Source organism: Streptomyces sp. NPDC001410 (assembly GCF_042895235.1).
Lineage (GTDB): Bacteria > Actinomycetota > Actinomycetes > Streptomycetales > Streptomycetaceae > Streptomyces.
On the sequence record NZ_JBIAWE010000005.1, the window covers coordinates 172,093 to 357,398 of the forward strand.

At 71.2% G+C, this 185,306-nt stretch carries 166 protein-coding genes, 2 tRNA genes, 3 pseudogenes and 1 riboswitch (1 of these 172 running past the window's edge); of the genes and pseudogenes, 74 read left to right on the forward strand and 97 right to left on the reverse strand.

The features are described from left to right. Together ACFY3C_RS12390 and ACFY3C_RS12395 are read right to left on the reverse strand one after the other, a co-directional pair. Positions 1 to 208: the beginning of a GNAT family N-acetyltransferase gene (locus ACFY3C_RS12390; protein ID WP_390770698.1), read on the reverse strand. It extends 584 nt beyond the left edge of the window; the window shows 208 of its 792 coding nt (coding positions 1-208); it begins with the start codon at positions 206 to 208; its stop codon lies beyond the left edge, outside the window. 205 nt (positions 209 to 413) lie between these two features. After that, on the reverse strand, positions 414 to 686 hold the full coding sequence (locus ACFY3C_RS12395) for a hypothetical protein (RefSeq protein WP_390770699.1): 273 nt from the start codon (positions 684 to 686) through the stop codon (positions 414 to 416). A 233-nt stretch (positions 687 to 919) separates the two neighbouring features. Here ACFY3C_RS12395 and ACFY3C_RS12400 point away from each other — a divergent pair, with 233 nt between their 5' ends. Further along, positions 920 to 1,198: a hypothetical protein gene (locus ACFY3C_RS12400; protein WP_390770700.1), complete on the forward strand. Its 279-nt coding sequence runs from the start codon at positions 920 to 922 to the stop codon at positions 1,196 to 1,198. 83 nt (positions 1,199 to 1,281) lie between these two features. On the opposite strand, the gene ACFY3C_RS12405 is transcribed toward ACFY3C_RS12400, so the two are convergent. The 3 genes from ACFY3C_RS12405 to ACFY3C_RS12415 form a co-directional block, all read right to left on the reverse strand. Then, positions 1,282 to 1,881, reverse strand: a complete 600-nt coding sequence (locus ACFY3C_RS12405; protein ID WP_390770701.1) for a hypothetical protein — start codon at positions 1,879 to 1,881, stop codon at positions 1,282 to 1,284. 488 nt (positions 1,882 to 2,369) lie between these two features. Beyond that, the gene (locus tag ACFY3C_RS12410; RefSeq protein WP_390770702.1) at positions 2,370 to 3,128 is read right to left on the reverse strand and encodes a DUF6928 family protein; all 759 of its coding nucleotides are present in this window, start codon (positions 3,126 to 3,128) and stop codon (positions 2,370 to 2,372) included. Between the two features lie 238 nt (positions 3,129 to 3,366). Further along, positions 3,367 to 4,407, reverse strand: coding sequence for a hypothetical protein (locus tag ACFY3C_RS12415; RefSeq protein ID WP_390770703.1), 1,041 nt, complete (start codon positions 4,405 to 4,407; stop codon positions 3,367 to 3,369). Positions 4,408 to 4,704: 297 nt separating this feature from the next. On the opposite strand from ACFY3C_RS12415, the gene ACFY3C_RS12420 reads away from it, so the two are divergent. Continuing rightward, positions 4,705 to 5,466, forward strand: a complete 762-nt coding sequence (locus tag ACFY3C_RS12420) for a DUF3592 domain-containing protein (RefSeq protein WP_390770704.1) — start codon at positions 4,705 to 4,707, stop codon at positions 5,464 to 5,466. A 162-nt stretch (positions 5,467 to 5,628) separates the two neighbouring features. On the opposite strand, the gene ACFY3C_RS12425 is transcribed toward ACFY3C_RS12420, so the two are convergent. The 3 genes from ACFY3C_RS12425 to ACFY3C_RS12435 form a co-directional block, all read right to left on the reverse strand. Then, the gene (locus tag ACFY3C_RS12425; protein WP_390770705.1) at positions 5,629 to 5,952 is read right to left on the reverse strand and encodes a hypothetical protein; all 324 of its coding nucleotides are present in this window, start codon (positions 5,950 to 5,952) and stop codon (positions 5,629 to 5,631) included. Between the two features lie 179 nt (positions 5,953 to 6,131). Then, positions 6,132 to 6,473 (reverse strand): hypothetical protein, encoded by a 342-nt coding sequence (locus tag ACFY3C_RS12430; RefSeq protein WP_390770706.1) that lies wholly within the window; start codon positions 6,471 to 6,473, stop codon positions 6,132 to 6,134. A gap of 366 nt (positions 6,474 to 6,839) precedes the next feature. Further along, entirely contained in the window at positions 6,840 to 7,379 is a 540-nt protein-coding gene (locus ACFY3C_RS12435; RefSeq protein WP_390770707.1) for a hypothetical protein, read from the reverse strand. Positions 7,380 to 7,855: 476 nt separating this feature from the next. Here ACFY3C_RS12435 and ACFY3C_RS12440 point away from each other — a divergent pair, with 476 nt between their 5' ends. Both ACFY3C_RS12440 and ACFY3C_RS12445 read left to right on the forward strand, forming a co-directional pair. Further along, entirely contained in the window at positions 7,856 to 8,416 is a 561-nt protein-coding gene (locus tag ACFY3C_RS12440; RefSeq protein WP_390770708.1) for a hypothetical protein, read from the forward strand. A 147-nt stretch (positions 8,417 to 8,563) separates the two neighbouring features. Beyond that, a complete protein-coding gene (locus tag ACFY3C_RS12445; RefSeq protein ID WP_390770709.1) occupies positions 8,564 to 10,567 on the forward strand; it encodes a serine/threonine-protein kinase in 2,004 nt (667 codons plus the stop codon). Between the two features lie 34 nt (positions 10,568 to 10,601). On the opposite strand, the gene ACFY3C_RS12450 is transcribed toward ACFY3C_RS12445, so the two are convergent. The 3 genes from ACFY3C_RS12450 to ACFY3C_RS12460 form a co-directional block, all read right to left on the reverse strand. Then, entirely contained in the window at positions 10,602 to 11,669 is a 1,068-nt protein-coding gene (locus tag ACFY3C_RS12450; RefSeq protein WP_390770882.1) for a hypothetical protein, read from the reverse strand. Between the two features lie 63 nt (positions 11,670 to 11,732). Then, a complete protein-coding gene (locus tag ACFY3C_RS12455; protein ID WP_390770710.1) occupies positions 11,733 to 12,983 on the reverse strand; it encodes a nitrate/nitrite transporter in 1,251 nt (416 codons plus the stop codon). Positions 12,984 to 13,076: 93 nt separating this feature from the next. Next, complete coding sequence (locus tag ACFY3C_RS12460; RefSeq protein WP_390770711.1) at positions 13,077 to 14,153, reverse strand: Ku protein; 1,077 nt, start codon at positions 14,151 to 14,153, stop codon at positions 13,077 to 13,079. A 62-nt stretch (positions 14,154 to 14,215) separates the two neighbouring features. Between ACFY3C_RS12460 and ligD the strand changes: the two genes are divergently transcribed. After that, entirely contained in the window at positions 14,216 to 15,097 is an 882-nt protein-coding gene (gene ligD / locus ACFY3C_RS12465; RefSeq protein WP_390770712.1) for a non-homologous end-joining DNA ligase, read from the forward strand. 233 nt (positions 15,098 to 15,330) lie between these two features. On the opposite strand, the gene ACFY3C_RS12470 is transcribed toward ligD, so the two are convergent. Next, the gene (locus ACFY3C_RS12470) at positions 15,331 to 16,134 is read right to left on the reverse strand and encodes a nuclease-related domain-containing protein (protein WP_390770713.1); all 804 of its coding nucleotides are present in this window, start codon (positions 16,132 to 16,134) and stop codon (positions 15,331 to 15,333) included. A 101-nt stretch (positions 16,135 to 16,235) separates the two neighbouring features. Here ACFY3C_RS12470 and ACFY3C_RS12475 point away from each other — a divergent pair, with 101 nt between their 5' ends. The 6 genes from ACFY3C_RS12475 to ACFY3C_RS12500 all read left to right on the forward strand — a co-directional run bounded on the left by ACFY3C_RS12475 (position 16,236) and on the right by ACFY3C_RS12500 (position 22,376). Further along, complete coding sequence (locus ACFY3C_RS12475; protein WP_390770714.1) at positions 16,236 to 16,742, forward strand: dual specificity protein phosphatase family protein; 507 nt, start codon at positions 16,236 to 16,238, stop codon at positions 16,740 to 16,742. A gap of 99 nt (positions 16,743 to 16,841) precedes the next feature. Beyond that, positions 16,842 to 17,576 (forward strand): hypothetical protein, encoded by a 735-nt coding sequence (locus ACFY3C_RS12480; RefSeq protein WP_389181602.1) that lies wholly within the window; start codon positions 16,842 to 16,844, stop codon positions 17,574 to 17,576. Continuing rightward, positions 17,573 to 18,808, forward strand: a complete 1,236-nt coding sequence (locus ACFY3C_RS12485) for an ATP-binding protein (RefSeq protein WP_390770715.1) — start codon at positions 17,573 to 17,575, stop codon at positions 18,806 to 18,808. Before ACFY3C_RS12480 ends, ACFY3C_RS12485 begins: the two co-directional genes overlap by 4 nt. A gap of 194 nt (positions 18,809 to 19,002) precedes the next feature. Next, positions 19,003 to 20,364, forward strand: coding sequence for an FtsW/RodA/SpoVE family cell cycle protein (locus ACFY3C_RS12490; RefSeq protein WP_386581235.1), 1,362 nt, complete (start codon positions 19,003 to 19,005; stop codon positions 20,362 to 20,364). 23 nt (positions 20,365 to 20,387) lie between these two features. Beyond that, the gene (locus ACFY3C_RS12495; RefSeq protein WP_390770883.1) at positions 20,388 to 21,845 is read left to right on the forward strand and encodes a penicillin-binding transpeptidase domain-containing protein; all 1,458 of its coding nucleotides are present in this window, start codon (positions 20,388 to 20,390) and stop codon (positions 21,843 to 21,845) included. 45 nt (positions 21,846 to 21,890) lie between these two features. Next, a complete protein-coding gene (locus ACFY3C_RS12500) occupies positions 21,891 to 22,376 on the forward strand; it encodes a DUF3291 domain-containing protein (RefSeq protein WP_390770716.1) in 486 nt (161 codons plus the stop codon). Here the strand turns inward: ACFY3C_RS12500 and ACFY3C_RS12505 are convergent. Next, positions 22,360 to 23,190: a hypothetical protein gene (locus tag ACFY3C_RS12505; protein ID WP_390770884.1), complete on the reverse strand. Its 831-nt coding sequence runs from the start codon at positions 23,188 to 23,190 to the stop codon at positions 22,360 to 22,362. The genes ACFY3C_RS12500 and ACFY3C_RS12505 overlap by 17 nt on opposite strands. Before the next feature lie 36 nt (positions 23,191 to 23,226). Beyond that, the gene (locus tag ACFY3C_RS12510; RefSeq protein ID WP_390770717.1) at positions 23,227 to 24,336 is read right to left on the reverse strand and encodes a ferritin-like domain-containing protein; all 1,110 of its coding nucleotides are present in this window, start codon (positions 24,334 to 24,336) and stop codon (positions 23,227 to 23,229) included. Between the two features lie 122 nt (positions 24,337 to 24,458). Here ACFY3C_RS12510 and ACFY3C_RS12515 point away from each other — a divergent pair, with 122 nt between their 5' ends. From ACFY3C_RS12515 to ACFY3C_RS12530, 4 genes are all read left to right on the forward strand, one after another. Next, on the forward strand, positions 24,459 to 25,397 hold the full coding sequence (locus tag ACFY3C_RS12515; protein ID WP_386581231.1) for a diiron oxygenase: 939 nt from the start codon (positions 24,459 to 24,461) through the stop codon (positions 25,395 to 25,397). 217 nt (positions 25,398 to 25,614) lie between these two features. After that, on the forward strand, positions 25,615 to 26,265 hold the full coding sequence (locus ACFY3C_RS12520) for a TetR/AcrR family transcriptional regulator (RefSeq protein WP_386581230.1): 651 nt from the start codon (positions 25,615 to 25,617) through the stop codon (positions 26,263 to 26,265). 10 nt (positions 26,266 to 26,275) lie between these two features. After that, positions 26,276 to 26,578 (forward strand): hypothetical protein, encoded by a 303-nt coding sequence (locus ACFY3C_RS12525; RefSeq protein ID WP_390770718.1) that lies wholly within the window; start codon positions 26,276 to 26,278, stop codon positions 26,576 to 26,578. 111 nt (positions 26,579 to 26,689) lie between these two features. Beyond that, positions 26,690 to 27,754 (forward strand): NlpC/P60 family protein, encoded by a 1,065-nt coding sequence (locus ACFY3C_RS12530; RefSeq protein WP_390770719.1) that lies wholly within the window; start codon positions 26,690 to 26,692, stop codon positions 27,752 to 27,754. Here ACFY3C_RS12530 and ACFY3C_RS12535 read toward each other — a convergent pair. From ACFY3C_RS12535 to ACFY3C_RS12555, 5 genes are read right to left on the reverse strand one after another with little or no spacing between them, the layout of a single operon-like run. Next, complete coding sequence (locus ACFY3C_RS12535; RefSeq protein WP_386581225.1) at positions 27,727 to 28,980, reverse strand: styrene monooxygenase/indole monooxygenase family protein; 1,254 nt, start codon at positions 28,978 to 28,980, stop codon at positions 27,727 to 27,729. The genes ACFY3C_RS12530 and ACFY3C_RS12535 overlap by 28 nt on opposite strands. Before the next feature lie 29 nt (positions 28,981 to 29,009). After that, entirely contained in the window at positions 29,010 to 29,657 is a 648-nt protein-coding gene (locus tag ACFY3C_RS12540) for an ATP/GTP-binding protein (RefSeq protein WP_386581223.1), read from the reverse strand. After that, entirely contained in the window at positions 29,638 to 30,054 is a 417-nt protein-coding gene (locus ACFY3C_RS12545) for a DUF742 domain-containing protein (protein ID WP_390770720.1), read from the reverse strand. The genes ACFY3C_RS12540 and ACFY3C_RS12545 overlap by 20 nt, the downstream gene beginning before the upstream one ends. Further along, positions 30,051 to 30,554, reverse strand: coding sequence for a roadblock/LC7 domain-containing protein (locus ACFY3C_RS12550; RefSeq protein ID WP_386581220.1), 504 nt, complete (start codon positions 30,552 to 30,554; stop codon positions 30,051 to 30,053). Before ACFY3C_RS12550 ends, ACFY3C_RS12545 begins: the two co-directional genes overlap by 4 nt. After that, positions 30,551 to 33,889: a nitrate- and nitrite sensing domain-containing protein gene (locus tag ACFY3C_RS12555; protein ID WP_390770885.1), complete on the reverse strand. Its 3,339-nt coding sequence runs from the start codon at positions 33,887 to 33,889 to the stop codon at positions 30,551 to 30,553. Before ACFY3C_RS12555 ends, ACFY3C_RS12550 begins: the two co-directional genes overlap by 4 nt. Before the next feature lie 386 nt (positions 33,890 to 34,275). On the opposite strand from ACFY3C_RS12555, the gene ACFY3C_RS12560 reads away from it, so the two are divergent. Further along, complete coding sequence (locus ACFY3C_RS12560) at positions 34,276 to 35,064, forward strand: protein phosphatase 2C domain-containing protein (protein WP_390770721.1); 789 nt, start codon at positions 34,276 to 34,278, stop codon at positions 35,062 to 35,064. Positions 35,065 to 35,134: 70 nt separating this feature from the next. On the opposite strand, the gene ACFY3C_RS12565 is transcribed toward ACFY3C_RS12560, so the two are convergent. Next, positions 35,135 to 35,626, reverse strand: coding sequence for a MarR family winged helix-turn-helix transcriptional regulator (locus ACFY3C_RS12565; protein ID WP_386581215.1), 492 nt, complete (start codon positions 35,624 to 35,626; stop codon positions 35,135 to 35,137). 229 nt (positions 35,627 to 35,855) lie between these two features. Between ACFY3C_RS12565 and ACFY3C_RS12570 the strand changes: the two genes are divergently transcribed. Continuing rightward, positions 35,856 to 36,680, forward strand: a complete 825-nt coding sequence (locus ACFY3C_RS12570) for a lysozyme (RefSeq protein WP_390770722.1) — start codon at positions 35,856 to 35,858, stop codon at positions 36,678 to 36,680. A gap of 120 nt (positions 36,681 to 36,800) precedes the next feature. After that, entirely contained in the window at positions 36,801 to 39,152 is a 2,352-nt protein-coding gene (locus ACFY3C_RS12575; RefSeq protein WP_390770723.1) for a SpoIIE family protein phosphatase, read from the forward strand. Positions 39,153 to 39,240: 88 nt separating this feature from the next. Here the strand turns inward: ACFY3C_RS12575 and ACFY3C_RS12580 are convergent, their stop codons facing one another. The 4 genes from ACFY3C_RS12580 to lon form a co-directional block, all read right to left on the reverse strand. Beyond that, positions 39,241 to 39,804: a hypothetical protein gene (locus tag ACFY3C_RS12580; RefSeq protein ID WP_390770724.1), complete on the reverse strand. Its 564-nt coding sequence runs from the start codon at positions 39,802 to 39,804 to the stop codon at positions 39,241 to 39,243. Positions 39,805 to 39,956: 152 nt separating this feature from the next. Continuing rightward, the gene (locus ACFY3C_RS12585) at positions 39,957 to 40,559 is read right to left on the reverse strand and encodes a hypothetical protein (RefSeq protein WP_390770725.1); all 603 of its coding nucleotides are present in this window, start codon (positions 40,557 to 40,559) and stop codon (positions 39,957 to 39,959) included. A gap of 154 nt (positions 40,560 to 40,713) precedes the next feature. Then, entirely contained in the window at positions 40,714 to 41,730 is a 1,017-nt protein-coding gene (locus ACFY3C_RS12590; RefSeq protein ID WP_390770726.1) for a serine/threonine-protein kinase, read from the reverse strand. A gap of 143 nt (positions 41,731 to 41,873) precedes the next feature. Next, positions 41,874 to 44,303 (reverse strand): endopeptidase La, encoded by a 2,430-nt coding sequence (gene lon, locus ACFY3C_RS12595; RefSeq protein WP_390770727.1) that lies wholly within the window; start codon positions 44,301 to 44,303, stop codon positions 41,874 to 41,876. 182 nt (positions 44,304 to 44,485) lie between these two features. On the opposite strand from lon, the gene ACFY3C_RS12600 reads away from it, so the two are divergent. Then, positions 44,486 to 44,911, forward strand: a complete 426-nt coding sequence (locus ACFY3C_RS12600; RefSeq protein WP_390770728.1) for a DUF4259 domain-containing protein — start codon at positions 44,486 to 44,488, stop codon at positions 44,909 to 44,911. A gap of 94 nt (positions 44,912 to 45,005) precedes the next feature. On the opposite strand, the gene ACFY3C_RS12605 is transcribed toward ACFY3C_RS12600, so the two are convergent. Next, positions 45,006 to 45,803, reverse strand: a complete 798-nt coding sequence (locus ACFY3C_RS12605; RefSeq protein ID WP_390770729.1) for a rhomboid-like protein — start codon at positions 45,801 to 45,803, stop codon at positions 45,006 to 45,008. Positions 45,804 to 46,065: 262 nt separating this feature from the next. Between ACFY3C_RS12605 and ACFY3C_RS12610 the strand changes: the two genes are divergently transcribed. The 4 genes from ACFY3C_RS12610 to ACFY3C_RS12625 all read left to right on the forward strand — a co-directional run bounded on the left by ACFY3C_RS12610 (position 46,066) and on the right by ACFY3C_RS12625 (position 52,817). Continuing rightward, the gene (locus ACFY3C_RS12610) at positions 46,066 to 46,749 is read left to right on the forward strand and encodes a spermidine synthase (RefSeq protein ID WP_390770730.1); all 684 of its coding nucleotides are present in this window, start codon (positions 46,066 to 46,068) and stop codon (positions 46,747 to 46,749) included. A 109-nt stretch (positions 46,750 to 46,858) separates the two neighbouring features. After that, positions 46,859 to 47,599: a response regulator transcription factor gene (locus tag ACFY3C_RS12615; RefSeq protein ID WP_386578297.1), complete on the forward strand. Its 741-nt coding sequence runs from the start codon at positions 46,859 to 46,861 to the stop codon at positions 47,597 to 47,599. Further along, the gene (locus ACFY3C_RS12620) at positions 47,596 to 48,708 is read left to right on the forward strand and encodes an ATP-binding protein (RefSeq protein WP_386578296.1); all 1,113 of its coding nucleotides are present in this window, start codon (positions 47,596 to 47,598) and stop codon (positions 48,706 to 48,708) included. Before ACFY3C_RS12615 ends, ACFY3C_RS12620 begins: the two co-directional genes overlap by 4 nt. Before the next feature lie 302 nt (positions 48,709 to 49,010). Further along, positions 49,011 to 52,817: a multifunctional oxoglutarate decarboxylase/oxoglutarate dehydrogenase thiamine pyrophosphate-binding subunit/dihydrolipoyllysine-residue succinyltransferase subunit gene (locus tag ACFY3C_RS12625; RefSeq protein WP_390770731.1), complete on the forward strand. Its 3,807-nt coding sequence runs from the start codon at positions 49,011 to 49,013 to the stop codon at positions 52,815 to 52,817. A 269-nt stretch (positions 52,818 to 53,086) separates the two neighbouring features. On the opposite strand, the gene fxsT is transcribed toward ACFY3C_RS12625, so the two are convergent. The 8 genes from fxsT to ACFY3C_RS12665 form a co-directional block, all read right to left on the reverse strand. After that, complete coding sequence (fxsT, locus tag ACFY3C_RS12630) at positions 53,087 to 56,089, reverse strand: FxSxx-COOH system tetratricopeptide repeat protein (RefSeq protein WP_386578294.1); 3,003 nt, start codon at positions 56,087 to 56,089, stop codon at positions 53,087 to 53,089. An 80-nt stretch (positions 56,090 to 56,169) separates the two neighbouring features. Next, the gene (locus ACFY3C_RS12635; protein WP_390770732.1) at positions 56,170 to 57,456 is read right to left on the reverse strand and encodes an aKG-HExxH-type peptide beta-hydroxylase; all 1,287 of its coding nucleotides are present in this window, start codon (positions 57,454 to 57,456) and stop codon (positions 56,170 to 56,172) included. Further along, the gene (locus tag ACFY3C_RS12640; protein WP_386578292.1) at positions 57,453 to 57,731 is read right to left on the reverse strand and encodes a hypothetical protein; all 279 of its coding nucleotides are present in this window, start codon (positions 57,729 to 57,731) and stop codon (positions 57,453 to 57,455) included. Before ACFY3C_RS12640 ends, ACFY3C_RS12635 begins: the two co-directional genes overlap by 4 nt. A gap of 91 nt (positions 57,732 to 57,822) precedes the next feature. After that, the gene (locus ACFY3C_RS12645) at positions 57,823 to 61,332 is read right to left on the reverse strand and encodes an SAV_2336 N-terminal domain-related protein (protein WP_390770733.1); all 3,510 of its coding nucleotides are present in this window, start codon (positions 61,330 to 61,332) and stop codon (positions 57,823 to 57,825) included. A 7-nt stretch (positions 61,333 to 61,339) separates the two neighbouring features. Then, entirely contained in the window at positions 61,340 to 62,353 is a 1,014-nt protein-coding gene (locus ACFY3C_RS12650; protein WP_386578290.1) for an AAA family ATPase, read from the reverse strand. Between the two features lie 178 nt (positions 62,354 to 62,531). Next, positions 62,532 to 64,697 carry a trypsin-like peptidase domain-containing protein gene (locus ACFY3C_RS12655; protein WP_390770734.1) on the reverse strand — a complete coding sequence of 722 codons (2,166 nt, stop codon included), beginning with the start codon at positions 64,695 to 64,697 and terminating at the stop codon, positions 62,532 to 62,534. Continuing rightward, complete coding sequence (locus tag ACFY3C_RS12660) at positions 64,694 to 65,104, reverse strand: CU044_2847 family protein (RefSeq protein ID WP_386578289.1); 411 nt, start codon at positions 65,102 to 65,104, stop codon at positions 64,694 to 64,696. The genes ACFY3C_RS12655 and ACFY3C_RS12660 overlap by 4 nt, the downstream gene beginning before the upstream one ends. A 118-nt stretch (positions 65,105 to 65,222) precedes the next feature. Further along, positions 65,223 to 65,402, reverse strand: coding sequence for a DUF6104 family protein (locus ACFY3C_RS12665; RefSeq protein ID WP_003992906.1), 180 nt, complete (start codon positions 65,400 to 65,402; stop codon positions 65,223 to 65,225). Positions 65,403 to 65,556: 154 nt separating this feature from the next. On the opposite strand from ACFY3C_RS12665, the gene ACFY3C_RS12670 reads away from it, so the two are divergent. Together ACFY3C_RS12670 and ACFY3C_RS12675 are read left to right on the forward strand one after the other, a co-directional pair. Next, positions 65,557 to 66,540: a DUF4097 domain-containing protein gene (locus ACFY3C_RS12670; RefSeq protein WP_390770735.1), complete on the forward strand. Its 984-nt coding sequence runs from the start codon at positions 65,557 to 65,559 to the stop codon at positions 66,538 to 66,540. 1 nt (position 66,541) lies between these two features. Continuing rightward, complete coding sequence (locus tag ACFY3C_RS12675; protein ID WP_390770736.1) at positions 66,542 to 67,618, forward strand: helix-turn-helix transcriptional regulator; 1,077 nt, start codon at positions 66,542 to 66,544, stop codon at positions 67,616 to 67,618. 119 nt (positions 67,619 to 67,737) lie between these two features. Here the strand turns inward: ACFY3C_RS12675 and ACFY3C_RS12680 are convergent, their stop codons facing one another. After that, a complete protein-coding gene (locus tag ACFY3C_RS12680) occupies positions 67,738 to 68,703 on the reverse strand; it encodes a zinc-binding dehydrogenase (protein ID WP_390770737.1) in 966 nt (321 codons plus the stop codon). A 194-nt stretch (positions 68,704 to 68,897) separates the two neighbouring features. Continuing rightward, a complete protein-coding gene (locus ACFY3C_RS12685; RefSeq protein WP_386578285.1) occupies positions 68,898 to 70,118 on the reverse strand; it encodes an NADP-dependent malic enzyme in 1,221 nt (406 codons plus the stop codon). A 573-nt stretch (positions 70,119 to 70,691) separates the two neighbouring features. Between ACFY3C_RS12685 and ACFY3C_RS12690 the strand changes: the two genes are divergently transcribed. Genes ACFY3C_RS12690 through ACFY3C_RS12700 form a run of 3 tightly spaced genes read left to right on the forward strand, consistent with a single transcriptional unit; the run spans position 70,692 to position 73,424 of the window. Next, entirely contained in the window at positions 70,692 to 71,651 is a 960-nt protein-coding gene (locus ACFY3C_RS12690) for an ABC transporter substrate-binding protein (protein WP_390770738.1), read from the forward strand. A gap of 37 nt (positions 71,652 to 71,688) precedes the next feature. Further along, complete coding sequence (locus ACFY3C_RS12695; RefSeq protein WP_390770739.1) at positions 71,689 to 72,621, forward strand: amino acid ABC transporter permease; 933 nt, start codon at positions 71,689 to 71,691, stop codon at positions 72,619 to 72,621. Between the two features lie 50 nt (positions 72,622 to 72,671). Beyond that, complete coding sequence (locus ACFY3C_RS12700) at positions 72,672 to 73,424, forward strand: amino acid ABC transporter ATP-binding protein (RefSeq protein WP_390770886.1); 753 nt, start codon at positions 72,672 to 72,674, stop codon at positions 73,422 to 73,424. Between the two features lie 73 nt (positions 73,425 to 73,497). On the opposite strand, the gene ACFY3C_RS12705 is transcribed toward ACFY3C_RS12700, so the two are convergent. Further along, positions 73,498 to 74,256 (reverse strand): class I SAM-dependent methyltransferase, encoded by a 759-nt coding sequence (locus ACFY3C_RS12705; RefSeq protein ID WP_390770740.1) that lies wholly within the window; start codon positions 74,254 to 74,256, stop codon positions 73,498 to 73,500. A 100-nt stretch (positions 74,257 to 74,356) separates the two neighbouring features. Between ACFY3C_RS12705 and ACFY3C_RS12710 the strand changes: the two genes are divergently transcribed. Beyond that, positions 74,357 to 74,986: a CGNR zinc finger domain-containing protein gene (locus ACFY3C_RS12710; protein ID WP_389181493.1), complete on the forward strand. Its 630-nt coding sequence runs from the start codon at positions 74,357 to 74,359 to the stop codon at positions 74,984 to 74,986. On the opposite strand, the gene sodX is transcribed toward ACFY3C_RS12710, so the two are convergent. Next, a complete protein-coding gene (gene sodX / locus ACFY3C_RS12715; RefSeq protein ID WP_386578312.1) occupies positions 74,890 to 75,324 on the reverse strand; it encodes a nickel-type superoxide dismutase maturation protease in 435 nt (144 codons plus the stop codon). The two genes, ACFY3C_RS12710 and sodX, sit on opposite strands and share 97 nt — an antisense overlap. Before the next feature lie 145 nt (positions 75,325 to 75,469). On the opposite strand from sodX, the gene sodN reads away from it, so the two are divergent. Beyond that, the gene (sodN, locus tag ACFY3C_RS12720) at positions 75,470 to 75,865 is read left to right on the forward strand and encodes a superoxide dismutase, Ni (RefSeq protein WP_158924645.1); all 396 of its coding nucleotides are present in this window, start codon (positions 75,470 to 75,472) and stop codon (positions 75,863 to 75,865) included. 7 nt (positions 75,866 to 75,872) lie between these two features. Here sodN and ACFY3C_RS12725 read toward each other — a convergent pair. Next, positions 75,873 to 76,464, reverse strand: a pseudogene (locus tag ACFY3C_RS12725) (tyrosine-type recombinase/integrase); the annotation flags it as partial. 185 nt (positions 76,465 to 76,649) lie between these two features. On the opposite strand from ACFY3C_RS12725, the gene ACFY3C_RS12730 reads away from it, so the two are divergent. After that, positions 76,650 to 77,150: a hypothetical protein gene (locus ACFY3C_RS12730; RefSeq protein WP_390770741.1), complete on the forward strand. Its 501-nt coding sequence runs from the start codon at positions 76,650 to 76,652 to the stop codon at positions 77,148 to 77,150. 447 nt (positions 77,151 to 77,597) lie between these two features. Continuing rightward, positions 77,598 to 78,839, forward strand: a complete 1,242-nt coding sequence (locus ACFY3C_RS12735) for a PP2C family protein-serine/threonine phosphatase (RefSeq protein WP_390770742.1) — start codon at positions 77,598 to 77,600, stop codon at positions 78,837 to 78,839. Between the two features lie 115 nt (positions 78,840 to 78,954). Here the strand turns inward: ACFY3C_RS12735 and ACFY3C_RS12740 are convergent, their stop codons facing one another. Continuing rightward, positions 78,955 to 79,116 (reverse strand): hypothetical protein, encoded by a 162-nt coding sequence (locus ACFY3C_RS12740; protein ID WP_390770743.1) that lies wholly within the window; start codon positions 79,114 to 79,116, stop codon positions 78,955 to 78,957. A gap of 5 nt (positions 79,117 to 79,121) precedes the next feature. Next, positions 79,122 to 79,727: a DUF5994 family protein gene (locus ACFY3C_RS12745; protein ID WP_390770744.1), complete on the reverse strand. Its 606-nt coding sequence runs from the start codon at positions 79,725 to 79,727 to the stop codon at positions 79,122 to 79,124. A gap of 353 nt (positions 79,728 to 80,080) precedes the next feature. Here ACFY3C_RS12745 and ACFY3C_RS12750 point away from each other — a divergent pair, with 353 nt between their 5' ends. The 3 genes from ACFY3C_RS12750 to ACFY3C_RS12760 all read left to right on the forward strand — a co-directional run bounded on the left by ACFY3C_RS12750 (position 80,081) and on the right by ACFY3C_RS12760 (position 83,330). Continuing rightward, complete coding sequence (locus tag ACFY3C_RS12750; RefSeq protein WP_390770745.1) at positions 80,081 to 80,770, forward strand: DUF5994 family protein; 690 nt, start codon at positions 80,081 to 80,083, stop codon at positions 80,768 to 80,770. A 274-nt stretch (positions 80,771 to 81,044) separates the two neighbouring features. Beyond that, positions 81,045 to 81,908 (forward strand): slipin family protein, encoded by an 864-nt coding sequence (locus tag ACFY3C_RS12755; protein WP_390770746.1) that lies wholly within the window; start codon positions 81,045 to 81,047, stop codon positions 81,906 to 81,908. Positions 81,909 to 82,061: 153 nt separating this feature from the next. Then, the gene (locus ACFY3C_RS12760; protein WP_390770747.1) at positions 82,062 to 83,330 is read left to right on the forward strand and encodes an ATP-binding protein; all 1,269 of its coding nucleotides are present in this window, start codon (positions 82,062 to 82,064) and stop codon (positions 83,328 to 83,330) included. 38 nt (positions 83,331 to 83,368) lie between these two features. Here ACFY3C_RS12760 and ACFY3C_RS12765 read toward each other — a convergent pair whose 3' ends face one another. From ACFY3C_RS12765 to ACFY3C_RS12775, 3 genes are all read right to left on the reverse strand, one after another. Then, the gene (locus tag ACFY3C_RS12765; protein ID WP_390770748.1) at positions 83,369 to 83,854 is read right to left on the reverse strand and encodes a DUF5994 family protein; all 486 of its coding nucleotides are present in this window, start codon (positions 83,852 to 83,854) and stop codon (positions 83,369 to 83,371) included. A 62-nt stretch (positions 83,855 to 83,916) separates the two neighbouring features. Continuing rightward, entirely contained in the window at positions 83,917 to 84,624 is a 708-nt protein-coding gene (locus ACFY3C_RS12770) for a DUF5994 family protein (protein ID WP_390770749.1), read from the reverse strand. 193 nt (positions 84,625 to 84,817) lie between these two features. Continuing rightward, positions 84,818 to 85,795, reverse strand: a complete 978-nt coding sequence (locus ACFY3C_RS12775; RefSeq protein WP_390770750.1) for a magnesium transporter CorA family protein — start codon at positions 85,793 to 85,795, stop codon at positions 84,818 to 84,820. A 417-nt stretch (positions 85,796 to 86,212) separates the two neighbouring features. Between ACFY3C_RS12775 and ACFY3C_RS12780 the strand changes: the two genes are divergently transcribed. The 3 genes from ACFY3C_RS12780 to ACFY3C_RS12790 are packed head-to-tail and all read left to right on the forward strand — an operon-like array spanning position 86,213 to position 87,855. Continuing rightward, positions 86,213 to 86,611 (forward strand): helix-turn-helix transcriptional regulator, encoded by a 399-nt coding sequence (locus ACFY3C_RS12780; RefSeq protein ID WP_386578279.1) that lies wholly within the window; start codon positions 86,213 to 86,215, stop codon positions 86,609 to 86,611. Between the two features lie 34 nt (positions 86,612 to 86,645). Continuing rightward, positions 86,646 to 87,062 carry a VOC family protein gene (locus ACFY3C_RS12785; RefSeq protein WP_389181477.1) on the forward strand — a complete coding sequence of 139 codons (417 nt, stop codon included), beginning with the start codon at positions 86,646 to 86,648 and terminating at the stop codon, positions 87,060 to 87,062. Positions 87,063 to 87,105: 43 nt separating this feature from the next. Next, on the forward strand, positions 87,106 to 87,855 hold the full coding sequence (locus ACFY3C_RS12790; protein WP_390770751.1) for a VOC family protein: 750 nt from the start codon (positions 87,106 to 87,108) through the stop codon (positions 87,853 to 87,855). Here ACFY3C_RS12790 and ACFY3C_RS12795 read toward each other — a convergent pair. The 6 genes and pseudogenes from ACFY3C_RS12795 to ACFY3C_RS12820 all read right to left on the reverse strand — a co-directional run bounded on the left by ACFY3C_RS12795 (position 87,842) and on the right by ACFY3C_RS12820 (position 91,045). After that, positions 87,842 to 88,147 carry a hypothetical protein gene (locus ACFY3C_RS12795; protein WP_390770752.1) on the reverse strand — a complete coding sequence of 102 codons (306 nt, stop codon included), beginning with the start codon at positions 88,145 to 88,147 and terminating at the stop codon, positions 87,842 to 87,844. The two genes, ACFY3C_RS12790 and ACFY3C_RS12795, sit on opposite strands and share 14 nt — an antisense overlap. Then, positions 88,144 to 88,476 (reverse strand): DUF952 domain-containing protein, encoded by a 333-nt coding sequence (locus tag ACFY3C_RS12800; RefSeq protein ID WP_386578274.1) that lies wholly within the window; start codon positions 88,474 to 88,476, stop codon positions 88,144 to 88,146. Before ACFY3C_RS12800 ends, ACFY3C_RS12795 begins: the two co-directional genes overlap by 4 nt. 9 nt (positions 88,477 to 88,485) lie before the next feature. Further along, positions 88,486 to 89,732 (reverse strand): annotated as a pseudogene (locus ACFY3C_RS12805) (RNA polymerase sigma factor). Beyond that, positions 89,729 to 90,151 carry a YciI family protein gene (locus ACFY3C_RS12810; RefSeq protein ID WP_390770753.1) on the reverse strand — a complete coding sequence of 141 codons (423 nt, stop codon included), beginning with the start codon at positions 90,149 to 90,151 and terminating at the stop codon, positions 89,729 to 89,731. Before ACFY3C_RS12810 ends, ACFY3C_RS12805 begins: the two are co-directional and overlap by 4 nt. 85 nt (positions 90,152 to 90,236) lie before the next feature. Continuing rightward, entirely contained in the window at positions 90,237 to 90,434 is a 198-nt protein-coding gene (locus tag ACFY3C_RS12815; RefSeq protein WP_386578271.1) for a hypothetical protein, read from the reverse strand. Between the two features lie 26 nt (positions 90,435 to 90,460). Then, positions 90,461 to 91,045, reverse strand: coding sequence for a dihydrofolate reductase family protein (locus ACFY3C_RS12820; RefSeq protein WP_390770754.1), 585 nt, complete (start codon positions 91,043 to 91,045; stop codon positions 90,461 to 90,463). A gap of 143 nt (positions 91,046 to 91,188) precedes the next feature. Between ACFY3C_RS12820 and ACFY3C_RS12825 the strand changes: the two genes are divergently transcribed. After that, positions 91,189 to 91,779 (forward strand): TetR/AcrR family transcriptional regulator, encoded by a 591-nt coding sequence (locus ACFY3C_RS12825; protein ID WP_390770755.1) that lies wholly within the window; start codon positions 91,189 to 91,191, stop codon positions 91,777 to 91,779. 375 nt (positions 91,780 to 92,154) lie between these two features. Here the strand turns inward: ACFY3C_RS12825 and ACFY3C_RS12830 are convergent, their stop codons facing one another. Both ACFY3C_RS12830 and ACFY3C_RS12835 read right to left on the reverse strand, forming a co-directional pair. Beyond that, positions 92,155 to 93,285 (reverse strand): family 2 encapsulin nanocompartment cargo protein polyprenyl transferase, encoded by a 1,131-nt coding sequence (locus ACFY3C_RS12830; RefSeq protein WP_390770756.1) that lies wholly within the window; start codon positions 93,283 to 93,285, stop codon positions 92,155 to 92,157. 112 nt (positions 93,286 to 93,397) lie between these two features. Then, on the reverse strand, positions 93,398 to 94,804 hold the full coding sequence (locus ACFY3C_RS12835; protein WP_390770757.1) for a family 2B encapsulin nanocompartment shell protein: 1,407 nt from the start codon (positions 94,802 to 94,804) through the stop codon (positions 93,398 to 93,400). 290 nt (positions 94,805 to 95,094) lie between these two features. Here ACFY3C_RS12835 and ACFY3C_RS12840 point away from each other — a divergent pair, with 290 nt between their 5' ends. Together ACFY3C_RS12840 and ACFY3C_RS12845 are read left to right on the forward strand one after the other, a co-directional pair. Beyond that, entirely contained in the window at positions 95,095 to 95,688 is a 594-nt protein-coding gene (locus ACFY3C_RS12840) for an N-acetylmuramoyl-L-alanine amidase (protein ID WP_386578266.1), read from the forward strand. Positions 95,689 to 95,731: 43 nt separating this feature from the next. Continuing rightward, positions 95,732 to 96,625, forward strand: coding sequence for a 1-aminocyclopropane-1-carboxylate deaminase/D-cysteine desulfhydrase (locus ACFY3C_RS12845; protein WP_390770758.1), 894 nt, complete (start codon positions 95,732 to 95,734; stop codon positions 96,623 to 96,625). Positions 96,626 to 96,679: 54 nt separating this feature from the next. On the opposite strand, the gene ACFY3C_RS12850 is transcribed toward ACFY3C_RS12845, so the two are convergent. Then, positions 96,680 to 98,272 carry a Na+/H+ antiporter gene (locus ACFY3C_RS12850; protein ID WP_386578264.1) on the reverse strand — a complete coding sequence of 531 codons (1,593 nt, stop codon included), beginning with the start codon at positions 98,270 to 98,272 and terminating at the stop codon, positions 96,680 to 96,682. A 62-nt stretch (positions 98,273 to 98,334) separates the two neighbouring features. Between ACFY3C_RS12850 and ACFY3C_RS12855 the strand changes: the two genes are divergently transcribed. The 3 genes from ACFY3C_RS12855 (at position 98,335) to ACFY3C_RS12865 (ending at position 100,372) form a co-directional block, all read left to right on the forward strand. After that, a complete protein-coding gene (locus ACFY3C_RS12855) occupies positions 98,335 to 98,595 on the forward strand; it encodes a UBP-type zinc finger domain-containing protein (RefSeq protein ID WP_386578263.1) in 261 nt (86 codons plus the stop codon). A 272-nt stretch (positions 98,596 to 98,867) separates the two neighbouring features. After that, positions 98,868 to 99,281, forward strand: coding sequence for an anti-sigma regulatory factor (locus ACFY3C_RS12860; protein WP_004925829.1), 414 nt, complete (start codon positions 98,868 to 98,870; stop codon positions 99,279 to 99,281). Beyond that, positions 99,278 to 100,372, forward strand: coding sequence for an RNA polymerase sigma factor SigF (locus ACFY3C_RS12865; protein WP_386578262.1), 1,095 nt, complete (start codon positions 99,278 to 99,280; stop codon positions 100,370 to 100,372). Before ACFY3C_RS12860 ends, ACFY3C_RS12865 begins: the two co-directional genes overlap by 4 nt. Positions 100,373 to 100,375: 3 nt before the next feature. Here the strand turns inward: ACFY3C_RS12865 and ACFY3C_RS12870 are convergent, their stop codons facing one another. Then, positions 100,376 to 100,819: a hypothetical protein gene (locus tag ACFY3C_RS12870; RefSeq protein WP_390770759.1), complete on the reverse strand. Its 444-nt coding sequence runs from the start codon at positions 100,817 to 100,819 to the stop codon at positions 100,376 to 100,378. Between the two features lie 146 nt (positions 100,820 to 100,965). Between ACFY3C_RS12870 and ACFY3C_RS12875 the strand changes: the two genes are divergently transcribed. Then, positions 100,966 to 101,934 (forward strand): diacylglycerol/lipid kinase family protein, encoded by a 969-nt coding sequence (locus tag ACFY3C_RS12875; protein ID WP_386578260.1) that lies wholly within the window; start codon positions 100,966 to 100,968, stop codon positions 101,932 to 101,934. A 320-nt stretch (positions 101,935 to 102,254) separates the two neighbouring features. Continuing rightward, on the forward strand, positions 102,255 to 102,512 hold the full coding sequence (locus tag ACFY3C_RS12880; RefSeq protein ID WP_003992873.1) for a WhiB family transcriptional regulator: 258 nt from the start codon (positions 102,255 to 102,257) through the stop codon (positions 102,510 to 102,512). Positions 102,513 to 102,712: 200 nt separating this feature from the next. Here the strand turns inward: ACFY3C_RS12880 and ACFY3C_RS12885 are convergent, their stop codons facing one another. Both ACFY3C_RS12885 and ACFY3C_RS12890 read right to left on the reverse strand, forming a co-directional pair. Continuing rightward, a complete protein-coding gene (locus ACFY3C_RS12885; RefSeq protein WP_386578311.1) occupies positions 102,713 to 104,179 on the reverse strand; it encodes a sensor histidine kinase in 1,467 nt (488 codons plus the stop codon). Positions 104,180 to 104,527: 348 nt separating this feature from the next. Then, entirely contained in the window at positions 104,528 to 105,157 is a 630-nt protein-coding gene (locus ACFY3C_RS12890) for a TetR/AcrR family transcriptional regulator (RefSeq protein ID WP_390770760.1), read from the reverse strand. A gap of 167 nt (positions 105,158 to 105,324) precedes the next feature. On the opposite strand from ACFY3C_RS12890, the gene nagB reads away from it, so the two are divergent. From nagB to ACFY3C_RS12920, 6 genes are all read left to right on the forward strand, one after another. Continuing rightward, positions 105,325 to 106,110, forward strand: coding sequence for a glucosamine-6-phosphate deaminase (gene nagB / locus ACFY3C_RS12895; RefSeq protein ID WP_390770761.1), 786 nt, complete (start codon positions 105,325 to 105,327; stop codon positions 106,108 to 106,110). 171 nt (positions 106,111 to 106,281) lie between these two features. Then, entirely contained in the window at positions 106,282 to 107,046 is a 765-nt protein-coding gene (locus tag ACFY3C_RS12900; RefSeq protein WP_386578257.1) for a GntR family transcriptional regulator, read from the forward strand. Between the two features lie 136 nt (positions 107,047 to 107,182). Beyond that, a complete protein-coding gene (locus tag ACFY3C_RS12905) occupies positions 107,183 to 107,449 on the forward strand; it encodes a DUF3311 domain-containing protein (protein ID WP_390770762.1) in 267 nt (88 codons plus the stop codon). After that, positions 107,446 to 109,056 (forward strand): monocarboxylate uptake permease MctP, encoded by a 1,611-nt coding sequence (gene mctP / locus ACFY3C_RS12910; RefSeq protein WP_390770763.1) that lies wholly within the window; start codon positions 107,446 to 107,448, stop codon positions 109,054 to 109,056. Before ACFY3C_RS12905 ends, mctP begins: the two co-directional genes overlap by 4 nt. A 136-nt stretch (positions 109,057 to 109,192) precedes the next feature. Further along, a riboswitch (cobalamin riboswitch) is annotated at positions 109,193 to 109,347 on the forward strand. Positions 109,348 to 109,470: 123 nt separating this feature from the next. After that, the gene (locus tag ACFY3C_RS12915; protein ID WP_390770764.1) at positions 109,471 to 111,852 is read left to right on the forward strand and encodes a ribonucleoside-diphosphate reductase subunit alpha; all 2,382 of its coding nucleotides are present in this window, start codon (positions 109,471 to 109,473) and stop codon (positions 111,850 to 111,852) included. Positions 111,853 to 111,908: 56 nt separating this feature from the next. Then, positions 111,909 to 112,916 carry a ribonucleotide-diphosphate reductase subunit beta gene (locus ACFY3C_RS12920; protein ID WP_386578253.1) on the forward strand — a complete coding sequence of 336 codons (1,008 nt, stop codon included), beginning with the start codon at positions 111,909 to 111,911 and terminating at the stop codon, positions 112,914 to 112,916. 90 nt (positions 112,917 to 113,006) lie between these two features. Here ACFY3C_RS12920 and ACFY3C_RS12925 read toward each other — a convergent pair whose 3' ends face one another. From ACFY3C_RS12925 to ACFY3C_RS12970, 10 genes are all read right to left on the reverse strand, one after another. Continuing rightward, the gene (locus ACFY3C_RS12925; protein ID WP_390770765.1) at positions 113,007 to 114,377 is read right to left on the reverse strand and encodes a cytochrome P450; all 1,371 of its coding nucleotides are present in this window, start codon (positions 114,375 to 114,377) and stop codon (positions 113,007 to 113,009) included. Next, positions 114,374 to 115,456 carry an epi-isozizaene synthase gene (cyc1, locus tag ACFY3C_RS12930; protein ID WP_390770766.1) on the reverse strand — a complete coding sequence of 361 codons (1,083 nt, stop codon included), beginning with the start codon at positions 115,454 to 115,456 and terminating at the stop codon, positions 114,374 to 114,376. The genes ACFY3C_RS12925 and cyc1 overlap by 4 nt, the downstream gene beginning before the upstream one ends. Positions 115,457 to 115,715: 259 nt before the next feature. After that, positions 115,716 to 116,366 (reverse strand): peptide deformylase, encoded by a 651-nt coding sequence (gene def, locus ACFY3C_RS12935; RefSeq protein WP_390770767.1) that lies wholly within the window; start codon positions 116,364 to 116,366, stop codon positions 115,716 to 115,718. Positions 116,367 to 116,492: 126 nt separating this feature from the next. Further along, complete coding sequence (locus tag ACFY3C_RS12940) at positions 116,493 to 117,473, reverse strand: hypothetical protein (protein ID WP_145883208.1); 981 nt, start codon at positions 117,471 to 117,473, stop codon at positions 116,493 to 116,495. Positions 117,474 to 117,581: 108 nt separating this feature from the next. Continuing rightward, complete coding sequence (locus tag ACFY3C_RS12945) at positions 117,582 to 118,811, reverse strand: HD-GYP domain-containing protein (protein ID WP_386578248.1); 1,230 nt, start codon at positions 118,809 to 118,811, stop codon at positions 117,582 to 117,584. Further along, positions 118,808 to 120,160: an HD-GYP domain-containing protein gene (locus tag ACFY3C_RS12950; RefSeq protein ID WP_390770768.1), complete on the reverse strand. Its 1,353-nt coding sequence runs from the start codon at positions 120,158 to 120,160 to the stop codon at positions 118,808 to 118,810. Before ACFY3C_RS12950 ends, ACFY3C_RS12945 begins: the two co-directional genes overlap by 4 nt. 122 nt (positions 120,161 to 120,282) lie before the next feature. Then, positions 120,283 to 120,585 carry a mycothiol system anti-sigma-R factor gene (rsrA, locus tag ACFY3C_RS12955; RefSeq protein WP_336113539.1) on the reverse strand — a complete coding sequence of 101 codons (303 nt, stop codon included), beginning with the start codon at positions 120,583 to 120,585 and terminating at the stop codon, positions 120,283 to 120,285. Beyond that, positions 120,582 to 121,265, reverse strand: coding sequence for an RNA polymerase sigma factor SigR (sigR, locus tag ACFY3C_RS12960; RefSeq protein WP_386578246.1), 684 nt, complete (start codon positions 121,263 to 121,265; stop codon positions 120,582 to 120,584). The genes rsrA and sigR overlap by 4 nt, the downstream gene beginning before the upstream one ends. A 255-nt stretch (positions 121,266 to 121,520) precedes the next feature. Beyond that, positions 121,521 to 122,147, reverse strand: coding sequence for an alpha/beta family hydrolase (locus tag ACFY3C_RS12965; RefSeq protein WP_390770769.1), 627 nt, complete (start codon positions 122,145 to 122,147; stop codon positions 121,521 to 121,523). Between the two features lie 23 nt (positions 122,148 to 122,170). Beyond that, complete coding sequence (locus ACFY3C_RS12970; protein WP_390770770.1) at positions 122,171 to 122,986, reverse strand: SOS response-associated peptidase; 816 nt, start codon at positions 122,984 to 122,986, stop codon at positions 122,171 to 122,173. A 50-nt stretch (positions 122,987 to 123,036) separates the two neighbouring features. On the opposite strand from ACFY3C_RS12970, the gene ACFY3C_RS12975 reads away from it, so the two are divergent. The 4 genes from ACFY3C_RS12975 to ACFY3C_RS12990 all read left to right on the forward strand — a co-directional run bounded on the left by ACFY3C_RS12975 (position 123,037) and on the right by ACFY3C_RS12990 (position 126,589). Next, positions 123,037 to 123,759 carry a M50 family metallopeptidase gene (locus ACFY3C_RS12975; protein ID WP_390770771.1) on the forward strand — a complete coding sequence of 241 codons (723 nt, stop codon included), beginning with the start codon at positions 123,037 to 123,039 and terminating at the stop codon, positions 123,757 to 123,759. 28 nt (positions 123,760 to 123,787) lie between these two features. Further along, positions 123,788 to 125,128, forward strand: coding sequence for a 3-phosphoshikimate 1-carboxyvinyltransferase (aroA, locus tag ACFY3C_RS12980; RefSeq protein ID WP_390770772.1), 1,341 nt, complete (start codon positions 123,788 to 123,790; stop codon positions 125,126 to 125,128). Between the two features lie 16 nt (positions 125,129 to 125,144). Further along, entirely contained in the window at positions 125,145 to 126,155 is a 1,011-nt protein-coding gene (gene rsgA / locus ACFY3C_RS12985; RefSeq protein ID WP_386578241.1) for a ribosome small subunit-dependent GTPase A, read from the forward strand. A 110-nt stretch (positions 126,156 to 126,265) separates the two neighbouring features. After that, positions 126,266 to 126,589: a multidrug efflux SMR transporter gene (locus tag ACFY3C_RS12990; protein WP_100828151.1), complete on the forward strand. Its 324-nt coding sequence runs from the start codon at positions 126,266 to 126,268 to the stop codon at positions 126,587 to 126,589. 99 nt (positions 126,590 to 126,688) lie between these two features. Here ACFY3C_RS12990 and ACFY3C_RS12995 read toward each other — a convergent pair whose 3' ends face one another. Next, positions 126,689 to 127,300, reverse strand: coding sequence for a TetR/AcrR family transcriptional regulator (locus tag ACFY3C_RS12995; RefSeq protein ID WP_386578240.1), 612 nt, complete (start codon positions 127,298 to 127,300; stop codon positions 126,689 to 126,691). A 178-nt stretch (positions 127,301 to 127,478) separates the two neighbouring features. Between ACFY3C_RS12995 and hisN the strand changes: the two genes are divergently transcribed. The 3 genes from hisN to ACFY3C_RS13010 all read left to right on the forward strand — a co-directional run bounded on the left by hisN (position 127,479) and on the right by ACFY3C_RS13010 (position 129,345). Then, positions 127,479 to 128,279, forward strand: a complete 801-nt coding sequence (hisN, locus tag ACFY3C_RS13000; protein WP_386578239.1) for a histidinol-phosphatase — start codon at positions 127,479 to 127,481, stop codon at positions 128,277 to 128,279. Positions 128,280 to 128,445: 166 nt separating this feature from the next. Further along, positions 128,446 to 128,838, forward strand: coding sequence for a cyclic nucleotide-binding/CBS domain-containing protein (locus ACFY3C_RS13005; RefSeq protein WP_390770773.1), 393 nt, complete (start codon positions 128,446 to 128,448; stop codon positions 128,836 to 128,838). 90 nt (positions 128,839 to 128,928) lie between these two features. Beyond that, a complete protein-coding gene (locus ACFY3C_RS13010) occupies positions 128,929 to 129,345 on the forward strand; it encodes a Fur family transcriptional regulator (protein WP_390770774.1) in 417 nt (138 codons plus the stop codon). A 110-nt stretch (positions 129,346 to 129,455) separates the two neighbouring features. Here ACFY3C_RS13010 and ACFY3C_RS13015 read toward each other — a convergent pair. The 4 genes from ACFY3C_RS13015 to ACFY3C_RS13030 all read right to left on the reverse strand — a co-directional run bounded on the left by ACFY3C_RS13015 (position 129,456) and on the right by ACFY3C_RS13030 (position 134,596). Beyond that, positions 129,456 to 129,529: transfer RNA gene (locus tag ACFY3C_RS13015), tRNA-Met, on the reverse strand. Between the two features lie 67 nt (positions 129,530 to 129,596). After that, on the reverse strand, positions 129,597 to 131,408 hold the full coding sequence (locus ACFY3C_RS13020) for a tetratricopeptide repeat protein (RefSeq protein WP_390770775.1): 1,812 nt from the start codon (positions 131,406 to 131,408) through the stop codon (positions 129,597 to 129,599). Positions 131,409 to 131,613: 205 nt separating this feature from the next. Then, positions 131,614 to 131,687 (reverse strand) — tRNA-Met (locus ACFY3C_RS13025). Between the two features lie 41 nt (positions 131,688 to 131,728). After that, the gene (locus ACFY3C_RS13030; RefSeq protein ID WP_390770887.1) at positions 131,729 to 134,596 is read right to left on the reverse strand and encodes a UPF0182 family protein; all 2,868 of its coding nucleotides are present in this window, start codon (positions 134,594 to 134,596) and stop codon (positions 131,729 to 131,731) included. A gap of 164 nt (positions 134,597 to 134,760) precedes the next feature. On the opposite strand from ACFY3C_RS13030, the gene ACFY3C_RS13035 reads away from it, so the two are divergent. Next, positions 134,761 to 135,303, forward strand: a complete 543-nt coding sequence (locus ACFY3C_RS13035) for a PPA1309 family protein (protein WP_390770776.1) — start codon at positions 134,761 to 134,763, stop codon at positions 135,301 to 135,303. Between the two features lie 103 nt (positions 135,304 to 135,406). On the opposite strand, the gene ACFY3C_RS13040 is transcribed toward ACFY3C_RS13035, so the two are convergent. The 4 genes from ACFY3C_RS13040 to ACFY3C_RS13055 all read right to left on the reverse strand — a co-directional run bounded on the left by ACFY3C_RS13040 (position 135,407) and on the right by ACFY3C_RS13055 (position 138,677). Further along, entirely contained in the window at positions 135,407 to 136,504 is a 1,098-nt protein-coding gene (locus tag ACFY3C_RS13040) for a PDZ domain-containing protein (protein ID WP_386578234.1), read from the reverse strand. Positions 136,505 to 136,554: 50 nt separating this feature from the next. After that, positions 136,555 to 136,728, reverse strand: coding sequence for a hypothetical protein (locus ACFY3C_RS13045; RefSeq protein ID WP_386578233.1), 174 nt, complete (start codon positions 136,726 to 136,728; stop codon positions 136,555 to 136,557). 196 nt (positions 136,729 to 136,924) lie between these two features. Then, positions 136,925 to 137,383 carry a molybdenum cofactor biosynthesis protein MoaE gene (locus ACFY3C_RS13050; RefSeq protein WP_386578232.1) on the reverse strand — a complete coding sequence of 153 codons (459 nt, stop codon included), beginning with the start codon at positions 137,381 to 137,383 and terminating at the stop codon, positions 136,925 to 136,927. 184 nt (positions 137,384 to 137,567) lie between these two features. Next, positions 137,568 to 138,677 (reverse strand): SDR family oxidoreductase, encoded by a 1,110-nt coding sequence (locus ACFY3C_RS13055; protein WP_386578231.1) that lies wholly within the window; start codon positions 138,675 to 138,677, stop codon positions 137,568 to 137,570. A gap of 192 nt (positions 138,678 to 138,869) precedes the next feature. Between ACFY3C_RS13055 and ACFY3C_RS13060 the strand changes: the two genes are divergently transcribed. Beyond that, the gene (locus tag ACFY3C_RS13060; protein WP_386578230.1) at positions 138,870 to 140,309 is read left to right on the forward strand and encodes a zinc-dependent metalloprotease; all 1,440 of its coding nucleotides are present in this window, start codon (positions 138,870 to 138,872) and stop codon (positions 140,307 to 140,309) included. Continuing rightward, on the forward strand, positions 140,306 to 140,827 hold the full coding sequence (locus ACFY3C_RS13065; protein WP_390770777.1) for an NUDIX hydrolase: 522 nt from the start codon (positions 140,306 to 140,308) through the stop codon (positions 140,825 to 140,827). Before ACFY3C_RS13060 ends, ACFY3C_RS13065 begins: the two co-directional genes overlap by 4 nt. 55 nt (positions 140,828 to 140,882) lie before the next feature. Here the strand turns inward: ACFY3C_RS13065 and ACFY3C_RS13070 are convergent, their stop codons facing one another. The 4 genes from ACFY3C_RS13070 to ACFY3C_RS13085 all read right to left on the reverse strand — a co-directional run bounded on the left by ACFY3C_RS13070 (position 140,883) and on the right by ACFY3C_RS13085 (position 144,726). Continuing rightward, complete coding sequence (locus ACFY3C_RS13070) at positions 140,883 to 141,638, reverse strand: AIM24 family protein (RefSeq protein ID WP_145883148.1); 756 nt, start codon at positions 141,636 to 141,638, stop codon at positions 140,883 to 140,885. Positions 141,639 to 141,656: 18 nt separating this feature from the next. Continuing rightward, entirely contained in the window at positions 141,657 to 142,337 is a 681-nt protein-coding gene (locus ACFY3C_RS13075) for an AIM24 family protein (protein ID WP_386578228.1), read from the reverse strand. Between the two features lie 11 nt (positions 142,338 to 142,348). Next, on the reverse strand, positions 142,349 to 144,001 hold the full coding sequence (locus ACFY3C_RS13080; protein ID WP_390770778.1) for a TerD family protein: 1,653 nt from the start codon (positions 143,999 to 144,001) through the stop codon (positions 142,349 to 142,351). Between the two features lie 128 nt (positions 144,002 to 144,129). Then, complete coding sequence (locus ACFY3C_RS13085; protein WP_386578226.1) at positions 144,130 to 144,726, reverse strand: M48 family metallopeptidase; 597 nt, start codon at positions 144,724 to 144,726, stop codon at positions 144,130 to 144,132. Positions 144,727 to 145,025: 299 nt separating this feature from the next. Here ACFY3C_RS13085 and ACFY3C_RS13090 point away from each other — a divergent pair, with 299 nt between their 5' ends. After that, complete coding sequence (locus tag ACFY3C_RS13090; RefSeq protein ID WP_390770779.1) at positions 145,026 to 146,249, forward strand: TOMM precursor leader peptide-binding protein; 1,224 nt, start codon at positions 145,026 to 145,028, stop codon at positions 146,247 to 146,249. Next, positions 146,242 to 147,612, forward strand: coding sequence for an ABC1 kinase family protein (locus ACFY3C_RS13095; RefSeq protein ID WP_386578224.1), 1,371 nt, complete (start codon positions 146,242 to 146,244; stop codon positions 147,610 to 147,612). Before ACFY3C_RS13090 ends, ACFY3C_RS13095 begins: the two co-directional genes overlap by 8 nt. Positions 147,613 to 147,710: 98 nt before the next feature. On the opposite strand, the gene ACFY3C_RS13100 is transcribed toward ACFY3C_RS13095, so the two are convergent. The 5 genes from ACFY3C_RS13100 to ACFY3C_RS13120 form a co-directional block, all read right to left on the reverse strand. Then, entirely contained in the window at positions 147,711 to 147,923 is a 213-nt protein-coding gene (locus ACFY3C_RS13100) for a hypothetical protein (RefSeq protein WP_386578223.1), read from the reverse strand. A 139-nt stretch (positions 147,924 to 148,062) separates the two neighbouring features. Further along, complete coding sequence (locus tag ACFY3C_RS13105; RefSeq protein ID WP_390770780.1) at positions 148,063 to 148,386, reverse strand: hypothetical protein; 324 nt, start codon at positions 148,384 to 148,386, stop codon at positions 148,063 to 148,065. After that, positions 148,383 to 148,751 carry a WhiB family transcriptional regulator gene (locus ACFY3C_RS13110; RefSeq protein WP_023546912.1) on the reverse strand — a complete coding sequence of 123 codons (369 nt, stop codon included), beginning with the start codon at positions 148,749 to 148,751 and terminating at the stop codon, positions 148,383 to 148,385. The genes ACFY3C_RS13105 and ACFY3C_RS13110 overlap by 4 nt, the downstream gene beginning before the upstream one ends. A gap of 174 nt (positions 148,752 to 148,925) precedes the next feature. Continuing rightward, complete coding sequence (locus tag ACFY3C_RS13115; RefSeq protein WP_386578220.1) at positions 148,926 to 149,246, reverse strand: hypothetical protein; 321 nt, start codon at positions 149,244 to 149,246, stop codon at positions 148,926 to 148,928. Positions 149,247 to 149,410: 164 nt separating this feature from the next. Next, positions 149,411 to 151,693: an ATP-dependent DNA helicase UvrD2 gene (locus tag ACFY3C_RS13120; RefSeq protein ID WP_386578219.1), complete on the reverse strand. Its 2,283-nt coding sequence runs from the start codon at positions 151,691 to 151,693 to the stop codon at positions 149,411 to 149,413. Positions 151,694 to 151,790: 97 nt separating this feature from the next. Here ACFY3C_RS13120 and ACFY3C_RS13125 point away from each other — a divergent pair, with 97 nt between their 5' ends. After that, complete coding sequence (locus ACFY3C_RS13125; protein ID WP_386578218.1) at positions 151,791 to 152,033, forward strand: mycoredoxin; 243 nt, start codon at positions 151,791 to 151,793, stop codon at positions 152,031 to 152,033. Between the two features lie 97 nt (positions 152,034 to 152,130). Here the strand turns inward: ACFY3C_RS13125 and nudC are convergent, their stop codons facing one another. The 5 genes from nudC to ACFY3C_RS13150 all read right to left on the reverse strand — a co-directional run bounded on the left by nudC (position 152,131) and on the right by ACFY3C_RS13150 (position 162,598). Further along, positions 152,131 to 153,075, reverse strand: coding sequence for an NAD(+) diphosphatase (nudC, locus tag ACFY3C_RS13130; RefSeq protein ID WP_386578217.1), 945 nt, complete (start codon positions 153,073 to 153,075; stop codon positions 152,131 to 152,133). 154 nt (positions 153,076 to 153,229) lie between these two features. After that, positions 153,230 to 154,633, reverse strand: a complete 1,404-nt coding sequence (locus tag ACFY3C_RS13135; protein ID WP_390770781.1) for a dipeptidase — start codon at positions 154,631 to 154,633, stop codon at positions 153,230 to 153,232. An 81-nt stretch (positions 154,634 to 154,714) separates the two neighbouring features. Beyond that, positions 154,715 to 158,254, reverse strand: a complete 3,540-nt coding sequence (locus ACFY3C_RS13140) for a UvrD-helicase domain-containing protein (protein ID WP_390770782.1) — start codon at positions 158,252 to 158,254, stop codon at positions 154,715 to 154,717. Between the two features lie 115 nt (positions 158,255 to 158,369). Beyond that, positions 158,370 to 161,855 carry an ATP-dependent helicase gene (locus ACFY3C_RS13145; RefSeq protein ID WP_390770888.1) on the reverse strand — a complete coding sequence of 1,162 codons (3,486 nt, stop codon included), beginning with the start codon at positions 161,853 to 161,855 and terminating at the stop codon, positions 158,370 to 158,372. A gap of 308 nt (positions 161,856 to 162,163) precedes the next feature. Beyond that, positions 162,164 to 162,598, reverse strand: a complete 435-nt coding sequence (locus ACFY3C_RS13150) for an MGMT family protein (RefSeq protein WP_390770783.1) — start codon at positions 162,596 to 162,598, stop codon at positions 162,164 to 162,166. A 186-nt stretch (positions 162,599 to 162,784) separates the two neighbouring features. Here ACFY3C_RS13150 and ACFY3C_RS13155 point away from each other — a divergent pair, with 186 nt between their 5' ends. The 4 genes from ACFY3C_RS13155 (at position 162,785) to ACFY3C_RS13170 (ending at position 169,824) form a co-directional block, all read left to right on the forward strand. Continuing rightward, positions 162,785 to 165,667 (forward strand): lysylphosphatidylglycerol synthase domain-containing protein, encoded by a 2,883-nt coding sequence (locus ACFY3C_RS13155; RefSeq protein WP_390770784.1) that lies wholly within the window; start codon positions 162,785 to 162,787, stop codon positions 165,665 to 165,667. 99 nt (positions 165,668 to 165,766) lie between these two features. Then, positions 165,767 to 167,311: an alpha/beta hydrolase gene (locus ACFY3C_RS13160; protein WP_390770785.1), complete on the forward strand. Its 1,545-nt coding sequence runs from the start codon at positions 165,767 to 165,769 to the stop codon at positions 167,309 to 167,311. Positions 167,312 to 167,463: 152 nt separating this feature from the next. Then, complete coding sequence (locus tag ACFY3C_RS13165) at positions 167,464 to 169,023, forward strand: alpha/beta hydrolase (RefSeq protein WP_390770786.1); 1,560 nt, start codon at positions 167,464 to 167,466, stop codon at positions 169,021 to 169,023. Positions 169,024 to 169,419: 396 nt separating this feature from the next. Beyond that, positions 169,420 to 169,824 carry a hypothetical protein gene (locus ACFY3C_RS13170; protein WP_386578209.1) on the forward strand — a complete coding sequence of 135 codons (405 nt, stop codon included), beginning with the start codon at positions 169,420 to 169,422 and terminating at the stop codon, positions 169,822 to 169,824. 77 nt (positions 169,825 to 169,901) lie between these two features. Here the strand turns inward: ACFY3C_RS13170 and moeZ are convergent, their stop codons facing one another. From moeZ to ACFY3C_RS13210, 8 genes and pseudogenes are all read right to left on the reverse strand, one after another. Continuing rightward, positions 169,902 to 171,080, reverse strand: coding sequence for an adenylyltransferase/sulfurtransferase MoeZ (gene moeZ / locus ACFY3C_RS13175; protein ID WP_386578208.1), 1,179 nt, complete (start codon positions 171,078 to 171,080; stop codon positions 169,902 to 169,904). A 63-nt stretch (positions 171,081 to 171,143) separates the two neighbouring features. Further along, the gene (locus ACFY3C_RS13180) at positions 171,144 to 171,893 is read right to left on the reverse strand and encodes a spherulation-specific family 4 protein (RefSeq protein ID WP_390770787.1); all 750 of its coding nucleotides are present in this window, start codon (positions 171,891 to 171,893) and stop codon (positions 171,144 to 171,146) included. After that, a complete protein-coding gene (locus tag ACFY3C_RS13185) occupies positions 171,881 to 172,840 on the reverse strand; it encodes an NAD-dependent epimerase/dehydratase family protein (RefSeq protein WP_386578207.1) in 960 nt (319 codons plus the stop codon). The genes ACFY3C_RS13180 and ACFY3C_RS13185 overlap by 13 nt, the downstream gene beginning before the upstream one ends. Before the next feature lie 223 nt (positions 172,841 to 173,063). Beyond that, on the reverse strand, positions 173,064 to 174,434 hold the full coding sequence (locus ACFY3C_RS13190; RefSeq protein WP_390770889.1) for a hypothetical protein: 1,371 nt from the start codon (positions 174,432 to 174,434) through the stop codon (positions 173,064 to 173,066). A 71-nt stretch (positions 174,435 to 174,505) separates the two neighbouring features. Continuing rightward, a complete protein-coding gene (locus ACFY3C_RS13195; RefSeq protein WP_390770890.1) occupies positions 174,506 to 176,170 on the reverse strand; it encodes a glycosyltransferase in 1,665 nt (554 codons plus the stop codon). 241 nt (positions 176,171 to 176,411) lie between these two features. Then, positions 176,412 to 176,912 (reverse strand): annotated as a pseudogene (locus ACFY3C_RS13200) (ATP-binding cassette domain-containing protein); the annotation flags it as partial. 99 nt (positions 176,913 to 177,011) lie between these two features. Beyond that, positions 177,012 to 178,703: a DUF3152 domain-containing protein gene (locus ACFY3C_RS13205; protein WP_390770788.1), complete on the reverse strand. Its 1,692-nt coding sequence runs from the start codon at positions 178,701 to 178,703 to the stop codon at positions 177,012 to 177,014. Between the two features lie 8 nt (positions 178,704 to 178,711). Continuing rightward, on the reverse strand, positions 178,712 to 179,842 hold the full coding sequence (locus ACFY3C_RS13210; protein WP_390770789.1) for an alpha/beta fold hydrolase: 1,131 nt from the start codon (positions 179,840 to 179,842) through the stop codon (positions 178,712 to 178,714). Positions 179,843 to 180,053: 211 nt separating this feature from the next. On the opposite strand from ACFY3C_RS13210, the gene ACFY3C_RS13215 reads away from it, so the two are divergent. From ACFY3C_RS13215 to ACFY3C_RS13230, 4 genes are all read left to right on the forward strand, one after another. After that, a complete protein-coding gene (locus ACFY3C_RS13215; protein ID WP_386578204.1) occupies positions 180,054 to 180,278 on the forward strand; it encodes a hypothetical protein in 225 nt (74 codons plus the stop codon). Positions 180,279 to 180,444: 166 nt separating this feature from the next. Then, entirely contained in the window at positions 180,445 to 181,086 is a 642-nt protein-coding gene (locus tag ACFY3C_RS13220) for a TetR/AcrR family transcriptional regulator (RefSeq protein WP_362118461.1), read from the forward strand. 134 nt (positions 181,087 to 181,220) lie between these two features. Further along, positions 181,221 to 181,448: a DUF3107 domain-containing protein gene (locus tag ACFY3C_RS13225; protein WP_386578203.1), complete on the forward strand. Its 228-nt coding sequence runs from the start codon at positions 181,221 to 181,223 to the stop codon at positions 181,446 to 181,448. 171 nt (positions 181,449 to 181,619) lie between these two features. Further along, complete coding sequence (locus ACFY3C_RS13230; protein ID WP_386578202.1) at positions 181,620 to 181,889, forward strand: hypothetical protein; 270 nt, start codon at positions 181,620 to 181,622, stop codon at positions 181,887 to 181,889. A 107-nt stretch (positions 181,890 to 181,996) separates the two neighbouring features. On the opposite strand, the gene ACFY3C_RS13235 is transcribed toward ACFY3C_RS13230, so the two are convergent. Then, the gene (locus ACFY3C_RS13235; protein ID WP_386578201.1) at positions 181,997 to 182,743 is read right to left on the reverse strand and encodes a ferritin-like fold-containing protein; all 747 of its coding nucleotides are present in this window, start codon (positions 182,741 to 182,743) and stop codon (positions 181,997 to 181,999) included. A 506-nt stretch (positions 182,744 to 183,249) separates the two neighbouring features. On the opposite strand from ACFY3C_RS13235, the gene ACFY3C_RS13240 reads away from it, so the two are divergent. Then, positions 183,250 to 185,306: DEAD/DEAH box helicase (locus tag ACFY3C_RS13240; RefSeq protein WP_390770891.1), on the forward strand; the 2,057-nt coding region annotated here is incomplete at its 3' end.

Sequence of the window (185,306 nt, forward strand, 5' to 3'; positions counted from 1 at the left end):
GTTCCGCCAGCATCGCCTCGGCGAGCCGGTCGAAGGTGGCGTCGTGCCAGGCGTCGATGCTGACGAACAAGCGTCCGTCGGGCCGGTGCTCCGCATGCCCGCGGCCGACCACCAGGTCGTCATCCAGAGCATGCCATTGCCCGTCCGCGACGCGCGTGATCATCACCGCGTTCTCGCTCAGGCCAGATGTGAAAGGCTTCGTGTTCATCGGAGTCTCCCTCCAGGAGTGCCTCGATCTCAGGCGCTCCTGGCGACACCGAACGTCAGCCGCCGGACCGTGACGGGTTGAGGGAGCACCCATGGGTAACTGTGTTCACGGGGCTCACCTCCATACGACGACTTCACGGTCCACCGCGAACGTAGCAGCGGAGCGCTGCCTCGCTCAAAGCCTTTTCCGCGAGCTCGTCACGCGATCATGGTCCGGCCTTCTTGAGGCGTCTACAGCAGCTGAGGCTGCAAGCCAACGAGAGGCAGGAGACGTGGAGTTCGATACGTCGTTCCCAGCGGACCGCGAGGCGTTTGAACTGGTGGAGCAGCGCGAAGGTCTGCTCGACGACGAATGGGGTCTCCCCTGCTCGAGCGAAGCCGAGAGCTTGGGGATGGAGCTTGCCCAGGCCCTCGATGTTCGGGGAGCCCTTGCGGGAGATCACCGGCTGGATGCGGCCGCGTCGCAGCTCACCGCGCACAGTCTTCGAGTCGTACGCCTTGTCGGCCCAGGCTGCACTCCGGCCGCCGTCGGAGCTGGCCGGGTCGTCCGGCGACGGGCGGGATGCCGTCGACGTGTCGATGTTCTATGGGCCCTCCTGCGCGACGGCAGACTCTTCATCCTCCATCCACCCGTCGCCCAAGCCACTTAACAGGCCAGCGCACCCCGCCTAGTTGGCGATAGCCTGCGGACCAAACCAGAAGGGCGGGTCCAGTGGGTTTCGACGCAGAACGATCAGCGCGTATCGCAGCCAAGCAGGAATCCGCCCAGCCCGTCTGGGAGGCAACCCGCGACACAGACGCACTCCAGCAGTTCCTCAAGGACAACGGGTGTCACGGAGTGGAAGCCGTGTTCGTGACCATGAACCTGCTGAACTGCGATCTTGCCGAAGCTCAACGAGCCTTCTTCAACGCCCCATGCCGCGACGCCGAACGCCGCTTCCACAACCACGCCATGGATCTGCTCGAAGAGGCCGCCGACACCGACGCCTGACAGCACCAGCGGCCCAGCAGAGGCCCCTGACTCGGCCATTAAGACTCCACCGACCGTTCTCTTCAGTTTCCGGTTGGCGGGCTTTATCCACAAGCGTCGAGATCTTTCCAGCCTTCTTCCAGCCCCCATTGGAAAATAACATCTCGCGAGGATTCCGGAGCGAAGTAAACCTTTCTGGATGTCTCGACCGGGATTCCGAGATACCCTACCCTCCATTCGCGCCCAACAGGATCTCGGTAGAACATCTCTATCTTCTGATCGATGCGCACGTCTTTTCCGTGCTTACCCAGTTCAAAAGTGACCCTACTGCAAGGAGTCAGCGTTCCGATCTGGAAATTCTGCAAGTTCTTTTCATTGCTATCTTCGATGTTGACGACAGCCGCGTAGGCCGGCTGGAACGATCGATTCTCCACGACCAGTTGGCTTGGCGTTTGACTATTCGTATAGAGGAAGTACCAGTTCACATGCGCTGCGTCCTTGAGGGTGCTTTCTTGCTCACCAGACCGCTGATCGTAGTAAGTAATGAGCGAGAGGGCGAGCGCAGCCAAAGCCATCAATGTAGCGCCAGCAGTGGAGATGGTATTTACCAGCGAATAACTACGCTCGGGCTTCGATGAAGAGCCGACCGGAGGATCTGGCTCCTTATTCCGCCTGGCATTGGATCTAGGACGGGGAATCTGCATCCTAATCTCTCGGCGCAGCGGCGCATTCCGGTTAGGCATGTGAGATATGTACCGAGAAACAGGCTCCGCCACCCGACTGTTCGCTTCAGGCTTAAGGATTCCGTGGGCGATGAACTAGTATCGAATGAACGTCCGGTGACACCGCGCCCCTCGGTGCCGGGATGCTACCTGAACCACTGCCCGGTCTCGGCACTGTTTCACCGACATCCAACGCCGACATCAACGACCACGGACGGCGGTGACAATCGGCAGCCACGTGCGGAACCGGCGCGCGAGGTAGGCCGCGACCACGCCGAGACGAGATCGAACTCCTAATGCGGTGCTCACGCATGAGTGCCCTCCCGGGCCGTCCTCGGGCCGTGGAAGGGCGCTCAATGGTGACCGGCGTCGACAGGTGCCGACAGCTCAGCACCAGTTCAGGACGTTGATCGGTTAGGCGGCCACAGGTCTCGGCCGCCTGTGGTCAGTTGTGGCTGAGCTGAGGTGAGCTACAGGCCGTCGCGCTCGATCAGCGAGCCATCGGGCCCCAGCGTATAAACGCGCGGCGGCTGCATCGCTTCAACCGCCCTCCGTAGCGCCGCTTCCTGCTCGGCACGATCAGGCCCGTGGGGGTCTCGCACGTGGAATCCGTACAACTCGATGGCCTCCGCGTCGACATCGTCGGGCTGCGGACGGCCTTCCTGGATGAAGCCGCAGAGCGCACGCAACGCGTCTTCACCCAGGTCCAAGGGGTGAAAGGGCAGGGCGTAGGGCTCTTCCTCCTCGCCGGGCCACGGGACGATGTCGGCCGGGCGGTCTCCGGCCCAGTAGGGCAGTTCGAAGGGGAGCGGTTCGCCGATGTTCTCGATGATGCCGCTGTCCGGGGACAGGCTCAGGGAGCGGACGAGGCGCCCGTCCTCCCAGACCGCGAACGCCAGCCAGTCGACGACGCTGTGCATCGCGTGCAGGACGAGTCGTCGGCCGGCACTTGCCGCCACGAGGTGTTCCGGGAGCTGGGAGGGGGCGTCGATCATCACCCTCTGGTCGCCGATGACATCCACGCCCGGCCAGCTGGCCGCGTACGCCGTTCCCTTCGAGGGGTAGACGCCGTCCCAGAGATTCGAGCCTCCGCACTCCTCGATCTCCCAGCCCGGGTAGAGCCGCCGCATCATGGCGGTCGTCCGGTCAAGGTCCGCCGCGTCCACCTGTCGCAGCAACTCCGGCACGTCGCCGTCGGCGTACACCAGCAGTCCCGTCTTGGCTCCCAAAGCCCCTCCCCAGAGCGTTGCCCTCGATGGCGAACGCACCATAGCCGCACGCACTGACAACGGAGGCGGCACAGCGCGGCCGCCAGGCTGGGCCGTCCCTGGGCTCCCCGGGCCGTGCGAGGTCAGCCGACGCCGACCGGCAGCCCTGGAAGGCGGCGCGTCCTACGACGGAGTTGCCGCCTTCGTCGTGTCATCCATGAGTGAGCACACAGGTGCCGGTCAGCAGCACGTGTGAGGGTCAAAGACACTCGTTGGGGTCCTCGGGCGGCACGGCCTCCTCGAACCACTTGCTGAACGGGGCGGCGCCGTGCGGGGCACCGTCCTCATGGCCGACGAACTCCCACCCGGGCGCGAACCGTTCGCCCTTGGCGGGGCAGGGTTGGTCCACGAGGATCAGCCGTACGGATCGCACGGTCACGTGGCGGGTCTTCCACCCGGGCATTTCCGAGGGGACTCCGGGGCCGGCGATCTGCGCCCCGTCCCGTGTCAGCGCCGTAAAGGCACTCGTCATCGGCAGCTCGCCGATGCGGCGGGGCAGCCCCACGTGGCCGGAGCCGGTCACCCTGCCGTCGCCATCGACGGAGAGCGTGGTGGTCCAGCCGGAGGTGGGCAGCCCGTCGATCACCGGGTTGGCGGTGACCACCCTCTGTCGCTTATCCGGTGTCGGGGCTGTGGTCAGGGTGGCGTCGGTCTGCCCCAGCGCCTGCAGGACGGGGAGTGCAGCGGCTTTCGCGCGGCTCTCGTCAATCAGCCGCGTGCTCTTGCTGGGGCCGATACCGCCACCCCAGGCGCCCCACTGGCCCTTCTGTACGATGAGCTGATCCCGCGGGGGGTTGGACCAGAAGTCCCCCTGATCCCGCATCCCCGTCACGCCGAGCGCGCGGGCGAGGCGGGCCATCTGCGCCTCGGTGACCTTGCGGTCGGCGCGGTACACCGGGGCGGTTCGCGGGCCTTGCGGCAACGGCTTCTTCACGTGGTAGACGACCTGGACGGGGGGCGGTGTGCGCGGCGAGGGCGTACCCGGACCCGGCTCCCCGGCGCCCGCCCTGCGCGTGTCCCGCGTGGCGGACGCGCTGCCTCCGGATCCACCGGCCGTGCTCGTGCCACCGCCGTCGGACGTCCTGACCAGCCCGTAGGCCGCGCCGGTCAGGAGCAGCAGTCCCGCCACGGCGGCGGAGACGGCCACCCGCGGGGAGCGCCGCCCGACTCGCTTGTCCAGCCCGCCGGTTCCCGCTCCTGGAGCCTCGCCTACCGGAACCGCCTCGTCGTCCGCGCCCATCGCGTCGCTCCCCCGCCCCTGAGATGCGGCCCCTTGAGTGCGACATCCCACAGACCCCGTGGAGCGGGCGTCAAGTCAACGGACAAAGCACCCCGTTGGGTGCGACCGACCGACCGGGCCGTGCCGCTCCTGCCGCTACGGCTACGGCTACGGCTACGGCTACGGCTACGGCTACTTCACCTCGGCGCAGGTGGAGCCCGGAAACGGGCGAGGCCTCTGACATGGGACAGCCAGGTACTACTACAACCAGCGCGGCAGCCGGTGAGTCTCATCTCGTGACGAGGTGTGGAGGCGCAGATGGATGAGCGCAAATCCGTGCTGGGCGGCGGCCGGGACGAGTACGGCTCTCCCGTCGGGTGGAGGGCACTCGCGGTCGCCGTGGCCATCGTGGTGTGGATGGCGTTCGGGCCGCTGGGGCCCTTGTGGCTCTACGCTCTCGGCTGGGCGGTGGCACTGGCTGCAACGGACGGTATCTCCAGGCTGGTCCGCCACCAGGGCTGGGCCGTTCCTTCGCCGGGCCACCTCGTGGCTGGGCTGCTGCGGCTCGGACCGGAATCGTGGCTGGTGGCGCCCCGCTGGGCCAAAGTCCGATTGGCCGCCACGGGTTTCCTGATGTTCGCCACCATGGCCGGAATCATGGGGTGGGAAGCCGGCCAGGAGTACCAGGTGCTGGCGAGCCTCCGGGACCAGGGCCACAGGACCGACGCGACCGTCGTCGAGATCACCAGCCGGTCGGAGGAAGGCTGGGCGACCTCCGTGACCGTCCGCTTCAACACACCGTCCGGTCCCGTGCGCGCGGATGTCGATGTCACGCCCAGCTCGGCAAACAATGCGAAGCCGGGAGAGCACATACCCGTCGCATACAACCCGGTGCGCCCCACCGAGGTCCGCCACGTTGCGTACCTCGACGGACGCGACGCCGACGGAATTCTGCAAGGGTCGATCGTGATCGGGTTGCTCGCGGCGGGTTTTCTGGTGGGGACTACCAGGGAGGTGCTCCGTGCCAAGCGGCAAACGGAGTCGGACAAGACGCCGGGCGCCCACCACCCCAGGGCCTGAACGGCCCGGCGCAACTTGTGATCACGCCTCAATGATTCAGCTCGGTCCTGCCGGCCCGACAGACCACCACGCAGTGATGAGACCCAGGAACGACGAGACCCCTGGACAGGACCATCTTGGCCAGCACGGTGCGCTCGCGGATCTCGTCGGGTGACCCGTCAGTCAGCGGTCGTAGCAGGTGTACGAGCCGTCCTGCCCCCGCGCTGTGGCACTGGAACCCCAGCACTTCAGCATCGGCGCGAGCGTGTACGCCCGGTAGGCAGCCGCGACGAGCAGCAGGCCGCACACCAGGCCCGCGGTGACCTGCAGAACCTCGGATCCCCGGGCAGCCACCGCCAGTGCACAGAGGGTTGCCCCGATACCGAGGACAAGGGCGAACAGCGCAAGCCCACTGAGGTTGTCCCGCAGCCCCGGGGTCGACTCTTGCTCCATCGTGGAGATGAAGCTGAACAGGAGCAGCAGCGCGACAAGCGGCGCACACCCCAAGACCAGACACCCCTTCACGAGCCCCCACCCCTTCAGCTGACGAAAAGCCGGTCCGAGTCGCCGCGCAGCCTACGGCCCCTTGAAGGGGGCCGGAGACCGGCAAGAGTGGGCGAGGCAACTTCGTGTGTGATCGTTGAGGCGGCCGCAGGTCACGGCCAGCGGGGATCAGTTGTGGCTGATCAGACAGGGATCCAGTCAGGCCACTGTGGCGGGACATTACTCACGGGGCAGAGGCCGGAGTCGCCGGGATAGCCGTCCAGCGTCCCTCGGGTCGCGAAGAACCACCATGCCAGGCACACCGTCGCAACAACCACCAGCAGCGTCGGCAGTGAGACGCGGACCGCCGTCGGCGCGCGAAGCACCAGGCGTCGGCCGATGGCCAACGCCACGAGCCCGACGAGTGCCTCGGCTCCCACGACCACGGGGAGCAAGAAGTTGAGTTCGAAGCGTCCGCCGGCGTCGTAACCCGCGTCGCAGTACGCCCGCGCCCAGACGGTCAGCGACCAGGCGACGCCGCCCATGGCAGCTCCGAACAATGCGGAGCCCGCCCAGGGAAGACAGGAGTTGGATCTCGGCTTGGCTGTGTCCACGACACAGCACGACATCAAACACGGCATGCACGGTTCCGCAGTGGGCGGGTGAGTGTCCAACTGCGGGACAACGCCGACAGTCTCACTGGGTCCCGCTCTTTGTCGTTGGTACGCAGTGATCGCGAGCTATCGCAAACGCCGTGGCATCAGCGGCTGACACCAACAGCGGCGGACAGGGCCGGACGGGAGCGGTCTTCGGCGGTCACGACACCGGCGCCGGACTGGCTTTCCTCCTGGCCTGGCTTGCCCCGGTCATTGGAACTCCGCCGTCCGGAGGGTGCGTAGATCAGCTCCTGACTACGCGGGAGGGGCGTAAGGGTTCCCGTCGGACGCCAGCGGGCCACCCCACCGCGCCCCCGGCGGCGGGACAGGAGCCCAGTCCGGGCCCCGGTGATCCAGCCACCACCTACCGATGGTGTGGAACTTCTCCTCGAAGCTGCGATCCCAGCTGAGGAACCCGGTGATCGGCGCCCGCAGGCGGGTACGACGGCCGCCCGCCTCGTAGATCATGACGGTCCGGCTTCCGAAGAGAGACTCGATCTGGATGGCTTGGACGTTCGACCACGGGATGGTCCTGCGGCGGAGGTTGTGCACGATGGCCGCCGACGGCGTGAGAGTGACCCCGAAGAGCCGCGAGGTGATCAGCGCCGCGGGCAACAGGACACCCCACATGAGCAGTGCGGCAAATACCGGACCAACCGGTCCGCCGTCCAGCCAGAACAAGACCTGGAACGCCATGACGACGATGGCGGGCAGCACGGGTAGCAGGCGTTGGAGGCGCGTCAACCGGTAACGGATGCGCTCCGGCGGCACAGCCTCGACCTGCGATTGCCCCATCAATCCCCGCCCCTCACACAACGCAGCCAGCGCCGGCCCATCACCGCCAGGGCAGCATGGCGGACCAGGGGCGCGCTGTCCATCTACCTGCTCTTGGAAGCCGAGCAAGCACTCTGGAGAACTCGTCTGGCCACTTGCCGTGGCCGTGGATCTTGAGACTGACATGGGGCGGAATCAGGGGAATTCAGTAGTGCCAGGGGGTGGGGATGTCCGGCAGGACCATCTCTGTGATCGTTGCGAGCGTTGGCGTATTCGGCACGCTGGCCTCAGCAGTGATTACACAGGCGCCTGATGGAGGCAGCGGGCGACTCGGTAGAAGTTCAGCCGCGCGGCATTCCGGAGCGAACCCGTTTCCGAAGCTCGAAGATGCGGCTCGTGCGTATGACAACGGACATTGCCTTGGCGTACAACAGGCTGGCGTCACCTGCTGTCGCCGGATCAGCGGCGCAGCACACCCTCAACTCCTGGGAGAACGTGTGCTCCTGAGCGATGCGGATGGCCTCTTCGCCGCCTTAGCCGCCCTGAAAATGCCGCGCGGCGAGTACGTCGTGTGCGGGTCTGCCGCGCTCTACGTCCGCGGTCTACGTGCTCGTATGGGAGACCTGGACGTTCTCGCCCGAGGTGCGGCTTGGGAGCGGGCCCTCGCGCTGGGCGCTCCGGAGTCGACGGTCTCGGGATACGGCCTGAGGGTTGTCCATCCGACGGCTTCCATCGAAATCATGGACCGCTGGACCCCAGGCTGGTCGACCGACCGGCTGATCGACGACGCCGATGTCATCGACGGCGTTCCCTTCATGCGGCTCGGAGACATTCTGCGGTGGAAGATCGCGGCTGCCAGACCGAAGGACCACGCCGATATCGCAGCGATCCGTCATCTCCACCGCATCTGGACGGGCGAGGCAGCGCCGCTCTCGCCTCCTTTCTCGGCTGCGCAGGGGCTTGAGCAGCCCGCCGCCGAGGAGGAGAAGAAGGAGAAGGAGACGTCGGCGGGAGGAAGGGACCTTCGCAGTCTCCCAGGTGTCCGGCTGTCCGATTAAAGCCGCCGTGAGGCGTGAGGCGTGAGGCCTATTGGAGGCCACGGGAGTGGCCGACGCCGCCGGAACGTCACCACGGTGCCGGGACAAGCCGCGTGGGGCCCGTGATGCAATGGGTCCGACGGAGCAGATCTCGGTGTGGGGTGGGGCGTGTTGAGTAACAGTGGGCCCGATGCGGGGAGTTTCGAGCCGTTGGAGGACGGCGACCCGCGGTCCGTGGGCGGCTACCGGCTGGTGGCCCGGCTCGGGGCCGGCGGCATGGGGCGGGTCTATCTCTCGCACACCCCGGGCGGACGGGCCGTCGCGGTCAAGGTGATCCGGCCCGAACTGGCCGAGAACACCGAGTTCCGCAAGCGGTTCCAGGCCGAGGTGGCCGCGGCGAGCCGGGTCCACGGGATCTACACCGCTCCCGTCGTGGACAGCGACACCGAGGGGGCCGTGCCGTGGTGCGCGACCGCCTACGTGCCAGGGCCCTCCCTCTCCGAGGCGGTACGCGATCACGGGCCGCTGCCCGTCGACACCGTGCTGCGGCTGATCGCCGGTGTCGCGGAGGCGCTCCAGGCCGTGCACCGCGAAGGCATCGTGCACCGGGACCTCAAGCCGTCGAACGTGCTGCTCGCCTCCGACGGCCCGCGCGTGATCGACTTCGGTGTGGCGCGCGCGGCTGACGCCACCTCACTGACCCAGAGCGGTACGGCCCTGGGCACGGTCGCCTACATGGCGCCGGAGCAGGTGCTCGGTGCGGAGGCCGCCCCCGCGGCCGACGTGTTCGCGCTCGGGCAGACCGCCGTGTTCGCGGCGACGGGCGGCGCCGCGTTCGGTGACGGGGATCCGCACGCGGTGCTGTACCGGGTGGTGCACGCGGAGCCCGATCTCAGCCGTGTGCCGGCCGAGATCCAGGATCTGGTGGCCAGGTGTCTGCGCAAGCCCGCCGCCGAGCGGCCCACCGTCGAAGAGGTCATCCGCTCCGTCCAGGAGATCCAGGCGTACCGCGGTGACGAGGCGCGGTTCGCGTCCGGGGCGTGGCTGCCGGGCGAGTTGGCCGCGGGAATCGAGGCTCGGGCCGCGGACGCCGATCAGGCCCGGGGGCGGGGGCAGGGGCGGGTCGTGGATACGGGTAGTACGACGGCTCAGGCCACTCCCCCCGCGGGCGCTTTCGGGGCATTCGGGGAAGCCAGCGGTCCTGGTACTCCCCAGGCTCCCGGCGCTCCCCAGGCTCCCGGCGCTCCCCATGCTCCCGGCGCTCCTGGCGCTTTTCCCTCCGCCGGTCCCGGTGCGTTCGGGCCGCCGGCCGCCTACGCCCCTACCCCGCCGTCCCACGCCGCGCTGCCCGGGCCCTTCGTCATGGCGCCGGGGGCCGCGCCGGGTGCGTACGCTCCGGTCGGCGGGCCGCAGGCGCAGGTCCCGGCCGACGCACAGACGGCGCCGTTGGCCGCAGGTGGCAAGGGGCGCAAGGGACGGATGTGGCTGTTGTCCGCGGCCGCCGTCGTACTTGTGGCCTGTGGGGCGGCCGTCACCTGGCTGTTCGTTCCGGGGGGCGGTGACAAGGGCGGGGCGCAGGCTCGGGAAGTGGCCGCGTCGCACTCGGCCGCGACCGCCGAGCCGTCGCCGTCGTCGTCGTCCGGCTCGCCGTCCGCCAAGGCTTCGAAGAAGGCGAAGGCCACCAAGTCCGCTGTGCCGCCCAGCCCTTCGGGGCCCCCGACGCCCACGCGGACCGTGTCCTCGGCGCCGCCGAGCACGGCGGCGAGCAAGCCCGCGGCTCCGAAGGCGCCCGTCCCGGTGATGTACGCCGGGATCCGGATGACCAAGAGCCACGACCTGTACCTGGCGGACAGCCCGGTGCGGGCCAAGGCGGACACCGGTACCTCCGACGAGGATCTGACCTACGCCGTCTACTCCTCGGGCGCGGTCCTCGCCCCCGGCACCACCTCCGGCAGCTCGCTCGCCCTGCTGCCCGTGGGGCGGCAGGGGAGCCTGGACGCGTGCAAGGCGGCGACCGGTTACAAGAGCTACGTCTGGGTCAAGGACCTGGCCGTGGGCCAGCAGATGTGTGTCATCAGCGGGACGGGGCACGTGGGGCTGGTGACGTACCGGGGCTCGTCCGGGACGACGTACGCCACTTTGGACGTGAAGGTGTGGCGTAACGCGGCGTAGGGCGTGCCGTCGGCCGCATGCGTCCCGCCAACGGCTATCGCGCGCTGGGGCCCTGCATCGACTCCTCGTCGTCGTTCGCGGCGTACGGGTGGACGAAGTCCTCGTCGTCGTAGGGGGTGAACCAGTCGCCCGCACCGGTGGGGCCGATGTCCAGGTCGTCCTCGGTGAGGTCCCCTTCGATGCTGTCGGCGAAGGCCTCCAGGGCCGCGCCGACGTCCTCGGTCAGGAGGTCGTAGAGGTCGGCCGTCACCTCGGCCTGGGTGAGGAGGAATCTCAGCAGGAGTTCTTCCGCGATGCAGGTCGGACGGGTGGGATGCGGCTGGGTGAGGCGGGCGGTCAGGGTCACCGCCGTGACGGTGAGGCGGCGGGCGAACAGGACGGTGTACTCGTCGGCGAACTGCGGGGGCAGGTCGTCCAGGAGCATGAAGGTGGCGTCGCTCTCGGCCACGGTCGGACCGTCGTCCTCCAGGCTCGCGAGGTCGGTGAAGAGTTCGTCCACCAGGAGGTCGATGGCGAGCACGAGGGCGCCGGCCGCGACCTCCGCCGCCTCCCGGCCGACGGTCCGCTGCTCGGGATCGTCAAAGTAGCCGAAGCAGTCGAGGGGGAAGGCCGCCAGCAGGGGTGCCAGGGCGCGGAGTCTGGAGCGCATGGCCTCGACCTCGGCCGGGTCGAGACGGCCCGGAGCCGGGGCGGGCTCGGCGACCCGGTGGCGTCGGGCGCGTTCCGCAGGGTCGGACGGCGGGGCGTCGGGGCCGTCGGCCGCGTCGAGGCTCTCCTGGAGGAGTTCGGAGTTCAGCTCCACCGCGCACCGGGTGATCTGCCAGTCGGCGAGCGGTTCGGTGCGTTCCAGGAGTTCTGCCACGACCTCACGGGCGGCGTCCTCCGCGAACTCCAGCGCCGGTGCGTCGACGAAGAGCTTCAGCAGGACGCCTCCGGGATGGGCGGCGATGACGTCGTCCATCAGCTCGATCTCCATGCCGTCGGGCCCCTCGATCGCCTCGAGCGAGTCGAACCCCTTCCGCAGCAGGAAGACGACGCCCTCGCGCTGGAGCGCGTCGAGTTCCGGAGCGCCCTTGGGAGGGGCCATGGCCACGGTCACCATGTATGTCACCCCCTCATCGTGCCTGAGTCGTCCCACCTCGGGGGAGGGAATCAGGGGTCATCTTCAGCCGTCGGCCGTGCCTCTCTCTCGGCTGGTGATCCTCGTGGCGGCCGGGCGCCCCGGTTCCGCGGGGGTGGTACCCGCCGTGCGCATACGGCCGTACGCGTACACGCAGCCCGCCAGGGCCAGGTCGGACAGCAGCATGAAGCCGATGGAGTAGGAGTTCTTGGCGCTGTAGACCGCGCCCATCACGAGGGGCGGGACGAAGCCGCCGAGGCCGCCCATCGCGCCGACGATGCCGGTCACGCTGCCGACCTGGGGCTGCGGGGTGACCCGGGAGACCAGGGCGAAGACCGAGCCGCTGGTCGTGCCGAGGCCCGCGGCCGTGAGGAGGAGACAGATCGTGGCGGTGGGCACGAGGGCGGGGTCGAAGGCCTGGACGATCGCCAGCACCGCGACCGTGCCGAGGGCGCAGGCCGTGACCACCGCGGGGTGGACGCGGTCCGCGAGCCAGCCGCCGATGGGGCGGAAGACCACCGTGACCAGGGCGAAGCCGGCGGCCCGGGTGCCCGCGTCGGTGGGGCTGAGGGCGTACCAGGTCTTCAGGTAGGTCGGGAGGTAGACGCCGAAGGCGACGATGCCGCCGAAGCCGATCGCGTAGAGCGCGGACAGTTCCCAGGTGACGCGGAGCCGGCCGGCCTGGGCCAGGCGGGTGGTGAGGGGGCTGGCGGGGATCGTGCGGCCGGGGCGGTCGTTGACGAGGAAGGCCGCCAGGACGGCGTACACGGCGAGCGCGATCGCCATCACCAGGAAGGGGAGGTGGTCGCCGCGGTGGTACAGGCGCGGGGTGAAGAAGCCGGACAGGGCCACGCCGCCCATGCCCATGCCGAAGATGCCCAGCGCCGCGCCGCGGTGGGCGGGCGGGAACCAGGAGTTGACCAGCGGGATCCCGATCGCGAACGTCGTACCGCCGAGGCCGAGGAAGAAGCCCACCACGATCAGCGCCGGGTACGACGTGCTCGCCGGGATCAGCAGCAGTACCGGGATGATCGTCAGGGCGCTGATCAGCGGGAACATCAGACGGGCGCCGTATCGGTCGGTGAGCGCGCCGACCGGGACCCGGCCGAGGGAGCCGACCAGGACCGGGACCGCGACCAGCAGGGACTGGGCGGAGGCGGTCATGTGCAGGTGGTCGTCGAAGTCGGCCGCGAGGGGAGCGATCAGGTTCCAGGCCCAGAAGGTGAGGGTGAAGCCGAGGGTGGCCATCGCCAGGTTGCGCCAGGCGGCGGCGGACGGTCGGTCACCGGTCGTCATCGTCACGCTCCCAGCGGGTCGGTCCACCCCCCTGAGCAGCAGCGTCTCTCATGGTCGGTGATCGGTCCGCGGGCCGCATCCGGACGGCGGACGTCAGGCCGAGCGCTTGCGGGACGCCGTCTTCCTGGCCGGGGTCTTCTTCGCGGTCGTCTTGGCCGTGGACGCCGTCTTCGCGGTCTTCGCCGTGGACTTGGACGTCGTCTTCGACGCGGTCGTCTTCGCGGCGGTCGTCTTCGCCGTCGACTTCCTGGCCGGCGTCGTCTTCTTCGCGGCCGTCTTCTTCGCCGCCGTGGCCGTCGACTTCTTGCCGCCCGTCTCCTTCGGGGTGGCCCGGCCGCGCGCGAGGGGTCTGACCTCGGCCTCCTCGGCCTCCTCGGCCGGGGCCGGTTCCTCGCCCCGGGACTCCCGGGCCGCGCGCACGCTCTTCTCCAGGGCCGCCATCAGGTCGAGCACCTTGCCGCCGGCGGCGGGCTCGGGGGCCTCGGGCGGGGTCTCGCCGGCCGCCTTCGCCGCGATGACCTCCTCCAGCGCCTCGCGGTACTCGTCGTGCAGGTCCTCCAGCTCGACCTCACCGAGGGTGTCCATAAGGGCGTCCGCGAGGTCCAGTTCCTTGTCGCGGACGGTGACGTCCACGTCCGGCGCGACGCCTTCGGGGGCGCGTACCTCGTCCGGCCAGAGCAGGCCGTGCATGGCGATGGCGTCGCCGACCACGCGCAGCATGCCCAGGCGTTCGCGGCCGCGCAGCGCGTACTTGGCGATGGCGACCTTGTTGTTGCGTTTGAGGGCCTCGCGCAGGAGGGTGTACGGCTTGGCGGCGGGGGCTCCGCCGGCGGCGAGGTAGTAGGCCGCGTCCATCTGGAGCGGGTCGATCCGGTCGGCCGGCACGAAGGCGACGATCTCGATCGTGCGGGCGGTCGGGATCGGGAGGTGGGAGAGGTCCTCGTCGCTGATCGGGATGATCGTGCCGTCCGCGTCCTCGTACCCCTTGCCGATCTCGGCCTGGCTGACCTCGCGGTCCTCCAGTTCGCACACCTTGCGGTAGCGGATGCGGCCGTTGTCCTCGGTGTGGATCTGGCGGAAGGAGATCGAGTGGCTCTCGGTGGCGTTCACCAGCTTGATCGGGATGCTGACGAGACCGAAGGAGATGGCGCCGTTCCATATGGATCGCACGTGCAGCACCCTTCCTTTCGGTTTCTGGTGTTACGTGGCTGTATGTCTGGAATGGTCATCCTATGACGCCTATCACCGACGTGGAGGGGCGGCGGGTCGCGCTCAGCAACCTGGAGAAGGTGCTGTATCCGGAGACCGGCTTCACCAAGGGGGAGCTGGTGCACTACTACGCGACCAGCGCCGAGGTGCTGCTGCCGCATCTGCGTGACCGCGCGGTGTCCTTCCTGCGCTATCCGGACGGGCCGGACGGGCAGGTGTTCTTCACCAAGAACGTGCCGCCGGGTACGCCCGAGTGGGTCACGACCGCCGAGGTCCCGCGGTCGGAGGGGCCGGCCCGGATGGTGGTCGTACAGGACCTGGCGAGTCTGGTGTGGGCGGCGAACCTGGTGACCGAGTTCCACACGCATCAGTGGCTGGTCCAGTCGCCGGAGGAGGCCGACCGACTGGTGTTCGACCTGGATCCCGGGGCGCCCGCGACGATCGTGCACTGCTGCGAGGTCGCACTGTGGCTGCGGGAGCGGCTGGCTGCGGACGGGATCGAGGCGTACGCCAAGACGGCGGGGTCGAAGGGGCTGCATGTGCTGGCGGGTGTGCGCGGGGGCTCGTCCGAGCGGGCCAGTGAGTATGCGAAGGCGCTGGCAGTGGAGGCGGAGCGGGCCATGCCGCGGCTGGTGGTGCACCGGATGACGCGGAGTCTGCGGCCGGGGAAGGTGTTCGTGGACTGGAGTCAGAACGCGGGGCGCAAGACCACGGCGGCGCCGTACACGCTGCGGGCGCGGCGGGTTCCGTTGGTGTCTGCGCCGGTGACGTGGGGGGAGGTCTCGGAGTGTCGAGCTGCGGGGCAGATGGAGTTTGTGGCCGGGGACATGGGGCCGCGTCTGCAGGACCATGGGGATCTGCTGGCGCCGCTGCTGGATTCCGGGCGGTCGGTGGTGCTGCCCTGAGGAGGGTTGTTCTCGCCCCCGCCGCCCCTACCCGTCCCATCGAGGGGACTCCGTCCCCTGTGACCCCTGCTGGGGGCTGCCGCCCCCAGACCCCCGCACCGGCCCTGAACGGGCCTTGTCCTCAAACGCCGGACGGGCTGGATTTCACGGGCCCTCGTCCACTCGCCCTCAAGGGTCGGACCAGCTGGATTCCCCGCCCCACAGACCAAACCGACCAGCCTCCGCCACCCCCCTCACAACTTCCCCCACACCCCCCGATCCCGCGCCATCGCATGCAGTGCCTCCACGTCCGCCGGCTTCAGTACTCCGCCCGGGCGGGCCAGGGTCGGCAGGTCGGTGTGGTGGAGGATGCGGACGCCTCGGGGTGGGGTCGTGATGCGTACGTCGGTGGGGTCGACGAGGGCCAGGACGGGGTGGACCTCGGCGGTGAGGGCGTAGGAGGCGCGGTCGGTGGTGGCGCGGAGGCGGCGGAGCAGGGGCTCGGGGTCGTGGCGGCCCAGGGTGACCATCGGGTCGGCCACCTGGACCCGCTGTTTGCGGGCGTAGAGGGCGTGGACGACGTAGAGGCCGCCGGGGCCTATGAGGAGGTGGTGGATGCGGTCGCCGCCCGGGAGGGGGATGGAGTGCAGGGTGTGCCAGCCCGCGCCTCCCAGCTGGTCCAGGGCGTCGCCGACGGCCTGCTCCGCGGTCAGGGCGCGGCGGCGCGGGTCCGGGCGGAGGCGGTGGGCGGGGCCGGGGTCCCGGTCGAGGGCGACGAGCAGGGCCTCGCCGGGGCGGTTGGGCGCGAGGTCGTCGTCCGGGTGCAGGGTCAGCCGGGCCAGTTCCGCGGGTGTGGGCACCGGGGGTGGGCCCACGGTCACCGGGCCGGTCAGGAACGGCTTCAGGGCCTGAAGGACATCCGCCTCGCGGTCCTCGGCGATCAGGCTCACCCGGCCGGTCTCACGGTCGTACCAGGCGATGTTCCCTCCGTCCGGGCCGCAGACGTACAGCCGTTCGTGGCCGTGCCGCCAGGTCGGCACCACGCGCAGTCCGCTCATGCGCCATCACCCCTCGACCATGGGAACAGGCGGGGTGCTCCCACGCAAGAACCCGGTTACCTTGGAGATCGGCCCTGTGAGGGGGAGTTGGGGAGGCGCCGTTGCGGACCCGCGGAGAGCAGCCCGACGTACCGGCTCCGGAGAGTCCCTGGAACGAGATAGAGCCCGGCCTGTGGATGGGCGGGCACGAGTTCCGGGGCCGTTCCGGTCGGCTGGAGTCCGCCGTCGTGCGAGATCAGTTCGACGTGGTGCAGTCGCTCCTGAGGCTGCCGGGGTACGGCCCCGGCCCCAGGACCGAGCATCATGTGTGGCCGATACCGGACGGACCGCTGGACGGCACGCAGCTCGCCGGAGTGATACGGCTGGCGCGAGCGGCGCACGAGGCACTGGACGCCGGCCGCTCGGTGCTGGTCCGCTGCTACCACGGCTACAACCGCTCGGGCCTGGTCGTCGCGCACACCCTGGTCCGGCGGGGTCGCAGCGCCGAGGAGGCGATCGAGCTGATCCGCGCCCGGCGCTCCCCCTGGGCGCTGCACAACGACCTGTTCGTGGAGTACCTGCGCGCGGGACTGGCCACCGCCCGGCTGCTGGAGGAACTGGCCGAGTAGCCTCTCCCCCAGCACCGCCCCGAGTACACAAAAAGGACTTCCCTACGAATAAGGCGTAGGGGGCGGGGCCACTCTCGTCCCCTACACCTCAGGAGCCCCGTGTCAGCCCGTCGCATCGCGCGCACCGCCCTCACCGCGGCCGTCGTCGCCCTGCTGTCGGCGACGGCGGCGGCCTGTGGCGACCGGGGTGACCTGGAGGGCGCCGGGGTGACCCCGACCGCGATGAGCCCGGCGAAGCTCTGGCCGGACCTGCGGCCGGCGTCCAGCCCGGCCTACCCCTACGACGAGGGGAGCACCGAGACCGTCAAGGGCGTCGAGGTGCCGGGCGACGACATCCGCAAGGTCGATCCGGTGGACGTCGTACGGGCCGAGATGGCCGCGCATCCGGACGACTACGGGTCGAAGGGGGCGTACCACGCGACCGTCGAGCGGATGAAGGAGTGCGACGCGGGCGGGGACCGGGCGCGGTGCCCGCTGCTCAAGGCGTACTACCGGGATCTCACCGGGGACGGCGGGGCCGACCTGACGCTCGGCTTCCGGCTGTATCCGACCAACCAGACCGCGGTGCGGGTCTACACGGTGGAGAAGCACAAGCTGGTGCAGGTGCTGGCCGACAACGACGCGATCATCGGCGTCGAGCTGGCCGGCCGGGCGGTGATCGTCCGCTCCCCGGCCGGGATCTCCGGGTACGAGTACCGCACCACCTGGGCCTGGGACCCGGACCAGCGGGCCATGGTGTTCTCCCGGGACGAGTTCCTGCGCACCGGCAAGGGCCGGCACAGCCATGCGCCCTCCCCGTCCGCCAGCACCGCGCCGCCGGTGAGCGCGGGATGAGGCCCACGCTGCCCCGGTGGGCCGGGACGCTCGCGGTGAAGTCGGCCGCGTTCATCGCGGTGATGTGCTGCGCGCTGGCCGCGCTGCTCGGCGTCCTGGTGCATGTGTCGGTGACCAACCAGACCGTCGGCCAGGCCCGCGACCTCGCGCTGTCCCGGCTGCAGGACGCCACCGAGGCGTACGAGGCCGGGGACACGCTGCTGCCGGGTGCCGGGGTGGACCCCAAGGGGCTGCCCGCACGGCTGCGGACGCTCGCGGTGGCCGGGGAGCGGGGCACGATGGTCTCCTCGCACCAGGGACGGCCGACCATGTGGGCGGCGGGGCCGGCGAACGGCCACCGGGCGCTCGCGGTGGAGGTCGACTACTCGCAGCAGGCCCGTACGATCGCCGGGCTCGACCGGTCCATCCTGTGGTCGTCGGGGCTGGCGATCGGGGCGACGCTGCTGGTCGGCGCGTTCGCGGTGACCCGGGTGACGCGGCGGCTGCACGGCACCGCGCAGGTGGCCCGGCGGATCAGCGCGGGCGATCTGGACGCCCGCGTGAACGACCCCCGGACGAAGGACCCGACGCGACCCCAGGACGAGGTGGCCGCGGTCGCGGCCGCACTGGACTCCATGGCGTCGAGCCTGCAGAGCAAGCTGCTGAGCGAGCAGCGGTTCACCGCGGACGTGGCCCATGAGCTGCGCACCCCGCTGACCGGGCTGCACGCGGCGGCCGAGCTGCTGCCGCCGGGCCGGCCGACCGAGCTGGTCCGGGACCGGGTGGCGGCGCTGCGCACGCTCACCGAGGACCTGCTGGAGATCTCCCGGCTGGACACCGGTCGGGAGAAGCTGGAGGTGGACACCGAGGAGCTGGGCGCGCTGGCCGGGCGGGTGGTGCGCGCCTCGGGGACGGACACCGAGGTGCGGATCGTGCGGGACGCCCGGGTGGAGACCGACCGGCGGCGCCTGGAGCGGGTACTGGGGAATCTGGTGGCCAACGCGCACAAGCACGGGGCGTCTCCGGTGGTGCTGACCGTGGACGGGCCCGTGGTGACCGTGCGGGATCACGGGGGCGGGTATCCGGAGTACCTGGTGGCTCATGGGCCGCAGCGGTTCCGTACGGAGGGCGGGGCCAAGGGGCACGGTCTCGGGCTGACCATCGCGGTGGGGCAGGCGGAGGTTCTGGGGGCCCGGTTGTTCTTCGGCAACGCGGTGGGCGGCGGCGCCGTGGCCACGCTTCACCTCCGGTAGGCGGGCGGGTGAGAGCTCGGGGGTACGGGTAATCCGCCGACTGCGGGTCCCCTGCGGCTGGTCGCGCCCGCGCGGCGGAGCCGCACATCGATACAGCCCCGCGCCCCTTTGGGGCACGTCCCTTCCGCGCCACGCTGATACCGGCAACCCGGGCAAACCGCACACAACACGCCCTGTTTGGGTAGGTTCCGGACATGACCAAGGCCGGAACAGCCGTGGCGGCGCCGAAGGCACCCGCCCCCGCCGTACGCCTTCCCCGCCGCCGTGGCATCGAACTGGCCCTGATCGTGCTGGCCGTCCTGCTGTCCGTGTACGGCTACTGTGCCGTGGGCCTGGCGAGGACCGGTACCGTCCCGCCGGGTGCCGCCGGTTACGGCGCCGGACTCGGTGTGCTCGCCCTGTTCGCGCATCTCGCGGTGCGGATCCGGGCACCGTACGCCGACCCGCTCCTGCTGCCCATCGGGGTGCTGCTCAACGGCCTCGGCCTGGTGCTGATCTACCGGCTTGACCTGGAGACGCCGGGCGACCGGGGCGCCCCCGCCCAACTGGTGTGGTCCACGCTCGGGGTGGGCCTGTTCATCGTCGTCGTGCTGGTGCTGCGCGACCACCGGGTGCTCCAGCGCTACGCGTACGTCTGCGTGGTCGCGGCCCTGGCGCTCCTCCTGCTGCCGATCCTCTTCCCGGCGGTCAACGGCGCCCGCATCTGGATCCGGATCGCCGGATTCTCCATCCAGCCGGGCGAGTTCGCGAAGGTGCTGCTGGCGGTGTTCTACGCCGCCTACCTGGCCGCCAACCGCAACGCGCTCGCCTACACCGGCCGCCGGCTGTGGCGGCTGCAGTTCCCGACCGGGCGGGTGCTCGGGCCGATCGTGACGATCTGGCTGCTGAGCGTCGGGGTGCTGGTGCTGGAGCGCGACCTCGGGACCTCGCTTTTGTTCTTCGGGCTGTTCGTGGTCCTGCTGTACATCGCCACCGGCCGCACCGGCTGGATCGCGGTCGGTCTGGTGCTCGCCGTGCTCGGCTCCTTCGCCGTCGGCCACTTCGAGCCGCACGTGAACGGCCGGATCGAGGACTGGCTGCACCCCTTCGCCACCATCGAGGCCGGGCAGGGCCCCAACCAGCTGGCGCAGTCCCTGTTCGCCTTCGCGGCGGGCGGCATCCTCGGCACCGGGCTCGGGTTCGGCCACTCCATCCTCATCGGCTTCGCCACCAAGTCGGACTTCATCCTGGCGACGGCGGGCGAGGAGCTGGGCCTCGCGGGCCTCGCGGCGATCTTCCTGCTCTACGGCTTGCTCGTGGAGCGCGGCTACCGGGCGGGCCTCGCCCTGCGTGAGCCGTTCGGCCGACTCCTCGCGGTGGGCCTCGCCTCGATCCTCGCGCTCCAGGTGTTCGTGATCGCGGGCGGGGTCACCGGTCTGATCCCGCTGACCGGCATGGCGATGCCGTTCCTCGCCCAGGGCGGTTCCTCGGTCGTCACCAACTGGGCGATCGTGGCCCTGCTGATCCGGGTGAGCGACTCGGCCCGCAGCCAGTACGACGGCCAGGAGGCCCCGTGACCGAGTACGGTGGCGGCCGGCCGATGGCCCGCTACATCCGGCACGCCTGGGCGTTCTGCGCCCTGCTGCTGGCGGCCCTGCTCGTCAACGCCGCCCGGGTGCAGGTGGTCCAGGCGGGCTCCTACGACGCCAACCCGGCCAACCGCCGCCCCACGATCGCCCGTTACCAGCAGCCGCGCGGCGACATCCTGGTCGGCGGTGAGCCGGTCACCGGCTCCAACGACACCGGCGAGCAGCTGCGCTACGAACGCTCCTACCGCGACGGCCCGTTGTACGCGCCGGTCACCGGCTTCGCCTCGCAGATGTACGGCAGCACGTTCCTGGAGGACACGGAGGACGGGGTGCTCTCCGGCACCGACCCGATGCTGTCGCCGTTCCCGCTGTGGAACGACGTGACGCGGAAGCCGAGTCCGGGCGGGGACGTCGTCACGACCATCGACCGGGACGCGCAGCAGGCGGCGTACCAGGGGCTGCACGGGCGGCGGGGCGCGGTGGCCGCGATCGAGCCGACCACGGGCCGCATCCTGGCGCTGGTGTCGACCCCGTCGTACGACCCCGCGGAGCTGTCCGGCAACAGCGAGGCGACGGCCTCGGCGTGGGCGCGGCTCAACCACGACCCGGAGAAGCCGATGCTCAACCGGGCGGTGCGGCAGACCTATCCGCCGGGGTCGACGTTCAAGGTGGTCACCGCGGCGGCGGCGCTGGACGCGGGTGTGGTCACGGACCTGGACGCGTCCACCGACTCCCCCGACCCCTACCGGCTGCCCGGGACCAGGACCCGGCTGACCAACGAGGGCGACGGCTGCGCGGACGCCTCGCTGCGGGAGGCCTTCAAGTGGTCCTGCAACACGGTGTTCGCCAAGCTGGCCGTGGACGTCGGGGCGGCGGACATGTCGGCCACGGCCCAGGCGTTCGGCTTCAACGACACCCGGCTGAGCGTCCCCTTCGAGGCCGCCCCCAGCACCTTCGACACCCATGTGGACAAGGCGCAGCTCGCGCTGTCCTCGATCGGGCAGTACAACACCCGGGCGACCCCGCTGCAGATGGCGATGGTCGCGGCGGCCGTCGCCAACGGTGGCCGGCTGCGGACGCCGTACCTGGTGGAGCGGACCACCCGCCATGGCGGCGAGACGCTCACCGGCGGCGGGATGCGGCCCGACCGGCAGGTGATGCGCCCGGACACGGCCGTGCGGCTGCGGGAGCTGATGACCGACGTGGTCACGGACGGCACCGGCACCAACGCGGCCATTCCCCGGGCCGTGGTCGGCGGCAAGACCGGCACCGCCCAGCACGGCGTCGGCAACTCCGGTGTGCCGTACGCCTGGTTCGTCTCCTGGGCGCAGGCCGACGACGACCTGGAACCGAGGGTCGCGGTCGCGGTGGTGGTCGAGGACGCCTCGGCGGACCGGGGCGAGATCAGCGGCGGCGGGGACGCGGCACCGATCGCCCGGGAGGTGATGCGGGCGGTTCTCGGCCTGTGAGACGGGGGGTACCGCGACCCGGCACAGCCGACCTACCGTTCGGTCATGACGCATGCGCCGGCCGCCCACGAACTCGCCCAGGTCAACATCGCCCGCCTCAAGTTCCCGTTGGACTCCCCCGAGTTGAAGGACTTCGTCGACGCGCTCGACCCGGTGAACGCCGTGGCGGACGCCGCGGACGGGTTCGTCTGGCGGCTGGAGAGCGACTCCGGCAACGCGACCGACATCCCCGTCCTCGGCGACGAGTGGCTGATCATCAACATGTCGGTGTGGCGGGACAGCAACGCGCTGACCGCGTTCATGTACCAGGGGCAGCACCGGGAGTTGCTGGCCCGGCGCCGAGAATGGTTCGAGCGGGTCTCCGAGGCGATGGCCACGCTGTGGTGGGTTCCCGCCGGCCACCGCCCGACCGTCGCCGAGGCGGAGGAACGACTGCTGCACCTGAGGGAGCACGGCCCGACGCCGTACGCCTTCACGCTGCGCACGTCGTTCCCCGCGCAGGAGGCGACGGCGGTCAGCCGATCGGCTTGATCATCTCGTCGCGGACCTTGAGGGTGTTCCGGGCGGCGGCGTCGAGGTCCACGTCGGCGGAGTCCTTGCGCTGCAGGTCGACCTCGCCGATCACGGCCGCCGTGTTGCCGTCCGCCCAGGCGCAGACCGGGTAGGTGATCGTCACCAGTGACTGCTTCTGGGTGAGCACCTCACAGCTGATGGTGACGTCGGAGCCGGACGGGGTGACGTCCTTCTCGGGTTCGACCACCGTCACGCCGTTGGCCTCGGTGGCCCCCTTGAGCATGTTGCTGCGGACGTCGTCCTCGTTCTTGAACCGGCCGTACATGCTCGACACCAGCAGCATGCCCTTGGAGTCGTCGCCGCCCGGGCTGTAGCGGCCGACCAGGGCGTGGACGTCCTTGGCGTCCCAGGCGCCGTCGGCCTCGTCCTCGACCTTCTGCCCCTGGCTGTCGGAGAGGTCGTCGGCGAGGACGTACTTCCCGTCCACCAGCTCGTGGGGCAGGGTGAGCTTGTTCTCGGCCGCGGGGAAGTCGGTGCCGAGCACCGCCCCGACTCCTCCGAGGCTGCCGAGCACGGCCAGACCGATGACCCCGCCGATGATCCCCAGCGCCAGACCGGGCCCGCGCTTCTTCGGAGGCGGACCCATCGGCGGCGCGCCCCAGCCGGGGTACGGCTGCTGCGGGTAGGGCTGCGGAGGGTACGGCTGCTGCTGGGGGTACGGGGAGCCGTACGGCCCCGGAGGCGGCGGGGCCTGTGGCGGCTGCTGCCCGTACGGGTACTGCGGCTGCTGGGGCTGGTACGGGTACTGGGGCTGCTGCGGCGGTGGAGGCATGGACACGCCAGAACGCTACTGCACCGGGCGGGCGGGTCAGACCTCGCCCGCCCCCGACTCGATCGCGTCCCGCACCTCGGCGACCCGCTCCCGCTCCTCCGCGGCGAACCGCTCCGCGTCCAACTGCTCGGCGATCTCCTCGTCCTGGGCCATCAGCAGGTCCAGGTTGGAGTCGCCCATCTCGAAGACCCCCATGTCGACATAGGCCTGCTGGAGCCGCTTGCCCCACAGGCCGATGTCCTTGACGCAGGGCACGATGCGGCTGAACAGGAGGCGGCGGAAGAGCTGCAGGAACTCGGAGTCCGCGCTGATCCGCTCGGCCTCGGCCCTGGCGATGCCGAAGTTCTCCAGCACTTCGATGCCACGCAGCCGGTCGCGCATCAGATAGCAGCCCTCGATGACGAACTCCTCGCGCTCGCGCAGCTCGGCGTCCGTGAGCTGCTTGTAGTAGTCGCGCAGGGCCATGCGCCCGAAGGCCACGTGCCGGGCCTCGTCCTGCATGATGTAGGCCAGGATCTGCTTGGGCAGGGGCTTGTTGGTCGTGTCCCGGATCATGCCGAAGGCGGCGAGGGCGAGCCCCTCGATGAGGACCTGCATCCCGAGGTAGGGCATGTCCCAGCGGCTGTCGCGGAGGGTGTCCCCGAGCAGCGACTGGAGGTTGTCGTTGATCGGGTAGACCATCCCGATCTTCTCGTGCAGGAAACGGGCGTAGATCTCGGCGTGCCGGGCCTCGTCCATCGTCTGGGTCGCCGAGTAGAACTTGGCGTCCATGTCCGGCACCGACTCCACGATCCGCGCCGCGCAGATCATCGCGCCCTGCTCGCCGTGCAGGAACTGGCTGAACTGCCAGGACGCGTAGTGCTGCCGCAGCTCACCCTTGTCCCGGTCGGAGAGCTTGGCCCAGTACGGGGTGCCATACAGGGACATCGACTCCTCGGGGGTGCCGAGCGGGTCGTACGGGTCGACCTCCAGGTCCCAGTCGATCCGCGTCTGCCCGTCCCACTGCTTGTCCTTGCCCTTCTGGTACAGGGCGAGCAGGCGGTCCCGGCCCTCGTCGTACTCCCAGCTGAACCGGGCCGCGCCACTGGCGGGTACCTGCCAGAGGGGGTCTCCGGGGTTGTCCGTGTACAGGTCATGCGTCGGCATACCTCGCAGGTTCACACGTAGACACCGAGTCAACAAGTCATGCGCAGGGGATTGACGGTCTTGCTGACAGGCAGTCTCATAAGAGGCGGACGACGTACCCCGGGTAACGAGGTGAAAGAGCCATGACGACCCTGACGGAAGCGGACGCGCTCGACGGGCTGCGCGACGCGCTCGGCCTGCTGAAGGACCGCGAACAGGTGGCCGAACGGCTGCTCGTCTCTTCCGCCAAGCACTCCTTCGACCCGGACAAGGAGCTGGACTGGGAGGCGCCCTTCGAGGAGGGCAAGTGGTTCTGGCCGCCGGAGCTGGTCTCGCTGTACGGCACGCCGATGTGGCAACGGATGAGCGAGGAGCAGCGGATCCTGCTCTCCCAGCACGAGGCCGCGGCGCTGGCCTCGCTCGGCATCTGGTTCGAGCTGATCCTGATGCAGCTGCTGGTCCGGCACATCTACGACAAGGCGGCGACGAGCGCACACGTCCGGTACGCCCTCACCGAGATCGAGGACGAGTGCCGGCACTCGAAGATGTTCGCGCGGCTGATCGCGCGGGGCGACGCCCCCTGGTACCCGGTGAGCCGGGCGCACCAGAACCTCGGCCGCGTGTTCAAGACCATCTCCACGACCCCCGGTTCCTTCACGGCCACGCTGCTCGGCGAGGAGGTGCTGGACTGGATGCAGCGGCTGACGTTCCCGGACGAGCGGGTGCAGCCGCTGATCCGGGGGGTCACGCGGATCCACGTGGTCGAGGAGGCCCGGCACGTCCGCTACGCCCGCGAGGAACTGCGCCGCCAGATGCTGACCGCTCCGCGGTGGTCGCAGGAGTTCACCCGGGTCACGTCCGGTGAGTTCGCCCGGGTCTTCTCGATCGCCTTCATCAATCCCGAGGTCTACACGAACGTGGGTCTGGACAAGCGGGAAGCGATGGCCCAGGTGAAGGCGAGCGGGCATCGACGGGAGGTCATGCAGACGGGCGCGAAGCGGTTGACGGACTTCCTGGACGACATCGGGGTACTGCGGGGGGTGGGGCGGCGTCTGTGGAGGTCGTCCGGGCTGCTGGCTTAGGCGGGGGCTGGGCGGGGGTGGGGCCGCTCACCGGCACTGGCAGGATGCCGCTGCGCCCACCCTCCCCCAAGCGGCACGACTGCCCGCAGCTATGCACGGAGCCATGGCAGCGGGCGGTGCGGCGAGTACCTAAGGGGCGCGGGGAACTGCGCGACAAGCCCCCGCGGACCCGCAGCCGCCCACGCCCCGAACCCTCACGGCGATTAGGCTGCTGGCCATGACCCCGGCCGCCTCCCCCGCCTACCGTCGACTCAGTGTCGAGGAGCGGCGCAGCCAGCTCCTCGCCGCCGCCCTCACACTCTTCGCGCACCGCGCCCCCGAGGACGTCTCGCTCGATGACGTGGCGGAGGCGGCCGGGGTCTCCCGTCCGCTCGTGTACCGGTACTTCCCCGGAGGGAAGCAGCAGCTGTACGAGGCCGCGCTCAGATCGGCGGCCGAGGAGCTGCAGCTGTGCTTCGACGAGCCGCTGCACGGCCCTCTGCTGCCCCGTCTGTCCCGGGCTCTCGACCGCTATCTGACCTTCGTGGACGAGCACGACACCGGCTTCAGCGCGCTGCTCCAGGGCGGCAGCGTGGTGGAGACGTCGCGGACGACCGCCATAGTGGACGGGGTGCGCCGGGCCGCCGCCCAGCACATCTTCAGCCACCTCGGCGTCTCCTCCCCGGGCCCGCGGCTGCGCATGACCGTCCGGATGTGGATCACGGCGGTGGAGGCGGCCTCCCTGATCTGGCTGGACGAGGGCAAGCAGCCCCCGGTCGAGGAGCTGCGCGACTGGCTGGTCGAGCAGTTCGTGGCCGTCCTCACGGTGACCGCGGGCCGCGACCCGCAGACGGCGGACCTCGTCGGCGCGCTCGCCGAGGATGGCTGAGACTGAGACCGTGAAGAGTCAGGACACCCCCTTCGAGGGCGGCCCCATGGACGGGCGCGTGCTGCCCGTACTGCTGGGCATGACCGGCCACCCGCCGAAGACGTACCGCATCCCCGTCCCGGACGCGGCCGGCGGCCCGCCCACCGTGCTCGTGTACCGCCGCGTGCCGAGGGAGCACAGCAAGAAGCTCGGTCTGACGCAGGGGTGGAAGTACCGGTACGACCCCGAGGGGAGGCCGGCGAGCAAGGTCAGGTGGCCCTGGTCCAAGCCGGACGAGAGCCCGTCCGGCAAGCCGGATGACGCCTCCGGGTGACAGGGTTACGCCGAACCGCGTAGGCAGCGCACACACATCTCCGTACATGTCTGATTATCGCCGTGCGGCGACAGGCGGAGGGTCCGCCCGTTCCGCAGCGGAGGTGATGACATGTCAGGAGTGCTTCTGCGCCTGGCCTGTACGGCCGCGGTGGCGGCCCAGGCCGTCCTCGCGCCCGCGCCGGCGGTGGCCGCGCCCGAGCCGCAGCGGCCCGTCTCCGAGCTGCTGACGGATCTTCAGCAGCTTTACCGGCAGACCGAACAGGCCACCGAGACCTACAACGCCACGGCGGAGCAGCTGGGGAAGCAGCAGGCCGAGGTGGACCGGCTCGACGGCGAACTGGCCCGGGCCCGGCTCGCCCTGCAGGGCAGCAGGTCCGACGCCGGACGCCTGGCCCGGCAGCAGTACCAGAACCGCAGCGACCTCTCCCCCTACGTACGTCTGCTGCTCGCCCCGGACCCCCAGCACGCCCTCGACGAGGGCCATGTCATCGGACAGCTGGCCCGCGAGCGCGCCGAGACGGTGGACCGGCTGGCCGGCACCGAGAAGAAGAAGGACGCGCTGGCCAGGGCGGCCCGCAAGGCGCTGGACACCCAACAGACCCTCGCCGCACGACAGAAGAAGCAGCGCGACGACGTGACGACCAGGCTCGCCGACGTCGAACGGCTCCTCGCCTCCCTGACCCCGGAACAGCTGAGCGCGATCGCCCGGCTGGAACAGCAGGGGGTCACCCAAGCCCAGGACAAGCTCGTGACCTCGGGCGCCCTCGGCAGGGCCGCGGTCCCTTCCTCGGCCGAGGGCGAGCGGGCGGTCCGCTACGCGATGGACCAGATCGGCAAGCCGTACCAGTGGGGAGCGGCGGGCCCGAAGTCGTACGACTGCTCGGGCCTCACCTCCCAGGCCTGGGACCACGCGGGCACGCCCATCCCCCGTACCAGCCAGGAACAGTGGGACCGCCTGAAGCGAATCCCGCTGACCGACCTGCGCCCGGGCGACCTGGTGATCTACTTCCCGGAGGCGACGCACGTGGCGATGTACGTGGGGGACGGAAAGGTCGTACAGGCACCGAGACCGGGCGAGAAGATCAGGATCTCCCCGCTGGCGTCCAATCCCGTACTCGGTGCCGTACGCCCTGACGGCTCCCGCGCTCAGGCTCCGGCGACCGAGGCCAGGTAGGCCTGCGTCTTCTCCGGCTCGTAGAAGAAGTTCTCGAAGTCGGCCGGATCGTTGAAGGCGTTGGCGAATCGATCCGCCACCGGCTGCAGCTGCCCCGCCGCACCGATGAGGTTCAGGATGTGCTCCGGCGGCGGCGCCAGCATGGCGTTGGTCCACTTGGTGACGTGCTGTGCCGTGGTCCAGTACCGGTCGAACGTGGCGCGCATCCACTCCTCGTCGAACGGCTTGTCCTCCCGCTCCAGGATCGAGGCGAGGTACGCGGCCGCGCACTTGGAGGCGGAGTTGGAACCCTGGCCCGTGATCGGGTCGTTGGCGACGACCACGTCGGCCACGCCGAGGACCAGACCGCCGGAGGGCAGCCGGCCGATGGGGTTGCGCACGGTCGGGGCGTACCGGCCGGCCAACGTGCCGCCGGCGTCGGTCAGTTCGACCTTCGTGGCGCGCGCATGCTCCCACGGAGTGAACTTCTCCATGAGTTCCAGGGTCAGGGAGAGGTGCTTCGCCGGGTCCTTGACGCCGTTGAAGACGTCGAGCGGGCCGCCGGGTATGCCCTCCCAGAACAGGATGTCGGCACGGCCCGAGGTGGTGAGCGTCGGCATGATGAACAGCTCGCCGACCCCGGGGACCAGGTTGCAGCGGACCGCGTCGAACTCCGGGTGCTCCGGGCGCGGACCGAGGCCGTGGACGTACGAGACGGCCAGCGCGCGCTGCGGCTCGCTGTACGGGGAGCGCTCCGGGTCGCGGGTGAACATCGAGACCAGCTCGCCCTTGCCCGCCGCGACCAGGACGAGGTCGTAGGTGCGGGAGAAGTAGTCGAGGTCGCCGACGGCCGCGCCGTGGATGACCAGCTGGCCGCCGCGCTGGGCGAAGGTCTCCATCCAGCCGGCCATCTTCACCCGCTGGTCGACCGACTGCGCGTACCCGTCGAGCTTGCCCACCCAGTCGATCGCCCGCTGGGTCGGACCGGGGTCGTGCGAGCCGGGGGCCGCGACCGAGACGCCGAGTCCTTCGATCTTCGGGGCCTGGGACTCCCAGAAGTTCAGCTGGAGATCGCGCTCGTGCTGCAGTGCCGTGTCGAACATGCACTGCGTCGACATGACCCGGCCGGAGCGGATCTCGTCCGCGGTCCGGTTCGACATCAGGGTGACCTCGTAGCCGTGCGACTGCAGACCGAGGGCGAGCTGGAGTCCGGACTGGCCGGCTCCGACGACGAGTATCTTCCGCATGCGGGTGTGTCTCCTACGGGGGCTGGGGACTACTCGGGGGTTTCGTCCAGCGCGTGGCCCACCAGGGCCAGGAGGGTCTCGATCACCGAGATCCGGCGCCGCGCGTCCATGATCATGACAGGGATGTGCGCGGGGACGGTCAGCGCCTCGCGTACGTCCTCCGGCTCGAACAGCTCGCTGTCGTCGAAGTGGTTGACCGCGACGACGTACGGCAGTCCGCAGCTCTCGAAGTAGTCCAGTGCGGGGAAACAGTCCTTCAGGCGGCGGGTGTCGGCCAGGACGACGGCGCCGATCGCGCCGCGCACCAGGTCGTCCCACATGAACCAGAACCGCTGCTGGCCCGGCGTGCCGAACAGGTAGAGCACCAGGTCGTCGTCAAGGGTGATGCGGCCGTAGTCCATGGCCACCGTGGTGGTCAGCTTGCCGGGCGTGGCGGAGAGGTCGTCGGTGCCCTCGCTCGCCTCGGTCATCAGCGCCTCGGTCTGCAGCGGTTTGATCTCCGAGACGGTCGTGACCAGCGTGGTCTTGCCGACGCCGAAGCCGCCCGCGACCACGATCTTCGTCGCGACGGGGGCCCGGTCCCGGTCCTTCTGCCAGGCCTTCAGATCCTCGTCGGGCTCGGCGAAACCGGCGACGAGGGGGGTGACGCCGGTGGCGTCAGAGACGGCGGAGTCCACTCAGCACCCTTTCCAGCAGAACGCGGTCCGGGCGGCCGGTGCCGTGACCCGTTCCGGTGCCGTACACACGGATCTTTCCCTGGTCCGCGAGATCGCTCAGCAGGACGCGGACCACGCCGAGCGGCATCCTCAGCAGCGCGGCGATCTCGGCCACCGTGCGCATGCGGCGGCACAGTTCGACGATGGCCCGCATCTCGGGCATGACCCGGGTGGCGAGGGAACCGTTCGTCAGTTCCTTGCGCTCCTCGGGGGCCTCCAGGGCCGCCACGAAGGTCTCCACGAGGAGGACGTGGCCGAAGCGGGTACGGCCGCCGGTGAGCGAGTAGGGGCGGACGCGGGCTGGTTTGCGGTCGCCGCCGCGGACCGGGAGCTGCTGCTTCCCTGCCGGGCCGGTCATCGGGTGCTCCCCGTCGTCGTCGGCTCGGCCTCCAGGGATTTCCTCAGCTCGCTGCGGAGTTCGGGGGTCAGGACGTGGCCGGCACGGCCGACGAAGAGCGCCATGTGGTACGCCACCACGCTCATGTCGCACTCCGCGGAGCCGTGCACGCCGAGCAGCGAGCCGTCGCTGATCGACATCACGAAGAGGCTGCCCTCGTCCATCGCGATCATCGTGTGCCTGACGCCGCCGAACTCCAGGAGACCGGCGGCGCCGATGGTGAGGCTGCCGATGCCGGAGACGATGGTCGCCAGGTCGGCGGAGGAGCCCCGGGGGCCCTTCGCCGCCTTCCTCCGGCGGGACTCGGCCGTGCGGGCGGGGTCGGAGGAGAGCAGGAGCAGGCCGTCCGAGGAGACGACTGCGACGGACTGGATGCCGGGTACTTCCTCGACCAGGTTGGTCAGCAGCCAGTGCAGGTTGCGGGCTTCACTGCTCAGGCCGTAGGTACTGGGCGCGGTCAACTGCTTGCCTCCTCGGCTGTGCCCCCCGTGGCGTGTTCGGTGTGTGTGGCGATCTCTGCCTCTACGTCCCTGTAGCCGGCCTGTGCTCCTTGGCGGAAGCCTCCGAGTCTGCGGCGGAGGGCTTCGGCGTCCACGGATGCGCTGCGCTGGCGGGGCGGGGCTGTGGGCGCGGTGATCCTGGGTGTGCGCTTGGGCAGGCCCTTGCTGGTGAGCGCCTCGGCTTCGCCTTCGGCGTCCTCGCTCCCACCCGCACCACCCGTGCGGCTTTCGTCGTCGAGTGCGGGTGGCCCCAGCGGGGCCCGCTCGCCGTCGGCGGTTGCGGGTGCGTGGGAGGCCGTGGGCGCGCCGTGGGCCTCGGGCGCGCCGTAGGACTCGGACGCGTCGTGGGCCTCCCGTGCGTGGGAAGCGGCGCGGGCGCCACGGGACTCGGGTGCCTCATGAGTCGTGTGCGCATCGTGGGTCTCGGGCACGCCGTAGGACTCGGACGCGCCGTGGGCCTCGGACGCGCCGTGGGCCTCGCGTGCGTGGGAAGCGGCGCGGGCGCCACGGGACTCGGGTGCCTCGTGAGCCGCGGGCGCATCGTGGGACTCAGGTATGCCCTGGGCTTCGGGTGCGTGGGAAGCCGTGCGGGCCACGCGGGGCTCAGGTACTTCGTGAGCCTCGGGCGCATCGTGGGACTCGGGCGCGCCGTGGAACTCAGGTGCGCCGTGGGCCTCGGGCACGTGGGAAGCCTCGCGGGCGCCACGAGCCTCAGGTGCCTCGTGCGCCGGGGGCGCATCGTGGGACTCAGGTGCGCCCTGGGCCTCGCGTACATGGGAAGCCGCGCGGGCCTCGCGGGACTCCGGTGCCTCGTGGGCCGTGGGTGCGTCGTGGGACTCGGGCGCGCGGGCGGACTCGGGGGCGTCGTGGGACTCGGCGGCCTCGGAGTCTGTCGGGGTGTCCGGGAGCAGTAGCTCCATCGTTGTTTCGGCGAAGGTTTCTGCCGGTTCCTTCGGGCGGGTTGCCGATTCCTCGGTGGTCGGCTCGTCGGGCTCCGGCCTGGTGTGGGCCTCCAGGGCCTCCGCTTCGCGGGCGAGCTTCTCCGCCAGCGCCACCAGCGGGTCCGTGTCCTTGTCCGGGTCCTTCGTGCGGGCGTGCAGGACGTTGGAGTTGGCCTCGGCGTCGGCGCCGGGGAAGGAGATGGCCTGGGTGGCGTCCGAGAGTCCGGCCGAGGGCGGGACCGCCGCCGCGGGGGCCTCGGCGAGGAGGGACTTGGGCAGGACGACGACCGCCGCCACCCCGCCCTGCTTCTGCTCGCGCAGCTGGACGCGGACGCCGTGCCGGTGGGCGAGGCGGGCCACGACGTACAGGCCGAGACCGAGGCCGGCCTCGCCCTCCTGGTCGTACGGCGAGGCGGGGTCGAAGTCGGTGAGGCGGGCGTTGAGGCGGTCGAGCCGGTCGCCCGCCAGGCCGATGCCCTCGTCCTGGACGGAGAGCATGACCTCGCCGGATTCGAGGAGCCAGCCGGAGACCTCGACGGGCAGGTCCGGCGGGGAGAACGAGGTGGCGTTCTCCATGAGTTCGGCGAGCAGGTGGGAGAGGTCGTCGGCCGCGAAGCCCGCGACATGGGCGTGCGGGGGCAGGGCGGCGATGCGGACCCGCTCGTAGCGTTCGATCTCGCTGACCGCCGCCCGTACGACGTCCACCAGCGGGACCGGTCCGTGGTGCTGCTGGACGTGTTCGGTGCCGGCGAGGACCAGGAGGTTCTCGCTGTGGCGGCGCATGACCGTGGCGAAGTGGTCGAGCTTGAAGAGGGTGGCGAGCCGCTCGGGGTCCTGTTCGCGCTCCTCCAGGCCCTCGATGACCGCCAGCTGGCGCTCGACCAGTCCCAGGGTGCGCAGGGCGAGGTTGACGAACGTACCGCCGATGCTGCCGCGCAGCCGCTCCAGCTGGGCGGCCGACTCGTCGAGTTCGGCGCGCAGCTCCTCGCGGGCATCGGCCATCTTCTGCCGCTGGCCCACCAGGTGCTTGCGGTCGGTCTCCAGGGTGGTGACCCGCTCGTGCGCGGCGGCGGTCTGCTCGTGCAGGGATACCGCGTGCGCGTGCAGGGCGTTGACCGAGCGGACGACCTGGGCGAACTCGTCGTTGCGGCCGGTGAAGGCGATCGGTTCCTGGGTGACCGGGTCCTCGGCCTCACCCAGGCGGGCCGAGCCGCGGCGCAGGACCGACAGCGGGCGGGTGAGGGTGCGGGCCATGGCGGTGGCGATGCCCACGGTGACCAGCATCAGGACACCGAGGACGGCGACGCGGATCTCCAGGGCGGTGACGTCGTCGTCCCGGAGCGCCGCGAGGTCCTTGGTGCGGTGGTCGTAGAGGGCCGACTCGGCGCCCCGCATCAGGTCGACACGGGCGGACAGGGCCGCGTCCAGCTTCTTGACGCCGGTGGTCGACTCGCTGCCGCTGAACGTCGGCTGGTCGGTGAGGGCGGCCAGATACTTCTCCGCCGAGTTGACCTCGGGGCCGGTGACCGTGGAGTCGTACGAGGCCACCGCCGCCTTGGGGGCCGTCTCGCGGAAGTCGGCAAGGGCCGCGTCGGCGCGCAGGCGGGCCTGCTGGGCGGCGGCGGTGAGCGCGTCGCGCTGCCTCCGGTCCGCCTCGTTCGTGGTGGTGGTCGTGGTGGGCAGACCGGTGGTGGGGTTGATCACCGTCTGGGTGCTGGACGGGATGTTCAGCGCGGCCAGCAGCAGGCCGCGGGCGGCCGCGGACTGCTGGACGGCGGAGTCCAGTTCGGCGAGGGAGTAGGCGCCGGAGCCGGCCCGCGGGGGCAGCTGGTCGGCCAGGTCGTCGGCGAGCCGGTGCAGCTCGCTGATGGTGGCCGAGTACGCCTGGTGGGTCTGCAGCGCGTTCGTCTTGCCGGTGAGGGCGGCGCGCCGGACGGCCGCGATGGCGTCGAGGTCGGTGCGCAGCGCGGCCGGGGTGTCGGTGTCGGCGCGCAGGTCGTCGACCTGGCGGTCGACGCGGGCGCTGCGCTGCTCGGAGGGTGCCTTGGCCTTGGGGCGGCCGGCGGCGATGTAGGCCGTGACCTCGTCGCGTTCGTCGGCGAGCGAGTGGGCGAGTGCGAGCGCGTCCTGCGTGCGGGCCGCCAGCGTCACCAGGTCCTGCGAGTCGCTGAGGTCCTGGGAGGCGGTGAGCAGCGCGGGCGCTCCCGCTCCTGCGATGGCCGCGGCCACCACGGCCACGGCGACGATCAGCCGGGTGCGCACATGAGTGGGGCGGCCGGTGCCCACGGGGGTCTGCTCGGCGACCCCCTCGGGGGCCGTCTGCTTGTTTGTGCGCCGAGGCCGCTTCATCTGCACCGGTGCTCGCATTCCTGAACTCGTCTACCCAAGGGCCCGGGTGGCGCCCCGTGATCTCGGTACCAAGTGGTGCGTACACCCCCGGTTCGTACGGTTCCCGACCCTTCCAGCGCCGGTGAGCAGTGGTCGCGCATCACCTGACCCGCCACCCGAAGGAGTGAACATCGGAGGGGAGTTGGCGGGCAAGTTCCTGTGGCGTGTGCAGGGCCCTTGTGCGGTGGGCCGGTTGGACGTGCGCGTCAGGCTTTGGCAGTATTCGCCACCACGTCTTCCCGGAGTGCGTCATTTACCCCCAAACCAGGCGCCTGACCTGCGGGGCCGTGCCAATTCGAGGGTGCTTGCCAGTCTTTGGCGAAGCCTGTGAAGGGGTCGTGCAGACTGGCTGAATGCGCACTGATCTCGTTTCGGAAGCCGGCGCCCCGACCCGACCCAACGAGGACTTCGCCGGAGTCGGACTACCCGCGTCCGGTCAGGGGGGTTGCGTGATCTTGCTGGACGGAGTGACGCCGCCACGGGACGGGACGGGGTGTCTGCATTCGGTCCCGTGGTTCACGGCGCGGCTCGGCGGCGCGCTGACCGAACTGACCGTTTCCGGGCGAGATCTGACGCTCCCGGAGATTCTCTCGCGGGCGATCGCCCGGACCGCCCAGACCCATGCGCAAACCTGTGAGCTTTCTCACCCGCGAACCCCCCAGGCGACGGTGGTCCTGACCCGCTGGTCCGACGAGACCGTGGAGTACCTGGTCCTGTCCGACTCCGTGCTGCTCCTGCAGTCCCCCGAAGGCGCGGTCACCCCGGTCCTGGACGACCGGCTCGACCGGCTGCCCCGCTCCGCGCTGGCCACCGACGCCCTGATCGACGCGCATCTGCGCAACAAGGAGGGCGGCTTCTTCACGGCCGCCGCCGACCCCTCGGTCGCCTCCCGCGCGGTCATCGGCACCCTCCCCCGCCACGAGGTACGGGCCCTGGCCGCCCTGACGGACGGCGTGACGCGCTGGACGGAGAAGTTCCACGAGGGTGACTGGACGGCCCTGTTCGACCTCGTCGCCAAGGAGGGCACCCGTTCCCTGGTCGAGCGGGTACGGGAGCTGGAGTCGGCGGACCGGGAGGAGCGGGCGTTCCTCGGCCGCAGCAAGACGCACGACGACGCGACGGCGGTGTACGTCGAGCTTTAGGGCCTGTCGTAGGCCACCTGCCGCAGGGCCTGTCGTGGGGCCTCTCGTAGGGCCCGCCCCGGAGTGCCGGCTACTTCTCCATGACGGTGTTCAACTGGTGCAGCAGGCGGGCCAGTTCGGCCACCTCCAGGCGGTCCCAGTGGGCCAGCTGGCTGACGTAGCGGGCGCGGCGGGCCTCGCGGACCTTGCCGACGCGGCCGCGGCCCTCGTCGGTCAGGGTCACCAGCCAGGCGCGGCCGTCGGCGGGGTCGGGCTCGCGGGCGATCAGGCCCAGCTCCTCCAGGGCGCGCAGCTGGCGGGACATGGTGGCCTTGCCGACGCCGATGTAGGCGGCGAGTTCGGTGGCGCGCTGGCCGCCGAGTTCGTCGAGGCGGATGAGCAGGCCGTACGCGGAGGACTCCAGGTCGGGGTGGACCTCGCGGGCCATCTCGCCCTGGTTGGCCCGGGCACGCCTGAGCAGCACGGTCAACTCGCGCTCCAGCGCCAGGAATTCCTGGTCTGCACCACTCGGCGTCACCTGGTCGGTGACCCGATGTCCGTCGCCGTTTCCGTCCTCGTGCACGTCAGCACCCCTGATCGGTTTCGCTGTCCTGAAAGTTTCTGTCAAACGCCGTCATTGCCGCAGCTCCGTAAGTATTTCGCAGGCGTAGACCAACGGCAGCCTCCGGACCCCCTTCCCACTCCGTCATCTACGTGCGTAGCTTCTTTAGCAGGCAATCAATGGCATGCCCACGCCAGTGGATCAGCGGTCACTCCACGGTCCCCCCCACCTCACTCCTCGGAGGCACGTCATGCCCGTGCACAGACCCGGTTCCCCCCACCCGCGCCCGCTCGCCGTCCTGGTCACCGCCCTGCTCGCGGCGCTCTCCCTGGCCCTCCCCCTCACCGCCGCCCAGGCCGCGAGCACACCCGGCCGCGGTTCGGCGTACATGGGCATGGGAGTCCTCGCCCACGACGGACAGAACGGCACCCCCTCCACCGGTGACGTCACCCAGACCGAGGGTGTCGACGTCTCCGGCCACCAGGGCAACGTCGCCTGGAGCACTCTGTGGAACAGCGGCGTCCGCTGGGCCTACACGAAGGCCACGGAGGGCACGTACTACACGAACCCCTACTTCGCGCAGCAGTACAACGGCTCGTACAACGTCGGCATGATCCGCGGCGCGTACCACTTCGCGACCCCGGACACCACGAGCGGCGCCACCCAGGCGAACTACTTCGTCGACCACGGCGGCGGCTGGTCCCGCGACGGCAAGACCCTGCCCGGCGCGCTCGACATCGAGTGGAACCCGTACGGCGCCGCCTGCTACGGCAAGTCCGCCAGCGGGATGGTCAGCTGGATCGCCGACTTCCTGAACACCTACAGGGCGCGTACGGGCCGGTACCCCGTGATCTACACGGCCACCAGCTGGTGGACCCAGTGCACCGGCAACTACGGCGGCTTCGCCGTGAACAACCCGCTGTGGATCGCCCGCTACGCCTCGGACCCGGGGACGCTGCCCGCGGGCTGGTCGTACTACACGATGTGGCAGTACACCTCCTCCGGCCCGACAGTCGGCGACCACGACAAGTTCAATGGAGCACTCGACCGCGTGGTGGCGCTGGCCAACGGCTAGCCGCCGTGCGGGTGCGGCGGTCGTCCCCCGCGGGCGGCCGCCGTGCGCTGCGTTGGTGCTCCGCGCCGGCCGGGATCATGCTGGAGAGGAGCCTGCCGAGCAAGGGCGAGATGAGCGGCGATGGAGCGACAGTCGACGTACACGGCCACGGCCACCATCGATGAGCAGGGCATCCTGACCGGCTGGAGCGAAGGCGCCCGGCGGCTGCTCGGCCACGAGGCCTCGGAGGTCGTCGGACGGCCCGCGTCCGCACTGCTCGCCGCGGAGGCCGGCTCGGCCCGCCGGACCCTGGCCGGGCGCGACCGGTGGAACGGGACCGTGCCCCTGCGGCACCGGGACGGCCGGCGCGTCGAGCAGGGGCTCCTCGCCCACCGCCGGACGTCGGACACCGGGGCCGTCGACTGGCTCGTGGTGACCGCCGTGGCGGACCGGCCCCAGCCGCCCCGGGGCGAACCGCTGGAGGAGTGGACGTTCATCCAGTCCCCCTTCCCGCTGGCGATCTTCGACACCGAGCAGCGCCTGATGCGCGCCAACCGCCGCCTGGAACGCGCCCTGTCCCTGCCCGAGGCGGCGATGCGCGGGCTTCGCCTGACCCACATCTCACCCGGTCACGCGAGCGAGGAGGCCGACCGGACGATGCGCCAGGTGCTGGAGACCGGCGAGCCCCAGGAGGTGCGGACCGGCCTCGTCCCGGATCTGGGCCTGTCCACCGTCCTGACCCCGCTCAAGGACGGCACCGGCAGGGTGCGCGCCGTCTGCCTCGCGGCGCACCGGCGCGCCCCGGAGTCCGCCCGCCGGGGCGCCGAGGGCGAGACCGGCACGCACCCGGGTACGGCTCCCGACCTCGGGCGGGCCGCGCAGGAGCTGGCCGAGGCCACGGTCCCCCGGCTCGCGGACTTCATGGCCGTGGACCTGCTCGACGCCCCACGGACCCCGGGCGGCCCCGCCGACACGAGCCCGGTGGTCCTGCGCCGCGCCGCGCTACGGGCCGTCCCGGACGACGCCGGACCCGCGTCCGGGGCCCGGACCGGCGAGGCGATCGCCTACGAACCGGGTTCACCCCTGGCGGAGTGCCTGGTCTCCGGCGATTCCGTCCTGTACGACACCTCGGACCCGGTGGTCACGGGGTGGGCGGCCGTGGACCCGGCGGCCGCGTGGCTGCACGCGTACGGCACGCACTCGCTGATGCTGGTGCCGGTGCTCGCCGAGGGCAGCACGCTCGGGGTGGCCCTCTTCGGCCGCCACCGGCGCCCCGAGCCGTTCGGCCCGGAGGATCTGCGGCTCGCCGAGGAACTCACGGCCCAGGCGGCCACCGGCCTGCACAGCGCCCGCCGGCACTCCCGCGCGCGCACCACCACCATGGCCCTGCAGCGCAGCCTGCTCCCGCACACGCTGCCCGACCAGGCGGCCCTGGACATCGCCACCCGGTATCTGCCCGCGGCCACCAAGGCCGGTGTGGGCGGCGACTGGTTCGACGTGATCCCGCTGTCCGGGGCGCGGGTCGCCCTGGTCGTCGGCGATGTCGTCGGCCACGGCATGCGCGCCTCCGCCACCATGGGCCGGCTGCGGACCGCGGTGCGCACCCTGGCCGATGTCGACCTGCCCGCCGACGAGCTGCTCACCCACCTCGACGACCTCGTCCTGCGGCTGGCCGCCGACGAGGGCAGCGCCGACCCGGCGGCCGAGACCGCCGGGGGCATCGGCACCACCTGTCTGTACGCGGTCTACGACCCGGTCTCACGCCGTTGCACGCTCGCCCGGGCCGGCCATCCGCCGCCCGCCGTGGTCACCCCGGACGGCACCGTCCGCTTCATCGACGTGCCCCCCGGTCCGCCGCTGGGGCTCGGCGGGCTGCCCTTCGAGGCGTTCGAGACCGAACTGCCCGAGGGCAGCCTGCTCGCCCTCTACACCGACGGGCTGCTCGAAGCCCGCGACCACGACATCGACGAGGCGCTGGACAAACTGTTCGGCGCGCTCGTCCGCCCCGCGCCGACGCTGGACGCGGTGTGCGACCGGGTGCTGACCGAGCTGCTGAGCCACCGCCCCGACGACGACATCGCCCTGCTCGTCGCCCGCACCCGGGCGCTGCACGCCGACCGGGTCGCCGCCTGGGAGCTGGACAGCGATCCCTCCGTGGTGGCCCGGGCCCGTAAGCACACTAGCGATCAGTTGAGCGCCTGGGGCCTTGACGAGGCCTCCTTCACCACCGAGCTGATGGTCAGCGAACTGGTCACCAACGCCATCCGCTACGGCCGCCCGCCCATCCAGCTCCGGCTCATCCACCAGAACTCCACCCTGATCTGCGAGGTCTACGACTCCAGCGGCACCACCCCGCACATGCGGCGCGCCCGGATCTTCGACGAAGGCGGCCGGGGCCTGCTGCTGGTCGCGCAGCTCGCCAAGCGCTGGGGCACCCGCCACGACCGGGTCGGCAAGACCGTGTGGGCGGAGCAGACGCTGACCCCGAGCTGACATGGGAATGCCCCGCCGGGGAGGGCGGGGCAGTGAGCGGTCGGCTTTCTGTGTGTGCGGTCTTCTCTGTGTTCGGCCTTCTCCCTGTTCAGTTGATGACCACGTCCGGCGGGGCGGGCGATTCCGGGGCAGCAGGCCCGGGGTCGGCCGGGGCGGGCGTCTCCGGTGTGGAGGTGCTGCCGGTGTCCCCGCCGGACGGCTCCGGCTTGTGGTCGTCGGGGCACGGCGGGCCGTCGTTGCCGTTGGTGCCGGTGCCGTTGCCGCCGTTCGTGCCCTTGCCGCCGCATGAGCCCCTGCCCCGGCCGCCGGTGCCGCCGGTGCCGGTACCGCCCGGAGCCGTGCAGACCGTGGCGTCGCCGCCGGTGCCGTTGCCGCCGTTGCCCCCTGTGGCGTTGCCGGCCTCGCAGGTGTCGTGGTCGCCGTGCTTCCCGTCCCCGTGATCGCCGTGCTTCTTGCCGTGATCGTCCTTGTGGTGATCGTCGCTCTTCTTTTGGTCCTTGCTGCCGTGGTCGTCGCCCTTCGCCGAGGCGGTCACGCTGTACGGCGCGGGGGCGGCGAAGGCGGCGCCTGCGGGGATCAGGACTGCGCCGAGGGGAAACAGGAGGGCGGCGGCGGCCACGGCCAGGCTGCTCTTGCGGACGTTGCGGGTCATGAGGGGTGCCGTTTCTTGAGGGGGGCGGTCGGGATTGCGGGGGGAGAGACTGGGAGGACTGGGGGCTCGTGGCCGGTGATCGGGTGGCGCGGCCGCTGACCGCGCCACCCGGATCCGCCGTCGCTCACTCGCTGCTGTCAGCGACGTGGGCTTCAGTTGGAAGTGGCGTTACCTCCGTTGCCGCCGGTCGCGTTGCCGGCGCCGTTGCTCGTGGCGTTACCACCATTACCGCCGGTCGCATTCCCGCCACCGTTACTCGTGGCATTGCCGCCATTACCGCCAGTCGCGTTGCCGGCGCCGTTACTCGTGGCGTTACCGCCGCCACCACCGGTCGCATTCCCGCCACCGTTACTCGTGGCGTTACCACCATTACCGCCAGTCGCATTCCCGGCGCCGTTACTCGTGGCGTTACCGCCGCCACCACCGGTCGCATTCCCGCCACCATTGCTCGTGGCGTTACCACCATTACCGCCAGTCGCGTTGCCGGCGCCGTTGCTCGTGGCATTACCGCCGTTGCCGCCGGTCGCATTGCCCTTCTTGGCCTTCTTCAGCTTCTTGTGCTGGTCACCGTCGTGCTTGTCGTGGTGCTTGGCCACCAGCGTGACGGTCGACGAGTCAGGCATCGGGGCGGCCGAGGCGGCGGCGGCCGGGAGGATGATTCCGCCGGCGACGACCACGGCCGAGGCGACGATCGTCGAGAGGCGGAAACCTCGCTTGGTACGGACGGCCTCGCGGTTCTCGTTGATGCGCTTCATGACTTTCTCCTACTTGATTCGGGGCCCTTTTTCGGTTTCCGGTTTCTCCGGTGGGGCCGTGCTTCAAGTAGGCCGGAATGCCAGAACGCGGTCACGTTCCGAGGACTCGGGACTTGACGAGGAGGAAAGCGTCCGGTATTTCAGCGCGGCGCGCCTAGGACGCCGGTCCCCCGAGGACCGGGCCGGCCCAGTCGGGCGGAGCGGGCGGGGCCGGCAAGGCGGGCGAGGCGGGCACCGGGTCGGCGGCAGGGAGAGCCTCGGCCGCACGGGCGTCCACCAGCGTGGGCGTACGGCGCCGCGGGCCACAGTCGGCCAGGGCGGCGCGCAGGGCTGCGACGAACTCCAGGCAGGTGCCGTAGCGGTCGTCCGGGGCCTTGGCCAGTGCCCTGCGCAGGACGTCGTCGGCGGCCGCCGGGATCCCGGCCCGCGCCTCGCTCAGCAGGGGCGGCGGGTCGTACTGGTGCGCCCACAGCAGCTCAAGGTCGTCGTCCCGGCGGAAGGGCGGTGCGCCCGCGAGGGTCTCGTAGACGACACAGGCCAGGCTGTAGAGATCGGACCTGCCGTCCACGGGGCGGCCCGCGACCCGCTCCGGCGCCACGTAGTCGAGGGTGCCGACGAACTCGCCCGCGGTGGTGAACCCGGTCAGCGACAGGGACTTCTTCGCCAGCCCGAAGTCGGTGAGGTAGACGTGCTCGGGGTGGTCGCTGTCGACGCCCTTGGTGACCAGGACGTTGCCGGGCTTGACGTCGCGGTGCACCAGGTCGTGCTCGTGGGCCGCGTCGAGCGCGGAGGCCAGCTGGGCGGCGATGCGCAGCGCGGCCGGCACGGGGAGCGGACCGTCCCGGTCGAGCACGGCGCGCAGGTCCATGCCGTGCACGAAGCACATCGCGATGTACAGGATCCCGTCGGTCTCGCCGGCCTCGAAGACGGGGACGATGTGGGGATGGTCGATGGCGGCGGCGATCCGCGACTCCTGGTGGAAGCGGCGGCGGAAGGAGTCGTTGCGGGTGTACTCGGGGGCGAGGAGTTTGAGGGCGACGGTACGGCCGAGGCGCAGGTCCCGGGCGCAGTAGACGACGGCCATGCCGCCGCGGCCCAGCTCGCGCTCCACGCGGTAGCCGGCGATCTCCGTCCCGATCGGGCCGGAAGGTTGCACCACCTGCCCACTCACGCCTGAATTCTACCCAGTTGATCCATATGCACGCTCGTCCGCGGCCGCGCTCGCCCACGGCACGGCGAAGGCCCGGGCCTCACGGAACCCGGGCCTTCCCTCATCCGGTCACCGCGGGCGCAACCCGCTGATGGACCACGTCGTCACGCCGCGACCGGAACCTCCGGCTCCGCGCCGTTCGTGGCGGGTGCGAGCGCCAGTTCCAGGACCTGGCGGACGTCGGTCACGGCGTGGACGTCGAGCTTGTCCAGCACCTCGGCCGGGACGTCGTCCAGGTCGGGTTCGTTGCGCTTGGGGATGATCACGGTGGTCACCCCGGCGCGGTGGGCGGCGAGCAGCTTCTGCTTCACACCGCCGATGGGCAGCACCCGGCCGGTCAGCGAGACCTCGCCGGTCATCGCCACGTCGGTGCGGACCAGCCGGCCGGAGAGCAGGGAGGCGAGGGCCGTGGTCATCGTGATGCCCGCGCTCGGTCCGTCCTTAGGGACCGCGCCCGCCGGGAAGTGGATGTGCACGCCCCGGTCCTTCAGGTCGGCCACCGGCAGCTCCAGTTCGGCGCCGTGGCTGCGCAGGAAGCTCAGCGCGATCTGCGCCGACTCCTTCATCACGTCGCCCAGCTGGCCGGTCAGGGTCAGCCCCGCCGCGCCCGTCTCCGGGTCGGCGAGGGACGCCTCGACGAAGAGGACGTCGCCACCGGCTCCGGTGACCGCGAGACCGGTCGCCACGCCCGGCACGGACGTACGGCGCTCGGCCGGGTCCTGGGCGGACTCGGGCACGTGGTGCGGACGCCCGATCAGCGCGCGGAGATCCTCGTCCCGGACGGTGAACGGCAGCTTCCGCTCGCCGAGTTCGTGCTGGGCCGCGATCTTGCGCAGCAGCCGCGCGATGGACCGCTCCAGGGTGCGCACGCCCGCCTCGCGGGTGTACTCGCCGGCGAGCTTGCGCAGCGCGCCCTCGTCGATCGTGACCTCGTCCTTGGCCAGGCCGGTCCGCTCCAGCTGGCGCGGGAGCAGGTGGTCACGGGCGATGACGACCTTCTCGTCCTCGGTGTAGCCGTCCAGGCGGACGATCTCCATACGGTCGGCGAGCGCCTCCGGGATGGCCTCCAGGACGTTGGCGGTGGCGAGGAAGACCACGTCGGACAGGTCCAGTTCGACCTCCAGGTAGTGGTCCCGGAAGGTGTGGTTCTGCGCCGGGTCCAGCACCTCCAGCAGGGCCGCGGCCGGGTCGCCCCGGTAGTCCGACCCCACCTTGTCGATCTCGTCCAGCAGGACCACGGGGTTCATCGACCCCGCCTCCTTGATGGCACGCACGACACGGCCGGGCAGCGCGCCGACGTACGTGCGCCGGTGGCCGCGGATCTCCGCCTCGTCCCGGACACCACCGAGGGCGACGCGGACGAACTTGCGGCCCATGGCGTGCGCGACGGACTCGCCGAGGCTGGTCTTGCCGACGCCGGGAGGGCCGACAAGCGCGAGCACGGCCCCGCCGCGCCGCCCGCCGATCACACCGAGGCCGCGCTCACTGCGCCGCTTGCGGACGGCCAGGTACTCGGTGATGCGCTCCTTCACGTCCTCCAGACCCGCGTGCTCGGCGTCCAGGATCGCCCTGGCGCCCTGGATGTCGTACGCGGAAGCACTGTCATCGGTCCGCTCGTTCCACGGCATCTCCAGGACCGTGTCCAGCCAGGTGCGGATCCACGAGCCCTCGGGCGACTGGTCGGAGGACCGCTCCAGCTTGTCGACCTCCTTGAGGGCGGCCTCGCGGACCTTCTCCGGCAGGTCGGCGGCCTCCACGCGGGCGCGGTAGTCGTCGGACTCCTCACCGTCCTGATCGCCGTTCAGCTCGCGCAGCTCCTTGCGGACGGCCTCGAGCTGACGCCTCAGCAGGAACTCGCGCTGCTGCTTGTCGACGCCCTCCTGGACGTCCTTGGCGATGGTCTCGGCCACGTCCTGCTCGGCGAGGTGGTCGCGCAACTGCTGCGCGGCGAGCCGGAGGCGGGCCACCGGGTCGGCGGTCTCCAGCAGCTCGACCTTCTGCTCGGTGGTGAGGAAGGGCGAGTACCCGGAGTTGTCGGCGAGCGCGGAGACGTCGTCGATGGCCTGGACGCGGTCCACGACCTGCCAGGCGCCGCGCTTCTTCAGCCAGCTGGTGGCGAGGGCCTTGTATTCCTTGACGAGTTCGGCGGCATGCCCGGGCAGCGGGTCGGGGACGGTCTCGTCGACCCCCGCGCCCTCGACCCACAGCGCCGCGCCCGGACCCGTCGTACCGGCGCCGATCCGCACCCGGCCGCGGCCGCGGATCAGGGCCCCCGGGTCGCCGTCGGCCAGCCGGCCGACCTGCTCGACCGTGCCCAGCACACCGGTCTTGGCGTACGTGCCGTCGATGCGCGGAACCAGCAGAACCTTGGGCTTCCCGGGCTCCGACCGGGCGGCGGCCTGCGCGGCCTCCACCGCGGCCCGCACCTCGGCGTCGCTCAGGTCCAGCGGAACCACCATCCCGGGCAGCACGACCTCGTCGTCGAGCGGCAGCACGGGCAACACGAGCGTGAACGCCGTGGACTCAGCAGCCATGATCTCCCCTTAGGCAGTCAACTTGAGCTATGCCGACTCAATGCACGGGGCTCCGCCAATGTTCCCGGGTCCTTGTTCGCTGTGAGCGATCGGCCGGTGACCGGGATGTTGTTGCAGACCAGAGGTGATGTCAGTGGGGCCTGCCAGGATGCCCGGACGTCAGCACGAACGGGGAGGAGCCCATGGGCACCTGGGACACGGGACCCTTTGACAACGACACCGCCGCGGACTGGTGCAACGGTCTCGACGACGCGGCCTTGAACGAGCGCGCGGGAATGGTTCGCGACGCGCTGGTGCGAGCCGTCGACACCGACGACTACCTCGAAGCACCCGAGGCGGAGGAGGCCGTCGCGGCGGCCGCGCTGGTCGCCGCCCAGTGTCCGGGCGGCGACATCCCCTCGCCGCACTACGGACCCGAGGAACCCCTCCCCGATCTCACGGCCCTGCGGTCACTCGCGCTACAAGCCCTCGACCGGGTCGTGACCGAGCCGTCCGAACTGCTGGGCCTGTGGGAGGAATCCGAGGGCTACCCGTGGCGGTCCGGTGTCGAGCGGATACGGCACATACTCCTGCCGCCCTCGGAGGGGGAACAGCTCAGCCTGTGCTGACCGTACGGCCCAATCAGTCATGAAGAGCTCCCCCGTGCCCTGACCACGGCTCCCTGCCACGGCCAGCAGCATCGCTACACCATCGAGCAGGCGTTCACACGGACCCCGGGGAAGTCGCGGGGAAGCGCCAGCGCCGTACCAGCGGCCAGCCGGCGATGCCGATGCTCAGGGCGATCAGGTGGCCCCAGTTGGTCATCGGGTCCTGGAAGGCGGTCAGGTCGTCGAGGAGCATGCTCGCGACCAGGGTGAGAAGGGGCCAGCGGACCCAGGGGGTGAGCAGGCCGGACAGGGCACCGATGCTGCCGGCGACACCGAAGCTGATGCCGTAGTCGAGGCGGTGCAGGGAGGTGTCCGGAAGGTGGCCGAACAGGACCGCGAGGCCCACCGGGACCTCGGTCGCGAGGGTCGCCAGGACGTGGCCCGCCAGGAACACGCAGGCCGCCCGGGCGCCGCCTATCCGCCGCTCCAGCGCGGTGAGCACCAGCACGAACGCGCCCGCGTACGGCGACACGATGCCGCCCGCGATCCACAGCGCGCTCGCCAGCAGCACCAGCACCGGCGTGCGCACCAGGTGGGCGACGTCGGTGCTGGAGCCCTGGTACAGCGTGTGCATCAGGGCGGGGTCGGCCCAGTCCGCCACGAGCGAGGTGAGGGCGAGGAGGGACGCGTAGGCGAAGGTGAACGGGGTGCCGGTGGGGGTCGGCAGGAGGTACCAGGGCCGGAAGGAGGGGCGGGTCGCGGCCGGGGCCGGCGTCGCGGCCGGGGCGGGCAGCTCTCGTTGGCGTGGGACTCCGTCGAGCAGGCCGGCGACATCCGGCAGGGAGTCGGCGGGAAGGGGCGTGCCCAGGGGCGGGGACGCGGCCGTCGCAGGCCCGGTCACGATCCGTTCCACGGTGAGGCACTCCTTCCGTCGCGCCCCACCCTTCGTGTTCCCGCGGCCGCTGTCTATGACCGACGCCACGCGAGAGCGGATTCACAGCAACCTCAGAAGCTTCAAACGCGTCCGCCCCTTGCCGGCGGCGCGCACGAGGCGCGCGGTGGCGGCGTGCGGCGGCAGTCGCGCCGCGCTGCCCCGCACCGCCCCGCAACCTGTTACCCGTGGGTTCGTGGTCAATTCCCGTGAACGCAACGCCTCGTTCGAGGAGGATGGGCGTATGACTGCCGTCTACGACACTCCTGAGGTCCTGGACCGACGCGAAGGCCCGTACGGGGAGGTGGTGCTGCGCAGGCACGGCGAGTTGCTGCAGATCATCGCCAACGGGTGCTTCCTCATGGACACCTCCGACGGCCGCTCGGAGCGGCTGCTGGTCGACGCCGCGTACGACGCCCTGGACGGGCGCCCGGCACCGGACGTGCTGATCGGCGGACTGGGGGTGGGATTCTCGCTCGCACACGCCGCGGCGGATCCCGACAGATGGGGCCGGATCACGGTCGTGGAGCGGGAGCCGGCCGTCATCGACTGGCACCGGGGCGACGGACCGCTGTCGGTTGTCTCCGCGCACGCGCTCGCCGATCCCCGCGCCGAGATCGTCCAGGCCGACCTTGTCACTTACGTCAATGAGACATCGGACACTTTCGACGCCCTGTGTCTCGACATCGACAACGGCCCGGGCTGGACCGTCACCGAGGACAACGACGGCCTCTACTCGCCGTCCGGACTCGCTGCGTGTGCAAGGGTGTTGAGGCCGGGAGGGGTGTTGGCGGTATGGTCTGCCGAGCCCTCTCCGGAATTTGAAGGAACCATGTGGAATGCCGGGTTCCATCAGGTGCGTACCGAAGAGGTCCCCGTTGCCCGGGGCGTTCCGGACGCCGTACACCTCGCCGTCCGACCTGGATAGCGACGGCGCGGTGAGTCCCCGTAATGTGCTGCCCTGACGCCGATCATTCAAGCGTCAATCGCAGTCATGGGATCACCCCACGGATTCCGGAAAGCAACAGGGGCGGGCGATGGAGCAGACACACACCTCCCAGACCAGCGCGGCCACGACGACCCAGGGCGCGCAGCGCCGCGTGCTGGTCGTCGAGGACGATCCGACGATCGTCGACGCCATCGCGGCCCGGCTCCGCGCCGAGGGATTCCTCGTGCAGACCGCGTCCGATGGCCCCGCGGCGGTCGACACGGCCGAGGCCTGGCAGCCCGACCTGCTGATCCTCGACATCATGCTGCCCGGCTTCGACGGCCTGGAGGTCTGCCGGCGCGTGCAGGCCCAGCGCCCGGTGCCGGTGCTGATGCTCACCGCGCGGGACGACGAGACGGACATGCTGGTCGGGCTCGGCGTCGGCGCCGACGACTACATGACCAAGCCGTTCTCCATGCGGGAGCTGGCCGCGCGGGTGCACGTCCTGCTGCGGCGCGTGGAGCGGGCGGTCGTCGCCGCGTCCACGCCCCGCTCGGGCATCCTGCGCCTCGGCGAGCTGGAGATCGACCACGCGCAGCGCCGCGTGCGGGTGAAGTCCGAGGACGTCCACCTCACGCCCACCGAGTTCGACCTGCTGGTGTGCCTGGCGAACACCCCGCGCGCGGTGCTCTCCCGGGAGCAGCTGCTGGCCGAGGTGTGGGACTGGGCGGACGCGTCGGGCACGCGGACGGTGGACAGCCACATCAAGGCGCTGCGCCGGAAGATCGGCGCCGAGCGGATCCGTACCGTGCACGGCGTGGGCTACGCGCTGGAGACACCGACGCCATGAGCGAACGGCGGGAGGCCGCACGGAGGAGCCCCGGGGAGGATCCCTGGGGGGGCGTACGCCCGTTCTCGATCAAGACCAAGCTGGGCGCACTCGTCGTCATCTCGGTGCTGATCACCACCGGTCTCTCGATCGTCGCGGTGCACACCAAGACGGAGCTTCGCTTCATCACGGTCTTCTCGATGATCGCCACACTGCTGATAACGCAGTTCGTGGCCCATTCACTCACCGCGCCGCTGGACGAGATGAACCTGGTGGCCCGCTCGATCTCGCAGGGCGACTACACCCGCCGAGTCCGCGAGAACCGCCGTGACGAGCTGGGCGACCTGGCCCAGACGATCAACGTCATGGCCGACGAGCTGGAGGCGCAGGACCGCCAGCGCAAGGAGCTGGTGGCGAACGTCTCGCACGAGCTGCGCACCCCGATCGCGGGCCTGCGCGCGGTGCTGGAGAACATCGTCGACGGGGTCACCGAGGCCGACCCGGAGACCATGCGGACGGCCCTGAAACAGACCGAGCGGCTCGGCCGGCTCGTCGAGACCCTGCTGGACCTCTCCCGGCTCGACAACGGCGTCGTACCGCTGAAGCTGCGCCGCTTCGAGGTGTGGCCGTACCTGTCGGGCGTGCTGAAGGAGGCCAACATGGTCGCCTCCGCGCGCGCGGGCATGGCCTCCGGCTCCGGCAGCCACACGCGTACCGACGTACATCTGCACCTGGACGTCTCCCCGCCGGAGCTGACCGCGCACGCGGACCCCGAGCGCATCCACCAGGTCGTCGCCAACCTGATCGACAACGCGGTCAAGCACAGCCCGCCGTACGGGCGCGTCACCGTGAAGGCGCGGCGCGGGCCGCAGCCGGAGTCGCTGGAGCTGGAGGTGCTGGACGAGGGGCCCGGAATCCCCAGGTCCGAGTGGCACCGCGTGTTCGAGCGGTTCAACCGCGGCTCGGTGACCCGGCCGCACGGTCCGGGCAGCGACGGCGGCACCGGGCTCGGCCTCGCGATCGCCCGGTGGGCGGTGGATCTGCACAGCGGCCGAATCGGTGTGGCCGAATCCGAGCGGGGCTGCAGGATCATCGTCACTCTTCCGGGAGAGACTTCCGTCCCAGGTTGACGTAAAGTCCGAACCGGAGCCACAAGATCCACGAGCGTCCCCGCAGTCGGACACGTGTGATCAGGGACAGCCCCGCGACGCACGCCCGAGCGAGTCGCGCCGGGCCCCGCTCGGCGATCCCGCACACCTCAGCTCACATGCGGAACCACGCTTGTTTCCCGCCATATCAAGCCCTGAAACAAGATTTCTGATGTGACTTACGCGACGATGAACCTGCCCGACCTGACCTTCCCGGTCTCGGAGGCGTAGCCTTTATTCCCGCTGTCCATAACCTTGTGAAGCGGAAGAGGGCGGTTGCCGCCGTGTCGCCACAGTCCCCCAGTAACTCGAGCATCTCGACCGACGACCCAGCCGGGAAGAACCCCGCTGCTGCGTTCGGTCCCAACGAGTGGCTCGTCGACGAGATCTATCAGCAGTACCTCCAGGACCCGAACTCGGTAGACCGTGCCTGGTGGGACTTCTTCGCCGACTACAAGCCGGGCGCGCCTGCCGCCGCGGCTCCGGCGGGTACTGCGGCCGCGGGGGTCGCAGGAACCACCACCACGGCTTCCCCGGCCCCGAGCGCGCCCGCGGCCCCCGCCGCCCCCGCGCCCGCCCCTGCGGCCCCGAAGCCCGCCGCCGCGGCTGCGGCCCCCGCTCCCGCGGCACCGGCCGCGGCCCCCGCCCCGGCCAAGCCGGCGACGCCCGCACAGGCGCCCGCTCAGCCGACGGCCAAGGCCGCGCCCGCCACGGCGGCCCCGGAGGGCCCCGAGCTGATCACGCTGCGCGGCCCGGCCGCCGCGGTCGCGAAGAACATGAACGCCTCGCTGGAGCTGCCGACGGCCACCTCGGTCCGCGCGGTCCCGGTGAAGCTGCTGTTCGACAACCGGATCGTCATCAACAACCACCTGAAGCGCGCCCGGGGCGGGAAGATCTCCTTCACGCACCTGATCGGCTTCGCGATGGTCCAGGCCATCAAGGCCATGCCGTCGATGAACTGGCACTTCGCGGAGAAGGACGGGAAGCCCACCCTCGTCAAGCCGCCGCACGTCAACTTCGGCCTGGCCATCGACCTGGTGAAGCCCAACGGCGACCGCCAGCTCGTCGTCGCCGGCATCAAGAAGGCCGAGACGCTGAACTTCTTCGAGTTCTGGCAGGCCTACGAGGACATCGTCCGCCGCGCCCGTGACGGCAAGCTGACGATGGACGACTTCACCGGTGTCACGGTCTCCCTGACCAACCCCGGCGGCCTCGGCACCGTCCACTCCGTGCCGCGTCTGATGCCCGGCCAGTCGGTGATCATGGGCGTCGGCTCCATGGACTACCCGGCGGAGTTCCAGGGCACCTCCCAGGACACCCTGAACAAGCTCGGCATCTCGAAGGTCATGACGCTCACGTCGACCTACGACCACCGGGTCATCCAGGGCGCCGCCTCCGGCGAGTTCCTGCGTATCGTCGCGAACTTCCTCCTCGGCGAGCAGGGCTTCTACGACGACGTCTTCGAGTCGCTGCGCATCCCCTACGAGCCGGTCCGCTGGCTCAAGGACATCGACGCCTCGCACGACGACGACGTCACCAAGGCCGCCCGCGTCTTCGAGCTGATCCACTCCTACCGGGTCCGCGGCCACGTCATGGCCGACACCGACCCGCTGGAGTACCGCCAGCGCAAGCACCCCGACCTGGACATCGTCGAGCACGGCCTCACCCTGTGGGACCTGGAGCGCGAGTTCGCGGTCGGCGGCTTCGCCGGCAAGTCGATGATGAGGCTGCGCGACATCCTCGGCGTGCTGCGCGACTCGTACTGCCGCACCACCGGCATCGAGTTCATGCACATCCAGGACCCGAAGCAGCGCAAGTGGATCCAGGACCGCGTCGAGCGCCCGCACTCCAAGCCGGAGCGCGAGGAGCAGCTGCGCATCCTGCGCCGCCTGAACGCGGCCGAGGCCTTCGAGACCTTCCTGCAGACGAAGTACGTCGGCCAGAAGCGCTTCTCCCTGGAGGGCGGCGAGTCCGTCATCCCGCTGCTGGACGCGGTCATCGACTCCGCGGCCGAGTCCCGCCTGGACGAGGTCGTCATCGGCATGGCCCACCGCGGCCGCCTGAACGTCCTCGCGAACATCGTCGGCAAGTCGTACGCGCAGATCTTCCGCGAGTTCGAGGGCAACCTCGACCCGAAGTCGATGCACGGCTCCGGCGACGTGAAGTACCACCTGGGCGCCGAGGGCACCTTCACCGGCCTGGACGGCGAGCAGATCACGGTCTCGCTGGCCGCGAACCCGTCCCACCTGGAGACGGTCGACCCGGTCATCGAGGGCATCACCCGCGCCAAGCAGGACATCATCAACAAGGGCGGCACGGACTTCACCGTCCTGCCGGTGGCGATCCACGGCGACGCGGCCTTCGCGGGCCAGGGCGTGGTGGCCGAGACCCTGAACATGTCGCAGCTGCGCGGCTACCGCACCGGCGGCACGGTCCACATCGTCATCAACAACCAGGTCGGCTTCACCGCGGCCCCCGAGTCCTCGCGTTCCTCCATGTACGCGACGGACGTGGCCCGCATGATCGAGGCCCCGATCTTCCACGTGAACGGCGACGACCCCGAGGCCGTCGTGCGCGTCGCGCGGCTCGCCTTCGAGTTCCGCCAGGCGTTCAACAAGGACGTGGTGATCGACCTCATCTGCTACCGCCGCCGCGGTCACAACGAGTCGGACAACCCGGCCTTCACCCAGCCGCTGATGTACGACCTGATCGACAAGAAGCGCTCGGTGCGCAAGCTGTACACCGAGTCCCTCATCGGTCGCGGCGACATCACCCTGGAAGAGGCCGAGCAGGCGCTGCAGGACTACCAGGGCCAGCTGGAGAAGGTCTTCACGGAGGTCCGCGAGGCTACGTCCCAGCCGGCCGCCGGAGTCGTCCAGGCGCCGCAGGACGGCTTCCCGGTCGCGGTGCCGACCGCGATCTCCTCGGAGGTCGTCAAGCGGATCGCCGAGTCCCAGGTCAACATCCCCGACTCCTTCCACGTGCACCCGCGTCTGCTGCCGCAGCTGCAGCGCCGGGCGACGATGGTCGAGGACGGCACGATCGACTGGGGCATGGGCGAGACCCTCGCGGTCGGCTCCCTCCTGCTGGAGGGCACCCCGGTCCGGCTGTCCGGGCAGGACTCCCAGCGAGGCACCTTCGGCCAGCGCCACGCGGTGCTCATCGACCGTGAGACGGGCGAGGAGCGCACCCCGCTCCAGTACCTCTCCGAGGACCAGGCGCGCTACAACGTCTACAACTCCCTGCTGTCCGAGTACGCGGTCATGGGCTTCGAGTACGGCTACTCGCTGGCCCGCCCCGACGCGCTCGTGATGTGGGAGGCGCAGTTCGGCGACTTCGTCAACGGCGCGCAGACGGTGGTCGACGAGTACATCTCGGCGGCCGAGCAGAAGTGGGGCCAGATGAGCGGCGTGACGCTGCTGCTCCCCCACGGCTACGAGGGCCAGGGCCCGGACCACTCCTCGGCCCGCGTCGAGCGCTTCCTCCAGCTCTGCGCCCAGAACAACATGACGGTCGCCATGCCGACCCTCCCGTCGAACTACTTCCACCTCCTGCGGTGGCAGGTGCACAACCCGCACCACAAGCCGCTGGTGGTGTTCACCCCGAAGTCGATGCTGCGTCTCAAGGCCGCCTCGTCGAAGACGGAGGAGTTCACGTCGGGTCAGTTCCGCCCCGTCATCGGCGACGCGACGGTGGACCCGGCCGCGGTCCGCAAGGTCGTCTTCGTGGCCGGCAAGCTGTACTACGACCTGGAGGCCGAGCGGGTCAAGCGCGGTGTCACGGACACGGCGATCATCCGCATCGAGCGGCTGTACCCGCTGCCGGGTGACGAGCTGCAGGCGGAGGTCAACAAGTACCCGAACGCCGAGAAGTACCTGTGGGCGCAGGAGGAGCCGGCGAACCAGGGTGCCTGGCCGTTCATCGCGCTCAACCTGATCGACCACCTCGACCTGGCGGTCGGCGCGGACATCCCGGCCGGCGAGCGACTGCGGCGCATCTCGCGCCCGCACGGCTCGTCCCCGGCGGTGGGCTCCGCCAAGCGCCACCAGGCCGAGCAGGAGCAGCTGGTGCGTGAGGTCTTCGAGGCGTAAGCCTCCGGCGGTTCAGCCGAACACCAGGGCCCGGTGCCGAGTTCTTACTCGGCACCGGGCCCTTCGCCTACCCGCCGGGGCGATTGTGACCGTACGCGGCTGCGGGTGCGCGGGGGCTGGTCGCGCCCACGCGGCGGAGCCGCATATCGATACAGCCCCGCGCCCCTAGGGAGCTGCAGTTCCGCCGGCTGCACAGCGGCACCCCGCAAGCGCGGGCGAGCGGCCCCACCCCCCGCCCAGCCACAGCACCGGGCGACCGGGAAGCCCGCTCAGCCCAGATACGGTTCGAAGTCCCAGTACGGCCTCGTGCGCTGGCGGGCCGAGATGGTGTGGGGGTGTTGGGCGCCCAGGGTGCGGGTGAGGCCGAGGAGGCCGTCGTCCTCCAGTTTTCCGGCCTCCTCGTGTTCACGGGCGGCGCGCAGGTCGGCGGCGAGTGCCACCTGGCCGGAGAGGGTGAGCGGGTGCTCGTGCCCCAGGGTGTGCCGGGCCCGGCGCAGGGTGTCCCGGCTCAGTTCGACGGCGTCGGCGATCCGGCCGTTCAGGTTGCGGGCGCTGGCCGCGTTGAGGGCGCAGCCGAGGACCCAGGGGTGGTCGGCGCCGAGGGTGGCGGTGAGACCGGCGAGGGCGGACTCGAACATCGACAGGGCCTCTCCCCGCTCGCCCGCGGCCTGCATGACCAGGCCGGTGTTGGAGAGCATGCCGGTGGCGACCGGGTGGGCCGGGCCGAGCAGGGCCCGGTAGCCGGCCTCGGCCTCGTCGATCAGCTCGCGGGACTGGGAGAGGTCGCCGTGCTCCCGCAGGTAGTTGCCGTAGTTGGTGAGGAAGGCCAGGGTCCGGTAGTGCTCGCGGCCGTGCAGCTGGATCAGCTGCTCCAGCAGGCTGGCCATGGTCGGGCCGACCTCCGGGGCGTGACCGCCCTCGCGGCGTCTGCACATGGCCAGCTGGGCCCGGGCTTCGAGGGTCTGCGGATGCTGCGGGCCGAGCACCGTCACATGGAGGCGTACGACCGGTTCCTGGCGGGCGAGCGCGTCACGGTAGCGGCCCAGCAGCCGCAGGCTGTGGGTGACCGCGTTGCCCGAGCTGAGGGTGTTGATGTGCCGCGCCCGCAGCACGCTCTCGCGCCTGCCGAGCGTGTCCAGGTCGAGCTCCAGCGCCTCGGCGTACCGGCCCAGCGCCCGCAGGCACACACCGAGGTTGTGCCGGGCGACCAGAGTGGGGGGCTCGTCCGGGCCCAGGAGCCGCTCGTTGCCGTCGAGCACCTCGCGCTGCAGGTCGTACGCCTCCAGGTACCGGCCGAGGTTGCGCAGGCCGGACGCCATGGCGCTCTTGGTGACCAGCTCACCGATCTCGTTGCGCACGGGCGCGGCCTGCAGCCGGTCCAGGACGCCGCGGTGCAGCTCGTAGGCGTCGCGGAACCGGCCGCTGTTACGGAGCATGTTGCTCTCCTGGGTGGCCAGGTCGAGCATGGGCTGGTCGAGCGGATCCATGAACCGGGACCAGTGGGGGCGCACCCGCTGGGCCAGTTCGAGGCCGCCGCTGTACTCCCCGCTGCGCGAGCAGTAGCGCAGACAGTTCAGCACCAGTTCCTGGACGCGTGGCTGACGGCTCTCCAGGGCGCCGGAGGGCTCCAGGTGGGGCAGCAGTTCGGCGTAGCGCGGCCAGTTCCTGCTGTCGGCGGGGTTGCCGGGGTCGGCCTCGGCGAGCAGGGTGCGCACCGCCCGTTGGTGCAGGTCCCGGCTGTCTTCGCTGGTCAGTTTGGAGACGATGTCGTGGACGAGACGGTGCATGTGCACGGACTCCTGGTGCGGGCCCATCTCGGCGGCCAGCGGTCCACGGGTCTCCCGGGTGAGCACGGAGTAGTTGACGAGTGCGTCCAGGGCCCTGGTCCAGGCCGGCAGGTCGGTGGACATCCAGCGCAGTTCCTCGGGCAGTTCGGCCCGCGGGTAGGCGCGGATCAGGCCGAGCGGGATACGGCCGGGTGCGAACGAGGTGCACAGGCTCAGCACATCGATGGCCTGCGGCTGGGAGCGGCGCAGGCGGTTGAGCAGTATGGCCCAGGAGGTCAGGGAGGAGCGCGGGAAGCCCTCGCCGGTGACGGGCTCGTCGACGGTGGACAGCCGCCGTTCCCGCACCATCCGCAGGTACTCGGCCACCTCCATGCCGGACTCGCCGAGCCAGGAGGCGGCCTGCACGAGCGGCAGCGGGACGTCGCCGAACTCGGCGGCCACCTCGTCGGCCTCCGCGGCGCTGATGTGCGGGGCGCGGCGCATCAGGTACGCGGTGGACTCGGCCCGCAGGAAGGAGGGGATCGAAAGGACGTCGGTGTGCTCGCTCCAGCCCCGGTTGCGTGAGGTGATCAGGACGTGGCCGGTGCCCTGCGGGAGCAGGGCCGACACGCCTTCGGTGTCGTCCCAGCCGTCGAAGACCACCAGCCAGTTGGCGTACGGCTCCCCGCGCCGCAGCGCGTTGCGCACCGCGCGGATGCGCTCGCCGGGCTCGCTGCCGATCCGCAGGCCGAGTTCCACGGCGAGTTCGCCGAGCCGGTCGCGCTGGATGTTGCGGTCGTCGGAGTTGACCCACCACACCAGGTCGTAGTCGGTGCTGAAGCGGTGTGCGTACTCGGCGGCGAGCTGGGTCTTGCCGATGCCCGACATGCCGACGAGCGTGCAGGCGGAGGCCCCGCGCTCGGCGTCCGCGAGCCGCTGGTGCAGCTCGTTGAGCAGGTCGTCGCGGCCAGTGAAGCGCGGGTTGCGGCGCGGCACCTCGCCCCAGATCTCGCAGCGCTCGTCGGGGTAGCGGATCTGATCCGGCAGGGGCCGTGGGCGCGGGCGGCGCTCAAGGCCGAGCCGGTTCAGCAGGCGCTCCTCGGCAGCCTCCTCGCTCAGCGCCCACAGGCTGGCCGGTTCCAGGACCGCGGTGGCCGGGAGCAGCGGCCGGTTGGTGAGGTTGACCGCGGCGAAGCGGTCGGCCTGTGCGGCCACGAAACCGCGCAGGGCGTCGTTCCACTCGCCGGGCGGGCGCGGGCCGAGCTCGAAGAACCAGTCGTTGAGGACGAGGAGGACCTTGCCGCTGGACAGCAGCAGGTCGCCGAGCGAGTCCTCCAGGGGCACCTCGCGCGGCGGGTCCCAGCGCTGCAGGGTGGCCCGGTGCCCGTGGCGCTCCAGGCACTGTGCGATCCATGTCGCCCATGAGCGGTGGTATCCCGGGAAGACCACGAGAACGTGCTCATGTGCCGCCGCACCGGTCTCGCCCGACCGCCGCTGTTCCGCCATCGTCGCTCCCTGTTCCCGCGGCTGCCGCCCTCTCGGGCAGCCGCACACATAACGTAACGCAAAGGCGCCTCTACGGAGCGTTATCCGGACTGTCGGGCGGTCACCCCGAGAATCCCGTGGTGTGCACCCATGTTCCGGACGAACTCCCTTCCCTCTGGGGTCAGTTCATCGGAATCGCTCAGCACGGACAAGGCCTGGCCGACCTGATCCCTGTGTGCCTCGAACCGCTCCGCCGCGCGCCGGCCCCAGTTCCGGTCGCCCCCCGGCCCGGTCCGGGCCCGCCACCACAGGTCCATCAGCGCCAGATGCGCGTACGCCCCCTGCAGCACTCCCGAGACGGGCCGCGGATCCCGCCGCCACCCGACCCGGTGCAGGATGCCGTCGCCGCAGGGCCGCCGCAGGGGGACGAGTTCGTCGAGCACGGCCAGTTTGGTGTGGTGCGTCTCGTGCACCAGCAACTCCGCCAGGTCCCGCCGGTCGGCCGGCAGCTGGGTGAGGACGGCGCCGGGTGCGGTGCGCAGCGTCGCGCTCATCGGCGTACCCGCGCCCGCCGGGGACGTGAGCGGGACGACGCAGCGGACCAGCGCCGTCGTCTCGGCGGCCCGGCCGGGATGCGTCGTGACCAGCAGGGCCAGCGCGTCGCGCCAGCGGGTGGTCCAGGCGAGCTGGTCGGAGTACGGGCGCTCGGCCCCGGGCAGGGCCGCCGGGCCGATGCCGCCCGGAGGCACCCGGTAGGGGTCCACGTCGTCGAGGACGGCTGCGCTGCCGGGCAGCAGGTGCAGCACGGACCAGGCCGGCGGGCCGTGGGGCGCCCGGCGCGGCCGCACGACGTCGGGTGCCGCCCCGGACAGCAGGACCGTGCCGCCCGCGCTGTCGGTGAGCCGTACGACGCCGGCGCGGCCGCTCAGCCGGGCCGGTCCGGGGGCGCAGCGCAGCAGGCCGATGCCGGGCAGGGACAGGGTGCCCGTCGGCAGCGGGCGCGTGAGGGTGAAACGGCACCCCGCCCGGAGCGCGGCGGCGACCGCCACACCGCCCAGCCGGTCCAGCCGTTCCTCGAAGGCCGGACCGTCGGGTGCGGCGAGCAGCTCGGCGAGCCAGGAGCCGGTCGTCGGATAGTCGAGCACCTCACGGACCGCCGCGGGGTCGGCCCGCTCCGCCCGCTCCAGCAGCGCCCAGTCCTCCTCGAAGCCCCGTCGTACCGCGGTCGGCAGCGCATCGTGCCGGCGTTCGGCGCGGACGAGGAGGGATTTGAGCAGCAGCATCCGGCGGGCACGCAGCGCGGCACGCAGCGCGCCGGTGACCACGGGCAGCGGCCGGGTCCGCGCCAGCTCGGCGAAGATCTCCGGCGTGACCGGCCCGGAGGTCATGCCACGGTGTCCTCACTCCGTAAAGGGCGCCGCGCACGACCGGCTGAAAACGCACGCCCCTCGGGCCCTTCCGGTACGGCGTCGTCGTCCGGGTTGGTGTACCAGACCCGGCGCAGCTCCCCGGGGTCCGCCAGCACCCCCTCCACCGCCGCGATCAGCTCCGGGTCGTCAAGGGCCCGCAAAGTCCGCAGGTCGACGTCAGTGAGGTCGGGCGGAACCAGGCCCTCTCCTGTCGTCCGGCCGAGGCCGACCGCCCGTATCCTGTGCTCCCCCACCTCGGCTCCTCCCTGCCCCACGCCCGCCCCGCACGGCCGTGACAGCTGCCCAGTTCTTCCCGACTGGCGGGGAGCAGAAACCCGACCGGGATCAACTCCGGTCAAGCTCACTCGAGTTGTTCCACTCCAGGTTCCAAGGCCACCACGGTGGGGCAGTGTGGCGCCACTGTTCCTCCGGCATCGGCCCGGGCCCGCCGGCGGCCGGGTCCTGCACGGCGCTTCGGGTCAGCTCCACGTCCGCCCAGTCGACCTCCCGCAGCGCCGCGACCAGCCGCTGCCACTGGTCTCGGGCCGCCCGGTAGGCGTTGCCGGCCGCGCCGGGCCGCCCCATCAGCGCGAGCGCCGCCCCGCTGCCGTGCCGCGCCCGTGCGGCCGTCACCGAGCCGGGGTCGGCGCCGTGGGCGGCCTGCGCCTCCCGCTCGGCGTTCTCGTACGCCTGCAACGCGTCCATCAGCAGCGGCGCACCGGCGTGATGCCAGCCCTCCAGCCGAACCCGCCCCAACTGCAGCCACGCCTCGGCCCGTACGGCCGCGTCGGCCGCCGCGCGCACGGCCTGGCCGAGCAGGTGGCGGCTCTCGAACAGGTCGGGCAGGAAGCCGAGATGGCGGAACCGCTGGGCCAGTGCGCTGCCGACCAGGCCCTGCAGCCGCCCGCGCTGGGCGGACCGGGCGGGCAGTGACTTCAGCGCTTCGCGCAGCACGTACTCGGCTCGGTCCACGATGCCCGAGCCGTCCGCTGCGGAGGCCCGTCGCAGCAGCGACTCGCCCCAGGCGGTGAGGAGTTGGCAGCGCAGGGTGCCGTCGGCGGGTGCGAGCAGGGCGGCCCGTTCGTACGTCTCGTCGGCCTCGCGGACCTCCCCCGCCGCGTCATGGAAGGCGGCGAGCGCGGTCAGGCAGGGCAGGAGCAGCTCGGGGTCGTCCCCGGCGGCCCGGCGGGCCCGCAGCAGCGCCCGCCGCGTCTGCCCGTCCTCGGCCCCCGACTCCCGCAGCGCCCGCGCCAGGTCCAGCAACGCGGGCCCGCGTACGGCAGCGGCGGCTCCCTCACCGTCCAGGATCGCGCAGGCTTCCCGCAGCTCCCCGACGGCCGCACCGGGATGCCGAAGGTCGAGCAGAATCCGGCCACGCAGCAACAGCCGGGCCCGGTGTGCGGCGACGGGCCAGGGCACGGAGCCCGCCCCGGCGGCCTGCTGCACCCCGGTCGCCTCCTGCGCCGGGCTGTGGCCCGGACGGCCCTCGGAGTCCGCCGGGGCGGGTCCGGACGCCGTGGGATCGCCGGGGTCGGCTCCGGGGCCGTCCAGCTCGGATCGCGGGACGGCACTCTCACCGAAGCCCTCCAGCCCGGATCCCGGCGCCCCGAATCCGCCGGCGCCACCCCCCGAACCCTCCAGCCCGGACCCCGACACCGTCGGGTCGGCAGAGCCGCCGCCGGGCCTCCTCCGAGCCTCCGGTGAGGCGGCGCTGTCCCCCGGCTCCCGGTCCCCCGCATCACCGAGCCCTGCCAGGGTGTCCCCGTCCTCCCGTCGCCGCGCCCGGAACCAGGACCGCGCCTGCTCCGTCAGCCCGGGCCAGGGAGCCGACTCGGGGTCGAGGACCTCCAGAGCGGCCGTGAGGTGGTCGGTCTCGGCCGTCAGCTGCCACAACTCGCGTCGGCAGGAGGCGAGTTCCAGGGCCGCCTCGGCCCGTTCGCGGCTGTCGGCGGGGGCCGCCGCGTGGGCCGCGGCGAGTTCGGTCGCGGCCTCGCGCAGCAGCTCGGCACGTCTGCCCGCCGTACGCGCGGCCGCCGTGCCCGCCTCGGCGCGCAGGATGCGGCCGAGCACCAGGTGGGACCGCAGCCCGGTGCCGGGGACGGTCCCGGTGCCGGGGACGGCGGCCGCGAGGGCCTGTTCGCGGGCGCGGTGCAACACCTCCGGGTCGGCCAGGTGGTGCCACTGGTCGAGCAGGCGCTCGGCCTCGGTCAGCGGGTCGGGCGTGACCAGGTCCGGCAGGTAGAAGCGCAGGACCCTGGCCGGAATGCGGGCGAACAGCTCGGCCTCGACGCTGCCGCCGCCCTCCGCCGAGCCGGCGTCCTCGGGCAGGGGCGCGGCCCCGGCGGCCGGGCCGTGGTCGGCGAGCCGGGCCGCGGCGAGGGCGGCGAAGTTGCGGGTGCCCCGGCCGAAGTGCCGTTCCACATAGGCCGAGCAGTGCTTGAGCACGAGGCCGGCCGTGTCCTGGTCCAGGGAGGACAGGAGCAGGTCCTGCACCCGGCCCGAGTAGGCGAAGCAGGGCTGGTCCTCGGTGCCGGGGAGCTGTCGGAGCAGCCCGCCGAGCAGGACCTCGGCCAGTTCCATGGGGCCCGTGTCGGGCAGCATCGCCCGCTGGACCAGTTGCATCACGGGCAGCGTGAGAGGAGCCGCGGCGAGGTAGACGGCCAGGCGCAGGGCGCCGGGTGAGGCTCCGGCGCGGAAGGCGCGCAGCAGGTCGTCGTCGCTGCGCGGTGCCGCCGTGGCGGGGGCGGCCGCCGGGGTCGTACCCGGGTCGGTGAGGGCCGCCCAGGCACGCTCGCTGGTGGGGCCGGCGCCGCCGAGCAGCCGGGCGAAGGCCTCGAAGGCCTCCGGGGTGGGCTGCAGCACCGGTACCGGCCGGGCGCCCGGCGCCGGTTCCTCCCAGGGCTCGTCGTCGGGCAGGAAGCCGAGGCGGCCGCCGACTTCGGCGGGGCGCAGCAGCAGGCCGGGCTCGGCGGGCAGCGCGGTACGGCCCCACAGGCGGGGCGGCAGCGGCTGGACGACGGCCAGCGGGGCGGTGCGCGGCCACTGGTGCAGCAGGCGCTGTGCGCTGCCGTTCTGCCACAGCGGGCCCACGCAGTCGCTGATGACGAAGGTGAGCCGGCGGCCGGTCGGGTCGTGCAGTTCGTCGGCGGGGCGCAGCCGGGTGTGCCGGCCGGGCCCCGCGGTCGTACCGACGAGGGGCGCGCCAAAGGCGTCGGCGTACAGGTGGTGGACGCGGACGGAGGAGAACGCGCCGGACTGCTGGCAGGCCTGGCGCAGTTCCTCGACCAGCTGCCCCCAGACGGCCATGGCGGGCCCGGTGTCCATGAGCAGCTGGACGTCGCAGCGCCGGCGGCGGCCGGGCCGGGTGACCGGGAGCAGGATGCCGCTCGCGGCGGCGCGGTCGGCGGTGGCGTCCTCGTCGATCGGCTCGTGCTCGGAGCGTACGGAGGCGACCCGGTAGCGGCCGAGCGCGCGCAGCGCCTTCTCCAGGCCGAGCAGTCCGGGCAGGGCACCGGCGGCGGGCGCACGGACGGGGAACGCGGCGGGCGCGCCGGAGTCGGACTGCGGGCGCGGCGTGAGACCGGGTGTGAGCAGCGGGACCGGGGCGGCGGGGGCGTCCGTCCGGGCCTGGGGCGGGTCGGTGACCGGGGCCGCGGCGGAGTCGGGCGGCAACGGCTCCGAGTCGCCGTCGGCCTGGCGGGCCGGGGCGGTGCCGGGCGGTCCTGGGGCGTCGCGGGGCGGGGCCGCGCCGAGCCGCCGGGCCAGCCAGACCGCGTCCGCCACGTCCTCAGCGGTGGGGTCGAGCCCGCCCTGGCGCAGCTTGCCGATCAGCTCGTCCAGGCGCATCCCGGGCATCGGGCCATCACCTCGTACGGTCGAGCGGCTGCATGAGCATCTCGGCGATCCGCTCCCGGGTGAGGCTCTGCGCGCGCGGGTCGTGCCGGGTGAGGAAGAGGGCGTTGAGGAGCTGGTCGGCGGCTAGTACCTCGCCGGGTTCGCGCTCCAGGAACCTGCGGATGAGATCCGGGCCGGCCTCGACGCCGTCCGCGCCGAGATGCGCCTCGACCATGGCGGTGAGCTGCTCCTCGCCGGGCGGGTCCAGCTCCAGCTGCACGCAGCGCCGCAGGAGGGGGGCGGGGAAGTCGCGTTCGCCGTTGGAGGTCAGGACGATCACCGGGAAGGCGGTGCAGGCGATCCGTCCGCCGTGCACGGCGACCCGGTCGCCGTCGTGGTCGATCACCTCGACGACGGGTTCGCGGTCGGCGAGCCGCTCCAGCTCGGGGATCGAGAACTCGCCCTCCTCCAGGGTGTTGAGCAGGTCGTTGGGCAGGTCGAGGTCGCTCTTGTCGAGTTCGTCGATGAGCAGCACGCGGGGTTGCTCGGCGGGCAGCAGCGCGGTGCCGAGCGGGCCGAGCCGGATGTACGAGCCGATGCCGGGGGCGGCCGTCGCGCCCTCGGCGCCGCGGGCGCGCTCCAGCTGGACGTCCTGGAGGCGGCCGATCGCGTCGTACCGGTACAGGCCGTCCTGGAGGGTGGTGCGGCTGACGATGGGCCAGCGCAGCACCTTGCCGAGGCCGAGTTCATGGGCGATCGCGTACGCCAGGGTGGACTTGCCCGTGCCCGGGTTGCCGGTCACCAGCAGGGGCCGGCGCAGATAGAGGGCCGCGTTGACCGCGTCCACCTCGGCCGGCCGGGGCGCGTAGCTCTCGACCAGACGGCGGCGGACGCCGAGCCTGCGGGCACTGCTGGGGTCCTCCGGGCCGGTCTCCGTGCTCTCCCGGGAGGCCGCGAAGTCGCGCCAGGGCGGCGGTGCCGGCAACCGCAGCATGCCGTCGTGCGGCTGACCCACTCCGCGGTAGATCCGCCAGTCGTTCACCTTGGGCTCCTCCCGGCTCTGGTGATCATGCAGCGGGCCCGGCTGTTCGACGACGAGGCTACCGTCAGGCGGCCGTGTCCGCTTGGGTTCGAGGGGTCCGGCGTTCACTTCCGGCCCAGCCGAACAACCTTGCGAATCAAGGGGGTTGGCAGGGTGTCCGGCGCGTACGCGGGGCGGGTCAGCCGCCGGGGGCGGCCAGTGGCGGCGGTCGCATCGTCTCGGTGCCGTACGGCGGCCGGTCCGGCGGGTCGAACAGCACAGCCAGCTTCCCGCGCAGGCCCTGAGCCCGGGCCGACTCGGGGTCGTACAGCCGGATGCGCAGGTCACGCACCGGGCCGTGCAGGCCTTCGGCGTTCCGGGCCATCCCCAGCACATGGGCGGCCTGCCGGTGGAAGTCCTTGCACTCGTCGTGGTCGTGCCGGTCCCGGCGCCACAGCACCACCGAGTGGCCGGCCATCAGCGCATCCCTCATCGCCGCCTGCCCCTCCCCGCTGCCGACCGGACCGCAGTACACCGGAACGCACGCGTCGTCCATCGCCGACAGGGCGCCGTAGTACGGGTACTTGCCCGCGGAACGGACCGCGGCGGGATGGCCGTCGGCCGGGGCCCGGCCGTGCAGCGGCTCGTGCGCGAGCGGCCCGCCGACGACACCGCGCCGGCGCCTGCGCCACTCCGGCGCGGGCGGACGGTCGTTGCGCAGCACGTCCCGGATGACGACGGTCCGGCGCATCCCGAGCGGCATGGACCGCTCGTCGACGACGTCACCGTCGTCGTCTTCGTCCTCGTCCTCGTTCTCGTCCGTCTCCATGGCCGCCACGGCCTCGGCGCCGGGCAGCAACTGCCACTCGTCCACCGGCAGATCGAACAGCTTGCGGGGCAGGAACACCTCGACCGCGGCCAGATGCTCCCCGTGGTCGCCCTGGCTGAGCGCCTGGGCCAGCGGTTCGCGCAGCGCCGCGGCCAGCTCCTCGACGCGGACACCCCGGTCGTCGGCGTCGACCGGGGTGACGTCCAGGCCGTCGTAGATCAGCTGCACGCTCCACGGGTAGCGCCCGTCGTACATGGGCCGACCCACCTTGACGAGGACGTCGGTCCGGGTGGCGGCCGGCCGTACGACGGGCGGGGCCGCGGGCCCGGCGGGGCGGCCGCCGTCACCGCCCTGGCCGTCGACGCCCTCCAGCAGCCCCCGGACGGCCTCGCCCACCGCCCAGTTCCGGTGGCCGTCCGCCTGCCCGCCGAGCCAGTCGGTGAACGCGCCGAGCCGCGCGGGATCCACCTCGCCGGGACGCTCCTTCACGGCCCTGCGGACCACCTTGGCCGCGTACAGGAGGACGGCGTCGAGGTCGACCAGCGTGCCGCCGCCGCCCGGTTCCAGCGTGCGCAGCCCGTACAGCAGCCCGGCGCCCTCACGCCACGTCCGCACGTTCTGCAGCACCAGCGAGAGCAGCCGCTCGCCGCGCACCTGCTCCTTGACCTCCTCCACGAGGTGGACGATCTCGCCCGCTCCGGCGGGCGGCGGCAGTTCGGCGAGATGGCCGTAGAGCCGGGTGCGGAGGTCGGCGGTGATCCCGGAGGCGGGGGGCGCGAGGGCGGGCAGGGCGGCCTGGAGCGTGGTCCAGTCCGGGTACGGCGACGGGTCGTCGAGGAGGCGGCGGTGGTGCAGGTCGTGTGCGCGCAGGACCTCGTGCAGGACGGCGGGGCCCTCGCGCGAATCCGGCAGCTCGTGCAGCGCGCCGACCGGGACGGCGACCCCCTCCTCCCGGCGGCGCCCCTTGATCACGCCGATGACCGACCCGTGCCGCAGATCCAGCACGGGCCCGCCGGACAGCCCGCCGATCGGCAGACTGCCGCCGAGCAGCAGCGCCCGTGCGTCGGAGCCCGCCAGCTCGCCGGTGCCGTGCCGGATACCCAGCTCGCCGGTCTGCACGGACCAGCCGTACAGCCCGATCGGGGCGCGGGCGACGGGCTCGCGGTCGCTCAGCCAGAGGCAGCGCACGTCGTCCGCGCCGCTGACGCGGACGAGCGCGAGGTCGGGGAACGGCCAGGGACCACGGAACGACTCGGGGGTCTCGGGCCGTGGCGCGAGGAGTTCGGCCGTCCCGGCGCCGCTGCGCTCCTCCCAGGTGCCGGCAGCGGTGCGCTCCTGCCAGCTCACGCGTATGGCGCTCTCCCCTCGGCACACCGCGGCTCCCCCCTTCCCCACGACGTGGGCGCAGGTCAACAGCCAGCCCGGGGCTATGAAGAACCCCGACCCCCAGTACAGGTCACGGTCCGTTGCATACCCGTCACCTGGTGCGCCGATGCGTGCGAGGGAGGGGCGCACCATCTCGTCGAAGGCGCTCATACGGCGCCGGAGGCCGGGGACCGGGGCGGTACGACGGCACCGCCGGGCGCCGCGGGATCCGTGCCGTCCGCCGTCGCGGGCGGTTCGGTCCAGGTCAGGGACACCGTGAGGGAGGACTTGCCGCCGCCCTCCGCGATGGCGCTCACGATCTTGCCGGCCTGCGCCGTCAGTTCGATTCCGAAGCTGACGGACACCTCGACCGGGGCGGGTGTGTCCAGACCGGCGCGCAGAGAGCGCACGACGCCCCCGACCGTGCCGGCGAGCCCGCCCGCCATGTCGATGACCCGGTCCCCGAACCCGGTGTCCCAGTACGTTCCGTCGCCGAGCGCTTCCTCGTCGGCCGCGCCGATCCTGGCCCAGACGACGGTTCCGTCGTCGAGCCGTACGCGTTCGACCCCTCCACCCATGACGCCCCCGTTCGCTGAATGGGAGGAGAAGGCTAACTCCGGAAAAAGCGACGGGGGAGGGTCATGGGACGAGAAGGCCGATGATCGCCCCTACTGTGACGGAAGTGGCCGCTGCCGCCTACTCGTCGTCCTCGTCGTCGAGCCGCGCGAGCCAGGTCGCGAGCCGCTCGACGGGCACCTCGAAGTCCGGGTTCAGATCCACGAACGTGCGCAGCTGCTCGGCAAGCCACTCGAACGTGACCTCTTCCTCGCCGCGCCGCTTCTCCAGCTCCTCGATCCCGCGGTCGGTGAAGTACATGGGCTGCCTCTCCTGCGTGTACGTAGCTCAGGGACAGCCTATGCAACACCAAAGGGTGTCTTGACTTTCGTCGACCGCGATATATCGTGTTTGACAGAAGACGCGATATGGCGTGTCGCGGCAGCGCGACCGTGTCCCGCCGAGGAGGCTCCCCATGTCCGAGTGGTCCGTCGCCGAGCCGCAGAAGCTCACCTTCGACACCCCCGTGAGCGACCTGCACGTGCGCATCGTCAACGGAACGGTGAACGTCATGGGCACGGACGAAGGTTCCGCCCGCCTGGAGGTCTCGGACATCGAGGGCCCACCCCTGACCGTCACGCAGGAGGGCGGCACCCTCACGGTGGCCTACGAGGACCTGCCCTGGAAGGGCTTCCTCAAGTGGCTCGACCGCAAGGGCTGGCGGCGCAGCGCCGTCGTCTCCCTCGCGGTCCCCGCCGGCACGCGCGTGGAGGTCGGCGTGGTCGGCGCCGGCGCGGTCGTCTCCGGCCTCAGCGGCTCCTCGGTGATCAAGGGCGTCACCGGCGACACGACCCTCGTCGGCCTCTCCGGCCCGGTCCGCGCCGACACCGTGTCCGGGAACCTGGAGGCCCAGGCCGTCACGGGCGACCTGCGGTTCAACTCGGTCTCGGGCGACCTGACCGTGGTCGAGGGCTCGGGCCCCTCCGTCCGCGCCGACTCCGTCAGCGGCTCCATGATCATCGACCTGGACCCGGACGGCCCCACCGACGTCCGGCTGACCAGCGTCTCCGGCGAGATCGCCATCCGCCTGCCGCACCCGGCGGACGCGGACGTGGAGGCGAACACCGCGAGCGGCACGATCTCCAACGCCTTCGACGGCCTGCGGGTGCACGGCCAGTGGGGCGCCCACAAGATCACCGGCCGCCTCGGCGCGGGCAACGGCAGGCTCCGGGCCACCACGGTCTCCGGCTCCATCGCCCTGCTGCGCCGGCCGCCGGGCGAGGACGAGCACGACGCCCCGTGGGAGGCGGCGCCGCCCGCCGGCCCCGCGGCCAACGGGACACCGACCGACCCGGCGGCCGGACCAGGGGCCGCCCCGGGGGACAATTCCGTCTCCGGCCAGGACTCCGACGCCCCCGGCGACCCGGCCGACGGCACGACCGACAAGAAGGTGCTCTGACATGCCCCCCGTCTTCGCCCACGGCCGCCTCCGCCTCTATCTGCTCAAGCTGCTCGACGAGGCCCCGCGCCACGGCTACGAGGTGATAAGGCTCCTCGAAGAGCGCTTCCAGGGCCTGTACGCCCCTTCGGCGGGCACGGTCTACCCCCGCCTGGCCAAGCTGGAGGCCGAGGGCCTGGTCACGCACACCACCGAGGGCGGCCGCAAGGTGTACGCCATCACGGACGCCGGCCGCGCCGAACTGGCCGACCGCAGCGGCGAACTGGCCGACCTGGAGCTGGAGATCCGCGAGTCCGTCGCCGAACTCGCCGCCGAGATAAAGGCGGACGTGCGCGGCGCGGCGGGCGACCTGCGGCGCGAGATGCGCGCCGCCGCCTCCGAGGCCCGCCGGGGCGCCAAGGCCGGCGGCGGCGAGGCGGGCCCCTTCGCGGAGTACGGCGACCTCACCGAAAAGGAGGCCTGGCGGGCCGCCAAGGAGGAGATGCGCCGGGTCAAGCAGGAGTGGAAGGAACAGGCACGCCGCGCCAAGGACGAGAGCCGCCGGGCCCGCGAGGAGGCCCAGCGGGCCCGCCACCAGGCCCAGGAGGCCCAGACGCGGGCGCGGGCCCAGGCCCAGGAGGAGATGCAGCGCATCGCACGCCATGTCCAGGAGCGGGTGCAGGACCACTTCACGCGCGGCGACTGGCCGACCGGCGTACGGGAGGGCCTGACCGAACTGGCCAAGGAGTTCGGCGAGTTCGGGAAGGACTACGGGAAGGAGTTCGGCAAGGACTGGGGCTTCGGCCGCGCCGCCGGGGAGCCGGGCCAGGGTGCCCGCAAGCCGGCCCCCGCGCCGGGACCGGAGTACTCCGCCACCCCGGAGGACTTCCCGGCCGAGTACGAGCCGTCCTGGGCCCACGAGGACGGCACCGGCGACCCCACCCGCGACCTGGACCGCCTGCTCGACCGCTTCCGCGACGACATCCGCGACGCGGCCCGCGACCACGGCGTCACCGCCGACCAGCTCCGCGACGCCCGCCGCCACCTGTCGACGGCGGCGGCCCACATCGGGGCGCTGCTGCGCGGCCCGAAGGTCTGACCCGCCTGGGGCCTGCCGGCCCCGGCCCCGGCCCCGCCCGACCCTGCGGTGTGCCCCGGACACCCGGGACACGCCGCCGGACGGAAAAGCCCCGGCCGCACGTCGGCGGCCACGGCAGATCAGCCGTTGGTCAGGACGATCTTCCCGAACTGGTCGCCGGATTCCAGCCGTTCGAAGCCCTCGCGGGCCCGGTCCAGAGGCAGCACCTCGTCGATGACGGGCCGTACGCCGGTGGCGGCGCAGAAGGAGAGCAGGTCCTCCAGCTCCTCCTTGGTGCCCATGGTGGAGCCGACGACCTTCAACTCCAGGAAGAAGATCCGGGTCAGCTCGGCGTGCGAGGGACGGTCGCCGCTGGTGGCACCGGAGATGACGATCGTCCCGCCGGGCCGCAGGGACTTCACCGAGTGGGACCAGGTGGCGGCGCCGACGGTCTCGATGACGGCGTCCACCCGCTGCGGCAGCCGGGCCCCCGACTCCACCGCCTCGACCGCGCCCAGCTCCAGGGCCCGCTTCCGCTTCGCCTCGTCCCGGCTGGTGGCGAAGACCCGCAGGCCGGCCGCCTTGCCCAGCACGATCGCGGCCGTGGCGACACCGCCGCCCGCGCCCTGCACGAGGACCGAGTCACCGGGTCGCACCCCGGCGTTGGTGAACAGCATCCGGTACGCCGTCAGCCACGCGGTCGGCAGGCAGGCGGCCTCCGCGAAGGACAGCTCCTTCGGCTTGGGCAGGACGTTCCAGGTCGGCACGGCGACCTGCTCGGCGAAGGTGCCCTGGTAGCGCTCGGTGAGGATGGAGCGCGGCTCCTTGGGGCCGACGCCATGACCGGTCTGGCCGATGACGGAGTGCAGGACGACCTCGTTGCCGTCCTCGTCGATCCCGGCGGCGTCGCAGCCGAGGATCATCGGCAGCCGTTCCTCCGGGAGTCCGACACCCCGCAGGGACCAGAGGTCGTGGTGGTTGAGGGAGGCGGCCCGCACGGTGATCGTGCTCCAGTCGGGCCGGGCCTCGGGGGCCGGACGCTCCCCCAACTCAAGGCCGGAGAGCGGCTGGTCGCGGTCGATTCGGGCGGCGTAGGCAGCGAACATGGGCTCGACGATAGGTGCGCCGTGCAGCTGACGGAACTGCACGGCGCTGTGACACATGCCCTCTTGTGTGATGGCACCCGTGCGGCGCAGCCCGGCGTCCACGCCCTCAAGGGGCCCTCGCCGACACCCGAACGGGCGGGCAGGCGGGTAAAGAAATGGCCCCGCCCGAACGGGCGGGGCCATTCAGCGCAACGTCAGCGACGCGCAACGCCCTCGGCACGAGCAGCCGCAGCGACCGCCGCGGTCACGGCCGGAGCGACCCGCTCATCGAACGGCGACGGAATCACGTAGTCGGCGGCGAGGTCGTCCCCGACCACAGCAGCCAGCGCCTCCGCGGCAGCGATCTTCATGCCCTCGGTGATCCGAGTGGCCCGCACCTGCAGCGCACCCGCGAAGATGCCCGGGAAGGCCAGCACGTTGTTGATCTGGTTCGGGAAGTCCGAGCGCCCGGTCGCGACGACCGCCGCGTACTTGTGGGCCACCTCGGGGTGGACCTCCGGGTTCGGGTTGGCCATCGCGAACACGAAGGCACCCTCCGCCATGGAGGCCACGGCCTCCTCCGGGACCGTACCGCCGGAGACGCCGATGAAGACGTCGGCGCCCGCGAGGGCGTTCTCCAGCGAGCCGGTGATGCCGGCCTTGTTGGTGAAGGAGGCCACTTCCCGCTTGACCGGCGTCAGGTCCTCGCGGTCCGCCGACACGACGCCCTTGCGGTCCGCCAGCGCCACGTCCCCGATGCCGGCCCCGACCAGCATCTTGGCGATGGCGACACCGGCCGCGCCGGCGCCCGAGATGACGGCCCGCAGCTGCCCGATCTCGCGCCCGCTCAGCCGCGCCGCGTTCCGCAGCGCCGCGAGGGTCACGACGGCCGTGCCGTGCTGGTCGTCGTGGAAGACCGGGATGTCGAGCCGCTCCTGGAGCTGCTTCTCGATCTCGAAGCACCGGGGTGCCGAGATGTCCTCCAGGTTCACTCCGCCGAAGGAGGGAGCGAGCCGGACCACGGTCTCCACGATCTCGTCCACGCCCGTGCAGTCGAGCGCGATCGGCACCGCGTCGACGCCACCGAACTGCTTGAACAGGATCGCCTTGCCCTCCATCACGGGGAGGGAGGCCTGGGGACCGATGTCCCCGAGCCCGAGCACGGCCGTACCGTCGGTCACGACAGCCACCACGGAGGACTTCCAGGTGTAGTCGTTGACCAGGTCCGGCTGCTCCGCGATCGCGGTGCACACGCGCGCGACGCCGGGCGTGTACGCGAGGGAAAGGTCGTCCTTGTCGCGGACCGGCACGGTGGCCTGCACGGCCATCTTGCCGCCGCGGTGCAGCGCGAACACCGGATCGAAGGAATCGAGGGGCTCTGCCCCGTCCTGATCCGTACTGCTGTCGCTGCGAGGATTGACGATCTCCGCTGCCACTTTGTTTTACCCCTTAGGTATGCATGGTTTGAGGGTCGACCACTCCTGGTGAGGGGTGGGCGGGCACCGCGTAAGGCCCGATTGCTTGATACGTGCGAGCGATACGCGACGGGCGCGCCGCACACGCGCCCTGAGCCCCGGATGAGGGGTGTAAAGAACCTTCTTACCGGACGGACGGCGCTCACGACGAGTCCATTAGGTGCAAGGTCACATCTCGCGACCAGAAGGCCACACGTGGATGACACGCGGCTGACACGAGCACAACACGGATGTGACTCGCGGGTAACTCGGACCTGATCGATCATCCGCGCAACAGGGGACCACATCGTGAGATGACCCGAAGATTTTCCGGCCGGAGTGCTGGATTTCCGCAGATCTGCGGCCCTGAAGTCCCGTCCTGACGGGACCTGACGCGGTTCGGGGGTCACCCGTTATCCGATTTTGACATAGCGACGCCCCTGAATGGCGCAGTCCGAATGGCAAGATGCGGTAAACCCACGAGGTCGCGACACCCGATGGTGTGTGTTTCCGTCGACCCATCGGCACCTCTTCCCTTCCGCCGGAGGAACCACGATGACCGCAAGCTCCACCCGTCGTACGACCGCCGCGTACTCCCGGCTCACCGCGGTCGGTGCGATCGCGGTCGCAGGCGCCCTGCTGCTCACCGGCTGCGGTGACCAGACCAAGAACAAGGACAACGGCTCCGGCACTGCGTCCACCAGCAACGCCCCGCTCGCCGACAAGCTCCCCAAGGAAATCCGCGACAAGGGCGAGATCAAGGTCGGTTCGGACATCGCCTACGCCCCGGTCGAGTTCAAGGACTCCTCCGGCAACGTCGTCGGCCTCGACCCCGACCTCGCGGCTGCCATGGGCAAGCAGCTCGGCGTGAAGCTCACGTTCGAGAACGGCACCTTCGACGCCCTGCTCACCGGCCTGCGCTCCGGCCGCTACGACATCGCGATGTCGGCGATGACGGACAACAAGAACCGCCAGGAGGGCGTCGACCCGGACACCGGCAAGAAGGTCGGCGAGGGCGTCGACTTCGTCGACTACCTGACCGCCGGTGTCTCGATCTACACCCGCAAGGGCGACACCAAGGGCATCACGTCCTGGGCGGACCTGTGCGGCAAGAAGATCGCCGTCGAGCGCGGCACCGTCTCGGAGGACCTGGCCAAGCAGGAGGCCAAGAAGTGTCCGAGCGGCAAGAAGCTCACCATCGAGGCGTTCGACGACGACCAGCAGTCCCAGACCCGCCTGCGCTCGGGCGGCGTGGACGCGGCCTCCTCCGACTTCCCGGTCGCCGCGTACGCGGTGAAGACCTCGGGCGGCGGCAAGGACTTCCAGGTCGTCGGCGACCAGGTCGAGGCGGCCCCGTACGGCATCGCCGTCGCCAAGAGCGACACCCAGCTGCGGGACGCGCTCCAGGCCGCGATGAACGCGATCATCAAGAACGGCGAGTACGAGAAGATCCTCGAGAAGTGGGGCGCCCAGGACGGCGCCGTCAAGGAGTCCGCGATCAACGGCGGCAAGTGACCCGCGGCACCCGAGCGGCCACCGAGAGGCAACACCCGTGACTGACATCAAGAAGACGGCGGAGCCGGCGGACACCCCGCCGGCCGGCCCGGAGGCCATCAAGGCCATCCCGGTCCGGCACTACGGGCGGTACGTCACCGCCGTCATCGCGATCGCGATCCTCGTCGCGATCATCTACGCGTTCGGCCAGGGCCAGATCAACTGGCACGCGGTACCGGACTACTTCTTCGACGACCGGATCATGAAGGGCGTCTACAAGACGCTCCTGCTGACGGTCCTGTCGATGCTGATCGGCATCGTCGGCGGCATCGGCCTCGCCGTGATGCGCCTGTCGAAGAACCCGGTGACCTCGTCGATCGCGTGGTTCTACATCTGGTTCTTCCGTGGCACCCCGGTCCTGGTCCAGCTGTTCCTGTGGTTCAACCTGGGCCTGGTCTTCCGCTACATCAACCTGATGCCGCTCTACAAGGACGAGTGGTCGAACTTCATGACGCCGCTGCTGACGGCGTTGCTCGGCCTGGGTCTGAACGAGGCGGCGTACATGGCGGAGATCTGCCGCGCCGGCCTGCTCGCGGTCGACGAGGGCCAGACCGAGGCAGCCCACGCGCTGGGCATGAGCCACGGCAAGACGCTGCGCCGGATCGTCATCCCGCAGGCGATGCGCGTGATCGTGCCGCCCACGGGCAACGAAGTGATCAACATGCTGAAGACGACCTCGCTCGTGGCGGCCGTCCAGTATCCGGAGCTGTTCCGTTACGCCCAGGACATCGGCCAGAACTCCGGCGCCCCGGTGGAGATGTACTTCCTGGCCGCGGCCTGGTACCTGATCATGACGTCGGTCCTCAGCGTCGGCCAGTACTACATCGAGCGGTACTACGCGCGCGGCTCCAGCCGCAGCCTGCCGCCCACTCCGTGGCAGAAGGTCAGGGCGCACCTGACGACCTTCTCGAGCAGGAAGGTCACGGCATGACCGACAAGCTGAGCAAGACGGACTCGACCACGCGGCACTCGTCCGTCCCGATGGTCAAGGCCGAGGGCGTGCACAAGTCCTTCGGTCCCGTGGAGGTCCTCAAGGGCATCGACCTGGAGGTGAAGTCCGGCGAGGTGTTCTGCCTCATCGGCCCCTCCGGCTCCGGCAAGTCGACCTTCCTGCGGTGCATCAACCACCTCGAGAAGGTCAACGCGGGCCGTCTGTACGTGGACGGCGAGCTGGTCGGCTACCGCCAGAAGGGCGACAAGCTGTACGAGCTGAAGGACAGCGAGGTCGCGCTCAAGCGCCGGGACATCGGCATGGTCTTCCAGCGCTTCAACCTGTTCCCGCACATGACGGCCGTGGAGAACGTCATCGAGGCGCCGGTCCAGGTCAAGGGCGCTTCCAAGGCCGAGACCAAGGAGCGCGCCATGCAGCTCCTGGAGCGCGTGGGCCTGGCCGACAAGGCCGGGAACTACCCCTCGCAGCTCTCCGGCGGCCAGCAGCAGCGCGTCGCCATCGCCCGGGCCCTCGCCATGGACCCGAAGCTGATGCTGTTCGACGAGCCGACCTCGGCCCTCGACCCGGAGCTGGTCGGCGACGTCCTGGACGTCATGCGCGACCTCGCCGAGTCGGGCATGACGATGGTCGTCGTCACCCACGAGATGGGCTTCGCCCGCGAGGTGGGCGACAGCCTGGTGTTCATGGACGGCGGCGTGGTGGTCGAATCCGGCCATCCCCGCGACGTGCTGACGAACCCTCAGCACGAGCGGACGCAGTCGTTCCTGTCCAAGGTGCTCTGACACTCCACCACGCGAAGGGCGGTACGGGATCCCCGTACCGCCCTTCGCCTTGAGCACGCCTGCTCCGGTGCGCCTACTTCAGCGCGAGGAGCAGCGTGTCCGACGGCGAGCACCACACCGCCCGCGCCTCCCCGAACCCCTTCTCGCGCAGTACGCGCGCGTGCCACGCGGCGGACGGCATGTCGCCGTCGGCGTGCTCGCCGTAGATCTCGAAGCGGCGGGCGGTGGGCTCGGCGAGGACCGGGTCCTTCGCCGCCACCTGCCACCACTCGGCCCAGTCCAGGGCACCGTCCTGCTTGGCCTGATCCATGCGCGCGTGCCGCTGGGCGCGCTCCGCCGCGTTGATCCGGGGCGTGCTCTCGTCGATCATGTGGTCCGCGTTCATGAAGACACCGCCGTCGCGGACCAGCCCCGCGACCTGACCGTAGAGGGCCGCGAGGGGTTCGCTGTGCAGCCAGTGCAGGGCCGTGGCGGTCAGGATCGCGTCGTAGGAGTCGTACGGCAGCCGGGCCGGCCAGTCGGGATCCTTGAGGTCCGCGGTGACGAAGGAGACGCGGTCGTCGCCCTCGAAGGTGCCGCGCGCGACGGCGAGCAGGGCCGGGTCGAGGTCGACCCCGGTGCTGGTGGCCTCGGGGAACCGCGCCAGCAGCCGGGCGGTGATGCTGCCGGTGCCGCAGGCGAGGTCGAGCACGCGCGGGGCCGTGCCGGCCAGCGCCTCGACCATGTCGAGCATGATCCGGAACCGCTCCTCGCGGTCCGGCATGTACCACTCCTGCTGCCGGTCCCAGCTCTCCTGCCAGGCGGCCCAGTCGGTTCCGGTACTGGTGGTCATGACTTCCCCGTCCCCTCATGCATGCGTAATACCCTGGAAGCACGACCGGCTGTTACCCGACCGCAGACATGACCATAGAGCGCCTCCGTAAGGACTACAAGTGGAACTGGCCTATTACTCGGATTACGCGGTACGCCTCGTCAACAGCGAGGAACCGGCCCGGGGCAAGGACTCGCTGACCTCGGTCGAGGCCGTCCGCGACCTCTTCGGGGTGAACGCGTCGGCGGCCCGCCGCGCCACCGACGCCGATGTCACGCGCTTCCGCTCGGTACGGGGCAGGCTGCGCGCGGTCTTCGAGGCGGCGGACCAGGGCGACGAGACGCTCGCCGTGGACCTCCTGAACTCACTGCTCCTGGAGTTCCCGGTCAGCCCCCAGATCTCCGGGCACGACTACCGCGACGAGGACGGCCGCCCCCTGTGGCACATGCACCTGGCCGACCACCCGTCCAACGCCACCGCGGGCTTCGCGGCCATAGCGGCGATGGGCCTGGCGTTCCACCTGACCGAGTACGGCGTCGACCGCCTCGGCCTGTGCCAGGCCGCGCCCTGCCGCAACGCCTACCTCGACACGTCCACCAACCGCTCCCGGCGCTACTGCTCGGACCGCTGCGCGACCCGCGCCAACGTGGCCGCCTACCGCGCCCGCAAGCGCCTGGAGGCCGACCGGTCGGGCAGCAGCGGCCTGGCGGCCGAGAGCACCCAGCGTGCCAGCGCCAGCGGCGAGCGCTGACCGTCCTTGAGCGGCCGGTACCGCAGCCGCGCCTTGCCGAGGATCAGCTCCTCGGGCACGACCCCGTAGTCGGTGCTGTCCCCGCCCGCGTACGGATTGTCCCCGAGCACCCACCAGCCGCCCTCGCGCCGCTCCACGGCACGCTTGACCACCAGCAGGTCCTGCTGGAAGGGATGCCGCAGGACGACGACGTCCCCGGGCCTGATCGCGGCCCCGTACTGCAGCAGCAGCCGGTCTCCGTGATGCAGCGTGGGAACCATGGACGGGCCGGTCACCTCGGCCAGTCCGAAGGGCGCCCCGGCCCTCCCCCGCTCGGTCTCCTGCGACAGCTCCGGCATCCCCGGCACCTCCCCGGTCCGTTCCTCCACCAGTCCCAGTCTGACCCTGGACTTTTGTCCTAAGCCCTAGGGGGCACTCACGAAAACCCGTCCCTCAGGGAGTAATGTCGCACCTGAGAAGACGATCACGAGGAAGGAATGCTCCATGCTTTCCCGCCTGTTTGCCCCCAAGGTCAAGGTCAGCGCGCACTGCGACCTGCCCTGCGGTGTGTACGACCCGGCCCAGGCCCGCATCGAGGCGGAGTCCGTGAAGGCCGTTCAGGACAAGATGGCCGCCAACGACGACCCGCACTTCCAGGCGCGTGCCACCGTCATCAAGGAGCAGCGCGCGGAGCTGGCCAAGCACCACGTCTCCGTGCTCTGGAGCGACTACTTCAAGGCCCCGCACTTCGAGAAGTACCCGGAGCTGCACCAGCTGGTGAACGACACCCTGAAGGCCCTCTCGGCCGCCAAGGCGTCCACCGACCCGGCCACGGGCCAGAAGGCGCTGGACTACATCGCCCAGATCGACAAGATCTTCTGGGAGACCAAGAAGGCTTGATCTTCTTTTACGCCTTCTGACCTGCGGTTTCTTTGACCGCAGTGTCTCCCTGTCCGCACCCGGTCCGCAGTCCGCCGAGAACGGCGTCCATGACGGTCCGGGTGCGGTCTTCTTCACCCGGCCACAGATGGGCGTAGATCCGCAGCGTGATCGTGGGTCACCATGTGGGGCAGCTCGACGGGCTTGCGGCCCCCGCGCTCGGCCGCCTCGTCCTCCGCCGCCTGGAGCGCCCTGCGGGCGCAGTTCCACTCCGTCCTCCAACGGCGGTAGTCAAGACGCTCGCCCTCCTCCATGGCGAACAGCCACGCTTTCGAGGGGCGCGCTGCGAAGTGCGCCAGGAGCGCATCGATGACGACCTCGCCGACCGGGACGGTGCGCCCGGACTTGACGGTCTTCGGCGGGCCGATCTTCCCGGACTGGAGGCGCTGGCGCTCAACCCGGATGGTGCCGACCTTGAAGTCGACGTCCGAGACCTTGAGGCCGAGCAACTCGCCTATCCGCAAGCCTGATCCGGCGAGGGTGACGATCGCAGCGCGGATGTACGGCGGCATCACGCGGGCCATGGCTTCTACCTGCGCGACCGTGGGCGGGGTGACCTCCAACTCTGCATCGAAGTACACGACAGCGGTGACGTCCCACCCCGCAGACGATCCGTACCGGCCACCGCCGACAACGGCCGCGGTCTGCTGCTCGTCTCGGCCGTCGCCGACGACTGGGGCGTGGAGGATCGCCTGGGCCCCGGCAAGTGCGTGTTGGCCGCCTTCCAGCACAGCGCGGTGCCGGCGTGCTGACTCGCACCGACACCAACTCCTCCGCACTCTCCGCCGGGCTGATCGCCCCCCCTGGCCACCATCACATGGCTGGACACAGCCCCGACCGGAGCCACTCTCTGCTGCCTCCTCCTGCTACCCCAGCCACCCCGCAGCCGCTACGAGACACCGGCCGTCATCGAGCACCGCATGCTCACCGTCGCGACCGCCTGCGCCTCGGCCCGGCCACCACACCCCCACCGGGCATCGGACCACGCCTGCGCCCGATCACCCCCACCGAGGTCGCCCTGCGCTTCGACAGCACCCCCTACCGCAAGCGCATCCCCGCAGGCCGCTCCTGGACGCTCATGCTCGGCCAGCGAACCCCGGTGGCCCTCGTCCTCGGCCTCGACCCGCTCGCCCGCAGCGCCACACCGACCGAGATCGACAGCTACCAACTGAGATGGCCGCATGATGACCGAACCAGCCCCCAGGAGAGCGACTGGCGGGCGGTCAGGCCCCGGTCGCCGTTGTAGGCGGTCCCTGCAATGCGACCACGATCGGTGACGGCGACGGCGTGTGCTGCGGACAGTTCGGTCACGTCGGCAGCTTCGGAGGGTGGGCAACAGGGGAGGTCGCAAGGACGGCCGTGCGCTGGAGTCGTTCGGACAGCCCCCGAAGTGCGGTGCCGCTCCTTGGGGGATTTGGTGCACAACAGGGTTGAAAACCCTCCGTCCTGATCACGTATGACATGCCACGTTTGACGTAATGGGCACTTCGGGTTGGTCGGCCGCGTCACTCTGGAAGGGTTGATCACGGTCGTGTCAGGAGTCCTGTGTACGGATCACGTGAGAGGGTCGAGCGGATCGGCCATGACCGACGGACGGCCCCGAGCATGTCGGTTCGGGCACTGCATCCGCGGCACGAGGTCAGCAGGAACATGGTGGCCGAGACTTTGAGGACACTGGTGCAAGGGCGCGGCCATGGCACAAGGTGAGCGGCGACCGGACAACGGCATGACGGACCGTTCGGAAGGGTTCGGTGAGCGGCTGCTGGGGGTGCTGCTGGACCGGGCACACGAGATGCCGCCGCAGCTGATCGCCCCGCTGATCGCGGAAGAGGTGGCCAGGGTCGGTGGCCGCGACGTCTCGATCCTGCTGCAGGACTACGGCCAGCTGGTGCTGGTGCCGCTGCCGGGTCGGCGGCTGATGGTCGGCGAGCCCGAGCCGATCGGTGACTCTCCCGCCGGCACCGCCTTCCTGCAGGCGACCACTGTCGAGGTGCCGCAGCCCGACGGCATCCGGATGTACCTACCGCTGCTGGACGGCAGCGACCAGGTGGGAGTGATGGGCCTCACTCTGGACACCGTCGATGACGACGACCGGCGGCTACTGCGCAGGCTCGCCGGTCTGGTCGCCGACATGCTGGTCACCAAGCACAGCTACACCGACCAGTTCTTCCTCGCCCGGCGCCGCGAACCGATGAGCGTGGCCGCCGAGATCCAGTGGTCTCTGCTGCCGCCGCTGGCGATGTCCGTCCCGCAGGCAGCAGTAGCCGGAATCCTGGAGCCCGCCTACAGCGTCGCGGGCGACAGCTTCGACTACGCCCTCAACGAGGACATCCTGCACCTGGCCATGGTCGATGCGATGGGCCACGGCCTGGACGCCGCCACGATGGCGACCGTCGCCGTCGGGGCCTACCGGCACGCCAGACGTGCCGACATCGGCCTGTCCGAGATCTATGCGTTCATGGACCGGGCCATCGCCGACCAGTTCGGGCTCGACCACTTCGTCACCGCGCAGATGATGCGTCTGAACATCGCAACGGGCCATCTGCAGTGGGTCAACGCGGGCCACCCCGCACCGATGCTGATCCGCAACCACCAGGTGGTGCGGCAACTGACAGGCCCGACCACCTTGCCGGTCGGCTTCGGCGGTGAAGAGCCCCGGATCAGCGAGCAGATGCTCCAACACGGCGACCGGGTGCTGTGCTTCACCGACGGCTTGATCGAGGAGCACGAAGCCGGTGAAGAGCAGTTCGGCGAGGAGCAACTCATCCACTGGATCAACCGCATCGAACACACAGAGAAGGGAGTACGCGCGGTGGTGCGCGCGCTCTCCCACGCTCTGAAGCAGCAACGGCGCGGCCGCACCAGCGACGACGCGACCCTCTTCCTGATCGAATGGCGCGGGGGCGCCGCCGACCACCTCGCTCTCCTGGAGTGAGCCGACAGCCGCACCACCATGGACATGGCCGACGGCACACAGACCGTTCCACTCCCGCCGCTGCCCGCGATCGCCCTACCGGCGGAGCCGGATCCGCGATCCTCCTTGGGCGGGATCACTTCTCCGTACGGTGCCACGGCCACAGCCGCCACCGCCGGGAACGGCCGGACGGCAAGGTCGCCATGCGATCATCGTGGCTCGCAGTGAACAGCTGAATCACGATCACGCCCAAGACGATCATCGCGAGGAGCACACTCACCGTCACGAAGGTGTCCATGCCCCTCACACTCCTACTGCCGGGGTCGGCACGTGGCAGATGACCGCTTCAGCAGGAGTACGTGAGGCCGGGTGGCGGGCGTCATGCCCGCCTTCGGAGTCCCAGACCGCCTCCCGGACCCAGTCCGAGTCGGCCGCTGCCTCTGCCGCGGTCCGGAAGCGTTCGGCCTCATGGATCAGACCGGTCGCCGTGAGGCTCCGCGACGGGTCGGCGGCCATGGCCATGAGCCGGGCCGCGGTGACCGGCTCTGTCTCCGGTGGGATCACCAGCAGGTCCCAGCGGCCGACGGTGTAGGAGAGCAACAGCAACTTGTGCGGATCTTGCTCGGCATCGAACCAGCCGACGTGCACCACGTGCCCGTGAACGGGCACCTTTCGCGGGATGACCGGCCAGAACGCGGGGTTCACCGTTACCCGGGTGATCCGCCCCCACAGCGGGTCGAGGACCTCGATGAGCACCGGAAGCTCCGCCTTCAGGTCGCGGGAGCGGGGCCACCAGGCACCGTCGATCAGGGCCGGAGCCGTGTCGGCGGGTGCCAGCACGAGTCGGGGTGGCAACGAAGAAGGGGCCCGCTCCTCGACCGCGGGCGTCAAGAGAATGGTCGCGGTCATGATGCGGACCCAACCCCGGGCCGGTCACGGCCGGCCCGGTTGTCATGAATCGCCGAGAACGACCCGGCGTGAAAGCCGGAGTACGAGATGCTCTCGGTAATCACCAGGATACTCCTCGCCAACGCCCGGCGGACTGATGGGGAGCGACGGGTTGAACGGAACACGAGGAACACCTCCCGCGTAATACAGCCAAGGAGTGCTGGGGAGGGCATGCGAGCCGTCGGGCGCAAGAACGGTCCGGTAGCCGGTATACGACACGCCCCGGCGCCCTCAGCGCACTCCCGCCGGTATCGACAGCCGCTTCACGGAATGCGGCGTCGTCTCCACCACCGCCCCGGCGTGTGCGGAGTACCGTGGGCAGCACCGAGGGCATTTCGCACACCGGCTTCCACGCCGGGTCGTTCTCGGCGAGAGATGAAACCCGGGTCGCCGCGAAGGCGGCCCGGAGACGGGTCCGCATCATGTCGGCGACCTTGCACCAACTCCTGCCACACCACGAGCCCGTCGCAGCCCCGGCCGCGCGTCTCGCGCTGAAGACCGACGGCACGTCGCGGGGCCTCCTGGACGGTGCCTGGTGGCCCCGCTCCCGGGACCTGCTGAGCGAGCTGCCCGCACTGACCGATGTGCTGGACCCCTTGTGGGGCCGCATCACCCGCATCGCCGTCAACCCGAAGTACTGGCCGGTCATCCCGCACGAGATTCCCGTGGGCGGTCATGTCGTCAAGGTCGGCTGGTTCACCTTGGAGATCGACCCGCACAAGCTGCTGCTGCTCTCCTACGGCACCGGCCGCTGGGATCTGCTGGTCATCCCACCCGAGACCGAGGCGGAGTCGGCGGCCCGCCTGATGGCGGCCGCGTCCGACTACGACGGCCCGCCGCTGACCGCAAGCGCTCTCATCTCCGCGGACGAGACACGGCGCGCCGTCTCCGCCGCCGACCGGCCACTCGAACCGGACGAGGCAGGGAAGTACGAGGACGGCCCCTCCTCTGCGGCCGTTCAGGCACGGACCGGTCGCGTCAGTCGCCTGATCATCGGCATGTGAGACAGCCGCCATGAACACCTTCCTGACGACCGGCGCCTTCCTGGTCCTCATCGTCCACCGGTACAGTCGCGCGCTACCCGGCGGCCCGCGCCGCCGCCGCGACCGCACCACTCACCACGGGTGACGATGCGATGTCCCCGGCCCCACGCACCGACCGTCGGCGCGGCCCGTACCGACGGGTTTCGGCCCTGCCTCACGAACCGACGCAGGCACATGCGGGGATCTCGACCGGCTGGTCCCCGCCCCACGTGGTCCTCGTCCCGAGGAGCAGCACATGCAAGCCCTGATCGTTCTCATCGTCGTGATCGGCCTCCTGGCCGTCCTGACCCTCGCCTTCTCCGTGAGGGTCGTCAAGCAGTACGAGAGGGGAGTGCTGTTCCGCTTCGGCCGACTCGTCGGAACACGCTCCCCGGGGCTGCGGTTCATCATCCCGTTCGTCGACGTCCTGCACCGGGTGTCGCTGCGGGTCGTCACCATGCCGATCCAGTCCCAGGGCATCATCACCCGGGACAACGTGAGCGTGGACGTGTCGGCGGTCGCCTACTTCCGGGTCGTCGACGCCGTGAAGTCGGTCGTCGCCGTCGAGAACGTCAACGCGGCGATCAACCAGATCGCCCAGACCACCCTGCGGAAGGTCGTCGGCCGGCACACGCTCGACGAGACGCTGTCGGAGACGGACCGTATCAACCTGGACATCCGCCAGATCCTCGACGTCACCACCGTCGACTGGGGTGTGCAGGTCACGCTGGTCGAACTCAAGGACATCCAGCTGCCCGACACCATGAAGCGCGCCATGGCCCGCCAGGCCGAGGCGGAGCGGGAGAAGCGAGCGAAGATCATCAACGCGGAGGGCGAGTCCCTGGCCGCAGCCGCGCTCGGCGACGCCTCGGACACCATGATGGCCCACCCGCTGGCGCTTCAACTGCGCAATCTGCAGAGCCTGGTGGAGATCGGTGTCGACCAGAACACCACCGTCGTCTTCCCAGCCCCCCTCATGAGCACCATCGGCGAACTCGGCTCCTTCCTCGCCCGGGAAACCGCGGCCGCCGCACCCCCCGCGGCAGCGCCACTGACCGGCACCGGCCGCACCGACAAGTCCCTCAGCCCCGCCGGCAACGCACCCGGCACCGCAGCCTGACCCGACTACGGCCCGCACCATCACCGCGTACCGCGGTGATGGTGCGGGCGAGCGATCCGTGCCACCAGGGCGGACTCGTGGCCGACGCCTGTCGCGCGCGTCCTCCGGACATCGGCTGATGATGGGAGTACGGCCGAACACGCGGAGTTGATCATGACGGGTTGGCGGGTCAGGGACTACACCCAGGACGATCTCGAAGCGCTGATCCGTGTCGACATGGAGAGCGGCACCACCGAGGAGCCGCCGCTCTTCCCGCTCTCGGACGCCGTGACGGCCCTCCAGGCCCGCCATCCGGCTGTGGTGGCCACGGCCGACGACGTGCTGATCGGCGCGGCGGTGAGCAGGGTGGAGGGCGAACGGGCATGGATCCTGCGCATCTGCGTGGCGCCCGGCTGGCGGCAGCGGGGGCTGGGCAGTGCCCTGATCACAGCCCTTGAGCAACGGCTCTTCGCCGTCGGCGTCCGGGCGGTGCACGCCGTCCTGCCCGAGGGCGAGACCGGTGCCGCCGCTCTCCGCAACTGCGACTTCGGCGCCCGCCCCGGGCTGGTCTTCTTCGAAAAGCGCGGGCCGGTGACTCCGCAGTCGGTCGGCACACTGTCCTCGCTCGGAGCGGAGCTGCCGCCGGGGGGACTGTGGCAGAAGGTCGCGGGCATGCAACGGGAGAAGCAGCTCATCGAGCGGCGGCTGGTCCTGCCGCTGGCCCATCCCGAACTGGCCGCCCAGCACGGAGTGGAACTGCCGCGGGCGGTGATGCTGTTCGGCCCGCCCGGGACCGGCAAGAGCACGTTCGCGCACGCGATCGCCAGCCGCCTGAAATGGCCCTTCCTCGAACTGTTCCCCGCCCGTCTGGCCGCCGAGTACGGCCTGGCGACCGGGCTGAGCCGACGCTTCGACGAGATCGCCCGGCTCGATCACGTCCTGGTCTTCATCGACGAGGTCGAGGAGGTCGCCGGCGAACGCGGCGGTGCGGACGCGACCGCGGTCGGCGTCGTCAACGAGCTGCTCAAGGCGATCGTCCGGTTCCGGAGCCAGGACGGACGGCTGCTCGTCTGTGCCACGAACAACGTGACCACGCTCGACTCCGCGTTCCTGCGGCACGGCCGCTTCGACTATGTGCTGCCGATCGGCCCTCCCGACCACACCGCCAGGTCCGCGCTGTGGGAGAGCTACCTGGCCCGAGCGGGCGCCGAGGCCGACAGCGCGGTACTCGCGTCCGCCAGCGAGGGGTTCACCCCGGCCGACATCGCCCACGCGGCGCGAACCGTCTCCCAGGCCCAGTTCGAGCGCACCTTCGACACCGGAACCCGGACCGCCCCCACCACCGACGACTACCTGGACACGATCCGCGACACCAGGCCCACGGTCAGCGCCGCCATGGCCCAGGAATTCGCCCAGCAGACGAAGGAGTTCGCCCGCATCTAGCGTCCAGGCCGATGGGGAGTCGATCTGCGACGGACGTGTCAGGCCGGCGTAGGAGGCGTGTCGCTGCCCGTATCGATGAGGATCTGCTCGGCCTCGGTGACGTTGTCGGCCCGTACGGCCCTGGCCATCGCGGCACGTGCCGCGTCGGGCGACGTGTCCGGAGGGACCACCAGCAGGGAGAAATGGTCCCGGTCGCCGCGGGTGATGAGAACGGTGTCGTCACCGACCGGGAAGGAGTCGATGTGCACGACCCGGCCGTCGACCATCACCCGGGTCGGCAGTTCGGCCCAGGCGCTGCCGTCCAGACCGACCCGGGTGACAAGTCCGAGGTGCTCGGTCAACGCGGAGATCAGCGAGGGGAGCTCGGCACCGATGTCCCGGGACCGCGGCCACCATGCGCCGTCCAGGATTCCCTCGCGTGCGTGTGTCGTCTCCAGCCGCAGCAGGGCCGTTCCGGGTTTCACCGACCGGTGGACGGCGTCCGGCAGGAGCCTGGGGAGGTCGGGGGTGTCTGAGTCGGCCATGGTGTCCGCCCGTCCGCAGAGAGCAGTGCGACCGCAGAGCGTGCGACCGCGATACGACCCTGCTACGTCACGGTACTCCGCACGACGCTCGCGCGAGCGCTTCGCTGCAGGGCGCGGTCACGGAAACAGGCAACGGCTCCGGCGTATACCCGCCGGAGCCGCCCTTCCGGGTCATTGCACGTGAGCGTGCGCCGACCCGCTTCCCACGGTACGCCAAAGGGATTAATCCGGCATAAGCAATCCTTGCGAAGGTTCACTTCGGTCCGAGAAGCCGACGCGGCGGCAGGGACGACGGACCGACCTGCTCCGTCGTCGGTCTCCCACCGTTCTTCCCTGATCCGGGCATCGATCCTGTCCGCTGCTTCCGCCCGGGCCGGGGTATCGATGCCGTCGCCCGCCATCAGCTGCGCGGCGGCATCCGCGCCGGTTTCCGGCGGAATCACCAGCACGTCCCGGCAGCCATCGGTGGAGAAAAAGGTCAGTCTGTGCGGATCCTGTTCCTCGGTGGACCAGCCCACATGCACCGTGCGCCCGGCGACGGACACCCGACGCGGGATGACGGGCCAGTAGGCCGGGTTCACCGTGACACGCGTGATGCGACCCCAGAGGTCGCCCAGTGCGGCCGTCAAGAGTGGCAGCTCACGGGTGAGGGCACGGGAGCGAGGCCACCACGTGCCGTCCAGCCCGCCGGGCGCCGGCGTCAGGGACAGGCGAACCGGCAGCGACGGCGCGCACTTGCCCGATGTCGTACGGTCGATGGTCACGGACATGGCGCGAACCTGCCCCCGGGCTCGTGAGCGGCCCGGCGTTGTCGATCACCGGAAACGGCACCCGCAGCGGAGCCGGCACGCGAAGAACTCCCGGTGCCTGCACACTACTCCGCTCACCGGCCCGAAAAGCCGGGGGTGACCAGGTATTTTCCTGCCTTCGGAGCCTGGTCGCCGATGCCCGGCACCGGGCCGGTCAGAGCCAGTCCTTGCGCTTGAACGTCGCATACAGGAGTGCGGACAGGACCACGATGACGGCTGCCGAGGTGATGAATCCGGACTGGCGGCCGAAACCGGGGTAGGGGAGATTCTGGCCGTAGTAGCCGGTGATCGCGGTGGGTACAGCGATGATCGCGGCCCAGCTCGTCACCTTCTTCATGATCAGGTTCATGCTGTTGGCCTGGACCGAGAGATTCGTCTCCATGACCGAGGCCACCAGGTCCCGCAGTGATTCCGTCCATTCGGTGGCACGCAGCACATGGTCGTAGACGTCCTGGTAATACGGGACGAGAGGGTCGGCGATCACGTGCAGGCCGGGACGCATGAGCCCGTTGACCACCTCACGCATCGGGAGCACGACACGGCGCAAGTGGACGAGCGATTTGCGCAGCGCGAAAACCCGGCGCTGTACAGCTTCGATCTCACGGCGCCCGGTCACGAAGAGCAGACCCTCCAGCTCCTCGACACTGTCGTCCAGCTGCTGCACCGCGGCGAAGTGACCGTCCACGAGATGGTCGAGCAGGCCGTGGAGCAGGAATCCGACGCCGTGGCCGGCCAGGTCCGGGCTCTCGTCCCAGCGGGCGACGACGTCCTCGACGTCGAGACCGTCATCCTTGCGGACGGTGATCATCGCCTGACCGGTGAGGAATACGGCGATCTCGCTGTACGTCAGTTCCGCACCGCTCGGGCTGACGGTCACGGCGTAGGCGCTGAGGAATTCGTGGGTGCGATAGCGGTCGAGTTTCGGCCGCTGCCCATACTGTGCGGCATCCTCCAGAGCCAGTTCGTGGATGCCGAACTCCTGGCCGAGCATGGTGAACTCGGCGGTCCCGGGCCGATACAGGTCCAGCCACAGGACCGACGCCGGATCGGCGAGATGCGCGGAGACGTCACTGGCGGGAAAGTCCTCCAGGACGAGAGTGCCGTCGTGATACAGCCGGGTGCGCGTCACCATAGGTCGAGGCTAGTCTCTCACGCCTCGATCATCCCGTTTCGTCCCGATTGCCGACGCGGAGGCTTTGGAGATCACCCCCGGTCGGTGCACCCCGTAAACATTCCGGCTCCGGCCCGCCGAGGGTCCGGCGTCAGCCGCCTGCGCCCCCGGGCGGGACAGCAGTCCTCACACAGTCCGCAGGACACCCGAACAGGACCGTCACACCCCATCGCCACCAATCACCAAAAGCCCAGGTCAGCGACCCACAGGGAAGATCCCCGCAGGTCACCGACCTATGAAGGCAGCTGCGCGAGCCACGAGGCGATGGTCGTGCCGATGGCGGGGCCCTGGTCCTCCTGGACGTAGTGGCTGGCCGGGCCGATGTCGGACCGTGGACGTTCCGGCTGGGCCTTGGGCGCTCTGTGCCAAGCTGGGGAGGTGACTCTGGAGGACCTGGTACGGCTGCGGCGGGTGCGCGACCGCATGGACCGCGAGTACGCCGAGCCGCTCGACATGACCGAGCTGGCCCGAGGCGCCCACATGTCGCCCGGCCACTTCCAGCGCAGCTTCCGCAAGGCGTACGGGGAGACGCCGTACAGCTATCTGATGACCCGCCGGGTGGAGCGGGCCAAGGCGTTGCTGCGCCGCGGCGACCTCACCGTGACCGAGGTGTGCTTCGCCGTGGGCTGTACCTCCCTCGGCTCCTTCAGCTCTCGGTTCACCGAGCTGGTCGGCGAGACGCCGAGCGCCTACCGGGCCCGCCCGCACGAGGAGAGCGCGGTGATCCCGTCCTGCGTGGCCCGTACGTTCACCCGCCCGCGCCGCCGGCCGTACTGAAGCGGCCGGACGTCTCTGGCCCTAGCGTGAAGCCATGGACCTGAAACTCAAGCAGTGCTTCATCGCCGTGGACGACCACGACAAGGCGCTCCACTTCTACTGTGACGTGCTCGGCATGGAGGTCCGCAACGACGTGGGCTTCGAGGGGATGCGGTGGGTCACCGTGGGCTCGCCGCTCCAGCCGGACGTGGAGATCGTGCTGGAGCCGCCGGGCGCGAGCCCGGACATCTCCCCGGCCGACAAGCAGGCGATCGCCGAGCTGCTCGCCAAGGGACTGCTGCGCGGGGTCATCTTCACCACCGAGGACTGCGACGGGCTGTACGAGCGGGTCCGGGAGGCCGGCGGCGACGTGCTCCAGGAGCCGACGGACCAGCCGTACGGGGTCCGCGACTGCGCCTTCCGGGACCCGGCCGGGAACATGCTGCGGTTCCTGCAGCGGCCCGCGGACTGAAATTCCGCCTGTGCGGTGGGGACGGCTGCCTACGATCCCCGCCATGAACACGATCCGCTGGACCTACGCCTTCGTCGACCGCCCCGTCGCCCGCCTCGCCGAGGCCCGCGCCTTCTGGACGGCCGTCACCGGCACCCGGCCGTCCGAACCACGCGGTGAACAGGGCGAGTTCATGACGCTGCTGCCCGACGGGACGGACGCGTGCGTGAAACTCCAGGGTGTCGCCGAGGGCGCGGGCGGCGCGCACCTCGACCTCTGCGTCGAGGACCCGGCGGCCCTGGTCCGGGCGGCCCTGGACCTCGGCGCGGGGCTCGTGGCGGACCACGGCGATTGGGCGGTGCTGCGTTCGCCCGCCGGTCAGCTGTTCTGCGCCGTGCCGTGGCACACGGAGGCGGTACGGCCGCCGGTCGTCGACGGCAGCCGCCTGGACCAGGTGTGCCTGGACATCCCGCCCTCGGCGTACGACGCCGAGACCACGTTCTGGGCCGCGCTGACCGGCTGGGAGCTGCTGGCGGGTTCCCTGCCGGAGTTCCGGGTGCTCCGGCCGCCCGCGGGCCTGCCCGTCCGGATCCTGCTTCAGCGCCTCGACGACGAACGCCCGGCCTCCGCCCACCTGGACCTCGCCTGCGCGGACATCGAGGCGACCCGGGCCCGGCACGAGCGGCTGGGCGCCGTCCGCGTCCACCAGGGCCGGCACTGGGCGGTGCTGCGCGACCCGGCCGGCGGCACGTACTGCCTGACCGGCCGGGATCCCGAGACGGGCGCGCTGCCGGCGGCGGTCAGCGACGCGTAGTCACGTACGCGCAGGCGACGGCGATCCGGCCCGCCTCCTGCGTCGGCTCGGTCTCCGGTCCGGTCGGGCACGCGTCGTCGTCCCCGCCCGTCGTCCCGTGGAGCGGACGGGGCGTGCCGCCGTACGGATTCCGAGGCGTCGACCCGTCCCCGCTCTCCCACCCGTACGGCCCCTGCGGCCGGACCGAGTCCTGAAGCCACAGGGTGAGCCCGCCCCCGGCGACCACCGCCACGGCCCAGGCGCAGACGGCCCAGCGCCATAACCGGCGGCGCGCACGGCGCTGTTCGCTCACCCCCAGGGCTCCACGTCCACCACGGCGTCGACCGGCACCGGCCCGTAGACGTGCGGGAACTCCTCGCCGTTCGGCTTCATGGCCTCGTACTTCAGCGGCACACCGAGCAGGGCCGGGTCCACGACCAGGACCACCAGCTCGTCGGGGCCCTCGTAGTCGCCGTACAGGAAGGCCGCGATGCGCGGGAGTTGCTCGCGGGTGGAGAAGTGGATGAACCCCTCCTCCTGGAGGGTGCGGCCACGGGTGGACACCTCGTAGGTGCCGCGCTCACGGGCCGCCTCCCACAGGGAGCGCTCGGTGATGTGGACGATGTGCGGAAGTTTCGGCATGCGGCCACGCTACGGCTTCAGCCGGGCCGCGCGCGTCTGCAAATAGTGCCGCTCCGGGAGGCTGAGCGTCCTGGCCGCCGCCGAGGCGTAGGCGGCGCGGGCCCGGTCGTAGGATCCCGCACGCTCCCACAGATGCCCGCGCACCGCGTCCAGGCGATGGCTGTCGCCCAGCTCCCGCTCCAGTCCGTCGAGTTCGGCGAGGCCGGCCTCGGGGCCGTGCACCATGGCGACGGCGACCGCGCGGTTGAGGCGTTCCATGGGTCCGAGGACCTGGCGGACGAGGAGGTCGTACAGGCCGAGGATCTCCCGCCAGTCCGTGGCCTCGGCGGAGGGTGCCTCGTCGTGCACGGCGGCGATGGCGGCGCGCAGCGCGTACGGTCCGGCGGGCCCCTGGGACAGCGCCCGGGTGACGAGGGCGCCGCCCTCCTCGATCGCGGCCCGGTCCCAGCGGTCGCGGTCCTGTTCGTCGAGCGGGACCAGTTCCCCGTGCGGGCCGGTGCGTGCGGCGCGCCGGGCGTCGGTGAGCAGCATCAGCGCGAGCAGGCCCGCGACCTCGCCGTCGTCCGGGAGCAGCCGGTGGACGGTGCGGGTCAGCCGGATCGCCTCGGCGGCCAGGTCACGGCGCTGGAGGCTGGTTCCGGAGGTCGCGGTGTAGCCCTCGTTGAAGATCAGGTAGAGGATCTGCAGGACGGCGGGCAGCCGCTCGGCCCAGTTGTCCGGGCGCCCGAACCGCACGCCCCGCACCTTCCGCTTGGCCCGGCTGATGCTCCCCCAATTCTCGACTTCGCTCGAACCGGGGGCACCCCCATGGCCATCGTCGCCTCGGGGACCAGGTACGCACGGGCGATCTCCGCCGTGGTCAAGCCGCCGACCGCGCGCAGGGTGAGGGCGATCTGCCCGGCCGGGGTCAGGTCGGGGTGACAGCACAGGAAGAGCAGGCTGAGGGTGTCGTCCTCGCTGGGCGCCCGGTCGGGCGGCGCGACCCGGGCGGCGAGGGCCGCCGCCCGCTCCTCCCGCGCCCGCCGGGCCTCGTCCGCGCGCAGCGCGTCGGTCAGCCGGTGGGACGCCGCCCTGATCAGCCAGCCGCGCGGATTGTCCGGCACCCCGTTCTGCGGCCACTGCCGGGCCGCCGCGAGCAGCGCCTCCTGTACGGCGTCCTCGGCCGTGTCGAAGTGCCCGTACCGGCGCACCAGCGCGCCGAGGACCTGCGGCGCGTGTCGGCGCAGCAGGTCCTCGGTGCCGGTCGGGCCGGTCATTCGGCGCAGGTGTCCCCGGCGCCGTCCATGATGGGCCGGATCACGACGGGGTAGTCGGTCAGGCCCTCGGGGCCGGGGCAGCGGGTGACGCGCTCGGCGATCTCGGTGACCCGGTCCAGGCTCGCGCAGTCCACCACCCAGTAGCCGGCCATCAGCTCCTTGGTCTCGCCGTACGGGCCGTCGGTGATCACGGTCCGGCCGTCCTTGCCGCGCGCGACCAGCCGGGTCCGGGCGGGCTCGGCCAGGCCCTGGGCGTCGACGAGTTCGCCGGACTCGGCGAGGTCGTCGCTGATCGCGCCCATGTACAGGTACATGGCCTTGAGCTCCGCCTCGGTCCAGGACGGGGCGTGCTCGGAGGGCTTGCCGGCCATCGCGTCGTAGTCCGCCTGCGTGCCCTGCACCATCACCAGGTACTTCATGGTCCGCTCCTTCGACTCGTGGCCGCCTCCTACGGGCGGCTCTCACAGGGGACGTCGGAGCCGGGCCGGGATTCTCGACACGGGCTCAGGACTTTTTCGCGGCGGAGTCCTGCGGGGCAGGGTGCACCTGCCCCGCGGCGAGGTCGACGTGGGCCGCGCACTTCGGGTTGTAGCAGGGGCCGGGGCCCCACAGCGGGACCCAGATGCCCAGCGTCTTGTGCCGCCGGACGACCGTGTCGACAGGCTGTCCGCAGACGGGACAGACGTGTTCTTCGCTGTCCATGCCCCCAGGGTAGGGCGGGCGGGGTCTCAGCGCTTCCTGCGGTACGTGCGCACGAGCACGCCGTTGCCGAAGGTGCGCACCTCGTCCAGGGTGAACTCCGTGATGTCGAGGCCGGTGCCGAACATCGGCATGCCGGTGCCGTAGACGATCGGGTAGGTCTTGATGACGAGTTCGTCGATCTCGTCGAGCAGGGCTCCCGCGAGCTGGGAGCCGCCGCACAGGTAGATGTCCAACCCGCCGTCCTCCGCCTTGAGTTCGCGGACCCGGCCGGTCAGGTCGCCGTCGATGATCTCGACGTTCGGGTCGGGCGACGTGCCCAGGGTGCGCGAGGCGACGTACTCGCGCAGGTGGGCGTAGGGGCTGGTGACGCCCTCCTTCAGCGCCACCTCGTAGCTGGCCCGGCCCTGGATGACGGTGTCGAACCGCCGGTTCTCCAGGTGGTCCATGCCGAGCTGCCGGCGGGCCGGGGTGGCCAGGGTCTCCGCGAACTCCGTCTTGAGGAAGTCGAGGTACTCCTCGTCCAGGAAGCGGAACATCGCGGTGGCGTCGCCGTGTTCGTCGCCGATGAAGCCGTCGAGCGAGCAGGCGATGAAGTACGTGAGCTTTCGCAAGCCGGTCTCTTTCCGTAGGCTGCGGAGCGATCGGACAACCACTTCGCTTGTAGTGCTTCAGTTGTAGTACTCCGGATGTAGTGGTTGCAAGCCTTTTCGGGGATGCCGTCGGCACCGAGGACAAGTAGGAGAAGGGATTCCGCATGGCGGGCAATCCGGAACGGCGAGCGGCGCTGGTGGACGCCGGCATCGAGGTGCTCGCGCGGGAGGGCGCGCGCGGGCTGACGTTCCGCGCGGTGGACGGCGAGGCGGGCGCGCCCACCGGTACCGCCTCCAACTACTTCACCAGCCGCGAGGACCTGCTCCGCCAGATCGACGCCCGGCTGCACGTACGGCTCGCACCGGATCCCGAGGTGCTGGAGACGCTGCTGCGCCGGCCCCGCGACCGCTCCCTGGTCAGGGCCCTCATGCAGGACATCATGGACCGGGCCACCGGCGACCGGACCGGGTATCTGGCGCTGCTGGAGATGCGGCTGGAGGCCACCCGGCGCCCCGAACTGCGGGACTCCTTCACCAAGTCGGTGCGCGGAGACCTGGAGCAGGGCATCGAGTTCCACCGGCAGTCCGGCCTGCCCGGCGGCGACGAGACCGTCACTGTGCTCTACCTCGCGATGCTCGGGCTCATCCTGGAACACCTGACCCTGCCGGGCGTGCTGGACGGAGTCCTGGACGGGGTGGGCGTGCCGGAGGGGCTGGTCGACAGGATCGTGACGACGATCGTGCCGGAGGGGTAGCGCGGCGGACCACTCGCCGGGACAGCTCACCAGGGCGATCGGCAGGCCGTCGGCAGCGGCGATCACGTCCACGCAGCAGTCGTGCAGCCGGCGCGGCGCCCGCACCCAGGCCTCGCTACGGGCGCGCCGACCACAGCGGCACCCGCCGGCACCGACAACGAGAACCCACCCCGGACCGGGCAGTGGGCGGGCCCCGCACACCGTCAAGATGCGCGGGGCCCTCCAACCGGAGCCCCCGGGAGGTCGTGCGGGGTCAGGAGCCGCACGGTCCCGGTGGCTCCGGGGTCCTTACCGGCCGCGTGTCACCGCAGCCTCAATTGCTGTGGCCGTGTGTCACCGCGGCCTCAACTGCCGTGGCCGCGTGCCACCGCGGCCTCAACTGCTGCGCCGGGTCACGAACTCGGCCAGGGCCAGCAGACCGCCCGCCGCCTCCGGCGCGGGCACGGCGCGGGCCAGCTCCTGCATGGCCCGGGCCATCCGGTCGGCCGCCTCGGCCTGCGCCCAGTCCCGGCCGCCGGCCTGCTCGACGGCGAGGGCCGTACGCGCGATCTCCCCGCCGTCCCCGGGCTCCCCCTTCACGTACGGCTTCCCGTACAGCGCGGCGAGTTCCGCGGCCGCCGGGGTGCCGGACGCGAGCGCGGCCACCACCGGCAGGGACTTCTTGCGGACCGCGAGATCCGCGCCGGCCGGCTTGCCGGTGCGCTGCGGGTCCCCCCATATGCCGATCACGTCGTCGATCAGCTGGAAGGCAAGCCCCGCCTGGCGGCCGAAGCCGTCCAGCGCCGCCACGTCGTGCGCATCGGCGCCCGCGTACAGCGCGCCGAGCGCGCAGGCGCAGCCCAGCAGCGCACCCGTCTTCGCCTCGGCCATGGCGAGCGCCTCGGCCAGGGTGACCTCGTCCGGCGCGCGCCCCTCCATGGCCGTGTCGGTGTGCTGTCCGGCGCACAGCTCCACGACACAGTCGGCGAGCCGGACCGCGGCCGCGCCCGAGACCGGGTGCGGATCCTCGGCGAGCAGCCGCAGGGCGAGCGCCTGCAGGGCGTCCCCGGCGAGGATGGCGTCCGCGTCGCCGAAGACGGTCCAGACCGTGGGCCGGTGCCTGCGGGAGGTGTCGCGGTCCATCACGTCGTCGTGCAGCAGCGTGAAGTTGTGGACCAGTTCGACCGCCACGGCCGCCCGGACGGCCGCCGTCCGCGCCCGCGGGCCGCCGAGTGCGACGGCCGCGGCGAGGACCAGTGCGGGCCTTATGGCCTTGCCCGCGTTGCCTGCCGCCGGAGTGCCGTCCGCGTGCTCCCACCCGAAGTGGTAGAGCGCGATCCGGCGCATCGAGCCGGGCAGCGACTCGACCGCCGCACGCAGCTCCGGGTCGACGACGGCCCGGGTCCGCTCCAGCAGCGTGGCCGCCTCCTGCCCGTCGAGGGGACCGGCCCCGGTGTCACCGGCCGGCCCCCGCCTCTCACCCGTCGCGGGTGAACGCTGTTTGGTCTCCGTCATGAACTCGGCCATGAGCCCCCCTCGCACAGTCCGCGGACGGTGGTGCTTCCGCTCCGGCTGGACACATACCCCGAGGGTGTACCCGCCCCGAAGGGCGGGAACACGGCCGCGAAGTGCGGAAACGTCACCTCCACCGGCCGATCTCGACGTTCTCCAGCACGCCGAGCGCGTCGGGCACCAGGACGGCGGCCGAGTAGTACGCCGTCACCAGGTAGTTGATGACGGCCTGCTCGTTGATGCCCATGAACCGCACGGACAGGCTCGGCTCGATCTCGTCCGGGATGCCGGACTGCCGCAGGCCGATGACGCCCTGCTCGTCCTCGCCGGTACGCATGGCGATGATCGAGGTCGTGCGCTCCGGGGTGACGGGGATCTTGTTGCACGGGTAGATCGGCACACCGCGCCAGGTGGGGATGCGGTTGCCGCCGATCTCGACGGTCTCCGGGACCAGTCCGCGCTTGTTCAGCTCGCGCCCGAACGCGGCGATCGCGCGCGGGTGGGCGAGGAAGAGCTTGGTGCCGCGCCGGCGGCTGAGCAGCTCGTCCATGTCGTCCGGGCCGGGCACGCCGTCGTGCGGCTGGAGCCGCTGGTCGTACTCGCAGTTGTTCAGCAGCCCGAACTCGCGGTTGTTGATCAGCTCGTGTTCCTGGCGCTCCTTCAGCGCCTCGACCGTGAGCCGCAGCTGGTGCTCGGTCTGGTTCATCGGCTGGTTGTACAGGTCGGCCACGCGCGTGTGGATGCGCAGCACGGTCTGGGCGATGCTCAGCTCGTACTCGCGCGGCCGGGCCTCGTAGTCGACGAAGGTGTGCGGGATGTCCGGCTCGCCGCTGTGGCCGGCCGCCAGCGCGACCTCCTTCTCGCCGTACTTGTTGGTCCGCTGCTCCGGGAGCGCGCGCAGCTGTCGGACGTGTTCGCGCAGCGAGTCGGCGCGCTCCGCGACCTGCTCGAAGTCCTGGCGGGCGAGGATCAGCACCGTGCACGCGGTGTCCGCGCGGGCCGTGCACTCCCAGATGGCGTCCGGGTCCAGCAGCGCCGCCTCGCCGAAGTAGGCGCCGTCGGCGAGGACCCCGAGGACCGCGTCGTCGCCGTACGGGCCCGTGCCGATCTTCTCGACCCGGCCGTGGGCCAGCAGATACACCTCGTCGGTCTGGTTGCCGAAGGAGGCGATGACCTCGCCGGGCGCGAAGTCACGCTGCCGGCAGCGCCGGGCCAGCTCGGTCAGCACCTCCTGGTCCTCGTACGACCGCAGCGCCGGGAGCTCGCCGAGTTCGGCGGGGACCACCTCCACCTGGTCCCCGGTCTTCACGAAGGTGATGCGGCCGTCGCCGACGGCGAACGTCAGTCGCCGGTTCACCCGGTACGTGCCGCCCTGTACATCCACCCAGGGCAGCGTCCGCAGCAGCCAGCGGGAGGTGATCTCCTGCATCTGCGGGGCGGACTTGGTCGTGGTGGCCAGGTTCCGCGCCGCCGCAGTGCCGAGAGACTGCTGCGACTTGCCCTGCTCCGTGCGGACCTCTTCGCCTACCGACATAAGAAAATGCCCTTCTCATGTATGTCCGGCGCCGAATCGCACACCGGTCTCGCGAGCGAGCCTTTCATTACGGAAAGTACGCACGCCATTACCCGAAAGAGCGGGAATGGATCATCGGATTACTGGGCAGAAAGAGGGACCCTGTCCACTGCCCCACCCCGTGTGACCTGGCCGGATCGGCTCGCACAGCGTGCGAACGAGGTAGTCCGGGACGTCCGGTTTCGGTAGAAGCAGCGGTACGACAGGGCCGCGGCCCCGCGGCCACCGGGCACAGCACGAAGGAGGCGGTCATGGCCCCACCCATGTCCGCGAACGGGTTCCTGGACGCGCTTCGGGCGGAAGGCGTCGAGATCGTCGAGGTCGGCGACTGGCGGACCCACAACCGCAACCACAAGGGTCCCTGGGGTCCCGTCCACGGCGTGATGATCCACCACACGGTGACCCACGGCAGCGCCGAGACCGTGGAGATCTGCCGGGCCGGCCACGCGGAGCTGCCGGGCCCGCTGTGCCATGGAGTGATCACCAAGGACGGCACGCTCCATCTGGTCGGCTACGGCCGCGCCAACCACGCCGGCCTCGGCGACGACGACGTCCTGCGCGCGGTGATCGCCGAGAAGCGGCTGCCCCCGGAGAACGAGGCGAACACCGACGGCAACCGGCACTTCTACGGCTTCGAGTGCGAGAACCTGGGCGACGGCGAGGATCCCTGGCCCGAGGCGCAGCTGGACGCGATCGTGCGTGCCGCGGCGGCGGTGTGCCGGCACCACGGCTGGACGGAGCGCTCGGTCATCGGCCACCTGGAGTGGCAGCCGGGCAAGGTGGACCCGCGCGGCTTCTCGATGGCGTGGCTGCGGGATCGGGTCGAGGAGCGCCTGAAGGCGTAGGTGCGGTTGCCGGACCGGGCCGGCGCCGGGCGACAATGAGGCCGTGACCAGCACCGGCCCGCTCGCCCCGCGCCTGCCCTCTCCTCTTGTGGAGGTCCGGGACGACCGGTTCGCCCGGCACGGCCTCCGTCTGCTGCTCAAGCGGGACGACCTGATCCACCCGGAGCTGATCGGCAACAAGTGGCGCAAGCTGGTGCCGAACCTCGCGGCCGCGCGCGGCCGCGAGCTGGTCACCTTCGGCGGGGCGTATTCCAACCATCTGCGGGCCACCGCCGCCGCGGGCCGCCTCCTCGGTCTGCCCACGGTCGGCGTGGTCCGCGGCCAGGAGCTGGCCGACCGCCCGCTCAACCCGTCCCTGTCCCGTTGCGCGGCCGACGGCATGCGGCTGCGCTTCGTCGACAGATCGACATACCGGCACAAGAGTGAGCCGGAGACCCTGGCCGCGATCCTGTGCGAGGCCGGCGCCGAGGGCGCGTACGTCGTCCCCGAGGGCGGCAGCAACGCCGCGGCCGTACGCGGCTGCCGGGCCCTGGGCGAGGAGCTGCGCGGCCGCGCCGACGTCGTCGCGGTGGCCTGCGGCACCGGCGGCACCCTAGCCGGACTCGCCGCCGGCCTGGCCCCCGGACAGCGCGCGCTGGGCATACCGGTCCTGAAGGGCGGCTTCCTGGAGACCGAGATACAGACCCTCCAGGAGCGCGCCTTCGGCACCCGCACCGGCGCCTGGTCCCTCGACGACCGCTTCCACCTCGGCGGCTACGCCCGTACGACCCCCGAACTCGACGCCTTCGCGGAGCACTTCGAGCAGCGCCACGGACTGCCTGTGGAACGTCTCTATGTCGCCAAGTTGCTGTACGGACTTGCCACGCTGGCCGAGGAGGGCGCCTTCGCACGCGGTACGACGATCGCAGCGGTCGTCACCGGGCGACCCTTCCCGTAGGCCCAGGACCGCCTGGACACCGACCGCCGTCACGGGTCCTGGTGGGGACGGGCCCTAGCCCGCCTCCCGGTAAGCGGCCGCCTCCTCCAGGTCGAGTCTGCGGAGCAGGGCGCGGAGCATCTCGTCGTCGATGTAGCGGTGGTCGCGGAGGCGGACGAAGACCTCGCGTTCGGCGCCGATCATCTCGCGGGACAGGCGGCGGTAGGTGTCGTCCACGGACTCGCCGGTGACGGGGTTGACCTGGCCGAGGCGCTCCCAGACGGCGTTGCGGCGGCGTTCCAGGACCGTGCGCAGGCGGTCGGCGAGCGGCGGGGGCAGGGCGTTGCGCTCGTCGGAGAGGAGTTCGTCCAGGCGGTTCTCGGCGGCCCGGGAGGCCTGTGCCTGGGCGTTGGCCTCGGCGAGCGTCTCGGCCTGCCGGTCGCGGCCGGGGAACTTCAGCAGGCGGATCAGCGGGGGCAGGGTCAGGCCCTGCACGACCAGGGTGCCGATGACGGTGGTGAAGGTCAGGAAGAGGATCAGGTTGCGCTGCGGGAAGGGATGGCCGTCGTGCACCTTCGGGATGGAGAAGGCGATGGCCAGGGAGACCACACCGCGCATGCCGGCCCACGAGGTGACCATCGCGCCCCGCCAGGTGGGGTCCTCCTCTCGTTCCCTGATGCGCGCCGACAACCGGCGGGGCAGGAAGGTCGCGGGATACACCCAGACGAACCGGGCAAGGACCACGACGAGGAAGAGGGCTACGGCGTACCAGGTCGCCTTGGCGCCCTGGTATCCCCCGAGCCCCTTGAGGACGACCGGCAGTTGCAGGCCGATCAGGGCGAAGACCGCCGACTCCAGGATGAAGGCGACCATCTTCCACACCGCCTCCTCCTGCAGCCGGGTGGCGAAGTCGACCTCCCACGCGCGGTGACCGAGGTAGAGGGCGACGACCACGACCGCGAGGACCCCGGATGCGTGCAGCTGTTCGGCGACGCCGTAGGCGACGAACGGGATCAGCAGGGATAGGGTGTTCTGCAGGAGGGGTTCCTTCAGGTGCGTGCGCAGCCAGTGCAGGGGTGCCATGAGGACGAGGCCGACGCCGACACCGCCGACCGCCGCGAGCAGGAACTCGCGGATCCCGCCCGCCCAGGTGGCGCCCTCGCCGACGACCGCGGCGACGGCCACCTTGTAGGCGGTGATCGCGGTGGCGTCGTTCAGCAGCGACTCGCCCTGCAGGATCGTCGTGATCCGGGACGGCAGGCCGACCCGGCGCGCGACCGCCGTGGCGGCCACCGCGTCCGGCGGCGCCACCACCGCGCCCAGCACCAGGGCGGCGGTCAGCGGCATCCCGGGGATGAGCGCGTAGGCGGCCCAGCCGACGGCGACGGTCGCGAAGAGCACGTAGCCCACCGACAGCAGCGCCACGGGCCTGAGCTGGGCCCGCAGGTCGAGGTAGGAGCTGTCGGTCGCCGAGGTGTACAGCAGCGGGGGCAGCAGCAACGGCAGGACGATCTTGGGGTCGAGGGTGTAGTCCGGCACCCGGGGGACGTAGGAGACCGCGAGGCCGACCGCGACCAGCAGCAGCGGTGCCGGCACCGGGGTGCGCCGGGCGGCCCCCGCCACCGCGGCGCTGCCCGCCACCAGCAACAGCAGCGGCATCACATCCATGGTCCTCGCCCACCCTCGTTTTTGCGCGCGGCCACCCGCACGCCCGTCGTAATCTGGCAATCATGAAACAGTGCACGCACTCCGACGCGCTGCCGCACCCGGAGCCGGAGCCGCTGAGCGAGACCTGCCCGGAGTGTCTCGCGCGGGGGACGCATCCGGTGCAGCTGCGACTCTGCCTGTCCTGTGGCCACGTCGGCTGCTGCGACTCCTCGCCCGGCAGACACGCGACGGAGCACCACGAGACGTCCGGTCACCCGGTGATGCGGACCTACGAACCCGGCGAGGACTGGCGGTGGTGCTTCGTCGACCACGTTCTCGTGTGACACTGCACTGACACGGCATACGGCCGCGGCCGTGGACGGTTCGAGCGTCTGACGCCGGGGTACGTCAACCCGGCGCGCGCTCTTCCCATTTGGGCCCGCAAACCCTCTAGACACGGAGCGTATCCACAGCTTTACTGTGAGTGACGCCAGGGGGTTGGGGTCCCGGGGACAGGACCGTTCGGAGCGCGATAGCGTCACCGCGGAACCACGTGTGCGTTACCCCGAGGGGCGACCCTCGGCCCCGTAAAGCTTGTACCACCATGGAGGTGAGGGTGTCCCAGATCGCAGGCGAGCCCGCGACCCAGGACTTCGTGGAAGTCCGGCTGCCGGCTGCGGGTGCCTACCTGTCGGTGCTGCGGACGGCCACGGCCGGTCTTGCGGCCCGCTTGGACTTCACCCTGGACGAGATCGAGGACCTGCGCATCGCCGTGGACGAGGCCTGCGCGATCCTGCTGCAGCAGGCCGTGCCCGGCTCCGTGCTCAGCTGCGTCTTCCGGCTCGTCGACGACTCGCTGGAGGTCACGGTGTCGGCGCCGACCACCGACGGCCACGCCCCCTCGCGGGACACCTTCGCCTGGACGGTGCTCTCGGCCCTCGCAGGCAAGGTCTCGTCCGCCGTCGACGAGGACAAAACCGTGTCGATCAGTCTCTACAAACAGCGCGGCGCGGGCCCCGGGCCGGCGTGAGGAACGGGGACGGGCCGGTGCGGGACGAAGAGCGCGGCACACGGGAGCTGCCGACGGGGGACCGAGGCCCCGCGGACGGTTCCCGACGCATGGCGGACGGCATCGACGGCATCCCCGAGCAGGCCAGGCCGCACCCGGAGGAGGACTCCGCTGAGGCCGGCAGCGACGGTGCCGTGCAGAGCGCGCCTTCGGAGGGACGCGGCGGGATCGGATCCGCCGCCCCCGCGGAGGCGAGGGCTCGGGGAAGGGCTACGGGCGGGACGATGAGCGAGCACGAGCGATACGCCGAGGACGCCGCGCTGGGCGCGGAGGCCGTGCAGGCCACCCAGCACGACCCGCAGGACCGCAGCGGGGCGCGTGCGATGTTCATCGAGCTGCGCAAGCTGAACCAGGGCAGCCCGGAGTACGCGGAGCTGCGCAACCAGCTGGTCCGTATGCACCTGCCGCTCGTCGAGCACCTGGCGCGCCGCTTCCGCAACCGCGGCGAGCCGCTCGACGACCTCACCCAGGTCGCCACGATCGGCCTGATCAAGTCGGTGGACCGCTTCGACCCCGAGCGCGGCGTGGAGTTCTCCACATACGCCACCCCGACCGTCGTCGGCGAGATCAAGCGGCACTTCCGCGACAAGGGCTGGGCGGTCCGCGTGCCGCGCCGACTGCAGGAGCTGCGCCTCGCGCTGACGACGGCGACGGCCGAGCTGTCCCAGCAGCACGGCCGCTCCCCCACGGTCCACGAGCTGGCCGAGAAGCTGGCCATCTCCGAGGAGGAGGTCCTGGAGGGCCTGGAGTCCGCCAACGCGTACTCCACGCTGTCCCTGGACGTCCCCGACACCGACGACGAGTCCCCGGCGGTCGCCGACACCCTCGGTGCCGAGGACGAGGCGCTGGAGGGCGTGGAGTACCGCGAGTCCCTCAAGCCGCTGCTGGAGGACCTGCCACCGCGCGAGAAGCGGATCCTGCTGCTGCGCTTCTTCGGGAACATGACGCAGTCGCAGATCGCGCAGGAGGTCGGCATCTCGCAGATGCACGTCTCCCGGCTGCTCGCCCGGACCCTCGCCCAGCTGCGGGAGAAGCTGCTCGTCGAGGAGTGAGCGCTACTCGACCCGGCCCGGTCCCTTGATCCCGAGGGCCTGGGTCGTCGCCGAGTTCACGAGCAGCACCAGCGAGGCGATCGCCACGACGGCCAGGGCGATGCCGCCCGGGATGGCCATGCTGTCGGCCTTGAGCAGGTTGTAGGCCACCGGAAGCGCCATGATCTGCGTGATGACGGCGGGGCCACGGCTCCAGCTGCGCCTGAGCAGCAGACCGCGCGCGGCGAGCAGCGGCAGCAGCGCGAGCACCACCAGGGTGATCCCGCCGGTCACGGCCTGCTGCCGGTCGTCGGGATCGCCCGTGAGTCCGAGGACGAGGATCCAGACGCCGCCGACCACCAGGGCGGCCCCCTCCAGCCCGGCCAGCGCCGCCGCGTACGTCAGCCGGCGCGGGCGGGGCTCGGCGGCTTCGGTCGTTTCCGGGGCGGATTTCTGCTCACTGCTCACGCCAGAAGCGTAGCCCCGCACCCCGCGGCGGCCGCCTCCGCCCCGGGTCCGGCGCGGTGGCGGGTGTCCAGGCTCACGCCCTCGCCTCTTACCTGATCCCTACCTCGGTCTGGGCCGGGTACCCCCCAGTAGGTACGCTGCCATCCATGCGTGCACTTCTCGTGGTCAATCCGGCGGCAACCACCACAAGCGCACGCAGGCGTGACGTGCTGATCCACGCGCTCGCCAGCGAGATGAAGCTGGAGGCGGTCACCACCGAGTACCGCGGTCACGCGCGCGACCTGGGCCGGCAGGCCGCGGAGAGCGACGACATCGATCTGGTCGTGGCCCTCGGCGGCGACGGCACCGTCAACGAGGTCGTCAACGGTCTGCTGCACGCCGGCCCCGACCCGGACCGCCTGCCCGGACTCGCCGTGGTCCCCGGCGGCTCCACCAACGTCTTCGCCCGCGCCCTGGGTCTGCCCAACGATCCCGTCGAGGCCACCGGCGCCCTGCTGGACGCGCTGCGTGACGGGACCGAGCGGGTCGTCGGGCTCGGCCTGACCTCGGGCACGCCCGGCACCGAGGACGAGGCGGTGCCGGACCGCTGGTTCACCTTCAACGCCGGGCTCGGCTTCGACGCGGGTGTGGTCGGCCGGGTCGAGCAGCAGCGCGAGCGCGGCAAGAAGTCGACCCACGCGCTGTACGTACGACAGGTGGTCCGGCAATTCCTCGGCGAGCCGCACCGCCGGCACGGTGCGATCACCCTGGAGCGGCCCGGCGCCGACCCGATCACCGATCTTGTTGTCGCCATAGTCTCGAACACGTCCCCTTGGACGTATCTCGGCAATCGCCCGATGTACACGTCACCTAAGGCGTCGTTCGATACAGGCATCGACGTACTCGGTCTCAGCCGTCTGTCGACGGCCGCGGTTGCCCGGTATGGCACGCAGTTGCTCACTTCGTCCCCCGAGCGCGGACCCCATGGCAGGCATGCGGTCTCTCTGCACGACCTGGACCAGTTCACCTTGCATTCGAAGGCCCCCCTCCCCCTTCAGATGGACGGCGACCACCTCGGACTGCGTACGAGCGTGACGTTCACAGGCGTACGCCGCGCACTGCGTGTGATTGTGTGAGCGGAACGGGCTAAAGTCCTTTCACTCGAACGTTTAGGCCAGGATCCACCCCATGGAAGTACGGCTGTGACCCAGTCGACACCGAGGAATCAAAAAAAACTTTCCGGAAGGGGTTGTATCCGTCGCTGAGGTTTGCGAGTCTCTACGTGGCGATCGGGACGGCCCGCAACACCGGCCTCCACTGATCACCGGAACCCCTCTTCAAACCAAGGACCACGCCGGGGAAGACTCGGCGGTCGGCCCTTCACTTGTTGAGGGATTCGTGAAAGCGTTCACATTCACAAGCAACTTGCATGTAATACCAAGGAGAGGTAGCAGCCATGGACTGGCGTCACAACGCCGTTTGCCGCGAGGAAGACCCCGAGCTCTTCTTCCCCATCGGCAACACCGGTCCTGCGCTGCTGCAGATCGAGGAAGCCAAGGCCGTCTGCCGTCGCTGCCCGGTTATCGAGCAGTGCCTGCAGTGGGCGCTCGAGTCCGGTCAGGACTCCGGCGTCTGGGGTGGTCTCAGCGAGGACGAGCGCCGCGCCATGAAGCGCCGCGCCGCCCGCAACCGGGCCCGTCAGGCCTCCGCCTGACAGTCCCACCCCTGCTGACAGCCTGAGCTTGGCGGCGCGTACAGCGAGTACGCATCTCCCGCCCCCGAGCCGCAGCGCGCAGTACCCCCGATGCGCTTAGCGACAAGCAGAGCAGCAACGAGCTTTAAGCCCCGGACCACCAAGTGGCCCGGGGCTCAATGCTGTTCGGGCCACTGTGCGTCGGACCTGGCGGGTGGTTCCTACTTCTGCGAGCGCACCGGAATGTCCAGGATGACCTGTGTGCCCCGCTCCGGCGCCGGGACCATGTCGAAGGTGCCGCCCAACTCGCCCTCCACCAGCGTCCGTACGATCTGCAGGCCCAGGTTGCCCGCCGTCTGCGGGTCGAAGCCCTCGGGCAGGCCGACGCCGTCGTCCTGGACGGTGACGAGGAGGCGGGCCTCCTTGGTGGTGCCGCCGCGGACCGCGGAGACCTCGACCGTGCCGGTGTCACCCTCGCGGAAGCCGTGCTCCAGCGCGTTCTGCAGGATCTCGGTGAGCACCATCGACAGCGGGGTGGCGACCTCGGCGTCGAGGATCCCGAAGCGTCCGCTGCGCCGGCCGGTCACCTTGCCCGGCGAGATCTCGGCGACCATCGCGAGGACCCGGTCGGCGATGTCGTCGAACTCCACCCGCTCGTCCAGGTTCTGGGAGAGCGTCTCGTGCACGATCGCGATCGAGCCGACCCGTCGTACGGCCTCCTCCAGGGCCTCCCGGCCGCGCTCGGACCCGATGCGCCGGGCCTGCAGCCGCAGCAGCGCCGCGACGGTCTGCAGGTTGTTCTTCACCCGGTGGTGGATCTCCCGGATGGTCGCGTCCTTGGTGATCAACTCGCGTTCGCGGCGGCGGAGTTCGGTGACGTCCCGGAGCAGCACCAGGGAGCCGATGCGGGTGCCCTTGGGCTTGAGCGGAATGGCCCGGAACTGGATGACCCCGTCGTTCGACTCGATCTCGAACTCGCGCGGCGCCCAGCCGCTGGCCACCTTGGCGAGCGCCTCGTCCACCGGGCCCCGGGTCGGGGCGAGTTCGGCCGTGGTCTGCCCCAGGTGGTGGCCGACCAGGTCGGCGGCGAGGCCGAGGCGGTGGTAGGCGGACAGGGCGTTCGGGGAGGCGTACTGGACGATGCCGTCCGCGTCCAGCCGGATCAGGCCGTCGCCGACGCGCGGCGAGGCGTCCATGTCGACCTGCTGGTCGGGGAAGGGGAAGGAGCCGGCCGCGATCATCTGCGCGAGGTCCGAGGCGCTCTGGAGGTAGGTCAGTTCGAGGCGGCTCGGGGTGCGGACGGTCAGCAGGTTGGTGTTGCGGGCGATGACGCCCAGCACGCGGCCCTCACGCCGTACGGGGATCGACTCGACCCGGACGGGGACCTCTTCGCGCCATTCCGGGTCCCCCTCGCGCACGATCCGGCCCTCGTCCAGCGCCGCGTCCAGCATCGGCCGCCGGCCGCGCGGGACCAGGTGGCCGACCATGTCGTCCTGGTAGGAGGTCGGGCCTGTGTTGGGGCGCATCTGGGCGACCGAGACGTACCGGGTGCCGTCGCGGGTGGGGACCCACAGGACCAGGTCGGCGAAGGAGAGGTCGGAGAGCAGCTGCCACTCCGAGACCAGCAGGTGGAGCCACTCGAGGTCGGAGTCACCGAGGGCCGTGTGCTGGCGTACGAGTTCGTTCATGGAGGGCACGTTGTGAGCGTACCCGGGGCCCGGGGATGGCCGAAAAAACACCCGCGGGCCGCGGCGCCTGGGAGGGACCCTCAACCCTCCCGGCACCGCAGCCCGGAGCATCATCGGCCGTGGGGTGTGCGGTCCCGGTCGGCCGAAGGTCGAGGAGCCGGGGCAGTCAGGGCAGAGAGCGCCGGTTCCTCGTCCGTCCTCCTGTGCGGGGAAGACGGAAGCTGTTCAGTTTTCCCTACGATTTTCCCCTACGCATTCTGGACTAGACCACGATGGCGTGTCCATGCGCGTGGGGGTATGCGTTGAAGTCTGCTGGCACGCGATGCCACGCAGCCTAGCCCGCCCGGGTCAGCCGCGGGGCCAGATGGCCATGGCAATTTCCGCGAGTGCCTCCAGTTCCGCCCGGCTCGCGCCGTCCCGCGCCTGCTGGGACATGCCCTGGATCATGGCTCCGGTGTGCCGCGCGAGCGTAGCCGCGTCGACGCCGGCCGGCAGCCGCCCCTCGGCCACGTCGGCCCGGATCCGGGATTCGAGCGCGGCGATGCCCGCATTGCGCCGCTCCCGCAGCAGCTGCTCCACCTCGGGGCTGGTGCAGTTGGTGGCCGCGTGGACGACCAGACAGCCGTAGGGGTGGGCGGGGTCGGTGTACTCGGCGGCGGCCTCGCGCAGCGTGCGTGCGACGGCGGCGCGGGCGGTGGGCTCCTCGGCAAGGGCGCGGTCGCCGAAGGCGCCGTGGGTGTCGGCGTAGACCCGGACGACCTCCTCGAACAGGCTGCGCTTGTCGCCGAAGGCTGCGTAGAGGCTCGGGGCGCCGATGCCCATGATCCGGGTGAGGTCGGAGACGGAGGTGGCCTCGTAGCCGTGCTCCCAGAAGGCCATGAGCGCCCTCTCCAGCGCGGTGGCACGGTCGAAGGAGCGCGGGCGGCCGCGCGTCCTGGCGGGCTTGGCCTGCGCTTTCGTGTCCTCGCTGGTCACCATGGGGTGCATTTTATAGCGCCCCCTAGAGAAATGTCGGCGGAGTGTTGCAGCGGACGTCCCACCTGGGCCCAGGAGTCCGATTCTGCTAGATTGGTCTAAACCACATAGAGACTCTTGCTCCGACCTCTCCCCTGTTCTCAGGCCCTCTTCAGAACGGCAGGCCCAGCGTGGAAGTTGTCATCGTTCCGGACGCGGCGGCGGGCGGCGAGCTGATCGCCGAGGCCATGGCCCAGCTGCTGCGGCGCAAGCCCGACGCCCTGCTCGGTGTGGCCACCGGCTCGACCCCGCTGCCCATCTACCAGGCACTGGCCGCCAAGGTGCGCTCCGGCGTCGCGGACACCGCGCGGGCCCGAATAGCGCAGCTCGACGAGTACGTGGGGCTGCCCGCCGAGCACCCCGAGTCCTACCGCTCGGTGCTGCGCCGGGAGGTGCTGGAGCCGCTCGGCATCGGGATGGACGCGTTCATGGGGCCGGACGGCACGGCCGAGGACGTCCAGGCGGCGTGCGAGACGTACGACAGGGCGCTCGCCGAGTCCGGCGGTGTGGACCTGCAGCTGCTGGGAATCGGGACGGACGGGCACATCGGGTTCAACGAGCCCTGCTCCTCGCTCGCCTCGCGTACCCGGATCAAGACGCTGACCGAGCAGACCCGGATCGACAACGCGCGCTTCTTCGACGGCGACATCGAGCAGGTGCCGCACCATGTGATCACCCAGGGCATCGGCACCATCCTGGAGGCCCGGCACCTGGTGCTGCTCGCGACCGGCGAGGGCAAGGCGGACGCGGTCGCAGCGACCGTCGAGGGCCCGGTCGCGGCCGTCTGCCCGGCCTCCGCGCTCCAGCTGCACCCGCACGCCACGGTGGTCGTGGACGAGGCCGCCGCGTCCAAGCTCAAGCTGGCCGACTACTTCCGGCACACCTACGCGAACAAGCCGGACTGGCAGGGGATCTAGCCGGTACCGGCGCACCAGCCGTTGGACTAGACCAACAACGGGTGCGACGGTATATAGAGGAGATCACGGAGCGTGCGGGTGGAGCCCTGACACACGAAGCCGTGCCACGATGTGAGCCGTGGCCGATGGGATGTCGGTCGCTTTCGGCATCAGGAGCCGGGAAGGCAGAGCATGAGCACCGACGTCGGCAGTGCGGAGAACGAGGCCGGGACGACGGTCCGTACCGCGCGCGTGCCCAAGTACTACCGCTTGAAGAAGCATCTGCTCGACATGACGGAGACGCAGGCGCCGGGCACGCCGGTCCCGCCCGAGCGCACGCTGGCGGCCGAGTTCGACACCTCCCGCACCACCGTCCGCCAGGCCCTGCAGGAGCTCGTCGTCGAGGGCCGCCTCGAGCGCATCCAGGGCAAGGGCACCTTCGTCGCCAAACCGAAGGTCTCGCAGGCGCTGCAGCTCACCTCGTACACGGAGGACATGCGGGCCCAGGGCCTGGAGCCCACCTCGCAGCTGCTCGACATCGGCTACATCACGGCCGACGACCGGCTCGCCGAGCTGCTCGACATCACGGCCGGCGGACGCGTGCTGCGCATCGAGCGGCTGCGCATGGCCAACGCCGAGCCGATGGCGATCGAGACCACCCATCTGTCGGCCAAGCGGTTCCCGGCCCTCAGGCGGTCGCTCGTGAAGTACACGTCCCTGTACACCGCTCTCGCCGAGGTCTACGACGTCCATCTCGCCGAGGCCGAGGAGACCATCGAGACCTCCCTGGCCACCCCGCGCGAGGCGGGCCTGCTCGGCACCGACGTGGGCCTGCCGATGCTGATGCTCTCCCGTCACTCCCTGGACCGCGAGGGCAAGCCGGTGGAGTGGGTGCGCTCCGTCTACCGAGGCGACCGGTACAAGTTCGTGGCGAGACTCAAGCGCCCGCAGGACTGAGGGGAATTGGCGTCTTCACGCCACAACCTCCAAATCGACATACCGTTATACGGACGAGGTCTTCCGCTGCCACGACACCGTCACCTAGATTGCCTGCGCATTACACAGGTGATCAACCAGGGGACGGAGCCGTGGCATGTCCGAAACGCCTGAAGTGAGACCGCCGGTGGTGACACCGGCCCGCGTGATCATCGGCCTGTGTCTCGTCGCGCCCTTCGTGGCGATGCTGTGGGTGGGCTCGTACGCCAGGACGGACCCCGCGTTCATCGGGATCCCGTTCTTCTACTGGTACCAGATGCTGTGGGTGCTGATCTCCACCGCGCTCACGATGCTCGCGTACAAGCTCTGGCAGCGTGACCAGAGCGCCCGCAGGGCCACTCAGGGCAAGGGGGCGGCGCAGTGAAGAACGGCGTCAACGGCGTCGCTCTCGGCGTCTTCATCTTCTTCTTCCTGGCCGTCACGGTCATGGGCTTCCTGGCCGCCCGCTGGCGCAGGGCCGAGAACGAGCACTCCCTGGACGAATGGGGCCTGGGCGGACGGTCGTTCGGCACCTGGATCACCTGGTTCCTGCTCGGCGGCGACCTGTACACGGCGTACACCTTCGTCGCCGTGCCGGCGGCGATCTACGCGGCGGGTGCGGCCGGCTTCTTCGCCGTGCCGTACACCATCCTGGTATACCCGCTGATCTTCACGTTCCTGCCCCGCCTGTGGTCGGTCTCGCACAAGCACGGCTATGTGACGACCTCGGACTTCGTGCGCGGCCGCTTCGGCTCCAAGGGCCTGTCGCTGGCCGTGGCGGTCACCGGCATCCTCGCGACGATGCCGTACATCGCGCTCCAGCTCGTCGGCATCCAGGCGGTGCTGGACGTGATGGGCGTCGGCGGCGGCGAGAACACCAACTGGTTCGTGAAGGACCTGCCGCTGCTCATCGCCTTCGGCGTGCTGGCCGCGTACACGTACTCGTCGGGCCTGCGCGCCCCCGCGCTGATCGCGTTCGTCAAGGACACGCTGATCTACATCGTCATCGCGGTGGCGATCATCTACATCCCGATCAAGCTGGGCGGGTTCGACGACATCTTCGCCAAGGCAGGCGAGAAGTTCACGAAGGCGGGTGCGGGCGGGCTCGTACCGGCCCCCGCGGGCCAGTGGACGTACGCCACGCTGGCGCTCGGTTCGGCGCTCGCGCTGTTCATGTACCCGCACTCGATCACCGCGACGCTCTCGTCCAGGAGCCGTGAGGTGATCCGGCGCAACACCACGATCCTGCCGCTGTACTCGCTGATGCTGGGCCTGCTCGCGCTGCTCGGCTTCATGGCGATCGCGGCCGGAGTGAACGTCACCAACGGGCAGTTGGCGATTCCGCAGCTGTTCGAGGACATGTTCCCGGACTGGTTCGCGGGCGTGGCGTTCGCGGCGATCGGCATCGGCGCCCTCGTGCCCGCGGCCATCATGTCCATCGCGGCGGCAAACCTCTTCACCCGCAACATCTACAAGGACTTCATCAGGCCGGACGCCACGCCGAAGCAGGAGGCCCAGGTCTCCAAGCTCGTGTCGCTGCTGGTCAAGGTCGGCGCCCTGGTCTTCGTGCTCACCATGGACAAGACGGTCGCCATCAACTTCCAGCTACTGGGCGGCATCTGGATCCTGCAGACCTTCCCGGCCCTGGTCGGCGGCCTGTTCACCCGCTGGTGCCACCGCTGGGCGCTGCTGGCCGGCTGGGCGGTCGGCATGGTCTACGGCACGGTCGCCGCGTACGGGGTGGCCTCGCCGACCCAGAAGCACTTCGGCGGCTCCGCCAAGGAGATCCCGGGGCTCGGTGAGATCGGCTACATCGGCCTCACGGCCTTCGTGCTGAACGTCGCCGTCACGGTGGTCCTGACCTTCGTCCTGAAGGCTCTGAAGGCACCCGAGGGCCTCGACGAGACCCGCCCCGAGGACTACACGGCGGACGCGGGCGACGCGGGGGTCCAGGTGGAACTTCCGCCGGCCACGGCAGGCGCCGGGCACTGAAACGCGCCCCGAAGGGGCGCGAAGAACCGAGCGAGCAACCCCGATCGACCCGCAGCGGGCCGCCGACAACAAGCACCACGGCGGCCCGCTGTTGACCCTCTGAAGCCGTCACGACACGCAACAGACACAACATCTGGGGGTGACACCACAACCCGGCACTAGATGTATGCTCATCCTCGCTGTCGCCACAGGGGAATCCGGTGCGAATCCGGAACTGTCCCGCAACGGTGTACTTGCGTGCATCCGCACGCCTGTTCAGTCCGAGTACCTGCCGTCAGCGCGCGCCCGGCCGTCCGGTCCGGGTGCCTTCAGACGTCCGGGCCTCGTGGAGTGGGCCGGTGGACGCGACGCCGTGCGCGCTCGTGCTGCCCCTGCCCTCCGCCAGGCCCTGTGCCGAGCGAGGGAGAGCCCCACGTGACCATCGCGCCAGCCGACCCGGCTTCAGCCGTCCAGGCGACCGCAGCTCCGGTGGAGACCGACGGTCCCGGTGCCGCGCTGCTGCGGACCCTGACCGAGCTGACCGCCGACCTCCCCGACGCCGACCCCGGCCGGGTCGCCGCGGCCGCGCTGCGGGGCCGGTCCGCCCGGGCCGACGAGGCGGAGTTGCGCGAGCTGGCCACGGAGGCGGCCGCCGGCCTCATCTCCGACGACCCCGCCTACTCCCGGCTGGCCGCCCGGCTGCTGACCATCTCGATCCGCGCCGAGGCCGCCTCGCAGGGCGTGACGTCCTTCACCGAGTCCGTCGCCGTGGGCCACCGCGAGGGCCTGGTCGCCGACCGTACGGCGGAGTTCGTACGGCTGCACGCCGAGCGTCTGGACACGCTGATCGACGCGGCCGGCGACGACCGCTTCGGCTACTTCGGGCTGCGCACCCTGCACAGCCGCTACCTGCTGCGCCACCCCCTCACCCGCCAGGTGATCGAGACGCCCCAGCACTTCATGCTGCGCGTCGCCTCGGGTCTCGCCGAGGACGACACGACCCGCTCCGTCGACGAAGTAGCCGCGCTCTACGGACTCATGAGCCGCCTCGACTACCTGCCCTCCTCCCCCACGCTCTTCAACTCCGGCACACGGCACCCCCAGATGTCGTCCTGCTACCTCCTCGACTCCCCGCTGGACGAGCTGGACTCCATCTACGACCGCTACCACCAGGTCGCCCGTCTCTCCAAGCACGCCGGCGGCATCGGTCTGTCGTACTCCCGCATCCGCAGCCGTGGTTCGCTGATCCGCGGCACCAACGGGCACTCCAACGGCATCGTCCCGTTCCTGAAGACCCTGGACGCCTCGGTGGCCGCCGTGAACCAGGGCGGAAGGCGCAAGGGCGCTGCCGCGGTGTACCTGGAGACCTGGCACTCCGATATCGAGGAGTTCCTGGAGCTGCGCGACAACACCGGTGAGGACGCCCGCCGTACGCACAACCTCAACCTCGCGCACTGGATCCCGGACGAGTTCATGCGCCGGGTCAACGCCGACGAGCAGTGGTCGCTGTTCTCCCCGGCGGACGTGCCGGAGCTGGTCGACCTGTGGGGTGAGGAGTTCGACGCCGCGTACCGCAAGGCGGAGGCGAACGGGCTCGCGAAGAAGACCATCCCGGCCCGTGACCTGTACGGCCGCATGATGCGCACCCTCGCGCAGACCGGCAACGGCTGGATGACCTTCAAGGACGCCGCCAACCGCACCGCCAACCAGACGGCCGAGGCGGGCCACGTCGTCCACTCCTCGAACCTCTGCACGGAGATCCTGGAGGTCACCGACGACGGCGAGACGGCGGTCTGCAACCTGGGTTCGGTCAACCTCGGTGCCTTCGTGCAGGGCGGGGACATCGACTGGGAGCGCCTCGACGAGACCGTCCGCACGGCCGTCACCTTCCTCGACCGCGTGGTCGACATCAACTTCTACCCGACCGAGCAGGCGGGCCGCTCCAACGCCAGGTGGCGTCCGGTGGGCCTGGGTGCGATGGGTCTGCAGGACGTCTTCTTCAAGCTGCGCCTGCCCTTCGACTCCGCCGAGGCCAAGGCCCTGTCGACGCGGATCGCCGAGCGGATCATGCTCGCCGCGTACGAGGCCTCCGCCGACCTGGCCGAGCGGGGCGGCGCGCTGCCGGCCTGGGAGAAGACCCGCACCGCCCGCGGTGTCCTGCACCCCGACCATTTCCCGAGCGTCCGCCTGACCTGGCCCGAGCGCTGGGCGGCCCTGCGTGAGCGGATCGCCGCGGTCGGCATGCGCAACTCGCTGCTGCTGGCGATCGCCCCGACCGCCACCATCGCGTCCATCGCGGGCGTGTACGAGTGCATCGAGCCGCAGGTCTCCAACCTGTTCAAGCGCGAGACGCTGTCCGGCGAGTTCCTGCAGGTCAACTCCTACCTGGTGCAGGACCTCAAGGAGCTGGGCGTCTGGGACGCGCGCACCCGTGAGGCGCTGCGCGAATCCAACGGCTCGGTGCAGGACTTCGCGTGGATCCCGGCCGACGTGCGGGCGCTGTACCGCACGGCGTGGGAGATCCCGCAGCGCGGCCTGATCGACATGGCCGCGGCCCGCACCCCGTTCCTGGACCAGTCGCAGTCCCTGAACCTGTTCATGGAGACGCCGACGATCGGCAAGCTCTCCTCGATGTACGCGTACGCCTGGAAGCAGGGCCTGAAGACGACGTACTACCTGCGCTCCCGCCCGGCGACCCGCATCGCCCGCGCCGCCCAGGCGCAGACCCAGACCACCATCCCCGTGCAGCAGGTCGCCGACCCCGACGCCGTCGCCTGCTCCCTTGAGAACCCCGAGTCCTGCGAGGCCTGCCAGTAATGCCCGCCCGTCGCCCGACCACCACCCCTGGAGGACGGCGCTCCGCGCCGACAGAGATGACTGCCAAGAACCTGCTCGACCCGGGCTTCGAGCTGACTCTGCGCCCCATGCGCTACCCCGACTTCTACGAGCGCTACCGGGACGCCATCAAGAACACCTGGACCGTCGAGGAGGTCGACCTCCACTCGGACGTCGCCGACCTCGCCAAGCTGACACCGGCCGAGCAGCACCTGATCGGCCGTCTGGTGGCCTTCTTCGCGACGGGCGACTCGATCGTCGCGAACAACCTGGTGCTGACGCTGTACAAGCACATCAACTCCCCGGAGGCGCGCCTGTACCTGTCGCGCCAGCTCTTCGAGGAGGCCGTGCACGTCCAGTTCTATCTGACGCTGCTCGACACCTACCTTCCGGACCCGGACGACCGCGCCGCCGCCTTCGCGGCCGTGGAGAACATCCCGTCCATCCGCGAGAAGGCCGAGTTCTGCTTCAAGTGGATCAACGAGGTCGAGAAGCTGGACCGCCTGGAGTCCAAGGCGGACCGCCGGCGCTTCCTGCTCAACCTCATCTGCTTCGCCGCGTGCATCGAGGGCCTGTTCTTCTACGGCGCCTTCGCGTACGTCTACTGGTTCCGCAGCCGGGGTCTGCTGCACGGTCTCGCCACCGGCACCAACTGGGTGTTCCGCGACGAGACGATGCACATGTCGTTCGCGTTCGAGGTGGTCGACACCGTCCGCAAGGAGGAGCCGGAGCTCTTCGACGACGAGCTGCAGCAGCAGGTCACCGAGATGCTGCGGGAGGCCGTCGAGGCCGAGCTGCAGTTCGCGCGTGACCTGTGCGGTGACGGCCTGCCGGGCATGAACACCGACTCGATGCGGCAGTACCTCGAGTGCGTCGCCGACCAGCGCCTCACCCGCCTCGGCTTCGCCCCGGTGTACGGCTCCGAGAACCCCTTCTCCTTCATGGAGCTGCAGGGCGTTCAGGAGCTGACGAACTTCTTCGAGCGGCGCCCGTCGGCGTACCAGGTGGCCGTGGAGGGCACGGTCGACCTGGACGAGGACTTCTGAGTCCGGTCGCCCTCGGCCGAGCAACGATCCGGCGCGCGTTCCGGGGCTCGCAAGCCACCTGAGCGCGCGCCGGTCATCGGCGAGTGTCTCTCACCACTCCACGGGCTGCAGCAGCAGCCGGTGGGGCCGGAGTGTGATGCCCACACGGGTGGTGTCGTTCGACCCGCCGACCTGCTCGAAGCGGTACTTCGCCGAGATCGCCGCGGTGATCAGGCTCAGCTGGGACATGGAGAAGTGGTCGCTGGGGCACTTGCGGTTGCCCACGCTGAACGGGCTCATCGCGTACTTGGGCACCTCCTTCACCCGCTCGGGCAGCCAGCGGTCGGGGTCGAAGTCGAGGTGGTGGTCGTAGGAACGGCCGTCGCGCTGGATGGCGTACGGGCTGTACACGATGTCCGCCCCCGCCGGAATGCAATAGCCGCCTAGCGCGGTGTCGGTCACCGCGCGCCGCGTCAATATCCATACGGCGGGCCGCAGCCGCATGGCCTCGACGACGACATTGTTGGTGTGCCTGAGCTCCCGGACGTCCGCGAATGCAACGGGCCGGCCGCCGGTCACTGATTCGACCTCGGCGCGCACCTTCTCGGCGTGTTCCGGATGTTCCGCGAGCACCTGGAGCAGCCACATGATCGTGGAGGCGACTGTTTCGCTTCCGGGGGTGAGTATCGCGACCACCTGGTCGTGGATCTCCTGTTCCCCGATGGGGTCGCCATTGTCGTCCTGCGCCGCCAGCAATGCCGTCAGCAAATCGTCCGGCTTTTGACCAGATGCCCTCCGCTCGGCGACGATCTCGTCGACCAGCAGATGCAAATCGGCCAGCACCCGGTTGAATTCGCGGTTGGCGGGGAACGGCAGCCGGTACAGCGGCCCGAGCGGGACGACCATCCTGCGGTACATACCGCGGAAGACGGTGGCGAGATCGATGCTCAACCGCTCCGCGCGCTGGTCCATGTAGTCGCCACGCAGCAGACAGCGGGCGGCGATGCGCACGGCGACCCGGAACGACTCCGAGGTGCAGTCGATGGTCTCGCCCACCTTCCAGCGCTCGGTCAGCGCATGCGCCTCCTCCTCCATGATCGAGCCGTACGCGGGGATCGCGTCGAGCCGGAAGGCGGGCTGGATGGTGCGCCGCTGGCGGCGGTGCCGGGGGCCGTTGGCAGTGGCCACGCCCTCCTTGCCGAGCAGGCCTTCGAGGGACTCCCACAGCGGGCCGTCGATCTTGTAGTCGGGGCTGAGCGCGAATGCGCCGGTGAGCGCCGGTGTGGTGACGGCGTACACCGTCTTGGGGCCGAGCTTCAGCCGCACGACGTCACCGTGCTCGCGCAGCCCGGACATGAAGGCGAGCGGGTCGCGGACCAGTTTCAGACCGTGCCCGAGGACCGGGAGGGCGCCGCCGGCGAGGGGCGGCTCGCGCACTCCGGTGCCCTCGGGGGCCACCGGTTTCACAGACTCGACGGTCATTTGTCACCTGTCGCTTCGTTGTTGACGTACGGGGGCGTGGACCGGTCGTCCCAGCTGTCGACCCTGTACCGGCCGGACTCGTGGTGGAACCAGTAGACGGAGCTGAACCAGTTCCGCATATAGCCGACACAGGCGCGGACGGCGGCGCTCAATTCCCTTCCGCGGTCCGTGCCGTTGGCGAGTTCGCCGGCGAACCGCAGGGCGTCCCGCTCGGCTTCGAGGAATTCGGCGATGCATTTCTCGACGCGCCGCCGGATTTCCTCCACCGCTTCTTCGAGTGTCAGTCCCTCATGGGTGATGAGACTGATGCCGAGATTGTGCACCTCATCGCCCGCTATTTCCTTGGGCAGTGAGCAGAGGTCGTTGTACCAGGCGGCGAATTCCTGGCTCAGCAGGGCCGCACGGCGATAGGCCGGATGTTTTCGCACGAAGTCCGGGAGTTCGCATCCGGCGCTCGGCTCCAGCAGGTCCGTCCATATCCAGTGCGCGAAGGTGAGCCGCCGCAGGGCGAGGTATTCCTCGACCTTCGGAACGTACCCCGCGGTCCGGTTGCGGAACTCGCGGTCGTAGGCCTCGATCACGTCGTGGAAGTGCCGGGCGAACCGCAGGTTCCAGGTGTGGGGCAGGAACGAGTACAGCCGCAGCACACTGTCCGCGAACCCTGCAACCAGGGGGTCCCGATGGTGCAGATGGTGCCGGGGTGCGTCGAGTGCCGCGTGCAGGCGGTGCCGCAGCCGGCGCCAGTCGGCCACTCGGCCGTGCACCAGGTCACGGTCGTGCCGGTCGTCCCAGACGAAGAACCAGGCACTGTAGTCCGCAATGGCCTGCAGGACCTCGTCGGGGGCGCCGGTGTAGTACCCCGCCATCAGGTCGGTGTAGCACAGACCATCGGCATATTCCCGCACCTTGTCCGCCGGCATCAGCCGCTTTTCCAGGAGCCACTGCCGGGTCTTCTCCTGAAGCTTTGGCCAATACGGGTGCAGTTTCCGGGGAATCGCGTCCTCGATCACCGGGAGGGCGAGAGACGGCGGTACTGCGACCGCTGTCGACGATGTGGTGCCGTGTGAGAAAGCGTGCACGAACAGTCCCCTCTCAGCTGCCAGGAGCGCACACCCCTCCCTGCTGTGCCGGGTGTGCGCCGTTGCGTATCCCCGCCCTTCCCATTCAGCACCACAACTGACCATTATGGGAACGGATTTGCTTCACTCACCACCCCAGATGCCGGGAACCTTGCGACGAACAAACGAACGACGCCCGGTCGGGAAGGATCCCGAACGGGCGTCGTAACGTGCGTCGTTGCTGCTCTCGTGCGGTGTCCGTACGGTCGGACCGGACGTCTCAGTCGTTGGCGACGACGGGGTAGCGTGGCTCGTTCTCGGCCATCTGCCGCAGCGCGTCCTTGCGGTCACGCTTGGACAGACGGTCGATGTACAGGTACCCGTACAGGTGATCGGTCTCGTGCTGCAAACAGCGAGCGAAGTAGCCGGTGCCGCGGACCTTGATCGGGTTGCCCTTCTCGTCCTGGCCGGTCACCTCGGCGTAGTCGGGACGTGCGAGCGGCGCGTACGCGGTCGGTACGGACAGGCAGCCCTCGTTGCTGTCGTCGAGCCGGCGCTTGTCGGCGGGCAGGTCGACCAGCTTCGGGTTGCACACCACGCCGACGTGCCGGACGCCCTCGTCGTCCATGCAGTCGTAGATGAAGACCTTCAGGTCGACACCGATCTGGTTGGCGGCCAGGCCCACGCCCTCGGCGGTGCGCTGGCTGACGAACATGTCCGCGACCAGCTGGTCCAGCTCCGCACCGAACTCGGTGACGTCCTTGCACTCCTTGTGCAGGACCGGGTTGCCGACGACCGTGATCGGCCGCGAGGTGCCGCGCTCGCGCCAGGCGGTCTCGCGCTCCTCGCAGTCCTCCGTGTCGACGACATAGCCCTCGTCGTCGACGGGGAGCACGCCCGCGTGCTGCTGATCGGTGTCCTGCTGCGCCATGACCGACGTACGCCTTCCTCAGAAAAACAGGGGTGAAGTTGCTGGTACAGGGTACGTGGGCGCGCCCTTAAGGGGCGCGGGGAACTGCGCGACCAGCCACATCGGACCCGCAGCCGGGCCGCGGTCTCAGCAAACCTCTTCCAGATCCCGCCAGTCCCTGGAGTCCGGACTGTCCGCAACCCACCCGTCCAGCAACCCCCTCACGAGCGAAGCCGGCGCAGCCACCCCGCACTCCCGCTCGGGAACCCAGAGCTGCCCGTCCGTGCGATGCCCGAGCGGCCCGGGATGACCCGGCTCGCTGTGATCATGCGGATCCAGATGGACCCCGTCCCCCTCGTCCGACGGCATCCGCGACTCCGAGCACATCCGGCACAGCAGCCGCACCGAGGACGACCAGTCCTCCGCGGCGAACCCCGCGTCCGCGGCCAGCTGCTCCAGCGCGTCCCGGTCCGCCTCGGTGGCCGCCTCCAGCAGCACCACCCAGGTGGGGACCGGCGAGGGCGCCCACAGCTCGATCTCGTCGAAGACCGGGTAGGAGTGCCCGGCGGACGTCGTGCGCTCGCCGTGCGGGACGCCGTCGTGCAGGACGACCTCGCCCCAGCGCCGCCCGGACGAGGGAAGCGGGATGGACAGCACCTCGATCCGGGCCGGGTCCAGCCTGCGGCCCCACACCACCTCGGCCTCGCCCTCCGGGGAGAGCCGTACGGCCGCGCTGCCCAGCTCCATGCCGAGCGGCTCGCCGGAGGCCGTGGCACCGCCGGGCACCCGCAGCCCGTACGCCTGCCAGGCGCGGCGGGCCAGCGGCCAGTCCTGCAGGGCGGTCGCGGCGATGCCCACGTTCCACCAGTCGGGGGCGCCGGTCTCCCGGTCCAGGAGGGCCACGGCGCGCAGTCCGGCGGCGCGGGCCTGCTCCCAGTCGTGCCGGAACTTGTGCAGCAGGGCGAGGTTGAACCAGGACTCCGCCAGCCAGGGTTCCAGGTCGGCGGCGCGTGTCAGCAGCTCGCCCGCGTCCTCGTACCGGCCGTCGCCGATGAGCGTGAACGCGCGGTCGGTGGCCTGCCGCCAGGAGGCGGAGGGCCGGTGCCGTCCCTTGCCGAAGATCCTCACGATTCCCGCCTGCCAGTTCCAGTTCCACGTGGGCTGGCTTGTGCCCCCGGACACCCTCTCCCTCGCATCCAACCACGTACGGCGGGAAGGGCGCTCATTACCCATGGGTTACCCCGGCGCGGGCAGCGTCAGACAGTCCCGGGCCAGAACCCGGGCGAGCGCCTCCACGACCTCGGGAGCGTAGTCCCCGGCGGTGGCCAGACGCAGCTCCTCCAGGGCCCTGAGCGGCCCGTCGGGCCCCGCGTCCCGGGCCTTCTCCTCGTAGGCGTTGACGGCCCTGACGATCCGCGCGGCGAGCGGCTGCTCCCGGCAGGGGTCGGCCTGCCGCTCCACGACCACGGCGACGGCCGCGTCCACCCCGGTCTGCCGTACGACGGCCCCGCCGAGCAGTGCGATGCGCCGCTGCTCCTCCCGCGGCAGGGCGGCGGTGGCGCCGGCGGGGACGGGGTCGACCAGGCTGAGCTGGCCGATGTCGTGCATGAGGGCCGCGTACTCCAGGACGGTCAGCCCGGGCCCGGACAGGCCCAGGTCCCGGCCGACGGCCAGGCTGAGCGTGGCGACCCGGCGGGCGTGCCCCGTCGGGGTGTATCCGGCGATCTCGGTGGCCCGGGCGAGGGAGGCGATGGTCTGCCGGTAGGTGGCGCGCACGGCGTCGTAGCGGCGCACGGAGAGCTGGGCGAGCAGCAGCGGCAGGCAGAACACCGGCAGCGCCCACAGCCCGACCACGGCGACCGCGAGCGCCATCACCGCGCCGGTCGCGCAGACGGCGGATCCGATGCCGAGCAGTCCGCGCAGTTCTTCGCGCAGGAGCGGGCCGAAGGGCCAGTGGGTGCGGGAGTGGGCGAGGGCGGCGGCGAGGACGGCGTCGCACAGGGCGGTGAGGACGATGAGGGCGATGAGCAGCAGCGCGTAGCCGGCGCCGTTCCAGGACTCGAACGCGCCCTCGTTGTAGAGGGGTTGGAAGCAGATCGCGGCGAAGCCGACGCTCAGGACGCGGCGGGCGAGGTGGTCGAGGGTCGGGGTGCGTCCGCACCAGATGTGCGGGACCCCGCCGAGCAGGGAGGCGGCGAGGACGATGGTGACGACCTGCGGCGCGTCGTGGAGGGTCGGATGTCCCGCGTCGGCGCCCAGCAGGGCGTACGACAGCGATCCGGCGGTGCCCAGCGGCGCGGCCTGCCGTACCTGGGCTCCGCTCCACCGGGTCAGCTCGCCGACGGCTATGAGCACCCCGAAGGCGAGTGCGACGCGCCGGTCGGCCATGCCGCTCCACAGGGTGACGGCGAGGGAGACGGCGGCGGTGAGGGCGGCACAGGCGTGGATGAGCCGCAGGGCGGTCATCGGGCTGCCCCGCTGGGGCTGCCGGCGACCGGTTGCCGGTCCGGGATCCGCTGCGCCGTCTCGTCGGCCGTGACGGCCGGGTGCCAGCCGTGCCGGTCGAGGGCCCGGGCGAGCGCCGTGACCATGCGCGGGTCGAACTGGGTTCCCGCGCACCGCTCCAGCTCGGTGACCGCCGCCTCGACCGGGCGGGCCCTGCTGTAGGAGCGGGTGGAGGTCATCGCGTCGAAGGCGTCCGCGACGGCCACCACGCGGGCGCACTCGGGGATCTGACCGCCCACCAGTCCGTAGGGGTAGCCGCTGCCGTCGAGCCGTTCGTGGTGGTGCAGGATCGCCGCGCGGGCCTCGCCGAGGAAGGAGATCCCGCGGACCATCTCGTGGCCGTACTCGGGATGCAGCTCGATGATCCGCCGCTCCTCGGGGGTCAGCGGGCCGTCCTTGCGCAGCAGCCGCGTGGGGACGCCGAGCTTGCCGACGTCGTGCAGGATGCCGGCGAAGCGCAGCACCTCGACGCGTTCGTCGTCCATGCCGAGTTCGCGGGCGATCATCACCGAGGCCTGGCCGACCCGCTCGCTGTGGCCGCGGGTGTAGCCGTCCTTGAGGTCGACGGCCTGCACCAGAGCGCGGATGGTGGCCTGGTGGGCGGCCCGCTCCCGGTGGTACTGGGCGAAGACCCAGCAGGAGACGAACATCGGCAGCAGCACGAGCAGCGCGGCGACGGGCCCGTACCGGCTGCGCCACAGCACGGCCATCATCAGCCCGGCGAGTCCGTGCACGGCGACCGGTGCGAGGGAGCGGGACAGCAGCCCGCGCCAGGCCCGGCGCAGGGGCACCCTCCCCCACTGCCGCAAAGGCGTGGGCGGTACCCCCACGCCCGCCGCGAGGAGGCCGCCGTCGAGCGCGGTGAGCACCAGGCAGAAGGCGAGGACGGCCGCCCCGGCCGGAACGAGCGCGTGGGGGAAGTCGCAGGCCACGACGGTGTCCCGGCCGCCGAGCGCCCAGTGCACCTGGGCCGCGCCCCACACGGCCAGCGAGGGCTGCGCGGCCCGCCACACGCGGCGCAGCCCCACGGGCCGCTCCTCGACGCGGGCGAGCAGCGCGGCCGACACCGGCACGAGGGCGGCGGCGGGCGGGGGCAGCAGGAACGCCCCGGCGAGCAGGACGGGATAGAAGGTGCCGCCCAGGCGGCGCCGTACGACGTGCTCACAGGCCGCGTACAGGGCGGTGAGCAGGGCCAGCGCCGGCCAGGACGTGTGGGTGGCCGACAGGGGCAGAACACAGAGAACACAGACCACGGCCAGCAGGGCGACGCAGGCCACATAGGCCCGCGCCCTTGCTGGAACCGCCTCCATGACGCCCCTCCCCCGACCGTGCCTGTCCGGGCTCGGAGCCTAGGGCGGGAATCGGGGGGTCCGGGAGCTTACGACCCGAGGATTAGCACATTCGGGTGATGGCCGGTACGCAGCTCTGGTACTCAGCTCTCCTGAGGCGTGGCGGTCACGTCGTGCTCGGGGACGGTCTGCCCGGAGCGGATCAGGTCGATCCGCCCCATGACCTTGGCCCGCAGGTCGGCGGGTACGTCGTCATGTCCGCAGCACCGCTTGACCAGCTTCTTCACGGCCTGCTCCAGGCCGTACTTCTCCAGACACGGAGAGCATTCCTCGAAGTGGTGCTGGAACTTGTCGCGATCGACGTCCGGCATCTCGCTGTCGAGGAACTCGTACAGGTGGTCGAGGACCTCACTGCAGTCCGTCTCGTGCGGATCTCCGCAGCTCATGAGCCCGAACCTTTCGCTTCGTTCGACTCTCCGGCGCCCGCCGGGACCAGTCCGCGCTCGCGTGCGTAGTCCTCGAGCATGCCGCGCAGTTGACGGCGGCCCCGGTGCAGCCGGGACATCACCGTACCGATGGGTGTCCCCATGATGTCCGCGATCTCCTTGTACGCAAAGCCCTCTACGTCCGCAAGGTAGACGGCGATGCGGAACTCCTCGGGGATCGCCTGCAGCGCTTCCTTCACGTCCGAGTCGGGCAGGTGGTCGAGCGCCTGCGACTCGGCGGAGCGCAGACCCGTCGACATGTGCGACTCGGCACGGGCGAGCTGCCAGTCCTCGATCTCCTCGGCCGCACTGCGCTGGGGCTCGCGCTGCTTCTTGCGGTACGAGTTGATGAAGGTGTTCGTGAGAATCCGGTACAGCCACGCCTTGAGGTTGGTGCCCTCGCGGAACTGGTGGAAGGACGCGTACGCCTTGGCATACGTCTCCTGCACCAGGTCCTCGGCGTCGGCCGGGTTGCGCGTCATGCGCAGCGCGGCCGAATACATCTGGTCGAGGAATTCGAGCGCGTCCCGCTCGAAGCGCGCACTGCGCTCGGCGGTCGACTCCGCGCTGTCGCCGCGGCCCTCGGGCAGCTCCGCCTGGCCGTTGTCGGTCCCTGCGTCGGTCCCAGTGACCGGACCCACCTCCTCAAGATCCCGGGCAGGACCGAAACCGATCCCACTCGTTTCGGAGGATAGAACACGACCCGTGCCTGCCGCCGCTCGAATAGGAGCGGCCTTGGCCGCGTGCAGCACCGTCCAGTCCAGGTCAGTGCGGCTGCTGCGGCTCGGGCAAATGGTCGAACCCATGCGGCGGACTTCCTCTCCACGACGTCGGTGCCGGTGCTTCAGCACTCCTGTCCGCCACAACAGCACTCCACCGTGCAACATTCCCTGGGGTCAGCCGAGTGACGCGACCCACTCCACGACACCGCCGGTGACGATCTCCAGCGCTCGCTCCTGCGTGATCCCCGCGCGCTTCGGCACGGCGAACCCGTGATCGCCGTACGGCACCTCGACCAGCTCGTACGACCCCTCGGGGAACTCGTCCGGCTTGCCGAAGGGATCGTTTCCGCCCTGGACGACGAGCGTGGGCACCCCGGCGCCGAGCAGCTCGTCGGCGCGGGAGCGCTCCGGCTTGCCCGGCGGGTGCAGCGGGAAGCTCAGCGCGAGCACGGCGTGCGCGCCCAGCTCCGTCGCGGTGCGGCAGGCGACCCGGGCGCCCGCGCTGCGGCCGCCGGAGATCACCGGCAGCGCCATCCCAGCCAGCGCGGGCCAGATGCCGCGCCAACCGGTGTCCAGGGTCTTCGGCGCGGGCGCGACCTTCCTGCCCGCGACCCGCCAGGGCTGCTCGACGAGGGCCACGGTCACGCCGTGCCCGGGGAGCACCTGGGCGAGCGCCTGCAGGTCCCGCGCCTCGATGCCACCGCCGGCCCCGTGGCTCACGGCCAGCACCAGCCGCGCCTTCTTGGCCCGGTGCCAGGTGATGCGGGCGGTCCCGGCGTCGGTCTCGACAATCTCGATCACATCAGAAGGCTAGTGCCGGGGCCCTAGAAGAGAGTGCCCACTTCGGGCGCCTCCAGCTCCTTCAGCAGCTCCGGGCCGTTGTTGCGGACGTTGCTGACGGCCGTGGCGACCGGGTAGGCGCGCATCAGGCCGGGCGGGGGCGGGGCGAGCAGCTCGCGCAGGTCGTCCGGGTCGGTGCGGGCCGGGTCCAGCCAGGCGTCCCAGCGGTCCGGGGTGAGCATCAGCGGCATCCGGGGGTGGATCTCGGCGAGGGTGTGCGGGCCCTCGGCGGGGGCGACGGCCAGCGGGGTGTGCTCCGCCTCCGTGGTGATCACCGAGCAGGTGACCCACCAGGCCTGCGGGTGGTCGTCGGGCAGGGTCCGGTCCCGCCAGAACTCGTACAGCCCGGCCATTGCGAACACCGAGCCGTCGGCGGGCAGCACGAAGTACGGCTGCTTGCGGGGCCGCTTCTTCTTCCCCTCGACCTCCAGCTCCCGCTCCTCCTTGGCGGTGACCCACTCGTAGTAGCCGTCGGCGGGCAGGATGCAGCGCCGGGCGGCGAAGGCACGGCGGTAGGCCGGCTTCTCGTGCACGGTCTCCGCGCGCGCGTTGATCATCCGGGCGCCGCCCTCGGGCGTCTTGGCCCAGGAGGGCACCAGTCCCCACTTGAGCCTGCGCAGCTGCCGAACCGGCCGCGGCTCGGACGCGTCTTTCAGGGGGCGGTCCAGGACGGCGTAGACCTCCTTGGTCGGAGCCACGTTGTAGTCCGGCTCCAGGGTCTCCTCGGGCTCCCACTTCTCGATCTCAAAGACTCCTGCGAGATCCTCGGGCCTACGACTGGATGCATACCGTCCGCACATACGTGCCACACTGCCAGACTCCGCACGACCACAGGGAGCCACTCGGAAACATGGACAGCCTCGCCGCCACCGCGCTGCCCGACCTCTGGGACCGGCTCACCGGCGCCCAGCCCGACCCCGACCTGTGGGTGGTGCTCGCCACCCTCGTCGCCGCCCTCGCCGCCGTCGTCCCGCACTCCCTGTGGCGGCTCTCGCGCAACGCGATCACCATCGCGCACGAGGGCGGCCACGGGCTGCTGGCCCTGCTCACGGGCCGGCAGCTCACGGGCATACGCCTGCACTCGGACACCAGCGGCCTCACGGTCAGCCGCGGCAAGCCGTACGGCCTCGGCATGATCCTCACCGCGGCCGCGGGCTACACGGCCCCCTCGCTGCTGGGCCTCGGCGGCGCCGCGCTGCTTGCCGCGGGCCGCATCACGCTGCTGCTGTGGGTGGCGACCGCGCTGCTCGTGGTGATGCTGGTGATGATCCGCAACGCGTACGGGGTCCTCACCGTGGTCCTCACCGGTGGCGCCTTCCTGCTGGTGTCCTGGCTGGCGGGAGCGCAGGTGCAGGCGGCGTTCGCGTACGCGGTGGTGTGGTTCCTGCTGTTCGGGGGCGTACGGCCGCCCTTCGAGCTGCAGGCGAAGCGGGCGCGGGGAGGCGCGGGGGACTCGGACGCGGACCAGTTGTCGCGGCTGACACACGTACCGGCGGGGCTGTGGCTGTTCCTGTTCCACGCGGTGTCGCTGAGTTCGCTCATCGGTGGGGGCCGCTGGCTGCTGGAAGGTTGACGCCGGGCCCTCCTTATAAAGTGGCCCCATGGCCCCGAACACCGCCCACCCCGCCCTCTGGCCCGCCCCGCACGCGAGCGGAGCCGTCGATGCGACGGTCCACGTGCCCGGGTCCAAGTCGGTCACCAACCGCGCCCTCGTGCTCGCCGCCCTGGCGTCCGAGCCCGGCTGGCTGCGCCGCCCGCTGCGCTCCCGTGACACGTTGCTGATGGCCGGTGCCCTGCGGGCCATGGGCGTGGAGATCGAGGAGACCGTGTCATCCAGCTCCTCCGTCGCGGGGGGCCCGGACGGCTCCGGTGAGGCCTGGCGGGTGCTGCCCACGGGTCTGCGCGGCCCGGCCACCGTCGACGTCGGCAACGCCGGCACGGTGATGCGCTTCCTGCCGCCGGTGGCCGCGCTGGCCGACGGTCCCATCCGGTTCGACGGGGACCCGCGGTCGTACGAGCGCCCGCTGCACGGTGTGATCGACGCGCTGCGCGTGCTCGGCGCCCGGATCGACGACGACGGCCGGGGCGCGCTGCCGCTGACCGTGCACGGCGGCGGGGCGCTGGACGGCGGCCCGGTGTCGATCGACGCCTCCTCGTCCTCCCAGTTCGTCTCGGCGCTGCTGCTGTCCGGCCCGCGCTTCAACCAGGGTGTCGAGGTCCGCCACACCGGCACGTCCCTGCCCTCCATGCCGCACATCCGGATGACCGTGGACATGCTGCGCGCGGTCGGCGCCCAGGTGGACACCCCGGAGTCGGGCGGCGAGCCGAACGTGTGGCGGGTGACGCCGGGCGCACTGCTCGGCCGGGACCTGACGATCGAGCCGGACCTGTCGAACGCCCAGCCGTTCCTGGCGGCGGCCCTGGTCACCGGCGGCAAGGTGCTGATCCCGGACTGGCCGGCCCGCACCACCCAGCCGGGTGACCGGCTGCGGGAGATCTTCACCGAGATGGGCGGTTCCTGCGAACTGACCGAGTACGGGCTGGAGTTCACCGGCTCGGGCGCCATCCACGGCATCGACGTGGACCTGGGTGACGTCGGCGAGCTGACCCCGGGCATCGCGGCGGTCGCGGCCCTCGCGGACTCCCCCTCGACCCTTCGTGGCGTGGCCCATCTGCGGCTGCACGAGACGGACCGGCTGGCCGCGCTCACCAAGGAGATCAACGAACTCGGCGGCGACGTCACCGAGACGGCCGACGGCCTGCACATCCGCCCGCGCCCGCTGCACGGCGGCACCTTCCACACCTACGAGGACCACCGCATGGCGACGGCCGGTGCGATCATCGGCCTGGCGGTCGAGGGCGTGCAGATCGAGAACGTGGCGACGACGGCGAAGACCCTGCCGGACTTCCCCGGCCTGTGGACCGGGATGCTGGGGAACTGACGGGCGGACTGGAACCATGCGCCGCTACGGCAAGCACACCGACGAGGACGACATCCGCAGCCGCCCCAACCGCAAGGGCAACCGGCCGCGCACGAACATCCGGCCCAAGCACGAGGACGCGGCCGAGGGCATGGTCCTCACCGTCGACCGGGGCCGGCTGACCTGCCTGGTCGAGGACCGTCCCGTCATGGCTATGAAGGCCCGCGAACTGGGCCGCAAGGCGGCCGTGGTGGGCGACCGGGTGGCCCTGGTCGGCGACCTGTCCGGCCAGAAGGACACGCTCGCGCGGATCGTGCGCATCGAGGAGCGCAGCTCGCTGCTGCGTCGCACGGCCGATGACGACGACCCCTACGAGCGGGTGGTCGTCGCCAACGCGGACCAGCTGGCCATCGTCACGGCCCTGGCGGACCCGGAACCCCGCCCCCGCCTGATCGACCGCTGTCTGGTCGCGGCCTACGACGGCGGTCTGGAACCGCTGCTGGTGATGACCAAGTCGGACCTGGCCCCGCCGGACAAGCTGCTGGAGCTGTACGGCCACCTCGACATCCCCTACGTCGTCACCAGCCGCGAGGAGCTGGAGAACGGCGACGCGGCGGACCGGGTGCGCGAGTACCTGGACGGCAAGATCACCGCCTTCGTGGGCCACTCGGGCGTCGGCAAGACGACCCTGGTCAACGCGCTGGTCCCGAAGGACCGCCGCCGCATGACGGGACGCGTCAACGCGGTGACCGGCCGCGGCCGACACACCACCACCTCGGCGCTGGCGCTGCCCCTGCCCAGTGCGGACGGCTGGGTCATCGACACCCCGGGCGTGCGTTCCTTCGGTCTCGCGCACATCGACCCGTCCCGGGTGATCAACGCCTTCCCGGACCTGGAACCGGGCACCGAGGGCTGCCCGCGCGCGTGCAGCCACGACGAGCCGGACTGCGCGCTGGACGCGTGGGTCGAGGAGGGTCACGCGGACCCGGCGCGGCTGTTCTCCCTGCGCCGGCTGCTGGCCACGCGGGAGCGCCGGGAAGGCGACTGAGCATCGCGTTGTTTGCCGGGGTGCCGGGACGGTAAGTGCATACGGGGTGCCGGGACGGTGAGTGCATAATCGCCCCCAGCCGGACGGCCGGACCTACGGGAGGACAGCACATGGCGTGGCTGCTGGTCATCGTGGCCGGGCTTCTGGAGACCGGTTTCGCCGTGTGCCTCAAGCTCTCCCACGGCTTCACCCGCCTGTGGCCGACGGTCGCGTTCGCCACCTTCGCGCTGGGCAGCTTCGGCCTGCTGACCCTCTCCCTGAAGAAGCTCGACGTCGGCCCCGCGTACGCGGTGTGGACCGGGATCGGCGCGGCGGGCACCGCGATCTACGGCATGGTCTTCCTCGGCGACCTGGTGTCGACCCTGAAGATCGTCTCGATCTCCCTGGTGATCGTCGGCGTGATCGGCCTGCAACTGTCGGGGTCGGCGCACTGAGCCTTTCCATGCCCGGCTCGCCGGGCGGCCCCTCGGCCTACCGGCATGATCCGCCGCACAGACGCAGGGCCTTTGCGCCCTGACCCGCCGGGCAGGCCCCTATCCGACGCGCTGCCGGACCAGGGCGCTGCGCACCAGCTCGGCCACTGCGCCCTCACCCGGCGGGGCCGCGACGCACGACAGGGCGACCCGTACGGCCAGTTCGCAGGAGCGGACCAGCTCGGCGGTGTCCGCCGCGGCCGCGGCGGGACCGGCCAGCACCGTCACCGCCCGGTCCCGCACGATCTGCACGAAGTCGCGGGGCGAGGGCAGCGGTCCGTCCGCCCGGCGCTGCGCGGGTACGGCGGAGGAGGACGGCACGGCGGACAGGGTCGGCGTGGGCAGACGCTCGCTCCAGCAGCCGGTGAGCATGGCCCGCACCAGCGCGTTGTCCCGGGCGGCCGCCGCCATCCACTCGGCGGTGGCGGTCAGCCGGTCCCGCGGGTCGGTGTGCGCGGCGAGAGCCCGCTCCACCCCGGCGAGATACCCGTCGGCCTCCCGCCGCACCAGCGCCCTGGCCAGCCCCTCTTTGCTCCCGAACTCGTTGTACAGCGTCTGCCGGGACACCCCGGCGGACGCTGCCACGTCGACCATCCGCACCGCGGACCACGGTCGGCGCCCGAGCGCCGTGTAGGCGGCGTCCAGTAGCGATTCCCGGGCTGCAGGCATCATCGCCTCCCTGGGGCGAGCAACTCTGCGCCCAGATTTGACGCGCATACATGCACTGTCAAGGGTTCGCGGTGGTGCGGAGGGGCGCCCTCGGTCGCCGATGCACCGAAGGGAGTTCCCCCGCTCCTGTCCCCCAGGCCCCCTATAGCCCCGTTCCCCCTCGGCAGATACCGTTCCTCACATGCCGGACTACCTCGACGACCTCCGCCTCGCCCACGTCCTCGCGGACGCGGCCGACGCCGCCACCATGGCCCGCTTCAAGGCCCTCGACCTGAAGGTGGAGACGAAGCCGGACATGACCCCGGTGAGCGAAGCGGACAAGGCGGCGGAAGAACTCATCCGCGGCCAGCTCCAGCGCGCCCGCCCCCGGGACGCGATCCTCGGCGAGGAGTACGGCATCGAGGGCACCGGCCCCCGCCGCTGGGTGATCGACCCGATCGACGGCACCAAGAACTACGTCCGCGGCGTCCCCGTGTGGGCCACCCTCATCTCCCTGATGGAGGCGGGCGAGGGCGGCTACCACCCCGTCGTCGGCGTCGTCTCCGCCCCCGCCCTCGGCCGCCGCTGGTGGGCCGCGAAGGGGCACGGCGCGTTCACCGGCCGCAGCCTGTCCGCCGCGACCCGCATCCACGTCTCCCGCGTCGGCAAGCTCTCGGACGCCTCCTTCGCGTACTCCTCGCTCTCCGGCTGGGAGGAGCAGGGCCGCCTGAACGGCTTCCTCGACCTCACCCGCGAGGTGTGGCGCACGCGCGCGTACGGCGACTTCTGGCCCTACATGATGGTCGCCGAGGGCTCGGTCGACCTCTGCGCCGAACCGGAGCTGTCCCTGTGGGACATGGCCGCCAACGCGATCATCGTCACCGAGGCCGGCGGCACCTTCACCGGCCTCGACGGCCGCCCGGGCCCGCACAGCGGCAACGCGGCCGCGTCCAACGGACTGCTGCACGACGAGTTGCTGGGGTACCTCAGCCAGCGCTACTGAGCAAGGAGAGAAGCCCGCGCACGCCCTCAACTGGCCACGCGCGCCCTCTTGTTGACCCGCCCTTTACCTGGCACTCTGAGGCCACCCCCACTTGTGAACTTGTGAATCCCTGAACTAACGGCCGGTGCCGCGAGTCCGGGGATTCCCCTAGGAGGTGGCCCATCCCATGCTCGTCCGTGACGCCATGAGCACCATGGTCCTCACCCTCGGCCCCAACCACACCCTCCGCCAGGCAGCCGCTCTGATGTCCGCCCGTCGCGTCGGCGCCGCCGTGATCCTCGACCCCGACGCCGGGGGCATCGGCATCATCACCGAACGCGACGTCCTCAACTCCGTGGGCCTCGGCCAGAGCCCGGACGCGGAGCTGATCCACGCCCACACCACCACCGACGTCGTCTTCGCGGCCCCGACCTGGACCCTGGAGGAGGCGGCCCGCGCCATGGCGCACGGCGGCTTCCGGCATCTGGTCGTCCTCGATCGCGGCGAGCCCGCCGGCATCGTCTCGGTCCGCGACATCATCCGCTGCTGGGCGCCGGCACGGCAGCAGGTGCCCGCATGAGACCCCAAAATTGGACTTAGTCCAAGTCAATCAACATTCCAAAGTCACACCCGTTCAGAACCTGGTCTCGATTCCGTTACACTGGTCGACATGAGCGACCTTCTGGAACGGCTGCGCGGACGCGGATGGCGGATGACCGCGCAGCGGCGCGTCGTGGCCGAGGTTCTCGACGGCGAGCATGTCCATCTGACGGCTGACGAGGTCCACGCGCGGGCCGTCGTGAAGCTGCCGGAGATCTCCCGGGCGACCGTCTACAACACGCTGGGTGAGTTGGTCTCCCTCGGCGAGGTGCTCGAGGTCACCACCGACAAGCGCGCCAAGCGGTACGACCCGAACGCGCACCGGCCGCACCACCACCTGGTCTGCGCCCAGTGCGGCGCGATCCGTGACGTGCACCCCACGGGCAACCCGCTCGCCGACCTCCCCGACACGGAACGCTTCGGCTTCACGGTGTCGGACGTCGAGGTGACGTACCGGGGACTGTGCCCGAACTGCGCGGGCGCGTGACACGAGGGGGGCGCAAGCCCCCCTCTTTTCTTGCTCATGAACACTCGTTCTTGCCCATGAACACACCTAGGGCCGGAATCCATCTCTGGATTCCGGCCCTAGGCCTTCAGTAGCGGGGACAGGATTTGAACCTGCGACCTCTGGGTTATGAGCCCAGCGAGCTACCGAGCTGCTCCACCCCGCGTCGGTGAACACGACACTACGTGAGGGCAGCCCGCCGAAGCAAATCGATTAGGGGCGAGTGGCCGGGGTCACGCGGAAAGCTCCTCGCGCAGCGCGTCCCGCAACCGTCCCGCCCGCTCGGCGACCTCCGCGGGCCCGAGCGCCACCGCCCGGTCGGCCCACTTCTGCCCTTCGGCCAGCTCCCCGCGACGCGCGTAGACGAGGGCCAGCCGGAGAGCCGCCCGCCCGTGCCCCGCGTCAGCGGCCCGCGTCCACCACACGGCCGCCTCCGGCTCGCTGCCCTCCCGGGCCAGCAGCAACCCCAGGTTGAACGCCCCGTTGCGCGACCCGGCCTCCGCCGCCGCCCGGTACCACCGCGCCGCCTCGACCACGTCACCCCGGGCCGCCGCGAGCATGCCCACCCGCACCTGCGCCCGCCGGTGCCCCTGGGAGGCCGCCCGCTCGTACCACTCCTCGCACTCGGTCTTCTCGTGCACGATCTCGCCCAGCTCGTGCGCGGGCTCCGGCGGCCGCCGCGCGTCCAGCACGGTGGCCAGCCGGTACGCCGCCTCGGCGCTGCCGCCGCCGGCCGCGCACCGCAGATGCCGCTCGGCCTCCGGCTCGTCACCCTCGCGCAGCCGTGCGATCCCGACCTGCAGCGCGGCCTCGGTGTGCCCGGCGGCGGCCGCCCGCTCGTACCAGCGCAGAGCGAACCGATCCTCGCCCCGCCCGGCATGCAGGATCCCCAGATTGAACGCGGCGTCCACGCTCCCGGCCTCGGCCGCCTTGGAGAACCACGGCTCCGCCCCGCTCGTGTCGCCGCCCTGGAGCAGCAGGATGGCCAGCGCGTTCGCCGCCTCCCGGTGCCCGGCGTAGGCGGCCCGCCGGTACCACTGCTCGGCCTGCGCGGTCCGCCCCTGCTCGGCGCAGAGCAGCCCGAGGTTGTACGCCCCGTTGTCGTCCCCGGCGTCCAGCGCCGCCCGGTACCAGCGCTCGGCGGTCTGCGTCTCCCCGCGCTCGGCGTGCAGCGCGCCCAGCGCGTTGGCCGCGTTGCCGTCGCCGTCCTGCGCGGCCCTGAGCCACCACACGGCCGCGCTCTCGGTGTCCCCGGCGTCCCGCAGCAGGAACCCGAGCGCGCAGGCGGCGCGCGCTTCCCCGTCCTTGGCGGAGGTCAGGTACCAGCGCCCGGCCTCCTTCAGCTCCCCGCGCTTCTCCAGGATCGCGCCGAGGTGCAGCGCGGCCCGCCGGTGACCGCGCGCGGCGGCCTGCCGGTACCACTGCTCGATCTCCGCGACAGCGTTGTCAGACCCGTTCTCGTCCTCGTGCGCGCCCCTGCGGTCGAGCGCACGTGCGAGCCGGTAAGCGGCCTCGCGGTGCCCGCGGTCGGCGGCGGCCCGCATCCACTGCTCGGCGCCGGCGTCCGCACGGTGCTCCAGCAGGTCGGCGAGCGCGTACGCGCCCAGCACATGGCCCTGCTCGGCGGACTGGCGCAGCCAGTACTCGGCGGCGGGCTCGTCCCCGCGCTCACGGTGGTGCCGGCCGAGCGCGTGTGCGGCGGCGGCCGAACCGGCGACGGCGGCGATCCGCCACCAGCCGGCGGCCTCCTCGGGGTAGCCGCGCTGGTGCAGGAGGACACCCAGGTTGTTGGCGGCGGCCCGGTCCCCGGCCGCGGTGGCGGCACGCAGCTGGGGCTCGGCTCCGTCGAGATCACCGCGGCGCAGCAGCATGGCACCGAGGACGCTCATCGCCTCGGTGTCGCCGGTCTCAGCGGTGAGCCGGAGGCGTACCTCCTCGGCGGCTTCCCCCATGTCGCCCATCTCGTCCCGCGTCGGCTCCTCACTCGAAGGCTGCACAAATCGCCCTGTCTCGAACAGAGTTGCCTTCTCCCCCATAACATCCATCGTCGCACCACCTGCAACCTGGGTACACCCGGTATACCGCAGCCCGTGAGGTCACTTCAGCGTTTTGTCGACATGCCCACAGAGAGATAAGTCAAACACAGGTCGCCCAACTCCCCACGGCGGCGCGGCCGTACTTCCCCGTCTGCACATGAGTTCGCACACCACGAAGGCCCGGATCCCTCAGGATCCGGGCCTTCGACTTCAGTAGCGGGGACAGGATTTGAACCTGCGACCTCTGGGTTATGAGCCCAGCGAGCTACCGAGCTGCTCCACCCCGCGCCGTTGCCTGGTAACAGTACCACGGCACAGAGTGGCCTTGATCAACTCGTGTTCTTGTCGGCCTTGGACTGCGCGTCCTCGGCTCGCTTCAGCGCGTCCTGCAAGTCCTTCTGCGCCTTGGCGTACGCCTCCCAGTCCGGCCCCTCCTTCAAGGCCTGCTGCCCGGCGGCGAAGGCCTTCTGCGCGTCTTCCAGCGCCTGCTTCACCGTCGGGTTGCCGGCTCCGGGCGGGTTGGTGGTGCCGGTATCGGGTGGGGTGGTCGTGCCCTTCACTCCGAACACCTTGTTGAGCGCCTCGTCCAGGGTGTCCTCGAAGGCGGTCTTGCCCTCGTAGGTGACCAACACCTTGCGCAGCAAGGGGTACTTGAGTGAACCGCCGCGTACGTAGACGGGCTCCGCGTACAGCAGGCCCCCGTCCAGCGGCACGGTCAGCAGGTTGCCGTACTCGACCTTGGAGTGGCCTCTGCTCAACAGGCTGATCGTCTCGGCGATGTCCTCCTGGGAGTTGAACTGGCTCTGGACCTGCTTGGGTCCGTCGACGGTCGTGCTCGTCGGCAGTTTCAGGACTCTGATCTTGCCGTAGTCACTGGCCCGCGGATCGGAGTCGACGGACATGAACGCGCTGAGGTTGTCCCGCCCGTTCGGCGTGAACGTCGTCGTCAGCGAGAACGCCTGCGCGGCCTGGTCCGGCATCTTCATGCTCAGGTAGTACGGCGGCACCGCACTGCCGGAGTCGTTGGTCGGGTCGTCCGGGACCTCCCACACCTCGCTGCCGCTGAGGAAGGTCTGCGCGTCCGTCACGTGGTAGCGGGTGAGCAGCTCGCGCTGGACCTTGAACAGGTCCTGCGGGTAGCGGAGATGGGCCATCAGGTCCGGGGAGATGTCCGCGCGGGGCTTCACCGTGCCGGGGAAGGCCTTCATCCAGGTCTTCAGCACCGGGTCCTTGGTGTCCCACTGGTAGAGCGTGACCTCGCCGGTGTACGCGTCGACGGTCGCCTTCACCGAGTTGCGGATGTAGTTGACCTGGTTCTGCTGGGCCACCACCGCACGGGAGTTGTTGGTCGCGGTCAGCGAGTCGGCCGTCGTGTCACCGAGGGTCGTACGGGAGGCGTACGGATATCCATTCGTGGTCGTGTACGCGTCCACGATCCACTGGATGCGGTGGTTCACCACGGCGGGGTAAGCGTCGCCGTCGATGGTCAGCCAGGGGGCGACCGCCTCGACGCGGGCCTTGGGCGTGCGGTTGTACAGGATCCGCGAGCCCTTGCCGATCGCACCGGAGTAGAGGATCTGCGGCTCGTTGAACGCCACCGCGTACGCGGCCCGGTTGATCGGGTTGTCGAGGTTGACCCCGCTATTGCCGGTGTAGCTGGTGGTCTTCGCACCCTTGTCGTCGGAGTAGTCGATCTCCTTCTGGGGACCGCCGACGATCGAGTACGCGGAGGTCTTCTCGCCGTAGTAGATCCGCTGCTCGTACGTCCCCAGGTCGCCCTCGGAGGGCAGGTTCTTCTCGGTGAAGACCGGCCGGCCCCCGGAGTCGGCCTCGGTGCCCTTGGCGGCGACCACGCCGTAGCCGTGCGTGTAACGGAAGTGGTCGTTGATCCAGTTGTTCTTCGGGACGCCGTCCAGGTTCAGCTCGCGCAGACCGATGACGGTGTCCTGGTCCTTGCCGTCCTTGGCGTACCGGTCGACGTCGAGGTTGGTCGGGAACCCGTAGTAGTTCCAGATCTGCTGCAACTGCTGGAACGTCGGCGAGACGACGTTCGGGTCCATGATGCGGATGCTGGCCGTGTCGCCGACCTGGTCGCGCAGCTTGGTCTTGTCCGTGGTGCCGGACTTGCCCGGGTACTCGGTGACCTTGGCGTCGTCGATGCCGTACGCCTCACGGGTCGCCTTGAGGTTCTTCTGGACGTACGGGGCTTCCTTGGCCTGCTCGTTGGGCTGGACCTGGAACTTCTGCACGATGGCCGGGTACAGGCCGCCGATCAGGATCGCGGAGAGCACCATCAGGCCGAAGCCGATGACGGGCAGCTGCCAGGTGCGCCGCCACAGGGTGGCGAAGAACAGCAGCGCGCAGATGACGGCGATGCAGAACAGGATCGTCTTGGCCGGCAGATAGGCGTTGGCGTCGACGTAGCGCAGACCGGTCCAGTTGCCGGTCGCCTTGAAGTCGCTGGACTTGACGGCGAGGCCGTACCGGTCGAGCCAGTAGGCGACCGCCTTCAGCGCCACGAAGATGCCGAGGAGCACCGACAGATGCCCGGTCGCCGCGGCGGTGGCGCGCGCGCCCGGGCTGGTGACCCGCAGCCCGCCGTACAGGTAGTGGGTGAGCGCGGCGGCGATCAGGCAGAGGATCGCGGTGGCGAATCCGAAGCCGAGCAGGAACCGGTACCAGGGCAGGTCGAAGGCGTAGAAGGAGACGTCGAGGTGGAACTGCGGGTCCTTCTGGTGGAAGGGCACGCCGTTGACCCACATCAGCCAGGTGCGCCACTGGCTGGAGGCCGAGGCACCCGCGATCAGTCCGACGAGGGAGGTGACGGCGAGCAGCATCCACGTCTTGTACGGCGCGATGCCCATCCGGTAGCGGTCAAGGCTCTGCTGTTCCATGGACATGGCGCTCAGCGGGGGCCGCAGCCGGTGCGCGAGCCAGATGTTGAAGCCCACGGCGAGAGCCATCAGCAGACCGAAGACGAAGAACAGCCCGATCTTGGTCGACAGGGTCGTGGTGAACACGGACGAGTAGTGCACCGACCGGTACCACAGCCAGTCCGTCCAGAAGCCCGCGAACATGGTGAACGCCATGCCGAGGACGGACAGGACGCCCAGTGTCATGAGCAGGGTCCGGGCGCGCCGGGACGGGCGGCCCGCTCTGATCCGCGGCCCCGTCGGGCCTCCGCCGCGGTCCGGCATCTGGAAAGCCAAGGTGCGCACCTCGAAGTTCGCTGTCGATCCGTCAGGCCCTCGTGTTCGCGGGCCCTCCGTGGCCCCCCGTGATCGCGGGCCCACACCTATGCAACTTACTCACGGTTTACTCGGTTCCCGATTCCGGCCGGTAACGAGGCAGGATTGTGACCATGTCCAACACTCCCATGGCAGCGAGCCCGCTCACCCGGGCCGTACTCGAGATCGACGAGTACGCCTCCGGCCTCGGCTGGGACCAGCCCGCTCGCCTCTTCGCCCTCGTAGACACCGCACGGCTGCGGGCTCAGGAACCCTCGCTCGCCGCCCAGCTCGGCCTGGAGGACGAGTCCGAGACCACCGGTCTCACCCCGATCGAGCAGGACGAGGTCCCGACCAACAAGCCGCTCGACGAGTTCCTCGGCACCATCGCCTGGCCGGACGCGGTGGTCGGCTGCGCGCTGACGGTGGAGCGCCTGATGCTGCCTCCGTCGGCCGAGGCGCAGGTCCCGCAGGGCCTGAGCGGGGCCAAGCTGACCAAGTGGGTGGCCGACCACCCCGAGCGCCAGGAGGTCCGCATGACGGTCGCGGTGCTGCGCGACGGCAGCCGCGACTCGGCGCTGCGGCTGCGCGAGAAGGACTCCCCGACGGAGGTTCTGACGGGCCCGGACCTGGTGCCGGGCCTGGCGGATGCCCTGTCGGCCACGTTCGCGGACTGACGTCCTCTTCGCACCGGTCTCACCGGTCTCACAGGTCCTGTACGGCGCTGGGGGCGCCCCTTGTCACAAGGGGCGCCCCCAGCCGTGTACCGGGATCCGCTCGTCAGCCCTTGGCGGTGCACTTCGGCAGGGCGGCGGTGTCGCCGCTGCGGATGTCCTTCATGGCGCCGAGCGCGTCGCCGATGGTCTTGACCTTGACCAGGGTGAGCCCGCTCGGGGTGTCCTTGGCGGCGGCCGCGCAGTTCTCGGCGGGCGTCAGGAAGTACTGGGCGCCCTTGCTGCGCGCGCCGACGGTCTTCATCTCGATGCCGCCGATCGGCCCGACCGTGCCGTTGTCGTCGATGGTCCCGGTGCCGGCGACGAACTTGCCGCCGGTGAGGCTGCCCGGGGTGAGCTTGTCGTAGATGCCGAGCGCGAACATCAGTCCGGCGCTGGGCCCGCCGACGTCGGCGAGCTTGATGTCGATGGTGAACGGGAAGGTGTGGTCGGTCCCGGCGGAGATCCCGACGATGGCCCGCTTGGCACCGCTGTCGGCGGAGGTCGCCGTCGTGATCTTCACGTCCTGCGTCCTGGTCGCCGTCTTGTGCTCCTTCTCGGCGGCGGTCTGCTCCTTGACGGGGACGACGGTGAAGACGACGTCCTGCCCCGGCTTGTGCTTGGTGACGAGCTTCGCGACATCGGACGGCTGCTTCACCGCCGTACCGTCCACGGCCTTGATCACATCACCGGCGTGCAGCTTGCCCTCGGCCGGGGAGCCCTTGACGACGGTGGAGACGATCACCCAGGACTTCACCGGGACGCCCAGTTCCTTCAGGGCGGCGACCTTGGCGCTCTCCTGGGACTGGCTGAACTCCTCGGCGTTCTCCTGGGTGGACTGCTCCTCCGTCTTGCCGTCCGGGTAGAGCGTGTCGTGCGGCACGATCTTGGTGTCGTGCGCCAGCCAGCCGTAGACGGCCTCCACCAGGTTCATCCGGAAGTCGGCGCTGGTGACCCGGACGGTGGTCATGTTCAGATGCCCGTCCGTCGGGTAGGTCTTGTGCCCCTCGATCTGCAGCACCGGCTCGCCGTCGTGCTCCCCGAGCGTGTTCACGGTCGGCCCCGGGGACATCTCCGAGTACGGCACGGGGATGAGCACTCCCGCGCACAGGAGCGCGATCAGCATCAGGGTGGAGGCGAGCATCGTCGCGGTGCGGCGTGGCATGCAACGACAGTACGGGACGCCTCTGTCAGCGCACCGTCAGGGCACCCCCGTCAGGCGCCGCGCGCACCCGAGCCGGGCTTCTCCATGGCCTCGCGGAAGCGGGCGTACCCGTCCAGTTCGGGTCCGTCGCTGCGGGCCCGCCGAGTCCGGTTGGCCCAGCTGCCCCACAGACCCGCACCGACCGCAGCCACAAGCGGAATCAGCAACCAGGCAAGCGCTGCCATGCCGACCTCCCAACCCCATGAGCGTCCGCGACTGACTGATCAGCACATTAACCATCCGTACCGACAACGCTCACGGCAGGGGGTCGGTTACGCAACCGGAGGGAGTGGTGGGCCGAACGTGAACACGGGTGCGACAAATGTCAGCAGGCGCCGACCCGCCCTCCCGTCACCCGACCACCACCCCTCAACGACGGCGCTACGCGCCGACCCATTCGTCTGTCCCGTCGGAGAACTTCTGGTGCTTCCAGATGGGCACCTCGTGCTTGAGGTCGTCGATCAGCTTGCGGCACGCCTCGAAGGCCTCGCCCCGGTGCGGGCACGACACGCCCACGACGACGGCGAGGTCCCCGACGTCGAGGTCGCCGACCCGGTGGACGGCGGCCAGCGCGCGCACCGGGTACTCGGCGACGACCTTCTCGGCGATCCGCCGCATCTCGGCCTCGGCGCTGGGATGGCAGGAGTACCCGAGCGCGTCGACGTCGGCACCCCCGTCGTGGTTCCGCACGGTCCCCACGAACAGCGCGATGCCACCGGCGGCGTCGTCCCCGACGGCCCGGAAGACCTCGTCCACGGACAGCGCGGTCTCCCGGATGCCGATCAGCTTGATGGGATCCTGAGCCGCCTGCTCACCGGGGTGATCGTTCGTAGCTGCCATGGGTCCATCGTGCCGCATGCCCCCGACAACGAGGAATACGAGTTTCACCAGGCACGCGCGCCGGGATGTTTGGAGTCTTCTACAGTCGCCTTGCAGCCCACCGAGTCGGGTGGTGGGTGGGCACAGGCCGGGGTCCAGGGGGCGAGAGCCCCCTGGCGGGGTTCAAGGGGCAGAGCCCCTTGGCTCACCGCCGCCGAGCCTTCCGAGCCCGCCGAACCACAGCGGCAGCGCCCAGCAGGGCCACCGTCGCTCCCGCCGCACCGGCCGCCGTCGCGTCCTTGCGCCCCAGCCGACGCCCGGCGACCGTATGCCGCCCGGACACCTCTTCCAGCAGCTCCGCGAGCACTTCCTCGTTGGTCCACCCCGGCCGCCATCCGGCGTCGTGCAGCCGGCTCCCGCTGACCACCCAGGGGTACATCGTGTACGCCAGGTCCCCCGCCGGAGACGGGGTGAGCCCGATCCGGTGCAGCCGGGCCGCCGCGCCGAGCGCGACCGCCGACGGCAGCTCCATCCGCCGGATCCCGCTCAGCTCCTCGACCTCCTCCTGCTCCAGCCACCCGTCACAGCCGACGGCCAGCTCCCCGTCGACCTTCTCCAGGACGGCGTACTCCAGAGCGCTGCACAGATCCTCGACGTGACAGAACTGCCACGCGGGCCGCGACCCGGCGACGACCAGCAGTCGAGGCGACTCGAAGTACCTGGTCAGCGCGGTGTCCGTGCCCCCGACCAGCACGGCTGGCCGTACCACGGTCACGTTCAGCCCCGGATGCGCCCGCGGTGCGCGCCGCGCCAGCCGCTCGATCTCCAGCAGATCCCCGACCCCGGTCGCCTCGGCCGTGGCCCGCAGTTCGGCGTCCTCCGACAGCGGCAGCTCGTTGTCCGGCAGCGCCCCGTACACCATCGCGGACGTGCACAGCACCACCCGGTGCACCCCGGCCGCCGCGGCCGCGGTCAGCACGGTCTGTGTCCCCCGGACGTTGTAAGCGGTGCGGGCGGCCGGGTCGCTGCCGAGGTCCAGGTCGAGCGCCAGATGCACCACCACGTCCGCGCCGCGCAGCTTGTCGGCGATCGACGGGTCGCGCACGTCGAGGATGTGCCACTGCGCTGCCGCGCACTCCCCGCGCCGCTCGTCGATGGCGATGACCTGCTTGATCTCCTCGGATGCGGCGAGCCGCTCGGTGAGCAGGGCTCCCACCCCGCCGGCGGCGCCGGTGACCGCGACGACGGGTCCGCGCACGGCGGGCGGGGTTGAGGGGTTTCGCGCTGCGCGAACCTGCGGATCCGGGGAACTCACCTGGCGTCTCCAGAGGTTGTCTTCAGTACGGGCGCGACTGACGCGGCCGTACCAGGTGTATCCATCCTGCCGCAGGCCCTCTGTGGACGAAGCACCGAGGCCCGATCGGGTCCGGGTGTCTACGCTGGGTGGTGATGTCGGGCAGCCGCGCCGCCGGAGAATCACCGGCGGCCTTACCAGCCGAGGAACCCCGTGAGTGACACCCCATTCGGATTCGGCCTTCCGCCGGAGGAGCCGGAAGACGGCGACGAGGGCAAGAAGAAGGACCAGCAGAGCGGTGGTGGGCAGGGACCGGCCAACCCGTTCGGCTTCGGCGGCCTGCCCGGAGCCGGAGGCTTTGGCGGCCCCGGCGCCGACAATCCGTTCGCAGCGATGTTCGGTTCTCTGAACCCCACCGACCTGGGCGCCGCGTTCCAGCAGCTGGGCCAGATGCTCTCCTACGAGGGCGGCCCGGTGAACTGGGACATGGCCAAGCAGATCGCCCGCCAGACGGTCTCCCAGGGCACCCCGGACGGCGTCAAGGACGCGAGCGTCGGCACCGCCGAGCGCACCGCGGTGGAGGAGGCCGTCCGCCTGGCCGACCTGTGGCTGGACGACGTGACGTCCCTGCCGTCGGGCGCCGCCTCGGCGGTGGCCTGGTCCCGCGCGGAGTGGGTCGAGGCGACCCTGCCCGCGTGGCAGGAGCTGGTCGACCCGGTCGCCGAGCGGGTCGGCGCGGCCATGGGCGACGTCCTGCCGGAGGAGATGCAGGCCATGGCGGGCCCGCTGATCGGCATGATGCGCTCGATGGGCGGTGCCATGTTCGGCACGCAGATCGGGCAGGCCGTCGGTGTGCTCGCGGGCGAGGTCGTCGGTTCGACCGACATCGGCCTGCCCCTGAGCCCGGCGGGCAAGGCCGCGCTGCTCCCGGCAAACGTGGAGGCCTTCGGAAAGGACCTCGGCGTGCCGCAGGAGGAGGTCCGGCTCTACCTGGCCCTGCGCGAGGCCGCGCACCAGCGCCTGTTCTCGCACGTGCCGTGGCTGCGCTCGCACCTGTTCGGCGCGGTCGACGGGTACGCGCGCGGGATCAAGGTCGACACGGCCAAGCTGGAGGACGTGGTCGGCCAGTTCGACCCGCAGAACCCCGAGCAGCTGCAGGACGCCCTCCAGCAGGGCATGTTCCAGCCGGAGGACACGCCCGAGCAGAAGGCGGCCCTGGCCCGTCTGGAGACGGCTCTGGCGCTCGTCGAGGGCTGGGTGGACGCGGTGGTCCACGCGGCCGCGAAGCCGCGTCTGGCGTCCGCCGACGCCCTGCGCGAGACCCTGCGCCGGCGCCGGGCCACCGGCGGTCCGGCGGAGCAGACGTTCGCCACGCTGATCGGCCTGGAGCTGCGCCCGCGCCGGCTGCGCGACGCCTCCCGTCTGTGGGCCTCGCTCACGGACGCGCGCGGGGTCGACGGCCGGGACGCCCTGTGGGCCCACCCGGACATGCTGCCGACGGCCTCCGACCTGGACGACCCGGACGGCTTCGTGCACCGCGAGCAGCTGGACTTCTCCGAGCTGGACAAGATGCTCGGCGAGGCGGCGAGCGGCTCCGGCGAGAAGCCGAACCTGAAGAAGGACGACGAGGGCAAGGGCGACGACGCCGAGTGAGTCTGCACGACGACGCGGTCCTCGTCCTGAAGGGGTACGAGGGCCAGGAAGACCTGCGCCAGGCCTACCTGGACCATCTGGCGGCCCACCCGGACGGCATGTGGAAGGCCTGCCACGCGGGCCACGTCACGGCGAGCGCGCTGGTGATCGACCCCGAGCGCGGCCGGGTGCTGCTCACGCTGCACAGGAAGCTGCGGATGTGGCTGCAGATGGGCGGCCACTGCGAGCCGGACGACGCCTCGCTGGCCGCTGCGGCCCTGCGTGAGGCGACCGAGGAGTCCGGTATCGCGGGGCTGACGCTGCTGCCGGGCGGTCCGGTGCGCCTGGACCGGCATCCGATCCCGCCGCCGTGCCACTGGCACTTCGACGTGCAGTACGCGGCGCTGGCCCCGAGCGACGCCGAGCACGTGGTCAGCGACGAGTCGCTGGACGTGCGCTGGTTCGCCTACGACGAGGTGGCGGACGTGGCGGACGAGTCGGTCGTACGCCTGCTGGACGCGACCCGCGCCAGGCTCTGAACAGGTAAGGGGCGACCGCCACAGCGGTCGCCCCATACGTTTGTCTTCCGGACGGTCAGCTCCAGACGTTGCCCTGGTTCTGGCCGCGCGCCCCCTGCTGCCCCATGCCGAACTGCGCGGCGAGGCCCTGGCCGATCTGCGCGTTCTGCGGCGGCAGCAGCTCGCTGGGCTGCACGAGCGCGAACCCGGAGCCCATGAAGCTCAGCTCCCAGCCCTCACCGGTGTTGCCGCGCCGCCGCCACACTCCCGAGGAGTGCGTCTGGGCCTGCATCTGCACCCGCAGGCCGGTGGACCAGGCGACGATCGCGTCGGCGTCGCAGTTGACGTACTTGTCGGGCGTGACCTGCATCAGCAGCGGCGCGCCCGAGGTCATCAGGGCGACCTTGCCGCGCCCGGTGATGTTCAGCTGGTACTTCCCGGACCCGGAGATGCCGTAGAGGCTGTCGACGGCGATGACCTCGTGGTGCAGCGAGGAGTCCATGGCGAGGACGTAGCTGCTGTCGACCGTCAGGCCGTCCTGCTCGACCTCCATGACGTGCACGTGCTGGGCGAGGTTGGCGAGGTAGACCGTGCCCTGCCCGTGGCAGCGCATCAGGTCCAGGCCCTCGCCGGTGTACGCACGCGCGCGTGCCTGGCTGTTGCTGCGGTACTCGGCGTCGAACTCGACGAGTCCCTGGTAGGCCACCATGGTGCCCTTGCGGGCGAGGAGGTCGTCGTGACCCTCCAGGGTGACCCGGAGCATCTGCTTGTTCTGCAGGCTCCAACGCTCCTGTGTCTGGGAGTCGTTGTACGCGAAAAGCGGGCTCTGCATGATGTTTCTGGCTCCCCCTCAGCCCCGGAACCGGAGGCGGTCGGTGCTGTCCTCGCTGGGCTGGACGACGACGATGCCCTGGCCTGAGAAGGCCATCTGGTAGGCCTCACCGCTGCCCCGGCCGATCAGTGACTGCGCCTTGAAGCTGCGCTTGCCCTTCACCTTCAGGTTCGGGGACCAGGCGACGAGCGCGTCGGGGTCGACGTACGTCTCGTCCTCGCCGCCGCCGCAGTCGACGACGATCGGCTTGCCCCGGGAGGTCAGCGCGACCCAGCCCTGCCCGGAGATCTTGGTGTTCCACAGGCCCTGCCCGGCGAACTTCGCCAGCCCCTTGACCCGTTCCACGCCCCACGTGAGGTGGGCGTCGAAGGCGAGCAGGTTGGTGGCGTTGACGGAGATGCCGTCGCCGTTGAGGTTGATCACGACGACGTCGGCGCCGTAGTCGGCGAGGTAGAGCAGTCCGTCACCGGAGCACTTCATCAGCGGCGCGCCCTCGCCGGTGATCCAGTCGCGGGCGATCTGGCGCACGGCCGGCGGGTTGGGCTCGTACTGGATGAAGCCTTCGTAGGCGACCATCGACCCCACGCGCGCGAGAAGGTCGTTCCCGGTCTGCAGGGCGACCTTCAGCATGTGATTGCCGTGGTTCTCCATACGGGCGGTGACGGGTGCGGGGGCGTAGCCCGCGAGCGGCTGGTTCATGACGGGCTCCCTCAGACCTCGTACGGCTGGACGACGATGAAGTTGCCGGGCGCGCCCCGGAACTGCAGGTTGACGCTCTCACCGGTGTCGCCCGGGTAGGCGTTGCGGCGCATCCGGACCTGGCTGGAGACGATCACCTGGGAGGCGGCCGACCAGGCGACCACCGCGTTGCAGTCGGCGAAGGTCGTGGGCGTCACGGGCAGCACGACGGGCGTGCCGTGCGTCTTGACGACGATCGTGCCGGTGCCCTGGAACTGCATGGTGAACAGCGCGCCGCCCGGGATGCCGTGGCCCTCGATGCGGCGGACCTCGTACTGGAGGCTCTCGTCGAAGGCGAGGACGTTCTCCGCGGACACGCAGATCGCGTCGCCCTGCAGCTCGACGGGGTGCAGGTGGGTGGAGTTCTCGGCGAGGAACACCTGGCCGTTGCCGGTGCAGCGCATCAGCTGCATCTCCTGGCCGGTCGCGTTGCCCACGAGCCGCCCGGCGAACCCGGCGCCCTTGTAGCTGAAGTCGACCTTGCCCTGGTAGAGCACCATGCTGCCCTGCCGGGCCAGCACGGGCTGCCCGCCGATGCCGAGGTCGACACGGATCAGCTTCTTGTTCTGCTGCGTCCAGCGCTGTCCGGTGGGCGTCTCCTTGAACGCCTGGAGCGCGGCCGTGACACCGGCACCGCCCTGGGGAGCGCCCTGCGGCACTCCTCCGTAGGGGGCGGCCTGCTGGCCGGGGACCTGGCCGTAGCCCGGCGGCATGGGCGCGCCCGGCTGACCGCCGTAGGAGGGCTGCTGGCCGTAGCCCGGAGGCATCGGCGCGCCGGGCTGGCCGCCGTACGACGGCTGCTGCGGCTGGCCGTAGGGCGCGGGCGCCGGGGCCGGCGGATGGACCGTGCCGCCGGCGGGCGGGGTCAGGGGGGCGACGATCGTCGGCGCCGCGTGCACGTTCGGCGCGGGCGCCGGGGCCGGGGGCGGAGTCGCGCTCGGCGGCGCGAAGCCCTGCGGAGCGGGCGCGGGAGCCGGAGCAGGGGCGGTCGCGGGCGCCGGGGCGCCGAACGCGGGCGGCGGGCCGGCCTGTGCGGGCGGGGCAAAGCCGGGGGCGGCGCCGGACTGCGGCTGCTGCGGGGCGGCGGGCGCCTCCTCCTCCACCACCTCACCGCCGAAGTTCTTCAGCAGCGCCTCCAGGCCACCGTCGAAGCCCTGGCCGACCGCGGCGAAGCGCCACACGTCCTTGAAGTAGAAGTCACCGAGCATCACGGCCCGCTCGGTGGTGAACTCCGAGCCGTTGAAGGAGTACCGCGCGACCTCCTCGCCGCCGGCCACGATGCGCACGTATCCGGGACTGATCTGCGACATCTGCCCGGCACCGTCGATGGTCGCCGTGAAGGACAGCTTGCGGATCTGGGAGGGGATCCGGTCCAGGGTGACCCGGAACGACTCTGTGTCGCCCGACTGGGTACCCAGCAGCTGGATGGACTCCTCCGGGGACTTCGGCTGGTTGAAGAAGACGAAGTACCGGTCGTCCGAGAGACGCTCGTCGGCGTCCAGACCGAAGCAGCTGATGTCGAAGGTCAGTCCGGGGGCGGAGATCTGCACGCCTACGTACAGATCCGTGCCCGCCGTCAGGTCACTGATCCTGGCCTTGTGGCCGCGTTGGAATTCCCTGGCCATGCGTTACGACCGTCCCCCATCCCGAATTTGAGTGCGTCGCGCCAGGCTAACGGCAAACCCCGACATCGGACGCAGCCGGTACAGACCCGGTACACAACCGCGCCCGGGGGCGGAACTACGGCGCCGGTTCACTCCCCGCGCGCGCCGGGCACATGGGGCAGCCGCTCGGCCGCCACCACCCCTTCGAGGTAACCGCGCGCCCGTTCGGTGCGCGGGTAGGACTCCAGCAGCCGCCAGAAGTCCGGCCCGTGACCGGGCACCAGCAGATGCGCCAGCTCATGGCACAGCACGTAGTCGACGACGTACTCCGGCATCCCCTGCAGCCGGTGCGAGAGCCGGATGCTGCCCTCGGCCGGGGTGCACGAACCCCACCGGGTGTTCTGGTTGGTGACCCAGCGCACGGAGGCGGGGCGCGCCCGGCCGTCGAAGTACTGGTCCGACAGCCGCTCGGCGCGCTCGGTCAGCTCCGCGTCGCCCAGCACCCGTTTGCTCTCCTGGGCGGCCAGTTTGTCGAGCATGACGGTCACCCAGCGCTGCTCCTCCGCCTCGGACATCCGGGCGGGGATCAGTACGACGGTGCGATCGCCCTCGCGGTACGCGGAGACCGTGCGGCGGCGCCGGGTACTCCTGCGGACCTCGATCGCGCTCGCCCCCGAGCCGCTCGGCGGCTGGCTCGTCGTGCTGCGCTGTGGCTTTCCGGCGCGGTGCAGGGGGTCGGCGGGCACGCCCCGACGTTACCCGCTGGACAGCGCCGAAGTCCCGGCTCCGGAACGGTTCGATGCCGATACCCCACCATGCGTTTGATTTGTACGACCGATATGCCCGACTGGTACACCCGATTAGTACGACGATCATCCCCCGCCTGTGGACAACGCCCGCCACCCGTCAGCACGACCCGGCATGCTGACAGGCGTCGACGGAGCGCGACCGGCTTCACCGACAACACCGATGTCCACGAACGTCATGGACACCCACGGACTCAAGGAACACTTCAGGGCAATTCACGGGATACGGGGGACCTGTCATGCATCCGATGGTGAAACCCGCGCTGCGGCGCGGCTGGCGCGACCTCAACACCGTGCAGTTCGGTATGACCCCGGCGCACGCCATGACGCTGGGCCCGATGGACACGGCCACGGGCAGCTTCCTGGACCTGCTCAACGGCACCCGGGCCCTGCCCCTGCTGCGCGAAGAGGGCCGGCGCATGGACCTGCAGGACGGCGACGTCGACGCACTCCTCGACCGGCTGGCCCGGGCCGGCCTGCTCGACGACACGCGCGGCGGCGGAGCCACCGCGGACACCCTGCGCGAGAAGACGGACGTCCTGGAGCGGCTCCGCCCCGACCTCGCCTCCCTCTCCCTGACCGCCCCCGAACCCGGTGGCGCCCTCGGCCGGCTCGCGGCCCGCCGCTCCCTACGGGTGCAGGTACGAGGCGCGGGGCGGGTCGGCGCCGTACTGGCCTCGGTACTGTCCGGGGCCGGCGTCGGCGAGGTCGACGTGCGCGACGTGGGACGCGTGGAACCGTGGGACATCGCCCCGGGCGGGCTGCCCGCCGACTCCCTCCGCGAGCGCCGGGACGAAGCGGCACGGGCAGCCGTCCGCCGGGCCGCCCCCGACCGCCCACCACGCCGCACCCGCTCCACCCTCTCCACCCGCTGCGGCACGGCGGACCCCGGACTCTCCCTGGTGATCCTCGCCCCCAGGGACGACGTCGCCGTGCACACACCGGACCCGTTCACCGCCGAACCCCTCATGGCCTCGGGAACACCCCACCTGTACGCAGGCGTCGTCGAAGGCACCGGGATCGTCGGACCGCTCGTCCTGCCCGGCGAGACCAGCTGCGCCGGCTGTCTGCACCAGGACCGCACGGACCGGGACCCCGCCTGGCCCCGCCTGGTCGCCCAGTGGCGCTCCGGAAAGGCCCGCCGCATCGGCGCCTGCGACCTGGCACTCGCCACCACGGTCGCGGGGCTGGCCGCCGCACACGCCCTCGCCTTCCTCGACGGGGCGTCGCCGTCCAGCACGGGCGCCCGCTGGGAGACCTCCCTGCCCACTCTGAACTGGCACTCCCGACCGGTGCGGCCCCACCCGGCATGCGAGTGCGGGGCCGCGGAAAGAGGAAATGGGGAGCACTCCTCAACCGACGGGGAGCCGCGCGAGACAATGGCGGTGCAACGGCCGTCGACCGAGCGACGACGCAAGGCAGGCGCGGCGCGGCCGACTGGGACTTGGAGGGCGCATGTCTGATCTTCCCCGGAAGGCGGTCACCCGTACCGCCAAGCTCGCCGCGCTCCCGCTCGGCTTCGCAGGCCGGGCGACCTGGGGGCTGGGCAAGCGGATCGTGGGCGAGTCCGCGGAGATCGTCGGCCGGGAGCTGCAACAGCGCACCGCGGAGCAGCTGTTCAAAGTCCTCGGCGAGCTGAAGGGCGGAGCCATGAAGTTCGGGCAGGCCCTGTCCGTCTTCGAGTCCGCCCTGCCGGAGGAGGTCGCCGGCCCCTACCGCGCGGCACTGACCAAGCTCCAGGACGCGGCGCCGCCGATGCCGACCCGCACCGTGCACGCAGTGCTCGAGGAGCGGCTGGGCGAGGACTGGCGGGAGCTGTTCCTGGAGTTCGAGGACAAGCCGGCGGCCGCGGCCTCCATCGGGCAGGTGCACCGGGCGGTGTGGCACGACGGCCGTGAGGTGGCGGTCAAGGTGCAGTACCCGGGCGCGGGCGAGGCACTGCTGTCCGACCTGAGCCAACTCAGCCGCTTCGCCCGGCTGTTGGGGCCGCTCATCCCCGGCATGGACATCAAGCCGCTGATCGCGGAGATGCGGGACCGCGTCTCCGAGGAGCTGGACTACGCACTGGAGGCCCAGGCCCAGGACGCCCACGCGCAGGAGTTCGCGGACGACCCGGACGTGATGGTCCCGGCCGTGGTGCACCAGTGCGAGCAGATCCTGGTCACGGAGTGGATCGACGGGATCCCGCTGTCCGAGATCATCACGGACGGCACCGAGGAACAGCGCGACCGCGCCGGCCAGCTCCTGGCCCGCTTCCTCTTCTCCGGACCGGCCCGCACCGGCCTGCTGCACGCCGATCCGCATCCCGGCAACTTCCGTCTGCTGCCCGGCGGCCCGGACGGCGACGACGACTGGCGCCTCGGCGTCCTGGACTTCGGCACCGTCGACCGGCTCCCGGGCGGCCTGCCGACACCGATCGGCATCTCCCTGCGGATGACCCTGGACGGCGAGGCGGAGACCGTCTACGAGCTGCTGTGCGGGGAGGGGTTCGTCAAGGAGTCCATAGAGCTGGACCCCGACGCGGTCCTCGACTACCTGCTGCCGATCATCGAGCCGGCCCGGGCCGACGCGTTCACCTTCACCCGCTCATGGATGCGCAGCCAGGCCGCCCGCATCGCCGACCCCCGCTCCCCCGCCTACCAGCTGGGCAAGCAGCTCAACCTGCCGCCGGCCTATCTGCTGATACACCGGGTGACGCTGAGCACGATCGGCGTGCTGTGCCAACTGGGGGCCACGGTACGACTGCGGGACGAACTGGAGGAGTGGCTGCCCGGGTTCGTCCTCGAGGACGAAGCGATGGAGGAGGAACCGGCCGCGGAGGCGTGACCGGGGCTGCCGGCTGCCGGGCTGCCACGGTGTTGGTGAGGGGCAGGGTGGGGAGGGGGCGGGGGTGGGGAGGGGGGAGGGCCCCCGGAGAAGCGTTCTCACCACCAGGACGAGTCCAGCCGCCCCTCGATCGCCCGCAGGTTCTCCCGGGAGCAGACGTCGCAGAAGTACTGACGGATGCCGTTCTCCACGGAGCAGGTCCAGGTGGTCGGCTGGGAGCCGTCGGCGGGGGTGCCGCAGCGGGCGCACACGAGGGGGCCTGGCTCCGTGCTGGAGCCGCCCTGATCACTTCCTCCAAGAGGACTCGTCACCTGGTGACGATAACTCTCCGGCCGGTGGATCGCCGTGCACAACGCACCGAGGGGGCCGGTCCGTTCGGTCGGACCGGCCCCCTCGGGGAAGGTTTCGCCTCCCTGGGCCGGGAGGCCACCGCTTCGGGTGTGTGCTGGGTTACTGCATGACGGCCATGGCGAGCGCACGGCGGGCGCGCAGCGAGGCGCGTTCCGCCCGGCGCTGCATCCGTCGAGCGGTCAACAGGCGCAGGGCCTGGCGTTCCCGCTCGGCGTCGTGCAGGCGCTCGTGCATATGCGCACGGGCCAGGGCTTCTGGGATGAGTTGCATCTCTCGGGTCCTGTTCTGACGCGAGCCGGTCGCGCCGTTCATCGTGAAGTCTGGGGTCGCGGAGCCGGTGGGCTCGCTGGTGGACGGCTTCATCGGGGCCTGCTTCTTGGGGTCGTGCGTGAGGGGGCGATCGATCGTTCCTGCGGTGTTCATGCCGTGACCGGGTTCTTGCGCGGGCGGCCACGGGGCCGCTTGCGGGCGACGACGACACCCTGGACGAACAGCTCGCCACCCCAGACGCCCCAGGGCTCACGCCGTTCCTTGGCGCCGGCGAGGCAGGCCTCGATCAGCGGGCAGGTGCGGCAGAGGGACTTGGCGTACTCGACGTCCGCGGGCGACTCGGCGAAGAAGACCTCCGGGTCGTAGGAGCGGCAGGGGACGGGTACGCCGAGGTTCTCGATGGCGTCGTCGAGCGCGGTGAGCGCGGTGAGGGGGGTCAAGGTGGAGTCCTCCGTGAGGCCGGGCGGGGGGATCGTTTGTGAAGGCGGTACGGACGGGGCGTGCGCTTCGAGTTGCACGGTTGGTCTTCCTCGTCTGGTCGTTCCGGCCGGTTGACCGGGTGTCGGCTTGGTACCGGGTTCTTTCCTTGTCCCGAGGCCCCTTCGCTCTGTCGTCCCCGTTCGGGGCAAACAGAAGGGCCGCGGATCCCGGGTGGGGTTCCGCGGCCCTGAAGGCGCCGGCCTGATCGGCGATCAGGCTGGATCACTCCAGGGTTCTGGCCCACGGAAGGCCCACATCAGGTGGTGCTGCGTCGTCTGCTTCCGGAATCCGGCACCGGCTGCCGCAAAGGCATAGGCATGTGCCCGTGCCACTACCGCTTCCAGCGCCTTGGTCGGTCGCTCATTGCGCTCACGGATGGGAAGACCCGCGAGAGACAGGGAAGACGCCGGACGGTCGGCACGGATGCCGGACAGACCGGTGCCCTGGTTCGAGGCGCCGAGCATGCACGTGGAGACGGTCGAGCGATCGGTCATTTTGGCCGTGCTGATGAAGCTGGTGTTGATGCTGATCACTGGACTCGCCTCCTCTCGGCGTCTTGGGGACTGGGGTGAGCCAGTCCGTTCGGGTATGCAAGTACATCACGGGATCAGGGCCTTGGAGAAGGCCGCTGTTTCCGTGCCTAGAACCTATGGGGATTGCTGGGGCATGCGCAAACTATTTTTTCGACGAGTTCGTATCAGTCGTCCTCGTCGCCTTCTGCGCCCTCTTGACCTGCGCAGATGGCCAGAACTTCGGTTCCGTAGCGCTGCAGCTTGCGGCTGAGGACGCCGGGGATGCGGGACAGTTCGGCCGGGCTGTCGGGCCGTGCCTCGGCGATGGCCATCAGGGTCCGGTCGGTGAAGACGCAGAAGTCGGGCTGGCCGCTGCTGCGGGCCTGGACGGCGCGCCAGGCGCGCAGCCGCTCGTAGAGGCCTTCGTCCATGTCGGAGGGGCAGTCCTCACAGCGCATCAGTTTCATCTCGCCGGCGTCGGTGAGGGTGCGGCCGCAGACGCGGCAGCGGGCGGGGGTGCGCTGGGTGCGGCGCGGGACGGCCGGGATCTCGGTGAGGGTGCCGCGTTCGATGCCTCCGGTGGCTCCCGTGCCGGTGCGGCCGACGGTGGCGGTGGAGCCGGGGCGCAGGCCGTCGAGGAAGTGGCTGGGCCTGCGGTTGGGGCGGCCGCCGGGTGAGCGGGACAGGGACCAGGAGAGGTGCAGCCGTTCTCTGGCGCGGGTCACGCCGACGTAGAGGAGGCGGCGTTCTTCTTCGATCTGTTCGTCCGTCTTGGCGTAGGTGATCGGCACCATGCCCTCGGCGATGCCGACCAGGAACACGGCGTCCCATTCCAGGCCCTTGGCCGCGTGCAGGGAGGCCAGGGTGACGCCCTGGACGGTGGGGGCGTGCTGGGCGTTCGCCCGCTCGTCGAGTTCCGCCACGAAGTCGGCGAGGGTGGCCTTGGGGTGGGCGGCGGCGAAGTCGTGGGCGAGGTTGACGAGGGCGGCGAGTGATTCCCAGCGTTCTCTGGCGGCGCCGGAGCCGGCGGGGGGTTGGCTGGTCCAGCCTTCTCCGGAGAGGACGGCGCGTACCTGGGAGGGCAGGTCGACGGCGTCGTCGAGCAGGGAGTCGTTGCCGCCGAAGCGGGCTGCGCCGCGCAGGGCGACGCCTGCTTTGCGTACCTCGGGGCGGTCGAAGAAGCGTTCGGCGCCACGGAGCTGGTAGGGGACTCCGGCGTCGGCGAGGGCCTGTTCGTAGGTTTCGGACTGGGAGTTGGTGCGGAACAGGACGGCGATCTCGGCGGCGGGGACGCCGGCGTCGATGAGTTCGCGGATGCGGCGGGCGGCGCCTTCGGCCTCGGCGGGCTCGTCGGTGTACTCGGTGTAGACGGGGTCGGGGCCCGCGGGGCGTTGGGAGACGAGTTCCAGCCGGTGGTCTGCGGCGCGGCCGCTGGCCTGGGTGAGCAGTCCGTTGGCGAGGTGGACGACCTGGGGGGTGGAGCGGTAGTCGCGGACGAGCTTGACGACGGTGGCGCCGGGGTGGCGGACGCGGAAGTCGAGGAGGTGGTCGGGTGTTGCTCCCGTGAACGAGTAGATCGTCTGGCTGGCGTCGCCGACGACGCACAGGCTGTCGCGGTTGCCGAGCCAGAGGTCCAGGAGTCGCTGCTGGAGGGGGCTGACGTCCTGGTACTCGTCGACGACGAAGTGCTGGTACTGGGTGCGGATCTGTTCGGCGATGTCGTGTCGGTCCTGGAGGATGGCGACGGTGAGCAGCAGGACGTCTTCGAAGTCGATGACCGCGCGGTCGCGTTTGAGGTCTTCGTAGGCCGCGTAGAGGTGGGCGATCTCGGCGGGGTCGCGTGGGGTTTCGCGGCCGGCCTTTGCTGCCGCGTACGGGTAGTCGGCGGGGACGGTCTGGGTGACCTTGGACCATTCGATCTCGGCGGTGGCGTCCCGCAGCTCGCCGCGGTCGAGGCGGAGCTTGCAGGTGGCGGCCGCGTCGGCGACGAGTTGGATCTTGCGGTCGACGAGCCGGGGCAGGGAGCCACCGATCGCTTTCGGCCAGAAGTACTGGAGCTGGCGCAGTGCGGCGGAGTGGAAGGTGCGGGCCTGGACGCCGTGGGCTCCGAGCTGGCGGAGGCGGCCGCGCATCTCGCCTGCGGCGCGGTTGGTGAAGGTGACGGCGAGCACGCTGGACGGTTGGAGGATCCCGGCGCGGACCCCGTAGGCGATGCGGTGGGTGATCGCCCGGGTCTTGCCCGTGCCGGCTCCGGCCAGGACGCACACCGGGCCGTGCAGGGCGGTGGCCACCTCGCGCTGCTCGGGGTCGAGCCCTTCGAGCACCGCGTCGGCCGAGTCCGGTGTCTGCGGGAAGAGGGTGGAGTGCGTTGCTGCTGTCACACGGCAATGCTGCCAGGTCGTCCGGGACTGCTGTGCCGGTTGTCCACAGGCGGGCCCTCGCGGTCGTACTAATGCGGCAGGTGTCACAGCCGGGGCCGGATACCCCGGGCGGGAATGCCGTCCCCGTCCCTTACGTTGTGCTCCTGGACGACCTTCCCCGAGCGGCCTGAGGAGCGCGAGAGATATGCAGGGCACTGTGACGATGTACAGCACGACTTGGTGCGGCTACTGCCAGCGGCTGAAGAAGCAGCTGGACCGGGAGGGCATCGCCTACACCGAGATCAACATCGAGCAGGACCCGGCGTCCGCCGCTTTCGTGGAGAAGGCGAATGGCGGAAACCAGACGGTCCCGACCGTGCTCTTCGCTGACGGCTCCACTATGACGAACCCGTCGCTGGCGCAGGTGAAGCAGAAGCTCGCCGCGTAACAGGCCCGGTCGGGGCCTGTGGGAAAGGCGGCTCCTGAGGCTGTTGGTGCCTCTGGAGCCGCCTTTTTGTGTCCTGTCCCACACGGGTGCGTGCCCGTCAGATGAAGCTCCTGGTCGGCAGCGGCTTGCCGTACCACATCTCGATCAGGCGGGCGGCGATGGAGATGCCGTACGGGGGCAGCACCTCTCCGGACTCGAAGGCCGCGTGGAGTTCCTCGCGGGAGAACCAGCGGGCCTCGTGGATCTCGTCGCCGTCGACGTCGATGTCGGTGGAGGTGGCGCGGGCCATGAAGCCGAGCATGAGGCTGGACGGGAAGGGCCAGGGCTGGCTGGCCACGTACTCGACCTGGCCGACGGTGACACCGGCCTCCTCGAAGACCTCGCGGCGTACCGACTGCTCGATGGACTCGCCGGGCTCGACGAAACCGGCGAGCGTGGAGAAGCGGCCCTCGGGCCAGTGGACCTGGCGGCCGAGCAGGATCCGGTCCTCCTCGTCGGTGACGGCCATGATCACGGCGGGGTCGGTGCGCGGGTAGTGCTCGGCGCCGCAGGCCTGGCAGCGGCGGATGTGGCCGGCTGCGGCGATGACCGTGCGCTCGCCGCAGCGGGAGCAGAAGCGGTGGGTGCGCTGCCAGTTCTCCAGGCCGACCGCGTGCACCATGAGGCCTGCGTCCCGCGGTGACAGCAGGAGTCCGGCCTCGCGCAGGCCCGCCGGGCGGGCGGACTGGTCGATGCGGCCGGGCAGTGCGTCCTTCTGGAGGGCGAAGTAGCTGACGCCGTCCTCGTCGATGCCGAGGAAGTAGCGGTGGGCTTCGGTGAGGGGTGCCTCGAAGGAGGGGGTCATGACGAGTTCGGTCCGGCCGTCGGGCGTCTCGTCGATGAGTACCTGGCCGCCGGAGACCACGAAGCAGCGGGTGGTGGGGTGGCTCCATGCCGCTGCGAGCCAGGCCTCGTCGAGCCGGTGGTGGGCGGCGCGGTCGATGCCGCTCGGGGCGGTCAGCGAGATGGGTCGGTCGGCGGTGTGGTCGGTCCAGGTGGTCACGGGTGCTTCCAACTCCCCCAGTGGAAAGGTTCGTTTCGGCGGGCGGTTCGGGCGGGCGTGGGTGGGAGGGCACCGGGGCGGGCTCGGGCGGGGCGTGCGGGCGGTCCCTCCAGTGTGCCCCGCGCGCCATGCGGTCCCGTACGGCGCGTGTCGGTCAGGGTGCGTGACGCCAGTTCTCGGCGAGGTCGCCCCACAGGTAGGCGCTGGTTTCGACGCCTTTGAGGAGGAGGTCGAGTTCGACCTTCTCGTTGGGGGCGTGCCAGCCGTCGGAGGGGACGGAGATGCCCAGGAAGAGGACGGGGGCGCCGAGGACTTCCTGGAGGTCGGCGGCGGGTCCGGAGCCGCCCTCGCGGGTGTAGCGGACCGGGCTCTGGAAGGCGCGGCCCATGGCGCGGACCACGGATTGCAGCGCGGGGTGGTCGAGCGGGGTCAGGCAGGGGCGCGTGGCGGGGCCGAAGCTGATCTCGAGCCTGATCCCGGCGGGTACCTGCTCGGCGGCCCAGGCGCGTACGACCTTCTCGATGTGGTCGGGGTCCTGGCCGGCGACCAGGCGGAAGGACAGCTTCACCATGGCCGAGGAGGGGATGATCGTCTTGCTGCCGGGGCCCTGGTAGCCGCCGCCGATGCCGTTGACCTCGACGGTCGGGCGGGCCCAGATGCGCTCCAGGGTGGTGTGTCCGGCCTCGCCGTGGGTGGCGTACGACTTGGCGGTGCGCAGCCACTGCTCCTCGTCGAACGGCAGTTCGGCGAACAGCTCGCGGTCGCGGTCGGTCAGCTCGGCTATGCCGTCGTAGAAGCCGGGGACGGCCACGCGCGCGTGCTCGTCGTGCAGGGCGGCCACCAGGCGGGCGGCGGCGGTGGCCGGGTTGGGGACGGCGCCGCCGAAGGAACCGGAGTGGATGTCCTGGTCGGGGCCGTACAGCCGGATCTCGCACTCGGCGAGGCCGCGCATGCCGGTGCAGACGGTCGGGGTGTCCTCGGACCACATGCCGGTGTCGGAGACGATCACGGCGTCGGCGGCGAGCCGGTCGGCGTGCTCCTCGACGAGGGCCCGGAAGTGCTCGGAGCCGGACTCCTCCTCGCCTTCGATCAGCAGCTTCAGGTTGACCGCGGGGGCGGTGCGGCCGGTGGCGGCGAGGTGGGCGCGGACGCCGAGTGTGTGGAAGAACACCTGGCCCTTGTCGTCGGCCGCCCCGCGCGCGTAGAGGCGGTTGTCCCGGATGACGGGCTCGAAGGGCTCGCTGTCCCAGCCGTCCTCGCGGGCGGCGGGCTGGACGTCGTGGTGGCCGTAGACAAGGACGGTGGGCGCCTGCGGGTCGCCCGAGGGCCATTCGGCGAAGACGGCCGGGGCGCCGGGGGTCGGCCAGACCTCCGCGGTCGGGAAGCCGGTCTCCTTGAGCTTGGCGGCGAGCCAGTCGGCGCTGTCCCGTACGTCGGACGCGTGGTCGGGCTGGGCCGACACGGAGGGGATGCGCAGCCATGCGGCGAGGTCGTCGAGGAAGGCGGCGCGCTGCTGCTCGATGTACGTACGGACGGCGCTGTCCGGGGTCTGGCTCATGCTCACGAGCCTATCGGCCCGCACCGACATCCTCGGCGGGCTGTTCGTCACACTCGGGATCCCTTACGTGCCTCTTGTGTGTCACTCGGTTGGATCACCGTTGAGCAGCCGTTCCAGGGCGGCTCGGTCGGGCAGGTTCTCGGGGCGTACGACCTCGCCGGTGCGCACGTACAGGAAGGCGGCCGTGACCGATTCGGGCGGCACGCCCTGCTGCTCGGCCCAGGCCAGCCGGTAGACGGCGAGCTGGAGGGGGTCGGCGCTGCGGGTGCGGCTGGTCTTCCAGTCGACGATCTCGTAGGTCGCCGCGTCGCCGTCGCCGGTGCGGTAGACGGCGTCGATGCGGCCGCGTACGACGCGGCCGGCGAGGGTGAGCTGGAAGGGGGCCTCGATCCGGTACGGGGTGCGGTGGGCGTATTCGGTGCGTTCGAAGGCGTCCTTGAGGGCTTCGAGGTCGCGTTCGTCGGCGATCTCGGCTTCGCTGCCGGGCAGCTCGTGCGGCTCCAGCATGGGCAGCGTCAGTTCCTCGAAGCGTGCTTCGACCCAGGCGTGGAAGCGGGTGCCCCGGCGCGCGGCGGGTTGCGGGGGGCGCGGCATGGGGCGCGCGAGTTCCTGTGCGAGCCCGTCCGGATCCTCCGCGAGAAGCAGCAGCTGGGATGCGGTCAGGGTGGCCGGCAGGGGGACGTCCGTGACGGCCTGCCGGGCGCGCAGCAGCTCGCCCGTGAGCGCGTCGAGGTCACGGTCCCAGGAGGCGACGGCGCGGGCTTCCTCGGGTGTGAGGGGCGCGGGGTGCCCGGGCTCGGTGGCGTGGGTGTGTTCGGCGGTGCGTTCGCCGACCCGGGTGGGTTCGGCCGGGGCGGGCGCCTGGTGGGGGACGGTCGGCCGCTCGCCGGTCCAGGAGTCCCAGTCGGCGGGCTCCTCCGGGGACGCGACGCCCTCGTCGTACGGCGTCTCTCCGGCGAAGGGGTCCTCGTCGTAGGGGAACGCTTCGCCGTACGGGTCCTCGTCGTCCGTCGGGGCGGGCCAGTCGGGGTCCTCATCGTCGGGCGGGGCGGGCCAGTCCGGGTCGTCGACGGTGGCGGGGTCGTGGGTGGCGGGCGGGTGGCCGTCCTGCCGGGCGGCCAGGGTGTCCAGGTGGGTGAGGACGGTTTCGGCGGCCGCGCGGCGGCGGGCCAGGGCCGCGTCGTCCAGGGGCAGGGGCCACACCTGGTCGGCGATGGCCGTGTGCAGAGCCGGGTTCTCCTCGTCCTCGGCGGGCTCGTCGGCCCATGCCTCGATCTCTCCGTACCCGGCGGCGCAGTGGTCGTGGAGTGCCTGGAGGAAGTCGGAGGGTCCGCGTGGCTTCTTCTGGCTCGGACCCCACCAGTGCCCGGAGCCGAGGAGGAGGGAACGGGGGCGGGTGAAGGTGACGTAGCCGAGGCGGAGTTCCTCGGTGTGCTGGTGCTCCTTCATGGCCTCGTGGAAGGCCTTCATGCCCCGGGAGTCCCAGGAGTCGACGTCGGGCAGGGTGTCGGTGTCGCCGCGCAGGGCATGCGGGAGCACCTTGGCCTGCGCGGTCCATTTCTCGCGGCCCTGGGCGCTGGGGAAGGTGCCGTGGACGAGTCCGGGGACGGCGACGACGTCCCACTCCAGACCCTTGGACTTGTGCGCGGTGAGCACCTTGACGGTGTTCTCGCCGCCGGGCAGGGCGTTGTCGAGGCCCTTCTCGTACTGGGCGGCGGTGCGCAGGAAGCCGAGGAAGGCGAGCAGCGTGGCCTCGCCGTCGCCAGCCGCGAAGGAGGCCGCGATGTCCAGGAAGTTGGACAGGGTCTCGCGGCGGCGGGCGGCGAGCGCGTGCGGGGACGCCGACAGCTCCACCTCCAGGCCGGTGACGGCGAGGACGCGGTGCAGGACGTCCATCAGCGGGTCGGACAGGGAGCGGCGCAGGTCGCGCAGTTCGGCGGCCAGGCGGGCGAAGCGCACGCGCGCGTCCGGGGAGAACGGCAGCCCGTCGTCGTCCCATGCGCGCTCGTCGAGGGGCGCCTCCAGGAAGGTGTCCAGGGCGTCCGCGAGCGATATCACCTCGGACGGGTCGACGCCTTCGACGGCCCCTGCGAGCCTGCGGTCGGGGTCGTCGACGTCGTCCACGCGCGCGTGAGCGACCAGCAGGCGGGCGCGGCGGCCGAGGAGGGCGAGGTCGCGGGGTCCGATGCGCCAGCGCGGGCCGGTCAGCAGACGGACCAGGGAAGCGTTGGCCCCGGGGTCCTGAAGGACTTCGCAGACGGCGACGAGGTCGGCGATCTCGGGCAGGTGCAGCAGGCCGGAGAGGCCGACGACCTCCACGGGGATGTCGCGGGCGACGAGGGCGCCCTGGATCTCGGCGAAGTCGGTGGCCGTGCGGCACAGTACGGCGATCTCGCCGGGGGCCTTGTCGGTGCGTACGAGGTGGGCGATGGAGTCGGCGATCCAGTCGATCTCCTCCGCGTGGGTGGGCAGCAGGGCGCAGCGGACCGTGCCGTCGTGTTCGGCGCCCGGGGCCGGGCGGAGGGCCTCCACGCCCGCGTGCATGGCGCGCAGCGGTTCGGCGAGGCCGTTGGCGAGGTCGAGGAGGCGGCCGCCGCTGCGGCGGTTCTCGCTGAGCGCCTGGCGGGTGGCGGGGCTGCCGTCGGCGTGGGCGAAGTGCTCGGGGAAGTCGTCCAGGTTGGCCACGGAGGCGCCGCGCCAGCCGTAGATGGCTTGGCAGGGGTCGCCGACGGCGGTCACCGGGTGGCCCGTGCCGCCGCCGAACAGGCCCGACAGCAGGACGCGCTGGGCCACGGAGGTGTCCTGGTACTCGTCCAGGAGCACCACACGGAACTCCTCGCGCAGCAGCCGGCCCACCTCCCGGACGCCGGCGAGGCGGGCGGACAGGGCGATCTGGTCGCCGAAGTCGAGCAGGTCGCGTTCGCGTTTGGCGGCCCGGTAGCGCACGACGAGGTCGGTGAGTTCACGGCGGGCGGCCGCGGTGTCGGGGACCTTGCGCAGGTCGGCGTTGGTGAGCTTGGCGCCCTCCAGGGTGCGCAGCAGGCCGGCGTCCCAGGCGCGCAGTTCGTCGGGGGCCACGAGGTGTTCGGCCAGCTCGGAGTCGAGGGTGAGCAGGTCGCTGACGAGGTCGGCGAAGGAGCGGGTCAGCGCCGGGTAGGGCCCGGGGGCCTCGCGCAGCACGCGCGCGGCGAGCTGGTAGCGGGTGGCGTCGGCCAGCAGCCGGGAGGTCGGCTCGAGGCCGATGCGCAGGCCGTGGTCGGTCAGCAGACGGCCGGCGAAGGCGTGGTACGTCGAGATCACCGGCTCGCCGGGCGGATTGTCCGGGTCGATGACCTCGGGGTCCGTGACGCCGGCCTTGATCAGTGCCTTGCGGACACGCTCGGCCAGCTCGCCCGCGGCCTTGTTGGTGAAGGTCAGGCCGAGGACCTGTTCGGGGGCGACCTGGCCGGTGCCGACCAGCCACACCACGCGGGCCGCCATCACCGTGGTCTTGCCCGACCCGGCTCCGGCCACGATCACCTGCGGTGCGGGCGGCGCGGTGATGCAGGCCGTCTGCTCCGGGGTGAACGGGATGCCGAGGAGCTCCTTGAGCTGCTCGGGGTCGGTGATACGGGCGGGCATGTCGTCAGAGGCTAGCGGCGGGCACTGACATCCGAGGACGGATCGGCCGCCCGGGGAGGAAGAGACGCAGGTCAGCGCCTGTGGTGCCGTACGTCACCCTCGCCCCTGGCACAGGTCACTCGACCACGTGCCGCCCCTCGGGCCGGGCGCTGCAGGAGGCGCGGAACGCGCAGTGCGTGCAGTGCTGGCCGGTGGTCGGGGTGAACCGCTCGTCGAGGACCTTGCCTGCGGCGGTGGCCAGCAGTTCGCCGACCCACTCCCCTGCCAGCGGCTCCTGGGCCTGCACCTTGGGCAGGCTCTCGCCGCCGTCCCGCTTGGCCGCGCCCTGCCTGAGATGCACCAGTTCCGCGCCGCCGGGCTCCGGACGTACGCCGTCGAAGGCGTTGTCCACGGCGCCCTCACGGACGGCGAGCTGGTAGACGGCGAGCTGCGGATGGCGGGCCACCTCGGCGGCGCTGGGCGCCTGCTTGCCGGTCTTGAAGTCCACGACATAGGCGCGGCCCTCGCCGTCCGCTTCGACGCGGTCCATCTGGCCACGGATGCGGACCTGGTAGTCGCCCGCTTCGAGGGTGACGTCGAAGTCCTGCTCGCTCGTCACCGGGGTGCGGCCGGTGCGGTCCAGTACGTGCCAGTTCAGGAAGCGTTCGAGCGACGCGCGCGCGTTGTCCTTCTCCTGCGCCGACTTCCAGGGCGCGTCGAAGGCGAGCGCGTTCCACACCGACTCCAGGCGTTCCATGAGCACGTCGAGGTCGGCCGGGGTGCGGCCGGAGGCGACCTCGTCGGCGAGGACGTGGACGACGTTGCCGAAGCCCTGGGCGGTGGTGGCGGGCGCGTCGGCCTTCACCTCGCGGCCCAGGAACCACTGCAGGGCGCACGTGTTGGCGAGCTGGTCGAGGGCGCTGCCGGAGAGCACGACGGGCTGGTCGTGGTGGCGCAGCGGCACCTTGCTCTCGGTCGGCTCGAACATGCCCCACCAGCGGTAGGGATGCGCGGACGGCACCAAGGGGCGGCCGTCCTCGTCGGCGAGCGCGGCGAGCCTCGCCAGACGGCGGGCGGCGGCCTCCCGCAGGGCCGCCGAGGCGCGCGGGTCGACGGTGGTCGCGCGCAGCTCGGCAACGAGCGCGGCCACGGCCAGCGGGCGGCGCGGGCGGCCGGTGACGTCCCGGGGTTCGACACCCAGCTCGGTCAGGAAACGGGAGGGCTGGTCGCCGTCGTCGGCCGGTGCCTTCACGGCGGTGACGACGAGACGGTCACGCGCGCGCGTGGCGGCCACGTAGAACAGGCGGCGCTCCTCGGCGAGCAGCGCGCCCGGGGTGAGCGGTTCGGCAAGTCCGTCACGGCCGATACGGTCCGCCTCCAGGAGAGAACCGCGGCGGCGCAGATCGGGCCACAGCCCCTCCTGGACACCGGCGACCACCACCAGCCGCCATTCCAGGCCCTTGGCGCGGTGGGCGGTCATCAGGCGTACGGCGTCGGGGCGCACGGCGCGGCGGGTGAGGGTGTCGGCGGCGATGTCCTCGGCGTCGATCTCCTCCAGGAAGTTCAGGGCGCCGCGTCCACCGATGCGCTCCTCCGCGCGCGCGGCGGTCGCGAACAGTGCGCACACGGCGTCCAGGTCGCGGTCCGCGTTACGGCCGGCCGCACCGCCGCGCCGGGCGGCCCGCTCCAGGCGCGTGGGCCAGGGTGTGCCCTCCCACAGGTCCCACAGCGCCTCCTCGGCCGTGCCCCCGCCCGCGAGGCGCTCACGGGCCTTGCGGAGCAGCGCGCCGAGGCGCTGCGCCCCCCGCGCGTACGCCGGGTCGTGCGCCGCGAGGCGCTCGGGTTCGGCGAGCGCCCGCGCGAGCAGCTCGTCCGAGGGCGGCGGCAGCGGGTTCCCGGCGACCCGCTCCTCCTCGCGCAGGGCACGCCCGAGTCGACGCAGGTCAGCGGTGTCCATACCGGCGAGTGGGGAGGCGAGCAGGGTGAGGGCGGTCTCGGCGTCGAGCCAGTACGCGTCGGGGGCCGGCTCTGCGGCGGGCGCACGGGTGCCGGTGTCGGCAGGGCCGTCCGCGTCGGCCTCGGCAAGCACCTCGGTGCCAACTACGGCAGGGTGCTCCGCGCCGGCCTCGGCGGCCGCATCGGTGCCGGCGTCGGCAGCACCGTCCGTGTCAGCCCCGGCAAGCGCATCCGTGCCGACGTCGGCAGCACCGTCCGCATCCGCCCCGGTCCCCTCCCCCTCGCCGCGTGCCTCCTCACCAGGGCGCCGCGCGGCCTCCGCCGTCGCCACCGCTCGGAGTGCCGTCAGCAGGGGGGCGACCGCCGGCTCGTGGCGCAGGGGCAGGTCGTCGCCGTCGATGTCCAGGGGGACGCCGGCCGCGGTGAGGGCGCGGCGGAGCGTCGGGATGGTGCGGGAGCCGGCGCGTACGAGGACGGCCATGTCGCTCCAGGGGACGCCGTCCTCCAGGTGCGCGCGGCGCAGGATGTCGGCGATGTTGTCCAGTTCCGTGCCTGCCGTCGGGTACGTGTAGACCTCGACGCGGCCGCCGTCGCGCACGGCTGCCGGCCCACGGTGGGCGCGTACCTTCTCGGCGGGCAGTCTGGGCAGCGGCATGCGCTGGGTGATCAGGCGGGTCGCGGCCAGCAGGGCGGCGCCGGAGCGGCGGGAGGTGCGCAGCACCTCGACGGGGGCCGGGCGACCGTCCGCGCGCGGGAAGGCCGCCGGGAGGTCCAGGATGCCGTTCACGTCGGCGCCCCGGAACGTGTAGATCGACTGGTCGGGGTCGCCGAAGGCGACCAGCGTGCGGCCGCCGCCGGCCAGGGCCTGCAGGAGCCGTACCTGGGCGGGGTCGGTGTCCTGGTACTCGTCGACGTACACGGCGTCGTACCGGGCGGCGAGCCGTGCCGCGGCCTCGGGGCGGTGGGCGAGCAGCACCGCGCGGTGGACCAGTTCGGCGTAGTCGATGACGCCCTGCAGGTCGAGGACGTCGAGGTACTCGGCGAGGAAGGCGGCGGCCGCGCGCCAGTCGGGGCGGCCGATGCGGCGGGCGAAGGCGTCCAGTGCGCCGGGGCCGAGGCCCAGCTCGCGGCTGCGGGCGAGGACGGCGCGGACCTCGTCGGCGAAGCCCCGCGTGGTCAGGCAGGCGCGCAGCTCGTCCGGCCAGCTCACATGGTCGAGCCCGAGCCGCTGCAGCTCGGGCTGCCCGGCCAGCAGCTCGCGCACGGTGACGTCCTGCTCGGGGCCGGAGAGCAGGCGCAGCGGTTCCACGAACAGGCCGCTGTCCTGGTGGGCGCGGACCAGGGCGTAGCAATAGGAGTGGAAGGTGGTCGCCCGGGGCGCGCGGGCCGCGCCTATGCGCAGCGCCATGCGGTCGCGCAGGTCGACGGCGGCCTTGCGGCTGAACGTCAGCACCAGGATCCGTTCCGGGTCCCCGCCACGGGCGATGCGCGCGGCCACGGACTCCACCAGGGTGGTGGTCTTGCCGGTGCCCGGACCTGCGAGAACGAGGAGTGGTCCGGTCTTGTGGTCAACCACGGCGCGCTGTGCCGCGTCAAGACGAGGGGGATCCACTTCGGCAGGCGGGGTACGGACCAGTCGGTAAGCGCCACGGCTCCCCTGCCGCACCGGGGGGTGCGGCAGGCGCCTGATGGAGGAAGTGGAGCTCACGTGGTTCGCCGGTCCTGGTGGTTGTGCTGGTGGGCAGGCGGTCACGCGTGCGAGGCGGTGGCCGCGGGGTGAGGGGGACACGTGCAGCCGACGCTACGCCGCCGCCTCGGCCGGAAGCAGGGCTTCCGCTTCTTCCCTCGCGGCTCTCGTGGCCCTCGTGTCACGTGGGTCCCTCACCTCACGAACGTACGTCATGCCACGGACGTCCCCCGTGTCCCTCGTACGGGCCACGGGTTCCCCTCGACGGCATCCGATGGCGGAAGCTGTCAGGTGTGAACCTCCGCGACCGTGCCGCCGTCCCATCGCGCACGTCTCATGTCGAGCCGCGGCAGATGGCCCTCGGCGCTCCTGCCCGCCTCCTTCAGCGGCGTGCCCTCCGCGCGGTAGTGATCGAGGGCACGCAGCTCGTGGCCGGGAAGCAGCGCCCCGTCGGCGCGCACCACGCGCCACCAGGGGACGGCTCCCCCGTAGAGGGCCATCACCCGGCCGACCTGGCGCGGTCCCACCCGTCGCCCACCACCCTTGCCGGAAGGCGCTTCGCGCTCGCCCCCCTCGTCCTCGAGCCACTCGGCGACATCGCCGTACGTCATGACCCGGCCCGGCGGAATCCGCTCGGCGACCTCCAGGACCCGCTCGGCGTACTCCGGCAACGCGCCCGGGTACCCCTCTCGGGTGTCCTCGGCAGGGCTCTGCTCGCTCATTCGCCCCATCCTGCCGCACCCCACCGACAACGCGGCACGGAAGTCCGGGCCGGGGCCCCTCGCCCTCGGGCGGCGCTTCCGGCAGACTGTCCGACCGCCCATCCGCACCCTGATGCCCGCGTGTGCCGGTGGGGCATGCCACCATCGTGCGGGCGGTGACCGGTGATACGAGACCAAGAAGAGACCATGATGCAGCAGGGCGTGCACCCCGAAGGCGCGGAGGGCACCCCTGACGCTTCCGCGCGTCCCGAGACCGCCCGCTCCGGCCAGGTCGACACCGGTGCGACCAGCTCGGACGACACCGGTGCCCCGCGCGAGGACGTGCGCACGGATGCCCCGCGCGAGGACGTGCCCACGGACGACGGTGCGCGCGACGACGGCACGCGTGCGCGTGGCGACGTCACCGGAGCCGCCGAGGGGGCACACGTCCCCGGCGACCCGCGCCCCGACGAGGGCCCTGGCTCCGGTGACGAAGATCCTCATCCGGAGGAGGTCGAGGGCGACGAACCGCTGCTCCCCGCGCGCGTGCACCGCCCCTCCGACCTCATGCGCTTCCTGGTGGGCGTGCTCGCCATCGTCGTGCTGCTCGCGATCGCCGCGTTCGCGCACGGCACCACCTCGGGCCTCGAACAGGACATCAACAAAGGCACCGGGCAGGCCCCGGACCTGCTGATCAAGATCGCGGGACTCGCGTCCAGCATCGCGATCCTCCTGGTGCCGGTCGCCTTCGCGATCGAGCGGCTGATCAAACGGGACGGGCTACGGATCGCCGACGGCGTCCTGGCGGCCGTCCTCGCACACGGAGTGACCCTCGCCACCGACCTGTGGGTCGCCCGAGCCGCCCCGGACTCCATCCAGGAGGCGCTGACCCAGCCCTCACCGGGCGACATCCACGCCCTGACCGACCCGGTGCACGGCTATCTCGCGCCCGTCATCGCCTATATGACGGCCGTCGGCATGTCCCGCCGACCCAGATGGCGCGCGGTGCTGTGGATGGTGCTGCTGCTCGACGCGTTCTCGATGCTGGTCACCGGCTACACGACCCCGTTCTCGATCATCCTCACGGTGCTGATCGGCTGGACCGTCGCCTACGGCACGCTGTACGCGGTCGGCTCGCCCAATGTCCGCCCCACCGGCCGGACCCTGATGGCGGGCCTCAGGCACGTCGGCTTCCACCCCGTCAGCGCGGCCCGCGAGGAGTCCGTGGAGGAGAACGGCGACCGCGGACGGCGTTACTTCGTCACCCTGGAGGACGGCCCGCCGCTGGACGTCACGGTCGTCGACCGGGAGCAGCAGGCCCAGGGCTTCTTCTACCGCGCCTGGCGCAACCTGACCCTGCGCGGCTTCGCCACCCGTTCCAGCCTCCAGTCGCTGCGCCAGGCACTGGAGCAGGAGGCACTGCTCGCGTACGCGGCGATCGCGGCGGGCGCCAACGCGCCCAAGCTGATCGCCACCTCCGAACTCGGCCCGGACGCGGTGATGCTCGTCTACGAGCACACCGGCGGGCGCACGCTGGACTCGCTGCCGGACGAGGAGATCACCGACGAACTGCTGCGCCACACCTGGCACCAGGTGCAGGCGCTGCAGTCCCGGCGCATCGCGCACCGCAGGCTGGCCGGTGACGCGATACTGGTGGATCGTTCCGGCAAGGTGATCCTCGCCGAGCTGCGCGGCGGTGAGATCGCGGCCGGCGATCTGCTGCTGCGCATGGACGTCGCGCAGCTGGTCACCACGCTCGGTCTGCGGGTGGGCGCCGAGCGGGCCGTGGCCTCGGCCGTCGGGGTGCTCGGCCCGGACGCGGTCGCCGACTGCCTGCCGATGCTGCAGCCCATCGCGCTGACCCGCTCCACGCGCGCGACCCTGCGCAAGCTGGGCCGGGAGCGGGCCCAGCGTGAACGCGAGGCGGTGCTGGAGGCGTCCCGGCAGGCCAAGCAGGCCCGGCTGGCGGAGGCCTCCGAGGCGGCCGGGCCCGTGCTCGAAAAGCGTGACAAGAAGACGGTCCGGGCCGAGCAGCGGGCGGAGAAGCGGGCCCTGGACGAGGCACTCGAGGAGGCCCGCGAGGAGGATCTGCTCACGCAGATCCGCCACGAGGTGCTGCGGATCAGGCCGCAGGCCCCCGTGGAGCCGGCCCGTCTGGAGCGGGTGCGGCCGCGCACGCTGATCAGCTTCATCGCCGGTGCCATCGGTGCGTACTTCCTGCTGACCCAGCTCACCCACATCGAGTTCGGTCCGCTGATCGCCAACGCCCAGTGGGGCTGGGTGATCGCCGCGGTGCTGTTCTCCGCGCTCAGTTACGTGGCCGCCGCGATGGCCCTGCTGGGGTTCGTGCCGGAGCGGGTGCCGTTCCTGCGGACGGTGGCCGCCCAGGTCGCCGGGTCCTTCGTGAAGATCGTCGCTCCGGCGGCGGTCGGCGGTGTCGCCCTGAACACGCGTTTCCTGCAGCGCCAGGGCGTGCGCCCGGGGCTCGCGGTGGCGAGCGTCGGGGCGTCGCAGCTGTTCGGGCTCGGCTGCCACATCCTGATGCTGCTGTCCTTCGGCTACCTGACCGGCACCGAGAAGACGCCGTCGCTGTCGCCGTCCCGGACGGTCATCGCGGGGCTGCTGACCGTGGCGGTGCTGGTGCTCGTGGTGACCTCTGTGCCGTTCCTGCGGAAATTCGTCGTCACGCGCGTGAGGTCGCTGTTCGCCGGTGTCGTGCCGCGCATGCTCGACGTGCTCCAGCGGCCGCAGAAGCTGGTCACCGGCATCGGCGGCATGCTGCTGCTGACCTTCTGCTTCGTGATGTGCCTGGACGCCTCCATCCGGGCGTTCGGCGACAACTCGGCCTCGCTGAGCATCGCCAGTGTCGCCGTGGTCTTCCTCGCCGGAAACGCGCTCGGTTCCGCGGCGCCCACCCCGGGCGGCGTCGGCGCGGTCGAGGCGAGCCTGACGCTCGGCCTGATCGCCGTCGGTCTCCCCAAGGAGGTCGCCGCGCCGGCCGTCCTGCTGTTCCGGCTGCTGACGCTGTGGCTTCCGGTGCTGCCCGGCTGGCTCGCCTTCAACCAGCTCACGCGCAAGGGTGCCCTGTAGGGGCGGCGTCGCGGAACGGGCCTGCGCTGCAGGCCAGGGGCGTACCTCGTACGGCTCGCGTCCCGCGCGCCCCGGCGTGCGCGCGCGCAGGATGGATGTATGGCGAACCCCATCCGGCTGCGTGCCGCCGCTCTGACCACCAGCGCCGTGGTGCTGGCCGCTCTGTTGGCCGGATGCAGCGAGGGCGCCAAGGACGGGGACCTGCCGGCACAGAAGCTGGACTGGAAGGACTGCCCGGCACCGTCCGAGGCGGAGGGCGGCGGCACCTCTCCGTCCCCGCTGCCCAGCGGCGCCAAGTGGCAGTGCGCCACCATGAAGGCGCCCCGGGACTGGAGCGATCCCAAGGGCGACACCATCGACATCGCCCTGATCCGTGCCAAGGCCACCGGCGACCCGAGCCGGCGGATCGGTTCGCTCGCGTTCAACTTCGGCGGCCCCGGCGGCAGCGGCGTCGCCACGCTGCCCGCCTTCGGCGCGGACTACGCCGCCCTGAACACCCGCTACGACCTGGTGAGCTTCGACCCGCGCGGGGTCGGCCGCAGCGCGCCCGTGAAGTGCGAGAGCGACGCCCAGCTCGACGAGTTCTTCCAGCAGGACGCGACCCCCGACGACAGTGCCGAGCGCGCCCAGCTGCTGGACCGCACCAAACAGTTCAACTCGGCCTGCGAGAAGAACTCCAAGCAGACCCTGCCGCATGTGCGCACCACCGACGCGGCCCGCGACATGGACCTGATGCGCCAGGTCCTCGGCGACGACAAGCTGCACTACTTCGGCATCTCCTACGGCACCGAACTCGGCGGCGTCTACGCGCACCTGTTCCCGAAGAACGTCGGCCGGGCGGTCTTCGACGCGGTGGTCGACCCCACCCTGAACCCCGAGCAGAGCGCGCTCGGACAGGCCAAGGGCTTCCAGCTCGCGCTCGACAACTTCGCCGAGGCCTGCACCTCGAAGACGACCGAGTGCCCCATCGGCGACACCCCGCAGGAGGTCAAGGACCGTATCGCCAAACTGCTGGCGGGCCTGGAGAAGAAGCCGATCCCCGGCATCTTCCCGCGGCAGCTGACCCAGACCGCGGCGACCAACGGCATCGCGCAGTCCCTGTACTCCAAGGACTTCTGGGAGTACCTCACCGAGGGGCTCGAGCAGGCCTACGAGGGCGACGGCAAGATCCTGATGCTGCTGTCCGACTCGATGAACGGGCGCAGCGAGAACGGCGAGTACAGCAACATCACCGCGGCCAACATCGCCATCAACTGTTCCGACGAGAAACCGCGGTACACCGCGGACCAGGTCCAGCAGAGGGTGCCCGAGTTCCGTGCCGCCTCCCCGGTGTTCGGGGACTACCTGGCCTGGGGCATGGTCAGCTGCACCGACTGGGCCGTGCCCGGGGCAGCCGACCACCCCGACGTCAGCGCGCCGGGGTCGGCGCCCATCCTCGTCGTCGGCAACACCGGCGACCCCGCCACCCCGTACGCGGGCGCGAAGCAGATGGTGGACGCGCTCGGCAAGGGCGTCGGCGTCGAGCTGACGTACAAGGGCCAGGGGCACGGGGCGTACGACAGCAAGAACAAGTGCGTGCAGAGCGCGGTGAATGACTACCTGCTGGACGGGAAGGTGCCGAAGGCCGGCACGGTCTGCTCCTAGAATCCGGGAATCCCTGAACAATCGTCCAACCATCCTTGTAAAGCCGCAGGTCAGACGGTTATCCACAGGCTGCCGCGGGCTGATCCCGCTCCGCCTACCATGGCCTGAACGCCCGCCGCGACACGACGCGGAGGGCCTGCGAGGGGGTGCGCATGTCTCGATTCCTGCGGTGGACGGCCGCCGCGGCCGCAGCACTGCTGGTGGCCGGATGCGGCGGCGGCTCGTCGGACGGGGGCCGCGACGAGGGCAAGGGGACCAGCTCGGCCGGGGAGACCGGCCGAGCTCCGGCGTCGGCGCCACCGTCCACGGCGGACCTCCCCGCCTCGCTCACCTCGCAGCACCTCGACTGGCACCGCTGCAAGGCCACCAAAGACTCCGGCGCTCCGAGCGACGACTGGCGGTGCGCCACGCTCAAGGTCCCGCTGGACTGGTCGAAGCCGGGCGGCAGGACGATCGGCCTCGCCCTTATCCGCGCGAAGGCGACCGGGAGCGACCGGATCGGCTCGCTGCTGTTCAACTTCGGCGGCCCCGGCGGCTCCGGCGTCTCGGTCATGCCGTACTACGGGGCCACCGTCTCCAAGCTGCGCGAGCACTACGACCTGGTGAGCTGGGACCCGCGCGGGGTCGGCGCCAGCGAGGGCATACGCTGCCGCGCCGACCGGGACATCGAGGCCGCCGAGGGAGTGGACATCACCCCGGACACCCCGGCCGAGGAGAAGGCGTACCTGCAGGACGCGACCGACTTCGGCAAGGGGTGCCAGAAGGCCGCCGGCCCGCTGCTGGCGCACGTCTCGACGACCGACACCGCGCGCGACATGGACCTGATGCGGCAGGTGCTCGGCGACCGGACGACGCACTACTTCGGCATCTCCTACGGCACCGAACTGGGCGGCGTGTACGCCCACTTGTTCCCGAAGCGGGTCGGCAGACTGATCCTCGACGCGGTGGTCGACCCGACCGCGGACACGGTGGGCCACGCCGAGAACCAGGCCCGCGGCTTCCAACGGGCCCTGGACGACTACCTGAAGTCCACCGGCCAGGACCCGAAGCAGGGTTCCCGCAAGATCGTGGACCTGCTCCGACGGCTCGACGCGAAGCCGCTGCCCACGTCGTCCGGGCGGAAGCTGAACCAGACGCTCGCGGTCACCGGCATCATCGTGCCCCTGTACAGCGAGGCCGGATGGCCCCGACTGACCAGCGCGCTCAAGGCGGCCGAGCAGGGCGACGGTTCACAGCTGCTGGCGCTCGCGGACGACTACAACGAGCGGGACGCCTCGGGGCACTACGGCACCAGGGGCCACGCCCAGCGGGTCATATCGTGCCTCGACGACAGGCAGCGGCCGACGCTCGCGCAGACGAAGAAGCTGCTGCCGGAGTTCGAGCGGATCTCACCCGTCTTCGGTGACTTCCTGGGCTGGGACACGGCCGGCTGGTGCCACGACTGGCCGGTGCCGGGCCAGTACGACACCCCCGAGGTCGGCGCGCCGGGTGCGGCACCGATCCTGCTGGTCGGCAACACCGGGGACCCGGCGACGCCGTACGAGGGTGCCCGCCGGATGGCCGACGAGCTGGGCAAGGGCGTCGGCGTGGAGCTCACCTGGAAGGGCGAGGGACACGGGGCGTACGGCAACGGGAGCGACTGCGTCGACTCGGCGGTGAACGCCTACCTGCTCGACGGGACGGTACCGAAGGACGGCACGGTCTGCTCCTGACGACGGCCGGCGCCCCGCCCACGACCCGCGTTCCGGGTCAGAAGCGCGGCAGGGCACGGCAGTTGAGGAATCAATTACAACAACTAGCCCATAAGTGGACATACTATTCGGGAGTCGCTACGGTCGGACTGTAGACGCCACGGCTGGCCTCGTCGCAGCCGGCAAGCGGATTGACGGGCGTCGGAAGCCGGAACGCACCGGCCACCATGACACTCCGCGCCACCCCGCGCGCAGCACAACCGGCCTCACGCACAAGCAGCGTGCGTTCGGTCATGCCCTCGGGAGGCGCAACCACCACGCGACGGCACGCCGCAGTGGCGATGCGACGCCATACCCGGGTTCACGTAGCCCGACGTCCTCGTCAGCGCGGTCCGAAGCTCACAAGTGGAGACTGGAATGCGGGATTTCAGCAACAAGGCGAACAGGCTCGGCTCCGCCATGGTCGTGGCCTCGCTGGCAGTCGTCGTTCCTGCGGCAGCGACCGGTACGGCACACGGCAATCCGAATTCAGCCAGGGTCACCGTGGCGGGAACCGCGAGCTGCGAGCGATTCGAGGATTCCTCGGCGACTGACGTGACCATAGTCGCCAAGGGGAAGACCGCGTCGGATCAGCTCTCCGGCGAAAACGTGTCGGAGTCCTACTCGGTGACCTTCACGAAGGTTCCGCAGAAGGGCCTGCAGGCCAACGTCAAGGTCACCTGCGTGGACAGTGACAACGAACAGCACACGTTCGGCAAGAGCATCACGATCACAAGGCCGGCGAGCACCGGCACCGAAACGCAAACCGTCAACCTGAAGTAGGAACGACAGAGGCCCACGGCGTCTGAACTGGTCAGAGCCGTGGGCCTGTTCTGTCCCGCTGTTCGGCGGGCCGGTGATCAGTAGACCGGCTTGTGCGGCTCGATCTGGTTGACCCAGCCGATCACGCCGCCGCCCACGTGGACGGCGTCCGCGAAGCCGGCGGACTTCAGGACGGCAAGGACTTCCGCACTGCGGACACCCGTCTTGCAGTGCAGGACGATCTTCTTGTCCTGCGGGAGGCCTTCGAGGGCGGTGCCGAGGAGGAACTCGTTCTTCGGGATCAGCTTGGCGCCCGGGATGGAGACGATCTCGTACTCGTTCGGCTCGCGGACGTCGATGATCTCGATGCTCTCGTCGTCGTCGATCCACTCCTTGAGCTGCTTGGGAGTGATCGTCGAGCCGAGCGCCGCCTCCTGGGCCTCCTCCGAGACGACGCCGCAGAAGGCCTCGTAGTCGATGAGCTCGGTGACGGTCGGGTTCTCGCCGCAGACCGCGCAGTTCGGGTCCTTGCGGACCTTGACCTGGCGGTACTGCATCTCCAGGGCGTCGTAGATCATCAGGCGGCCGACCAGCGGCTCACCGGTGCCGGTGAGGACCTTGATCGCCTCGGTGACCTGGATGGAGCCGATGGACGCGCACAGCACGCCCAGCACACCGCCCTCGGCGCAGGAGGGGACCATGCCCGGCGGCGGGGGCTCCGGGTAGAGGCAGCGGTAGCAGGGGCCGTGCTCGGACCAGAAGACCGAGGCCTGGCCGTCGAAGCGGTAGATCGAGCCCCACACGTACGGCTTGTTCAGCAGCACGCAGGCGTCGTTGACCAGGTAGCGGGTCGCGAAATTGTCCGTACCGTCGACGATCAGGTCGTACTGGCTGAAGATGTCCATCACGTTGTCGGCTTCCAGCCGCTCCTCGTGAAGGATCACGTTCACGTACGGGTTGATGCCCTTGACGCTGTCGCGCGCGGACTCGGCCTTGGAGCGGCCGATGTCGGCCTGGCTGTGGATGATCTGGCGCTGCAGGTTCGACTCGTCGACCTCGTCGAACTCCACGATGCCGAGGGTGCCCACGCCCGCGGCGGCCAGGTACATCAGCGCCGGCGAGCCCAGGCCGCCGGCGCCCACACAGAGCACCTTGGCGTTCTTCAGCCGCTTCTGCCCGTCCATCCCGACGTCGGGGATGATCAGGTGGCGGGAGTACCGGCGGACCTCGTCTACGGTGAGCTCAGCAGCTGGCTCGACCAGGGGTGGCAGCGACACGGGGACTCCGTTGGTCGGTCAATCACTACGGTTGTTCTCCCCGTAACACTGCCACGGCCTTCTTCATTCCGAGACACCCGTTCCGACCCGCGAGACGATTTCGTCCCAGTAGCCGGGCACGGTCTCCCAGGGGTCGGTGCGGCCACCGCGGTCGGTGCGGTCCGTGAAGTAGATCGTCGCCGCGCCCTGCCACCTCGCGATGCGCAGCGCCTCCTCCAGATGACCAAGGGGTACGCCGTGCACGAAGTGGCAGAAGCGGTCGGGCGGGTAGTCGGCGGTCCACTCGGCGACCTGCGAGAAGCGGTAGTCGGACCAGGGCCCGGAGAAGGTCACCAGCTGGTCGGCGTCGTCCGCGTACCCCGGGTGCGGGTGGCTGCCGTGGCCGAGGACGATGTGGGACGTGTCACTGATCGCCCGGAGCGCGGTGATCGCGCGGTGGACCTCGGGGAGCGCGACGCGGTCCGTGGGGGTGCGGTCCAGCAGGAAGCCGTCGACGCGGTACCAGTCGAGGTGGCGGTGCGCGTCCGTGAGCAGGTCGGGGAGAGGGCGGGCGCCGTGGGCGAGGTCCAGGTGGCCGAGGACGCGGACGCCCGCGTTGCGCACCCGGCCCGCGGCTTCCAGGCAGTGCGGGTCGGGGCGGGTGCCGGGCCCGGCGGCGACGTTGAGCACGACCCAGTCCAGGGGGGTGCCGGGGCGGGCGAGTTCGGCCCACTGGGCCGGGGCGACGAGCGGATGCGCGTAGCCGGGGATGCCGAGGGCGGTACGGATGCCGGTGCTGGTGGTGCCCGCTGTGGTGCTGGTCAGATGCGGCATGCCGCCTCCATCCAGATGTCGGCCAGGGATTCTTCGAGGTTGATCCGGGGACGCCAGCCGAGCCGGTCGCGGGCGGTGCGCACATCGGCCTGCTGCCAGCTGCCGCAGCCGTCCGGGTAGGGGTAGGCGACCGGGGACGCGTGGTCGGCGTCGGTGCGGGGGTGCCCGATGGTGCTGCGCAACGGCCCGGGAGGGGCGTCGAGTTCGTGGAGGGCGCCGCCGTATCCGGCGACCCGGGCAAGAACAGCGGCGGCGTCGCGGAGCCGGACGGAGCGGCCGGAGCCGATGTTGATGACGCCCTGCGCGGCAGAGAGAGAGGCGGCGTGCACGGCGCGGGCGACGTCACGGACGTCGACGAAGTCGCGCTGGACACCGAGGCCGCCGAGTTTGAGTTCACCGTCGCCGGACTGCATGGCGCGGCGCATGGCCTCGGCGAGCCGGCCGAGCGGGGAGCCGGCCGGGGTGCCGGGTCCGGCGGGTGAGAAGACCCGGAGGACGACGGCGTCGAGACCGGAGCCGAGAACCAGTTCGGTGGCGGCGAGTTTGCTGACGCCGTACGGGCCGCCGGGGCGGGGCACGGCGTCCTCGGCGGTGGAGGAGCCGGGCTGGCTGGGGCCGTACTCGGAGCCGCACCCGATCTGTACCAGACGCGCGCTGCAGCTGCTGCGGCGCAGGGCTTCGCAGACGGTGGCGACGGCCACGGTGTTGTGCCGGGTCAGCTCGCGGGCGCCGCCGCGGGTGGCGCCGGCACAGTTGACGACGACTCCGGGGTGGACCGCGTCCAGGAAGCGGGTGAGCGCTCCGGGGCTGCCGGTGGCGAGGTCGAAGCGGACGTCGGCGTCGTCGCCGCGGCCTAGGGCGGTGAGCTGGACGGCCGGGTCGGCGAGCAGGCGGTCGGCGACGAAGCGGCCGATGTATCCGCCCGCTCCGATCAGCAGGACCCTCATCGGGCGCCTCCCGGGGTGTGCGCTCCGGCTGCTCCCAAGGCTCCGGACGCTCCGGACGCTCCGGACGCTCCGTGTCGGGAGGTGGTCATCTGGTCTTCTCCTTCTAAGGGGTGATGCGGTTGCCTCCGGCGGTGGGCCGGGCGCCCGCGGCCTCGACCGCGGCCAGGTGCTGCCAGCTCGGGGCGGGTGGCGGCAGGCTCGGTTCGGGCCGGTGGCGGAAGGTTCACCCGGGTGCTCCCGTCGGCGCGTGGGCCGAGGCCCGGGTGAGGGTGCGCAGGGCGTGGACCAGCAGGACGAGGGCCGCGGTGCCGCAGGCGAGCGCCGGGACGGCGGCCGGGCCCCAGGCGTCCACCAGGGTCTGGACGGGGGTCGCCAGGAAGGTGCAGCCGGGCAGTCGGCCGGCCAGGAGCAGGGCGGGGGCCGCCACCTCGACGGCTGCCGCCGCGCCCAGGGTCAGGGCGGGGGCGTGCCGGTGGTGGTGCACGGTGAGGAGGCGGGCGGGCAGCAGGAGGGCGCCCAGGGTGAGGGCCTGTGGGTAGGCCGCGCTCTCGTCGAGGACGGCGCCGCACAGGGCGAGCAGAGCGGTGAGGGCGGCCAGGAACAGGGCGAACGCGCCGAGCAGCAGGGGCCGGGCGGCGGCCGTGAAGTCCTCCAGGCCCCGGCTGCCGGCGAGCCTGCGGCGGGCACCGGTGGTGAGGAGGTGGGCGCACCAGGCGGCCGGGGCGCAGGCCAGGGTGAGCGCCAGGGCGGGGGCGACGGCCACCGGCCAGGGGCCGTCGGGGATACCGGTGGGCAGGTCGTCGGGGCCGCCGGTCACGACCGCTTGCAGGAGTCCGTCGCCGAGAAGGGCGTACCCGAGCAGCCAGAGGGTGCACGCGCGTGTGCCGGTCGCCGTCCGCCACGGGGGTGTGCCGGGTTCGGTGGCGAGGGGGCCGCGGCGCAGGGCCGCGCGGACGGCGAGGCCGACGGCGAGGAGGCCACCGAGGGCCACCAGCAGGCGGGGCCGGCCCTGGGTGAGGTGCAGCCCGGTCACGACGGCCGCGCCGAGCGCCCCGGGCAGGAGGGTGAGCAGGACCCAGTCGGCACGGACACGGGGTGCGCGCAGCAGCTCGGGCTGGGGGCGTGGGGTGCCGTCGCGGGGCACGCGCGCGTACAGCTCCTCGGCGAGCGAGAAGACGTCGCGGTGCCGGAAGCGGGCGGCGGTGCGGTCGGTGACCCCGTGGGCCTCCAGCCCGGCGGCGATCTCCAGCGGGTCCACGGCCCGCTCGCACAGCTCCCGGTGACGGTGCAGCAGGGCTTTCACGGGGTCGGCGGCACCGCGCCGGGCGGTGGGTCTACGGCTCCTGCCGGACCCGGAGTCCGCTGCGGCCCCCACGGGCGCCGAGGGCGTGCGCGGGCGAGCCGCTCCGGAGGAAGTCCCGGCTGCCGAGGGCGGCTTGGGCCCCGGCCCGGCGGAGGCCCCCGCATGCACGGGCTCCTCCCCGCTCGCGCTGCCGTGCGTCTGCGCACCGGCCGGCCACTCCCCCGACCGCTCGTCCCAGGTGTCGGCGCCGCTCGGCATCGCGGGACGGTCCTGCCGGCCCGGCCGGCTCATGACGTCCCAGTCGTCCCAGTCGCCGTGGGTGTCGCGGGTGTCGCGGGTGTCGTCCAGCCCGCCGGAGCCGTTCACCGCGCCCCCTCCGGAGCCGCCAGCGGGGTCGCGCGGACCGGGCCGCCCGCCGCCCAGCCCGGAACACCCCGGGTCAGTACAGGGGCCGTGGGGCCGGTCCAGTGGACCGGGACGTGGGCCTCGGCCGGGGCGGCGAACGGCAGGGGCGCGCCCGCCTCGTCGAGGACGACGCGGCGTACCGGGCAGCGCGAGACGATCTCCAGGTAGATGCCGTGAAAAGCCGCGACGTTCTGCTCGACGGTGAACAGTTCGAGCGCGCGGGCGCGGGCGGCGGCACCGAGGCGCTCACGGCGCTCGGGGTCGTGCAGCAGCGCCACGCACGCTTCGGCGAGCGCCCGCGGATTGCGCGGTGGCACGACGAGGCCGGTGCCGCCGATGACCTCCACCACCGCGCCGACGTCGGTGGACACGGTGGCGCGTCCGCAGAACATGGCCTCGACCAGGCTGATCGGGAAGCCCTCGACGACGCTGGAGAGGACGACGACGGCGCCGCCGGCGTACGCGTCGGGCAGCGTCGGGGCCTCGGGGTCGCCGATCTGCTCGAAGGAGACCGGGTTGTCGCCGACCGCGTGCACGCCCTCCGCCTCGTCCGGGAAGAGCTGGGCGGCCAGGGCCCGGCAGTGGCGCAGGTAGGCCGGGCCCTCGGGGCCCGCGGGCGCGCCGACGATCCGCAGGCGGGCCTTCGGCGCCTCTTTGCGGACCTCGGCGAAGGCGTGCAGCAGGGAGACCAGGTCCTTGGCGGGTTCCACGCGCCCGACCCAGACGAGCGTGTCCGCGTCGGCGCGGTCCGGGGACTCGCCGACCTCCGCGAAGCGGGTGGCGTCCATACCCGGGTGGACGGTGCGGATCCTGGTGCGGTCGGCGCCGCACCGCTCCTGCCAGCGGCGGGTGTGGGCGTTGCCGGGTGTGAGGATCGCGGCCCGCCGGTAGACCTCGGTGGCCAGATGGCCGTGGAAGGCGGCGAGCAGGGCGCGTACGGCGGGGGCGGCGGCGTCGGGACCCAGGGCCAGGTAGTGCGAGCGCAGTTGCACGCCGTACTCGGTGACCAGCAGTGGTACGCCGGCGAAGTGCCGGGCGAGGAGTCCGGGCAGGGCTGCCTGACCGCCGGCGGTGGCGTGGCAGAGGTCGGCCGCGCCGAGGCCGTCGTCGCCGTACCAGTCGAGGGAGAGGGGGCGCAGGGCGCGTTCGAGGTGCGCCGTGACGGTGAGCAGGTCGGGTACGCGCGCCTCGCGTGCCGTGCGCAGCGCGCCGGGGGCGCGGCAGGCGCGCTCCAGGGTGCGGACGGCGGTGTCGGAGCGGAGCGCGCCGACCAGTCCGCCCTCGTCGCGGGCGAGTTCGGCGAGGCCGTACAGAGCGTCGCCGAAACGGTCCGCCTGTTGAGCGGACGCATCACCGGAAGTGGTGTCGGATCCGGCGCACAAGGCCCCGACCAGTTCCCCGTAGCACTCGGTGAAGCGCCGGCGCGCGCGCCGCCCGTACGCGACTTCGTCGTCCTCGGCCGTCCACAGCGGGGCCGTACGCACCCTGCTGACCTGCTCGGGGAGCGGGACCCAGCCCGCATCCTCCTGTTGTCGGCTGCGGCTGAGCGCGTAGAGGTCGAACTCGTGTTGTGCGAGCCCGCGCACGAGCCGGTCGCACCAGAGCCCGGCGTCACCGCTCACATGCGGATAGCCACCCTCCGTAAGCAGTCCGATGCGCACGTGTGCACCCCCGATCTCCCGTGAGTGGGAGCCGCCCTGGTCCTGGCGGCTCGCAACGGGACGAACGTATGCGGACATGGCGGTGGCGCGACGGACGGTTGTCCATCGCGCCACCAAAAGGGGTGAACGGTCGTAACTTTCGCGTGCGGGTAGCGTTCCGTCGCGCTAGGAGAGCAGACGGTGATCGACCACGTTCGAAACGTTACGCCACGGCCGGCTCCCGCCGGGCCGCCCGCCGCACCGCCGCCAGCTCCGGGTCGAGCGCGGGCACGGCGGCCAGGAGCTGCTTGGTGTACGGCTCGCGCGGGGCGTCGTACACCTCGTCGACGGTTCCGGACTCGACGACCTGTCCGCGGCGCATCACCGCGACCCGGGCACTGACCTGGCGCACGACGGCGAGGTCGTGCGCGATGAACACCAGCGCCAGGCCGAGTTCGCGCTGCAGCTCGCCGAGCAGTTCGACCACCTGGGCCTGCGTCGTGGCGTCGAGCGCCGAGACGGACTCGTCGCAGACGATGACGCGCGGGTCGGCGGCGAGCGCCCGGGCGATGCCGACGCGCTGGCGCTGTCCGCCGCTGAACTCGTGCGGGTAGCGGTCGTAGTGGGCCGCTTCGAGCCCGACGCGCTCCAGCAGTTCGACCACGCGCCCCCGGATGCGCTGCCGGTCCCTCCCCCGCGCGCGGAGCGGATCGGCGATGGACTCGATCGGGGTGCCGCCCTCGTACTCGAGTCCCTTCTTCAGGGTGTACGTCCAGACGGTCGCGTCCTTGCTGCTCATGCCAATGCGACCCGGCGGCCCCTGTCAACTCCCGGGATAGGGCCAGGGGTTGGGCAGGCAGTGGATCCCGTCGTGGTCGAGGAACTTGGTCTGCTGCTGCATGACCGGCGCCAACTCGCCGTCCTTCTGGCACGACACATGGCCGTGGCCGAGCCGGTGGCCCACCTCGTGATTGATGAGCATCTGCCGGTACGGGTGGATTTTGTCCCCGTATGTCTTGCTGCCCTGTGCCCACCGGTAGGCGTTGATCATCACGCGCTCCGTGGACGCCGAGTCGCAGGAGACATTGTCCTCCGTGGTGTCCAGGCCCGACTTGGCGCACCACTTGGCGGTGGTGCCGGGGCTGGCGAGCGTGATCACGAAGTCGGGTTTGCCGGAGGAGACGCGCTCGAAGGTACGGGCGCCGCCGTGGGCCCAGCTGCGGTTGTCGTTGAGCGTCTTCTGCACGGCCGCGGCGAACAGCTCGCCGTCCAGGCCGAGTCCCTGCTCGATGTCGACGCGGTAGGTGTACTTCTGGCCCTTGCCGGGCGCCTTGTCGAACCCCGGGACGGTGTCGAACTTTCCGGAGCCCTGCAGCGTGACGCCGAGCGGGTACTTCCGGTCCATCTTCTGCTCGTACGTCAGCGTCGCCACGCTCGGCGAGGCGGACGGGGTGCTCTGCCCGGGGACCTGGGTGCCGCGCGCCTGGTCGGTGGCGGACTGCGAGCGTGCGCCGGCGTCGTCGTTGCGGTCGGTGACGTGCCCGGCGACGACGACCGCGAGCACGGTGGTGACGGCCGCGGCCGCGATGCCCGTGAAGGCCCGCCCCTTGCCGCCGCCGCGCTGCGCGGGCAGGCCGGCCGGAGGCGCCTCGCCCCCGTCGGCCGCCGGCTCGGCACCGGCGTCGTACGACTCCTGCTCCTGAGCGGACTCCGTACGGCCGGACCGGGGCGCGAAGACGTCAACGTCCTCCTCGAAGGCCTGTAGGTAGTCCTGCCGGGGCCCACCGCCGGGACGGCCCGGCCCACCCTGCCGCTGCCGCGGAAAGGCGACACCGGGCCCGCCAACGCCCGGCCGCCCCCCGGGAGCAACCCCGACGCCGGACCCGGCCGCCCCCGCGAACTCCCCCCAGCCACCGCCGACTTCACGCTGCTCGGGATGCCCGCCACGGGCCTGCCCGGCACCACCGCCGAGTCTCGGCACACCGTGGGCAGGGGTGCCATCGGGAAGCCGAGGCATGCCAGGGGCAGGCGTGCCGTCGGGCAGACGCGGAGTCCCGTGCACCGGAGTCCCCTCAGGCACACGCCGACCGCCTTGCGCCCCCGGCCCACCCGGGAACCGAGGAACACCGTGGGCGGGCGTGCCGTCCGGAAGCCGAGGCACGCCAGGGGCAGGCGTGCCGTCGGGCAGACGCGGAGTCCCGTGGGCAGGCGTGCCGCCAGGAAAGCGCGGCACCGCCTGAGCCGGAGTGCCATCCGGAAAGCGCGGCACACCCCGAGCCGGAGTGCCGTCAGCGAAGCGCGGTGCGCCTCCCGGCGGGAAACCGGGCGCGCCCTGGGCGGTGCGCGGTGTGCCGTACCCCTGGGGAGCGCCCTCGAGTGCCTGGCGCTGGCCGGGCAGGGTGGGCTGTCGCGTCTCGCGCGGAGTGCCGGGGGCAGAACCCCGTCCCCCTCGCCGGGCGGCTATGTCGGCGGAGTCGTCCTTGGGGGCCGGTCCGCGGCGGCTGTGGCGTCCCACCTCGGCCCTCAGCTCCCCGCGCCCGTGGCGGCGACGTCGCCCCCGGCGGTCGTGTCGGATCCCGCGCTCGTGTCCGATCCGGCGGTCGTGTCGGATCCCGCGGTCGTGTCGGATCCGGCACTGGGCGCCGCGGCCTTGGCGATCCGGGTCGCGCCGACAGTCCCGGACTCACCCGCGCCCCCGAACTCCCCCTTCTCCGCGAGGAGTTCCTGGAACGCTCCGGCCACCAGCTCCGGGTATTCCATCATCGCCACATGCCCCGCCTCGGGCAGGGACAGGAGGCGGGAATCGGGGAAGGAGCGGGCGGCCTTGCGGGCCATGCGGTAGCCGACCAGCTGGTCACGGCCGCCGTAGATCAGCAGAGTCGGGGCGAGCACGCGCTCGGCCTGGCGCCACAGCCCGTGCTGGCCACCGAGGGTGTAGGCATTGACCACCCCGCGCGCGGAGCGTGCCATCGCGTCCCAGAAGTACGGCAGTTGCAGCCGCCGCTCCAGCTCCTCCACGGCCTGCTGGAACGCCTCCGACGTCACCCGCCCGGGGTCGCCGTAGCACAGCCCCAGCACGCCACGCACGCGCTGCTCGGCCGTCCACTCCTTGGTGAGCCGGGTGAAGAGCCCGGCCATCCCGGGCACGCCCAGCAGCGCCGTGGGCATCGCGGTGCGCTGCACGCGCAGCTCCGGCAGGGCGGGCGAGACCAGCGTCAGGGTGCGTACGAGATCGGGTCGTACGGCGGAGACGCGCGTGGCGACCGCTCCGCCGAGGGAGTTGCCGAAGAGGTGGACAGGACCGCGCTCGGCGGCGTCCAGATAACGGATGACCGCGCGCGCGTGCCCCGTGACGGAGTAGTTGCCGTCGTCCGGGGGCGGGGAGTCACCGAAGCCGGGCAGGTCGAGCGCCTCGCTGGCGACGACGCCGTCCAGCTCTCTCATCAGGGTGGACCAGTTCTGCGAGGAACCGCCGAGCCCGTGGACGTACAGCGCGGGCGGCAGCGCCTCGCGCGCGGGGCGCCGCGAACGCACCGACAGGGTGACCCCCGGCAGCCCCACCGACCTCAGCCGCTCGCCCTCGCCGACCCGGACGGACGCCACCTTCGGGAGGACACTGGCGGCCGTTACGGACGGCGACTCGGTCGAAGACATGCGCCAATGTTACGAGACGATCACGCTGTGGCTCATGTGTTCGCCATCACAGGTTGACCCCTGTCGCGGCGGAAACCCGGACCGGGGAACCGCACGGCGAACGGGCGTCCATGGCATGGCGTCCGGATCGGGTGTCTCCTAGGCTCGTACCGAGGGCACCCGGATGTGGCCCCTGCTGCTTCCAGGGACGTCCGTAGGAAGGGAGCCCACCATGGCCTATGACCCCATCGAGCCCGACGTGATCGAGGATCTGCCGGCCGACGACACCCCGGCGATCGACGTGGAGGCCCCTGAGGGTGACTCCGTCGAGCAGCACGCCGACATCACGCCTGAGCGCGACGACCCGCTCACGGGAGTGGATCCGGCCCGCGGGAACGAGGCCGATCTCATCGAACAGACGCGCGTGGTGACACAGGACGAAGAGGACTACCGCTGACCACGCGGGACCACTCGGCACCCCTCCGGCCGTGTAAGCCTGGCTTTGTGGCTTTCGTCGCCGTCCGGTACGTGAAATTCTGCGCTCGCACCGCGCACACCACGGTTACCGAAAAGTACGATGGCCGCGCGGCTTACACCGCATGTGGACGACTCTGGGAGGCGGCGTGACAGCCATCGAGCAAACCGAGGCGGCGCGCCCGCGTGGCACCCGTCTGCCGCGCCGAGCCCGACGGAACCAGCTGCTGGGCGCCGCCCAGGAAGTCTTCGTCGCGCAGGGCTATCACGCGGCCGCGATGGACGACATCGCCGAGCGGGCGGGCGTCAGCAAGCCGGTGCTCTACCAGCACTTCCCCGGCAAGCTCGACCTCTACCTCGCCCTGCTGGACCAGCACTGCGAGTCGCTGATCCAGGCCGTGCGCGGCGCACTGGCGTCGACGACCGACAACAAGCAGCGCGTGCGGGCGACCATGGACGCCTACTTCGCGTACGTCGAGGACGACGGCGGCGCCTTCCGCCTGGTCTTCGAGTCGGACCTGACGAACGAGCCCGCGGTGCGTGAGCGGGTCGACAAGGTCACCAACGACTGCGCCGAGGCGATCTGCGACGTCATCGCCGAGGACACGGGCCTGTCTCGCGCGGAGTCGATGCTGCTCGCCTCCGGGCTCGGCGGCCTCGCCCAGGTGGTGGCGCGTTCCTGGCTGCACAGCGACCGCAGCGTGCCGCGCGATCAGGCGGTGCAGCTGCTGACCTCGCTGGCCTGGCGGGGCATCGCCGGCTTCCCGCTGCACGGCACCGAGAACCACTGACGCTCGTTTGTTCCCGCCCGGTGTTCGCTGTTGGCGTTCCGGCTCGCAGCGTGTACGTCCGCTCACCGGGCTAATGTGTGCTGGGTACGGCGCGGAAGATCGCGCACATCACTGACCGTCGGAGGGACATAGCCGTGGAGGTCAAGATCGGCGTGCAGCACGCGCCCCGCGAGATCGTTCTGGAGAGCGGTCAGAGCGCCGAGGACATCGAGCGCGTGGTGGCCGAGGCGCTGGCCGGAAAGTCGCAGCTGCTGAGCCTTCAGGACGAGAAGGGCCGCAAGGTCCTGGTCCCGGCGGACCGCCTGGCGTACGTGGAGATCGGCGAGCCGACGGTCCGCAAGGTGGGCTTCGGCGCTCTCTAGACCAGGGTTCGGGAAGGGCCCGGCGGCACAGTGCCGCCGGGCCCTTCCGCCTGTGCGGCCTGCGCACAGATGGAGCACAAGTCGCCCACAGAGGAGGATTGCAATCCGCAGGTCACGGGTATGACCGGCTACGACCGTGAAGCGCAGGCCGGCCGTGGGAGGGACCCCGAGATGATCCTGGAAGCATTCGGATCCGCCGTGCTCGGTCTGGTCCTCGCCTGGGCGGCGACCCACCGGCTGTCACACCGCCTGCCCGCCCGGCCCCTGGTGTTCTCGACAGGCGTCGCCGGGGCCCTTTTCGGCGACTTCGTCACCCACAGCGCCCTCGGCTCAGGCAGCGTCCTGCTGAACCTCCTGGGCGCGGCGATCGTCTCGGCAGCATCGCTGTCCCTCCTCCTGCGCCCGTCAGCCCGCCTGCGCCGACGATCAGCAACGGCGTAGGGGGCGGCGCAGCCGCCCGCAAGGGGCGCGGGGAACTGCGCGCCCAGCCATGACGCACCCGCAGCCGCGAGCAGTCCGAAACCACCCCCCACAGAGCGCAACGGCTCTCAGGCCGCGAGGCCCAGCGCAGCCATCCGCTTGGTGTGCGCCTCAGTGATCCGCGAGAACATCCTGCCGACCTCCGCGAGATCGAACCCGTCGGCAACGCCACCCACGAGCATCGTCGACAGTGCGTCCCGGTCGGCGACCACCCGCTGCGACTGCGACAGCGCCTCGCCCATCAGCCGCCGCGCCCACAGCGCCAGCCGGCCGCCCACGCGCGGGTCGGCGTCGATCGCCGCGCGCACCTTCTCCACCGCGAACCCGGCGTGCCCGGTGTCGTCGAGGACGGCGAGGACCAGCTCGCGGGTGTCGGAGTCGAGGCGGGCCGCGACCTCCCGGTAGAAGTCGCTCGCGATCGAGTCGCCGACGTACGCCTTGACCAGGCCCTCCAGCCAGTCCGAGGGCGCCGTCTGCTTGTGGAAGCCGTCCAGGGCCGCCACAAAGGGCTCCATCGCCGCGGTCGGCTCCTCGCCGATCTCGGTCAGCCGGTCCCGCAGCCTCTCGAAGTGGTGGAACTCGGCCGAGGCCATCTTCGCCAGCTCCGCCTTGTCCGCGAGCGTCGGCGCCAGCTTGGCGTCCTCCGCGAGCCGCTCGAACGCCGCCAGCTCCCCGTACGCGAGCGCGCCGAGCAGGTCCACGACCGCGGCACGATAGTGCGGGTCGGCGGATGCCTGCGCCCAGTCCTGGGCGGCGACACCGGTGTGCTCGGCGGGTGCGGCGGACGCGTTCTCAGGCTTGTCAGAGCTAGTCATGAGGCGCACAATAGCCCGCTTGCCGTACCTCGGAAGCCCCTGGCCAACCACTGTGACCACGACTACGTGACCAAATCGGCCATCGCATGTGCGCCAATCCGGGGTATGGTGGTAATGCGCCTGCTGAGAGTGCGTCGACGGTGTTCGACGTCTTCTGACAGGCCGCACGCATGAGGATGCCCGGTCGGTGGCCCGATCGGCTCCGACCCGACAGCCCTCCCCGGCCGTACGGCTCATTACGTACGACGACCGGAGGGACACCCTCAGCGGTACGAGCGCTAGAGCGTCGGCAGAGGTCCCGTGTCTTACGGCTTGCCCGAGTGGTTCGCCCGTACGGCAGCCGACGTCCCCGGCACGGTCAGTCATGACCCCCCGCGCTCGCCTCGCACCGCGCACACAGAAGAGGCAAAACCCTGACTACGACGTTTCGTGAACTCGGAATCCTTCCCGAGACCGCCGAGGCCCTGGAAGCCGTCGGCATCATCACTCCCTTCCCCATCCAGGAGATGACGCTCCCCGTCGCCCTTTCCGGCACGGACGTCATCGGCCAGGCCAAGACCGGTACCGGCAAGACGCTCGGTTTCGGCCTTCCGCTCCTTGAGCGCGTGACCGTCCCCGCCGACGTCGAGGCGGGCCGCGCGCGGCCCGAGGCCCTCACCGACGCCCCGCAGGCACTCGTCGTCGTCCCCACGCGCGAGCTGTGCACCCAGGTCACCAACGACCTGCTGACGGCCGGCAAGGTCCGTAACGTGCGCGTGACGGCGATCTACGGCGGCCGGGCCTACGAGCCCCAGGTCGAGGCCCTGAAGAAGGGCGTCGACGTGGTCGTCGGCACCCCGGGCCGCCTGCTGGACCTGGCCGGGCAGAAGAAGCTGGACCTGAGCCACATCAAGAGCCTGGTCCTCGACGAGGCCGACGAGATGCTCGACCTGGGCTTCCTGCCCGACGTCGAGAAGATCATCAATCTGCTGCCGGCCAAGCGCCAGACCATGCTGTTCTCGGCGACCATGCCGGGCGCGGTCATCGGCCTCGCGCGCCGCTACATGTCGCAGCCCACCCACATCCGCGCCACCGCGCCGGACGACGAGGGCGCGACGGTCGCGAACATCAAGCAGTTCGTCTACCGCGCGCACTCCCTCGACAAGCCGGAGATGGTCGCGCGCATCCTGCAGGCCGATGGCCGCGGGCTCGCGATGATCTTCTGCCGTACGAAGCGGACGGCGGCCGACATCGCCGAGCAGCTGCAGCGCCGCGGCTTCGCCTCCGGCGCGGTCCACGGCGACCTCGGCCAGGGCGCCCGTGAGCAGGCCCTGCGGGCCTTCCGCAACGGCAAGGTCGACGTCCTCGTCTGCACCGACGTCGCCGCGCGCGGCATCGACGTCGAGGGCGTGACCCACGTCGTCAACTACCAGTCCCCCGAGGACGAGAAGACGTACCTGCACCGCATCGGCCGTACGGGCCGCGCGGGCGCGAAGGGTACGGCCATCACGTTCGTCGACTGGGACGACATCCCGCGCTGGCAGCTGATCAACAAGGCGCTGGAGCTGCAGTTCAACGACCCGGTGGAGACGTACTCCAGCTCCCCGCACCTGTTCTCGGACCTCGGCATCCCCGAGGGCACCAAGGGCACTCTGCCGCGCTCCGAGCGCACCCGCGCCGGGCTCGACGCGGAGGAGCTTGAGGACTTGGGCGAGACCGGTGGCCGCGGTGCGCGCGGTCGCGGTGGCCGGGGCGGCCGCGATGGCCGCGACGGCCGTGCCGAGTCCGCCACGACCGAGCGTGAGCGCCCGGCGCGCACGCCGCGCCGTCGCCGCCGCACCCGTGGCGGTGCTGCGCTGGACGCCTCCCCCGCTACGACCGCCTCGGCGCCGACCGCCGAGACCGGCACCGCGGAGGAGCCTTCGGCGACCCGCACCCCGCGCCGCCGTCGCCGTATGCGCGGCGGAGCCCCGGCGGAGGCGGTGCCGGCCACTGCCGCGACCGTGACCCCCGAGGCCGCCGTGGACACGGCGGAGGGCCCGGCCGGGGTGGAGACCCCGGAGAAGCCGCGCCGTCGCCGCACCCGGAAGTCGGCCGAGGCGGCCGAGGTCCAGGTGACCGAGGCTCCGGTGACCGAGGCCGCACCTGTGGCCGAGGCCGCGCCCGAGGCCGCCGCCGAGGTGACCGTGGCCAAGCCGCGCCGTCGTACCCGCAAGACGGCCGAAACGGCAGTCGCGACGGCCGAGGGCACCGAGGAAGCCGCCCCGGCGACCAAGCCCCGCCGCACCCGCAAGACGGCCGCTGCCGCGCCGGAAACGGTGGAGGCCGAGGTCGAGGCCAAGCCGCGCCGAACCCGCAAGACCGCCGCTGCCACCGCCGAAGCCACCGTGGACACGGCCGAGGCCACCGAGGCCAAGCCCCGCCGCACCCGCAAGACCGCCGCCACCGCCGCCGAAACGGCAGTCGCGACGGCCGAGGGCACGGACGAGGCCGCCCCGGCGACCAAGCCCCGCCGCACCCGCAAGACCGCGGCCGCCGCCCCGGAAACGGTGGAGGCCGAGGTCGAGGCCAAGCCGCGCCGAAC

Bases quoted from the DNA above. Each gene is read 5' to 3' on its own strand.
- ACFY3C_RS12755 (WP_390770746.1), top strand. From the start codon at position 81,045: ATGCAAGCCCTGATCGTTCTCATCGTCGTGATCGGCCTCCTGGCCGTC.
- ACFY3C_RS12850 (WP_386578264.1), bottom strand. From the start codon at position 98,272: ATGGATGTGATGCCGCTGCTGTTGCTGGTGGCGGGCAGCGCCGCGGTG.
- ACFY3C_RS12880 (WP_003992873.1), top strand. From the start codon at position 102,255: ATGGACTGGCGTCACAACGCCGTTTGCCGCGAGGAAGACCCCGAGCTC.
- ACFY3C_RS12670 (WP_390770735.1), top strand. From the start codon at position 65,557: ATGTCCGAGTGGTCCGTCGCCGAGCCGCAGAAGCTCACCTTCGACACC.
- ACFY3C_RS13105 (WP_390770780.1), bottom strand. From the start codon at position 148,386: ATGAACACCGCAGGAACGATCGATCGCCCCCTCACGCACGACCCCAAG.
- ACFY3C_RS12615 (WP_386578297.1), top strand. From the start codon at position 46,859: ATGGAGCAGACACACACCTCCCAGACCAGCGCGGCCACGACGACCCAG.
- ACFY3C_RS12700 (WP_390770886.1), top strand. From the start codon at position 72,672: ATGGTCAAGGCCGAGGGCGTGCACAAGTCCTTCGGTCCCGTGGAGGTC.
- ACFY3C_RS13165 (WP_390770786.1), top strand. From the start codon at position 167,464: ATGTCTCGATTCCTGCGGTGGACGGCCGCCGCGGCCGCAGCACTGCTG.
- ACFY3C_RS12785 (WP_389181477.1), top strand. From the start codon at position 86,646: ATGGACCTGAAACTCAAGCAGTGCTTCATCGCCGTGGACGACCACGAC.
- ACFY3C_RS13095 (WP_386578224.1), top strand. From the start codon at position 146,242: ATGTCTGATCTTCCCCGGAAGGCGGTCACCCGTACCGCCAAGCTCGCC.
- ACFY3C_RS12925 (WP_390770765.1), bottom strand. From the start codon at position 114,377: ATGACCGTCGAGTCTGTGAAACCGGTGGCCCCCGAGGGCACCGGAGTG.
- ACFY3C_RS12890 (WP_390770760.1), bottom strand. From the start codon at position 105,157: ATGGTGACCAGCGAGGACACGAAAGCGCAGGCCAAGCCCGCCAGGACG.
- rsgA (WP_386578241.1), top strand. From the start codon at position 125,145: ATGCGCCGCTACGGCAAGCACACCGACGAGGACGACATCCGCAGCCGC.
- ACFY3C_RS13180 (WP_390770787.1), bottom strand. From the start codon at position 171,893: ATGCCGCATCTGACCAGCACCACAGCGGGCACCACCAGCACCGGCATC.
- ACFY3C_RS12970 (WP_390770770.1), bottom strand. From the start codon at position 122,986: ATGTGCGGACGGTATGCATCCAGTCGTAGGCCCGAGGATCTCGCAGGA.
- ACFY3C_RS13230 (WP_386578202.1), top strand. From the start codon at position 181,620: ATGATCCTGGAAGCATTCGGATCCGCCGTGCTCGGTCTGGTCCTCGCC.
- ACFY3C_RS12745 (WP_390770744.1), bottom strand. From the start codon at position 79,727: ATGACCGCGACCATTCTCTTGACGCCCGCGGTCGAGGAGCGGGCCCCT.
- ACFY3C_RS12975 (WP_390770771.1), top strand. From the start codon at position 123,037: ATGGACAGCCTCGCCGCCACCGCGCTGCCCGACCTCTGGGACCGGCTC.
- ACFY3C_RS12735 (WP_390770742.1), top strand. From the start codon at position 77,598: ATGGCACAAGGTGAGCGGCGACCGGACAACGGCATGACGGACCGTTCG.
- ACFY3C_RS12415 (WP_390770703.1), bottom strand. From the start codon at position 4,407: ATGGGCGCGGACGACGAGGCGGTTCCGGTAGGCGAGGCTCCAGGAGCG.
- ACFY3C_RS12570 (WP_390770722.1), top strand. From the start codon at position 35,856: ATGCCCGTGCACAGACCCGGTTCCCCCCACCCGCGCCCGCTCGCCGTC.
- rsrA (WP_336113539.1), bottom strand. From the start codon at position 120,585: ATGAGCTGCGGAGATCCGCACGAGACGGACTGCAGTGAGGTCCTCGAC.
- ACFY3C_RS12875 (WP_386578260.1), top strand. From the start codon at position 100,966: ATGCGTGCACTTCTCGTGGTCAATCCGGCGGCAACCACCACAAGCGCA.
- ACFY3C_RS13020 (WP_390770775.1), bottom strand. From the start codon at position 131,408: ATGGATGTTATGGGGGAGAAGGCAACTCTGTTCGAGACAGGGCGATTT.
- ACFY3C_RS12665 (WP_003992906.1), bottom strand. From the start codon at position 65,402: ATGTACTTCACCGACCGCGGGATCGAGGAGCTGGAGAAGCGGCGCGGC.
- ACFY3C_RS12815 (WP_386578271.1), bottom strand. From the start codon at position 90,434: ATGGACAGCGAAGAACACGTCTGTCCCGTCTGCGGACAGCCTGTCGAC.
- hisN (WP_386578239.1), top strand. From the start codon at position 127,479: ATGCCGGACTACCTCGACGACCTCCGCCTCGCCCACGTCCTCGCGGAC.
- ACFY3C_RS13155 (WP_390770784.1), top strand. From the start codon at position 162,785: ATGATGCAGCAGGGCGTGCACCCCGAAGGCGCGGAGGGCACCCCTGAC.
- ACFY3C_RS13050 (WP_386578232.1), bottom strand. From the start codon at position 137,383: ATGGCAGCTACGAACGATCACCCCGGTGAGCAGGCGGCTCAGGATCCC.
- ACFY3C_RS12825 (WP_390770755.1), top strand. From the start codon at position 91,189: ATGGCGGGCAATCCGGAACGGCGAGCGGCGCTGGTGGACGCCGGCATC.
- ACFY3C_RS13215 (WP_386578204.1), top strand. From the start codon at position 180,054: ATGGCCTATGACCCCATCGAGCCCGACGTGATCGAGGATCTGCCGGCC.
- fxsT (WP_386578294.1), bottom strand. From the start codon at position 56,089: ATGGCGGAACAGCGGCGGTCGGGCGAGACCGGTGCGGCGGCACATGAG.
- ACFY3C_RS12500 (WP_390770716.1), top strand. From the start codon at position 21,891: ATGACGCATGCGCCGGCCGCCCACGAACTCGCCCAGGTCAACATCGCC.
- ACFY3C_RS12945 (WP_386578248.1), bottom strand. From the start codon at position 118,811: ATGACCGCCCTGCGGCTCATCCACGCCTGTGCCGCCCTCACCGCCGCC.
- aroA (WP_390770772.1), top strand. From the start codon at position 123,788: ATGGCCCCGAACACCGCCCACCCCGCCCTCTGGCCCGCCCCGCACGCG.
- ACFY3C_RS12790 (WP_390770751.1), top strand. From the start codon at position 87,106: ATGAACACGATCCGCTGGACCTACGCCTTCGTCGACCGCCCCGTCGCC.
- ACFY3C_RS13140 (WP_390770782.1), bottom strand. From the start codon at position 158,254: ATGCCCGCCCGTATCACCGACCCCGAGCAGCTCAAGGAGCTCCTCGGC.
- ACFY3C_RS12580 (WP_390770724.1), bottom strand. From the start codon at position 39,804: ATGACCCGCAACGTCCGCAAGAGCAGCCTGGCCGTGGCCGCCGCCGCC.
- ACFY3C_RS13080 (WP_390770778.1), bottom strand. From the start codon at position 144,001: ATGGCCAGGGAATTCCAACGCGGCCACAAGGCCAGGATCAGTGACCTG.
- ACFY3C_RS13210 (WP_390770789.1), bottom strand. From the start codon at position 179,842: ATGTCTTCGACCGAGTCGCCGTCCGTAACGGCCGCCAGTGTCCTCCCG.
- ACFY3C_RS12420 (WP_390770704.1), top strand. From the start codon at position 4,705: ATGGATGAGCGCAAATCCGTGCTGGGCGGCGGCCGGGACGAGTACGGC.
- ACFY3C_RS12705 (WP_390770740.1), bottom strand. From the start codon at position 74,256: ATGACCACCAGTACCGGAACCGACTGGGCCGCCTGGCAGGAGAGCTGG.
- ACFY3C_RS12505 (WP_390770884.1), bottom strand. From the start codon at position 23,190: ATGCCTCCACCGCCGCAGCAGCCCCAGTACCCGTACCAGCCCCAGCAG.
- ACFY3C_RS13005 (WP_390770773.1), top strand. From the start codon at position 128,446: ATGCTCGTCCGTGACGCCATGAGCACCATGGTCCTCACCCTCGGCCCC.
- ACFY3C_RS12840 (WP_386578266.1), top strand. From the start codon at position 95,095: ATGGCCCCACCCATGTCCGCGAACGGGTTCCTGGACGCGCTTCGGGCG.
- ACFY3C_RS12435 (WP_390770707.1), bottom strand. From the start codon at position 7,379: ATGGGGCAATCGCAGGTCGAGGCTGTGCCGCCGGAGCGCATCCGTTAC.
- ACFY3C_RS12430 (WP_390770706.1), bottom strand. From the start codon at position 6,473: ATGGGCGGCGTCGCCTGGTCGCTGACCGTCTGGGCGCGGGCGTACTGC.
- ACFY3C_RS12995 (WP_386578240.1), bottom strand. From the start codon at position 127,300: ATGATGCCTGCAGCCCGGGAATCGCTACTGGACGCCGCCTACACGGCG.
- ACFY3C_RS12530 (WP_390770719.1), top strand. From the start codon at position 26,690: ATGTCAGGAGTGCTTCTGCGCCTGGCCTGTACGGCCGCGGTGGCGGCC.
- ACFY3C_RS12660 (WP_386578289.1), bottom strand. From the start codon at position 65,104: ATGGGTGGAGGGGTCGAACGCGTACGGCTCGACGACGGAACCGTCGTC.
- ACFY3C_RS12920 (WP_386578253.1), top strand. From the start codon at position 111,909: ATGACTGCCAAGAACCTGCTCGACCCGGGCTTCGAGCTGACTCTGCGC.
- ACFY3C_RS13010 (WP_390770774.1), top strand. From the start codon at position 128,929: ATGAGCGACCTTCTGGAACGGCTGCGCGGACGCGGATGGCGGATGACC.
- ACFY3C_RS13190 (WP_390770889.1), bottom strand. From the start codon at position 174,434: ATGAGCCGGCCGGGCCGGCAGGACCGTCCCGCGATGCCGAGCGGCGCC.
- ACFY3C_RS13075 (WP_386578228.1), bottom strand. From the start codon at position 142,337: ATGAACCAGCCGCTCGCGGGCTACGCCCCCGCACCCGTCACCGCCCGT.
- ACFY3C_RS12585 (WP_390770725.1), bottom strand. From the start codon at position 40,559: ATGAAGCGCATCAACGAGAACCGCGAGGCCGTCCGTACCAAGCGAGGT.
- lon (WP_390770727.1), bottom strand. From the start codon at position 44,303: ATGGCTGCTGAGTCCACGGCGTTCACGCTCGTGTTGCCCGTGCTGCCG.
- ACFY3C_RS13030 (WP_390770887.1), bottom strand. From the start codon at position 134,596: ATGCCGGACCGCGGCGGAGGCCCGACGGGGCCGCGGATCAGAGCGGGC.
- ACFY3C_RS13040 (WP_386578234.1), bottom strand. From the start codon at position 136,504: ATGCCACGCCGCACCGCGACGATGCTCGCCTCCACCCTGATGCTGATC.
- ACFY3C_RS12535 (WP_386581225.1), bottom strand. From the start codon at position 28,980: ATGCGGAAGATACTCGTCGTCGGAGCCGGCCAGTCCGGACTCCAGCTC.
- ACFY3C_RS12690 (WP_390770738.1), top strand. From the start codon at position 70,692: ATGACCGCAAGCTCCACCCGTCGTACGACCGCCGCGTACTCCCGGCTC.
- ACFY3C_RS12635 (WP_390770732.1), bottom strand. From the start codon at position 57,456: ATGACCTCCGGGCCGGTCACGCCGGAGATCTTCGCCGAGCTGGCGCGG.
- ACFY3C_RS13185 (WP_386578207.1), bottom strand. From the start codon at position 172,840: ATGAGGGTCCTGCTGATCGGAGCGGGCGGATACATCGGCCGCTTCGTC.
- ACFY3C_RS13160 (WP_390770785.1), top strand. From the start codon at position 165,767: ATGGCGAACCCCATCCGGCTGCGTGCCGCCGCTCTGACCACCAGCGCC.
- ACFY3C_RS12560 (WP_390770721.1), top strand. From the start codon at position 34,276: ATGCGCACTGATCTCGTTTCGGAAGCCGGCGCCCCGACCCGACCCAAC.
- sodN (WP_158924645.1), top strand. From the start codon at position 75,470: ATGCTTTCCCGCCTGTTTGCCCCCAAGGTCAAGGTCAGCGCGCACTGC.
- ACFY3C_RS13135 (WP_390770781.1), bottom strand. From the start codon at position 154,633: ATGAGCCAGACCCCGGACAGCGCCGTCCGTACGTACATCGAGCAGCAG.
- ACFY3C_RS12620 (WP_386578296.1), top strand. From the start codon at position 47,596: ATGAGCGAACGGCGGGAGGCCGCACGGAGGAGCCCCGGGGAGGATCCC.
- ACFY3C_RS12490 (WP_386581235.1), top strand. From the start codon at position 19,003: ATGACCAAGGCCGGAACAGCCGTGGCGGCGCCGAAGGCACCCGCCCCC.
- ACFY3C_RS12900 (WP_386578257.1), top strand. From the start codon at position 106,282: ATGAGCACCGACGTCGGCAGTGCGGAGAACGAGGCCGGGACGACGGTC.
- ACFY3C_RS12450 (WP_390770882.1), bottom strand. From the start codon at position 11,669: ATGGTGACCGTGGCCATGGCCCCTCCCAAGGGCGCTCCGGAACTCGAC.
- ACFY3C_RS12830 (WP_390770756.1), bottom strand. From the start codon at position 93,285: ATGGCCGAGTTCATGACGGAGACCAAACAGCGTTCACCCGCGACGGGT.
- ACFY3C_RS12675 (WP_390770736.1), top strand. From the start codon at position 66,542: ATGCCCCCCGTCTTCGCCCACGGCCGCCTCCGCCTCTATCTGCTCAAG.
- ACFY3C_RS12760 (WP_390770747.1), top strand. From the start codon at position 82,062: ATGACGGGTTGGCGGGTCAGGGACTACACCCAGGACGATCTCGAAGCG.
- ACFY3C_RS12835 (WP_390770757.1), bottom strand. From the start codon at position 94,804: ATGTCGGTAGGCGAAGAGGTCCGCACGGAGCAGGGCAAGTCGCAGCAG.
- ACFY3C_RS12405 (WP_390770701.1), bottom strand. From the start codon at position 1,881: ATGCAGATTCCCCGTCCTAGATCCAATGCCAGGCGGAATAAGGAGCCA.
- ACFY3C_RS12680 (WP_390770737.1), bottom strand. From the start codon at position 68,703: ATGTTCGCTGCCTACGCCGCCCGAATCGACCGCGACCAGCCGCTCTCC.
- ACFY3C_RS12485 (WP_390770715.1), top strand. From the start codon at position 17,573: ATGAGGCCCACGCTGCCCCGGTGGGCCGGGACGCTCGCGGTGAAGTCG.
- ACFY3C_RS12600 (WP_390770728.1), top strand. From the start codon at position 44,486: ATGGGCACCTGGGACACGGGACCCTTTGACAACGACACCGCCGCGGAC.
- ACFY3C_RS12740 (WP_390770743.1), bottom strand. From the start codon at position 79,116: ATGGACACCTTCGTGACGGTGAGTGTGCTCCTCGCGATGATCGTCTTG.
- ACFY3C_RS12470 (WP_390770713.1), bottom strand. From the start codon at position 16,134: ATGAGCGGACTGCGCGTGGTGCCGACCTGGCGGCACGGCCACGAACGG.
- def (WP_390770767.1), bottom strand. From the start codon at position 116,366: ATGGCGCAGCAGGACACCGATCAGCAGCACGCGGGCGTGCTCCCCGTC.
- ACFY3C_RS12655 (WP_390770734.1), bottom strand. From the start codon at position 64,697: ATGAGCGCCTTCGACGAGATGGTGCGCCCCTCCCTCGCACGCATCGGC.
- ACFY3C_RS12905 (WP_390770762.1), top strand. From the start codon at position 107,183: ATGTCCGAAACGCCTGAAGTGAGACCGCCGGTGGTGACACCGGCCCGC.
- ACFY3C_RS12645 (WP_390770733.1), bottom strand. From the start codon at position 61,332: ATGCCCGGGATGCGCCTGGACGAGCTGATCGGCAAGCTGCGCCAGGGC.
- ACFY3C_RS12575 (WP_390770723.1), top strand. From the start codon at position 36,801: ATGGAGCGACAGTCGACGTACACGGCCACGGCCACCATCGATGAGCAG.
- ACFY3C_RS12810 (WP_390770753.1), bottom strand. From the start codon at position 90,151: ATGAAGTACCTGGTGATGGTGCAGGGCACGCAGGCGGACTACGACGCG.
- ACFY3C_RS12455 (WP_390770710.1), bottom strand. From the start codon at position 12,983: ATGACGACCGGTGACCGACCGTCCGCCGCCGCCTGGCGCAACCTGGCG.
- ACFY3C_RS13150 (WP_390770783.1), bottom strand. From the start codon at position 162,598: ATGAGCGAGCAGAGCCCTGCCGAGGACACCCGAGAGGGGTACCCGGGC.
- ACFY3C_RS12520 (WP_386581230.1), top strand. From the start codon at position 25,615: ATGACCCCGGCCGCCTCCCCCGCCTACCGTCGACTCAGTGTCGAGGAG.
- ACFY3C_RS13045 (WP_386578233.1), bottom strand. From the start codon at position 136,728: ATGGCAGCGCTTGCCTGGTTGCTGATTCCGCTTGTGGCTGCGGTCGGT.
- ACFY3C_RS13090 (WP_390770779.1), top strand. From the start codon at position 145,026: ATGCATCCGATGGTGAAACCCGCGCTGCGGCGCGGCTGGCGCGACCTC.
- ACFY3C_RS12765 (WP_390770748.1), bottom strand. From the start codon at position 83,854: ATGGCCGACTCAGACACCCCCGACCTCCCCAGGCTCCTGCCGGACGCC.
- ACFY3C_RS12990 (WP_100828151.1), top strand. From the start codon at position 126,266: ATGGCGTGGCTGCTGGTCATCGTGGCCGGGCTTCTGGAGACCGGTTTC.
- ligD (WP_390770712.1), top strand. From the start codon at position 14,216: ATGACGCCTATCACCGACGTGGAGGGGCGGCGGGTCGCGCTCAGCAAC.
- ACFY3C_RS13125 (WP_386578218.1), top strand. From the start codon at position 151,791: ATGCAGGGCACTGTGACGATGTACAGCACGACTTGGTGCGGCTACTGC.
- sodX (WP_386578312.1), bottom strand. From the start codon at position 75,324: ATGCCGGAGCTGTCGCAGGAGACCGAGCGGGGGAGGGCCGGGGCGCCC.
- ACFY3C_RS12885 (WP_386578311.1), bottom strand. From the start codon at position 104,179: ATGAACGAACTCGTACGCCAGCACACGGCCCTCGGTGACTCCGACCTC.
- ACFY3C_RS13235 (WP_386578201.1), bottom strand. From the start codon at position 182,743: ATGACTAGCTCTGACAAGCCTGAGAACGCGTCCGCCGCACCCGCCGAG.
- ACFY3C_RS12800 (WP_386578274.1), bottom strand. From the start codon at position 88,476: ATGCCGAAACTTCCGCACATCGTCCACATCACCGAGCGCTCCCTGTGG.
- ACFY3C_RS13170 (WP_386578209.1), top strand. From the start codon at position 169,420: ATGCGGGATTTCAGCAACAAGGCGAACAGGCTCGGCTCCGCCATGGTC.
- ACFY3C_RS13035 (WP_390770776.1), top strand. From the start codon at position 134,761: ATGTCCAACACTCCCATGGCAGCGAGCCCGCTCACCCGGGCCGTACTC.
- ACFY3C_RS12510 (WP_390770717.1), bottom strand. From the start codon at position 24,336: ATGCCGACGCATGACCTGTACACGGACAACCCCGGAGACCCCCTCTGG.
- ACFY3C_RS12495 (WP_390770883.1), top strand. From the start codon at position 20,388: ATGGCCCGCTACATCCGGCACGCCTGGGCGTTCTGCGCCCTGCTGCTG.
- ACFY3C_RS12855 (WP_386578263.1), top strand. From the start codon at position 98,335: ATGAAACAGTGCACGCACTCCGACGCGCTGCCGCACCCGGAGCCGGAG.
- ACFY3C_RS12950 (WP_390770768.1), bottom strand. From the start codon at position 120,160: ATGGAGGCGGTTCCAGCAAGGGCGCGGGCCTATGTGGCCTGCGTCGCC.
- ACFY3C_RS12545 (WP_390770720.1), bottom strand. From the start codon at position 30,054: ATGACCGGCCCGGCAGGGAAGCAGCAGCTCCCGGTCCGCGGCGGCGAC.
- ACFY3C_RS12610 (WP_390770730.1), top strand. From the start codon at position 46,066: ATGACTGCCGTCTACGACACTCCTGAGGTCCTGGACCGACGCGAAGGC.
- ACFY3C_RS12770 (WP_390770749.1), bottom strand. From the start codon at position 84,624: ATGTCCGTGACCATCGACCGTACGACATCGGGCAAGTGCGCGCCGTCG.
- ACFY3C_RS12515 (WP_386581231.1), top strand. From the start codon at position 24,459: ATGACGACCCTGACGGAAGCGGACGCGCTCGACGGGCTGCGCGACGCG.
- ACFY3C_RS12775 (WP_390770750.1), bottom strand. From the start codon at position 85,795: ATGGTGACGCGCACCCGGCTGTATCACGACGGCACTCTCGTCCTGGAG.
- ACFY3C_RS13070 (WP_145883148.1), bottom strand. From the start codon at position 141,638: ATGCAGAGCCCGCTTTTCGCGTACAACGACTCCCAGACACAGGAGCGT.